The sequence below is a fragment of the uncultured Dokdonia sp. genome (genome assembly GCF_947496725.1).
Taxonomy (GTDB): Bacteria; Bacteroidota; Bacteroidia; order Flavobacteriales; family Flavobacteriaceae; genus Dokdonia.
The window spans coordinates 288,357-519,042 of record NZ_CANMDS010000001.1; the positions used below are offsets into that span (position 1 = coordinate 288,357).

General features: G+C 37.5%; 200 protein-coding genes, 1 tRNA gene, 1 other RNA gene and 1 pseudogene (1 of these 203 running past the window's edge). 85 read left to right on the forward strand and 118 right to left on the reverse strand.

From position 1 onward, the window contains the following. Nucleotides 1–47 precede the first annotated feature (47 nt). A complete protein-coding gene (locus Q0948_RS01295; RefSeq protein ID WP_298348290.1) occupies nucleotides 48–998 on the reverse strand; it encodes a calcium/sodium antiporter in 951 nt (316 codons plus the stop codon). Nucleotides 999–1,213: 215 nt separating this feature from the next. Between Q0948_RS01295 and Q0948_RS01300 the strand changes: the two genes are divergently transcribed. The 5 genes from Q0948_RS01300 (at nucleotide 1,214) to Q0948_RS01320 (ending at nucleotide 8,068) form a co-directional block, all read left to right on the forward strand. Next, nucleotides 1,214–3,424, forward strand: coding sequence for a RelA/SpoT family protein (locus Q0948_RS01300; RefSeq protein ID WP_298348288.1), 2,211 nt, complete (start codon nucleotides 1,214–1,216; stop codon nucleotides 3,422–3,424). 29 nt (nucleotides 3,425–3,453) lie between these two features. Beyond that, nucleotides 3,454–3,909 (forward strand): Fur family transcriptional regulator, encoded by a 456-nt coding sequence (locus Q0948_RS01305; RefSeq protein WP_021778676.1) that lies wholly within the window; start codon nucleotides 3,454–3,456, stop codon nucleotides 3,907–3,909. Between the two features lie 7 nt (nucleotides 3,910–3,916). Next, nucleotides 3,917–5,191 (forward strand): adenylosuccinate synthase, encoded by a 1,275-nt coding sequence (locus Q0948_RS01310; protein WP_298348285.1) that lies wholly within the window; start codon nucleotides 3,917–3,919, stop codon nucleotides 5,189–5,191. Nucleotides 5,192–5,362: 171 nt separating this feature from the next. Beyond that, entirely contained in the window at nucleotides 5,363–7,198 is a 1,836-nt protein-coding gene (locus tag Q0948_RS01315) for an OstA-like protein (RefSeq protein ID WP_298348283.1), read from the forward strand. A gap of 174 nt (nucleotides 7,199–7,372) precedes the next feature. Beyond that, a complete protein-coding gene (locus Q0948_RS01320; protein WP_298348281.1) occupies nucleotides 7,373–8,068 on the forward strand; it encodes a hypothetical protein in 696 nt (231 codons plus the stop codon). A gap of 88 nt (nucleotides 8,069–8,156) precedes the next feature. Here Q0948_RS01320 and Q0948_RS01325 read toward each other — a convergent pair whose 3' ends face one another. Together Q0948_RS01325 and Q0948_RS01330 are read right to left on the reverse strand one after the other, a co-directional pair. After that, nucleotides 8,157–9,116: a lytic transglycosylase domain-containing protein gene (locus Q0948_RS01325; RefSeq protein WP_298348279.1), complete on the reverse strand. Its 960-nt coding sequence runs from the start codon at nucleotides 9,114–9,116 to the stop codon at nucleotides 8,157–8,159. Nucleotides 9,117–9,139: 23 nt separating this feature from the next. Continuing rightward, nucleotides 9,140–9,793 (reverse strand): alpha/beta hydrolase, encoded by a 654-nt coding sequence (locus tag Q0948_RS01330; protein WP_298348277.1) that lies wholly within the window; start codon nucleotides 9,791–9,793, stop codon nucleotides 9,140–9,142. A gap of 200 nt (nucleotides 9,794–9,993) precedes the next feature. Between Q0948_RS01330 and Q0948_RS01335 the strand changes: the two genes are divergently transcribed. Then, entirely contained in the window at nucleotides 9,994–10,293 is a 300-nt protein-coding gene (locus Q0948_RS01335) for an N-acetyltransferase (RefSeq protein ID WP_298348275.1), read from the forward strand. 96 nt (nucleotides 10,294–10,389) lie between these two features. After that, nucleotides 10,390–11,046, forward strand: coding sequence for an esterase (locus Q0948_RS01340; protein ID WP_298348273.1), 657 nt, complete (start codon nucleotides 10,390–10,392; stop codon nucleotides 11,044–11,046). Nucleotides 11,047–11,134: 88 nt separating this feature from the next. On the opposite strand, the gene Q0948_RS01345 is transcribed toward Q0948_RS01340, so the two are convergent. The 4 genes from Q0948_RS01345 to dnaK form a co-directional block, all read right to left on the reverse strand. Continuing rightward, nucleotides 11,135–13,159, reverse strand: coding sequence for an OmpA family protein (locus tag Q0948_RS01345; RefSeq protein ID WP_298348271.1), 2,025 nt, complete (start codon nucleotides 13,157–13,159; stop codon nucleotides 11,135–11,137). Between the two features lies 1 nt (nucleotide 13,160). After that, the gene (locus Q0948_RS01350; protein WP_021778667.1) at nucleotides 13,161–14,081 is read right to left on the reverse strand and encodes a type IX secretion system membrane protein PorP/SprF; all 921 of its coding nucleotides are present in this window, start codon (nucleotides 14,079–14,081) and stop codon (nucleotides 13,161–13,163) included. Nucleotides 14,082–14,096: 15 nt separating this feature from the next. Further along, the gene (locus Q0948_RS01355; protein ID WP_298348268.1) at nucleotides 14,097–17,924 is read right to left on the reverse strand and encodes a gliding motility-associated C-terminal domain-containing protein; all 3,828 of its coding nucleotides are present in this window, start codon (nucleotides 17,922–17,924) and stop codon (nucleotides 14,097–14,099) included. 308 nt (nucleotides 17,925–18,232) lie between these two features. Next, a complete protein-coding gene (gene dnaK, locus Q0948_RS01360) occupies nucleotides 18,233–20,137 on the reverse strand; it encodes a molecular chaperone DnaK (RefSeq protein ID WP_298348266.1) in 1,905 nt (634 codons plus the stop codon). 314 nt (nucleotides 20,138–20,451) lie between these two features. On the opposite strand from dnaK, the gene Q0948_RS01365 reads away from it, so the two are divergent. The 3 genes from Q0948_RS01365 (at nucleotide 20,452) to Q0948_RS01375 (ending at nucleotide 23,778) form a co-directional block, all read left to right on the forward strand. Then, nucleotides 20,452–21,144 (forward strand): TetR family transcriptional regulator C-terminal domain-containing protein, encoded by a 693-nt coding sequence (locus Q0948_RS01365; protein WP_298348264.1) that lies wholly within the window; start codon nucleotides 20,452–20,454, stop codon nucleotides 21,142–21,144. A 66-nt stretch (nucleotides 21,145–21,210) separates the two neighbouring features. Then, complete coding sequence (locus Q0948_RS01370; RefSeq protein WP_298348262.1) at nucleotides 21,211–22,536, forward strand: AarF/UbiB family protein; 1,326 nt, start codon at nucleotides 21,211–21,213, stop codon at nucleotides 22,534–22,536. A gap of 234 nt (nucleotides 22,537–22,770) precedes the next feature. Beyond that, nucleotides 22,771–23,778, forward strand: a complete 1,008-nt coding sequence (locus Q0948_RS01375) for a 3-oxoacyl-ACP synthase III family protein (protein ID WP_298348260.1) — start codon at nucleotides 22,771–22,773, stop codon at nucleotides 23,776–23,778. Between the two features lie 85 nt (nucleotides 23,779–23,863). Here Q0948_RS01375 and Q0948_RS01380 read toward each other — a convergent pair whose 3' ends face one another. The 3 genes from Q0948_RS01380 to Q0948_RS01390 all read right to left on the reverse strand — a co-directional run bounded on the left by Q0948_RS01380 (nucleotide 23,864) and on the right by Q0948_RS01390 (nucleotide 26,095). Then, nucleotides 23,864–24,394, reverse strand: coding sequence for a YfiT family bacillithiol transferase (locus Q0948_RS01380; protein ID WP_035324490.1), 531 nt, complete (start codon nucleotides 24,392–24,394; stop codon nucleotides 23,864–23,866). A gap of 152 nt (nucleotides 24,395–24,546) precedes the next feature. Continuing rightward, the gene (locus Q0948_RS01385; protein WP_021778660.1) at nucleotides 24,547–25,479 is read right to left on the reverse strand and encodes a peptidylprolyl isomerase; all 933 of its coding nucleotides are present in this window, start codon (nucleotides 25,477–25,479) and stop codon (nucleotides 24,547–24,549) included. 124 nt (nucleotides 25,480–25,603) lie between these two features. Beyond that, nucleotides 25,604–26,095 carry a metallophosphoesterase family protein gene (locus tag Q0948_RS01390; RefSeq protein WP_298348251.1) on the reverse strand — a complete coding sequence of 164 codons (492 nt, stop codon included), beginning with the start codon at nucleotides 26,093–26,095 and terminating at the stop codon, nucleotides 25,604–25,606. A 49-nt stretch (nucleotides 26,096–26,144) separates the two neighbouring features. On the opposite strand from Q0948_RS01390, the gene truA reads away from it, so the two are divergent. After that, the gene (gene truA, locus Q0948_RS01395) at nucleotides 26,145–26,915 is read left to right on the forward strand and encodes a tRNA pseudouridine(38-40) synthase TruA (RefSeq protein WP_298348249.1); all 771 of its coding nucleotides are present in this window, start codon (nucleotides 26,145–26,147) and stop codon (nucleotides 26,913–26,915) included. Beyond that, a complete protein-coding gene (locus Q0948_RS01400) occupies nucleotides 26,902–28,668 on the forward strand; it encodes an ABC transporter ATP-binding protein (RefSeq protein WP_298348246.1) in 1,767 nt (588 codons plus the stop codon). Before truA ends, Q0948_RS01400 begins: the two co-directional genes overlap by 14 nt. Nucleotides 28,669–28,704: 36 nt before the next feature. On the opposite strand, the gene Q0948_RS01405 is transcribed toward Q0948_RS01400, so the two are convergent. From Q0948_RS01405 to dapF, 11 genes are all read right to left on the reverse strand, one after another. After that, entirely contained in the window at nucleotides 28,705–29,826 is a 1,122-nt protein-coding gene (locus Q0948_RS01405; protein WP_298348243.1) for an adenylate/guanylate cyclase domain-containing protein, read from the reverse strand. 102 nt (nucleotides 29,827–29,928) lie between these two features. After that, a complete protein-coding gene (locus Q0948_RS01410) occupies nucleotides 29,929–30,984 on the reverse strand; it encodes a DUF3667 domain-containing protein (RefSeq protein WP_298348241.1) in 1,056 nt (351 codons plus the stop codon). A gap of 69 nt (nucleotides 30,985–31,053) precedes the next feature. Next, nucleotides 31,054–32,064 (reverse strand): DUF3667 domain-containing protein, encoded by a 1,011-nt coding sequence (locus tag Q0948_RS01415; RefSeq protein WP_298348239.1) that lies wholly within the window; start codon nucleotides 32,062–32,064, stop codon nucleotides 31,054–31,056. Nucleotides 32,065–32,067: 3 nt separating this feature from the next. Continuing rightward, nucleotides 32,068–32,841 carry a diadenylate cyclase gene (locus tag Q0948_RS01420; protein WP_021778653.1) on the reverse strand — a complete coding sequence of 258 codons (774 nt, stop codon included), beginning with the start codon at nucleotides 32,839–32,841 and terminating at the stop codon, nucleotides 32,068–32,070. A gap of 203 nt (nucleotides 32,842–33,044) precedes the next feature. Continuing rightward, complete coding sequence (locus Q0948_RS01425; protein WP_298348235.1) at nucleotides 33,045–33,599, reverse strand: thioredoxin family protein; 555 nt, start codon at nucleotides 33,597–33,599, stop codon at nucleotides 33,045–33,047. 180 nt (nucleotides 33,600–33,779) lie between these two features. Beyond that, nucleotides 33,780–35,669 (reverse strand): molecular chaperone HtpG, encoded by a 1,890-nt coding sequence (gene htpG, locus Q0948_RS01430; RefSeq protein ID WP_298348233.1) that lies wholly within the window; start codon nucleotides 35,667–35,669, stop codon nucleotides 33,780–33,782. Between the two features lie 84 nt (nucleotides 35,670–35,753). Continuing rightward, nucleotides 35,754–35,885, reverse strand: a complete 132-nt coding sequence (locus Q0948_RS01435) for a hypothetical protein (protein WP_298348231.1) — start codon at nucleotides 35,883–35,885, stop codon at nucleotides 35,754–35,756. A gap of 22 nt (nucleotides 35,886–35,907) precedes the next feature. Beyond that, on the reverse strand, nucleotides 35,908–36,567 hold the full coding sequence (locus Q0948_RS01440; RefSeq protein WP_298348229.1) for a peptidoglycan-binding protein LysM: 660 nt from the start codon (nucleotides 36,565–36,567) through the stop codon (nucleotides 35,908–35,910). A gap of 404 nt (nucleotides 36,568–36,971) precedes the next feature. Next, on the reverse strand, nucleotides 36,972–38,015 hold the full coding sequence (gene mltG / locus Q0948_RS01445; RefSeq protein WP_298348227.1) for an endolytic transglycosylase MltG: 1,044 nt from the start codon (nucleotides 38,013–38,015) through the stop codon (nucleotides 36,972–36,974). Beyond that, on the reverse strand, nucleotides 38,016–38,558 hold the full coding sequence (locus tag Q0948_RS01450) for a GNAT family N-acetyltransferase (RefSeq protein ID WP_298348225.1): 543 nt from the start codon (nucleotides 38,556–38,558) through the stop codon (nucleotides 38,016–38,018). It lies immediately after the preceding gene. After that, complete coding sequence (gene dapF, locus Q0948_RS01455) at nucleotides 38,552–39,331, reverse strand: diaminopimelate epimerase (protein ID WP_298348223.1); 780 nt, start codon at nucleotides 39,329–39,331, stop codon at nucleotides 38,552–38,554. The genes Q0948_RS01450 and dapF overlap by 7 nt, the downstream gene beginning before the upstream one ends. A gap of 129 nt (nucleotides 39,332–39,460) precedes the next feature. Between dapF and Q0948_RS01460 the strand changes: the two genes are divergently transcribed. The 18 genes from Q0948_RS01460 (at nucleotide 39,461) to prfB (ending at nucleotide 57,275) form a co-directional block, all read left to right on the forward strand. Then, nucleotides 39,461–40,867: a trypsin-like peptidase domain-containing protein gene (locus tag Q0948_RS01460; RefSeq protein WP_298348221.1), complete on the forward strand. Its 1,407-nt coding sequence runs from the start codon at nucleotides 39,461–39,463 to the stop codon at nucleotides 40,865–40,867. A 183-nt stretch (nucleotides 40,868–41,050) separates the two neighbouring features. Continuing rightward, nucleotides 41,051–42,493 (forward strand): glyceraldehyde-3-phosphate dehydrogenase, encoded by a 1,443-nt coding sequence (locus tag Q0948_RS01465; RefSeq protein WP_298348219.1) that lies wholly within the window; start codon nucleotides 41,051–41,053, stop codon nucleotides 42,491–42,493. Nucleotides 42,494–42,817: 324 nt separating this feature from the next. Continuing rightward, nucleotides 42,818–43,411, forward strand: a complete 594-nt coding sequence (locus Q0948_RS01470) for a hypothetical protein (RefSeq protein WP_298348217.1) — start codon at nucleotides 42,818–42,820, stop codon at nucleotides 43,409–43,411. A gap of 781 nt (nucleotides 43,412–44,192) precedes the next feature. Further along, the gene (locus Q0948_RS01475) at nucleotides 44,193–44,762 is read left to right on the forward strand and encodes a Crp/Fnr family transcriptional regulator (RefSeq protein ID WP_298348215.1); all 570 of its coding nucleotides are present in this window, start codon (nucleotides 44,193–44,195) and stop codon (nucleotides 44,760–44,762) included. Nucleotides 44,763–44,823: 61 nt separating this feature from the next. Beyond that, nucleotides 44,824–45,837, forward strand: coding sequence for an NAD-dependent epimerase/dehydratase family protein (locus Q0948_RS01480; protein WP_298348213.1), 1,014 nt, complete (start codon nucleotides 44,824–44,826; stop codon nucleotides 45,835–45,837). A gap of 741 nt (nucleotides 45,838–46,578) precedes the next feature. Next, a complete protein-coding gene (locus tag Q0948_RS01485) occupies nucleotides 46,579–46,875 on the forward strand; it encodes a hypothetical protein (protein WP_298348211.1) in 297 nt (98 codons plus the stop codon). Nucleotides 46,876–46,877: 2 nt separating this feature from the next. After that, entirely contained in the window at nucleotides 46,878–47,252 is a 375-nt protein-coding gene (locus tag Q0948_RS01490; RefSeq protein ID WP_298348209.1) for a hypothetical protein, read from the forward strand. Between the two features lie 39 nt (nucleotides 47,253–47,291). Continuing rightward, nucleotides 47,292–48,329, forward strand: coding sequence for a hypothetical protein (locus Q0948_RS01495; protein WP_298348207.1), 1,038 nt, complete (start codon nucleotides 47,292–47,294; stop codon nucleotides 48,327–48,329). 385 nt (nucleotides 48,330–48,714) lie between these two features. Next, a complete protein-coding gene (locus Q0948_RS01500; protein ID WP_298348205.1) occupies nucleotides 48,715–49,419 on the forward strand; it encodes a hypothetical protein in 705 nt (234 codons plus the stop codon). Nucleotides 49,420–49,849: 430 nt separating this feature from the next. Next, nucleotides 49,850–50,548, forward strand: coding sequence for a hypothetical protein (locus Q0948_RS01505; RefSeq protein WP_298348203.1), 699 nt, complete (start codon nucleotides 49,850–49,852; stop codon nucleotides 50,546–50,548). Nucleotides 50,549–50,859: 311 nt separating this feature from the next. Further along, entirely contained in the window at nucleotides 50,860–51,693 is an 834-nt protein-coding gene (locus Q0948_RS01510) for a DUF4238 domain-containing protein (protein ID WP_298348201.1), read from the forward strand. A gap of 75 nt (nucleotides 51,694–51,768) precedes the next feature. Next, the gene (locus tag Q0948_RS01515; RefSeq protein ID WP_298348199.1) at nucleotides 51,769–52,227 is read left to right on the forward strand and encodes a hypothetical protein; all 459 of its coding nucleotides are present in this window, start codon (nucleotides 51,769–51,771) and stop codon (nucleotides 52,225–52,227) included. A gap of 118 nt (nucleotides 52,228–52,345) precedes the next feature. Then, nucleotides 52,346–52,918 (forward strand): hypothetical protein, encoded by a 573-nt coding sequence (locus Q0948_RS01520; protein WP_298348197.1) that lies wholly within the window; start codon nucleotides 52,346–52,348, stop codon nucleotides 52,916–52,918. A gap of 87 nt (nucleotides 52,919–53,005) precedes the next feature. Further along, nucleotides 53,006–54,016 (forward strand): hypothetical protein, encoded by a 1,011-nt coding sequence (locus Q0948_RS01525; RefSeq protein ID WP_298348195.1) that lies wholly within the window; start codon nucleotides 53,006–53,008, stop codon nucleotides 54,014–54,016. A 263-nt stretch (nucleotides 54,017–54,279) separates the two neighbouring features. Further along, complete coding sequence (locus Q0948_RS01530; protein ID WP_298348193.1) at nucleotides 54,280–54,867, forward strand: hypothetical protein; 588 nt, start codon at nucleotides 54,280–54,282, stop codon at nucleotides 54,865–54,867. A 53-nt stretch (nucleotides 54,868–54,920) separates the two neighbouring features. Then, on the forward strand, nucleotides 54,921–55,364 hold the full coding sequence (locus tag Q0948_RS01535; protein ID WP_298348191.1) for a GNAT family N-acetyltransferase: 444 nt from the start codon (nucleotides 54,921–54,923) through the stop codon (nucleotides 55,362–55,364). Nucleotides 55,365–55,398: 34 nt separating this feature from the next. Further along, a complete protein-coding gene (gene trmD / locus Q0948_RS01540) occupies nucleotides 55,399–56,076 on the forward strand; it encodes a tRNA (guanosine(37)-N1)-methyltransferase TrmD (protein WP_021778625.1) in 678 nt (225 codons plus the stop codon). 91 nt (nucleotides 56,077–56,167) lie between these two features. Then, a protein-coding gene (gene prfB, locus Q0948_RS01545) for a peptide chain release factor 2 (protein ID WP_148305630.1) occupies nucleotides 56,168–57,275 on the forward strand; the annotation gives its coding sequence in 2 pieces (ribosomal slippage) (nucleotides 56,168–56,230 and nucleotides 56,232–57,275; 1,107 coding nt in all). 73 nt (nucleotides 57,276–57,348) lie between these two features. Here prfB and Q0948_RS01550 read toward each other — a convergent pair. The 4 genes from Q0948_RS01550 to Q0948_RS01565 all read right to left on the reverse strand — a co-directional run bounded on the left by Q0948_RS01550 (nucleotide 57,349) and on the right by Q0948_RS01565 (nucleotide 60,406). Further along, complete coding sequence (locus tag Q0948_RS01550) at nucleotides 57,349–58,557, reverse strand: MFS transporter (RefSeq protein WP_298348184.1); 1,209 nt, start codon at nucleotides 58,555–58,557, stop codon at nucleotides 57,349–57,351. Between the two features lie 118 nt (nucleotides 58,558–58,675). Next, nucleotides 58,676–59,248 carry a Crp/Fnr family transcriptional regulator gene (locus Q0948_RS01555; RefSeq protein WP_298348182.1) on the reverse strand — a complete coding sequence of 191 codons (573 nt, stop codon included), beginning with the start codon at nucleotides 59,246–59,248 and terminating at the stop codon, nucleotides 58,676–58,678. 61 nt (nucleotides 59,249–59,309) lie between these two features. Next, nucleotides 59,310–59,951: a CPBP family intramembrane glutamic endopeptidase gene (locus tag Q0948_RS01560; protein ID WP_298348180.1), complete on the reverse strand. Its 642-nt coding sequence runs from the start codon at nucleotides 59,949–59,951 to the stop codon at nucleotides 59,310–59,312. Then, the gene (locus Q0948_RS01565) at nucleotides 59,948–60,406 is read right to left on the reverse strand and encodes an Lrp/AsnC family transcriptional regulator (protein ID WP_035325086.1); all 459 of its coding nucleotides are present in this window, start codon (nucleotides 60,404–60,406) and stop codon (nucleotides 59,948–59,950) included. The genes Q0948_RS01560 and Q0948_RS01565 overlap by 4 nt, the downstream gene beginning before the upstream one ends. A 191-nt stretch (nucleotides 60,407–60,597) precedes the next feature. Here Q0948_RS01565 and Q0948_RS01570 point away from each other — a divergent pair, with 191 nt between their 5' ends. The 11 genes from Q0948_RS01570 (at nucleotide 60,598) to ribB (ending at nucleotide 72,335) form a co-directional block, all read left to right on the forward strand. Then, on the forward strand, nucleotides 60,598–61,812 hold the full coding sequence (locus Q0948_RS01570; RefSeq protein WP_298348177.1) for an aminotransferase class I/II-fold pyridoxal phosphate-dependent enzyme: 1,215 nt from the start codon (nucleotides 60,598–60,600) through the stop codon (nucleotides 61,810–61,812). Nucleotides 61,813–62,051: 239 nt separating this feature from the next. After that, the gene (locus tag Q0948_RS01575; RefSeq protein WP_298348175.1) at nucleotides 62,052–63,515 is read left to right on the forward strand and encodes a Na+/H+ antiporter NhaC family protein; all 1,464 of its coding nucleotides are present in this window, start codon (nucleotides 62,052–62,054) and stop codon (nucleotides 63,513–63,515) included. Between the two features lie 175 nt (nucleotides 63,516–63,690). Next, on the forward strand, nucleotides 63,691–64,335 hold the full coding sequence (locus tag Q0948_RS01580; protein WP_021778618.1) for a peroxiredoxin: 645 nt from the start codon (nucleotides 63,691–63,693) through the stop codon (nucleotides 64,333–64,335). 13 nt (nucleotides 64,336–64,348) lie between these two features. Continuing rightward, nucleotides 64,349–64,663 (forward strand): thioredoxin family protein, encoded by a 315-nt coding sequence (locus tag Q0948_RS01585; protein WP_298348172.1) that lies wholly within the window; start codon nucleotides 64,349–64,351, stop codon nucleotides 64,661–64,663. Next, the gene (locus tag Q0948_RS01590; protein WP_021778616.1) at nucleotides 64,644–64,901 is read left to right on the forward strand and encodes a hypothetical protein; all 258 of its coding nucleotides are present in this window, start codon (nucleotides 64,644–64,646) and stop codon (nucleotides 64,899–64,901) included. The genes Q0948_RS01585 and Q0948_RS01590 overlap by 20 nt, the downstream gene beginning before the upstream one ends. 164 nt (nucleotides 64,902–65,065) lie before the next feature. After that, entirely contained in the window at nucleotides 65,066–65,566 is a 501-nt protein-coding gene (tpx, locus tag Q0948_RS01595) for a thiol peroxidase (protein ID WP_035328708.1), read from the forward strand. Between the two features lie 106 nt (nucleotides 65,567–65,672). Then, nucleotides 65,673–66,035 (forward strand): diacylglycerol kinase family protein, encoded by a 363-nt coding sequence (locus Q0948_RS01600; RefSeq protein WP_298348164.1) that lies wholly within the window; start codon nucleotides 65,673–65,675, stop codon nucleotides 66,033–66,035. Between the two features lie 175 nt (nucleotides 66,036–66,210). Then, a complete protein-coding gene (locus Q0948_RS01605) occupies nucleotides 66,211–68,676 on the forward strand; it encodes a DNA translocase FtsK (RefSeq protein ID WP_298348162.1) in 2,466 nt (821 codons plus the stop codon). A 6-nt stretch (nucleotides 68,677–68,682) separates the two neighbouring features. Beyond that, complete coding sequence (locus Q0948_RS01610; protein ID WP_084811635.1) at nucleotides 68,683–69,402, forward strand: outer membrane lipoprotein carrier protein LolA; 720 nt, start codon at nucleotides 68,683–68,685, stop codon at nucleotides 69,400–69,402. Between the two features lie 63 nt (nucleotides 69,403–69,465). Further along, nucleotides 69,466–71,124, forward strand: coding sequence for an LptF/LptG family permease (locus tag Q0948_RS01615; protein WP_298348158.1), 1,659 nt, complete (start codon nucleotides 69,466–69,468; stop codon nucleotides 71,122–71,124). A gap of 74 nt (nucleotides 71,125–71,198) precedes the next feature. Next, nucleotides 71,199–72,335 (forward strand): 3,4-dihydroxy-2-butanone-4-phosphate synthase, encoded by a 1,137-nt coding sequence (gene ribB / locus Q0948_RS01620; protein ID WP_298348156.1) that lies wholly within the window; start codon nucleotides 71,199–71,201, stop codon nucleotides 72,333–72,335. 167 nt (nucleotides 72,336–72,502) lie between these two features. Here ribB and ffs read toward each other — a convergent pair. Further along, an RNA gene (gene ffs / locus Q0948_RS01625) (signal recognition particle sRNA small type) lies at nucleotides 72,503–72,601 on the reverse strand. Between the two features lie 84 nt (nucleotides 72,602–72,685). On the opposite strand from ffs, the gene Q0948_RS01630 reads away from it, so the two are divergent. From Q0948_RS01630 to Q0948_RS01640, 3 genes are all read left to right on the forward strand, one after another. After that, a complete protein-coding gene (locus tag Q0948_RS01630; RefSeq protein WP_298348154.1) occupies nucleotides 72,686–73,747 on the forward strand; it encodes a glutaminyl-peptide cyclotransferase in 1,062 nt (353 codons plus the stop codon). A gap of 91 nt (nucleotides 73,748–73,838) precedes the next feature. After that, nucleotides 73,839–74,582 (forward strand): carboxypeptidase-like regulatory domain-containing protein, encoded by a 744-nt coding sequence (locus tag Q0948_RS01635; protein ID WP_298348152.1) that lies wholly within the window; start codon nucleotides 73,839–73,841, stop codon nucleotides 74,580–74,582. Nucleotides 74,583–74,624: 42 nt separating this feature from the next. Further along, nucleotides 74,625–76,178, forward strand: coding sequence for a hypothetical protein (locus Q0948_RS01640; protein ID WP_298348150.1), 1,554 nt, complete (start codon nucleotides 74,625–74,627; stop codon nucleotides 76,176–76,178). Between the two features lies 1 nt (nucleotide 76,179). On the opposite strand, the gene Q0948_RS01645 is transcribed toward Q0948_RS01640, so the two are convergent. The 3 genes from Q0948_RS01645 to smpB all read right to left on the reverse strand — a co-directional run bounded on the left by Q0948_RS01645 (nucleotide 76,180) and on the right by smpB (nucleotide 79,960). After that, complete coding sequence (locus Q0948_RS01645) at nucleotides 76,180–78,657, reverse strand: DUF5686 and carboxypeptidase regulatory-like domain-containing protein (protein ID WP_298348148.1); 2,478 nt, start codon at nucleotides 78,655–78,657, stop codon at nucleotides 76,180–76,182. A gap of 27 nt (nucleotides 78,658–78,684) precedes the next feature. Further along, complete coding sequence (locus tag Q0948_RS01650) at nucleotides 78,685–79,419, reverse strand: hypothetical protein (RefSeq protein ID WP_298348146.1); 735 nt, start codon at nucleotides 79,417–79,419, stop codon at nucleotides 78,685–78,687. A gap of 79 nt (nucleotides 79,420–79,498) precedes the next feature. After that, nucleotides 79,499–79,960: an SsrA-binding protein SmpB gene (smpB, locus tag Q0948_RS01655; RefSeq protein ID WP_021778605.1), complete on the reverse strand. Its 462-nt coding sequence runs from the start codon at nucleotides 79,958–79,960 to the stop codon at nucleotides 79,499–79,501. 173 nt (nucleotides 79,961–80,133) lie between these two features. Here smpB and Q0948_RS01660 point away from each other — a divergent pair, with 173 nt between their 5' ends. Next, nucleotides 80,134–80,883 carry a DUF6503 family protein gene (locus Q0948_RS01660; protein WP_298348143.1) on the forward strand — a complete coding sequence of 250 codons (750 nt, stop codon included), beginning with the start codon at nucleotides 80,134–80,136 and terminating at the stop codon, nucleotides 80,881–80,883. On the opposite strand, the gene Q0948_RS01665 is transcribed toward Q0948_RS01660, so the two are convergent. From Q0948_RS01665 to Q0948_RS01695, 7 genes are all read right to left on the reverse strand, one after another. Then, nucleotides 80,880–81,413, reverse strand: coding sequence for a histidine phosphatase family protein (locus tag Q0948_RS01665; protein WP_298348141.1), 534 nt, complete (start codon nucleotides 81,411–81,413; stop codon nucleotides 80,880–80,882). The genes Q0948_RS01660 and Q0948_RS01665 overlap by 4 nt on opposite strands. 248 nt (nucleotides 81,414–81,661) lie before the next feature. Then, on the reverse strand, nucleotides 81,662–81,793 hold the full coding sequence (locus tag Q0948_RS01670; RefSeq protein WP_257724723.1) for a hypothetical protein: 132 nt from the start codon (nucleotides 81,791–81,793) through the stop codon (nucleotides 81,662–81,664). 58 nt (nucleotides 81,794–81,851) lie between these two features. Further along, complete coding sequence (locus Q0948_RS01675; RefSeq protein ID WP_298348794.1) at nucleotides 81,852–83,918, reverse strand: DUF349 domain-containing protein; 2,067 nt, start codon at nucleotides 83,916–83,918, stop codon at nucleotides 81,852–81,854. A 76-nt stretch (nucleotides 83,919–83,994) separates the two neighbouring features. Then, a complete protein-coding gene (locus Q0948_RS01680) occupies nucleotides 83,995–84,783 on the reverse strand; it encodes a shikimate dehydrogenase (RefSeq protein WP_298348136.1) in 789 nt (262 codons plus the stop codon). Further along, nucleotides 84,755–85,777: a DUF368 domain-containing protein gene (locus tag Q0948_RS01685; RefSeq protein ID WP_298348134.1), complete on the reverse strand. Its 1,023-nt coding sequence runs from the start codon at nucleotides 85,775–85,777 to the stop codon at nucleotides 84,755–84,757. Before Q0948_RS01685 ends, Q0948_RS01680 begins: the two co-directional genes overlap by 29 nt. Next, nucleotides 85,767–86,741 (reverse strand): DUF368 domain-containing protein, encoded by a 975-nt coding sequence (locus Q0948_RS01690; RefSeq protein WP_298348132.1) that lies wholly within the window; start codon nucleotides 86,739–86,741, stop codon nucleotides 85,767–85,769. The genes Q0948_RS01685 and Q0948_RS01690 overlap by 11 nt, the downstream gene beginning before the upstream one ends. Nucleotides 86,742–86,818: 77 nt before the next feature. After that, complete coding sequence (locus Q0948_RS01695; RefSeq protein WP_298348130.1) at nucleotides 86,819–88,207, reverse strand: tetratricopeptide repeat protein; 1,389 nt, start codon at nucleotides 88,205–88,207, stop codon at nucleotides 86,819–86,821. A gap of 229 nt (nucleotides 88,208–88,436) precedes the next feature. Here Q0948_RS01695 and Q0948_RS01700 point away from each other — a divergent pair, with 229 nt between their 5' ends. Beyond that, nucleotides 88,437–88,913, forward strand: coding sequence for a hypothetical protein (locus tag Q0948_RS01700; RefSeq protein ID WP_298348128.1), 477 nt, complete (start codon nucleotides 88,437–88,439; stop codon nucleotides 88,911–88,913). Here the strand turns inward: Q0948_RS01700 and Q0948_RS01705 are convergent. Further along, nucleotides 88,900–90,270 carry a hypothetical protein gene (locus tag Q0948_RS01705; protein ID WP_298348126.1) on the reverse strand — a complete coding sequence of 457 codons (1,371 nt, stop codon included), beginning with the start codon at nucleotides 90,268–90,270 and terminating at the stop codon, nucleotides 88,900–88,902. The two genes, Q0948_RS01700 and Q0948_RS01705, sit on opposite strands and share 14 nt — an antisense overlap. Nucleotides 90,271–90,399: 129 nt before the next feature. Here Q0948_RS01705 and Q0948_RS01710 point away from each other — a divergent pair, with 129 nt between their 5' ends. Together Q0948_RS01710 and Q0948_RS01715 are read left to right on the forward strand one after the other, a co-directional pair. After that, nucleotides 90,400–92,937, forward strand: coding sequence for a M14 family zinc carboxypeptidase (locus tag Q0948_RS01710; protein ID WP_298348123.1), 2,538 nt, complete (start codon nucleotides 90,400–90,402; stop codon nucleotides 92,935–92,937). Nucleotides 92,938–92,939: 2 nt separating this feature from the next. Next, nucleotides 92,940–94,508 carry an amidohydrolase family protein gene (locus Q0948_RS01715; protein WP_298348121.1) on the forward strand — a complete coding sequence of 523 codons (1,569 nt, stop codon included), beginning with the start codon at nucleotides 92,940–92,942 and terminating at the stop codon, nucleotides 94,506–94,508. 346 nt (nucleotides 94,509–94,854) lie between these two features. On the opposite strand, the gene ettA is transcribed toward Q0948_RS01715, so the two are convergent. Beyond that, a complete protein-coding gene (gene ettA, locus Q0948_RS01720) occupies nucleotides 94,855–96,546 on the reverse strand; it encodes an energy-dependent translational throttle protein EttA (protein ID WP_298348119.1) in 1,692 nt (563 codons plus the stop codon). Between the two features lie 98 nt (nucleotides 96,547–96,644). Then, complete coding sequence (gene pabB, locus Q0948_RS01725) at nucleotides 96,645–97,943, reverse strand: aminodeoxychorismate synthase component I (RefSeq protein WP_298348117.1); 1,299 nt, start codon at nucleotides 97,941–97,943, stop codon at nucleotides 96,645–96,647. A 128-nt stretch (nucleotides 97,944–98,071) separates the two neighbouring features. Here pabB and Q0948_RS01730 point away from each other — a divergent pair, with 128 nt between their 5' ends. Continuing rightward, nucleotides 98,072–99,682 (forward strand): class I SAM-dependent methyltransferase, encoded by a 1,611-nt coding sequence (locus Q0948_RS01730; RefSeq protein ID WP_298348115.1) that lies wholly within the window; start codon nucleotides 98,072–98,074, stop codon nucleotides 99,680–99,682. A 20-nt stretch (nucleotides 99,683–99,702) separates the two neighbouring features. Continuing rightward, a complete protein-coding gene (locus Q0948_RS01735; protein ID WP_021778590.1) occupies nucleotides 99,703–99,924 on the forward strand; it encodes a VF530 family DNA-binding protein in 222 nt (73 codons plus the stop codon). A gap of 60 nt (nucleotides 99,925–99,984) precedes the next feature. On the opposite strand, the gene Q0948_RS01740 is transcribed toward Q0948_RS01735, so the two are convergent. The 5 genes from Q0948_RS01740 to ruvX form a co-directional block, all read right to left on the reverse strand. Continuing rightward, on the reverse strand, nucleotides 99,985–101,436 hold the full coding sequence (locus tag Q0948_RS01740; RefSeq protein WP_298348112.1) for a carboxypeptidase-like regulatory domain-containing protein: 1,452 nt from the start codon (nucleotides 101,434–101,436) through the stop codon (nucleotides 99,985–99,987). Nucleotides 101,437–101,568: 132 nt separating this feature from the next. Further along, on the reverse strand, nucleotides 101,569–102,345 hold the full coding sequence (mazG, locus tag Q0948_RS01745) for a nucleoside triphosphate pyrophosphohydrolase (protein ID WP_021778588.1): 777 nt from the start codon (nucleotides 102,343–102,345) through the stop codon (nucleotides 101,569–101,571). Between the two features lie 131 nt (nucleotides 102,346–102,476). Then, complete coding sequence (locus Q0948_RS01750) at nucleotides 102,477–102,890, reverse strand: DUF5606 domain-containing protein (RefSeq protein WP_021778587.1); 414 nt, start codon at nucleotides 102,888–102,890, stop codon at nucleotides 102,477–102,479. Between the two features lie 73 nt (nucleotides 102,891–102,963). Beyond that, nucleotides 102,964–103,554, reverse strand: a complete 591-nt coding sequence (def, locus tag Q0948_RS01755; protein WP_021778586.1) for a peptide deformylase — start codon at nucleotides 103,552–103,554, stop codon at nucleotides 102,964–102,966. Between the two features lie 2 nt (nucleotides 103,555–103,556). Continuing rightward, nucleotides 103,557–103,967 (reverse strand): Holliday junction resolvase RuvX, encoded by a 411-nt coding sequence (gene ruvX, locus Q0948_RS01760; protein WP_298348105.1) that lies wholly within the window; start codon nucleotides 103,965–103,967, stop codon nucleotides 103,557–103,559. 266 nt (nucleotides 103,968–104,233) lie between these two features. On the opposite strand from ruvX, the gene Q0948_RS01765 reads away from it, so the two are divergent. The 4 genes from Q0948_RS01765 to Q0948_RS01780 are packed head-to-tail and all read left to right on the forward strand — an operon-like array spanning nucleotide 104,234 to nucleotide 108,623. Then, the gene (locus Q0948_RS01765; RefSeq protein ID WP_035325115.1) at nucleotides 104,234–105,049 is read left to right on the forward strand and encodes a 2,3,4,5-tetrahydropyridine-2,6-dicarboxylate N-succinyltransferase; all 816 of its coding nucleotides are present in this window, start codon (nucleotides 104,234–104,236) and stop codon (nucleotides 105,047–105,049) included. Between the two features lie 8 nt (nucleotides 105,050–105,057). Next, nucleotides 105,058–106,902, forward strand: a complete 1,845-nt coding sequence (locus Q0948_RS01770) for a glycosyltransferase (RefSeq protein WP_298348101.1) — start codon at nucleotides 105,058–105,060, stop codon at nucleotides 106,900–106,902. Further along, nucleotides 106,902–107,582 carry a phosphocholine cytidylyltransferase family protein gene (locus tag Q0948_RS01775; RefSeq protein WP_298348099.1) on the forward strand — a complete coding sequence of 227 codons (681 nt, stop codon included), beginning with the start codon at nucleotides 106,902–106,904 and terminating at the stop codon, nucleotides 107,580–107,582. Before Q0948_RS01770 ends, Q0948_RS01775 begins: the two co-directional genes overlap by 1 nt. Next, the gene (locus Q0948_RS01780) at nucleotides 107,583–108,623 is read left to right on the forward strand and encodes a CDP-glycerol glycerophosphotransferase family protein (protein WP_298348097.1); all 1,041 of its coding nucleotides are present in this window, start codon (nucleotides 107,583–107,585) and stop codon (nucleotides 108,621–108,623) included. Nucleotides 108,624–108,713: 90 nt separating this feature from the next. Here the strand turns inward: Q0948_RS01780 and Q0948_RS01785 are convergent, their stop codons facing one another. Next, nucleotides 108,714–109,238, reverse strand: a complete 525-nt coding sequence (locus Q0948_RS01785; RefSeq protein WP_298348095.1) for an outer membrane beta-barrel protein — start codon at nucleotides 109,236–109,238, stop codon at nucleotides 108,714–108,716. Nucleotides 109,239–109,408: 170 nt separating this feature from the next. Continuing rightward, nucleotides 109,409–111,241 (reverse strand): 30S ribosomal protein S1, encoded by a 1,833-nt coding sequence (gene rpsA / locus Q0948_RS01790; protein ID WP_298348093.1) that lies wholly within the window; start codon nucleotides 111,239–111,241, stop codon nucleotides 109,409–109,411. A gap of 370 nt (nucleotides 111,242–111,611) precedes the next feature. Here rpsA and Q0948_RS01795 point away from each other — a divergent pair, with 370 nt between their 5' ends. The 10 genes from Q0948_RS01795 to Q0948_RS01840 all read left to right on the forward strand — a co-directional run bounded on the left by Q0948_RS01795 (nucleotide 111,612) and on the right by Q0948_RS01840 (nucleotide 120,131). Next, complete coding sequence (locus Q0948_RS01795; RefSeq protein ID WP_298348091.1) at nucleotides 111,612–112,556, forward strand: T9SS type A sorting domain-containing protein; 945 nt, start codon at nucleotides 111,612–111,614, stop codon at nucleotides 112,554–112,556. 189 nt (nucleotides 112,557–112,745) lie between these two features. Next, entirely contained in the window at nucleotides 112,746–113,114 is a 369-nt protein-coding gene (locus tag Q0948_RS01800) for a hypothetical protein (protein WP_298348089.1), read from the forward strand. 65 nt (nucleotides 113,115–113,179) lie between these two features. After that, nucleotides 113,180–113,740 (forward strand): hypothetical protein, encoded by a 561-nt coding sequence (locus Q0948_RS01805; RefSeq protein WP_298348087.1) that lies wholly within the window; start codon nucleotides 113,180–113,182, stop codon nucleotides 113,738–113,740. Between the two features lie 310 nt (nucleotides 113,741–114,050). Next, entirely contained in the window at nucleotides 114,051–114,614 is a 564-nt protein-coding gene (locus Q0948_RS01810; protein WP_298348084.1) for a TetR/AcrR family transcriptional regulator, read from the forward strand. Nucleotides 114,615–114,676: 62 nt separating this feature from the next. Continuing rightward, nucleotides 114,677–115,423 carry an SDR family oxidoreductase gene (locus Q0948_RS01815; RefSeq protein ID WP_298348082.1) on the forward strand — a complete coding sequence of 249 codons (747 nt, stop codon included), beginning with the start codon at nucleotides 114,677–114,679 and terminating at the stop codon, nucleotides 115,421–115,423. A gap of 383 nt (nucleotides 115,424–115,806) precedes the next feature. Then, nucleotides 115,807–117,096, forward strand: coding sequence for a kelch repeat-containing protein (locus tag Q0948_RS01820; RefSeq protein ID WP_298348080.1), 1,290 nt, complete (start codon nucleotides 115,807–115,809; stop codon nucleotides 117,094–117,096). 25 nt (nucleotides 117,097–117,121) lie between these two features. After that, nucleotides 117,122–117,622 carry a hypothetical protein gene (locus tag Q0948_RS01825; protein WP_298348078.1) on the forward strand — a complete coding sequence of 167 codons (501 nt, stop codon included), beginning with the start codon at nucleotides 117,122–117,124 and terminating at the stop codon, nucleotides 117,620–117,622. A 126-nt stretch (nucleotides 117,623–117,748) separates the two neighbouring features. Then, nucleotides 117,749–118,834 carry a polysaccharide lyase family 7 protein gene (locus tag Q0948_RS01830; protein WP_298491216.1) on the forward strand — a complete coding sequence of 362 codons (1,086 nt, stop codon included), beginning with the start codon at nucleotides 117,749–117,751 and terminating at the stop codon, nucleotides 118,832–118,834. 143 nt (nucleotides 118,835–118,977) lie between these two features. Beyond that, a complete protein-coding gene (locus tag Q0948_RS01835) occupies nucleotides 118,978–119,259 on the forward strand; it encodes a 4a-hydroxytetrahydrobiopterin dehydratase (RefSeq protein WP_021778576.1) in 282 nt (93 codons plus the stop codon). A gap of 146 nt (nucleotides 119,260–119,405) precedes the next feature. Beyond that, entirely contained in the window at nucleotides 119,406–120,131 is a 726-nt protein-coding gene (locus Q0948_RS01840) for a YebC/PmpR family DNA-binding transcriptional regulator (protein ID WP_298348072.1), read from the forward strand. A gap of 100 nt (nucleotides 120,132–120,231) precedes the next feature. Here the strand turns inward: Q0948_RS01840 and Q0948_RS01845 are convergent, their stop codons facing one another. After that, nucleotides 120,232–121,278: a hypothetical protein gene (locus Q0948_RS01845; protein ID WP_298348070.1), complete on the reverse strand. Its 1,047-nt coding sequence runs from the start codon at nucleotides 121,276–121,278 to the stop codon at nucleotides 120,232–120,234. Nucleotides 121,279–121,737: 459 nt separating this feature from the next. Here Q0948_RS01845 and Q0948_RS01850 point away from each other — a divergent pair, with 459 nt between their 5' ends. Continuing rightward, nucleotides 121,738–122,037 carry a hypothetical protein gene (locus Q0948_RS01850; RefSeq protein WP_298348068.1) on the forward strand — a complete coding sequence of 100 codons (300 nt, stop codon included), beginning with the start codon at nucleotides 121,738–121,740 and terminating at the stop codon, nucleotides 122,035–122,037. A 40-nt stretch (nucleotides 122,038–122,077) separates the two neighbouring features. Here the strand turns inward: Q0948_RS01850 and Q0948_RS01855 are convergent, their stop codons facing one another. The 4 genes from Q0948_RS01855 to lon all read right to left on the reverse strand — a co-directional run bounded on the left by Q0948_RS01855 (nucleotide 122,078) and on the right by lon (nucleotide 127,084). Further along, nucleotides 122,078–122,476, reverse strand: coding sequence for a DUF4345 domain-containing protein (locus tag Q0948_RS01855; RefSeq protein ID WP_298348066.1), 399 nt, complete (start codon nucleotides 122,474–122,476; stop codon nucleotides 122,078–122,080). Beyond that, entirely contained in the window at nucleotides 122,476–123,168 is a 693-nt protein-coding gene (gene cmk, locus Q0948_RS01860) for a (d)CMP kinase (protein WP_021778571.1), read from the reverse strand. The genes Q0948_RS01855 and cmk overlap by 1 nt, the downstream gene beginning before the upstream one ends. Nucleotides 123,169–123,410: 242 nt before the next feature. Then, nucleotides 123,411–124,430: a type IX secretion system protein PorQ gene (gene porQ, locus Q0948_RS01865; protein ID WP_021778570.1), complete on the reverse strand. Its 1,020-nt coding sequence runs from the start codon at nucleotides 124,428–124,430 to the stop codon at nucleotides 123,411–123,413. A 203-nt stretch (nucleotides 124,431–124,633) separates the two neighbouring features. Continuing rightward, nucleotides 124,634–127,084, reverse strand: a complete 2,451-nt coding sequence (gene lon / locus Q0948_RS01870; protein ID WP_298348063.1) for an endopeptidase La — start codon at nucleotides 127,082–127,084, stop codon at nucleotides 124,634–124,636. Between the two features lie 344 nt (nucleotides 127,085–127,428). Between lon and Q0948_RS01875 the strand changes: the two genes are divergently transcribed. Genes Q0948_RS01875 through Q0948_RS01890 form a run of 4 tightly spaced genes read left to right on the forward strand, consistent with a single transcriptional unit; the run spans nucleotide 127,429 to nucleotide 130,402 of the window. After that, nucleotides 127,429–128,007, forward strand: coding sequence for an RNA polymerase sigma factor (locus Q0948_RS01875; RefSeq protein WP_298348061.1), 579 nt, complete (start codon nucleotides 127,429–127,431; stop codon nucleotides 128,005–128,007). After that, a complete protein-coding gene (locus tag Q0948_RS01880; protein ID WP_298348059.1) occupies nucleotides 127,976–128,536 on the forward strand; it encodes a hypothetical protein in 561 nt (186 codons plus the stop codon). The genes Q0948_RS01875 and Q0948_RS01880 overlap by 32 nt, the downstream gene beginning before the upstream one ends. 24 nt (nucleotides 128,537–128,560) lie before the next feature. After that, on the forward strand, nucleotides 128,561–129,649 hold the full coding sequence (locus Q0948_RS01885; RefSeq protein WP_298348056.1) for a hypothetical protein: 1,089 nt from the start codon (nucleotides 128,561–128,563) through the stop codon (nucleotides 129,647–129,649). A 27-nt stretch (nucleotides 129,650–129,676) separates the two neighbouring features. Next, complete coding sequence (locus Q0948_RS01890; protein WP_298348054.1) at nucleotides 129,677–130,402, forward strand: head GIN domain-containing protein; 726 nt, start codon at nucleotides 129,677–129,679, stop codon at nucleotides 130,400–130,402. 60 nt (nucleotides 130,403–130,462) lie between these two features. Here Q0948_RS01890 and Q0948_RS01895 read toward each other — a convergent pair whose 3' ends face one another. From Q0948_RS01895 to Q0948_RS01935, 9 genes are all read right to left on the reverse strand, one after another. Beyond that, nucleotides 130,463–131,302 (reverse strand): DUF2807 domain-containing protein, encoded by an 840-nt coding sequence (locus tag Q0948_RS01895; protein ID WP_298348052.1) that lies wholly within the window; start codon nucleotides 131,300–131,302, stop codon nucleotides 130,463–130,465. Between the two features lie 97 nt (nucleotides 131,303–131,399). Continuing rightward, nucleotides 131,400–132,458 (reverse strand): hypothetical protein, encoded by a 1,059-nt coding sequence (locus tag Q0948_RS01900; protein WP_298348050.1) that lies wholly within the window; start codon nucleotides 132,456–132,458, stop codon nucleotides 131,400–131,402. Between the two features lie 66 nt (nucleotides 132,459–132,524). After that, on the reverse strand, nucleotides 132,525–132,959 hold the full coding sequence (gene mscL, locus Q0948_RS01905; protein WP_298348048.1) for a large-conductance mechanosensitive channel protein MscL: 435 nt from the start codon (nucleotides 132,957–132,959) through the stop codon (nucleotides 132,525–132,527). 114 nt (nucleotides 132,960–133,073) lie between these two features. Then, entirely contained in the window at nucleotides 133,074–134,381 is a 1,308-nt protein-coding gene (locus Q0948_RS01910) for an MFS transporter (RefSeq protein ID WP_298348046.1), read from the reverse strand. A gap of 63 nt (nucleotides 134,382–134,444) precedes the next feature. Further along, nucleotides 134,445–135,266: a M48 family metallopeptidase gene (locus tag Q0948_RS01915; RefSeq protein ID WP_298348044.1), complete on the reverse strand. Its 822-nt coding sequence runs from the start codon at nucleotides 135,264–135,266 to the stop codon at nucleotides 134,445–134,447. Between the two features lie 40 nt (nucleotides 135,267–135,306). Further along, the gene (locus Q0948_RS01920; protein ID WP_298348042.1) at nucleotides 135,307–137,709 is read right to left on the reverse strand and encodes a glycoside hydrolase family 31 protein; all 2,403 of its coding nucleotides are present in this window, start codon (nucleotides 137,707–137,709) and stop codon (nucleotides 135,307–135,309) included. A 170-nt stretch (nucleotides 137,710–137,879) separates the two neighbouring features. Then, entirely contained in the window at nucleotides 137,880–139,796 is a 1,917-nt protein-coding gene (gene glgB / locus Q0948_RS01925) for a 1,4-alpha-glucan branching protein GlgB (RefSeq protein WP_298348040.1), read from the reverse strand. Continuing rightward, the gene (locus Q0948_RS01930; RefSeq protein ID WP_021778557.1) at nucleotides 139,796–141,064 is read right to left on the reverse strand and encodes a glucose-1-phosphate adenylyltransferase; all 1,269 of its coding nucleotides are present in this window, start codon (nucleotides 141,062–141,064) and stop codon (nucleotides 139,796–139,798) included. Before Q0948_RS01930 ends, glgB begins: the two co-directional genes overlap by 1 nt. A 64-nt stretch (nucleotides 141,065–141,128) precedes the next feature. Further along, nucleotides 141,129–142,574: a glycogen synthase gene (locus Q0948_RS01935; RefSeq protein WP_298348037.1), complete on the reverse strand. Its 1,446-nt coding sequence runs from the start codon at nucleotides 142,572–142,574 to the stop codon at nucleotides 141,129–141,131. 216 nt (nucleotides 142,575–142,790) lie between these two features. On the opposite strand from Q0948_RS01935, the gene msrB (Q0948_RS01940) reads away from it, so the two are divergent. The 3 genes from msrB (Q0948_RS01940) to lpdA all read left to right on the forward strand — a co-directional run bounded on the left by msrB (Q0948_RS01940) (nucleotide 142,791) and on the right by lpdA (nucleotide 145,168). Beyond that, nucleotides 142,791–143,270 carry a peptide-methionine (R)-S-oxide reductase MsrB gene (msrB, locus tag Q0948_RS01940; RefSeq protein WP_298348035.1) on the forward strand — a complete coding sequence of 160 codons (480 nt, stop codon included), beginning with the start codon at nucleotides 142,791–142,793 and terminating at the stop codon, nucleotides 143,268–143,270. A 5-nt stretch (nucleotides 143,271–143,275) separates the two neighbouring features. Next, nucleotides 143,276–143,665, forward strand: coding sequence for a peptide-methionine (R)-S-oxide reductase MsrB (gene msrB, locus Q0948_RS01945; protein ID WP_298348033.1), 390 nt, complete (start codon nucleotides 143,276–143,278; stop codon nucleotides 143,663–143,665). Between the two features lie 126 nt (nucleotides 143,666–143,791). After that, the gene (lpdA, locus tag Q0948_RS01950; RefSeq protein WP_298348031.1) at nucleotides 143,792–145,168 is read left to right on the forward strand and encodes a dihydrolipoyl dehydrogenase; all 1,377 of its coding nucleotides are present in this window, start codon (nucleotides 143,792–143,794) and stop codon (nucleotides 145,166–145,168) included. Nucleotides 145,169–145,239: 71 nt separating this feature from the next. On the opposite strand, the gene aroQ is transcribed toward lpdA, so the two are convergent. Then, the gene (aroQ, locus tag Q0948_RS01955) at nucleotides 145,240–145,662 is read right to left on the reverse strand and encodes a type II 3-dehydroquinate dehydratase (RefSeq protein WP_298348029.1); all 423 of its coding nucleotides are present in this window, start codon (nucleotides 145,660–145,662) and stop codon (nucleotides 145,240–145,242) included. A 93-nt stretch (nucleotides 145,663–145,755) separates the two neighbouring features. Here aroQ and xerD point away from each other — a divergent pair, with 93 nt between their 5' ends. Then, nucleotides 145,756–146,658, forward strand: a complete 903-nt coding sequence (xerD, locus tag Q0948_RS01960; protein WP_298348027.1) for a site-specific tyrosine recombinase XerD — start codon at nucleotides 145,756–145,758, stop codon at nucleotides 146,656–146,658. Nucleotides 146,659–146,723: 65 nt separating this feature from the next. On the opposite strand, the gene Q0948_RS01965 is transcribed toward xerD, so the two are convergent. The 6 genes from Q0948_RS01965 to Q0948_RS01990 form a co-directional block, all read right to left on the reverse strand. Further along, nucleotides 146,724–148,037, reverse strand: coding sequence for a M24 family metallopeptidase (locus Q0948_RS01965; RefSeq protein ID WP_298348025.1), 1,314 nt, complete (start codon nucleotides 148,035–148,037; stop codon nucleotides 146,724–146,726). A 93-nt stretch (nucleotides 148,038–148,130) separates the two neighbouring features. Next, entirely contained in the window at nucleotides 148,131–148,622 is a 492-nt protein-coding gene (locus Q0948_RS01970; protein ID WP_298348023.1) for a hypothetical protein, read from the reverse strand. 72 nt (nucleotides 148,623–148,694) lie between these two features. Next, on the reverse strand, nucleotides 148,695–149,408 hold the full coding sequence (locus Q0948_RS01975) for a hypothetical protein (RefSeq protein WP_298348021.1): 714 nt from the start codon (nucleotides 149,406–149,408) through the stop codon (nucleotides 148,695–148,697). Nucleotides 149,409–149,543: 135 nt separating this feature from the next. Further along, the gene (locus tag Q0948_RS01980) at nucleotides 149,544–150,644 is read right to left on the reverse strand and encodes an AMP-binding protein (protein ID WP_298348019.1); all 1,101 of its coding nucleotides are present in this window, start codon (nucleotides 150,642–150,644) and stop codon (nucleotides 149,544–149,546) included. A gap of 57 nt (nucleotides 150,645–150,701) precedes the next feature. Further along, nucleotides 150,702–151,616: a CPBP family intramembrane glutamic endopeptidase gene (locus Q0948_RS01985; protein WP_298348017.1), complete on the reverse strand. Its 915-nt coding sequence runs from the start codon at nucleotides 151,614–151,616 to the stop codon at nucleotides 150,702–150,704. Nucleotides 151,617–151,619: 3 nt separating this feature from the next. After that, nucleotides 151,620–152,654 carry an o-succinylbenzoate synthase gene (locus Q0948_RS01990; RefSeq protein ID WP_298348016.1) on the reverse strand — a complete coding sequence of 345 codons (1,035 nt, stop codon included), beginning with the start codon at nucleotides 152,652–152,654 and terminating at the stop codon, nucleotides 151,620–151,622. 283 nt (nucleotides 152,655–152,937) lie between these two features. On the opposite strand from Q0948_RS01990, the gene Q0948_RS01995 reads away from it, so the two are divergent. Further along, a complete protein-coding gene (locus Q0948_RS01995) occupies nucleotides 152,938–153,498 on the forward strand; it encodes a YqgE/AlgH family protein (RefSeq protein ID WP_298348015.1) in 561 nt (186 codons plus the stop codon). Here the strand turns inward: Q0948_RS01995 and Q0948_RS02000 are convergent. Together Q0948_RS02000 and Q0948_RS02005 are read right to left on the reverse strand one after the other, a co-directional pair. Then, nucleotides 153,495–154,340 carry an aminotransferase class IV gene (locus Q0948_RS02000; protein ID WP_298348014.1) on the reverse strand — a complete coding sequence of 282 codons (846 nt, stop codon included), beginning with the start codon at nucleotides 154,338–154,340 and terminating at the stop codon, nucleotides 153,495–153,497. The genes Q0948_RS01995 and Q0948_RS02000 overlap by 4 nt on opposite strands. 50 nt (nucleotides 154,341–154,390) lie before the next feature. Continuing rightward, entirely contained in the window at nucleotides 154,391–154,777 is a 387-nt protein-coding gene (locus Q0948_RS02005) for an START-like domain-containing protein (protein WP_298348012.1), read from the reverse strand. A 197-nt stretch (nucleotides 154,778–154,974) separates the two neighbouring features. Here Q0948_RS02005 and Q0948_RS02010 point away from each other — a divergent pair. Next, nucleotides 154,975–155,048: transfer RNA gene (locus Q0948_RS02010), tRNA-Met, on the forward strand. A gap of 687 nt (nucleotides 155,049–155,735) precedes the next feature. On the opposite strand, the gene Q0948_RS02015 is transcribed toward Q0948_RS02010, so the two are convergent. The 12 genes from Q0948_RS02015 to Q0948_RS02070 form a co-directional block, all read right to left on the reverse strand. Further along, nucleotides 155,736–156,362, reverse strand: a complete 627-nt coding sequence (locus Q0948_RS02015) for a Pycsar system effector family protein (protein ID WP_298348010.1) — start codon at nucleotides 156,360–156,362, stop codon at nucleotides 155,736–155,738. A gap of 139 nt (nucleotides 156,363–156,501) precedes the next feature. After that, nucleotides 156,502–157,782, reverse strand: a complete 1,281-nt coding sequence (locus tag Q0948_RS02020) for a sodium:proton antiporter (protein ID WP_298348008.1) — start codon at nucleotides 157,780–157,782, stop codon at nucleotides 156,502–156,504. Beyond that, nucleotides 157,767–158,405, reverse strand: coding sequence for an ion channel (locus Q0948_RS02025; RefSeq protein WP_298491211.1), 639 nt, complete (start codon nucleotides 158,403–158,405; stop codon nucleotides 157,767–157,769). Before Q0948_RS02025 ends, Q0948_RS02020 begins: the two co-directional genes overlap by 16 nt. Nucleotides 158,406–158,572: 167 nt before the next feature. Next, entirely contained in the window at nucleotides 158,573–160,522 is a 1,950-nt protein-coding gene (locus Q0948_RS02030) for a thiamine pyrophosphate-binding protein (RefSeq protein WP_298348006.1), read from the reverse strand. 11 nt (nucleotides 160,523–160,533) lie between these two features. Then, nucleotides 160,534–160,905 carry a hypothetical protein gene (locus tag Q0948_RS02035; RefSeq protein ID WP_298348004.1) on the reverse strand — a complete coding sequence of 124 codons (372 nt, stop codon included), beginning with the start codon at nucleotides 160,903–160,905 and terminating at the stop codon, nucleotides 160,534–160,536. 59 nt (nucleotides 160,906–160,964) lie between these two features. Next, nucleotides 160,965–161,717, reverse strand: a complete 753-nt coding sequence (locus Q0948_RS02040; RefSeq protein WP_298348002.1) for a hypothetical protein — start codon at nucleotides 161,715–161,717, stop codon at nucleotides 160,965–160,967. Between the two features lie 11 nt (nucleotides 161,718–161,728). Next, the gene (locus Q0948_RS02045; protein ID WP_035335774.1) at nucleotides 161,729–163,336 is read right to left on the reverse strand and encodes a glutamate synthase-related protein; all 1,608 of its coding nucleotides are present in this window, start codon (nucleotides 163,334–163,336) and stop codon (nucleotides 161,729–161,731) included. 27 nt (nucleotides 163,337–163,363) lie between these two features. Further along, a complete protein-coding gene (locus tag Q0948_RS02050) occupies nucleotides 163,364–166,882 on the reverse strand; it encodes a metallophosphatase (protein WP_298347997.1) in 3,519 nt (1,172 codons plus the stop codon). A 381-nt stretch (nucleotides 166,883–167,263) separates the two neighbouring features. Further along, nucleotides 167,264–167,533 carry a hypothetical protein gene (locus Q0948_RS02055; protein ID WP_298347995.1) on the reverse strand — a complete coding sequence of 90 codons (270 nt, stop codon included), beginning with the start codon at nucleotides 167,531–167,533 and terminating at the stop codon, nucleotides 167,264–167,266. A gap of 255 nt (nucleotides 167,534–167,788) precedes the next feature. After that, a complete protein-coding gene (locus Q0948_RS02060; RefSeq protein ID WP_298347993.1) occupies nucleotides 167,789–169,441 on the reverse strand; it encodes a CRTAC1 family protein in 1,653 nt (550 codons plus the stop codon). Next, nucleotides 169,434–170,099 (reverse strand): DUF6796 family protein, encoded by a 666-nt coding sequence (locus tag Q0948_RS02065; RefSeq protein ID WP_298347991.1) that lies wholly within the window; start codon nucleotides 170,097–170,099, stop codon nucleotides 169,434–169,436. Before Q0948_RS02065 ends, Q0948_RS02060 begins: the two co-directional genes overlap by 8 nt. A 254-nt stretch (nucleotides 170,100–170,353) precedes the next feature. Next, nucleotides 170,354–170,944 carry a Crp/Fnr family transcriptional regulator gene (locus Q0948_RS02070; protein WP_298347989.1) on the reverse strand — a complete coding sequence of 197 codons (591 nt, stop codon included), beginning with the start codon at nucleotides 170,942–170,944 and terminating at the stop codon, nucleotides 170,354–170,356. Nucleotides 170,945–171,289: 345 nt separating this feature from the next. Here Q0948_RS02070 and hemN point away from each other — a divergent pair, with 345 nt between their 5' ends. Next, nucleotides 171,290–172,651, forward strand: coding sequence for an oxygen-independent coproporphyrinogen III oxidase (gene hemN / locus Q0948_RS02075; protein ID WP_298347987.1), 1,362 nt, complete (start codon nucleotides 171,290–171,292; stop codon nucleotides 172,649–172,651). Between the two features lie 190 nt (nucleotides 172,652–172,841). Here hemN and Q0948_RS02080 read toward each other — a convergent pair whose 3' ends face one another. From Q0948_RS02080 to Q0948_RS02175, 20 genes are all read right to left on the reverse strand, one after another. Continuing rightward, nucleotides 172,842–173,003 carry a hypothetical protein gene (locus Q0948_RS02080; protein ID WP_298347984.1) on the reverse strand — a complete coding sequence of 54 codons (162 nt, stop codon included), beginning with the start codon at nucleotides 173,001–173,003 and terminating at the stop codon, nucleotides 172,842–172,844. A gap of 49 nt (nucleotides 173,004–173,052) precedes the next feature. After that, nucleotides 173,053–173,760 carry a sulfite exporter TauE/SafE family protein gene (locus Q0948_RS02085; RefSeq protein WP_298347982.1) on the reverse strand — a complete coding sequence of 236 codons (708 nt, stop codon included), beginning with the start codon at nucleotides 173,758–173,760 and terminating at the stop codon, nucleotides 173,053–173,055. Then, nucleotides 173,761–174,207 carry a FixH family protein gene (locus Q0948_RS02090; protein ID WP_298347980.1) on the reverse strand — a complete coding sequence of 149 codons (447 nt, stop codon included), beginning with the start codon at nucleotides 174,205–174,207 and terminating at the stop codon, nucleotides 173,761–173,763. A gap of 35 nt (nucleotides 174,208–174,242) precedes the next feature. Then, a complete protein-coding gene (gene ccoG, locus Q0948_RS02095; protein WP_298347978.1) occupies nucleotides 174,243–175,664 on the reverse strand; it encodes a cytochrome c oxidase accessory protein CcoG in 1,422 nt (473 codons plus the stop codon). Between the two features lie 28 nt (nucleotides 175,665–175,692). Next, nucleotides 175,693–176,649, reverse strand: a complete 957-nt coding sequence (locus Q0948_RS02100; RefSeq protein ID WP_298347976.1) for a cbb3-type cytochrome c oxidase N-terminal domain-containing protein — start codon at nucleotides 176,647–176,649, stop codon at nucleotides 175,693–175,695. Nucleotides 176,650–176,653: 4 nt separating this feature from the next. After that, nucleotides 176,654–176,842, reverse strand: coding sequence for a cbb3-type cytochrome c oxidase subunit 3 (locus tag Q0948_RS02105; RefSeq protein ID WP_021778534.1), 189 nt, complete (start codon nucleotides 176,840–176,842; stop codon nucleotides 176,654–176,656). Between the two features lie 3 nt (nucleotides 176,843–176,845). After that, on the reverse strand, nucleotides 176,846–179,050 hold the full coding sequence (ccoN, locus tag Q0948_RS02110; RefSeq protein ID WP_021778533.1) for a cytochrome-c oxidase, cbb3-type subunit I: 2,205 nt from the start codon (nucleotides 179,048–179,050) through the stop codon (nucleotides 176,846–176,848). Nucleotides 179,051–179,062: 12 nt separating this feature from the next. Further along, nucleotides 179,063–179,269, reverse strand: a complete 207-nt coding sequence (ccoS, locus tag Q0948_RS02115; protein ID WP_021778532.1) for a cbb3-type cytochrome oxidase assembly protein CcoS — start codon at nucleotides 179,267–179,269, stop codon at nucleotides 179,063–179,065. Between the two features lie 126 nt (nucleotides 179,270–179,395). Beyond that, nucleotides 179,396–179,773, reverse strand: a complete 378-nt coding sequence (locus tag Q0948_RS02120) for a hypothetical protein (protein ID WP_298347970.1) — start codon at nucleotides 179,771–179,773, stop codon at nucleotides 179,396–179,398. Beyond that, nucleotides 179,770–182,214 (reverse strand): heavy metal translocating P-type ATPase metal-binding domain-containing protein, encoded by a 2,445-nt coding sequence (locus Q0948_RS02125; RefSeq protein ID WP_298347968.1) that lies wholly within the window; start codon nucleotides 182,212–182,214, stop codon nucleotides 179,770–179,772. The genes Q0948_RS02120 and Q0948_RS02125 overlap by 4 nt, the downstream gene beginning before the upstream one ends. A gap of 145 nt (nucleotides 182,215–182,359) precedes the next feature. Further along, nucleotides 182,360–183,007 (reverse strand): hypothetical protein, encoded by a 648-nt coding sequence (locus tag Q0948_RS02130; RefSeq protein WP_298347967.1) that lies wholly within the window; start codon nucleotides 183,005–183,007, stop codon nucleotides 182,360–182,362. A gap of 142 nt (nucleotides 183,008–183,149) precedes the next feature. Then, on the reverse strand, nucleotides 183,150–183,566 hold the full coding sequence (locus tag Q0948_RS02135) for a hypothetical protein (protein ID WP_298347966.1): 417 nt from the start codon (nucleotides 183,564–183,566) through the stop codon (nucleotides 183,150–183,152). 145 nt (nucleotides 183,567–183,711) lie between these two features. After that, the gene (locus Q0948_RS02140) at nucleotides 183,712–184,563 is read right to left on the reverse strand and encodes a universal stress protein (RefSeq protein ID WP_298347965.1); all 852 of its coding nucleotides are present in this window, start codon (nucleotides 184,561–184,563) and stop codon (nucleotides 183,712–183,714) included. A gap of 63 nt (nucleotides 184,564–184,626) precedes the next feature. Next, entirely contained in the window at nucleotides 184,627–185,475 is an 849-nt protein-coding gene (locus Q0948_RS02145) for a universal stress protein (protein WP_298347964.1), read from the reverse strand. A 59-nt stretch (nucleotides 185,476–185,534) separates the two neighbouring features. After that, nucleotides 185,535–186,380, reverse strand: a complete 846-nt coding sequence (locus Q0948_RS02150; protein ID WP_298347963.1) for a universal stress protein — start codon at nucleotides 186,378–186,380, stop codon at nucleotides 185,535–185,537. Between the two features lie 5 nt (nucleotides 186,381–186,385). Continuing rightward, entirely contained in the window at nucleotides 186,386–187,234 is an 849-nt protein-coding gene (locus tag Q0948_RS02155) for a universal stress protein (protein WP_298347962.1), read from the reverse strand. Between the two features lie 6 nt (nucleotides 187,235–187,240). After that, entirely contained in the window at nucleotides 187,241–188,086 is an 846-nt protein-coding gene (locus tag Q0948_RS02160; RefSeq protein WP_298347961.1) for a universal stress protein, read from the reverse strand. A gap of 74 nt (nucleotides 188,087–188,160) precedes the next feature. Then, a complete protein-coding gene (locus Q0948_RS02165; RefSeq protein WP_298347960.1) occupies nucleotides 188,161–188,970 on the reverse strand; it encodes a universal stress protein in 810 nt (269 codons plus the stop codon). A 73-nt stretch (nucleotides 188,971–189,043) separates the two neighbouring features. Continuing rightward, on the reverse strand, nucleotides 189,044–190,090 hold the full coding sequence (locus Q0948_RS02170) for a response regulator (RefSeq protein ID WP_298347959.1): 1,047 nt from the start codon (nucleotides 190,088–190,090) through the stop codon (nucleotides 189,044–189,046). Nucleotides 190,091–190,094: 4 nt separating this feature from the next. Next, nucleotides 190,095–191,324, reverse strand: a complete 1,230-nt coding sequence (locus tag Q0948_RS02175; protein ID WP_298347958.1) for a PAS domain-containing sensor histidine kinase — start codon at nucleotides 191,322–191,324, stop codon at nucleotides 190,095–190,097. A 131-nt stretch (nucleotides 191,325–191,455) separates the two neighbouring features. Between Q0948_RS02175 and Q0948_RS02180 the strand changes: the two genes are divergently transcribed. After that, nucleotides 191,456–191,866 carry a hypothetical protein gene (locus tag Q0948_RS02180; protein ID WP_298347957.1) on the forward strand — a complete coding sequence of 137 codons (411 nt, stop codon included), beginning with the start codon at nucleotides 191,456–191,458 and terminating at the stop codon, nucleotides 191,864–191,866. Between the two features lie 86 nt (nucleotides 191,867–191,952). Beyond that, the gene (locus Q0948_RS02185) at nucleotides 191,953–192,408 is read left to right on the forward strand and encodes a DinB family protein (RefSeq protein WP_298347956.1); all 456 of its coding nucleotides are present in this window, start codon (nucleotides 191,953–191,955) and stop codon (nucleotides 192,406–192,408) included. Nucleotides 192,409–192,564: 156 nt separating this feature from the next. Here the strand turns inward: Q0948_RS02185 and Q0948_RS02190 are convergent, their stop codons facing one another. The 3 genes from Q0948_RS02190 to Q0948_RS02200 form a co-directional block, all read right to left on the reverse strand. Next, nucleotides 192,565–193,401, reverse strand: a complete 837-nt coding sequence (locus Q0948_RS02190; protein ID WP_298347955.1) for a universal stress protein — start codon at nucleotides 193,399–193,401, stop codon at nucleotides 192,565–192,567. Then, nucleotides 193,401–193,712 carry a ribosome-associated translation inhibitor RaiA gene (gene raiA, locus Q0948_RS02195; RefSeq protein WP_298347954.1) on the reverse strand — a complete coding sequence of 104 codons (312 nt, stop codon included), beginning with the start codon at nucleotides 193,710–193,712 and terminating at the stop codon, nucleotides 193,401–193,403. The genes Q0948_RS02190 and raiA overlap by 1 nt, the downstream gene beginning before the upstream one ends. Nucleotides 193,713–193,784: 72 nt before the next feature. After that, nucleotides 193,785–194,381, reverse strand: coding sequence for an outer membrane beta-barrel protein (locus Q0948_RS02200; RefSeq protein WP_298347953.1), 597 nt, complete (start codon nucleotides 194,379–194,381; stop codon nucleotides 193,785–193,787). Between the two features lie 119 nt (nucleotides 194,382–194,500). Here Q0948_RS02200 and Q0948_RS02205 point away from each other — a divergent pair, with 119 nt between their 5' ends. Next, complete coding sequence (locus Q0948_RS02205) at nucleotides 194,501–195,259, forward strand: patatin-like phospholipase family protein (RefSeq protein ID WP_298347952.1); 759 nt, start codon at nucleotides 194,501–194,503, stop codon at nucleotides 195,257–195,259. Between the two features lie 66 nt (nucleotides 195,260–195,325). Here Q0948_RS02205 and Q0948_RS02210 read toward each other — a convergent pair whose 3' ends face one another. Beyond that, nucleotides 195,326–196,174: a universal stress protein gene (locus Q0948_RS02210; protein ID WP_298347951.1), complete on the reverse strand. Its 849-nt coding sequence runs from the start codon at nucleotides 196,172–196,174 to the stop codon at nucleotides 195,326–195,328. A 175-nt stretch (nucleotides 196,175–196,349) separates the two neighbouring features. Further along, entirely contained in the window at nucleotides 196,350–197,741 is a 1,392-nt protein-coding gene (locus Q0948_RS02215) for a vanadium-dependent haloperoxidase (RefSeq protein ID WP_298347950.1), read from the reverse strand. Between the two features lie 401 nt (nucleotides 197,742–198,142). Here Q0948_RS02215 and Q0948_RS02220 point away from each other — a divergent pair, with 401 nt between their 5' ends. From Q0948_RS02220 to Q0948_RS02235, 4 genes are all read left to right on the forward strand, one after another. Further along, nucleotides 198,143–204,196, forward strand: coding sequence for a M14 family zinc carboxypeptidase (locus tag Q0948_RS02220; protein WP_298347949.1), 6,054 nt, complete (start codon nucleotides 198,143–198,145; stop codon nucleotides 204,194–204,196). A gap of 24 nt (nucleotides 204,197–204,220) precedes the next feature. Continuing rightward, nucleotides 204,221–204,415: a hypothetical protein gene (locus Q0948_RS02225; protein ID WP_298347948.1), complete on the forward strand. Its 195-nt coding sequence runs from the start codon at nucleotides 204,221–204,223 to the stop codon at nucleotides 204,413–204,415. A 325-nt stretch (nucleotides 204,416–204,740) separates the two neighbouring features. After that, complete coding sequence (locus Q0948_RS02230; protein WP_298347947.1) at nucleotides 204,741–211,202, forward strand: choice-of-anchor D domain-containing protein; 6,462 nt, start codon at nucleotides 204,741–204,743, stop codon at nucleotides 211,200–211,202. Nucleotides 211,203–211,416: 214 nt separating this feature from the next. Continuing rightward, complete coding sequence (locus Q0948_RS02235) at nucleotides 211,417–212,838, forward strand: glycosyltransferase (protein WP_298491201.1); 1,422 nt, start codon at nucleotides 211,417–211,419, stop codon at nucleotides 212,836–212,838. Nucleotides 212,839–212,925: 87 nt separating this feature from the next. Here Q0948_RS02235 and ilvA read toward each other — a convergent pair whose 3' ends face one another. The 5 genes from ilvA to ilvD form a co-directional block, all read right to left on the reverse strand. Beyond that, nucleotides 212,926–214,191: a threonine ammonia-lyase IlvA gene (gene ilvA / locus Q0948_RS02240; RefSeq protein WP_298347945.1), complete on the reverse strand. Its 1,266-nt coding sequence runs from the start codon at nucleotides 214,189–214,191 to the stop codon at nucleotides 212,926–212,928. Nucleotides 214,192–214,220: 29 nt separating this feature from the next. Next, a complete protein-coding gene (gene ilvC / locus Q0948_RS02245) occupies nucleotides 214,221–215,717 on the reverse strand; it encodes a ketol-acid reductoisomerase (RefSeq protein ID WP_298347944.1) in 1,497 nt (498 codons plus the stop codon). A 91-nt stretch (nucleotides 215,718–215,808) separates the two neighbouring features. Next, complete coding sequence (gene ilvN, locus Q0948_RS02250) at nucleotides 215,809–216,369, reverse strand: acetolactate synthase small subunit (RefSeq protein WP_035325165.1); 561 nt, start codon at nucleotides 216,367–216,369, stop codon at nucleotides 215,809–215,811. 46 nt (nucleotides 216,370–216,415) lie between these two features. Beyond that, entirely contained in the window at nucleotides 216,416–218,140 is a 1,725-nt protein-coding gene (ilvB, locus tag Q0948_RS02255; RefSeq protein ID WP_298347943.1) for a biosynthetic-type acetolactate synthase large subunit, read from the reverse strand. Between the two features lie 73 nt (nucleotides 218,141–218,213). After that, a complete protein-coding gene (gene ilvD, locus Q0948_RS02260) occupies nucleotides 218,214–219,893 on the reverse strand; it encodes a dihydroxy-acid dehydratase (RefSeq protein ID WP_298347942.1) in 1,680 nt (559 codons plus the stop codon). Between the two features lie 338 nt (nucleotides 219,894–220,231). Here ilvD and Q0948_RS02265 point away from each other — a divergent pair, with 338 nt between their 5' ends. Continuing rightward, nucleotides 220,232–221,605 (forward strand): aldehyde dehydrogenase, encoded by a 1,374-nt coding sequence (locus tag Q0948_RS02265; protein WP_298347941.1) that lies wholly within the window; start codon nucleotides 220,232–220,234, stop codon nucleotides 221,603–221,605. 158 nt (nucleotides 221,606–221,763) lie between these two features. Beyond that, entirely contained in the window at nucleotides 221,764–222,018 is a 255-nt protein-coding gene (locus tag Q0948_RS02270) for a hypothetical protein (protein WP_298347940.1), read from the forward strand. Here the strand turns inward: Q0948_RS02270 and Q0948_RS02275 are convergent. The 7 genes and pseudogenes from Q0948_RS02275 to Q0948_RS02305 form a co-directional block, all read right to left on the reverse strand. Next, the gene (locus Q0948_RS02275) at nucleotides 222,001–222,858 is read right to left on the reverse strand and encodes a biotin-dependent carboxyltransferase family protein (RefSeq protein ID WP_298347939.1); all 858 of its coding nucleotides are present in this window, start codon (nucleotides 222,856–222,858) and stop codon (nucleotides 222,001–222,003) included. The two genes, Q0948_RS02270 and Q0948_RS02275, sit on opposite strands and share 18 nt — an antisense overlap. Next, the gene (gene pxpB / locus Q0948_RS02280; RefSeq protein WP_298347938.1) at nucleotides 222,851–223,540 is read right to left on the reverse strand and encodes a 5-oxoprolinase subunit PxpB; all 690 of its coding nucleotides are present in this window, start codon (nucleotides 223,538–223,540) and stop codon (nucleotides 222,851–222,853) included. Before pxpB ends, Q0948_RS02275 begins: the two co-directional genes overlap by 8 nt. Next, nucleotides 223,540–224,271: a 5-oxoprolinase subunit PxpA gene (gene pxpA, locus Q0948_RS02285; protein WP_298347937.1), complete on the reverse strand. Its 732-nt coding sequence runs from the start codon at nucleotides 224,269–224,271 to the stop codon at nucleotides 223,540–223,542. Before pxpA ends, pxpB begins: the two co-directional genes overlap by 1 nt. Beyond that, nucleotides 224,268–225,494, reverse strand: coding sequence for an Nramp family divalent metal transporter (locus Q0948_RS02290; RefSeq protein ID WP_298347936.1), 1,227 nt, complete (start codon nucleotides 225,492–225,494; stop codon nucleotides 224,268–224,270). The genes pxpA and Q0948_RS02290 overlap by 4 nt, the downstream gene beginning before the upstream one ends. Before the next feature lie 48 nt (nucleotides 225,495–225,542). Beyond that, a complete protein-coding gene (locus tag Q0948_RS02295) occupies nucleotides 225,543–227,078 on the reverse strand; it encodes a PAS domain-containing sensor histidine kinase (protein ID WP_298347935.1) in 1,536 nt (511 codons plus the stop codon). A 148-nt stretch (nucleotides 227,079–227,226) separates the two neighbouring features. Beyond that, nucleotides 227,227–227,928: pseudogene (locus Q0948_RS02300) on the reverse strand (ATP-binding protein); the annotation flags it as partial. 116 nt (nucleotides 227,929–228,044) lie between these two features. Beyond that, nucleotides 228,045–230,686, reverse strand: the 3' portion of a protein-coding gene (locus tag Q0948_RS02305) for a DEAD/DEAH box helicase family protein (protein WP_298347934.1). The gene runs 391 nt beyond the window's last position; only the last 2,642 of its 3,033 coding nucleotides appear in the window; the start codon falls outside the window, past its right edge; its stop codon occupies nucleotides 228,045–228,047.

Below are 230,686 nucleotides of genomic sequence, written 5' to 3' on the forward strand. Positions count from 1 at the left end.
AATAATTGAGAAGACTAGATATTTATTTTATAAACGAAGTCAAGAAATTAAGCCGAAAATGCAAGCGCAATAAATAAGATATAGGCACCTACAAGAAATAAGCCCTTAAAACGACCTATCTGCAATGTTTTTGGTATAAATGCTAGTGGTAAGAGTACAATAGCAAAGCCTAGCATCCAGTAAATATTAGTCCCTAAAATAGCATCATCTACAACGTTTATATCCTTTATAAGCGATGTAAAGCCTAGCACAGAGGCAATATTAAAAATATTAGAACCTATAAGATTACCTAGTGAGATCGCTTTTTCCTTTTTGAGCGCAGCGATGACAGAAGCCGCAAGTTCTGGCACACTCGTACCTATGGCAATTACTGTAACAGAGATTGCATACTCACTTATACCTACTGCTGTAGCAAGATCTTTTGCTCCAGAGACTAGCCATTCTGACCCAAAATATAGCGCAAGTGCACCTATAAATAACCATATAAATATTTTAAAATAAGAGGCTTGTCCTAGCCCCTCATCTACACCATCTGCATCTTCTTCTTCTCTACTTTTACGAGCGCGACGTATCAAGAAAAACAAGTACACACCCAGCGCCGCAAGTAGACCACCACCCTCTACTGCTGTAAGCTTACCATCGTTAGAAAGTAAGAAGTAAAGTGCAAGTGAGAATAGTACCATCACCGGCCAGTTAAATCTGTAAAAGTCTCGGTCTATGGCCAGGGCAGATATTACTGCCGTTATACCTAACACAAGCCCTATGTTTGCAATATTAGACCCTATTACATTACCAAGTGCAATGTCTGAGCTCCCATCTAGCGCTGCCTGCACGCTTACCAGTAGTTCTGGAGCAGAGGTTGCAAAAGATACAACTGTAAGTCCTATCACCATTTTAGACAGGTTGAGTTTAAAAGATAACCCCACAGATGCTCGTACCAAAAACTCCCCTCCTACTACTAACAGTACTAATCCAACTAGGATAAAAAATATGCTCATATAATGTTTTTTATTACGGCGAAGATAATAATTATACTCGCTCAGTATGCTGTCATTTATAAGTAGGTGATGTGGTATTATTGTTACGCTTTCGCGAAAGCGTAAAAAAGAAACTTTAATAGAATTCTCTATTTATAGACATTTTCTAAAACAGCTTAAGATGTCTTAAAAATATGTTGTTCATAAAGTAGAATTTGGTACATTTAATATATCATATGGAGTTAACCGCAGAATTTATAGAAGCAGAAAATAAAGAGCTGACAAGACAGTACAAAAAGCTCTTGCGCATAAGTTATCAAACCTTGACCGATGAGGACAAGAAGATGATAAGAAAAGCGTTTGAGGTTGCGGTAGATGCGCATAAATCGCAACGTCGCAAGTCTGGGGAGGCTTACATCTTCCACCCTCTTGCTGTGGCTCAAATAGTTGCAAGTGAGATAGGACTTGATGCTACCTCTATAGCGAGTGCATTACTACACGATGTGGTAGAAGACACAGAGTATACCCTTGCAGATCTTGAACAAATGTTTGGCGAGACGGTTGCCCGTATAGTAGATGGACTTACAAAAATATCAAGTCTAAAAAAGGACAGAGACGTATCGCTGCAAGCAGAAAACTTTAGAAAAATGCTCCTCACTATTAATGATGACCCACGTGTGATCATCATTAAGATAGCAGATAGATTGCACAATATGCAAACTATGGATGCTATGCGTGCAGATAAGCAGTCTAAAATTGCCAGCGAGACACTCTACATCTACGCTCCACTTGCTCACAGAATGGGCTTGTACAACATTAAGACTGAACTAGAAGATCTTAGCCTTAAATATACAGAGCCAGATGTATATAAAGATATCTCTAGTAAGATTACAGAGAGTAAAGCCCAGCAAGATCAATATATAAAGGACTTTAAGAAGGTAATAGAAGACTCACTAGATGAAGAAGGACTTACTTATGAGATAAAAGGTAGACCAAAATCTATATACAGCATACGACGCAAAATTCTTGCTCAGGGTGTCACCTTTGACGAGGTGTATGACAAGTTTGCCATACGTATCATCTATAAAAGTGATAAGGCAAATGAAAAATTCCTCGCCTGGAAAATTTATTCTATCGTAACAGATCACTTTAGACCTAACCCTACGAGACTACGCGACTGGATTTCTTCACCAAAATCTACGGGATATGAGGCCTTACACATTACTGTAATGGGGCTTAAAGGCAGATGGGTTGAAGTACAGATACGCTCTGACCGTATGAATGAAATTGCCGAAAAAGGATATGCGGCTCACTATAAATACAAGGAAGGTAAAGAAGGAGAATCTAGCCTTGATGAGTGGATAAACAGACTACAAGAAGCACTAGAAAATCCAGACCAGAATGCGGTAGACTTTGTAGAAAACTTTAAACTCAACTTATATAATAAAGAGATATTTGTCTTTACACCTCAGGGAGAGCTTAAATCGCTACCTAAGGGTGCAACACCGCTTGATTTTGCATTTAGCGTGCATACGGAGGTTGGTTTGCATACGCGTGGCTCTAGAGTAAATGGTAAACTTGTACCTCTTAGCCACACGCTCAAAAGTGGTGATCAAGTTGAGATTATCACCTCTGAGTCTGCACACCCTACAAATAACTGGTTAGACTATGCGACTACAGCACGTGCAAGAGCCAAAATAAAATCTTCACTCAAAGACGAGAAAAAAGAACTAGCAGATGATGGTAAGGCAATACTCGCCAGAAAACTGAAATCGCAGAAAATACCGCTTAATGAAAAAACGATAAACGAGCTTGTATCTTATTTTAAACTCAACACAAGCTTAGACCTCTTTTACCGTGTGGGTAATGGAACGATTGATAATAAAATGATAAAGGAATTTGCCGCACAACGCAGCAATGCCTTAATGAGTTTTATTAAAAGTAAGATTAGAAAACCTAACAGTCCGCCAGATATACATAAGGACGAGATTACAAATAATTTTGACTCCCTTGTTTTTGGTCCTGAAGATCAAAAGCTAGATTACACCTTTGCAAAATGTTGTAGCCCTATACCGGGTGATGCTGTTTTTGGGTTTACAACCATAAAAGACGGTATAAAAGTTCACAAAAATAATTGCCCTAATGCCATTGCTATGCGTAGCAACTACGCCTACAGAATTATTAAAGCAAAGTGGGTAGATTCCTCAGACACAGGATATCAAACAGACATTAAACTTACAGGAATTGATAACTTAGGTCTTGTAAACACGGTAACAGCAGAGATATCAAACCATCTTAATGTAGATATAAAAGGACTGAGTTTTACCACTCAAGGAGGGATTTTTAAAGGCAACATAACCGTTGTGGTAAGAAACAATGCATTGTTGAAAACCTTAATAGAAAATCTCAAAAAAATAGATGGTATCGACCAAGTGACTCGAGTTTAAATCCGTAAATTCGTCCTTTATTATAAACGATGCCACTAAAAGCTACTATCAATAAGGATCAAGACGTTGTAAAAGGCGTTTTTACAGCCTATCTAGAAGAAAAAGGCCACCGCAAGACGCCAGAGCGCTTTGCTATACTACACGAAATATACAGCAATGAAGAGCACTTTGATATAGAAGCGCTTTACATTAGTATGAAAAATAAGAACTATCGTGTAAGCCGTGCAACACTATACAACACAATAGAACTTTTATTAGAATGTGGACTCGTGCGTAAGCACCAGTTTGGTAACAACCAAGCGCAGTATGAGAAATCATATTTTGACAAGCAGCACGATCACGTAATTCTTACAGATACTGGAGAGGTTATAGAATTTTGTGACCCCCGCATACAGTCTATAAAAAAAACCATAGAAGAGGTTTTTGATATTACTATAGACAAGCACTCCCTATACTTTTACGGAAAGAAAAACACGACTAACTAATATAACAATGGCAGTAGATTTACTACTAGGCCTCCAATGGGGCGACGAAGGAAAAGGAAAAATTGTAGATGTCCTTACAAAAGACTACGATATCATTGCACGTTTTCAAGGAGGACCTAACGCTGGTCACACACTTGAGTTTGATGGTATAAAACACGTACTACATACGATTCCTTCTGGAATTTTTCACGACAATGCTATGAATGTCATAGGTAATGGTGTGGTGATAGATCCAGTGATTTTTAAGAAAGAGCTACAAAACTTAGACAAGTTTGAAGGTCTTGACTATAAAGCAAAAATGGTAATCTCGCGTAAAGCTCACCTTATACTTCCTACCCACCGCTTACTTGATGCTGCCTCTGAAGCTTCAAAAGGAAAAGCAAAAATAGGATCTACTCTTAAAGGAATAGGACCTACTTATATGGATAAAACAGGTCGTAACGGTATACGTGTAGGTGATCTAGAGCTTGCAGACTGGAAAGATCGTTATGCAACTCTTAGAGATAAGCATATCTCTATGATAGACTTTTATGATGCAAAAATTGAGTACGACCTAGAAGAACTAGAATCAGAATTTTTTGCAGCAATAAAGACGCTTAAGACCTTACAATTTATAGACTCAGAAGAGTACCTATACCAAGCTCAAAAAGGCGGTAAATCTATACTTGCAGAGGGAGCACAAGGATCACTTCTAGATATTGATTTTGGCACGTATCCTTTTGTAACTTCTTCAAACACGACTGCGGCTGGTGCTTGTACTGGTCTTGGAGTTCCTCCTAATCAAATAGGTGAAGTATTTGGGATATTTAAAGCATACACAACACGTGTAGGCTCTGGACCATTTCCTACAGAACTTTTTGATGAGGATGGTGAGACTATGGGACGTGTAGGTAACGAGTTTGGAGCAACTACGGGTAGAGCGCGTCGTTGTGGATGGCTCGATCTAGTAGCACTCAAGTATGCTGTGCGCGTTAATGGTGTAACACAACTTATGATGATGAAGGGTGATGTACTTTCTGGTTTTAAAACCTTAAAAGTATGTACGGCTTATAAATATAAAGGAGAGACTATTGAGCACCTTCCATATAACATAGAGCCAGAAAACGTAGAAGTTGTATATAAAGATATGCCAGGATGGTCTGAAGACCTTACAGGTATGACTAAGGCAGAGCAACTACCTAAAGAGCTTAACGACTACATAGACTATCTAGAAAAAGAGCTAGAGACTCCTATCAAGATAGTATCTGTAGGTCCAGATAGAACACAAACTATCCTTAGATAGTAAGTATCTACAATACGTAAAGAGCCTTCAGACACAAGTCTGAAGGCTCTTTTTATATATAGACACATCGCTACATACGCTTTGGCATATAGCAACGTTTTAGTGTTTACAAACTATATTTTGATAATGCGCTAACGGTTAAGGCTAGCAATTTGATTATTTTTGAAATTAATGAACTACAAGTACTACATCTTACTAGCTGGGATTATATTTTTTTCCGCTTTCGCGAAAGCGCAAGAACAACCCTCAAAGCTCATCTATATAGAATCTCCCATAGAGCGTATAAATGAAGAGGAGTTTCCTGGAGCAATCCTTTTACAGAAAAACAATAACGAGCAAGTTTACATAGAGCACGAAGGTGCAGAGATGTGGTGTGATCTTGCCTTTTTTTACAAAGAAGAAAACTTTGTAAAAGCTTACCGAAATGTAAGACTCAAACAAGGCGACTCTGTCTCTATGCGTAGTAAATACATCGAGTATAATGGTAAAACAAAGTTTGCCTATGCCGCTGGTGACGTATTTCTAAAAAAGGATACGACCACCGTCACTACAGATACAATGTATTTTAACCGTACCACACAGCAGGCTTATTACAGAACTGGTGGTGTTGTAACCTCTCCTAATAGTAAGATTACAAGCCGTGTGGGGCGTTATTATATAGAGCAAGATAAAATCTCATTTATAAGTGATGTGGTGGTAAAAAACCCTGAGTACACTATAAACAGTGAGCAATTAGATTTTTATAGTGTGCCAGAACACGCTTATCTATACGGCCCAACAACGATTACAAGTAAGACTTCTAAGGTGTATTGTGAACGTGGGTTTTATGATACCGCAAATGATTATGGCTATTTTGTAAAAAATTCTCGTATAGATTATGATAACAGGCAAGTGTATGGGGATAGTCTTTATTTTGATAGAAATCGCAATTTTGCAAGCGCTACTAATAATATAAAAGTACTTGACACCCTTAATAGAAGTCTAGTAAAAGGGCATTATGCAGAGGTTTATAGAGCAAAAGACTCCGTACTTATAACGCAAAGAGCCGTTGCTATTACTGTAGAAGATAATGACTCTGTATATGTACACGGAGATAAATTAATGCTAACTGGTAAGCCAGAGAATCGTATAATGCGTGCTTATAAAAACGTAAAGCTCTACAAGAGTAATATGAGTGGTAAGAGTGACTCACTACACAGTAACCAGCGCACAGGTCTTACACAGATGATATACAAGCCCATTTTATGGAGTGAAGAAAGCCAGATCACGGGTGATAGCATACACCTCATAAGCAATACAGAGACAGAAAAAATAGATTCGCTCAAAGTTTTTAATAATGCTTTTATCGCTCAAAAGGATACCATCTCTGGGTTTAACCAGATTAAGGGTCAAAAGCTGTATGGTTTTTTTGATGATAATAATGCGCTTAAGCAAGTAAACATTATAAACAATGCCGAGACCATAATGTATATGCGAGAAGATAATGGAGATCTCACCGGCATAGATAGGGGCAAATCTGCAAGAATAGAGATTACATTTTTTGAGAACACTATAGATGAGATTAATAAAATAAAGAGCCCTGGAGGTAATATTTTTCCTGAGTCTCAATTTCTAGAGGAGCCACAAACCTTTGAAGGGTTTAACTGGCGTGGTGATGAGCGACTACTAAGCAAAGAAGATATTTTTAAAGGTGAGGCACCTTTTACACTTACAAAAATACAGGGAATACCTCTTCCAGAAATAGATGAAGGTTTCTTCAGCACACCAGATGATGGTGAGAAACCTCCACTTTCAGAAAACTCAGATATAAGTGAGGGCACGTTACAAAATAGAGAAGAAAATAAACCACAATACGGTACTGAATCTTCTGATGATGAAAGCACAAAACAAAGAGAGTCATTAATTGAACGTAATGAAAAAGCCGCTCAACAGAGAGCTACTGCACCTACATCAATCCCCACTAAACCAAAAGTAATCCCAGTTATTAAAAAAAGTGGAAATAACTAAGGATACTTATAAATATCATATTCTTAATAAAAATAGATTTTACAAGATATTTGTTATAAATAAGGGTGATAAAATGCCTAAAACGAGCATTTTGACCTAATTTTCAAGTGCTTGGACGAAAAAATTTCTTTTTTAGATCTTACTCGCATACCTTGTTAGTATAAAGGTATGATTATGGGAAGATTATTACTTACACTCCTTCTTACTGCACACATTACACTATCGGCTCAAAACTCTCAACTGTTTTTTTCTGATGTGCTAGACACGCACCTACCTGCCTATCTTTTACAAGCTGAAGACGCTATTAGAAATTTAGAACAAGATAAAGTCAAAGTACTTTTTGATAATCTTGTCGAAGATAAAATCACAGGGTCTCTAATGGACAATTTTACGGTGACTAAACTTTCTAAAAAAGCGGTAGCACTTAATGAGTATACAAAACCAGTAATGCTACTCACCTACTCTAGCTGGCGTATAAATTGTAAAGGAGAACAAGCGGCTCTTAATGAACTAGCAGCCCAGTATGGAGATGACGTATCTATTATATTACTGCACTGGGGAAACAATAAGGAAGTAAAAAAACTAGCAAAAGGATATCATCGTAATATTGATGTGCTTTACGTAGATGACTCAGATAACAAGTACACACAGATTATTAAAAATCTTAAGCACTCCTTAGGTCTACCTCTTGCTTATACCATAACATCAGACAAGACAATTATTAATATAAAAAGAAGACTCTCAAATAAAATGGCAAAAGATGAAAAAGATGCCGCCCTTGAGAATTATGATCTTTATAAAAATTTACTCACAGAGCTTCTTTTTAAACAAGAAACATTGAGCGAGGCCCCCATCGTGATAAACAAATAATACCTTCATTATATCTTGAATAATAGAAAAAGCCTGACAGTAATACTTCTGTCAGGCTTTTCATTTACAACGATGTGTTGTTACATTATTATCTTCCTAAAGAGTATGCTCCTTGTTTAGGTATCTCTATATAATATTTCTTTCTTGAGCTGTTATTGAGCTTAGGCTCTCTCAACCAAGGGTTATGTATTTTTAAAATCTTATAATTAATCCCAAAACGCTCAGCAAATTTTACAAAATCTGTAACTGCTGTATCAACTTCTACCTTGTATGTAGGTACAGCGGTATACAAGTCTTCTGTTCTATAATTAAATCCATACTTTTTTGGGTTATTAAGAATCTCTTTAAGCGCGATAATTCTAAAGACATATCTCCCAGTCTCTTCACCTAGAAGTAGGTCATAATAATCATTTACATTTTGCTCTTCAAAGCGACGTGAGACACCATAGTTACCTGCATTATATGCAGCAGCAGCAGCCGTCCAGTTTCCAAAACGTTCTTTAGATTTCTTTAAGTACTGGCAAGCAGCCCTTGTAGACTTCTCTATGTGGTAACGCTCATCTACATTGCTGTTTACTTCTAGACCGTACTCTTTACCCGTTTCTTTCATAATTTGCCAGAAACCTGTGGCTCTTGCAGGTGATACCGCCTGTGTAAGACCACTCTCAATAACGGCAAGGTATTTAAGATCATCTGGCACGCCCTCTTCTGCAAGTATGGGCTCTATGATGGGAAAGTATTTATGCGCTCTTTTAAAAAGTAATAACGCATTAGACTGCCAGTAGGTATTTACCAGAAGTTCGCGATCCATACGTTCCTTAATATCTGGATTTTGTACAGGCACTTCCTCTCCAGCAAAGTTGAGTCCATCTGGCATAGGGATGGCATATACATTATAGTCATTTATAAGCTTTTCGGTTTGTACTTTTTCATCTTGCACGGGTACTTGTTCTTCCTCTTGCTCTTGTGGAGCCTTTGCAGAGTTTATAACAAGACCGGCAACTGCGACTATCGCCACACCTGCAAAAATTTTCTTCATCATTATCATAGTCTTTTCAATTTTAAATCAATTTACTCATTTCCAATGAGTTTTGGCAAATGTTCATTAAACCATTTTGCTCGAGTTATCACCATTATATGTGTTCCATCTTGAACCTCTATACAGTTTTTTATATACTTGACTGGAAACACCTTATCTGCCGTACCGTGTATATGTATCGCATTTTCTGTAGGGGTTTCTTGATCCCAGCACACCATTTCTTTTACCGCCCACTTCATATATCTTCTATCATTCATAGATAGATATTTCTGGTACAAATCTACGCGGTTTTTTATGGTTTCTCCAAAGGCATATTTTGCAAGTTTATCAACATCTTCTATAAGACTGGCTGGAAGTGCTTTGTAGAGTTTTAGCTTTCGCGAAAGCTTCATTCTCCTGGGTAATTCATACTTACTTTTTACAGTGCTTACTAGTATGAGCTTGCGTACCTTGATATGCTTTGCCATCTCTTGTACGAGCACACCACCAAAGCTCACACCTAGCAACACAATATCATCGTGCTTTATAAACTGTGTCATACGTAGGGCATACTGTGACAGTGACTCGCCAGGTTCTGGCAGCTGCCACTCTAGTAAGTGCGTAGTGTAAGAAGCACTCGGTAAGCTTATGTTTTCAAATATAGAAGGATTTGCAGCCATACCAGGCATCAAATACACGTGTATCATCTTACTTAGGAATAAGGGTTTAACATAGAAGCTGTGGCCTATTTCGGGAATTTTTTGTAAATTTGCAACACTTTCTTATTAAGAAATTCATATGTTTTAAAAATATTCTCAAATACTAGCGTTTACAGCGCATAAAACTAAAGAGTGATTTCTTATTACGTGTTAATTATATTACAAATACTAAATATTTTTCAAAATTTATGGAGGCTACAACAGCAATTGAATTGACAGACAATGAGTTTCTAAGACAATTCGAAACTACCTTTGACGGAAAGCTTGCAAAAATGGAATATTCCTTACAAGAACGTAAGATCTTCCTCACTAAAATATTTATGCCAGAAGGCACAGAAGACCATATGAACGAGTTTATAGTTGCCGTTTTTAAGGAAGTAGCAGATAGAGAGATTAACCTCGTCCCTACAAGCCCAGAAATTGCAAAATTTATGCGCTCTAACCGCCGTAAGTACAAAAAGCTACTACCAGTAGGTATTAACATATAAATTGCTCTCAAAGCAATCTAAAACCACTCTATCGAGTGGTTTTTTTTATGTCTTATTACTAACAAGATTCTACAAGCTTTTCTACTTTTATCACCTATGGAAGAAAATAGTATAACCTACACGCATACTAATACGTATACCACACTTAATGATGTAACCTCACAGACTAAAAATGTATGGGTAGCACTACACGGTATGGGGTATTTATCAAAATATTTTATCAAGTACTTTAAGGCTCTAGATACTACCGAAAATTATATCATAGCACCACAGGCGCCTAGTAAGTACTATCAAGATAAACGTTTTAAATACATAGGTGCAAGCTGGCTCACTAGAGAAAATATAGAAACCGAGAAAGAAAATCTCTTTGCCTATCTAGATGCAATGTGGAGCAAAGAACTTGAGAAAATAGGAAATCAAGAAGTACGCTTTATCTTTATGGGTTACTCGCAAGGAGTCTCTATACTCACCCGCTGGATGGCACACAGAGCGCTATCTTGTGATTATCTACTGCTACACTCTGGTGCGATACCTCAAGAACTCGAAGCAACAGACTTTAATTATTTACCACAAAGCACTACAGTTACTTATCTCTATGGAGATGAGGATGAGTACATCACAGAAGCCCGTAAGACAGAGCAACAGCTCAAAGGTTCGGCGTTGTTTGGAGAAAGGTTAAATGTGCAGGTGTTTAAAGGAAAGCACGAGGTGCACGTTCCGTTTATAAATGAGATAAGTACTCAACTTATGTAAGTACTGGTTATGAGTACGCTTTCGCGAAAGCGTAAACCCAAAAAAAAAGCAACATAGACTGTTGCTTTTTTTATGAATGATTATATCTCTAGTAACCTGTTATCTCAAACTCACTACGCCTGTTGAGCTGGTGTTCCTCTTCTGTACATCGTCCAGCTGGACAATATACTACTGGCTGGCTGTTACCATAACCTTGATACTGTATGCGAGTAGGGTCTATTCCTTTTTCTACAAGATAATCAAAGGTAGCTTTTGCTCTGTTTTGTGATAACGGAACATTATATGCCTCTGGCCCACGACTATCTGTATGAGATTGTATTTTCATTTTGATACGTTTATACTTTATAAGCTTTGCAGCAAGCTCATCGAGTACAACTTGAGAATCTTCTCTTATACTGTATAAATCAAAATCAAAGTAAATAGGAGCTACATCTATAAATAGCTTACCTTCTTTTTCTACCACTTGTGGCGACTGTGTGTCTGTGAGTAACTCAAAGCGACTAGGGTCCTTATCTTTAAGATCTTTTGCAAGATTCTTTTGTTTCATCATCGTGAGTTCGGACTCGGTAAATATGCGATTTACTTTAATCACATAAGGAGCTTCTTGCACGCCTCTTATCTGGAAGTCTAAGCTACCTTGCTCGTGGTTATCTCCAGAACCTATAAATGTATAATCATCTACAGTAAGTGGCACGGTAAAAGTGTCCGTAGCGGCTTGTGTCTTGCTGTAAATTTCTTTTCCTTGATATCCTATAATCTTTATAGTTGCATCACTTATTAACTCATTTGTCACAGCATCTCTTATTTCAAATCGTGAGTTAAACTTTCTAGTAATAAGCTCACCTGTCTGGACAAAACTATAAATATCATCATCTTTTCCACTTCTGCTTGTTGCAAAAAGACCTTCGTTTTGAGAGTAGTATGTGAGACTAAAGTCATCATAAGACGAGTTTACAGGTGCACCTAGATTAATAGGTTCTGTAAACCCTTTTACGGTAAGTGGGGCTACAAAGATGTCTAATAATCCTAGTCCTAATCTTCCGTCTGTAGCAAAGTATAAGTCCCCACTGTCTGACACATAAGGAAATTGCTCTCTGTGAACTGTATTTATAGTAGGTCCTAAATTTACGGGTGTACCATAAGAGCCATCAAGGTGTACCGTGACATAATAAATATCATAACCACCTAGACCGCCATCCATATCTGAAGCAAAGTAAAGACGCTTACCATCTTTAGAAAGTGTAGGGTGCATATATGAAAATTCCTCCTTTACAAAAGGTAATCGCTCTGCCTCTCTCCAAACCTCATCTATGCGCACACTTTTATATAAGTGAACACGGTTAGTCCCTTCTTCATCAAAAATTCTTTTTGAATCACTTTTTTCATAAGCGCTACGTGAGATGTACATCTCATCACCTGCAGCGTTAAAGCTTATGTTACCATCGTGCAATGAAGAATTTACACCTTGACCCAAACGAACGGCTTCACCAGCTAGTTCATTTTTATCATTAACTCGTACTCCATAAATATCGAGAAATGGTCTTTGCGTAGACTTAAAACGTTTTGCAAATAAAGTTCTAAAAACCTCATCATTGAGACGGTCTGAGGTAAAGAATACACTATCACCTACACGTACAGGTCCAAAATCATCTGCCTCTGAGCTTATGTTACTCTTTGTAGCATCAAATTTAGGATTACTGCTAGATAAGGCTTTGACTGTTTCTAGCGCTTTAGTTTTATCAAAATCTTCTCCTTTGTTTTTATAATAAGCTTCAAGATAGTTTAATGCCTCTGCGCCCTCACCGGTGACCGTTAGTGCGTGGTACATTTTAAAATTAAATTCATTATCAAACGCTCTATCTTGATCATTAAAACGCTCATTTACAAGTTGATTAAGATATAAGGCTGCACTTTTATAATCTTGACCTAAGTAGTATGCATCTATTACTTTACTTAAGTTTTCTTTAGAGTTATTATCCTTAAGTGCTTGCTCATAATAATGTGCAGCACCTATATAATCTCCTCTCTTAAAGAACCGATCTCCTTTTTTAGATTGTGCAATGACTGTTGTACTCAGGCACAGTATTGCTAGTAGTAGGTATATATTTTTCATCTTAATAAAATCTAGGTGAGATGTATCTTTTCTGTAAGCCTAATATGTCAAAAGTGTATAACAATACAATCTCGTGACTCCCATTATTAAAGCTGTTAAGATCACTTACATTAAAATCGTAGCTATAACCTAATTTGAGACTGTTTGTGATATTAAAGCCGGCAAGAGCTGCGATAGCATCTTGATGTCTATATGAGACACCTAGCTCAAATTTATCATCATAAAGTGCGTTTACAGAGAGGTCAAAAGTAAGTGGTGCACCACTCACCCACTTTGCTACACCAGAAGGCTTGATCTTGAGCATATCTGTCACCTCATAAACATATCCAGCCATTAAGTAAGCAGTAGGATCCTTTTTATAAAGTACAGAGCTTCCTCCATCTTCAAATCTATTTTCTATTTTATAAGGAATCACACTAGGAGAACTTAAGCCTACGTAATAATTTTCTTTAAAGAGAAATACCCCAGCACCTACATTAAGAGATGTTGTCTGGCCATTTTGAAAGGCTTGGTCACTTGTAATATTTTGCCCCGTAAAATCAAGACTCTGGTTATCTACCCCTAGTTTTAACCCAAATGATAGATTAGTACTTTCTGCTACATTAATTCTGTAAGCAAAGTTTACATTAAAATTATTTGTAGTAAGTACATCTCCTATCTGGTCATTTACATAATTAACACCTATCTCTACTCGCTCGTTGAGTGGGATGTTTGCAAAAACGTTTGCTGTGGTAGGAGCTCCTTCAAGACCTACCCATTGCGATCTGTATAGACTCCCTATGCGTATGAGTCCTGGCTCATTAATCATATATGCAGGGTTTACCACACCCTGATTGTACATATACTGCGTGTACTGTGGTTCTTGTTGTGCGAGCGTAGATAAACTACAAAATGCCGCTAGTATGAATAATCTAAATTTCATAATATGCTTTTTATTTTATCTACTTAAGTAAAAGTTACCGTCTATAGGTTCTGTCTCCGAGTCGTTTGGATAAAGGATATAGAAATACACACCCGTAGGTAATTGATCTCCTAGTCCTGAGCCCGTGTTTGCACTTCCGTCAAAGGCTGGAGTATTTTTATTTCCTCTATACACGATCGTTCCGTATCTATTAAAGATTTGAATATCAAAATTTGGATATAAATCTGGGTACGTTCCTAAGTCTAGAAAATCGTTTTGACCATCACCATTGTCAGACACCCCGTCAGATATCTCTTGTTGGCAGCTACCATCTGTAAGTGGTAAGATATCGGCTAGGTATGAAACTCTTTCAGACTCACAACCATTTTCATCTATGGCAGCCACATAATACGTGACATTATTTTCTAGCAATGTGGATAATGGTAAGGGGGAGCCCGCTTCCGCGAAAGCGTACCAATTATAAACTGCCGCTCCAGTAACTAAAATATCTCCCAAAGTCTGATCATCATTAATACAAAACGTCTCTGGATTTGCTACCGAAGGTGTATCTATCGCAGTTATAGTAAAATTGATAGTCGCATCATCATCACCACAGTTGTCATTTTCTACGAGGTACATATATGAGAATGTCCCAGGTTCAAAATCACCTATAGACAGTAATCCATCCTCTATAGTAAGCGATGTATCTAGATTAATAAACTGTCCCGTTACATCTGCCCCATCGCTCAAAAAGTCAAAAAGCGAGAGTATATAATCACCAGGACAAATAAAGGTGTCTAGATCTTCTCCTGCATTTGCGATTCCGTTTACAGTGACATTTACCCAAGCAAAGGCCTCTGGACACACATCTGTAGCAGCAATGGTATAAATATAATCTCCATCTAGAGCGGTCATAGGGTCTATTATCGCTTCGCTTGAAGAAGAAACATAACCACCAGGACCTGTCCAAGTTCCTGTTGTATCTGGAGTACCAGACAGTGATAAAAATAAATCAAGTGGCGCATCATCTTGACACAGTACAATACTTGAGGTAATACCCGGATCTTCTTGCTCAAAGACTGTAAAGTCTAGTGTAGCTTGGGCATCACAACCATTTTCTGTAGTGGTCGCATATATAAAACTAAAATCCTGCTCACCATCTATCTCCGGAAAGAAAAAGAAGTTATCTACCACTTCACCTGTTACCGCATCTGTAAACTCACCTAGAGGTCCAGAATAAATAACCTCAACACCGTTTGTTTCTAACAATGAGATAAGACTCACAAATCCAGCCTCGTCACAAATAGTAACACCAGCAGTATCTTCTCCAGGATAATTATTTTCAAAAAATGAAACTGTAACTGTTGCACTTAATGCTTCGCAAACACCGTTTGCTGGTGCCGTATATATATAGTTACCTTCGGCATTTATTGTAGGGTCAAAAATTGCTTCATTATCTGTAGTTATATATCCATCAGGACCTGTCCAAGTTCCCGTTGTAGCAGGAGTACCTTCTAAAAAGTCAAATAAGTTTACAACATCATCTACAGCACAGGTCTCATAAATTGCGTCTACACCTGCACTTACACTTTCAAATATGGTAAACTCTAGTGTCGCACTATCTATACAACCGTCATCTGAAGTTGTCGTATAAGTAAAATTAAAGGTCGCTTGCCCATCTATCTCTGCATATAAAAATGGATTTGCAACTTCCTCGCCACTTACCGTATCTGTCCACACTCCTTGTGTTCCTTCATAAATAGTATCTGTATCATTTGTATCTAATAAATTGATAAGATCAATAGGAGACTCTGCATCTACATCACATATCTCTACGCCTGCGGTATCTTCTCCTGCATACAGAAACTCAAGTAGCGTTATACTTAATGTTGCCATATCTTCATCACAACTTTCATTGCTAGGCACGGTGTATACATAATCTCCTGCGGCATTAGTCGCTGGATCATAATTTGCTACATTATCTGTAGTAGTGTATCCATCTGGACCCGTCCAAGTACCATTAGTATCTGGACTTCCTTCTAGTAGCGTAAAAAGATCTACCTCTTCACTGTTTCCGCAAATGTCTACCAGAGTATCATCTCCGGCTTCATATTGCTCATAAATAGTAAAGCTCAATGTAGCACTATCTGTACAGTCACTAGCGCTAGTTGTTGTGTTGTATACAAAATCAAAGGTTTGTGAACCTCCAGTAATTTCTGGAATGACAAAGTTATTATCTACCACAGTAGATGTTGCTGTGTCTGTCCATACACCATCTGGCCCTACATATACTGTTTGTACACCATCTGTCTCTAGTAAATCTGTAAGTGTAAGTGTTTCTTCATTCTCACAAAATTCAAGATCTGCAGTATCTTCTCCTGCATAGTTTGGGTTTGTAATGATTAGGGTAATTTGAGTAGTTTGAGTATCACAGGGATGATCCTCATTAATTTCTGAAGAACACCCGTAAGGTATTTCAAAAATTTGTTCTTCTATTGCCTCTGCATTATACTCCTCATCTACAGTAAACTCAAAAACATATGTTCCAGCAGCTGTGAGAGGATCGAGGTTTGATAAATCTATAGTACCTTGACTTGTATACTCTGGATCTTCTGTCGTTGTAGCGATATCACCTGTGTTAGAAACTAATCCTAAATCTGAAGGTCCAGAAACCAATGTCCAGTTAGTGTAATCATTATTAGGATAATCATACAGCACTCCATTTTCTGTAGTAAATTCTACATAATCATATAGATTTAAACTTCCCAGCGTTTCATCTGTAGTACAAAATGTTGCTTCATTTTCATTTTGACTAAAAGGTCTTACCGATTCATAAAATGTAAAACCTATGGTACTTGTCGCATCATTACAAACGGTAGACCTACTTTCTACAAAATATTGGTACTCGTAAGTTCGTGATCCAAACCTGGGGTTACTCATTACTAGATCTGCATAAACTTGAGCAAGATTAATTACAGAATCTGCTGGACCCGTGATTTGACCAGTAGGATCTGTCGCATCTAGCCATATTCCTTCTATATTTTCGTTTACTAAAAACTCATCTTCTAATAAATCAATATCTCCATCATAATTACCAGCTATAAGTTCTGTATCACAGATATTAAATTGATTTGCAAATCCAGCAAAAGGTTCTCTTACCACAGATACTGTGACGGTTGTAGACTGCTCTGCATCACAAGGTGTTATACCTGGCACTGTATAAACTAGCTCAAATGTCTCTTCATCTACAAGCGGCGGACCCTCTTGATATGGAATATTTACATTAAGAAAACGATTACCAGATATAGATGCAAAATTAGGGCTCGACCCAGTATATGTCCAGACGCCATTACTATGCGGACTAGGATTAGAAAGCATAGTTTGAAACAAGTCAATCTCTGTAAACTGCATACACTCTGCTGGTGGTGCAGGCTGGCATACCTGTAGATTTATTGCCCCATCCATCGTGTTTGCAACAGTACCAGAATAAGGACCTAGTACTATATTAAATAAGTATTGCACATCTTCTGGACAGCCAGATGTACCGCTCAAAAATTCAAATTGATAGTCTGTATCTAGTTCTGAAGAGTTATCAAGATCCCATAAATAGAGATCACCAGTAACCACATCAAGTGCAAAATTAAAGTTTGGGTCAAACCACATACCATCTGCAGCAGTAATCGTTGTACCACTCAGCGCAGAGAACTCGTCATATAGATTTATGATTCCATCTGGAGTACCGTTGTTATCACCGTCTACAACAGTCATATCACAGACAGTAAAAGTCTCTGTGTCACCACATTGTGCAAATGTTGTTGTAGCTACGGTTACAAAAAAGATAAGAAACAGGTATAATTTCCCCATAATTAGACTGGTTTAGTGTCGCAAATATAGGTGAGACCTCTATAAAAAACTCGTTATAGTGCTTATTTGTATAGTTGTACTACATAATTGTATGATTAATACTACAAAAAAGCTATGCGTTATCTTCTATAAATTAGATTTTGTAGTGATGCGTTTAATACCGCTTTCGCGAAAGCGCAAAAAAAAATCCCCTTAACTTTACGTTAAAGGGATTTTCATATATATAGTGTCTCAGTAAATTATTGATTTTTATTAAGCAAATATTTCACTTCTTCAAAAATCTATACTTCGACTACGCTTAGTAAATATTACTTAACTTCTTCGAAGTCTACGTCTTCTACATCACTAGCAGTATCTCCGCCAGCATCTGGTCCAGCTTGTGCATCTGGTCCTGGTTGCCCAGCAGCATCTGCTTGTGCTTTGTACATCTCTTCAGATGCAACTTTCCAAGCTTCGTTGATTTTATCTAGTGCTGGAGTAATCGCGTCTACAGACTTAGTCTCGTAAGCTGCTTTAAGCTCTGCAAGTGCATCTTCGATAGGCTTCTTCTTATCGTCAGATAATTTATCACCAAACTCAGTAAGTTGTTTTTCCGTTTGGAAAATCATACCATCTGCCTCGTTTATTTTATCTGCAGTTTCTTTTGCTTTTTTATCAGACTCTGCATTTGCTTCTGCCTCTGCTTTCATCTTTGCAATTTCTTCTTCAGATAGTCCAGAAGATGCCTCGATACGAATATCTTGAGATTTTCCAGTTGCTTTATCTACTGCACTTACTTTGATGATACCATTTGCATCAATATCAAAAGCTACCTCAATTTGTGGTACACCTCTTTGTGCTGGTGGGATATCAGTTAACTGGAAACGACCTATCGTTTTGTTATCTGCCGCCATAGGGCGCTCACCTTGTAGTACGTGTATATCTACACTAGGCTGATTATCTGCCGCTGTAGAGAATACTTGTGACTTCTTAGTAGGTATTGTAGTGTTTGCTTCTATAAGTTTTGTAAATACATTACCCATAGTCTCAATACCTAATGAAAGTGGTGTTACGTCTAGTAGTAATACATCTTTTACATCTCCAGTAAGTACTCCTCCTTGTATTGCTGCTCCTACGGCAACAACCTCATCTGGGTTTACTCCTTTTGACGGTGCTTTACCAAAGAACTTCTCTACCGCTGCCTGTACTGCAGGGATACGAGTAGATCCTCCTACAAGAATAATCTCATCGATATCTCCTGTACTTAATCCAGCAGATTTAAGTGCTGTCTGGCAAGGCTCTATTGTTCTTTTTACTAGGTCGTCTATTAACGCTTCAAATTTTGCACGGCTCAATGTACGTACTAAGTGCTTAGGCCCAGAAGCCGTTGCAGTTACATAAGGAAGGTTAATTTCTGTCTGTGTAGAAGAAGAAAGCTCAATCTTAGCCTTTTCTGCAGCTTCTTTAAGACGTTGTAAAGCCATTGGGTCTTTACGTAGGTCCATATCCTCATCTGCAATAAACTCTTCTGCTAGCCAGTTTATGATTTTTTGATCTACGTCATCACCACCTAAGTGTGTATCACCATCTGTAGATAATACTTCAAAAACGCCATCTCCTAGTTCTAATATAGATACATCGTGTGTTCCTCCTCCAAAGTCAAAAACAACGATTTTTTGATCTGTATCTTTTTTATCAAGACCATAAGCAAGTGCTGCTGCTGTAGGCTCATTTATGATACGCTCTACTTTAAGACCTGCAATCTCTCCAGCTTCTTTTGTAGCCTGACGTTGAGAATCGTTAAAGTATGCTGGAACTGTAATTACAGCTCTTGTTACATCTTGTCCTAAGTAATCTTCTGCCGTTTTCTTCATTTTTTGAAGCGTCATTGCAGATAATTCTTGAGGTGTATATAAACGGCCATCTATGTCTACACGTGGTGTATCATTGTCACCTTTTACTACTTTATATGCTGCACGCTCTGCCTCTTTGCTAGATTCAGAAAACTTGTTACCCATAAAACGCTTTACAGAAGCGATAGTCTTTGTAGGGTTTGTTACAGCTTGTCTTTTTGCAGGGTCTCCTACTTTAATCTCACCACCTTCTACAAAGGCAATGACAGATGGAGTAGTTCTCTTACCTTCTGCATTAGGGATTACCGTAGGCTCGTTACCTTCCATTACAGCAACGCACGAGTTGGTAGTACCCAAGTCAATTCCTATTATTTTACTCATTATATATGTATTTAAGTGTTATTTAATTTTTTCAACACTCACAAATAGACAAGGAGTATGCCATCGGTCAAAGTATGACAAGGTGTCATTATTAAATAATAAAGGTTTTAATTACGCTTTCGCGAAAGCGTAAAACCACATAGCACCACTCACTACTCTAATCAACCAACTATTAACCATCGCAAAGCAAACATCTTACAAGCAACTACAAAAAGGGATTTCATATAATTTGAAATAATTTTAACGTAACTTTTGTTTAATAGTATTGTTGCAAGGTTAAACATAATGTATCTTTACATCAAACAACGAATATTATGGCAACTGTAAAGAAAACGACTAAAAAGACTACTGCCAAGAAGAAGACAGTAAATGCACAAGTGCTCATTACAGCATATATGGAGTATGTGCTAGAGCACGGAGAAGAACCAAAAACGATTTACAAGTTCTGTAAAGAGCACAATATAGAAGAAGCAGAGTTTTATAAATTCTTTGGCTCTTTTCAAAATCTTAAAGCAGGTATATGGAATGCTTTCCACACAAATACCGTAGGTGTGCTTCACAAAAACAGTGATTTTGAATTGTACACCAATAAAGATAAAATGCTCTCATACTTTTTTACAATGTTTGAGATGCTTACTGCAAACAGAAGTTACGTGCTTGTAGCACTAGACCAGCATAAAAATATGCTCAAAAATATGAGCCAGCTCAAGGAGTTGAGAGGTCACCTTACCTCTTTTGCAGCAGACCTTATAGAGGCTGGTAATGATGAGAAGAATTATAAGATTACAAAAAATCCTGTACGCCTTTTTAAAGAAGGAGCTTGGGTACAGTTTTTATTCTTACTTAAATACTGGATGGAAGATAACTCTCCTGCCTTCGAAAAAACAGATGTGGCTATTGAAAAGTCTGTAAATGCAATTTTTGACATTTTTGAAACCACACCGCTAGAAAGCATTATAGACTTTGGAAAATTTTTATTCAAAGAAAATTTTACAATGGCAAAGTAGTACTATAAGTACGCACGAGGTTTTACCTCAACTCAATAAAATAACAGCCCCTATGGGCATCATTATATGAAAACAATAGACCACATACCTACTAATAAACTCCAGAGAGCCTCAAAGCTTGTAAAGACTGGCGTAAAGGTGGGTGCAAACTATGCAAAATATTACGGTAAGAAGGTCGTTAATCCATCGCTCACAAAAGAGCAACTTAATGAAGATAATGCTGAAGATATTTATGATGGCTTAAAAAGTCTAAAAGGTAGCGCACTCAAGGTGGCGCAAATGCTTAGTATGGAGAAAAACATTATGCCTAAGGCATATGTAGAAAAGTTTTCTCTATCACAGTTTAGCGTTCCTCCCCTATCTCCACCCTTAGTGCGTAAAACCTTTAAAAAATATCTGGGTAAATACCCAGAAGATCTCTATGATACGTTTGCGGCTCAGAGTGTTAACGCGGCCAGTATAGGTCAAGTGCACCAAGCGACATTAAATGGGAAAAAACTTGCTGTGAAAATCCAATATCCAGGAGTCGCAGACAGTATCAGTAGTGATCTTGCCCTTGTAAAACCTATTGCAAAGAAGATGTTTAATCTTCAAGGCGAGGGTAAAGAAAAATTTTTTAAAGAGGTAGAAGATAAACTGCTTGAAGAGACAGATTACAATCTAGAGCTAGCACAAAGTATCGCAATGACAGAAGACTGTGCTACCATACCTAATCTTGTATTCCCAACTTACTATCCAGACCTATCTAGTGAGCGCATACTTACTATGGACTGGATGGATGGGGAACACTTAAGTGAGTTTGTAGCACATAATACAGATCAAGAAGCGGCAAATAAGCTGGGACAAGCACTATGGGATTTTTATATGTACCAGATGCATATTTTAAAGCGCATACACGCAGACCCTCACCCTGGTAACTTTATGGTAGATAAAGACCATAATCTTATTGCCATAGACTTTGGTTGCATCAAGCACGTACCGCAAGATTTTTACATACCTTACTTTGACCTTGCAGAACCGTCAAATATAAATGACCCTAATATTTTTAAGCAAAAATTATATGAGCTAGAAATATTACGAGATGATGATGATGCAGAGACAGTAAAGTTCTTCTCGGCACTATTTCACGAGATGCTCAGCCTCTTCACACAGCCTATGCATCAAGAAGAATTTGATTTTAGAGACAGTACGTTTTTTGATCAAATTGCCGTGCTAAGCGAGAAGTATAGTAAGGATACAGAAATACGTAAGATGAATGGTAACAGAGGTAGTAAACACTTCTTATATATAAACAGAACATTTTTTGGACTTTATAACTTGATGCACGATCTCAAAGCACAAATAAAGGTCAATAATTTTAAGAACTATGTACCCACAGACTCTGTGGCATAAAGGTTAATAATTGTGTTACTTTTTGTGACATGTTATTGGTTAGGTTGTTTTTTGAAAAGAGCGCTTTTAGTCGGGCGCTCTTTTTGTGTTTATAAGTCATTCATACTATGCGTGCATACTAAAATTATTATAGACACTTTATCTAGCCCTTAAGATAAAGTATATTTACACGCTGGGAGTTTTTACGCTTTCGCGAAAGCGTAATTACCCTCAAACAATTTTCAAACACAGCTTATGTATAATTCCAAAATTACCGGACTAGGTAAATACGTCCCAGAAAATGTGGTGACAAATGATGATCTATCAAAACTGATGGATACTAATGATGAGTGGATACAAGAACGCACCGGAATAAAAGAGCGTAGACATATCAAAAAAGGAGATGGTAACTCTACCGCAAAGATGGGTGTAAAAGCTGCAACCATTGCTATAGAGCGTGCTGGACTTACTAATAAGGATATAGATATGATAGTCTTTGCGACACTCAGCCCAGACTATTACTTCCCTGGCTGTGGTGTGCAAGTACAGCACTTAATGGGTATGGAAACCGTCCCTGCGCTAGATGTAAGAAACCAGTGTTCTGGATTTATCTACGCACTTGCAACGGCAGACCAGTTTATAAAATCTGGTATGTATAAAAATGTACTGGTAATAGGATCTGAAAATCATAGTGGAGGTCTAGATTTTACCACTAGAGGACGTAGTGTGTCTGTAATATTTGGTGATGGTGCAGGTGCTGCAGTACTTTCTAGAGAAGAAGATACGACTAAAGGTGTATTATCATCTCACCTACACAGTGAGGGAGAGCACGCACTAGAGCTATCTCTTAAAGGACCAAGCACAGAGCAATGGGTACCAGAACTTATAGAGACTAACCCGCAAGAAGATATCCCTTACTACCCATATATGAATGGGCAGTTTGTATTTAAAAATGCCGTGGTACGCTTTTCTGAGGTGATTATGGAAGGTTTACAGAAAAACAAACTTGATGTAACAGATATCGATATGCTTATACCGCATCAAGCTAACTTACGTATCTCGCAGTTTGTGCAGAAAAAGTTTAAGCTTAGTGATGATAAGGTGTATAATAACATCCAGAAGTACGGAAACACAACGGCTGCTTCTATCCCTATCGCCCTAACAGAAGCTTGGGAGAATGGAAAGATAAAAGAAGGAGATACTGTAGTGCTAGCTGCCTTTGGTAGTGGGTTTACTTGGGCCAGCTCTATTATAAAGTGGTAGTATAACCTCGTATTGAGATTTTAATAAAAAAAGTCCGCAGTAGTATCATACTACTGCGGACTTTCTTTTTGTGCTAGGTCTATAATTATTTCCAGCCTTTCTCTTTCACTAGGTTTGCAATGTGCATATAGTGATGCATACTGTGCCAGGCATATTGCCCTACATTTTGTTTCAAGTTATAGGTTTTATCACCTGCAGGGTGAATAAATGTTTTAGACAGTTGCTCATCTGTGAGCGTTCTTAATAATCGTACAAGTTTATAATGTACCACCTCAAGGTGACGTAGTGACCACTCTACTGGCATACCTTCTAGATCTGGGAGTGCCGTCCACGCATTTTCATCGTAGGGTTTTATAACTGGGTTTTCTTCTGTGAGTGCCCATTTAAAACGCGTATAGCTGTTGTGATGACTATCTGCTAGATGATGTACTACTTGTCTCACGTTCCATCCTTCTGGTCTGTAAGGCGTGTTTAACTGCTCATCACTCATCTCGCTTGTCATATCTCGTAACTGAGCTGGCATTACTTCTAGAATGTTAATCCACTCTGTAAGCTTCTCGTTTGAGATATCTGTGGGCATCGAATATTTTCCTATTGGGTATCTTAACTTTTCCATAGTCTCAAAAATAGAAAAGTCTCTGCGCCTTTACACATAATTGTTATCACACCTTATTAACAACCACGAGACTATGTGCTTACAGAACCTATTAAAAACAAAAAAAGGTCTGGCATAACACCAGACCCTTTAAAACTATATAATTGTACTCCTTACTTTACAGCAACAAGCTCTACATCAAATACGAGTGTAGCGTTAGGTGGTATTACACCACCAGCTCCTGCACTACCGTAAGCAAGATCTGAAGGGATTACTAAACGTGCTTTATCTCCTACATTTAATAAAGCGATACCTTCATCCCATCCTGGGATTACTTGACCTACTCCTAGTTGAAAATCTATAGGTTGGTTTCTTTTAAAAGAACTATCAAAAACAGTTCCGTCAGGAAGTGCTCCTTTATAGTGTACAGAAACTGTTTTACCTTTTTCTGCTTTTACACCATCTCCTTTTTGAATAATTTGGTAGCGTAGTCCGCTATCAGTAGTATCAAATCCTGTTGCTAGTGCTTCTATCTCTGCTGCTTGTGCTGCTCTCTCTTCTTCTATACGCTTAGCTCTAGATCCTTCGAAGGTTCTAAATGCTTCTACCGCGTTCCAAGCCTCTGCCTCTGCTCCTACACGTATGATTTCGATTTTTTCCATCTCATCACCTTGTGCTACGCTATTTACTACGTCTTGCCCTTCTACTACGTTTCCAAAAACAGTGTGCTTACCGTCTAACCAGTCTGTAGGGATGTGTGTTATAAAGAACTGAGTTCCATTTGTTCCTGGTCCAGCATTTGCCATAGATAATTTACCTGGAGCATCGTGCTTAAGATCTGGATGAATCTCATCGTCAAATTTGTATCCTCCATCACCAGTTCCAGTTCCCAGTGGGCAACCTCCTTGGATCATAAAATCAGGAATGACACGGTGAAATTTTAATCCGTCATAGTAAGGTGTTCCTTGAGGTTTTTGAGAGTTCTCTAGGTTTCCTTCTGCTAGGGCAACAAAGTTTCCTACTGTTCCAGGAGTTTTCTCGTGCTCAAGCTTAAGTGTTATTTCGCCCTTTGGCGTATGAATTTTTGCGTAAATACCGTCTTGCATTATCCTTGTTTTTAATGAGGTGCAAAGATACTATTTACCTTTGGGAAGGCAAATGAGCAGGTTTAAAAATATACTAAGTTTAATATAATCTTAGCACTTACCTTAAAGACTGGTACTCTTATAATTACCTAGCAACCTCTATTACTTCAAGATTCTCGATGCGACCCTCGTGTATGGTAAACCTGAGCATTGTGCGCACTTTATGAAAACCGTGCTTCCCTATTGCACCCGGATTCATATGTAATAGTCCCAGTTTTTTATCTGGCATCACCTTTAAGATATGACTATGCCCGCATATAAACAGTTTAGGCGGTCGTGCATAAATTTCTTCTCTTATAGCAGGCGAGTATCTTCCAGGGTAGCCTCCTATATGAGTAATTAATACTTCTACGCCTTCACATATAAAACGATTGTTAAGCGGGAATTCTTGTCGTGCTTCTGTGGTATCTATATTACCATAAACGGCTCGTAGCGGCTTTAATTTTTTAAGCGTGTCTGTTACTTTTAGATCACCTATGTCACCTGCGTGCCAGACCTCATCTGCCCATTTTACGTGGCCTAGAATGTGGTCATCTATATAACTATGTGTATCGCTAAGGAGGAGGATTTTTTTCATTTGAGTGCGCTTTCGCGAAAGCGTATATTTGCTACAAAAATACAACACGGTGCGCTATTTTATTGAGCTTTCTTATTTTGGAAAAGACTACCACGGCTGGCAGCGGCAACCTAATGCTGTTACCGTGCAAGAAACCATAGAAAAAGCACTGAGTACCATCTTAAGAAAACCTGTACTCATAATGGGTGCAGGACGTACAGATGCCGGGGTGCACGCTACACAGATGTATGCCCACTTTGACTGGGATGATGATTTAAGTCTTGATAATAAATTAAAAAATCTTACCTATAAACTCAATAGGTTTTTGCCTCCAGACATTGCCATAGATCGCATTTTTAATGTGAGTGATGAGGCTCATACACGTTTTGACGCGACATCGAGATCTTATCTATATCGCATTGCAAAACGTAAAAATCCTTTTAGTACAGAGCAAGCACACGCTATAGTATATGATATAGATCTAAGCCTTATGAATGAAGCAGCGGCAGCGTTACTAGATTATTCAGATTTTGAATGTTTTTCTAAATCAAAGACAGAGGTCAACACGTATCTTTGTGATATTACTAGAGCGCAGTGGCTAGAAACCGAAGATGAGTACCACTTCCATATTACGGCAAATCGATTTTTGCGCAATATGGTACGTGCCATTGTAGGCACATTACTAGAGATAGGGCAAGGCAAAAAACCTGTCTCGTGGATACACGAAGTAGTAAAAGGAAAGAGTAGATCACAAGCAGGGTCTTCTGTACCGGGACACGGCTTATATTTAACAGAGATTATATATCCAGAAACAATTTATATAAACAATGGGAGAGACTAAAGGAAAAGCTTTTGACACACAGTTGTTCAAACGACTACTTGCCTTTACGAAACCTTATCGTAGCAGGCTTTACATAGCCGCAGCGGGAGCGATTATCTTATCTGTTTGTGCAGCGCTACGCCCTTATTTTTTAAAGAACGCCATAGATCTAGGGATCTCACAACGCTCTGCCACAGACTTATTTTTTTACTTACGCCTTATGGCGGTTGTACTGGTAGGTGAGGTCGTTTTCCAGCTTATGTTTATCTACTTCTCAAACTGGATAGGCCAGCAGGTTATAAAAGATATACGTGTTAAACTCTTTGACCATATGCTTGGGTTCAAAATGCAATATTTTGACAAGTCTGCAGTGGGTCGTCTAGTGACTAGAGCTGTAGGTGATATAGAGACAATCTCTAGCATATTCTCTCAAGGGCTGTTTATGATTATTGCAGACCTACTTAAAATGAGTGTCGTTTTAGGTTTTATGTTTTATGAGAGCTGGAGACTCACACTTATTGTACTTGCTGTATTCCCGATTATATTATACGCTACCCGAGTTTTTCAGCGAGCGATGAAGCTTGCCTTTGAAGAAGTGCGCACACAGGTTTCTAACCTCAACACCTTTGTACAAGAGCGTGTGACAGGTATGAAAATTGTACAAATTTTTAATAGAGAAGCCATAGAGCATAAAAAATTTAATGCTATAAATAACAAGCACAGAGATGCCTGGAATAAGACTGTGTGGTATAACTCTATTTTCTTCCCTATTGCAGAGATTTGTACAGCGGTGACTATAGGTCTTATTGTGTGGTATGGCGGTCTTAAAGCAGCACAAAGCGACATTGTAACGATAGGTTTAATTACTGCCTTTATAAGTTACATACAGATGCTTTTTACACCACTACGCCAGATAGCAGATAAGTTCAACACCTTACAAATGGGTATGGTGGCCGCAAATAGAGTATTTACCATACTAGATACAGAGTCTTCTATTACAAATACAGGTACTCTAGAATTAAACGATGTAAAAGGTGTTATAGATTTTAAGGATGTACACTTCTCGTATGTACCCGGTGAAGAAGTACTTAAAGGAATATCGCTAGAAGCTGCTGCTGGAGAAACCATTGCTATTGTGGGCTCTACTGGTGCAGGTAAATCTACCATTATCAATCTACTAAGTAGATTTTATGAGATAGATAGGGGGCAGATATTACTAGACGGCACAGATATAAAAGACATAAAGCTTACAGATTTACGTAAGGAAATTGCTGTGGTATTGCAAGATGTATTCTTATTTGCAGATACTATACTCAATAACATCACGCTACAAGACCCATCTATCACAGAAGAGGAGGTTATAGAAAGTGCTAAGGCTATAGGCGTACATAAATTTATATCTAGCCTACCAGATGGATACCACTATAACGTAAAGGAGCGTGGCTCTATGCTCTCTAGCGGCCAGCGACAGCTTATTGCTTTCTTAAGAGCTTATGTAAGTAATCCTTCTATACTTGTGCTAGATGAGGCTACCTCATCTGTAGATTCACATAGTGAGCAGCTTATACAGAAAGCTATTAAGAAAATAACAAAAGGACGTACCTCTATCGTTATTGCACACCGCCTAGCAACCATCAAAAAGGCTGACCAAATTATCGTGATGGAGAAAGGAAAAATCATCGAGCAAGGCACACATAAAGAGCTACTTAAAAAAGAAAATGGTCATTACCGTAATCTTTACGAAGTACAGTTTATGCAGGCTGAGGCAAGTTAAACCGTCCTGAATAATGTTATTGTGAAGGGTAACATATTACTTTGCAGATACATCCCTGTCAAATGTCACAAGCGACACTTGCTCAGACTTACCTTTGAGAAGTTCATCTCCTACTTTTACCACTCTTGTGTTTCTAGGTAGTTTTTTAAGCAAATCTGCAAAGGCTTTAGACGCTAGCACATCTACACCTTTATCATTACACATTCCTTGTATACGCGCCGTTGTATTGAGTACGTCTCCAGAAAATGCAATGTCACGTTTTATTTTACCCAGCTCACCTACCATTACTTGACCATAGTGAAAACCTACCTTAAAATCTGGTAAGGCATTATAACGTTTATAATAGCGCACAGATTTTTTATAGATAATATTTTTCATACGGTAATAGCAACGTAGCGCATTTGCGTTTTTAACACCGTTTTTCATCTTCCAGGTGATAACTACCTCATCACCCACATACTGATACACTTCTCCCTTAGTTTGCATTATAGCAGGAGCGATATCATTAAAAAAATCTTTAAGAAAGTTAAAATACTCTTGCTCGCCTAGCTTTTCTGCAATGCGTGTTGCATCTCTTATATCTGCAAACATAAAGATGCGGGTTTCATTTTTTGGCAAGAAGTAACGCCCCATCAAGTAGTCTGGAAAAACGCCCGGCCCATACTTATCATTTATCATTAAAATTATGAGTGTGAGCAGTACGATAAACAACCATATTACAAAGTTCTTTATAAATATGTGCTCTGTATAAAACTGTAATACCCTATCTAAAAGCTCTTGACTACCTATGGCTAGACCTAGCGAGTCACTATAAAAATAATAAGCCCCTATGGTACCCACTACCATAGCAATCACAACATAGAGAAGGGTTATAAAAATAAGCGCCTTCCAGAAGGCATACTTACGTAGCCAGAGCTCCATTATATTTACCGTAAAAATACCGCCAAAAAGCCCAGCAACGATAGACACAAGTAAGTTAGCCTTAAACGACACCTCCATATCAAAATTAGACGTAAGCGCATTTGCAGAAACTAGTGTTGCATAATCATACAAGAAAATAATATTTGATATGAGCGTCCACGCAAGCAAGATCCACAGTGCTCTACGCACATAAAATATGATCTCATTTCTGGTCAACTCATTTCTAAAAATCTTCATACTATAATATCTGGTATCAATATAGGTATACTCCTATCAGAAAGATGTACTTATTAAGAGAGATTTATGAGGTTTTAATAACGCTTTCGCGAAAGCGTACTCCTACTGCGGTCTATTTTTAATCATATCTGGAGTAATCTCTAGTATATCTTCAAGTCGCTTTACACTGTCTTGCTTTATGGAGTCTTTGATTTTCTTTTCCCTAGCAATTTCCTCTCCTTTCTTCTTACCTTGCTCAAAGGACTCTCGCATAATTTTTACAAATGACGATTCATTTTCTGCCGGTTTTCCATCATTTTTGAGAAGATTAAAAATAAGCACCCCACAGAAAATTCCACCTACCACTGCGGTGATTGCGGTTAATACTACTCCAAACAATGCCGTTTTAAGTATAATCCCAGCAGCATCTAATTTAAAGAGTCTTTTAAGTACATAACCTATGTAAAGAACAGCAAGTGGCATCCCAGCAAAACCTATAATTTGAAAAGCAGTCTCACTCCACATAAAACATATGTATAATACTGAGGTTATCATAGCTGTATGTGAGTAGGCATATAAATAGATGACCAGATGCTCAACAAAATTATACTTCTTATAGTTCCAGAAAACAATTCTTGAGATAACTGCAAGTAGTGGTATTGCAGCAAAATAAAACATAGACTGATAGTCTGTAGCTAGCTCTATCCACTCCTCTGCCCAGCCCTCTGCAAATTTCTTTTGCATTGCGAGTTGTTCTGGGTCTGAAACAAACATTGTAGACGCATCTGCCTGCATACCCGTAAAAACATCTGCAAAATAGTTTTTAAGTAAAAAACTGTAAACTCCTGCAATGGTAAGTGCAATAGCAAAGTAACTGAATGCGGGTAAGTACTTCTTACGCATTCCATTCATATAACCTCCTATAACCTCATCTGGGCGTGTAAACATCGCTACAAATGTTCTAAGAAAGGAGTTTTCCAGATTTAAAAAGCGATCTACAAAATCTTCTATTAGATTACGCCAGGTGAGTCTATTATAAATACGCTTTCCACCGCAGTGCGAGCAAAAACGCTGGTCTAGGGCTATATACTCTGCACAGTTTATGCAGGTATCCTCTACTTTTAAAAGATTGTTTTGCTTCTTTAAAGCTTTTTTTTCTGCCCTGGAGAGTTTACTCATTTGATTGATTGATTGATTGATTGATTGATTTAGAATCACAATAATACTAAAATTACAAGTATGTTAAAGTCACTCTATACTATCTTGAGTTTTCTGTACTGGTATTGGCAAAGATTGTGGGGTAAGAGATTTAAGCCTTAGGCTATCTTGCTTTATGCTATCTCTCTTTGCTCTTCTTGCATCGTGAGATTTCTTTACAGATTCTATAAGCGGGTCAAAAGAACCTGCTGTATACATTGCTGTACCTATAATGGCACTTAACAAAATGCTGAAAGGAACTATAATTAACAGAAAAAAACCTGTTTTAAGAACCAGACTTTTGACACTTAAATTAAACACGCGATACAAGACATATGCCGTGTAAAAAAACGGTAATGTAGATACAAACAGGCTTACTATAATTTGCCCAGCAGCAGACCAGCCCGCAAGTATAAAAAGTACATTAGTTATAATTTGAGTTTGTGAGTATGCATAGAGATATATCACAATGTGCTCTATAAAATTTACCTCCTTATAATTCCAGAAAACAATTTTTGAAATCACTGCAAAAAATGGAATGTATAGAAAGCTTATAAAGGAGTTATAATCAAATATAAAATTTACAAGCTCCATCACACCATCACCACCATTAGATTGTGCACCGGCTTCTAGACCTGTAAAGAATCCATTAAACAGTCCATTTTCTGTATCTAAAAACCAATTTCTAAATAAGAAAATGTAAATACTCCCTATAGTAAGTGCCACTGCAAAGTAGCTAAAGGCAGACATATAGCGCTTTCGCAATCCACCTATATAACCATTTATGACATCTTCTGGCTTTGTAAAAAGGGCAATAAACGTTTTGAGAAAGACATTTTCTATATTGAGAAAACGCTCTGTAAAATCCTCTAGTAAATTGCGGGTATTAAGCCTGTTGTGCATACGCTTTGCGCCACAATGAGAACAAAAGCGCTGGTCTAAGTCTAATGGAGTACCACAGTTTTTACAACTCTCTGAGATTACAAGTAGCTCTCGCTTTTGCTTCTTAGGCGTTTTTGCTTTTGCCTTTTTAGGGAGCTTTTTAGACTTTTTATCTGCCATTGTTTACGTAAGTTCTGTCTCTAGTAGTATGCGTAAATCGTCTATCGTTTTATAGAGTACAAACTCTCCGTCCTTTATATAGCTTATTGCACCAGACTCCTCACTCACTACCAGTGCGAGCGCATCTGTCTTTTCTGTAATACCTACGGCAGCTCTGTGTCTAAGTCCAAAACGTAGTGGGATGTCACGCTCTTGTGTTACGGGTAATATGACTCTTGTAGCTGTAATTTTATTTTCTTCTATAATCATCGCCCCGTCGTGTAGGGTTGAGTTTTTATAAAAAACACTTTCTATAATAGGTCTGTTTACTTCTATCTCCATCCTGTCTCCCGTATCTTTTACAAACTCGAGACTGGTATCTCTTCTTATGATAATAAGTGCTCCCGTTTTTGAAGCAGCCATATTCTCGCAAGCAGTGAGAACTGCATTAAGATCTAAAGCCAGCGTACCTTCCTTTTTAGAAAAATTAAAGTTTTTAAAGAGTCCTCCCTTAGTGAGGTTTGTACTACCTATGAGGAGTAAAAATTTACGTATCTCCTGCTGGAAAACGACTATAAGTGCAAACATCCCCACACCTATAAACTGCCCCAATATGGTACTAAGCATCTCCATCTTAAGCAAGACGGTGAGTTGCCAGATCAAGTAGATGACTACGATACCTATAAAAATGTTTATCGCAACCGTACCTTTTACCAGTCTATAGAGGTAAAACATTAAGATGGCTACGAGTAAAATATCGATGCCGTCTAGGATGCGTAAATTTTCTAAGATTTCCAAAAATGTGAGATTTACGTAAAAATAGCAGAAATAGCCTAAGCACAAAATACTAAGCCATAAAAAGCGAGGATAATAATTACTCAATTATATGACATCAAGTTTAATAGTGTGACTACACTTACGTTTTCAATCTGAACAATCACTGCAATTAATAGTGGTTTTGAGTGCGCTTTCGCGAAAGCGTACCTAGTAACTCTCCTCTACTATTTCCACTTGATGTTGCACCCCATACTTGGTTTTTGCAGGGTTGCTTGTGGCTTGCTGTTAAAGATATTATCTAGTGCTTCTCTCAGGTCTCTACCGTTTACCGGGATTCCATTACCTGGCCTACTGTTATCTAGCTGCCCTCTATACACAAGACAATCATCTGGTCCAAAAACAAAGAAATCTGGTGTGCAGGCAGCATCATAGTTTTTTGCCACCTCTTGTGTCTCATCAAGTAGATACGGAAATGTAAAGCTGTTTTTACGAGCATTTGCCCACATCATCTCTGGGCCGTCTTGCGGGTATGCTACTATGTCATTACTACTTATCGCCACAAAGCCAAAACCGAGCACACGATAATCGTTTGCGATGCGCACAATCTCATCTACCACGTGTACTACAAAGGGGCAATGATTACATATAAACATCACCACTGTGCCGCGCTCACCCTTAATATCGTGATAACTGCAAAGCTGGTTTGTAACCGTATCAAGCAGTTGAAACTCTGGAGCCTTTGTACCTACCGGTAACATGTTAGATGGAGTAAGTGACATATAATTTCTTTTGTAATCTTAATAATTAACACCCGCACTATGTAGGTGTTCTCATACTGTATGATAAGACGCAACAATATGCTAGACGTTACGTATAATCATAGCTAAAATAAAAAAACCACCTTTTTCGAAAATGAAAAAGGTGGTTTACATTAATGTGTTGTGCTAGGCACTCTCACATTATTTAATCATCTCATAAGAGCGTTTTATAAAGCTAGTAAGCTCTTCACCCTTAAGTAGATTTTGAGATAGTTTTGCTAGGTCAAAAGACTGCGTGATCAAACGTTTTTTAGTCTCGTCTGTATCTGCATTGAGTATTTCTGTCACCAGCTCGTGGTTACCATTTACTACTAGGTTGTACATCTCTGGCATATTACCAAACATATTCATACCTCCGCCACCACCGGCTTGTTGCATCTCCTTCATACGGCGCATAAACTCTGGCTGTGTGATGATAAATGGTGCAGCATTACTATCCATTGCTTCTACTTGTACCGTATAAGACGTGTTTGCAATAGCATCTGTAATAGCTGTTTTTACAGTCTCCTTCTCAACGTCAGAGAGTTTTGAGATTTGCTCTTCGTCCTTTTTGATAAGGTTATCTATATGATCACCATCTACACGTACAAAAGTTACGTTTTCTTTACTAGTCTCTAGCTTCTGGATTAAGTGAGATACAATAGGAGAATCTAGTAATAATACTTCATATCCTTTGTCTTTTGCGCTCTGTATGTATGAGTGCTGTGCATCTGTATCACTTGCATAAAGTACAACTGTCTTCCCGTCTTTATCTACTTGGTTTTCTTTGATTTTTGCTTCAAGCTCTTCCCAAGTAAAGAATGTATTATCTACTGTAGGATATAGTGCAAACTTATCTGCCTTTTCAAAGAACTTATCTTCAGATAACATACCGTACTCTATAACGAGTTTGATGTCATTCCATTTCTTTTCAAAATCTTCTCTGTCGTTATTAAAGAGTGACTTAAGCTTATCTGCAACCTTACGAGATATGTAACCAGATATTTTCTTTACTGCTCCATCTGCCTGTAAATAACTACGAGATACGTTAAGTGGGATGTCTGGAGAGTCTATCACTCCTCGTAGCATCGTTAAGAATTCTGGTACGATACCCTCTACGTTATCTGTAACAAAAACTTGGTTTTGATATAACTGTATGCGATCCTTTTGCATATTCATATCCTGCCCTAGTTTTGGGAAGTATAAGATACCTGTAAGGTTAAAAGGATAATCTACATTAAGGTGTATATTAAATAACGGCTCGTCAAAGTTTGCTGGATACAGTTCCTGGTAGAAGTTTTTATAATCTTCTTCTTCAAGATCTGCTGGTTGCTTTGTCCAGGCTGGGTTAGGGTTGTTTATAATATTATCAACCTCTTGTGTAGGAGCTGGATCTTCTTCCTTTGCATCTTCTGGCTTAGGAAGCGTCTCTGTCTTCATACCAAACTTAATAGGCACTGGCATAAACTTGTTGTACTTAGAAAGCAGTCCCGCGATGCGTCCTTCTTCAAGAAACTCTGTACTATCTTCTGCGATGTGTAAGATAATCTCTGTACCGCGCTCTGTCTTATCTGCCGCTTCTAGAGTAAAGTTAGGACTACCATCACACGTCCAGTGTGCTGCTGGCTCATCTTTATGTGACTTTGTAATAATCTCTACCTTCTCTGCCACCATAAATGCCGAGTAAAAACCAAGACCAAAGTGCCCTATGATTCCTGTATCCTTAGCACCATCTTCATACTTGTTTAAAAACTCCTCTGCTCCAGAAAATGCAAGTTGGTTAATATACTTCTCAACCTCTTCTTGCGTCATACCAAGACCTTGATCTATAATATGAAGCTTCTTCCCTTCCTTGTCTATTTTTACTTCTATCTGAGGATTTCCATACTCAGCACTAGACTCACCTATAGAGGTAAGGTGTTTTAACTTAAGGGTTGCGTCTGTTGCGTTTGAGATAAGCTCACGTAAGAAAATCTCGTGATCACTATATAAGAACTTCTTAATAAGCGGAAAGATATTCTCTACCGATACATTAATTTTTCCTGTTGACATTGTATATATGTTTTAAAGTGTAAAATTTGAGTCTTGCTTAAAGCGAAAAAAGTACCACAATGCGATATGTGACAAACTGACATTTTACGACAGTACATTATAGAGATCACTGTCTAGTAGCAATGTCTTTACGAAGTAATGATGAGGTGGGTTATTACGCTTTCGCGAAAGCGTAATAAAAAGAAACCCCAGCATCATAATGATACTGGGGTTCATATATAAGAGTATGTTTATGCTATTATAAACTAGCAGATAAGTTTTGTAATGAAGGCTTTTTAATCGCTTCTATATTTGACACATCATAGCCAGAAAAACGCTTCATATAGCTACGTATACTTGTACCAAAGGCATCTTGAAAACCAGTAGCTCCACCAGAGCGTAAAAACTTCTTTACACTACCAGGCCCAGCAAGGTGTGCTGCAGCGAGTATACCAGACTCGGTAACGCGCACGCCAGAAATCCAGCGACCTTCATATCGTTTTATATCACGACGTAAGACCCATTTATTACGAGAGGCATTAAGCAAAAAGGCTTGTTCTTGCAGTACAGGATTCTCTAAAAACTCAGAGCCATCTTGAATACCTAAAAGATCTAATGTAGATGCACCAAACTGGTACTTACCTAGATATCCAAATCTGTTTATAGTAAGATAATCACCGCGAGATTCTTTAAAAGCAAGTGCTTCTTTAAAACCGGTATAATTTTTACCAGTAAGCGGTGTAGGGTTAAATACAAAAGGGGTTTGAACCGTCTCCTCCGGAAGAGGAACACTAAAGTCCATAGCTATACCATCTGTGGTATAGTGAGAAAAATCATATGTTTTTTCTGATTTGTTTGACACTATCAGAATACCTAACATAAGAGGCAATACAGTAACTTTTATCAAGTTCCTAACCATATAAATACATTTCGACAACCAAGAAATTACTATTTAAATTTCTCTTAGGGTGCTGTCTGTTTCGGCGCGCAAAAATACAACCTTTAAAGATTACCAGAAAAACTTATTTTAATTTTTTGGCAAAACTTTATGAATCGCTGATTTTATGACACTTACACTCACAAAATAAGTTTAACTATAACGTTTTAGCATATTTTAATGCAATTTAATACAAGTATAAAATTACTTAAAACGTCAATTGTCACATACTACAACGCAAAAATAATTCAGAAAATACAACCAACTATAAGGTATAACACCATTTTAACATACGGGCATCTACCTGTTTTTACACCTCTCTGAGTTCGGGTATAAAAAAACCCAAACACTAGGTTTGGGTTTATATAATTTTATGAGATGCTATCTTAACGATGGATCTTCTTGCTGTTTATCCACCTTCTATATGCGGCACTATTTGCATTGTGTTGCGATAGTGTCTTTGCAAACTTGTGATAGCCAAAATTTTCTACATCTGCCACAAAGTAGTAGTAGTTATGCTTCTCTGGATTAAGAACCGCCTGTATTGCTGTTACGTCTGGCATAAATATAGGCCCTGGTGGTATCCCTCTATTTCTATACGTATTATAAGGAGAGTCTGTCTCTAGATCTTTATATAGCACGCGCTTTATCACCATATCCCAGTCATTTTTAGTGCGCTTTACGGCATATATAACGGTAGGGTCTGCGTCTAGTTTTATTCCTTTTTTAAGTCTATTAAGGTATACGCCTGCTACTCGTGGTCGCTCATCTGTCTTTGCGGTTTCCTTCTGTACGATAGATGCAAGTGAGTACACCTCTGCCGGTGTGAGATTTAATTTTTCGGCTTTTGCGAGTCTGGTTTTATTCCAGAATTTTTTGTGCTCACTAAGCATTCTCGCTCTAAAATCTTCGGCGCTAGTGTTCCAGAAAAATTCATAACTGTTAGGAATATACATAGTAAGTGCCGTGTCCTTATTAAAATCGTGCTCACGTAAAAAGTTTACATCTAGCATTGCACTAATAAGTGAGGTACTGTCTGCCTCTATCTGTGTAGCGATACGGCCGGCCATATCCTCTAGGCGCTCTTGGTTATTAAAAGCCACCTTTACAGGCGCATTTTTAACACGAATGGTATTAATAATATCATTATTACTCATACCCTTCTTAATGATATAGTGACCCGGTTTTACGTTAGACACATATCCCTTTTTCTGAGCGACAGATGCAAATGCATCGACATCTTTAAGTAATGGCGTAAGCTCTGCCGTTACATCATTAAAATCTGCTCCCGTAGGGATGTATAAATGAGCGCGCTCATTATTAAACGCTGTGTTATCAGAAAAAATAGCGTCGTAAACCGTGTATGCAAAAATACCGCCTACTACTACGCCCACTATCCCGATGATTAAAAGTATTCTCTTGATGTACATTTATAATATGTGTTGATATAATAATTCGTTTGTAAATGATTCTTCACCTGTGGTTAGGTCACGCCTGCGTCTCCATTCTTTTTTTATGCCCACAAGCTCAAACCCTGCTTTTTCAAAAAGTGCTATGCTTGCTTTATTCTCATCTCCTATGTTTGCATATAACTGGTGCATATGGAGATGTGTCTTTGCATACTTTTTAAGTAAGGCTATCGCCTCACTGGCATATCCCTTGCGCTTTTCTGTTTCTGTTGCAATCACAACGCCGACTCCCGCGCGTAAATTATGAGGGTCAAAGTCAAAGAGGTCTATAAGACCCAAAAAAGCTCCAGACGTTACATCACAAATAGCAAGACGCAACTGTCGCATCTCAAAAATATCTTTGTGCGCATTTGCCAGGTATTCCTTAAGTACAAACTTTGAGTAGGGCGCTAGCGTCTCCCCTACAAACCAGAGTGCCTCATTATTTTCTATCTCATAAAGCGCCTCTAGATCTTCTAGCTCTAGGGCTCGTAAAGCTGTACGTGTACCTCGTAGTGTTAACATTGCCACTCCCCTTTAAATACAAAGGTCGCAGGACCTATAAGATATACATTTGTATAGCCCGTAGCTGTTTTTGTAAAAGACACCGCTAGTTTACCACCCTCTACATCCAGCTGTATATTATTTTTTGAAGTCACACCATTATTATGTGCCGCAATCGCCACAGCGGTAACTCCCGTACCACAACTCAAGGTCTCATCTTCTACCCCACGCTCATAAGTGCGCACGGCAAAGTGACCATCTTCTAGCTCTTGCACAAAGTTTATATTACTTCCAGCCTCCCCATAAAGCGCTCCATAACGTATGGCTGCACCTTCTTCTTTTACCGCAACGGTTTTTACGTCACTCACCATTTTAATGTGATGTGGCGACCCGGTATCTAGAAAGCTATATTCTGGTGTTGTTTTAATTTCTGCAACATCTTGCATTTTAAGATGTACAATTCCATCTTTTACGGTGGCCTCGTGCATCCCATCTACCGCTTCAAAGGTAGCGTGGGTATCTATGAGTGATAATGCTTTCGCGAAAGCGACCAAACATCGCCCACCATTACCGCACATACTACTCTCATTACCATCTGCATTATAATACACCATTCTAAAATCTGCCGAAGGGTGACTTTCTAGCAGCATTAAACCATCTGCCCCTATGCCAAATTTACGGTCACAGAGTTGTGCAACAAGTTTGGTATCATCTTTGGGAAATATATCTAGACGGTTATCTATGATTACAAAATCATTACCGGTGCCTTGATATTTTGAAAAAGAAATTGTCATTTATGCTCAATATAAGCGACAAAAGTAGCAAATATCAAACTCCTTTTTGATGTTAAATGCCAGTTAAATAGAAACCGACAGAATACTAAATTTTTAATTTTAACGATTATTGATAAAATGCTAAGGACTATGAAAAAAATCGGAGGAACATTCTTAATCGCCTTACTAGCCGGCGCAATAACGCTAGGATCTTATAAATTACTTATAGAAGAGCCTACACAAGTAGCCTCAACCCCAGTACAGACCCAAACCACACCTGCCTATACCCCTGTAAATTATGAAGCACTTGCGGCAGCTGCCAGCGGTGTAGATTTTACAGAAGCGGCAGAGCGCACGGTAAATGGTGTGGTGCACGTAAAAAATGTACAAGTGTACAAGCAGCCGCGTAATATGATGGAATATTTACGTGGTGGAGGACAAACTAATAAAGGCATTGTAGGTGCCGGTAGTGGTGTGATTATCTCTGGAGATGGATACATTATAACAAATAACCACGTGATAGATGGCGCCTCTGAGGTAGAGGTCACGCTTAATAATAACAAAACCTTTATGGCAGAAGTGATAGGCAAAGATGCAAAGGCAGATATTGCCATCCTTAAAATAGATGCTGGTGAGGAGTTGCCTTATATCCCCTTTGGCGATAGTGATGCTACAAAGGTGGGAGAATGGGTACTTGCCGTAGGTAACCCTTTTAACCTTACCTCTACCGTTACCGCAGGTATAGTCTCTGCAAAGGCAAGAGATATAGATGAGCGTGATGCAAACTTCCAGTCTTTTATACAGACAGATGCGGCTATTAACCCTGGTAACAGTGGTGGAGCACTTGTAAATATTTTTGGTGAGCTGGTAGGGATTAACACGGCCATTACCTCACAAACGGGATCTTATGTAGGGTATGCCTTTGCCGTACCGTCTAACAATGCGCGTAAGATTATGGAAGACATTATGCAATATGGCTCTGTACAAAAAGGCATACTAGGTGTTACTGGAGGCACACTTAATGCTGCCATTGCAAAAGATCAAGACCTTAACACTACAGAAGGCTTTTATGTAGCCAGTGTAGAGTATGAGAGTGGTGCAGAGCAAGCAGGTATCACCACTGGTGATATTATCAAAAAACTTGATAATGTAAACGTGACCAAGTATTCTGACCTCTCTGGATACATTAATACCAAACGACCTAATGATATTATACAAGTAGAGATCTTACGAGATGATGAACTTATGACCTTACCCGTAAAACTAGTAAAGTCTGTCACTTTTGACATAGAGCGACTAGGGATACAGGTTAAAAATGCCTCCCCAAAAGACCTTGACAAGTACAAAGCCAAAAATGGTGTTGTGATAAGCGATAAGTTAGGGGAGTCTATGAAAAATTATGATATTGTAGGTCTTGTTATATCTGAAATAGATGATGTTATGGTAAACTCTATAGATGATGTAAAAGAAATATTTAAAAATAAAAGTGCAAACGAGCCTGTGAGTATTGTCTTTAATGACAGAAAAGGAGAGCGCAACCGCTTTATTTTTGACTAAGTCACAAGTGTTTTAAAACTTATAACCCTTTCAGTTTCTGGAGGGGTTATTTTTTTGTGGGAGAAATTCATTTACGAAAACGTTTGAGTAACAGACAGAAATGGCTACTTTTGCACAAAATTTGAAAAATTACGCTTTCGCGAAAGCGTACAAAAAAAACAATGTAACGTTTAGTATCTTACTATGAGTCAATCAGAAACATACGAAAAAGAACTTTCCTTTCAAGCAGACCGCCGAAGAGCCACTGTAGAATTTATTAAAATAGCTAGCGACCTATGGTATGACAATGCTATAGAGCTTGTTTTATTTAGAAACCAAGTGATGGATCGCAACGTGAGTCAGATTTTAGACCTTCACGAGTATGCAGGAGCCTTTGTAGGAAAGCCTATCTCTATATTTGATAGTGTAGAGATCGCGCAGGCTATAAAGCAACTAAACTTGCCACCATCTAAGCTAGATATAGGTAAGCTTACGTATGAGTACCACCTAGAAGAAAATGAAAACGCAACGAGCTTTATAGCACAACGCCTTAAACCTGCACAGCAGGCAGCGCCTATTGAGCCTAAGGATGTGGTGCTTTACGGTTTTGGCCGTATAGGGCGTCTTGTAGCGAGAGAGCTTATGACACGCACGGGTAAAGGTAGCCAGTTACGCCTAAGAGCTGTGGTTACAAGAGGTAAGATAGATGCTGGTATACTTGAGAAAAGAGCGGGTCTTCTTAAAAGTGACTCTGTACACGGTGACTTTACAGGTACCGTCTCTGTAGATGTAGAAAATCAAGCCCTCATTATAAACGGTACTACAGTAAATATTATAAGTGCAAATGCACCAGAAGATATAGACTATACAGCTTATGGTATAAAAGATGCCCTTGTGATAGACAACACGGGTGCCTTTAGAGATAAAGAACAACTAAGCAGGCACCTAGTAAGTAAGGGTGTGGCAAAGGTATTACTTACCGCTCCTGGTAAAGGAATCCCTAACATTGTGCACGGTGTAAACCACCAAGAGCACAACCCAGATGAGGTACAAATCTTTAGTGCAGCATCTTGTACTACAAATGCAATTACACCTATTCTTAAAGCCATAGATGACACCCTAGGTGTACAAACAGGTCACCTAGAGACCATACACGCATATACAAACGACCAGAATCTGGTAGATAATATGCACAGTAAGTACCGCCGTGGTAGAGCCGCTGCTCTTAATATGGTGATTACAGAAACTGGGGCTGGTGCGGCAGTGAGTAAGGCGTTACCACATTTTGAAGGAAAGCTTACCTCAAACGCGATACGTGTACCCGTGCCTAACGGATCTCTAGCAATACTTAACCTTGAGCTTACAAAAGAGACAAGCATAGAAGGGATAAACACACTTCTTAAAAAGTATGCACTAGAGGGTGAGCTTGTAGAGCAAATTAAGTACTCTATAGATAATGAGCTTGTGTCTAGCGACATTATAGGCTCATCTGCTCCTAGTATATATGACAGTAATGCCACTATCGTACGTAAGGATGGTAAAAATGTACTTCTTTACATCTGGTATGATAACGAGTATGGATACAGCCACCAGGTGATACGCCTTGCAAAATACATTTCTAAAGTACGTAGGTTTACGTATTACTAGAATGAGACGTTCTTCCATTAAGTATGTGATTGTAACATACTTTTTAAGTAAAGCCATCTTTATAAGATGGCTTTACTGTTTTTAAGAAGTGAGATATATGTTTAAGTAGGTTGTGTAGCTAGTTTGTTTTTTTTTTGCGCTTTCACGAAAAAGGAACAACGCACACAACTAGCTAATAAAGCCTTATCTAACTTTAAAAATACCTGTATATTTAGACAATCAATTAAAAAACAGGCAAACCAGCAAAGCTTGTACTGAGCTCGTCAAAGTATGCCGCACTCGCTTTATGTAGTGGACTGTTGTCAGTATTATAAGAAAAATATTATGAATAGAGTTTCAAAAATTGCCAGTGAGTTAAACGTATGCGTTGAGAAAGTGATTTCTGAACTCATTAAGGAGTTTGGAAAAAAATATCAAAACAATACAAAATTATTAAATGACGAGATTGATTTCTTATTCAAAATATTTAAGAAACACTTTGATAATAAGAAACGTGCCAATGAAATTAGATCAAATCGTCTTTGCAATGTTGACCGCTCCTTCCAATTTTCTGAAAAGGAAGTATCTATTTACACCAATGAGTTTAAAAAACATTCTAAATTACTAATTGATATAAAACTCTTAGAAAGTAAAGCTGACAGATTTGAGAACTTAGAAAGTTCCGAAATTGGAGCAATCCTGCAAATTAAATTTGAAGGATTAGAAAATATTCAGAATGAAATTAAATTACAACGTTTTAAAAAAACAAACATTCTGCCAAACACAGGTAAGGAGAAATACAAAAAGCCAAATCCAATAAGAAAATCTGGAGTTACCATAATATCGAAAAACCATTTATCTGTACCAGATGATAATCCTTGGAGTGGAGTTTTAGGCAGCGACGAAGAAGAGCACACTGCATATTGGAACACTCACTAAACGAATTATACTAATGGCAACAACGTTTAAAAATGATATGGTAATTAATGCTTAACCCAATGAAAAAGGCACTTTTGCAAGGTCGCCAAATTGTTAAATTTGGTATGTATTTAATCGAATGGTTAGCGTGCAAATCTACCCTACTAAACATACACAAACACGTTGGCGGCTGATTGCTCAAGGGCTCGCAGTTCACGATAAAATAAGCCACACAAAAGGCAGTTGCATACTTGGTTATTACCGCAATCGTATGGCTACGCTTCAAAATCGGTTTAAGAGCGATTGTAAGAGCTATAATCAAGGATCTGGCACAAGATGGGTCATAGAGCAAATCTGCTAGGATTTTAAAGCTCCCACCCTACTCAATCAGCCGCCACTTTGTGCCTTCCTCTCGGTCGTTCCTTCCTCGTCGGAGACAGGACTCAAAAATGCCTAGGACATACATCTTAAGTATAGAAAGCTCACACGTAGTTGCAAGTGTGCATTCCTCTCGGTCGTTCCTCTCTCGTCGGATGCAAGAACTATTACATAACGCGAATTTATGCCTTATTATAAATCTCATCCAGCATCATTCTCTCAGTCGCTAACTCCTTCGTCGATGATGAGAGAGGCAGGTTTGAAAGCTCTATGCGCGGCGTACAAATCCAAAATTCATTGTATATTTAGTCCAAACAAATCAAGACCACAAAGTAAAGCAAACTAGCAAATCTTGTACTGAGCTTGTCGAAGTATGCCGCACTCGCTTTATGTAGTGGCCTGTTATATACCATTACAAAACAAAATGGAAAATCTAATTAATTACATACAATCCAGAGTTCCTTTAACTCAAAATTATATTGATTTAATCAAAAAGTACTTTGTTTCTGAAGAAGTACCAGCTCAAACTAATTTTTTAAAAGCAGGAAAAGTTGAGCGATATATTTATTTTTTAGATACTGGAATTGTAAAAGGATATCAAAATGTTGACGGGAAGATTATCGTACAACATCTTGTAGCAGAACAAGATTTCTTCACATCTTTAGATAGTTTTATGACAGAAACACCGTCATTAGATTATTACGAAACTGTAACAGAGTCAAGAGTTTTAAAAATATCGAAACCTGATTTTGACATTTTACAAAAGGAAACAGAATTTTGGACAATATTTGTCAAAGAAGTAACCAATGAACATTTAAGTTGCAAACTAGAGCGTGTTAAAGATTTTCAAATTTTAACAGCAAAAGAACGTTATCTAAAATTTGTAAATCAGTATCCAAAATTAGCTTTGAATGTATCTATTGACAATATAGCTTCTTTCTTAGGAATGGAACCTCAATCTTTAAGTCGGATTAGAAAACAAATCGCTTTCTAACAAATGTTATTTCTAACCTCTTAAAAGGTATCGAAATTTGCTCAAACAAAATTTAATAATTATGAGCAAAGAAATTTCATTAGTAACAGGAGGAAATGGACATTTAGGAAATAATCTAATTAGACTTTTACTTTCCAATAACCAAAAAGTAAGAACAACAGTAAGGAACATTCATAAGACTGAACCTTTTAAAGGGTTAGACTGTGAAGTTGTTCAAGCTGATATTACCGACAGAGAATCTCTTAAAAAGGCATTTCAAGGAGTCACAAATTTATATGCAGTAGCTGCTAATTTTAGTATGTGGGCTAAAAATCCTAAAACTGAAATTTATGATAATAATATGCAAGGAACACAAAATGTGTTTGACATTGCTAAAGAATGTGGCATCAAAAATATCGTTTATGTAAGTTCAGTAGCTAGTTTGGATTTTACTAAATTACCAGCAAATGTGGACAATGGATATAACAAAGACAGACGAAACTGGTATTACAATTCTAAAAATGATTCAGATAAACTAGCATTAGAATTGGGTAAAAAATACGGTATTAGAACTGTTCTTGTTTTACCTTCTGCTATGATTGGGGATAAAGCTTATAAATTAAGTTATTCTAACAACCTTGTATTACAAGTTTTAAATGGAGAAATACCTGTAGACACCAATGTAACTTTAAATTGGGTAGATGTAAAAGATGTAGCTTCTGGTCTATATAATGCTATGCAAAAAGGTAGAAATGGAGAACGTTATGTTTTATCAAACGAACAACACACTACGTTACAAGAAACAGTAAAAATAGCATCCGAATTATATCCTGAACTAAAATTAAAAATGCCTAAAAAAGTACCAAAATGTTTGTTGTACTCTGTTGCTGGTTTAATGGAATTTAGCAGTAAAATTACAGGTAAAGAACCTTTATTACAAAGACATTACTTGGATATGTTTTATGGTTTAAAGCAAGATTATGATATTAGTAAATCAAAAAAAGAATTAGACTTTAATCCTAAACCTTCAAAAAAAGCTTTGGAAGATGCTTTGAAATATTTGAAAACCGATTGGAAAAAAGAAAACGGTATATAACAAGGTATAAAAAACATAGGGCTTTTGGGCTTAATCCAAAGGTCTGTGTTTATTTGCAAAGTCACCAAACCAAAACGTATTGTTTATCACCTGCCCTACGTTTCTTATACTGAACGTGGCGGCTGATTGCCCAAGGGCTCGCAGTTCACGATAAAATAAGCTACACAAAAGACAGTTGCATTCTTGGTGATTACCGCAATCGTATGGCTACGCTTCAAAATCGGTTTAAGAGCGATTGTAAGAGCGATTGTAAGAGCTATAATCAAGGATTTGGTACAGATAGATCTTAGAGCAAATCTGCTAGGATTTTAAAGCTCCCACCCTACTCAATCAGCCGCCACCTTGTGCCTTCCTCTCGGTCGTTCCTTCCTCGTCGGAGGCAGGACTCAAAAATGCCTAGGGCATACATCTTAATTATAGAAAGCTCAAACGTAGTTGCAAGTGTGCATTCCTCTCGCTCGTCCCTCTCTCGTCGGATGCAAGAACTATTACATAACGCGAATTTATGCCTTATTATAAATCTCATCCAGCATCATTCTCTCAGTCGCTAACTCCTTCGTCGATGATGAGAGAGGCAGGTTTGAAAGCTCTGTGCGCGGCGTGCAAATCCAAAATTCATTGTATATTTAGTCCAAACAAATCAAGACCACAAAGTAAAGCAAACCAGCAAAATGCCGCACTCGCTTTATGTAGTGGCCTGTTGCCCACAATTAAAGACAAGCATTTCGCTGAATAGAAAAATTGAGAGAATTACCAAAAGATATTATTGATGAAATGAAAATCCGATTTGGCTCGGACTATTACTCTGCGGAAAAAATTCTGAATGAATATTTGAATAAAAATGAATATTTAGATTCTGACCGAATTATTAGATGTGTGCTTTTTTTGACTACAAACGGAATTGAAAATTTTGAAAAAAACCTGACTTTAGCAAAAACTGACCCAAGAGATGCAATGCTTTGGGCTGAATACGAAAACGAAAAACAACCGAAAAGAGTTCGTGATTTCAATAGAACCTTTACAGAAAACGGAATTTAAAAATGAAGAATAAACTAAAAATAGTTTCTTTAATCTCATATTCTCTAATAATTCTTATGGGAGAAATGATTGGAATACCATTTTTAATGTGGCTCATATTTACAAGCTTTGATTTTGGAAATATTGAGCAATTTTTTGCGATTATTGGATTAACTGGAATAATCTTGAGTTTTACAAAATATTGGAGATTGAGAATAGTTAAAATTTTGAGTTTCATTTTATTGATTTCACCATTAATAAAACGAATGAGAGAAATTCCAATTGAAAAATTTAATTATTTAGCTTTTCAAGTTCCTCTAGTGATTTTTGTAATTACATATTTGATTTTAATAATAAAACGGAATAAAATAACTGTGGGCAACAAAGAACTGAGTTAAAAGCTCAAAAAAAATAATTGAATTTTAATATATCTCCATATGGACATTAGAAACATCGATATTAAGAATCAAGTTATACCCTTCTTAATTCCTCTTGCTCTTTTAAGCCTGTTGATTTTTATTTCAAAATCAAATCAGTTTACAGCAAACCCTAGTTTAATTTCTGTGTGGATAACTATAGACTTAATTCTAACCGTTCCATTAATTTATTTTCTTTTAATTCGAAAAAATGCAGTTCCAAAGAACACAGTTGTTATAGCTTTACTTATTGGTCTATTTATCTGTTACAAAATAATACCCGCAGAAAATCAGACCGTATTGCCAGTATTAGGAACCTGGTTGTTGCCTATTTTAGAAATTGGAATTCTCGTATATATCTTAGTAAACCTTCGAAAGGCACGACTGAACTATAGACAAAATAGAGATAACCATATAGATTTTTATACGACTGTAAAAACAATTTCTCAAGATCTTCTCCCTAAGTTTATGGCTAGAATAATTGCTACAGAAATTACAGTAGTGTACTATGCAATTATAAATTGGAAACGCCGCCCACTTAAAAATGGAGAATTTTCAATTCATAAAAAAAGCGCATCTATTTCAATATTACTGGGCATTATGCTCATCATAGGCGTAGAGGCTACAGTCTTTCATTATATTTTAGAACAAGAGGGCAATCCAAAAGCTTGGTTGATTACCTTTTTAAGCATCTATACATTACTACAAATTCTAGGTTTGCTAAAATCTATTATTAAAAGACCAATCTCTTTTGAAGAAGATATCCTTCGTTTAAGATATGGGATAATGAAAGAAACTTCTATTGAGTTAAACAACATTAAAAGTATTGTACTTTCTTCTAAAAATATGCAACAAAAAACAAGTAGGCTCTCCATTTTTGGTAGATATGAGACTCATAATGTAATCTTAACTCTCAAGAACACTGAAACGCTCTATAGCCTATATGGCATTAAAAATAATTATACAACAATCTCATTTTATGTAGACGAACCACAAAAATTTTTCAATAAGACGTGTGAATCTATTGAGAAATCTCAATTGAAGTCTTCTATTAACTAATGTGATTTTTGTTCTGAGTCTCAAGATTGTTTGCCTAGACGGACATAAATACTAAAGAAAAACGGTCTTACGTTTGTGTATTATTTCTAATAATAACTAAAGCTAAACGCAGTGAGGCCTTTAAGGCAAAACCGAAAGGTCTGAGTTTATTAATGAAGTTGCTATATCTTATAAATGTAGCTTCGTGCGTAGACGGAAACAAAAAGTTTGCTTGTCACCGCACTAATCATAGCCGAGACCGGTACCTTTCTCTCGGTCATTCCTCTCTCGTCTGAGGCAAGAACTATTACATAACGCTTCCCGAAGTACATCGGGATTTGAAAGCTCTATGCGCGGCGACAGATTCACAAATAAGTGTATATTTAAATAATCAATTAAAAAACAAATGACAGACAACAACTTAAGTAAAAAGGTTAATTTTCTAATTTTCTATTCAATAATCAGTACAACATTCTTTTTATTATTTATAGTGTATTTAAATATTCAAAAAAATAAAAATCTTGATGAGTTAACAGTTAAACGTATAAACTTAGTGGATGAATCTGGAACGAATTTAAGAATGGTCATCAGCAATGAAGTTCGACAACACCCAGGAATCATTAATGGAGAAAAACTCAAACCACGAGAAAGGCCGTCAGGAATGATTTTTTTTAATTCTGCTGGAGATGAATGCGGAGGATTGATATATGACGGAAATAAAAATGACGCTGGGATGGTTTTATCAGTAGACAAATTTCGTGATGACCAAATTATGCAACTTCAGTATATGGAAAATACAAAAAACAATGCTAGAAAATATGGATTGCAATTATGGGATTACCCTAAAGAAAACACCAACCAAGAACGAAACAAAAGGTTTGAAAAATTAGATTCAATTAACGATAAACTTTTAAATAAAAATGAATATCAAAAAATGAAACTGGACAGCTTACTAATGGAAGACAGACTATTTATAGGAAAAAATTTCAACAAAGATGTTGGACTATTCATTAATGATAAAACAGGAAATCCAAGAATCAAAATATACATTGATAATAATGATACGCCTAAAATTGAACTTTTAGATATAAATGGAAAAACGATAAAATAACATCACCTAACAAGGCATATAATTAATGCCCTCCGGGACACTAATCATATACCAAAACGTGGTGGCTAATTACCAAAAGCCTCGCAGACCACGATAAAATAAGCTACACAAAAGACAGTTGCATACTTGGTAATTACCGCAATCATATGGCTACGCTTCAAAATAGGTTTAAGAGCGATTGTAAGGGCTATAATCAAGGTTCTTTACCCCTATTTTAATCTATAATTTTCATCGTGGCGTCTTCCTGATTTTACGCTTTCGCGAAAGCGTAATTATTACATAATTATTTTTTTGAATTATGCTCAAAGCATATCTCAAATTCATAAATAAGTGTATATTTAGGCCGTCAATTAAAAAAATCAATCAATGCAGGCTATCGATTTCTAAGACGTATAATCGTCACTAGATATCCTGTTACAATCAATCAAGAATGAAAAAATTCCAACTATTTCTAGTATCAATTTTATGTAGTCTTTTTTTAAACTGTAGCACAGATGATACTGACTCTACCGAAAACCAAATGGTAGATAGCTCAGAGTATCTTTACTTTGTTTCGGGAAAAATTAATGGAGAAAGCTTTGTGTACGGTCTTCGTAATGACGCTACTTCACTAGACTATCAGATCATATCAAGAATTCCGCTAGAGGGTGCTGTTTGCGCTACCAGTCAAGATCAAGGGCTAGATTATAAAGTAACATACGGTTCTTCTATTTATCCCAATTTTGATAATGAAGATTCTCAACCAAGTCTCGGGTTTAACTTTGTAAGATTTTACAGATGCTCTAGTGAAGAGTCCTCTTCACAAGCTTTTAATAGTCTCTTTCCAACTGGCAATTATGAATATGCACTAGACGATAATTCTTCTGGGACAATGGGACAGATAGGTATAGACTACTCACCTATTGCTAGTGATGTTAGTACCTACTATGAATCATATGGAGCAAATGATGCGTCTAATTCATTTACCATTACTAGCACAGCAAGTAATAATGACTCCCTCCTTGGAACCCTAGTTAATGTAAGGCAGATTATAGAAGGAACCTTTACAGTAAGACTATACAACGTAAATGATGCTTCAGATTTTGTAGACATTACAGATGGACAATTTAAAATTACAGTGTCTAAGTAACCTCTTATCTTCATCACCTTCTAAACTTAGAGAGTGATTTATATAACAACCTTATATAAGGATGACTGCTCCTTATTTAAGCAGCATACTACATTTCTCTCTAGATAAGTAATAGATAAAACGGCGACTTACATAGTACGTTCGGTTAGTTGTTTTATTACGCTTTCGCGAAAGCGTCAACTTTCTCAAATACTCGTATATTTAGAAAATCAATTAAAAAACAATCAACAGAGCCTCTCCATCAATCCCGATAGCTATCGGGAGCCGTACTTGCTTTATGTAGTGGTCTGTTGTAGAATATTTAAAGCCGAATGAATAATCACGTCAAAAATCAACATTACGTTCCGCAATTCTTGTTAAGAAATTTTTCGAGTAGTGGACAGAAATTTATTTGGGCTTTTGACAAGAACGAAAAATATAACGTTCGGAATCAAATAAAGGAGCGCGCAATAAAAAAAGTAGCAAGTGAAGAATATTTCTATGACCAATTCAAAAATAGTAGAGTTGGAAGTTATGAATATGCGCTACAAAACGCTGAAGACATCTCTGCCCCCATTATTAAAGAAATAATAAAAAATCGGAGTATCGAAGATCTTACGGAAGATCAAAGAAGAACTTTGTCTTTTTTCATTACACTTCAAAATTTAAGAACAAAAGGGCACTTATTTCAAACTGAAATATTAATGGACAATATGTCTGTACAATTGAAAGATAAGGCCAATATAAGTATTCCAAAAATTGACCATAAAAAAATTTGGTTTTCAATGTTGGAGCAATCAACTAACTTCTATGAAGTTCTAATGAATAAAGTATGGATGTTAAGCGAGAGCGACGACGAATTTATAATTTCAGATAATCCAGTTACTTTACAAAATACTACTGATAGAAGTAAAATTAGAGGAACCTTGGGGCTTGATAGCTACGGAATTGAGATTTATTTACCAATTTCACCATCATTGACAATAAATTTATTCTGTGAAAAGTTCCTTTCTCAAAATGGGTATCAGAAAAATACTATGCCTAATTTAAAATGTAAACCAGAAAATATTGAAAACTTGAATTGGCTCCAAATTGCTTATTCTGAAAGATTTATCTTTTCACATAAAAATGATTTTGGACTTGTAAAAAGAATTTTAAATAAATAAACACAAGCACTCCATTAATCCCGATAGCTATCGGAAGCCGCACTCGCTTTATGTAGTGGCCAGTAACAAGTAATTATGAAAAAATACATCTGTATATTAATGGCAGTTATCGTCTGGAGTTGTTCATCTTCAAAGGATGTGATTATAGAACCAAAGTATTCTGATTTTAAAATAGTAAATACACCAGTAGTAGTTGAAAACGATACAATTTATGTAAACGAACTTCGATTTTACGAAATGGAATCAGCTACAGATGCAAAGAAACTAATGCGTCAGAATTATGGTAAATGGAGCGAAAAGTTAAGTGGATTACATCACCAAATTATTAAAAGAATTGTTTGGCAGGATGTAAAGCTCATAGACGGAAATGACAAAACCTTCACTGTGGTAACTGACGGAACTGAATCGATGTATGATTATTTTACTTGCCTAATCGTTTTTGACTCTGAAAAGAAGGATTGCTTTAAAGATGGACACCCTTATAAAGAGGAATTAATTAATTTATTTACCGACAAAATGGATAAAATTAAATAGGCCCTCTTTGTGTCAATAATTTAGAAGAATCAATTAAAAATCAAAACCAATAATCCCGATAGCTATCGGGAGCCGCACTCGCTTTATGTAGTGGCCTGTTGTAAAAGATTTAAAAAAAATGAAACGATTACTATATTTAATATTACTAATTGTAATTTCCTGCTCGAGCACATCTCAATTGCCAAGACCTGAAATACAATCCGAAATTCCAGCCTCCATATTGAATTCAAATGGAATTGCCGCCATTAATCCAAATTATAAAAACTCATATTTTAGACTCCTACCTTACTTGTTTTTTAATGAAAGTAGCACTTTTAATGAAATTCAAGGTGATTTTTATAATGTAAAATTCAATGCCAATTCTAACTTAAATATAATGCCGGGGTTTAGGAGTGAATATGGAAATTACCAAAATTCTTTAATAGTTCTAATCGCAATGAGTGAGACATCAACCTTACCAATAAAAGATATACCCATTTCTGTTGAATCAAGTAAAAATGGAGCTTTTAAACAGGGGAAATTGATTGGAAATAATCAAATTAATAAATCACAGCAGCGAGTTTTATTTGTAAAAAAGCTGGAATTAGAAAATCGATTTGATGTTTTAAATAAAATTAATGATGACGTAATAACTGTTAAGATTGGAGAACAGGTTTATACATTCTTAAACCCTGAAATTAAACTGGATTAAAACGTTTTAGAACAAAACCACAAAGTAAAACATACCAGCGAAATGCCGCACTCGCTTTGTGTTAAGGGCTGTTAGACAACATTAAAAATGAACATTCGAAATCTATTTATAATATTTTTATTTTTATCAATTGTCAGCTGTATTTCAGGCAATCAGAATAGAGAAACTGATATTGAAAGATTAAAACTAAACGGACAAGTAAAATCTTACTTAAAAACGATTCATAGAAGTTCGAACGCATTGAAAGACACAATCGAAACCACACTCAAAGAACAGCACAGAGAACTTACTTTATTTGACAAAAACGGTAATATCATAGAAGAAATAAGTTTCAAGAAAGATGGTGAACGATATAAAAAGTGGATTTCAGTTTATAATAGCGAAGGAGATGAAATTGAAAAAGTCGAAATTAAATATCCTAATGATACTCTTAAACGCTGGTTAAATAAATATGATAATTCTGGAAACAAAATAGAATCATTAATTTATGATAGTAATGATTCAATTTTAAGACATACCAAATCATCCTACAATGACTTTAATAAAGAAACTGAATCGACAATTCTTAAGAGTAAAAAAGCAAAAAATCAATTAGTAAAAGTTGGTTATGAATATGACAAAGATGGTAATAGGCTAAAAACAACAAGACATTATGCTGACAATTCAAAAACTGAATGGTTTACTAAATATGATTCGTTTGGAAATGAAACTGAATGGAGAGTTTACGACCGAAAAGGAAATATGGAAAGAATAGATTCTACAAACTATATTTATTTCGATAACGGTAAGGTTAAGGAAGAAAAAATGTTTTCTTCGAATGATATTCCAGGTGTTTTTGGTATTTCAAAATACAATAAAAATGAAGATGAAATTGAATACATTGAATTTTTAAATGATTCCATTACTTCTAGAGAAATATACATTTACGACAATAATAGTAGTCAGATAACAAAATATTATGACTCGAATGGCGAGCTTGAATCGACCATAAAATTGACTTCTGAATTTGATGAAAATAGAAATCTTATCAAAAAATCGAAATTCAAGAATGGTACGTTAAGAACGATTAAAGAATATAAAATTGAATACTATAAATAACGTTGCCTAACTAAGAACTGAGTTAAAAACAAATCCATTACCGCAAAGCTCAATCAGTTTTTAAATTAAACTTTATCTAGAATTCCACAATCATTATTCACTCATACCCTCTACTATTTCCCTCCTACTCCATAAAAAGAAGCAACATCTTGAGATATAATTTTATTTAAAAAGTCCAAAAGATGTATTTTCACGTACTTTTGTAAACTGCGATGGGGTACATCGTCGTTTTTATATAAAATATCATTTAATTTTTCAGATTTATGAACGCTATTACAAAGGCTTTTGCTTTTATATTCCTCCTTTCTTTTACCGCTGTACAAGCACAAGATGCCTCAAAGAGCATTGATGATCAATTTACAGAGGTTATAGATGGTTCAAACAATTACCAGAAGTTTAAGGTGATTGAAAAAGTAAAAATGACCCGCCTACAGCAAAACACAAAAAAACGCATAGACGGCCTACAGGCAGAGATAGAAAATCTTAAGTCAGAAATGGCACAGCAGCAAGCGGCTGCAGCACAGGTAAGCACAGACCTTGCTCAAACACAGGCTACACTAGAAACAACAGAAGGTGAGAAAGACTCAATGAACTTTTTTGGCGCTCAAATGAGTAAAGGCAACTACAACACGATGGTATGGAGTATTGCTGGAGTATTATTGCTTGCGTTGTTATTTTTTATATTCAAATTTAGAAGTAGTAACGTACTTACTAAAACGGCACAGCACAAACTAGATGAGACAGAGGCAGAGTTTGAAGATTACCGCCGTAAAGCCTTAGAGAAAGAGCAAAAACTAGGTCGTCAGCTACAAGATGAGCGCAACAGAGCGCTTAAATCTTCAAAAGGGTAAGCACTCGTTTTATTAATACTATAAAATCTGTACTTTAGGGTATAGATTTTTTTATGCATATACGCCAGGCTACACTTACAGATCTTGAGTTTATTATCCCGCTCTTTGATGGGTATAGACAGTTTTATAAACAACCGTCAGATATAGAGGGGGCTCGCTCCTTCCTTAAAGAACGGTTTACACATAATGAGAGTACCATTTACATCGCTCATACTGAAAGTAATACGCAGGAGGTAGTAGGTTTCACGCAAGTGTACCCCCTATTTTCTTCGGTAAGTATGGAGCGTATGTTATTGCTCAATGATTTATATATTCATCCAGACCATAGAGGAAAAGGTATAGGTACCTTGCTTATAAATCGTGTTAAAGAGTTATGTACAGCCAAAGGGCAAAAAGGCATTGCATTACAAACGGGTACTACAAACCCAGCACAAAAACTTTATGAGCGTCTAGGCTTTACAAAAGACCCCGATTTACATTACTTTTGGGCTCGCTAGCGCAAGACCTGCCTCGCATTACAATTGTATACTTATGAGAATAGATATTATTACCGTCGTACCAGAGTTATTAAAGAGTCCTTTTGAGGCCTCTATAATGCAACGCTCTATTGCAAAAGGTCTGGTAGAAGTACAGTTTCACAATTTGCGAGACTATACAGATACTAAGTATAAGCAGGTAGATGACTACCAGTTTGGCGGAGGTGCAGGTATGGTAATGCAAATTGAGCCTATAGATAAATGTATCTCTAAGCTCAAATCTGAGCGTGATTATGACGAGGTTATCTATATGACTCCAGATGGTGAGACGCTAGACCAAGGGATGGCAAACACGCTATCGCTCAAAGGCAACATTATCATACTATGTGGACACTACAAAGGTGTAGACCAGCGTGTGAGAGATCATTTTATTACTAAGGAAATCTCTATAGGAGACTACGTACTAAGCGGTGGCGAGCTAGGCGCTCTGATACTTTGCGATGCGGTGATACGTTTAATTCCTGGGGTGCTAGGTAATGAGACTTCGGCGCTTACAGATAGTTTTCAAGATGGATTACTCGCTCCACCTATTTACACACGCCCAGCAGATTATAAAGGCTGGAAAGTTCCTGAGATTCTCACCAGTGGCAATACTCCTAAGGTAGAAGAGTGGCGAGAAGAACAAGCATATATAAGAACAAAAGAAAGAAGACCAGACTTACTAGAGGAGTAATGAGTACGCTTTCGCGAAAGCGTAACAACCCACATTCTCAACACCTAGAAGTTTATAGCATTTTAAATTACATACCCAGCAAGGGAAGCATATGATTACAACAGACCACATAAAATCACTCCAAGAGCGCGTAGACGGCTTAAGGAGATATCTTTGACGTAGATCGCAAACGTATCGAGATACAAAACGAAGAAGAAAAAACCTTTGACCCAAATTTCTGGAACGACCCAAAAGAGGCTGAGGCCTTTATGAAAACCTTACGTTCTAAAAAGAAATGGGTGACAGATTATGAGGAGGCTCAAACCTTTGTAGAAGACCTAGAGGTGCTCTATGAATTTGCAAAAGAAGGCGAAGCTCCAGAAGAAAATGTACAAGCACGCTATGAGAAAGCGGCTAGTTTTATAGAAGATATCGAGTTTAGAAATATGCTCTCAGAAGAGGGTGATGAGCTAAGCTGTGTCTTACAGATTACCGCCGGAGCTGGTGGTACAGAGAGTTGCGACTGGGCATCTATGCTTATGCGTATGTACTTAATGTATGCAGAAAAACAAGGCTGGAAGGTAAAAGAGCTTAACTTTCAAGAAGGTGATGTAGCGGGTATAAAAACGGTATCGCTAGAGATAGAAGGTGAGTTTGCCTTTGGCTGGCTTAAAGGTGAAAACGGTGTACACAGACTGGTGCGCATCTCCCCTTTTGACAGTAATGCGAAGCGTCATACCTCATTTGCCTCGGTATATGTGTATCCACTTGTAGATGACAGTATTGAGATAGAACTCAATCCAGCAGACTATGATATTGTGACGGCGAGATCTTCTGGTGCTGGAGGGCAAAATGTAAACAAGGTGGAGACTAAGGTCCAACTTACCCACCACCCTACAGGTATACAAATCTCTTGTTCTGACTCGAGATCACAACACGATAACCGAGCAAAAGCGTTACAGATGCTCCGTTCTCAATTATACGAGCTAGAACTACGTAAGCAAATGGAAGCCCGTAACGCGATAGAAGCAGATAAGAAGGCTATTGAGTGGGGATCACAAATACGCAATTACGTATTACATCCTTACAAACTTGTAAAAGACGTACGCACCGCTGTAGAGACGGGTAACACAGATGCTGTACTGGATGGTAATATAGACCTCTTCTTAAAAGGATACCTAATGATGATGGGGCAAGAAGAAGCGAGTGATGAGCTCTAAAGAATATGAAGTATATTTAAAAAAAGCCAATCTCACGATTGGCTTTTTTTTCTAATATATAGACTTATGATTTCTATATTTTTTCTTTTCTAAACAAAGCTAAGGTTAATAAGAACCCTACAATTACAAGCATACCTCCTACCCAAGGCGTCGCGGCAACCCCTAGGTCAGATTCCACTACCATTCCGCCTACATAAGCGCCTATGGCAATACCAACGTTAAAAGCTGCGATATTTAATGCTGAGGCTACATCTTCGGTTCCTGGCAAGTATTTTTCGGCCATTTTTACCACATATAATTGCAATGCAGGTACGTTTGAAAAAGCAAGTATTCCCATAAAAAATAAGGTTACTATGGCAAAAGTCTGACTTGAAGCCGTGAAGTACAATACAAACAACACAATGGCTTGTAATGCAAACATCACCAATAATGCTTTGCCTGGTTTATTGTTTGAAACTTTACCGCCTACAATGTTTCCTATAGCTATTGCAACCCCATAGATTAAAAGAAATATACTAGTCATATCTGAAGAGAAGCCGGTCACTTTTTCTAACAATGGTGTTAAGTAAGTAAATGTGACAAACGTACCTCCATAACCAAATGCAGTAATGGCAAGCACCAATAAAATAGACGGATTTTTAATCACTTTTAATTGGTCTACAAGTCTTAATGGAGCCGATTGTTTGATGTTTTTAGGAACCAAAACTAAACTTGCTATTGCTCCTATTAATCCTAATAGTGCAACACCAATAAATGTTGCTCTCCATCCAAAATTCTGACCGATGTAAGTACCCAAAGGCACACCAGTTACAATAGCTACAGTAAGACCAGCAAACATTATAGAAATGGCAGTTGCTCTTTTATCTTTTGGAACTAAACTAGCGGCAATGGTAGACCCAATTGAAAAGAATACACCGTGTGCAAAACCTGTCACGACTCTTGATAAGAGTAACAATTCAAAACTAGGTGAAATTGCTGCTAAACCATTACCAATGATGAAAAGCAACATAATTCCCATCAATAATTGTTTCCTTGGAATTTTACCAGTTAAAGCAGTTAATATGGGTGCACCAATGGCTACACCAATAGCATAAAGGCTTACTAATAATCCTGCTGATGTTAATGATGTACCTAGGTCGTTTGCAACTGTAGACAACAGACCTACAATTACAAATTCTGTTGTACCTATCGCAAAGGCACTTATGGTCAATGCCCATAGAGCAGCTGGTAGACTCTTCTTTTTAGTCACCGTTGTATGTTTATCTATCGTTGTTGTTTTCATAATAATTTGTTTTTAATTGTTGGATACAAAATTCTATGAAAACAAAGGGGTGTGCGAGGACATACCTCACAGTTTTAATGTGAGGTAGATCAATATAAAAATGTGATTTAGATCACTTTTAGCTATTAAAACGACTTAAAGTCTCTCTGGAAACGCCTAAATAGGAAGCTATTAATTTTTTAGGCACGCGCTGTATTAAAGCAGGTAGTTTAGTAACTAGGTATTGATACCTATCTTCTGCAGTCATTGTAAGTAATGACAATACTCTTTTTTGCAGGTTAATATAACCGTGATTTGATTTAACTCTAAAGAAATTGGCAACAGCTGGCACTGCAAGACAAATCTTCTCCCTATCTTCTAATGACAAGTAGAAAAATTCAGAATCTTCTAGACAATCTACAAATATAGTTCCTGGTTCTTGATGCTGAAAAGCACAGTGATCACTCACCCAGTATTTCTCCATTGCAAACTGGAGAATGTGCTCTTTACCTTTATCATCTATGTGATAGGCTTTCACAAGGCCATTAATAATCCAGTATTCAAAATTGACAGCCTGCCCTGCTTGAATTAAAAATTGATGCTTTTTTAATGTTTTAAAATGAAAGTGTGGCTCAATAAAATCCCATTCTTCATCTGTCAACGAGTATAACTCTTCAAAATGTTGTCTTAGTGAATGAAACTTGTTTTCCATAGTTCAAAATTACACTATTTACTAGAACCTTGATTAAAGATAAATACTCATTTGCCATAGATTAACACGCCTCCATCCCTGGGAAGGCAAGCATCTGCCCCATCCCTACTGTAAATAACCAGTTACCATATAAAGCGTGCTCTATAGATACCAGTGTGGTAGATCTTGTTTTCTTAAAGGTATAAGCAAATAATAATCCGCCTATAAAGGTGAGTACAATGACTAAGGTGTTGCGTAAAAATAAGTGCGCCATTGCAAATACAATCGCATTTACCACCATAAGCAATCGCTTGTCTTTAAAGAAACCATCATAACGGTTAAAGAAAAAAGTTCTGTAAATCACCTCTTGCGGCCATACAGATAAGAAGGTGTACACTAGCAATATCATCACCCATAATTTTGGGTTGCTCTGTGGTACACAAAACAAGCTAGAAGGCTGTAATATATACACGTAAATGGTAGTAACAATAGCTATAACAACAAGCTTCACAGCTGTCTCCTTAAAAAAAGACGGCCAGTTTATTGACCGCTCAACCTTAAACTTTACTGCCTTACTTCTATAAAGCATCACCAGTAAATATGTAAAACCTATTAAAACCGAAGCTCCTTTAATCTTAAAGTCATAGGGTAATAATAGACTTAATGGTAGTATTATGAATAATATAAAAAACTCTGTGAGTACATAATACTTGCCATTCATCATACCGTGATTGTTGTAGTGTTTTTTACCTCGCTTATAGTAAACGAGCTCTGTGTACTCCCTATATACTTAAGCGTAGTAAGCTTGGTTACCATAAAATTACGAAAATGCTCCATATCTCTTACCAGCACTTTGAGTAAATAATCATAGTCACCACTTACGTGAAAACACTCTAGCACCTCATCTAGCGCAGTCACCTCTTTTTCAAAGGAGTCTATTGCATTTTGAGCGTGCTTCTCTAGCTTTACGTGGCAAAACACCTGAAAACCTAGCCCTACAATATCCTTATTAAGAAGTGTGATATACTGTGCGATCACTCCTGAGCGCTCCATCTTTTTTACACGCTCATAAATAGCAGTTACAGAAAGGTTAAGCTTTGCAGAAAGCTCTTTGTTTGTGATTTTGGCGTCCTGTTGTAGGTATCCTAAAATTTTTTTGTCTAGTTCGTCAAGTTTCATCATAGAAAAATTATCAGTATTTGGGGTAAACTTATGCTTTCGCGAAAGCGAAATTCTAATTATTTACAATAATACAGTTTAATTATCTATATATCTAACTCACTATTGATTAAATATCTACATATACATACATTTACGTTATAAATAACAAGTATTTACATAAACTAATCTATTCAAACACTTAGCGCCTTATGAAATTTAAACCCGCAAACGAGATCCAAGATTTACAGTATTTTGGAGAATTTGGAGGAGTAAATCCTTCTATTTCAGATAGCTCAACCTACACTTTTTTATCGGCAAAAACAATGTTTGACACCTTTGAAGGTAATGCAGATGGTTGTTATTTATACTCAAGACACAGCACACCGTCTAATCTTTATCTAGGTGCAGCCCTTGCCGCAATGGAAGGAACAGAAACGGCAAACGTTGCTGCCAGTGGGATGGGTGCTATCACTCCTACCCTATTACAACTGTGCCAGGCTGGTGATCACGTAGTGTCAAGCCGTACCATTTATGGAGGGACATATGCCTTCTTAAAAAACTTTGCTCCTAGACTAAGCATCACGACGAGCTTTGTAGACATTACAAATCTGGAAGCAGTAGAAGCCGCTATTACAAAAGACACGAAGGTGCTCTACTGTGAGTCTGTGAGCAACCCACTACTTGAGATTGCAGATATTGAAGGGCTCTCTGCCATTGCAAAAAGACATCACCTTAAACTACTGGTAGATAATACATTCTCACCGCTCTCTATATCTCCTGTAAACCACGGTGCAGATGTGGTGATACACAGTCTTACTAAGTTTATAAACGGATCTTCAGACACGGTAGGTGGCGTGGTGTGCGGTACACAAGAGTTTATAGATGAGTTACGTAATGTAAATGATGGAGCAAGTATGCTACTAGGCCCTACTATGGATAGTCTGAGAGCAGCCTCTGTACTCAAGAACTTGCGCACCCTGCATATACGTATGATGCAACATAGTCACAATGCTATGTATCTCGCAGAGCGTTTTGAAAACCTAGGACTAAGAACGGTATACCCTGGACTCCCTTCTCACCCTAGTCACGAGGTTTTTAATAGACATATGAATGATAAGTACGGCTACGGCGGTATGCTTACAGTAGATGTAGGATCACTAGATAAGGCAAATGCACTTATGGAGTTAATGCAAGAAAAGAACCTAGGTTACCTAGCGGTGAGTTTAGGATTTTACAAAACCCTCTTTAGCGCCCCAGGAACTTCGACTTCATCAGAGATTCCAGAAGATGAGCAAGCAGCGATGGGACTTACAGATGGTCTTATACGCTTCTCAATAGGCCTTGATGCAGATATAGAACGTACTTATGAAATGATGAAATCTTGTATGGAAGAGATAGGTGTTTTGGTCCCAAAGATGGCATAACACATTATCTTTAATAAAATCTTTGCGAGCTTATAGTAACCTACTGTAAGCTCGCATTGTTTTTTTATAACATAAGAAGTATTGCCCTATACAGTCTAACTAACTATAACAAAGAGTGATAGATTCTCACCTCTTTTAATCTAAGAGATGAGCGTGTAATGAGAGCTATGAGCTATTTGCTCTCACACCTTGCAAAATACAGGCTATTATTGTAACATTACCTATACAAAACACACACAATGAATAACAATCTAGAAGAGCAAAAAAACCATCATATTGTAGATAATCGTGAACTAAATTTGTGGGAGGCTCTTATCCCAGTTGTTATTCTAATGGGGCTTCTAGCGTATAACATTTTTCTTAAAGATGGCGAGTGGCTTGGTGAGTATTCTAATCAATACATCCTTCTTATGGGAGGAGCTGCAGCCGCAGTAGTAGGCTTTCTTAATAAATCTACACTAGGCACAATGCTCGCCGAAGTTTGGGAAAACCTAAAAAGTGTTTTTGTACCTATTGTCATATTATTTCTAGTAGGAGCTCTTGCCGGCAGCTGGCTTGTGAGTGGTATTATTCCAGCAATGGTATATTACGGTCTCCAGGTGTTAAACCCTACTATCTTTTTACCAGCCTCAGTCATTATTGCTGCCATTATCTCCATTGCAACAGGAAGCTCTTGGACCACCTCTGCCACTGTAGGTATTGCGCTTATAGGTATAGGTCAAGCGCTGGGTATAGATGCAGGTATGATAGCGGGAGCTGTGATTTCTGGTGCATACTTTGGTGATAAAATGTCACCACTAAGTGACACGACTAACCTCGCTCCAGCAATGGCAGGTACAGATCTCTTTACGCATATAAAATATATGACCATTACCACAGTACCTACTATAGTAATCACGCTACTCGTATTTATTATCATAAGCCTTAATATAGACACCACAGGTACGGCAGATGTCACAGAGTTACTAGGTGTAATAGATGACACCTTTAATATTACTCCTATGCTTTTTATCGTTCCAGGTGTGGTAATTGCATTAATCGTTACAAAGACAAAACCACTCATTGCCCTAGGAATAGGTGTCGTGCTTGCAGCAGTGTTTGCATATATCTTTCAACCAGAAATACTAGAGGGATTATCTTCATCAAAAATAAATGCCATAGCCACAGCTATCTGGACAGATACTGCTATAGAAACACCTAATGCTACACTTAACGAACTCTTTAGCGCGGGAGGTATACTTGGTATGCTATGGACGATATTACTTATATGTTGTGCGATGGTTTTTGGAGGAATTATGGATGGTATAGGTGCCTTGTCTAGAATTACAAAAGCCCTGCTAAGCGTTGCAGACACGGTTTTTGGTCTTTTTGCAAGTACAGTAATCTCTTGTCTGGGTCTCAATGCTATTGCTTCAGATCAATATCTTGCGCTTGTCATCCCTGGCAAAATGTTTAAGAAAGCCTACGAAGACAAAGGACTTGCTCCAGAAAACTTATCTCGTACGCTAGAAGATTCTGGTACGGTAACCTCTGTTCTTATCCCTTGGAACACTTGTGGAGCGTACCAAAGTAGTGTCCTTAATGTAGGCGTAGCAGAGTACTTTGTTTTTGCCATCTTTAACTGGCTCTCGCCATTTATGACACTCATTTTTGCAGGATTTAATATTAAGATCAGACAAATTAAGGATGCAAGAAAAGCATAAGGAGGATTTTTTTACGCTTTCGCGAAAGCGTAACCTACACATTTACAACACCTAACAAGGTTACATAAAGAATACTAATACTACTATCAGATTATTGGATTTTACAGGCTTTTATTAAGCTTGATTTGGGGGTACTTTTGCACTTTCAAATTACGAACATAAAAACCTTAGAATAATGACACTAGTTGGAAAAAAATTCCCAAACCTTGCTGTAGATGCAATGGATGAAATGGGAGATACTTTTAAGATCAACATCTTAGAAAAAGCAAAAGAAGAAGGAAAGAAAATCATTCTTTTCTGGTACCCAAAAGATTTTACATTTGTTTGTCCTACAGAGCTTCACGCTTTTGAAGCAGCAAAGCAAGCATTTGCAGACCGTAATACAATCGTAATAGGTGCTTCTTGTGATACTCCAGAAGTACACTTTGCGTGGTTAAACACTGCAAAAGATAACGGAGGTATAGAAGGTGTAACATACCCTATACTTGCAGACTCTAACCGTAACCTTGCAAACCAGTTAGGTATTCTTGACGTGACTAACGAGCGTTTTGATGAAGAGACTGGAACTGTACTTGTAGATGGTGACAATGTAACTTACAGAGCGACTTACCTTATTGATGAAGAGGGTACTGTTTTTCACGAAGGTGTAAACCATATGCCACTGGGTCGTAACGTATCTGAGTTTTTAAGACTTGTAGATGCATACACGCACGTACAAGAAAAAGGTGAAGTTTGTCCTGCAAACTGGGAAGATGGTAAAGAAGCGATGAACGCAAACCGTGATGGTGTAGCTAGCTACCTTGCTGCTCATGCAAACTAAAAAAACAGAAGCTATGATTCAAGAATTAGATCAAGATAATCTTAACCAGATTGTTGCCGAAAATGAGACCGTTGTCGTACAATACAGTGCTACCTGGTGTGGTAACTGTCGTATTATGAAGCCTAAGTTCAAGAAACTAGCTTCAGAAAACAAAAACGTAAAGTTTGTTATTGTAGATGCCGAGAAGAATCCTGAGTCACGTAAAATGGCTACAGTAGATAACCTTCCTACATTTGCAACGTTTACAAAGGGATCATTTACTAATCAAGTACAGACTAATAAATTTGATGTACTTAAAGACCTTGTAAATGAAGTTACCAGTAATTAAGCACCTCGTAGGTTTTATAGAAGAAAACGATCAAGATTTTCTTATTGAAACAGTAGAGACACTTGAGCACCTTACAGAGGTTCCTTCTCTTAAAGATGAAGAGCTAGACGTTATAGGTGAACTTATCTCAAATATGTATGGAGCGCTAGAAGTGCATAAAGATATGCGTAGCGGTACCGCAAAAAAAGAGGCTCTTAACGGCTTTATGAAACGTGTAATGGGGTCTATAGATAACTAAGATCTCTTACTCACACAACCTTATTAGAAGTACAACCGCCACTGGCAGTTGTACTTTTTTTTATTCTCAATGTTAGTATACCAGAGCAACTTGATAAACAATTGTTAAGCGAGTGGTAAATGGTAGTTTTTGTTTTACTTTTACGAGACAACAAAAAAAATAAAATGGCAACAATAACACTAGGCGGCAACGCAACACAAACCGTAGGCGAACTTCCAAAAGTAGGAACAGCAGCTCCAGATTTTACGTTATCAAAAAACGATCTTTCTCCAGCAAGCTTATCAGACTATAAAGGAAAGCGTGTGGTACTTAACATCTTTCCATCTGTAGACACAGGTGTATGTGCACAATCTGTACGTACGTTTAATGAAAAAGTTTCTAGCGCAGAAAATACGGAGGTACTTTGTATCTCTCGTGACTTACCATTTGCTCAAGCACGTTTTTGTGCAGCAGAGGGGCTAGATAATGTACACACCTTATCTGATTTTAAAACAGGAAAGTTTGGTGAAGACTATGGAGTTACTATCGCAGATGGTGGTTTTGACGGCTTACACTCAAGAGCCGTAGTAGTTCTTAATGAAGAAGGGCAAGTAGTTTACACAGAGCAAGTACCAGAAGTAGGTCAAGAGCCTAACTATGAAGGTGCAATGAACGCTCTTAAATAATATAGAATATACATGAACCTGCCTGAGCTTGTACAACTACGTATAATCTGGCAGGTTTATTTATGTACTATTGCAACCACTTCACACCATAAAAAACCAAACACACGTGCCTATAAAATTTATAACAGGAAGACTCAAAGGGATGAAATACTCGCTACAAGGCGGTATACAACTCATACGCTCTGAGGCAAGCATACAGGTACAATTTGGTGTGGCTATACTTATTACTATTGCTGGTTTTTATTACAACATAAGCCGTACAGAGTGGATTGCTCAAACCCTATGCATAGGCTTGGTTATGACTGCAGAAGGACTTAATACCGCGATAGAAGGTATTGCAGATTTTATACACCCAGATTTTCACGAAAAAATAGGTCGCATTAAAGATATTGCTGCGGGTGCCGTGGGTATTGCAGCACTTATTTCCGTTATTATCGCAGGTATTATCTACATCCCAAGAATTTTTTAAGAAATACACAATCTTTCTTACCCTAAAGCCGCTTTTAAATAGCAGCCTCTCAAGAGGATATTACCCTAAAAATATACTTATACAGAAACGTTAAACAAGGGCGCATAAACCCATAAAAATTCCGTTTCAATATTGTATTTTTATATCCACTCAAAAAACAACCTCGAGCGCTTCTATGGCAAAAAAGAAAACCACGGCAAAAAAAACCAAACCTAAAACCCCTAGAAAACCTATTTCCTTTAAACTGTCGCGCCAGCAACAGATTATACTGGGGAGTTTTCTATTCTTTTTAGGCCTTGCCCTACTCTTTTCTTTTATCTCGTATCTCTTTACGTGGAAAGCAGACCAGAGCCTACTACAAACAGGTACTAGAGAAGATAATGCGTCTAACTGGCTCTCCCTAGTAGGAGCTCGCATAAGTCACTTCTTTGTTTACAAAGGTTTTGGGATCCCTGCACTCACCATCGCTATACTTACTGCCTTAACTGGTGTCTATTACTTTTTTGATTATGCAAAAGCTGCACTTAAGAAATTTTGGTTTTGGGGTATCCTTTTAATGTTATGGCTTGCTGTTTTTCTAGGCTTCTTTAGTAACAGTAATGACATACTGGGTGGTACAGTAGGTTATGAAATAAACGATTTTTTACAAGACTACCTAGGGCTTACAGGCGCCATTATCGTGATGACTTTCCTCGCGATTATTTACCTCGTGCTACGTTTACGACTTACACCAGAGCGTGTGAGCACCTATTTTAAAGAAAAGAAAAATGCCCTTGCAGGCGAGTTTGCTTCAGATGCGACTCCAGAGCCTGTTATTGTAGATAACTCATCTACTTATGAGGCACAAGAAATACTTAAGGGAAGTAACACTGGTGGAGATGAGACCGCTTTCGCGAAAGCGGAAACAGAAACACCTCCTACAACCACCTCTACATTCGAACAAAATGTACAAAACTTGCAACCTACACTTACTAAAAAGACACCTGAGGTAGAGAGCAGCTTTGAAGTAACCCAAGCTCCAGAAGAGGAAGAAGTTATCCCTACCCCAGAAACTGTAGTCGAGGTAGAGGTCGAAAAACCAGTCGAAGAAGAAGAACTTACAGATAACCTGAGCTCAAAACTGGTAGAAGATTTTGGTGAATTTGACCCTACGCTAGAGTTGGCAAAATTTAAATTCCCACCTATAGACTTATTAAAAGACTACACAAACGGACAGGGAATTACCATTAATCAAGAAGAACTTGAAGAGAATAAAAACCGTATTGTAGAGACGCTCAACAACTACAAAATAGGAATCTCAAACATAAAAGCAACCGTAGGTCCTACCGTAACTCTATACGAGATTGTACCAGAAGCGGGTGTACGTATTTCAAAAATTAAGAATCTAGAAGATGATATTGCCCTATCACTAAGTGCACTTGGTATACGTATCATTGCTCCTATCCCTGGTCGCGGTACGATAGGTATTGAGGTTCCTAATAAGAATCCTCGTATTGTAAGTATGCGCTCTGCGGTGGCTAGTAAGAAGTTTCAAGAAGCAGAGATGGAGTTACCACTTACACTAGGTAAAACCATCTCAAACGAGACTTTTGTGGTAGATCTTGCAAAGATGCCTCACCTACTTATGGCAGGTGCTACGGGACAAGGTAAGTCTGTAGGGCTTAATGCCATCCTTACCTCATTGCTATACAAAAAACACCCTGCAGAGGTAAAGTTTGTACTGGTAGACCCAAAAAAGGTGGAGCTTACTTTATTTAATAAAATAGAACGCCACTATCTCGCAAAACTTCCAGATACAGAAGAGGCCATTATCACAGATAACTCAAAGGTGATTAACACGCTCAACTCTATGTGTATAGAGATGGATGCCAGATATGACCTTCTTAAAAATGCAATGTGCCGTAATATTAAGGAGTACAATGCAAAGTTTAAAGCAAGAAAGCTCAATCCAGAAAACGGCCACAAGTTCTTACCATACATTGTACTGGTAGTAGACGAGTTTGCAGATTTAATTATGACTTCTGGTAAGGAGGTAGAGACTCCTATTGCCCGTCTTGCGCAGCTTGCTCGTGCCATTGGTATACACCTTATAATCGCAACACAACGTCCTTCTGTAAATGTAATTACAGGTATTATTAAGGCAAACTTCCCAGCGCGTATCGCCTTTAGAGTAACTTCAAAAATTGATAGTCGCACCATACTTGACACCTCTGGAGCAGACCAGCTTATAGGTCGTGGGGATATGTTATACACTCAGGGTAATGATGTTGTGCGTATACAATGTGCCTTTGTAGACACTCCAGAAGTAGAGCGCATTGTAGAGTATATAGGTAATCAAAAAGCATATCCAGATGCTCACTTACTGCCAGAGTATGTAGGTGAAGAGAGTGGCACAAGTCTTGATATAGATGCATCGGATAGAGATGCACTTTTTCGTGATGCTGCCGAAGTTTTGGTAATAGCTCAACAAGGTAGTGCCTCACTATTGCAACGTAAACTTAAATTAGGATATAATCGAGCAGGTAGAATCATAGATCAACTAGAAGCTGCAGGTGTGGTAGGACCTTTTGAAGGTAGTAAGGCACGACAGGTTCTGGTTCCAGATATGATGGCTCTCGATCAACTCCTTAACAATGAATAAACCAAGATGAAGAAGAGATTAATTTTTTGGCTGGCACCTATACTTTTTAAGAAGGTCTTAGTTCCAGTCGCAGTAAAAGGGTACAGAAAATTTGCAAAGCGTGCAATGCCAGTGGTATTGTTGTTATTTATGACCGCTTTCGCGAAAGCGCAATCTGTACAAACACTCCTTAAAGAAGTAGACACTAAAGTTAAGAGCTACGATAATATAGCAATAGACTTTAAATATGCCCTTAGCAATGAAGCCGAAGGTGTAAATCAAGAGACTAAAGGTAACGTAGTAATGGCAGGTGATAATTATAAGTTATCACTTATGGGTACGACACAATTATTTGACGGGACAAACGTCTACACGATTGTACCAGAAGATGAAGAGGTAACCATAAGCGCGATGAGTGATCAAGATGAAAATGCGATCACACCGTCTAAAATGCTTTCTTTCTTTAATGAAGGATACACGCAAAAGATGGACATCAAGCAAAAAGTAAATGGTAGAGAGATACAATTTGTAAAACTCACACCTATGGATTCTAATAGTGATGTGAAGTATACTTTGCTAGGTGTAGATGCTCAGACTAAGCATATACACAAACTTATTATTACCCAAAACAATGGTACTAAAGTGACAATAACGGTAAACTCTTTTAAGACTAACCAGCCACTTGCAAAGAATACCTTTACTTTTGACAAGGGTAAATACACAGACTATTATATCAATAAATTATAACAGTAGATACTAGAGCTAAGGGCGCAGACTTCTTATTTTTGTCTGCGCCCTTATCATTTATAAATGAAAATACTTGACCGCTATATCTTCTTTACGTTTGTAAAAACGTTTCTGAGCATCTTTACTATATTGATGTTCATTTTTGTTTTACAGAGTGTATGGTTATATATACAAGAACTAGCAGGTAGAGATCTGGACTTTGATGTGATATTAAAGTTTTTACTCTTTGCAATGCCTAGCCTTGTAACGCTTGTACTACCACTATCTGTGCTACTTACGAGTATAATGACCTTTGGGAATTTTGCTGAGAACTATGAGTTTGCAGCAATGAAGTCTACTGGGATCTCACTACAGCGGGCTATGAAGAGTGTGATTTTCTTCATTATATTTTTAGGTATTGCATCCTTCTTATTTGCAAACTATGTGATTCCTGCATCTCAATATGAGTTTAGAAACCTACGTAATAATATAGGTAAGATGAAACCTGCTATGCTCATACGTAGTGGGCAGTTTAATGAAGTAGGTGACGACTTTAATATGCGTGTTGCAGAGAAGTATGGTGATAGAGATCAATATCTCAGAGATGTTGTTATACATCAAAAGGAAAAAGGACGCCTAGGTAATTATACGGTTATCGTTGCAAAAGAAGGAGAGCTTATAAGTTCTATAGACTCCCCTACCCTCTCACTACAACTCAAGGAAGGTAACTACTACACAGAAGTACAGAAGAAGAAGACTAAAGAAAAACTTAAAGAGCCTTTTGCAAAGAGTTATTTTGAGACCTACACGCTCAACATAGACCTAAGCGCGCTAGACAGTGAAGATCTAGATGCCAGAGATATAGACAACACTTACCAGATGATGGATATTGTACTGCTAGATTCTAGTATTACAGCATTATCTAAAAGATTTGTAGAAGACAGAGCAAAATTTACAGACAAGTATGTGAGTCGTGTAAAACCACCTACTGTAGACACGCTTTATCAAAGTAACGTCGAGCAACAAAGTGCTGGGATTAAAGAAGTCATATTAGACAACTACGAGATTAAAGACCGCGTGCGTATCTTAGAAATTGCAAAGTCTAATATAAGTAACACTATTGCAGATATAGAGAACAGAAAAAAGATTCTCAAAATAGATGTAAAGAGATTAAGCAAATTTGAAATCTCACTACACGAGAAATATGTACTAGGCTTTAGCTGTATTCTTCTCTTTTTTGTGGGAGCTCCACTAGGCGCTATTATACGTAAAGGTGGACTTGGCTTGCCTATTGTAATAGGTGTGGTGCTCTTTCTTACCTTTCACTTCATAGGTATTTTTGCAAAAAATAGTGCAGAAGACAACTCAATTAGTCCGTTTATAGCGAGCTGGTTAAGTACATTTATTTTGTTCCCGCTTGGGGTGTATCTCACCTATCGTGCAACGACAGACCAAGGCATCTTTGATGTAGACATTATGCCTAAGTTTATTAAAAAACTATTTGCAAGACCTAAAAAGAAAGCTATCAATATTGACGCGCTAGACTTAAGCTACTCAATAAGTGATGAAGAAGAAAAAATGTTAGACAGCCTTTCTTCAAACCAGCTCAAGGACATTGTAAAAAACTATAAAGAATCTGGACACTCTACAGATGTACGCAAGGCTGCTATCTCAAGACTAGGCAAGCTAGGTATTACCTTAGATAATTTAAAAACCCAAGGGTATTTTACAGATAATCTATAGGGCTATCTGAGCTAAATGAATATCCATTATATACACACGTTCTTGTATCTTTGTGCAAAACGTTACTCATACAAATGACAGCACCCAAAACGATACAACTACACACTATAGAAGAAGCCATAGAAGATATTAAAAATGGCAAAGTAATCATAGTAGTAGATGATGAAGACCGAGAAAATGAAGGAGACTTTGTAGCGGCAGCAGAGACAGTAACACCAGAGATGATTAACTTTATGGCTACCCACGGGCGTGGTCTTATCTGTGCTCCTATTACTGAGGATCGTTGTGAAGAGTTGCAACTCAATATGATGGTAACGAGCAACACAGACCCTATGGAGACGGCCTTTACCATCTCTGTAGATTTAAAAGGTCAAGGGGTAACCACCGGTATATCTGCCTCAGATAGGGCAAAAACCGTACAAGCACTTATAGATCCGCACACTAAACCTTATGATTTAAGTAGACCAGGACACATTTTTCCGCTTAAGGCAAAGGAAGGTGGTGTACTGCGTCGCACAGGTCACACAGAAGCCGCAATAGATTTTGCTAGACTTGCTGGTTTTAAACCTGCAGGAGCCATTGTAGAGATAATGAATGAAGATGGTACAATGGCACGACTCCCACAACTTATGGAGGTGGCAGAAAAGTTTGACCTCAAAATTGTTTCTATAGAAGATCTAGTGGCCTACCGTATGAACCACGATAGCCTCATAGACAAGAAAGAAGACTTTGAGATAAAAACTCGTTTTGGAGATTTTAGACTTCGCGCTTATGAGCAAACCACAAATGACACTGTACACATTGCACTTACTAAAGGTGGATGGGAAGATGATGAGCCAGTACTAGTGCGTGTAAACTCTACTCAAATTAACAACGACCTTCTAGGCACGCTTACCAATAATCCAGACGCCAAACTAGACGATATGTTTAAAGCCGTAAATGAGGCTGGCAAAGGAGCTATAGTTTTTATAAATCAAGAAAATGCATCGGCAAATTTATTGGGACGATTAAGTGAGCTCAAAAACATTCAAAAAGATGGAGTAATGAAAGCTCCTAATATTGTTATGGACTCAAAAGACTTTGGCATAGGTGCACAGATCTTACACGATCTACGCATTTCTAAAGTAAAACTTATGACTAACAGCGAGGGGCTTAAACGTATCGGTATCGTAGGCTACGGTCTTGAGATTGTAGAACGCGTAGGGTACTAAGACCTATTTATCATATACTTAAAAAGCCATCTCAATAAAGAGATGGCTTTTTTTATGGGTTTTAATTACGCTTTCGCGAAAGCGTAAAAAAGAAAATCTCAAACATCATTACTGGTGTTTGAGATTGTTATATATCATTGTCAAATTACTTGACTTGTGCGCACAAAAAAAGGCAAGCTACCTACATCACACCGCTACGACCATCTACCCTTGCTGCGTTCCCACCCTGGGGGATTCGACAGGAGCTGGTTGTGTAGGACTTGCCGCTGCAAAGATATAGCTTCTTTGAGAAGTCACAAGGTTTTTTAGCCCGATTTTTTGTTTTAAATTGCTATAAAATTCAACAAAAAATGACAGCAAAAGCTAAGCACCTCATTCTATTCATATTACCGCTACTTTTAATCGCTTGTAGCGACACTGGTTCTCTAGATGGAAACTATACTATTACTACAGATGCACAAAAAAATGCTATCAAAAATGGTGGAGAAATAACCATCTCGCTTAAAGCGAAAAAAAATATCGCCTTTGACTCTGTTTCTTACTCCTTTGACGGCAAGCGCATAGGTTCAAGTAACGGTCTGGAGGGTGTCACTACTACCCTATCTTCTCAAAAACTGGGACAACGCGAGTTGAGCGCTACTATTTATGCCGGAGGAGAGAGTACGACCACCACACAAAAACTAAACATTTTACATACAAAAGCGCCAAAAGTATATGGCTATAAAATCATAAACAGATACCCACACCAGACAGATGCCTATACACAAGGACTAGAATTTGTAGGTGATACACTGTATGAGAGTAATGGTAGTTATGGCGAGTCTAACCTGAGAAAAGTAGATTACAAAACCGGAAAAGTACTTAAGGAAGAAAAACTAGACAAGGCATACTTTGCCGAAGGGATGACCATTATAGGTGATAATATATACCAGCTTACCTGGAAGGGTAATACTGGCTTTATTTACAACCGTAATACATTTGAGACTACCGGAACTTTTACCTACAATAAAAGTAGAGAAGGCTGGGGGCTTGCAAATGACGGTAAAGTAATTTACAAGTCTGACGGAACTAGTAAAATCTGGACCTTAGACCCTTCTAATCTATCTGAACAATCGTATATAGAGCCTACACATAATAATGGTGTAATGTCTGCACTTAACGAATTAGAATGGGTAAACGGTAAAATATATGCAAATACTTATCAAAAGGAATCTATTGCAATAGTAGATCCTACAACAGGAGCGCTAGAAGGTCTTGTAGATTTACGTACCCTCAAAAAAGAAGTGCAAAAACTTACAGATCCAGCAAATGAGGTACTTAATGGTATTGCCTATAAAGCAAACGAGGGGCGCCTTTTTGTAACCGGTAAACACTGGAACACACTTTTTGAAATAGAGATTGTAGAAAAATAGGTCGTTAACTCACCACAACAGCCCGTTTACTCATTTACGATACTGGCAAGGTGCTTGATTAACTAGATTTACATCAGTTAATCAAGACATTATGAAAAAGCCTATCGCCATCACCATCCCAAAACCTTGTCACGAAGACTGGGCAAAAATGACACCTGTACAGCAAGGTAAACACTGCGCTGTATGCAGTAAAGAGGTTGTAGACTTTACAGCCTTTACTAAGGATGCCCTGTATAAACGCGTCACTAAAGGCGATCATCTTTGTGGTCGTTTTAGAAAAGACCAGCTCGATACGCCTATCTATGCAACGCGTGATAAAGGCAGGAGCTTTGCTCAAGCAGCAGCGGCACTACTTGTCCCTATGGCAATGCTTTCGGTTGCAGAGGCATCTGGACAGACTACATCTGAGACTATAATTATGGGTGATATTGCACCGGTAGAACTTCCTGTAAAAAAATATGATAGTTTGGGTATAGGTACACTTTCGCGAAAGCAAAATACACCGCAGAAACTTATTACAATCACTGGTACTGTAACCGACTATAATGGCCCTCTTGCCGGTGTAACCATAAGCGTAGAAGGGACCTCTAGAAATTACAAAACAGACCTAAATGGCAACTATAGTTTAAATGTGTTTTCTGGGGAGATAATTACTTATAGCTATCTAGGTTTTCAAAATCGAGAAATAAAAGTAGGTTCACAACTGGAGATTAATGTAAACTTTCAAAAAGAAGAGCGTAGCCTCCCTCAAATTATTATGGGCAGAGTAAGTACTAAAAGCCACAAACAGCTAGAAAAAGAACTACGCCAAAAGAAAAAAAACAAGAAGCAATAACACCGCTCTTAAAAAGTTATATTTGTTACAAACTATAACTTAATGCGCAGTCTCTACTTTCTTATTGCGCTTGCCGGTATTATTACGGTAAGCTCTTGCCGCAATGATTTTGAAACCACTCCTAGTACAGGTAATCTAGAATTCTCAAGAGATACCATTTTTCTTGATACGGTGTTTACAAACATAGGCTCTAGCACGTATAACCTTAAAGTGTATAATCGCAGTGATGAGGCAATCTCTATACCATCTGTACGACTAGGCCGTGGTCAAGACTCAGACTATAGACTTAATGTAGATGGTGTAGCTGGTAAAGAATTTGAAGAGGTAGAAATTCTCGCAAACGACAGTATTTTTGTTTTTGTAGAAACCACCCTAGATATCAATGAAGTAGGCAATGCCTCTGAAGAGTTTTTATATACAGACGCTATAGAATTTAATAGCGTGGGTACATCACAAAATGTAGAACTCGTAACGCTTGTAAAAGATGCCATTTTTCTATTTCCGGAGCGTGACGGTGCTACAGGTATGGTAGAAACACTTACTGTAAATAATGTAGAAACTACACTTGAAGGACGTTACCTTATGGATGACGAACTTACTTTTACAAATGATAAACCTTACGTAATATACGGTTATATGGCTGTAGGTGATCCAGACGGTTCAACAGCAAAAACCTTAACTATAGAAGCTGGAGCCAGAGTGCATTTTCACGCAGACAGTGGTTTACTCATAGCAGATAATGCAACACTAGATATAAATGGTGCACTAAGCGCAGATCCCATAGCTCTAGAGAATGAAGTGATTTTTGAAAGTGATAGACTAGAACCGGCATTTTCTAACGTGCCTGGTCAGTGGGGAACTATATTACTTACAGATGGTAGTGTAAATAACACAATTAACTATGCAACCATAAAAAATGCCACTGTAGGAATACTTAATGAGGCGAGCCCTAACGCCGCTTCACCTAGCCTCACTCTTACTAACTCTCAGATTTATAACGCCTCTGCTGTAGGCTTACTTAATAGATTTACCTCTGTTGAGGCTTCAAATACGGTAATTAACAACTGCGGGCAGTTCTCTATGCTGGTACAACTAGGCGGTATTTATAATTTTACACACTGTACCTTTACAAACTACTGGACGCAAAGCTTTAGAGATACGCCTGCTGTATTTTTAGACAACACCTTACAAACGCAAGAAACCTTACTTGTAGGAGACCTTGCTCAAGCTAATTTTACTAATTGTATAGTGTACGGTAATCAAGGGGAAGAAATAGGCTTTAACCAAGATAACGACGCTACTTTTAATTTTAAATTTACAACCTCACAAATACGATTTGATGATGTTTTTGGTGATTTTATAGGGGAGCCACTTTATGATTTTACAAATGTAAATTTATATCAAGATATCATACGTGGTGAAGAACCAGACTTTTTACTCCCTACAGAAAATATGTTACAAGTAGGTGAAAATACTGCTGGTAACGGTTTTGGTTTACAGAGCGCTGCAAATGCAGTTCCTACAGATATTATTGGGACTAACAGAATACTGGCTCCAGATATAGGCGCCTATGAGAGCATCCTTTTTCCAGAATAAATTATAGACTCAAACCTATAAGAAAAGCACCCTTATTTCCTCCTAGTGCACCTTGACCATAAACGTAGTCTACACGCAGTAATCTAAACTTACCCCAGCCTACATTGCTTAAACCTACATTAAACTCACGATACAGTCTTTGGTCTTGAGTACTTAAAAGATGTGCGCCGGCTACAAGGTTAAAATTGAGTTTATTAATACCTGGTATTTTACCTAGAATCCAACCTTTAAAATTATGCTCTGCGTGTGCCTCAAAGTAACCGGTATTTGTACTGCGCTCATAATAAGGCAAGACATTAAACCTATTTATAGCACCAGGCTCAAAGAGCACTGTCTCATTACCATTAAAATGCTGCCTATCTACAAAACTTATCTCTTCTCCAGTGCCCAAAAATGTCCCTGCACGCAGATCATATGATAACCTACCTTTATTACCCACATTAAACTCTTGCTGAGCAACAATGCGTAATTGATCAAAATTATAATCAGAAATCGAGGCTCCAAAGCCTTTCTCATATACTAGCGTTATAGCTGGATATCTTTCAGACTGTACATTAAACTTTCCGCTAGGGTAACTATAATATTTTTGCCCAAAGTTTATCGTTGCACTTGTAAAAAACTTCCCTATGCGATGTGTTGTGATTGCAGCACTCCCGTTACTTGATGGAGCTAGAGGATTATTGCTGGTAAACTCGCGATCATCACTAGGAAAAAATGTTTGATCTGTCGTATTAAAAACGGGGTTACGTTTCTCATAAGCTAGAATTGCATTTACTCGTAAACCATTAACGAGCTCTTGCCCGTAGCCTATTTGTGCAAATTCTTTTTCGTAATACTTAGCAAAATTTTTCTCTCTAAGGAGTGAGTATGCAGTATTAAATATAGGGCGTATAGGTTCGGCATTATTGAACTGTTGTAGATCTACACCTCCTGTAAGGCTCACCACTGCCCTATTTGTTCTATTAAAACGCCTTGTAACTCCTAAGTTATAACGCAGTTGGTCTTCAGAAAAGCCGTAGTTCGCTTTCGCGAAAGCGTAAAAAGTCTTTGTATAATCATCATCACTCCAGTTTGAATAACTGGCTTGCAGGCTACCATTCCAGCCCTGTACGGTATTGTACTGAATGGCCTGTAAAGGTGAAGAAACTCCCACTCTCCATCTATTATATGTGTCTGTATAATCATACCCGAAAATAGGTGAGGTTATCTTAAAACGGTTACCACGTGCATCTATACTATCTAGGTACTTCTTTGATTTTCTAATGACCTGTATGCTATCCTTTTTTACATAATCTTCTTGCTCTAACAGTGTGAGTGGTACTGGGCGTCTTTGATCCCAGAAGGTACTGTCTTTTTTGTTTGCATTTTGAGAAAAAGACAAGATCTCTGCCGAAAAAGAGCCTTTGCCAAATGCGGGATTGAAATTATAATCTGAGTAACCAGCTGTAAATCTCCCGTCACCTTTAAGCCCTAAAAATCCAAAACTAAAATCTATGACCTGAGATATTTTTACCCACTGCTTAAGCTCGTCCTCATATTTAAAATTCTGTTTAAAATTAAGAGATTCTATAAAAGGCACTTGTATAGCGGCACCATCTGTATGTAAATCTACACCGTACAATTGCCAGCTATCTTCTACTATATAAATTGTGCCTGTAAATACACGGTCATTAACACGTCTAGGTGTTACAGTTACCTTATTTATGAGTTGGTTGTTTTCATAAAAGGTACCTTCTAAGGTGTATTTGTAATAAGCAAACGCATTTGAAGCGATGGGTGATACGATTTGAGCATTGAGATTTAATGTATTTTCATAAAAAGAAAAATTTGCATCACTAGCGGTATTAAAGCTAAAACCGTTATCATCACCACTTACCTTACTTGCCACAATAACCTCACTAAAGTTATCTGGACGCTGGTATTTTATATCTGATATAGTCTCACTAAGATAGATAATACCGGTACGTGTGGAGTCTAGACCACCGCCCAGATCACCTACTTCTTGCCCTAGTATTTTATCTGGAGCGTCTTGTACTTGCCATAGCCCACGAGAGTAAAACTTTGCAGTATACTCTCCTATGACATCAAGATTCTTCTTTCGGTTTGCTATGGTTGCACGTATTATTCTATCGGCAGGGTTGACACCTGCTTCAACTATAACTTCATCTAGAGAGGTTGTTGCCTCTGTCATTACAATGTCTAAGACTACTTGTGGCGACCCTATCTCTACCGTACGTGTGATGGTCTCAAAACCTAAAAATTGAAAAACCACGATCATCTCCTTACCTTGATCTTCTCTCTCTAGAAGGAGCTCGTAAGCCCCATCACCATTTGTAGTAGTTCCTCTATTTGAGTTTTCTATGTATACGTTTACAAATGGGAGTTGCTCTCCATTTTGGCTTGTCACAACACCTGTAATTTGTGCTGTGAGGGTTGATGAAAACAGTGTCAGGAAAATGATAAAGTAATGTGTGCGCATATGTTGATTTTTGATTTGATGAAATGTTTATTCTTTTACGAGCCTAAGATACTGCTCACAGAGCCAAAGCTGTACCTGCAACTCATTTTCTTGATGAGCTTTACTTTGAAACTCTGGTAGATCTACCAGGTAATTTATAAACTGTTTAAGCTCATCTTCTGTAAGCTCAAAACGTTCTCTCAAAAACCGTGCATATTTTTCCATCATAAGGTCATATGCTGCTATTTCTTTATCTATAGCCACATATTTTTTGAGTCGTTTGGTACGACCGCTTATGGCATTTATAATAGGATCTAGCTGGAGACTACCCCCTAGAAGACCTAGTAGATGAACTGGTTTAAAATCACCAGCAGTTTGTAGCCTGCGCTCATTTGTTGTGGGGATGGGGCGCTCTCCTTGTATAATCCCCACGCTTTGAACGGTGATTTTATCACTACTCGTTAAAACTACTTCATCAAGGGTGTTCTCTTTTTCTTTGAGTATTATACTTAAAAATGGATGTGATGCCAGCTCTTCAAAGATTACAACATATTGATCTCTGGCACTTAAGTGAGTAACAAGTAAAACGTCACCTTTATTTACAGCCATCACAAAACGACCATCACTATCTGTAGTAATACTTTGTTGCGAGTTAAGATTATTTACGTGTGCGCCTTCTAGTTTAAAGTCGCCTATTTTAACCTCTCCTTGGGTAGATAGTGGGAACTGGGCAAGGCATACCTGAGCACAGCATAAAAAGAGAACAAAAAGCCTAATGACCATAAGAATATTTCTAACTCAAAAAAAGCTAGAAATTTATAAAGAGCTGCCCAACAAATTGTTAAACTCTTAACCGCGGTCGTTAATTATTAAAAGCCTTTTTAATTCTATCAAGATTTTTCTTGTTGTCACGATCTTTAATGGTCTCGCGCTTGTCGTACGTTTTCTTACCCTTAGCTAGTGCAATCTCGAGTTTTGCAAAACCCTTCTCATTTGTAAAAAGTCTTAAGGGTACAATAGTAAGACCAGATTTATTAACCTCACGCTCCCATTTTTTGAGTTCGCGCTTGTTAAGAAGTAACTTGCGCTCACTCTTAGGGTTATGATTAAAGTAAGTAGCGTGTGAGTACTCTTGTACGGTCATATTAATTACAAACATCTCCCCTTGATCATTAAACTCACAAAAACTTTCGGCTATGGAGGCTTTACCCTCTCTTATAGCCTTAATCTCTGTACCAGCAAGTACAATACCTGCAACGAGCCTATCAAGTATCTCGTATTCAAAACGAGCTTTTCTGTTCTTTATGTTTACCGTATTTGACATTCTTACAAAGATACAATGTTACACGATTAATACTCATTTACGCTCTTAAAAAATACTAATGCACAACCCGTCTTGAGCACTTTTAAAATTATGGATTGTATTTTTGCATCCCTTTCATATAAATGTAAGCACATCTATTATTCCTCGACTATATCCTCCATATAACTAGCACTATGCACAGATTATTTTATATCGCTTTTTTATTACTACTTGCTACAAGTTGTACAACGCCAGCGCCTACTGCACAAGAGATTGTAGATAAGGCAATCGCCGCGTCTGGTGGCGAGGTAATTGCAAACTCTAGCATACATTTTAAATTTAGAAAGTATTACTATAGAGCTACTAGAAAAGACGGATTGAGAACATTAGAACGTTGCACAGACGCTGCTTGTCAAGTACAACAGGATGTTATAAAAAATAATGGAGAGTTTGTACGCTTTCGCGAAAGCGCTCCTACAACCCTTCCAGATAGTATGAAAAATCGCTATGCAAATAGTGTAAATTCTGTACACTACTTTTCTGTATTACCTTATGGCCTTAATGACCCAGCGGTGCGTAAATCACTTGTAGATGAAAGCGTTGTAAAAGGAGAGCCTTACTACCGTCTTAGAGTTACCTTTGCCCAAGAAGGTGGTGGTGAAGATTTTCAAGATGAGTATATGTACTGGATACACAAAAACCGCTACACGGTAGACTATCTTGCATATAATTACCAAACATCAGAAGGTGGGACACGTTTTAGAGAGGCTTACAATGAGCGCATTATAAACGGCATACGCTTTGTAGATTATCGCAATTACAAGCCAGAAGAGCAGTATCCACCATTGCAAACACTAGATGCACTTTATGAAAACAATAATCTTGATTTACTTAGCATTATTGAACTAGAGGATGTGGAGGTATCTAGTTGTCCCGCTTGCTAGTCTATAACTAGCGCTTCTTTTTTCTTAACCAGGTCTTTACCTTCTCCCCCAAGCTGCACGTGGTAGAGATGAAAATACTCAGACTCGTCTATTTCTTTAAACGCGTCTGGCTCACCGTATACAGCATTTGCAAAGTTTGGTGTTGTATTACTGTGGCCTACTACCACAACATTAAGTCCCGTCGTCGCAAGTTTAAAAGCTTCGTCGTTTAAAGCTCTGGGATCATATTTTTTTATAGCTAGGCTATTTGCCTTTGCCGTAGGCTCTGCCGTGCGCATAGTGCGTAAATAGTCTGTAGAGTAAACAGCGTCTATATCCTTATCTGTAAAAAAATCTTTCCAACGCTCTGCTCGCGCCTCTCCTTCTGGAGTGAGATCTGGATTACTATTAGACGGATCACTTAGCACTTTTTCGGCGTGACGAATGAAGTAATAATTAGTCACCTGCTCGGTAGTAGCTTTGTTTTTCTTCTGTCCATCACAGCTTACAGAGACGGTAATTAATACGAGTAATACTAAGAGTTTGCGCATCTTTAAAATAATTTTATACTCAAATATACATTTTTGTAAGGTCTTCTCTTTCTTAGCGACTTATATTTTGTCTTTCGCCCTTATATGCGTGACAGATAAAAAAATCTGCTATGAAAGAGCAAAATCCGTTTCTTATTAAGAAACGGATTTTGTGTTTTATTATACTAAGGAGTATTACGCTTTCGCGAAAGCGTAAAAAAAAACACAGCTTGATGAAGGCTGTGTTTTTTTAGTTTGTCTGATTTGCTCTACATTGAGAAATACTGTACCAGTGTGTAGGCAGAGATGAAAAATGTTGAGAGGATTACATATACCCCCAAAATGGTGTTTCTTCCCTGTCTAGGATCTCGTGCTGTTGTTGTTTTTGCTTGCGTTCTCATAATATCTGTTTTTATTGATTGATACTATAAAGACGAGGCACGAGAGTAATTGTTACAATTATGCTTCAGAATTTTCTTCAGAAATCTCATTTTGAGCATTTTCTGCGGCTTCTCGAGCAGCAGCAGCCTCCTCTTCGGCTTTTTGATTTTGAGCTACTAAGGTTTTTATCTTACGCAGTTTTGAAGTCCATACATTAAGATCTTCTTTATGACGTGCGATGTTTTTATGCACCTCTACCACCATAGGGTTATCATCTGCCACGTGCTGGAAGAAACCTAGATTGTTCTCTAGCTGGTTAATCTCTGCTTTAGTCTCATCTATTTTCTTTCTAATAAAGAAACGTTCCTTTTCTATAGCGCGGTCATCTGCCCCGCCTGCCATAATTTGCACACGGTTTTCATACTTGATGAGCTCTGCTTCTTTCTTATCTATATCAAGTTGTTTAAAGAGACCGTCTAGTACTTTATTAAAGTCTTGATCTATATTCTTTTTTGAGTAAGGAACACGACCTATACCCTTCCACTGGTCTATAAATTCTTTAATAGTCGCAAGATCTGCAGTACGCTCGCCTGTCATCTTTGTTTCCTTAACGGTATTCATTAAGGCTTGTTTTTTATCAAGATTTTCTTGCTCGCCAGCGCTTGCTTGCTTTTTAGAATCTTTAAGGCGGTCAAAAAAGTGATTACAAGCATCTTTAAATTGCTTCCATACCTTGTCACTATCTTTACGTGGTACGTGACCTATTTTCTTCCAGTCTGCCTGTATGCGCTTCATCACATCTAGCGTTCCTTTTATGTCATCGCTATCTTTGTGGTCTTCGGCTATTTGTACAAGCTCTTGCTTCTTTGTAAGGTTATCGTACTGTTCTTTCTTTTGAGATTTATAGAAGCCGTTCTTTTTTTGATTAAATAGCTTTGTTGCTTCTTTAAAAGCTGCCCACGTGTCTTCATTATTTTCTTTTGGGACTTTACCAGCCTTAAAGAATTCCTCACGCAGTGCTTCTACTTTTTTAATCTTTTCTTGTACGCTCTTATGAGACTTTATATCATCTTGTGCTACTTCTTTTATTTGAGCAATGATGTTATTTTTAATCTCAAGATTTTTAACCCATACAAGCTCTATCTCTTTTTGCTTCTCATCACGAGCATCGTGTATCTTCTTTGTAGCAGCACTAAATTTATCCCAGATTGCGTCACTATGTTCACGCGCTACAGGACCTATTTCCTCTTTCCACATACGGTGTAAGAGTTGTAGTTCTTTAAAAGCCTTATTGATATTAGGCTCTGCTCCTAGCTCTTCTGCTCTCTCTATGAGCAGTAGCTTTTTATCCAGATTTTCTTTAAAGTGTCTATCTCTAAAGTCACGGTTAAGGTGCAAGAGTTCATAAAACGCATCTACATTAAAGTAGTAATCGTTCCAAACAAGGTTGTAGCGATCACGAGGTATATTACCTGCATTATTCCAGCGTTCTTGAATGTCTTTAAATTTATTGAAAGTAGTATTTACACTCTCAGCACCACCTAGCTCTTTACTTAAAGCCTTCACCTCATCTATAAGCGATTGACGTTCTGCGAGGTTTGCATTTTGATCCTTACGCTTGCGTTCATAAAACTCTTGGCGCTTGTTTCTATACTCATAATACACCTCGTTATATGCCTTTTTAAGTGGCGAGAAGTATCTAAAATCTATAATGTTACCGCCTTCCTCTAGAAAAGCAGCCTTAGCCTCTTCTTGCTCTTTATCAAACTGAGCATTTATAACCGTACTTATCTCCTCTACGTGCTCCTTTATAGCAGTTACTTTCTCATTTTTAATAAGTGATTGTAACTCCTCTATAAGCTCTTCTTTTGTAAGAGTAGTATAGTCTTTTTTAGGTATTTCTTTTACCACTGGTGCAGCCGGTGCTACTTCTGTAGTTTCTGGTGTTGCAGCAGCTTGATCTGGAGAAGCAACTTCTTCTGCATCAATCTCAGATGCCACCTCAGCATCATCTGGAAGTTGTGTTGCATTTGCCTCTGCAGCCAGTGCTTCTATTTCTTCATTCATAGTGCGATCTGTTGCTGGCGCCGTTTCTTCTAGATGTTCTTCTACTTTTGGGTCTTGAGGTTTCTTCTCTTCAGACATATCTTTCAATGTTAGGGTTCTATTTTATAAGAAGTAAATATACTATTTAGTGCGCACATAGGGCAATAATCTAGTGCTAGCTATTCCAGATGCTCCAAGAGGCCTCTGCTTGTAATTCTAGCATTCTAAATCCGTTTATAATTTGAGCACCTTGTTGCAATGCTTTAGTTAGAAAAGTAGACTGCTCAGGATTATAAATAAGATCAAAAGCTATATGAGAATCGCCTATATATTGATACGGTATCGCTGGCGCCATCTCAACCTCTGGAAAAGTTCCTACGGGTGTTGTATTTACTATAAAAGTGTGATCTTTTATGATTTGCTCATTGAGATCTTCATATTGTAATGAGGTGTTAGAACGCTTTCGCGAAACAAAGGTGCACTCAACCCCTAGCTGTTGCATTGCATAATGCACGGCTTTTGACGCCCCTCCAGTACCTAAAATCAAACATTTATAAGAAGATGAAGAAAGAACTGTCTCATCAAAATCACAAAAATGACTCTCACCAAAACGCTCTAGTAATGAATCTCTAAAACCTATATAATCTGTATTATAACCCGTAAGTGCGCCATCATCTTCCGTCTTAACGGTATTTACAGCACCTATAGCGGCTGCGTGTGCGTCAAGTCTATCTAAAAAAGGAATAATATCTTGTTTATAAGGTATAGTGACATTATACCCTACGGCAGATTTTGCTAGGAGTACCTCTTGCATAGCAGCAGCATCTGGCACATCAAAATTTATATATTGTGCCTTTACATCTTGCTTATCAAACTTCTCTTTAAAATATCCTCTTGAGAAGGAGTAGCCTATATCTTTTCCAAAAAGGCCATACTTAACTAGTACGTCTTGTTCTCTCTCCATATTTACCTAGTGCAACGACCATAAAAATACCTGCAAGTATAAAAAATATGGCGAGCACATTTTCAATATTTAACGCTGTAGGCAAGTAACGGTCGTAATTATCTAATATTGGTGTTCCGTTTATATCTAGTGCAATTTCTCCTGCAATGTCGCGTTCAAAAACTTCTGTTTTCCAGGGCCAAACTACGCCCAGCGAACCTATAATAAAACCTAGTATTGCAGCATTAGTCTCCCATTTAAACTTTTTAAACAAATAACTTAAAAAATGAGAAATAGTAACAAGGCCAGTAAGTGATCCCAAAGAAAAAACGATCAAAACAGTAAGTAATCGCATATGTACTGGGTCATCTATAAAAGAAAAGTCTCCAGAAAATGTTTTTGTTATTGTTACAAATAATGCATTTACAGAATCCACAAGTAGTAGCACATAATTACCTAGTAAGATAAGTATAAAAGAACCTGAGAGACCTGGTAATGTCATCCCAGAAACACCTATAATACCACAAATAAAGACAAAGAGAAGATTATCATTTTCTTGTGCGGGCTCCATAAGACTTATAGCTACACCAAAAATAACCCCTGAAATAAGCATTACGATATTGCGATTAGTCCACTCTTCAAAATCTTTACCTATATAGTATATAGAACCTATTATCATACCAAAGAAAGCACTCCACACTAACAAGGGGTAATTTCTTATAGCTAGATCTAGTAATAATGAAACACTAAAATAACTTATGAGCATTCCTAAAATAAGGAGTCCTAAAAATCGTCCATTTATGTATTGCCAGAAACTACGAAAACGCCCTCCAAAAAGTAGCCGTAAGGCTTTGCCATTTACCTTTTGAAGCGAGTATATAAACTCTTCATAAAACCCAGCTACATAGGCTACAACTCCTCCAGACACTCCCGGAACTTTATTTGCAGCACCCATTGCTAGGCCTTTAAGTACGAGCCAGAGCTTATCAGAAAGCGATCTAGTCTCAGTCTGCATATACCTTCTTTTTACCTGCAGCTCTTTCTAATAATAAGATTAATGCAAATCCTACAACGGCAAATATTACGGCATATAGTACCTGTGGATCTCCGTCAAAGGTTGATGGGAGTATACTCTTTGCCTCTACCGCAACCTCATCACCGTGCCTATCTATACGTGTAGATAAGACTTTTTTCCAAGGCCATATTTTGTTAAGTGATCCTACCATAAAACCGGTAAGTACAGCTAGGGTTATTTCTTTTTTATGCTCAAACATCCACTTAAGGATTTTTGAAAAGAGTTTAAGTCCCACAACACACCCTAAAGCAAAGAGTATGATTTTCCAGATAGCACTTCTAAGGAGTGACCAGTCTCGAGTAAGCAATGCGTCTTGAGCATCTGTAATTGTGCCTAGCACCATCCCATAAGAACCCAGTAGCACAAGTATAAAAGAACCAGAAACTCCAGGTAAAATCATTGCGATAATAGCAATACAACCAGAGACAAAATAAAACCACCACGCGTTAGGCGCTTCTGTAGGTACGGCTATTGTGATAAAATATGCAACTGCAACACCTAGAATTAATGCTATGATTGTGATTGCATTCCATTTTGAAATTTGTTTTCCTATATAAACAATACTTGCAAGTACAAGACCAAAGAAAAAAGACCATAAAAGAATAGGATATACATCAAGCAGATATTTTATAACTCGAGCAAGTGAGAGTATACTTATGGCTACTCCTAAAAATAAACTTCCTAAAAATTTAAGATTGTATTGCGCTATTGCAGCTTTTACTCCTTCCTTTTTCCAGACTTTAAAAATTCCAAAGTCTAGTTTATCTATTGTTTCTATAAGTTCTTGATAGATACCAGATATAAATGCAATGGTACCTCCAGATACACCGGGAACCACATCTGCTGCTCCCATTGCCATTCCTTTTAAGATAACAAATACGTAAGCGAGTGAAGTTTTTGGCATAGGATTATTTTAAAGTCTTAGCTAAAATACTAGCTTTCACTTTACATACCTATTTTTAAACAAAATTTTAGAATTTGCTAGTTTGAGTGTTTCTCAATTAACTCACGCACTTCCTTCTTTGCCGCCACGTAAGGAAAAAGTTCATCTATAATTATAGAAAATTCGGCATCTAATTTTAGACCATTTTTTAAAAAGTAGCGCCCTTGTATGTCACTCCCTTGCGCATAGTTAAGACCTGCCAGTCTAAAAGCTACCTCTGCATTTTCTGGATAAAATTCTATAGCCTGCGTTAGATTTATAACCGCTGCATTATGCTCACCTAGTTGTAAAAGTATATCTGCTCTGTTTAACCAAGTTTCAAGTTCATAATTACCCAGTTCTAATGTACGGCGATACCCTTCTTCTGCCTCTTCATAAAACTTAAGCCTGTGATTAATTTTTGCATAACGTTTCCAGTAAAGTACGTTATCGCTATCTATATTAATCGCTTTGTTTATATAATATAATGCCTTTTGAAAGTTGAGACGTTTTTTATAAAAATCTGTAATGGCAATCCACCCATTATCTAGTAAAGGATCTTCGTGCACACAGCGCTCAAAATGCTTTATAGCAAGTTCATCACTTCCTAACTTATCATAGCATTTACCCATACGCAGTAAAGCAAAAGATGTAGGATCTTCTAACTCAAGTGTAATCTGGTAATTTTCTAAAGCCTCATTATAACGACCTAATTTTTCTAGCACTTTACCTTTCTCAAGGTAAGCTCCTACAAAACGGTCATCACTTATAATGGCAAAATCATAGGCTGAGAGTGCTTTTTCATACTCCTTAAGTCCAAAATATTGTTTCCCCACTTGATGCCAAGCTACTTCACAATAAGGATTATTGTTTAAAAACATATTGAGGTAATCTATAGCTTCTGTGTGCTGCTCTAAAAAATCAAAACAATAAATTACATTATAAAGCGCACTATAATCTTGCTCGTCTACCTCTAGGCACTTCATAAAACTAAGCTTAGCATTTTGGAAATCTTCTATAAAAAGATATTCCATCCCTATGAGATTATAAACATCTGCAGGATCGTTAGTAAGATCTATAGCTTGCTCTAGTAAGTAAATAGCCTTTTTGTGATCATCCTGCTTGCTATAAATATTTGCCTTCTGGATAAAAACTTCTTCATTATGTGGTTCTAGTTCGTGTAGCTCTGTAAGAATTTGTTCGGCTTTTTCAAATTTGTTTTCAAAGATGAAAAGCTCTGCTTTAAAAAGTCTAAGGTTTGATGATGTGGGATGCTGCTCTAGACCTAGCTTTACAGCTTTTCGCGCAAGCGCAATTTTACCACTCTCGATATAGTAATTTGCAATATTTTCAAACTCTTCTGCGTCAAAAAAAAGAACATCATTAGTCTTTAACATAGACTCAAAACGAGTGAGCGATACACTATTTCCTTCTTGGCTAAAATCCATAGGCGACATTTTAAAATTACTCTTAATATAAATGTAGTAATACTTAAGAGTGATGTTGAGATTATACAACATAGTTGTCAACATAGTAATGAACAGCCAATAATCGCGCCAAACTGAACTTATGTCACATCTCTACTTAAAGTGCTGATAATAAAATCATATCATCTTAAAATTCTAGATTTTTGTAACTTTTACTCATTAAGAATGTCTTATTGACACAATAACCCTTATGAGCAACATACTATATAAAGAGACACAATATTTCCGTACACTTATTCTTATACTTTTACTGGTAGTCGTTATTCTGGCAGCTACAAATGTATATTTGAGTAATGCAGAGACTGCCGCTAGTCCCGCTATTTATATAACGACTACTTTGCTTTTTACAGGGATTATTGTCCTTTTTTACAAGCTAGATATTATCATTACAAAAGATGAAGCTATATTAAGTTTTGGGATAGGTCTTGTTAAGAGAAAAATAGCTACTAACCGTCTAGACCTTGCAAGTACAAAAATCTTAAAGACAACATTGCTCTGGGGAATAGGCTATAGATTTACTCCACACGGCACGCTTTTTAACACACGGCTAGGTAAAGCCATTCACATTAAAACAAAGAATAAAAACTCAGAGTTCTTTGTGGTGACAGATAATATGGACGCTATAAAAACTGCTGTAAAAAAAGCTCAAAGCATTAGTAATACTTAGACTTACCTAGGTAATCTTTTATAATTTCATTCCACTCAGGGCCTATACGTAAAGCGGTTGTATAAGGGATGGCATATAGATTATCATAATCTGTATATCCAGATTTTAATAATTCTTCTAGATAAAAAAGAGAAGCATTAATATCTCCCTCGCGAGCACTAAGTCCTATAACTTGTATAAAAGCATCCTGGTTAGAAGGGCTTACAAGTGTGCGTAAGATATTTACAAAAAGTAATTTTTCTGGCGTGCTATTTTGTGCCTTTACAATCTCATATTGCTGCTCTACACTGTTTTGTACAAATCCTTTAAGACGTATAGCCGCCTTACGCTCTTGTTTACTACTTGCAGTACTATCTATTTTTACATCTAGCTCATCCATCTGGTAACTCCACCAGCCTAGGTTATCAAAAAATGCCTTTTGCGTGTCTTCTGCTAGGTAATACTTAAAATCTTCTGCTAGTAGACCTTCACCATACGCAATTACAGTACTCCTATCACGCTTAGCGCGTAAGGCTTTATTAAAACGTATCTCCTTTGCGAGTTCTTTCTGGCTGTCTATATCAAGTATTTTCTTATACTTAGTTTTAAGCGCTGTCACAAAGTTATATGCATAAACGTGCTTTTGCTTTTTGTACAATAAATCTGCAAAGGCCATATCTGTATCATAAAATTGCTGCACGCGCTCTTTTTCTACATCCTCATCTATTAAAATATCTGTAAGCGCTGTCGCTAGGTAACCAGATTCTGGCAGATCACCTCCATCATACACGTGGTAACCCTTTATAAATTTATCTAAGCTATATCCTGTACCATAAGCACGTAGTTTATAGAACTGCTTACCCTCATCTGGTGAGAGTATAGACACCTTAAGTTTTGGGTTTTTACTAAGAAGCTTCTTGTCTAAAAATGCATCTCCCACCGCAATAAGACCATAAGTACTATTAGACAACTGCGCGCTGGTACTCGTTACTAAACTTGCATCGCCAAAACCCGCAAGAATGATCTTGTCACGATCTATAGCATACTGATCATAAGAGCGGTTTATCAACTCCGCCATCTGTTTTAGTGCCGGCTTTATCGTGCTATCTAGCTCATAATTTGCTCCTATAACAATACTACTCGTGAGCGCAGCACCTATAGAAAACTGTTGTGTAATGAGATCTCCCCTTCCTTTCTCATCAAAAACAAACACTACAGGATATTTGCTCTGTGCATCATAATCTCTAGGTAGATATATCGCATATGTTTTATCAGAAGTAGGGTCTTGCTTAACCTTGGGGTACACCATACCAGGCGTAATGGCAGATTGCCCAAAAGTGATAGATGTAATAAGGAGTAAAAAATAAAATTTGCGCATACAGTATAATAATGAATATTGCAGGTATCAAAAACCGTGCACAAAATAAAGGTAGCACATTCTAAACGTACTTTTATAAAGATGTTGCAATAATTATTTCCGTATTTTTAGAAGTACAAATCAATCCAAATGAAACACAAGATTCTATTACTGACTGTGGTTTTTTACGCTTTCGCGAAAGCGTTATCACCACAACTACACGCACAAGATTATTTTACAGGCAAGTATGCTCCTTTTGACTCCGCCATCCCGTCACCTGCAGAGTTTCTGGGGTACGATATAGGCGAGCAACATACCCGTCACGACCAGATTGTAGCTTACTTGCAAGAACTAGCAGAGGTATCAAACCAGGCTACTATAGCACAGTACGGCAAGTCACACGAAAGCCGAAAGCTGGTTATGCTCACCATATCTACTGCAGAAAATCTCGCAAACTTGACGGCCATTAAAAAACAGCATCTCGCCTTTGTAGACACAAAGCAAAATGTGACTAATTATAATGAAGTACCCGTTTTTATACAACTAGGATATAATGTGCACGGTAATGAACCATCAAGTTCTGAGGCGGCATTGCTTACCGCATACACACTAGTAGCATCAAAGCATCCAGATATTATAAACTACCGTAAAAACAGTGTTATCTTTTTAGACCCTACCATAAACCCAGATGGTCGCGATCGCCACACACAGTGGGCAAATAGTTATAAAGGCTCACCACTTGTATCTGATAATATAGACGCAGAGCATACAGAAATGTGGCCACGCGGAAGGACAAATCACTACTGGTTTGACCTCAACAGAGACTGGTTACTCGCTATTAACCCAGAGAGCCGTGGCAAACTAGACTGGTATCACGACTGGTACCCTAATGTAGTTACAGATTTTCACGAGATGGGTACAAACAGCACACACTTCTTTGAGCCTATGTTACCTATAGGAAGTAAAGACCCTATTATGCCTAAGGAAAATTATGAGGAGCTCAATAACCTTTTTGCGCCATACTTCTCTAGTGCGCTAGATGAGATAGGGAGTTTTTATTTTACAAAAGAAGCCTTTGACGGCACCTACCCAGGCTACGGATCTTCATATCCAGATTTACAAGGAGCTCTCGCCTTACTTTTTGAGCAAGCAAGTAGCCGTGGTCATTTACAAGACACAGATTTTGGTACCATTAGTTTTCCATTTACAATAAGAAACCAGTTTACATCTGGAATGGCTACCGTAAAGGCCGCTGTAGAGAACAAAGCTAGACTACGCGAGTATCAACAAGAGTTCTTTAAAAGCGCCTTTAAGAAAGGAAAAACAGATCAAGCAGCCGCATACGAGTTTGGTGATCCTTATGATGCAAATAGAACAAAGGCTTTTATAGACAAACTCTTAAAGCACCGTATTAAACTATATGATAAAGGTGATGGTCGTTATGTAGTGCCTACTAACCAAGCTCAAAAAAGAATGGTTCAATCATTTTTTGAAACTTATAGCACCTACCGTGATAGTGTTTACTATGATGCCAGTGCGTGGTCTGTAGGTAACTTTTACAATATGCGTTATAAAGGTTTGAACAGCACCCCGAGTTTAGGAAAAGAGATCACCACAACAGATAATTTAGTACGCGTAACGCCACTTACAAAAACAAGCTATGCATACCTTGTAGATTATGATGATTATAATACACCAGCACTACTTAACTACCTACAAAAAGAAGGACTCGTGCTTGCCACCGCTTTTAAACCGTTTACAGTAAATACTACAAGTGGTATAAGGGATTTTAATTATGGTACACTTATGCTACCAGTAAGTCGTCAAGATGAGACCGAAGATGAAGTATATGACATACTAGCAGCTGCACAGCAGAAATATCAAGTCCCTATTTATGCGGCAAATACTGGCTTTAGCATAAAAGGAATTGATTTAGGAAGTCGCAACTTTCAAAAAATAGACGCTCCTAAAGCACTTATGGTTATAGGTAACGGTACTAGCTCTTATGAAGCTGGAGAGGTATGGCACTTGCTTGACACACGTGTGCATATGCCTATCACAAAAGTGATGATGAGCAACTTTAACCGTGTAGATTTAAGTAAGTTCAACACGCTAGTGATGGTATCTGGTAACTACAACGCCATATCAGATAGACAGCAAAAAAACTTGAAAGCTTGGATTGCTCAAGGCAATACTCTTATTACTTCTGGAACTGCGAGTAGCTGGGCTATAAAATCAAAAATTGCTACGGGCAAACTCACAAAAGATAAGAAAGAAGACTCCACAAAGACCGAAGAGCGCAAACCTTATGTAAACAAAGGTCCTAACCGTGGTAAGGAGCGTCTAGGCGGAGCTATTTTTGAGGTAGATCTAGACTTAACACACCCACTCGCTTTTGGCTACAGATATAACACACTACCTGTTTATAAGAACAATAACGTATGGTTACAACCTTCAAAAAGTGAGTATAACACCGTTGCACAATACACAGACACACCGCATATAGACGGATTTATATCTGATAAAAACTTAAATGACTATATGAAAAAGAGTGCCTCACTTATCGTTTCTCCGCAAGGTAGAGGTCGTGTGGTCCTTTTTGCAGATAATCCTAACTTTAGAGGAAGCTGGTACGGTACCAATAAACTCTTTCTTAACGCAATCTTCTTCGGGAGTTTAATAAACTAGTTATGTATAAATCAATTATCACATTTATATGCGGAGTATTGTTTTTTTCCGCTTTCGCGAAAGCGCAATCACCCCTACAAGAAGGTCCTTTTAATCAGCTCATCATACGTGGCGTAACGCTCATAAATGGTAATGGAGCACCACCGATAAGTCCTGTAGATATCGTAGTAGAAGGAAATAAAATCACCGAAATTAAAGTAGTAGGATATCCAGGTGTAGCGATTAACGAAGCAAAACGCCCAAAACTACGTGCAGGCGGAAAAGAGCTAGATGCAAATGGAATGTACCTTTTACCAGGGTTTGTAGATTGTCACGTGCACATAGGTGGAGAAGCTCAAGGAGCAGATCCAGATTATGTTTTTAAACTATGGATGGCGCACGGCGTTACGACCGTACGTGAGGTTTCTGGTAGGAGTCGTGACTTTACATTAGACCTCAAGAAAAAATCTGCAAGCAATAGCATCATCGCACCACGTATTATCTCGCATACAGGCTTTGGCCAAGGTAGTAAAGAGACTATAACTACTGCACAACAAGCAAGAGCTTGGGTCCAAAATAATAGCAAAAATGATTCAGACGGGATTAAGTTTTTTGGCGCTCCACCAGAGGTTATGCAAGCAGCTCTTGAAGAAAACAAGAAACTGGGACTTACCTCATCTATGCACCACGCTCAAATGAGCGTCGCACGCTGGAATGTACTTAACAGTGCCCGTGCTGGACTTACCTCTATGGAGCACTGGTATGGATTACCAGAAGCACTGTTTGAAAACACGACGGTACAAAACTATCCGCTTGACTATAATTATAATAATGAGCAACACCGTTTTGGCGAAGCAGGACGCCTATGGGCGCAAGCGGCTAAACCAGGGTCTGAAAAATGGAATGCAGTTATGGAGGAGCTTATCGCTCTAGATTTCACACTAGATCCTACCTTTAATATTTATGAAGCCAGTCGTGACTTAATGAGAGCAAGAAGAGCCGAGTGGCACGAAGACTACACCCTTCCTTCCTTATGGAGATTTTACCAACCTAGTAAAATATCACACGGTAGCTACTGGCACTTCTGGGGCACAGAAGAAGAAGTACACTGGAAAAACAACTACCGTATGTGGATGGCTTTTGTAAATGAATATAAAAACAGAGGTGGTCGTGTAACTGTAGGTACAGATTCTGGCTTTATTTTTCAGTTATATGGATTTGCATACCCTAGAGAGTTAGAATTACTTAGGGAAGCAGGTTTTCACCCTCTGGAAGTGATAAGAGCGGCAACCCTCAATGGGGCAGAATTGCTTAATATGGACGACCAAGTAGGCTCTGTAGAAGTAAATAAACTTGCAGACTTTGTCATTGTAGAAGAAAACCCATTGCAAAATCTCAAAGTACTTTATGGAACAGGCGCTATAAAACTAACAGATGATAATGAAGTGGTGCGTGTAGGTGGAGTTAAGTACACTATAAAAGACGGGATAATCTATGATGCAAAAGAACTTTTGAGAGATGTAAAAAGCCAAGTAGATAAGGCAAAAAAGGAAGAAAACTTCACGTTAAAACAACCGGGAGTTAATGATTAAATAATATATTTTATGATTTCACATCAGATAAACTGCATAATTTTATCGCTGTAACGGAAATACTCGTAAAATGTAGTGTTCAAAAATTTTTAAATTACTTAGACGCAACCTTTTACATATTTTAGTATCTATAAAGTGAAACCATAAAACTATCAAGATGATACGCATTGAATTTAATAACAAACTGATCCTAATTAATAAGTCTATACTTATTGTATCTGTGATTATACTTGCCTTATGTGCAATGTTATTTGTTTTTATGTAGCTATTATATCTACAATAACTTTTATATATAAAAACGCCCCATACAGTTATGTATGGGGCGTTTCTCATTGTATGTAATTACTTACCTTACTAACTTCTTGTATTTAATACGCTTAGGCATTAAATCACCACCTAATCGCTTTTTCTTATTTGCCTCATATTCTGAGAAACTACCCTCAAAGAAATACACTTGACTATCTCCCTCAAAAGCAAGAATGTGAGTACATATACGATCTAAGAACCAGCGGTCGTGACTAATTACTACCGCACAGCCTGCAAAGTTCTCTAGTCCTTCTTCTAGCGCTCTTAGTGTGTTTACATCAAGGTCGTTTGTAGGCTCATCCAGTAATAGTACGTTTCCTTCCTCTCTTAAAGTCATCGCAAGGTGTAAACGGTTGCGCTCACCACCAGATAGTGTTGCAACTTTCTTATTTTGCTCACTACCTGAGAAGTTAAATCTACTTAGGTATGCCCTAGAGTTTACTTCCTTACCGCCCATCATTACAAGCTCTTGCTCGTCTGAGAAGTTTTGCCAGATAGTTTTCTCTGGGTCTATATTGCTGTGACTCTGGTCTACATATGCGATTTGAGCAGTCTCTCCTACGTTAAAGGTTCCTTTATCTGGAGCCTCCTCACCCATAATCATTTTAAAGATAGTAGTCTTACCAGCTCCGTTAGGACCTATAATACCTACGATACCAGCCTGCGGCAAGTTAAAATTGAGGTCTTCATACAGTAACTTATCGCCAAAGGCTTTACTCACTCCAGATGCCTCAATAACATTAGTACCAAGACGTGGCCCATTAGGGATATAGATCTCAAGCTTCTCATCTACTTGCTTTTGATCTTGACTCATCATCTTGTCATAGTTCTGTAAACGTGCTTTTTGTTTAGTCTGGCGCCCTTTTGCTCCTTGACGTACCCACTCTAGCTCTCGCTCTAACGTTTTTTGTCTTTTTGAAGCGGTCTTACTCTCTTGCGCCATACGCTTAGACTTCTGGTCTAGCCAAGAAGAGTAGTTTCCTTTCCAAGGGATTCCCTCTCCTCTATCCAGCTCTAATATCCATCCCGCTACGTTATCAAGGAAGTAACGGTCGTGAGTTACAGCTATTACCGTTCCTTTATATTGTGCAAGGTGGTGCTCTAACCAGTGTACAGACTCTGCGTCAAGGTGGTTAGTAGGCTCATCTAGTAATAACACATCTGGCTCTTGTAATAATAATCTACATAAAGCTACACGACGCTTTTCTCCTCCAGAGAGTACACATACTTTTTGATCTGCCGGTGGGGTGCGTAGTGCATCCATCGCGATCTCTAGTTTTGTATCTAGCTCCCAGGCACCGCGAGCATCTATCTCATCTTGTAAAACTGCCTGGCGTGCCATAAGCTTATCCATCTTATCTGCATCTGAGTATACCTCTTCTAGACCAAATGAATCATTGATTTTATTGTACTCATCAAGAATAGCAACCGTTTCGGCAGCTCCTTCTTTTACAATCTCAAGAACCGTTTTTTCTGGATCTAGCTTAGGCTCTTGCTCAAGATACCCTACAGAAAACTCTTTATCTGAAGTTACATCTCCCTGAAAGTTTGTATCTAATCCTGCGATGATTTTCATCAACGTAGATTTACCAGAACCGTTAAGACCTAAGATCCCTATTTTTGCTCCATAAAAGAAGCTTAGGTATATCTTTTTAAGTACAGGTGTCTGTGCTCCAGGAAACGTCTTTGAAACGCCCTGCATTGAAAAAATGATCTTTTTATCGTCGCTCATAATTTGGCTTTTGGCTCTAAGCTGTATGCTTTAAGCTAGTTGGTTTATTGTTAGTACGCTTTCGCGAAAGCGGAAGGCAAAAATACAAAATATCGCTACTATTCTCCCTCTAAAACGGCACGCATCGCCTTAGCCTTGAGTAAGCACTCTTCATACTCACTATCTGGTTCAGAACCAGCAGTGATGGCTCCGCCTACTGAGTATGAGATGTATTGTTTCTCTGCATTGTAGAGTATACTGCGTATGACTACATTAAAATCAAAATCGCCTGCCGGGGTAAAATAGCCCACTGAGCCGCTGTATAAACCCCGCTTTGACTCTTCTAATGACTCTATGATTTGCATTGCTCGCAATTTTGGCGCACCGGTCATACTTCCCATTGGGAAGGTGCTACGTATTACATCTACCGGTGAGATACCTAAGCCTAGTTGTGAGGTAACGGTTGATATCATTTGGTGAACTTGCTTAAAGGGATACACCTCGCATAACTCCTCTACTACAACAGATCCTCTGCGGGCTGTGCGAGACAAGTCGTTGCGTACGAGATCTACAATCATTATGTTTTCTGAGCGCTCTTTTGGGTTTTGTTGTAACGCTTTCGCGAAAGCGTAATCCTCCTCCTCATTATCACTACGTCTAGCCGTTCCCTTTATGGGCTGGGTAACAATCTTCTCTCCTATTTTTTTAATATACCGCTCTGGCGTTGCCGAAAGTAAATACTGATCTTCCATCCTTAAGTAGGTGGCAAACGGTGGGGTACTTATTGCATTGAGTCGCTCATATGTTTCTAGCGGATCGATGGCGCCTGTTGCATAAAACTCTTGACACATATTTGCCTCATAAATATCACCTCTGTGTATGTGGGCAAGCATCTCACGTACCTTTTCTTTATAAGCTTCTTTGTGAATCTTGAGTTTAATAGATAATGGGTCTGCAGGGATATATGGTTGATAGTTTACACCATTTATTATCTCCTTATAATCCTCTTCTATCTCATCATCTACCATACCTAGGTAGTGCATCTCGAGGGTGTCACCTTTGAGTAAAAAAACCTTTTTGGGCTGAAAGAAATATAAGTCTGCAAAGTCGAGACTGTCATCATTTTTTGATGTAAGTCGCTCAGTATCATTCTTAAGATCATAACTGAGGTATCCAAAAATCCAATCTTTTGTTGTACTTTGATACTCCTCCAGTTGATCAAAAGCTCCTTGATAGTCAGTCTTTAGACTTGTAAAAGCATCTACTGCTAGTATGGCCTCGTACTCAGGATAATTTTGTCGCTCGTAACTGTTACTATCAAGCCACACAATGTCTTCATACTGCTGTGCCCAAGAAAGTAGTTGTTTCTTAAAGGCATTAAGGTCTGTTATAGTTATGGTTTTAGTAGTACGATTCACAACGGTAAAAATACACAAGAATGAGACGGATATAAATTGATGTTAAAAACATTTTTATTTGAAAAAAAGTTATTAACCTAGTGGTCTGGTAGACTAATAAATATTTAAACACATAACACACTGATACTATGGTATCCAAAGCATTACAAGCCACCTATAGAGAGCGACTTTTTAGACACTTAGACGGTATCGTTACCGCCCCATCTGCGTTTTCGCTTCACAAAAAGGGCGTGACCACATATATATTAGACAAAAAAGAGGTCACAATTGGTGATTTGTCATCAACCTTTGATGCAAATGAGGGATACCTCAACGTGGCATTGCGACTACTAGCCTCACAAGGATGGCTCGTGCAGCACATAAATAACAGCACAAATACGGTTACTTATAGTATAAATGAGCATACAGCAACAGCTTTTGCACTATTCCCGCTTTATGAAGAGGTAACAGCACTACAAAAGCTTTCTGAAAATTACCATTTTAGAAAATTTGAGGTAGCTCCTTTTAAAATGTTACAAGATATTTTTTCAAAATACCGCGATCATTATGGTATCACACTATCACAAAATCCAGCAGAGAGAACAATACAAGAGCAAGTACTTGCTCATATAGAAGGAAGTATACTAGGTCCTACTCTTGTACACCTGTCTATGAATGGGGCTTTTCATAAATACTTTATGCAGGCAAGCTTTAGGCCAGAAGAGTTTCACGCAGATGGAGAGAACTTTAAAAAACTATTAGACATACTCACTTATTTTGAACTGTTTACTCGCAAAGAACACACGTATCAATTTACAGACAAAGGACTGTTCTTTGCAAAGAGAGCCAGCGCATACGGCGTGACTGTTTCTTACATACCTACCTTGCGTAAGCTTGACGATCTGCTTTTTGGTAATGCGCTAGCGGCAAAATCACAAGGTGACGGTAGCCAAGAAGGACACGTAGACAGAGCTATGAATGTATGGGGAAGCGGTGGTGCGCACGCTACCTACTTTAAAGTGGTAGATACTATTATACTTGATATTTTTAATAAACCTCTAGACGAGCAACCTAAAGGGATATTAGATATGGGCTGCGGTAACGGTGCTTTTTTAATACACCTTTACAATCTTATTGAGCGTCACACACTACGTGGCAAGCATCTAGATGAACACCCACTTATACTAGTAGGAGCAGATTATAACCAGACAGCAATAGATATTACTAAGCAAAATCTGATCCAAGCCGAAATATGGGCAAAAGTGATGTGGGGAGATATAGGTGACCCAGACAGACTTGCTGCCGACTTACAGGAGGAGTATGACATCACGCTAGGAGATCTTCTTAATGTGCGTTCTTTCTTAGATCATAATCGTGTATGGAAAGCCCCAGCGCAGTCTACAAAGAGTCCAAGCACATCTACTGGAGCCTTTGCATATGAGGGCGCTCGCATTTCAAATAACGATGCTGAAGCCTCGCTTGCAGAACATTTTGGAAAATGGTCTCCATATACTGGAAAACACGGTTTATTACTCATAGAGTTACATAGTGTACCTCCAGCAATCGCGGCAGATTATATAGGAAAAACAGCCGTAACCGCCTATGATGCTACGCACGGCTACTCAGATCAATTTATAGTAGAAGTACCTGTTTTCCATAAAGTGCTAGATAGTATAGGTATGAAGAGAGATGAAAAACTAAGTAAAAAATTTCCAAATAATGATGCTGCAACGGTAACCGTAAATCTTTTTAGACACTAGATTGAGTTATCTTTGCTATTATGGAAGAGAAGCAGCAACAACCTAATAACCCGTTACACGGGGTAAAACTTGTAGACATCTTAGAGTTTCTGGTAACTAACTATGGCTGGAAAGAAATGAGTCTACAGGTAGATATAAATTGTTTCAAAAAAGATCCTTCTATAAAATCTAGTCTCAAATTTTTGAGACGTACTCCCTGGGCTAGAGAAAAAGTAGAGCAATTATACCTGCAATCTATATAAAAAAAACGCGTTATCAATAACTGAATAACGCGTTTACAAACAAACTAAAAAACAGTTCTTCTATAAGGCGCTCTCTACACCTGCGTACTTCTCAATAAGACGTACTATGAGGTCATTAAGCTTTTCTACTTTTACATCTTCTGTAGTAGGTTCCATATGGTCATTACCTATACCGCTATCATCTGTAAGGAAAACATAAGTTCCATTTGTAGCAACACTAAATGATCGCATCAAGAATTCTACTTCTTTATTTGCTCCACTAGCAACGACAGGTATTATTTTTATGCCCATCTCTTGCGCTTTTTTAATCTGTGATTTTATGAGCTCCACATTTTGCTCCGTGTAGTGTGGAGGTGCGTCTAGCATCAAGAATAGTAGCTTTGCCTTTGCATCCACATTCCAAGATTGAGAAAGGGATACTTTTAAAGCTTCCTCTACTGCCTCTTCATAATCTCCACCCCCATTTGCATCTTGCTGTGATAAAAAATCTTTTACCTCATTTACATTTTCTTTAAAATCTATCGATCTAGTCACATAGCTATCACCGTGATCTCTATACACTGTGAGCGCTACTCGTTTTTGTGCGATTTGTGCATCTATTCTATTCATAATATTTTTAAGCTCAGATTTGAGATAAGCAATCTCATCACCCATAGAGCCTGTAGCATCTACAGCAAATAGAACGTCTACTGTATTAGTCGCAGCAACACTTGACGCTATGGTAATCTCTACCGCCTGTTGCCCACCGCTTATAGATTTTCCCACAACAGTACCCTCACTATACACCTGTAATAAGAAGCGATCACTCAGATTGTGTGTTCCTTTATAAAGTACTAGTGATCCATTAACATCTGTACGACCTTTCATAAGCTGCTTTTTATTTTTATAGAGAGCAACCATTGTATTTGCTACCGGAGTGTGATCTTTATTCTTGAGGGAAATGTCTATTTTATTTTTATGGATAAATCCCCAGCGGCCGGCAACTTTTTGTGCTTCCCCACTTGAGAAAATCTCATAATACTCAGACCACTTTTCTAAGTCATTAATCTCACCTGCCGTAAGCTGTCCATAAGCAGGATCATTATATCTAGAAGGATGACTAGAACCTTCTGTCACTGCAACGCCAGAAACTTTACCTCTTATAACGATACTAGCATCTGAGGTGGCATACCCTACAGCACGTTTCTCTCTCTTTACTCCAGAAGCTGTTACAATTACTTCTTCTAGCTCAGGACTGCCTAGCATCGCGACATTAATTACGGCAGTATCTCCTACAATGATTTCTTGAGTATCAAAACCTACAAATGAAAATACGAGCGTATCCAGCTTTGCCGCTCTGATCTCATAATTACCATCAAAATCTGAGACTGATTTACGATCCTTCCCCTTTACTAAGATATTTGCACCCGGAAGTGGGTTACCCTCTGCAGTGATTGTTCCTGTGATGTTTACTTCTTGAGCATAAGAAACAAGACTAAGAAATATTAAGATAGATGTGATGATAGCTCTCATAATGTTTGGTTTTTAAGTATGAGGTAAAACTACCTTAGCTATACTCTAAACTAAACCTACAATGAGTGAACACATCTTTTGAGCTAGGCAAGTGCCCTAACGCTCATCATAATCATCAAGATTATATCGCCTTTACAATTGCTTTGCCTCTTCCCAGAAGATATCCATCTCTTTAAGCGTCATATCTGAAAGGTCTTTATTAAGCTCTTTGGCCTTACCTTCTAGGTACTGAAAGCGTTTTATAAACTTCTTATTAGTGCGCTCAAGAGCGCTTTCTGGGTCTACTTTTAAGAAACGAGCATAGTTAATCATAGAGAACAGCACATCACCAAATTCGGCTTCTATCTTCTCTTGATTATTTTCGTTTACTTCGTGTTGTAGTTCTTCTAGCTCTTCTTGTACTTTTTCAAAAACCTGCTGTGGCTCTTCCCAGTCAAAACCTACACCCGCTACTTTATCTTGTATGCGGCTTGCTTTTACAAGTGCCGGTAGGCTTCTAGGCACACCTTCTAGCACAGATTTTTTACCTTCTTTGAGTTTGAGTTTCTCCCAGTTAGTAGCTACTTCATCGGCATTTGCTACATCTACATCACCATATATATGTGGGTGACGAGAGATAAGCTTTTCTGAGATACTGTTTGCCACATCTGCTATATCAAAGTCTTGGGTCTCGCTTCCTATTTTTGCATAAAAGACAATGTGTAATAAAAGGTCTCCCAGTTCCTTTTTTACTTCTTCTAGGTCATTATCTAGTATGGCATCGCCTAGCTCATAAGTCTCCTCTATGGTGAGATGGCGCAGGCTCTCCATCGTTTGTTTTTTATCCCAAGGACATCCTACTCTAAGCTCATCCATAATGGTGAGTAATCTATCTATGGCTTTGAGCTGTGCTTCTCTTGAGTACTTCATAATGGTTCTTTTTATAGTAGATATAATGAGGGTTTATGTTACGCTTTCGCGAAAGCGTACTAAAGTTTAAAACTAAAAAAGCCTTCACATATAGATTGTAAAGGCTGTTTAATATTATAAAAAGTTATGCACTATTCTTCTTCGTCTGAAGCTACTGGAGCTTCAAAGTTGAGCATCTCCTTTTGTTGTAAAATGTTGTACCACTGCACTACCTTCTTTATATCGCTAGCATACACGCGGTCTTCATCATAATCTGGTACTACGTTAAAGAAAAACTCTTCGAGCTCATCTTTTGACACCTTATGGTGTATGGTAGGACCACCGTTTTCTTTTTCCTTTATAGCTTGAAAAACCTCTCTTAACGGCTTTTCTGCACTTAGTGTATAGATGGCTATCTCAGACAGAACACTCACATTGTGACGAATCCCTACGGTAATTCTCTTACCATCCACGAGTGACTCTGCTACAAAACCACTACGTGTTTGTTGCTTTAACTCATATATACCAGGCTTTCCTGCGATTGCGATTACTTTATCTAAACTCATATATTATTTTATTGGGTGGCAAAGATGCACTTTGCACCACATATTTACAAATTAGTTTTTTGGGTTTAACGTTTTAGCGTTTTTTTGACGCCGCCGGAAAACGCATACGGTAGTCTGCACTGCACTTTCCTTTTGAGATATTTGCTAGCTTTCCTTTTATTAAACGTTTTTTAAGACTCGATAGTTTATCTGTAAAAAGTATACCATCTATGTGATCATACTCGTGCTGTATCACACGTGCTATAAGGCCCTCATAAGTTTCTGTATGCTCCTTAAAGTTTTCGTCTTGATACTTGATGGTTACCGTAGGTTTTCTAAAAACATCTTCGTTTATACCAGGTATACTCAAACATCCTTCAGAAAAAGCCCACTCCTCTCCTTCTTCTTCTAGAATCTCTGCATTTATGAAGGTTTTCTTAAAGCTAGATAGTTGCTTTTGCTCCTCTGGTGTAAAGCTCTCATCATCTGCAAATGGTGTTGTATCTACAAGAAAGATGCGTATAGGTAATCCCACTTGTGGTGCTGCAAGGCCTACGCCGTGCGCTCCATACATTGTCTCATACATATTCTCAAGGAGCTCACTCAGGTTAGGGTACTCTGGAGTAATATCTTTTGCTTTTTTCTTAAGCACGGGACTCCCGTATGCTACTATAGGTAATATCATATCTATTTATTATACAGGTAATCCTGCAGTATAATGGTTGCACTTATTTGATCTACAAGTGCTTTATTTTGTCTCTTCTTTTTACCGATACCGCTATCTATCATTGTCTGGAAAGCCATCTTTGAGGTAAAACGTTCATCTTGCCTAATGATTTTGAGCTCGGGATGTTTTTTTTCTACGCTTTCGCGAAAGCGTACTATATGCTCCTCAACATCACTCGCCTCATTATTCATACGTTTAGGCTCTCCTATGACCATTTCCTCTACTTTTTCTTCGGCTAGGTAGGTGGCTAAAAATTTAAAAATATCTTTAGTCGGTACCGTGGTTAAGCCAGAAGCAATAAGTTGCAACTCATCTGTCACCGCGACTCCCGTGCGCTTTGTTCCATAATCTATTGCAATGATGCGTGCCATCTGTAAAATTTGGTGCAAAAATAAGTAAAAACAAGCAAGAATATAAGCGATATGCACACCGATACATAAACCCACACCCATAAGCAACAGTCTATTACTCACTATAGGCTTTGCTTATTGTAACATATATAACAAAAAAGCACTTCCTTGTGCAGCTTTTACAACAAAGAGTACCTTTATAAACTCAATTGATACTTTATCTTTGGCCCAAAGATTATAGCACCGTGAGCCACTATACTCACTTATAAAACTTAAAAGAATATACAATGACACAACTTCAGAATATTATTGAAGAAGCGTGGGACGACCGTACGCACCTTACTAACCCAGTAACTATAAACGCCATACGTGAGGTGGTAGATATGCTAGACCGTGGCACCCTGCGTGTTGCAGAGCCTACAGAAAATGGATGGCAAGTAAACGAGTGGGTAAAGAAAGCTGTAGTACTTTATTTCCCTATCCAAAAAATGGAAACTCTTGAAGCTGGTATATTTGAATATCACGACAAAATTCCTCTTAAGAGAGATTACGAAAACCGTGGTATACGTGTAGTACCTAACGCTGTCGCAAGACACGGAGCATACATATCAAAAGGAGTTATCCTTATGCCTAGCTATGTAAATATAGGTGCCTATGTAGACGAGGGTACAATGGTAGACACCTGGGCAACCGTAGGTAGCTGTGCTCAAATAGGTAAAAATGTACACCTTAGTGGTGGTGTAGGTATAGGTGGTGTACTTGAGCCGTTACAAGCCTCTCCCGTAATTATAGAAGATGGTGCTTTTATAGGATCTAGATGTATCGTAGTAGAAGGTGTACACGTAGAGAAAGAAGCCGTACTAGGCGCAAACGTAGTACTTACTATGAGTACAAAAATTATAGACGTTACAGGTGACGAGCCAGTAGAGATGAAAGGCCGCGTGCCAGCTCGCTCAGTTGTGATACCAGGAAGTTATACAAAAAAGTTTGCCGCTGGAGAGTACCAAGTACCTTGTGCACTTATTATAGGTAAACGTAAAGAAAGTACAAATAAGAAAACATCTCTTAATGACGCACTAAGAGAATATGATGTAGCCGTATAGACGATCTATTGAAAAAAGTTCTCATCATACAACAGAAAATGATAGGCGATGTCTTGACATCGTCTATCTTATGTGAAGCGATAAAATTACGCTTTCGCGAAAGCGAAATACACTACCTTATAAACGCTCACACTACACCCGTACTTGAGAATAATCCTTTTATAGACAAGCTCATTATCTATACACCAGAGATAGAAAAGAGTGCAAAGGCAAAATCACAATTTAAAAAACAGCTCAAGGCAGAAGCCTATGACACCGTTATAGATGTGTACTCTAAAATAGGTAGCGCATTTTTAACTAAAGCTACTGGAGCAAAAAACAGCGTGGGTTATCATAAATGGTACACCCACCTTTTTTATACAGATACCCTACGTCGCCGAAAGAAGTCTTATACCCTAGCTGGTCTCGCCATAGAGAATAGAATGCTCTTACTAGAGCAACTTACAGGTAAACAATTTGATGCTATTGCACCAAAAATTTACCTCACTGAAAAGGAAAAGACAAACGCAAAACATATCATAGAATCTTGCGGTATTGACCTTTCAAAAAAGTTGTACCAGATAAGTGCGCTAGGCAGCGGAGCTAAAAAAACGTACCCACTACCCTATCTAGCAACCTTACTAGATTATATTGTAGAAAGCACAGATGCACAACTCATCTTTAATTACATACCCTCCCAGGCAGATTTAATAACTACCTTATACAATCACTGTGCAGTAAAGACCAGAGCTCATATATTTTTAGACTGTTATGGTAAAAGCCTTAGAGAGTTTATAGCTATCACAAGTCACTGTGATGCTATTATAGGTAACGAGGGCGGAGCTATAAATATGGCAAAGGCTATAGATATCCCTACGTTTGCCATCTTTTGCCCGTGGATTAATAAAGAAGAATGGAGTGTGTATGACGATCATAAAAGACACGTCTCTGTACATCTATATGACTACATAGATTATAATCCCAAATTTAATAAACGTGAGCGAGCACCTCAAAAGGTATCTGCAAACTACCAGCAGTTTAAACCAGATCTCATTGTACCAAAACTCAGTGCCTTTTTAAAAGAAAGCGCAGTGGTTAATGATGGTAGTGTAAAGATGTCTGCCACGATTATCACCTATAATGAAGAACGTAATATTGCAAGGTGTATAGAGTCACTACTACCCGTGGTAGACGAAGTTGTGATAGTAGATTCATACAGTACAGATAAGACGCAATATATCTGTGAGCAATATCCTGTGCGATTTATACAGCATACATTTGAGGGACACATACAGCAAAAAAACGTAGCCCTTGACCTTGCTAGCCATAACCATATTGTATCTCTAGATGCAGATGAGGCTTTGAGCAAAGAATTACAAACTGCTATACAGCGTGTTAAAAGAGATTTTAATAAGAGTAGCTACATCGTAAAACGATACAACAACTACTGCGGCCAGTGGATTAACCATACAGACTGGAGTCGTGATAAAAAATTACGTGTTTTTGACAAAACAAAGGCTCGGTGGGGCGGTGTAAATCCGCACGATAAAGTACATACGAGTGATGGGGCTACAGTAGACTCTTTAAAGGGAGAGATACTGCACTGGGTACACGCAACTCACGAGGAGCATAGACAAAAGACAGAAAAATTCTCCACCATCGCTTCAAAAGAGTACTACAAAAGAGGGCGTAAAGCGAGTATACTTGACCTCATTATAAAACCTTCGTGGATTTTTATAAGATCATACATTATAAGGATGGGATTCTTAGATGGGCGTAATGGTTTTATTCTTTGTACATTTAGTGCGAAGACAACCTACTTAAAGTACTGCAAGCTACGCAGGCTTAGATTACAAAAGAAAACACCCAACTAGTGAAAACAATCATTCTCGCAGCTGGCATAGGCTCACGCCTAGGCAATCCCTACCCTAAAGCACTTACCCCTCTCAAGAATGGAAAAAGCATTATGGAAATGATGATAGAAAGCTTATCATCTTATTTTTCTATAAATGACTTATTAACCGTAGTAGGCTTTAAGAAGAATAGTATTATGGAACGTTTTCCAGACATTACGTATATCTACAATCCATATTTTGACACGACAAATACCTCTAAGAGTCTTTTATGCGCGCTTAAAAAATGTCGTGATGAATCTGTATTGTGGTTAAATGGAGATGTGGTTTTTGACCCATTACTACTTAACGAGCTTGTACCACATATAGAAAAAGATCAAAGTTTTGTAGCGGTAAACACCTGCTCTGTAGCAGATGAGGAGGTAAAGTATACTCTTGAAAATGGGTATATACAAAATCTCTCAAAAGAAGTAATAAATGGACTGGGAGAAGCTGTAGGTATAAATTACATCTCTGCAAAAGATGTTCCTCTCTTTATAAAAGAACTAGAAGCCTGTGATGCACAAGACTATTTTGAAAAAGGACTAGAGGTTATGATTGCCAAGCATCAAACTAAAATACAGGCGGTAGACATATCAAAATTCAACTGTATGGAGGTAGATTTTAAAGAAGATCTAGAACACGTAAATAGTTTTTTATAAATGAAAGTTATTCTCTTCTGTCAAAACGCATATGCCTTTGGGATTATGCAAACCATAAGAGAAGAACTTGCTCAAAATGGAGACCAAGTACTATGGTTCATAATGCCCAAACTCCTTGATGTATTTCCTTTTCATAATGATGCTGTAACTACGAGCATAAAAGAATTAGTAGCCTTTAACAGTGACGCTATAATTTGTCCTGGTAATGAAGTACCTTATTACTTGCGTGGCCTTAAGGTGCAAATCTTTCACGGACTTGCAGGAGAAAAAAAAGGGCACTTTAGAATACGTGATTACTTTGATCTTTACCTTACCCAAGGCCCCTATTTTACAGAAGGTTTTAATAAGCTTAAGAAAAAGCACAACAATATATCTGTTATAGAAACTGGCTGGCCCAAGTTAGATAGCTATCAGAAAATCAAAGATGATACTTCTGCATACAAACTAGAAATACTGGATCGCCACAATGATAGTAACATCATTCTCTACGCACCTACATTTTCTCCATCACTCACCTCTGCCCACGTTTTAAAGAAAGAAATTGAGACGCTCGCATCGCATAGGGAATATGTGATACATATTAAATTTCACGATTTAATGCATCCTGAGCTTATTTCTTACTACAAAAATCTAGCTGCTCGTTATGATACTATTTATTTTATAGAAGAAAAGGATATCGTAAAACAACTTGTCCTAGCAGACCTTTTAATAAGTGATACCTCATCTGTGATATATGAATTCTTACTTTTAGACAAACCCGTTATAACGCTCAACAATATTTCGGATGCTATACGGTGGGAAAATATCAGAAATCCAAAAGATTTAATTCCTAGCATATTGAAAATACACACTCAAGATAATTATGCATCAGAGCGGGCCAGTATTATAGCTCAATATCATCCTTACACAGATGGAAAATCATCAGCAAGAGTAGTAGCTGCAATTAAGGAGTATATCTCTCAGCACGGTGTGCCAGAAAAACGTAAAATTTCTTGGCTACGAAGACGTAAGATCAATAAGCTGTTTGATAGAAAGTCTTAGTACGCTTTCGCGAAAGCGTACTCTAAACCATAAATAAGAAAAGCACCAATGTGGTGCTTTTCTTATTTATGAGAATAAAGTTTTAAAAATCTAGAATTTAAAACCAAAGCCTAAATTAAAGATACTATTTCTACTTTTTACATCAGCATCACCAGTATAATAATTATTTAGTTGGTATACGGTTCTAAAGTTTCCATAAAAATTATCTGTAAACTCATAACCAAGACCCGCTCCAAACCCTACATTAAATTTTGTAAAATCGTCAGAGATCTCCTCAAGAGTATAGGTAATTTGAGGTCCTCCATTTACATAAAACTTATCTGCAGCATAATACTTTAAGAAAAGTGGCACCTGTAAAAACTTAAGATCTGTGCCTCCTTCAAACACCATAGTAAAAAGAAGTTCTGGTGCAACATATAACTGGTTGCCTATTTGAACGTCTGTAGTAAATCCCACGTGAAATCCACTTGCAGAACCTGTGAACTCTTGACCATCAGTAGTAACTTTAGATCCTATTAATGTGTAACCAGCTTTTGCTCCGAAAACAGCCTCTTGCGCCATTACAGCCGTCATTGATACTACAGCTATTACAGCTGTTAAAATAATTTTTTTCATAATAAATGATTGTTAATTGATTGATTAAAACCCAAGCCAAATATGAATGGGCGAGCGAATATAAATAATCACTTTGTAAGAAAAAAGATAAATTTATACTCTTTGAAAAGGCATAAAAAAACCTCTCAATTACTTGAGAGGTTTTCTGTATTAAAAATGTGTGGTTGAGATTACTCTCCTCCTTCCATTTTCTTTTTAAGAGCTGCAAGAGCATCGTTTGCATCACCTAGTGTAGGCTTAGACTCATCTGCTTGAGCTTTAGCTTTCTTAGCTGCTTGTTTAACGATTTTTGCTTCTTCTTCTTTATGGATTACCATATGTGAAGCTACTACACGCTTGAAGTCTTTGTTGAATTCTATAATCTGGAATTCAGCCTCTTCTCCTTTTCCTAGTTTTGTCCCGTCTTCTTTTTCAAGGTGACGTGTAGGAACAAATGCAGTGATATCTTCATTAAAGTCTATTGTAGCACCCTTGTCTACTATCTCTGTGATAGCCGCTTTGTGTGTTGTACCTACTTTAAACTCATCTTCATACTTATCCCAAGGGTTTGCCTCGATCTGTTTGTGTCCTAGTGAAAGTTTGCGTCCATCTACGTCAAGTTCAAGAACAACTACTTCTAGCTTATCTCCTACCTCACAGAATTCTGATGGGTGCTTCACTTTCTTAGTCCAAGAAAGGTCTGAGATGTAAATTAATCCATCAATTCCTTCTTCTAGTTCTAAGAACACTCCAAAGTTTGTAAAGTTACGTACGATACCCTCGTGACGTGACCCTACTGGATACTTAGAAGTAATATCTGTCCAAGGATCTTGCGTAAGTTGCTTGATACCTAGGCTCATCTTACGATCTTCACGATCTAGTGTAAGAATTTGTGCATCTACTACGTCTCCTACTTTTACAAAGTCTTGAGCGCTACGTAAGTGTGTAGACCAAGACATTTCAGATACGTGTATAAGACCTTCTACTCCTTCTTCTACTTCGATAAATGCACCGTAATCTGCGATTACAACTACCTTACCTTTTACGTTATCTCCTACTTTAAGCTCGTCTCCTAAAGCTTCCCAAGGATGCTTAGAAAGTTGCTTAAGACCTAACTGGATACGTGTTTTATCCTCATCAAAGTCAAGGATTACTACGTTCAGTTTCTGATCAAGCTCAACGATTTCATTCGGGTGGTTGATACGTGACCAAGAAAGGTCTGTAATGTGTACCAGTCCATCAACACCTCCAAGATCAACAAATACACCGTAAGAAGTAATGTTTTTAACAACACCTTCAAGTACTTGTCCTTTCTCAAGCTGCCCGATGATCTCCTTCTTCTGCTCTTCGATATCTGCTTCGATAAGCGCTTTGTGAGATACTACAACGTTTTTAAACTCGTGGTTGATTTTTACAACCTTGAATTCCATAGTTTTATTTACATACTGATCGTAATCACGTATAGGCTTCACATCAATCTGTGATCCTGGTAAGAATGCTTCGATACCGAAAACATCTACGATCATACCTCCTTTAGTACGTGCTTTTACAAATCCGTTTACGATAGTTCCCTCATCGTGTGCAGCGTTAACGCGATCCCAAGCCTTGATAACACGTGCCTTACGGTGTGATAATATCAATTGCCCAGTTGCATCTTCACGTACATCGATAAGTACTTCTACTTTGTCACCTACTTTAAGGTCTGGATTGTAACGGAACTCGTTAAGAGAGATTACACCTTCAGACTTTGCGTTAATGTCGATAATTGCATCACGATCAGTAATAGTAATTACTGTTCCTTCTACTACGTCGTCATCAAGAGTGTCTACAAAGTTGCTTGCTACAAGTGCTTCAAACTCTTCAAGCTGCTTGTCATCTACTGTATCGATTCCTTCTTCGTACTTCTCCCAGTTAAAATCTTTAAGAAATTGCTCTGGGTTTTCTTGAGCTGGAGATAGCTCAACTTTTGGTGCTGCTACTGCAGCTTCTTCCTGAACTTCAGGATTTTTTGTTTCTTCAGCCATTTGTGCTAAAATTACATCTCACTTAAAACTAGCGCTTTAAAGCGGGATGGGTTTTGTATTTTACGTTTCTCCGAAAGCTAGATAAACCAAGAAACCGTAAAAGGGTTTGTTTTGTTTTTTATAAATCCTCTGTGACAGCTTTCTACCGGTGGTCAAAAAGGTGCGCAAAAATACATCCTTTTTATTGATTTACAAAGGGGTTATGTCATTATTTCTTCACTCTAATTTTTTAGAATAATAATGCAACCACACTATTATTTAAATAACTAAATGTAGAGTCTTATTACCCTATATGCGTTTGCTAAATGTTATGAAATTATAAATAAAAATTTTTTACCTTTCAAAATTCATTTTAATCAAAAATCATATTATGAAAAAAATTACATTTTTAGCAATTTGCCTCTTTAGCGTATCAACTTACGCACAAAATGATGAGACAGCTTACTCTATGAATTCTACAACATCACAAACTAATAATACTCCTACAGAGGCGATAATAACCAGGTCTAGCTCTAACAGCCAAGTGGTTGTAGATACATATACTTCTCTTACAGACTTTAACACAGGAATCGCAGACTGCGATGACAGCACCATTACTTCTGAAGTTTTTACAGGAGGACCAGCAGCTATTACTGTTTGTGGCCCTTCCATTAGTGATGCGGGGGATAGTTGCTTTCCTGCTGCAGAAATTGAGGCTGGTTTTACTACAACCTCTTCAGAACTTTCAAACCAAGCAAGTGTGGTGAACATACCTGCCGGATCTTTGGCAAATAATAGCTCTCTTATAGGAGCTACAACTTTTGCAGAGTTTACAATTATAAATTTCGACACGCCTATATATGCTGCAGCATTTGATATTTATAACAACCTCGATGCGACCACAAATGTTAGAATATATGGTACTGGAGGAAACCTTATTGAAGATTTTGCGGTAAACACACCTATAGATGTTGAGACCTTCTTTGGGTTTTATACAGATGAAGAAGTTCTTAGTATAGAAATAGAAGGTGCGGCAGAAAGTGGTGAACTTTTTGGTGATTTTCTTTTCGGAGCAGAATGTAGTAACCTTAGTATAGAAGGACAAACACTTGTAAATGCATCTGCTTTTCCAAACCCTACAAAGGGCACAATAACTCTAACTACTCACTCATCTGTTCAAATTAATAGTATTTCTATACTAGATATAACAGGTAAAGAAGTTATGAAACAATTAAACACCAATAGTGTAAACCTAGGCAACCTTGCAAATGGCTTATACTTAATAACAGCAAAAACTACTGCTGGAATTTTTACCCAAAAAGTAGTAAAGCAATAACCTTCTTTATACACAATTAGACTTAAAGGCTTCTCAAATTTTGAGAAGCCTTTATAATATATTTTGTAGTGGTATAAACTATAGAATTGCTTAAAGCAAGCAGATTGCTAGTAATGTTATTTTTTATGCTTTCGCGAAAGCGTAAAACTTATACAAACACCTGTATCTTTAAACACTTAATCAAGCCAAATGAAAGGTATCTTCCTTACTGTATTTATCCTCTTTTGTGGGGCAAGCCTACATTCTCAAAATTATGACTTCCCTCCTAATGCACAACCTGGTAAATGCTATGAGCGCTGCTTTGAGTATGACAAAAAATTTACTTGGAAAGAAATAAGCTGTGACACCCTTGCATTGCGAGCCGAAAAGAGTAAGACAAAAGAAGACATTATAAAAGCTCGTCAAGCCAAAATAAAATTAACGAAATACCAAGAGAAACTTAAAGACTTAGGATATAAAGTACAGATCACGGGTAAACTCAATAATCAAACAATTAAGGCTCACCATAAATATCTCAAAAGACAAAAAAAGAAAAAGAGAAAAAAGCGACGTCTATAAAGCCTGGGGAACTTTATAGTATCAACAAATTAATTATAATTGCATCATCAATCAAATCAATACAAATGAAATATTATTTAAGCATACTTCTTACAATTACCATCACACTTGCATCTTGCAGCAGTGATGACGATGCTAACTCAAGCATACTTTCTGAACTTACAGACCTAGAGGGCACACCTGGCTCAACCTATGATGAGAGTCTAGCCCAGTGGACTTCCTTAAAAAATGAAAATGGAAGATCCTACATTTACCAAACAGAGGTTACATCTTGGACGGGTTATGGAGCTATAACCGAAATTAAAGTAATAAACAACAATGTTGTTTCTAGAGCATATCAATCTTATATAATGGATGGAGGAACGGGAGAAATAACATTTACAGAATCATATACAGAAAATGAAGCGACACTAGGCTCTCATCAAGAAGGAGCCGGTCCAGTAACCATAGATGATCTTTATAACTCCTGCGTGAGTGAATATCTTACGGTTGATGAGGAGAACAACACCATCTATTTCAACACCGAAACAAATGGATTACTGACTCTTTGCGGCTTTGTACCAGACTTTTGTGCAGACGATTGTTTTACAGGTGTATCTATAACGGCTTTTAACTGGATTGATTAATTCTTACAAAACATAAGCTATAAAGCCTATCTCATACCCTTATGACCCCTATTATTAATGTTATATGTGAGTGGATTGGTTTAAAATTTAAAATAGTGGGATAGCTATCTGACTACCTAACAAAATTATAGCATTCTTAAAAGTTAGGTATAATTGTATTACTATTTAACGCACACCAACTTTGAGAGGCCTATCATCGTAAGTAACAAACCGGCTATGTTGATTTTTTTTTACGCTTTCGCGAAAGCGCAACTCAAAACAAAAATAGACAGACCTGTCTGTATTAAATATTTTACTCTATATTTGCCGTATGAAACACGCCGAAGTGAAAAGTAGAATTATAGAAACCGCCTCAAACTTATTTTATAAGAACGGTTATAATACTACGGGTATCAATCAGATTATTGCTGAAGCTGGTATTGCAAAGGCGACCCTCTATAATCATTTTAAATCTAAGGAGGAAATTTGTCTAGCATATCTCAAACACAAAAACATAAGCTTTCTTAAAGATTTTGAAGCATTTACCACTTCAAAAACAAAGGGAAAAGAACAACTCCTCGCTATTTTTGACTTCTTAACGTTATTCTATAAACAGAAGGATTTTAATGGATGCTGGTGTATAAAAACAGTAGCAGAAATACCAAAAGACAATAAGCTCATAAGAGATGAAATCCAATTACAGAAAAACACCTTCATTGATCTTATCACAAAACTAGTAGCGACCAACTTAGACGAAAAAGATGAGGAACAAACAGCCTCTCTTGCTAGACAAATCTATTTACTTTATGAAAGCGCTGTAGGAGAAAGTCACCTGCACCAACAAGACTGGCCTATCTTAGAGTCAAAAAATATTTGTGAAAGACTGATCGCTTAAAAAAATTTGAACACTTAAAGACAGACTTGTCTGTCTATTATAAATAATTAAATAATTGAACTATGAAAGAATTTAAAAACAAAGTAGCCTTAGTAATAGGTGGAACAAGCGGTATCGGTAATGCGACTACAAACACTTTACTAGAAGGCGGTGCAACGGTACACGTGGTAGGTAGAAACACAGATAAAATAAGTGATGCTCCTAACCTAATTAAGCACACCGTAAATATCTCAAACACGCAAGAGGTAGATGGTTTAGTTGCTAAAATCAGCGAGCTAGAAAACTTAGATTATCTTGTAAATGCTTCAGGAATCTTTGGCCCTAAGCCATTTTTAGATCACACAATGGAAGATTATAACTCTTACCAAGATCTTAATAGAGGTTTCTTTTTTATCACGCAGAGTGCTGCAAAGAAAATGAAAGCTACTCAAGGTGGTTCTATAGTAAATGTAGGATCTATGTGGGCTAAGCAAGCAGTAAAGGCAACTCCATCTTCTGCATATTCTATGCAAAAAGCAGGATTACATTCGCTCACGCAACACCTAGCAATGGAACTTGCAGATGATAACATACGTGTAAATGCAGTATCGCCTGCGCTTGTAAACACTCCGGTTTATAATAATGTTTTTGGCGGTGAAGAAGAAGCTCAAAAAGCGCTCGTAGGTTTTAACGCTTTTCACCCAATAGGCCGTTTTGGTGAGGCTCAAGACATTGCAAATAGTATTACATTCTTACTCTCTGACAAAGCTGGTTGGGTAACAGGTGCAATATGGGATACAGATGGCGGTGTAATGGCTGGAAGAAATTAAAAAAGTATACATATTAACACAAAGCCATAGACCGCAATACAGCAGCTATGGCTTTTTTGATTATAAGTACTATCTGTTTTTAAATGAATATTTCCTGTTTCCTACCTCTTTGGGTAAATCCGCAGTGAGATTGTAGAAAGCGTTTGTAGTTTCGTCTTGAGAAGCTATGACACTACAATAGACATAATGACAACTGTGTGGTTTTACGCTTTCGCGAAAGCATATTTATTTTAAAGGAAATTACTGTTGTGCGAATATTCTTTAATTATTTATATACTTGCATCTCAATAAATTTTAGCAAATCTTAGAACACAGAACTGAGAAATCAAATTTTTGAAGGCAGAAAAACATTCCTCACGTTTCAATCAATCAAAAACAAAAAAATGAAATCAAACACAATCTCATCCCTCAAATTCTTATTAACTTTTGGACTAGCTATCGTTTTATATTCTTGTGAAACAGATAGTAGCGATGACTCTACACCCATAGAAGAAAATAATGCTCCTAATGAATTTGCATTAGTTACTATTGCAAATAACAGTGTTGATGTTCAAACTTTACCTTCATTCTCTTGGGAAACTGCAATAGATACCGATGGTGATATGGTCACATATGATTTACTACTTGACACAAACCCAAATCCAAATAGTATAATTGCCGCTAGTTTAACTAGCACAAGCTATGCACTTGCAAATGAGCTTGAACTTGACACAACTTATTATTGGAAAGTTATCGCTACCGATAGTGATGGTAACTCAACAACATCTACCGTTTTTCAATTTGATACAAGAGGTATAGAGTTACTCACCGCAAATTTTTTAATGGACGGCCCTTTTCCTGTTAGAAGTAATCATACTACGGTTACATTTAATAATAGGATTTGGATCATAGGCGGTTCTATTTCAAATAATGTTTGGTCAAGTGCAGATGGGGTAATCTGGGAGGTAGAGACAGAAAATGCAGATTTTTCGCCAAGAGAGCTCCATACCTCGGTTGTTTTTGATAACAAAATATGGGTAATAGGGGGAATTGGTTTTCAAAATTCTGGAGCTATAGGTGCTCTCAATGATGTTTGGTCTAGTTCTGATGGAATAAATTGGACGTTAGAAAATGACAATGCAAATTTTCCTCCTAGGTTTTTACATTCTTCTGTAGTGTTTGATAATAAAATTTGGGTGATTAATGGTTTAGATTCATCTACTTACAATGATGTGTGGAGCAGCTCTGACGGAGTAACTTGGACTTTAATCAATGACAACCCTCCACTAGCTTCGAGCATCGTAAATGAAAGTCTTGTTTTTGATAATAAGATGTGGGTACTAGGAGGTAATACTGATAATGGAGTGACTAATAATGTTTATTCAAGTTCTGATGGAGTAGACTGGCAACTTGTAACAGAAAACCCTGGTTTTTCTTCTAGAAACATTAGTGCTAGCGCCGTACTAGACAACAAAATGTGGATTTTTGGTGGAGAAACATCTAGTGGCTTAACAAATGATATTTGGTACACCTCAGACGGTATATCTTGGTTTGAGGCTACCTCTGGCCCGGTTAATTACACAACTAGATTTGGTCATACAACAAGTGTACTAAATAACAAATTTTATATAATAGCAGGTTATAATACAGAAGGGTCAAACCTCAACGATGTCTGGGTGTCTGAGATTCAATAAGAAGTAATTTATTTACACTCCCCTTATGAAACAAAAAATAACCACACTATTACTTATTTTATTTTTTTGCGTATCGCTTAATGTCTTTGCACAAGAAAATTTTGAGGAAACAACACTAGTTAAGAATATCTTTTCTGCGCTGCAAAATCAAGATAGCAAACTAGTTATGCAAAGCCTTCCTACAAAAGAGGACATCTTATATATCATACCAATGGTTAAAGCGGGAAGGCCTAATGAGAGAGTTCCAGAGGTAGATAATATTCTAACCAATTTTAAGACGGAAGCTTCCAAAGACTTTAATGAAATCTTACGTAAGGGCACTTCTTTTGGAGTGGAGTGGGAAAATATTACATTACAAAATGTACGTTATGAGCCTCACAACGACGAAAAGATAGCTGTTAAAAAAGGTCATATCATCTTGATATGTGACAGTAATGACATTACTTTTGAAATCATATTAAGACAGTCTATAAAAATTAAAGACAAATGGACGTTAATGGATAGAATGCGCTTTAGGTTGTTGTAATTTTTGAAAACGTTGTCTAGTTGTTATAATTTATAAGGTTATTCTTTTAAAATAATACGTTTAGATACATCTTACTTTTTTAGGTATCTTGAGTGTATCTAAAAATCTGCGACAATGTTTAAAAAAATGATTACTAAGACCATACCTCTAGGTGTGGTTACATCTCTACTCCTATTAAGTGGCTGTAATAACGCCTCTTCACCTCCAGCTAATGACCTTGATTCAATTAAAGAGACAACAACACCCTATGCTGGTGAGGTAATACCATTTTTTGATAATTGGAAACTCATTCTAGGTGATGGTTCTAATGTAGGCGATGCCAGTAAATATGAAAACAAAGACTTCTTTTATACAGCGAGTGACAGTACAGGAGACTGGGTAGTTTTTAAAACACCTAATGCAGGAGATACTCACGGCACATCAAATAACACAAGAACAGAACTAGCACAAACCAAAAAATGGAGGGCTATGACAAAGGCTTCTCTTGAAGCCACGGTTAAAGTTATGAATGTCTCTCGTACAGGTGATGAACGTGTTGCCGCATCGCACGCCGTTGTTATAGGTCAAATACACAGTGCAGATGCTTTTGAAAATGAACCGCTTAAAATTTTTTACAAAAAATTTCCAGGTCATACTAAGGGATCTGTTTTCTGGCATTATGAAATTAACACCGCTGGTAATAGCAATGCAAAGAGATGGGATTATAGTACAGCCGTTTGGGGAAATGATTTTAGTGCGGTAGGGCCTACAGAAAACACTATTCCAGATGAGCCAAAGAATGGTATTATGTATGGCGAAGCATTTACATATAAAATAGAAATTCAAAATGGCATAATGAATCTCACTTTTACTAGTGATGGACACGAGACAAAGACATTTACTAAAAATCTGATTACATCTGATTATACAACAATGGCAGATGTTCCTGATCAAACAAAGAAATTATTTTTCCCTATAGGTCAAGACGGCCTAGAAAGAGCAAATGCTTATGCAGAAGAAGGGTTGTTTTTTAAACTAGGGTCTTATAACCAGACTAATGGAAAATCTCCCGAGGTAAATAGAAACTGGTGTTCTGGGGCAGAAACACACGATGGGGATTTACAAAAACAATATGCAGATGGTAATTATGCAGAAGTCTGGTTTAAAGATGCCTCTATATTTGTGAGTAAAGAAGCCTACTCAAATGAAGACTACTTTCTAAAAAATGACTGATTGAAAATAGGTTTATGTATTGATATACGCGTGAGATAAGCTCTAGAAAAGAATAATTAATCATTAACAAATTTTTAATCGTAATAGCATTTTCGCGAAAGCGTAATTGAGTATCTTTAATACAAAACGGTAAAACTTATATTATGAAACTTACAGACGATCAGATTAAAAATAGATTAGAAGATTTTCCAGATTGGGAGTTTGATGATAATGCAATACATACTACGATAGAGTTTGAAAACTTTAGAGAAGTATTTGCCACAATGACGCGTATCGCTTTTGAGTGTGAAAAAATGGACCACCACCCTACCTGGACTAATACGTATAATGAACTAGAAATCTCACTCAATACACACGATGCAAATGGTGTGACAGAAAAAGATTTTGATCTTGCAGCGGCAATAGACGATATTTTGGGCGCTTAAGGAACTATAAATTTTAAAGAAATCAAGCGATTTCATATTTTTACAGCGATCTGTGCAAAAGTGCAGATCGTTTTTTTAGTTTATACAATTACATTTAACAAGAGATATCTGCCTTTGCAGGTATAATCACTATATCCTTATTATTTATGGGAAGAGCATTTGAGTTTAGAAAAGCACGTAAAATGAAGCGCTGGAGCGCAATGTCTAAAGCCTTTACACGTATAGGTAAAGATATCGTAATGGCGGTAAAAGAAGGAGGACCAGATCCAGACTCAAACTCAAGATTACGTGCCGTAATACAAAATGCTAAGGCAGTAAATATGCCTAAGGATAATGTAGAGCGAGCAATAAAGCGTGCCTCAGATAAGAGTCAAGGTGATTATAAAGAGGTAATTTTTGAAGGCTATGCACAGCACGGTATTGCAATACTTGTTGAAACCGCTACAGATAATAACACCCGTACGGTAGCAAATGTGCGTGCAGCGTTTAATAAATGTGATGGTAACCTAGGTACTTCTGGATCTGTTGTATTTATGTTTGATCACACGTGTACCTTTAGAGTAAATGCAGAGGGACAAGATGTAGATGAGATAGAGCTTGAGTTTATAGACTTTGGCGCCGAGGAGGTTTTTCAAGATGAAGATGGTATACACATATATGCTCCTTTTGAGAGTTTTGGAGCAATACAGAGTGCTCTAGAAGAAAGAGGTATGGAAATACTAGAGTCTGGTTTTGACCGTATACCACAAGTGACTAAAACGCTTACACCAGAGCAAGAGGCAGATGTAAACAAGCTTATAGATAAGCTAGATGAAGATGATGATGTACAGAACGTTTTCTCAACAATGCAAGCAAACGAGGTAGAAGAATAAATCTACCAGATAATATAAAGTAAAAGGCGCGCTAGATATCTAACGCGCCTTTTTTATTTCACTCCATAATGGCACAATAAAATAATTATTGGGTAAGTGATTACTCGTTTAGGTATAATGAAGAAGCTCCTTCTAGTTCATTATTTACAGATGGAGTAAGGTTACCTCCCGCTTGTGCGTTTGAGAAGGCAAGAATTCTTCCGCCACCGTTTGCACGCTCTGCAATAAATACTACGTTAGATTCTGCATCATACTCGGCTGCAACTGGGTTTCCTAAAAATGTTGCGTCACCCGCTACACGTACTTGGTTACCTACTACTGCAAGTGTCTCACCGTTTGCTACACCAGCAAATTTTGAAGCATAGTCAGATATGATATGAAAAGCACCATCTACATCATCTGTTGCGCTACCTACATCTGTAAGGATAAGGGTACCACCATCTACAGCAAGACCGTGAGTTCTTACAATACCTTCAATAGTAATTGTTTTTGTAGCCTCTACTGTAGCATCTGTTGTGTTTGAATCTGCAAAGTTTTCGAAGATTGCTACATCAGACGTTTTGTCTACAACTGCGATAAGAGTATCTCCATCAAACTCGATTCCCCATACAGCAAAGTTTACTGTCACTGTATTTCTTAATGTGATAGATCCATCATCTCCTCTTGTGTAGATAAATAAACGTCCATCATCTGTACTATCATCACCATCTACATCTGCATTATCTGCCACAACATAAATATTATCATTTACAGCAAGATCACGAGGACTTGATAAAGAAGCAGTACTACTTACAGAAGCATTAAGAGCGATACCAGCCACATTAAGTGAAAGGTCTCCAAAAGTCTGTATCTGTGACTCAGAGCGTGATATCTGTATCACCTCATCATCACTACTATCATAATAGATACCCTCTGTATCTGTAGCTGCTGTTCCAAAAGTAGATGCCGTTACACTTGCTATATCTTCTACATCATATACTGTTATGTCACCACTTGTATTACTTGTTGCAAACAGTGAGTTATCTAATTCTAGGTTTGCAGATCCATCATCATCTGTTGTTGTTGATAATCCGTTATCATCAGTTTCACAGGCTATAAATCCTGCAGATGCGATAAGTAGTATTCCTAATTTGCTAGTTAATTTCATAAATAAAAGGTTTAATTGTTTTTAATTTCTAGCATAGTTACGCAGTGATTTGAGGTTTGGTTTTGGCAACATTACACTATTAACATTCTTTAACTTTTTAAGAAATAGAAGCCACTTTTTTTACGATAATTTAACTGAAAACTGCTCTTACGCCTTAACGATAATTTTGTGATTATTTTTTGCGCTACGAGTCTTTAGGGTAGTTTATATAAGTACGCTTTCGCGAAAGCGATAAAAATCCTCATCATTACCAATAGTAAGAAACCCAATATTTACAGAGCTTAACAGCTACTCGTAGAAAAATCACAACTTAAACCCACTTTTTTTATGCGTTTTTGTAACCTTCTCTATATTAACAACGTATAAGGTGCAGGGTAAAATCCTAGGTTGGGAAATCTGAACAATAGTGGTCGCACACGCGGCTTTTTGAATTAACAAACACTTTTAATTTACACTATTATGAAAACACTTTTTATTGCCCTATTTACACTAGCTACTATAGCTTACAACACAACTTCTGAAACAGTGACCGCAACCTTTACCGGTTATAGTGATGAGACGTATTATTTTACAGATAGCGACGACCTAACTTATGCCTTTGAGGCAATAAGTGCTACAGCTGCTCAAGAATTTGACCTTACTCAAGACACTTACAAAGGACAGCAGTTTAAAATTACATTTACAACTTCAACAGAGCTTAATGAAGATGATGAGGAGTATGATATGCTCTCTATCACTGCTCTAGAACTCGTGAAGTAAAAAGAAAATTATAAAGGCTATTAATAAAAAAACCTACGATCTAGATCGTAGGTTTTTTTTGTGTATAATAATTGAGATTCCACAAACCCCATACGGTGAGTATGGCTTCTCCTATCATACCTAATCCATATTGTGGAGACCAGCCGTCTAGCAAAGTGCTTATAAGCCTGCCTGCAGTAAGACCTCCCATAAATAATACATTAAATAAAGTAGCGCGCTCCCAGTGCATAGGCTTTACAACACCATAAAGCCAGTAAACTCCTAACGCAAGGTATACACCCATTATGGCTCTAAAAATATTTTTAAGCTCAAGATCTTGAACCTTAAATCCAAAAATATCAAACAGAATAACACTGGGGTTTGCTCCATAAACAAATGCCATCACGATAACTATGCTCGCAGAGAGTATAAGGTGGGCTTGTTTAGGAAGTTTTGACATTATATACGTTGTGCAATGCGATCTTTCGCGAGTTGTAAAATGGTATGAAACTGGTCTTCTATATTAGTTTCTGTATTATCAATCTCAATAGCATCTGCTGCTTTTACTAGTGGAGAGTCTTCTCTAGTGGTATCTATGTGATCACGCTCTACTACGTTAGATAGCACGGCATCATAGTTTACATCATCACCGCGCTCTACAAGCTCATTGTAACGCCTTTTTGCACGCTCTTCTGCACTGGCTGTCATAAATATCTTAAGCTCTGCCGTAGGAAATACTACAGTACCTATATCACGACCGTCCATCACAATACCTTTTTCTTCACCCATACGTTGCTGCTGCTCTACAAGCTTTGCTCGCACTTCTGATACAGTGGCTATAGGACTTACAAAAGAGGATACCTCTAATGTTCTAATATATTGCTCTACATTTTCTCCATTAAGACAGACTTCTGCCTTTCCAGAAGTGGTGTCTCTGGTAAATGAAATATTAATGTCTGATAATTTATTGATAAGTGATTCTTTATCAAAAAAACCATCAGATATAAGACCTTTACGCATTGCATAAAGCGTTACTGCACGATACATCGCGCCGGTGTCTACATATATGTATTCTAGCCAGTCTGCTAGTTGTTTTGCTACGGTACTTTTTCCGGTTGAGGAATATCCGTCTATGGCGATGGTTATTTTCACGTATGGTGTATTTTGAGCAAAAATAGGGATTATGATTATGAGATGTAAGGAACTCTAAAAGTACTTTTAAAAGGTATATAGACACGCACAACATTGCAATTGCAAACACGCACTATCTCAAGTCTCTAGCCCCGATTGTAATGAAAATCCCGCAACAAGCGTGAGCGCCGTGAGGAATTGTAATGTAAAGCGGGTTACGCCCGTGAAGATTCAAAAATAAGTGTGTGCTCCCACAAAGAGAATTACTGCAAATCTATACCTATGCCAAAAAAGCTACTAGCGGCAGCACTATTGTAACGTGCGTAGGCATAGTTAAATCGCATCTTATTAATCTTAATACCAAAACCGGCGCTTATCCCTGCAAAGCTGCGCTGGTTTATAATACGCAACTCCTCACTACGTCTAAAGTTATAACCTAATCGCAAGTTAAACCCTCCTCGTGGAAAGAGTTCTACACCCACAATGGCGTGGCGTATAACGTTATCTAGAATACCTATTTTCTCAGCAGTGGTGTTTCCGTCTAGATCTGTGGTGCCGCGGGCTTCATTCTCAAAAGCGATGTTCCAGAGTTGTAAGTTTTCAAGGGTAAGGTGCCAGCGTATGGGTACATTAGGCACTATCTGGGAGATACCAGCATCTATCTCTAGTGGCAACTTCTCTATGGTGTCTACATAGGGTGTAAACTGCGTGCCTATATTGCGCACTACTACGGCCGCGTTAAGATCCCAGTCTTCATAATTATAAGTTAGACCCAGGTCTATCGCTCCGCCGGCAGAGGTATACTCGGCCAGTGTGGAGGTGATGAGTTTTACATTTGCTCCTACATAAAAGTCTGTGTAAGGAATATTAGTCGCATAGCCCAGCGAGAGCGCTGCCTCACTACCGCCGAATTCTCCTGTTGCATTTCCGTTTTCGTCTCGCCCGTCAAAGCTCCCGTAATTTACATACGTTATACCGGCGTGAAGTACTTGTGTGCGTCTGTCCCATAAATAGGCATATGAGGCGGTACCATAATTTATATCTGCAAGGTAGTTTACATAGTTTACAGAGAGCTGGTTATCCATTCTGTAATTAATATTTGCAGGGTTGTAAAGGGCAGAGTCTGGATCATAATCATAGTTTGTGATTATTTTTCCGCCCAGGGCTGCTTGCCTAGGTGATGACATTAAATTGAGAAACTGGTATGTTGCTCTCCCTCCTAACTGCCCGTAAGCAGATACTGCGGTTAGAAATAAGAGTATGTAACAAACTTTTCTCATCATACAAGGTGGCAACACAATGGTAAACGATTGCAATGATAGTATATTTTGATAGGGATGGGAAATAATTATGAAGTTCTCTAATCAATAATAGATTTAAGAATTCTTACAACCATATATAAACACAAAAAAGGAACCTTATTACGGGTTCCTTTTTATGGTATTTGTACGCTTTCGCGAAAGCGGTCATATTTATAGTCTCAAGTTTATAACTTCTTTGCGTTTTTAACCTTTTGCTTAGTAAGAGCAAGTTCTAATACCTCACTCATATCTTTTACATAGTGGAAGGTAAGACCTTTTAAGTAATCTGGCTTTATCTCTTCTATGTCGCGACGGTTTTGCTCACAAAGTAAAATCTCTTTAATTTTTGCACGCTTTGCAGCAAGAATCTTTTCTTTGATTCCTCCTACTGGTAATACTTTACCACGCAGGGTTATCTCACCCGTCATTGCGATGCTCTTCTTGACTTTGCGCTGTGTAAATAAAGATACTAGAGAGGTAAGCATTGTGATACCTGCACTAGGACCATCCTTAGGAGTCGCTCCTTCTGGCACGTGAATGTGTACGTTATAGCTGTCAAATATTTTTGAATCTAGACCAAGAAGCTCTGCATTTGCTTTTATATACTCCATTGCAATGGTAGCACTCTCCTTCATCACCTTACCAAGGTTACCTGTGATAGATAGTGTTCCTTTTCCTTTTGATAAGGCAGACTCTATAAATAAAATATCACCACCTACACGTGTCCAAGCAAGACCTGTTACTACTCCAGCAACATCATTGTTTTCATACTTGTCACGCTCCATTCTAGGAGATCCTAAAACTTCTATAATGTCTTCATTAGAAATTTTTACGTTATACTCCTCCTCCATTGCAAGATTTTTGGCACCGTAGCGCACCATCTTTGCAACTTGCTTCTCAAGACCACGTACTCCAGACTCACGAGTGTAGCCTTCAACAATTTTTTCTAGTTGTGGCTTTGCAATCTTAAGCTGCTCTGGTGTCATACCGTGCTCCTTAAGTTGCTTAGGTAATAAGTGTCTCTTTGCAATCTCTGTCTTTTCTTCTATAGTATAACCCGTTACATTTATAATCTCCATACGATCGCGTAATGCTGGCTGTATGGTATTAAGGCTATTTGAAGTTGCGATAAACATTACCTTAGAAAGGTCAAACCCCATCTCAAGGAAGTTATCGTGAAACTCACTATTTTGCTCTGGGTCAAGTACCTCTAGTAATGCAGAAGATGGATCTCCCTGACTCCCCATACTTAACTTATCTATCTCATCTAGTACAAAGACTGGGTTACTTGTACCCGCCTTACGAAGGCTCTGTATGATACGACCCGGCATTGCTCCTATATATGTTTTTCTGTGACCACGTATCTCAGACTCGTCACGCATACCACCTAGACTCATACGTATGTACTCTCGACCAAGTGCCTCTGCAACAGATTTACCTAGTGAAGTTTTACCCACACCTGGAGGTCCGTAAAGACAGAGTATAGGTGACTTCATATCGTTACGTAATTTTAATACCGCTAGGTATTCTATAATACGACGCTTTACATCATCAAGACCATAGTGATCACGGTCTAAGATTTTCATAGCACGTTTTAAATCAAATTTATCTTCACTAAACTCGTTCCAAGGAAGGTCTAAAAAGAGGTCAAGATAGTTGCGCTGTATGCTATACTCCGCTACCTGAGGATTCATACGTTGCATTTTAGAAAGCTCTTTCTTAAAATGCTTTTCTACTTTTTCTCCCCATTTTTTTGTCTTTGCACGCTCGCGCATCTCTTCAAGATCATCTTCAGAGGTAGATCCTCCTAGTTCTTCTTGAATGGTCTTCATTTGCTGGTGCAAGAAGTACTCGCGCTGCTGCTGGCTCATATCATTTTGAACCTTGTTTTGGATATCATTTTTTAGCTCCAGCTTCTGGCGCTCCATATCCATAAACTTAAGCGTCTCGATAGCGCGCTTATGTAAATCGTTTATGTGAAGTAATTCCTGCTTCTCAGCCACGGTGAGATTCATATTAGAACTCACAAAGTTTATTAAGAAAGAATCGCTCTGTATATTTTTTATTGCAAAAGATGCCTCAGATGGGATATTTGGCGAGTCTTGAATAATTTTAAGAGCAAGATCTTTTATAGAGTCTATCGCAGCCTTAAATTCTTGACTTCCTTTATCTGGACGTGTTTCTGGAAATTCTTTTATCGTGGCTCTTAAGTAAGGTTCGGTTTGAGTCACTTCATTAATCTCAAAGCGTTTTTTACCTTGTATGATTACGGTTACATTACCGTCAGGCATTTTAAGAACACGCAGTATACGTGCTACCACGCCTACTTTATTTATATCATCTGCCGTAGGGTTTTCTACAGACTCATCTTTTTGAGCCACTACTCCTACTACCTTTCCTCCTTTATTTGCCTCGTCTATAAGTTTTATAGAAGTATCTCTTCCTGCCGAAATAGGAATCACAACTCCAGGAAAAAGTACCGTGTTACGTAAAGGTAATATCGCTAGACTTTCTGGGAGCTCTTCATTATTAATCGCCTCCTCATCTTCTGGGGTCATTAACGGGATAAGCTCTGCATCTCCATCTATCTCTTGCAGTGACAATCTGTCTAATGTTGTAAATTTTGGTTTTGCCATATAATATATGTGCCACAATGTCGGGTATTGCTACGCTCATTATGACTATCTAAGTATTATTATTCTATTTAAAAACGGCGAGTGACCCTGTAATGTATGGTATATAGTCACTCACGATTACTTTAAGTCAATTCTTATGCCAAGTGAAGTACGCTTTCGCGAAAATGTAAACCACAACCCTTATCTTTCCTTATAGTTATAGTAAAACCTTTGGCCACAAGAACCATCTTTAGGGAGACTAGCACGCTAGTTGTCAAAAGGAGAATCAAAAAAATAAAATAAATTTTTCACGAAAGTGTAACAACTTAAAAATTACCACATCTTTACTATAGAATTAACCAAAAGTGAATTTTACCAACCATCAAATAACAGATCTATTATCACTATGCCAGCAAGGTGAGCAGGGTGCACAAATGGAAGTTTACAATCGCTACTACAAGGCGATGTATAACACCTCATTGCGCATTGTAAAACACGAAGCAGAAGCAGAAGATATTATGCAAGAGTCCTTCTTAAGTGCTTTTACAAAACTAGACAGCTATAAGGGTGAGGCATCTTTTGGGAGTTGGTTAAAACGTATCGTTGTAAATAATAGCCTCAATGCTTACAATAAAAGTAAGCGACTAGATGAAACCTCTATAGATAACCATCTATATAAAATAGAAGACGATGCGGCCGGTGTAGCAGAGATGGATCTCTCTAGTGTACGTGCTCAAGAAGTAGTAAACGCAATGAGTGAACTAAAAGACAACTACAGACAGTCACTGTCATTACATCTTATAGAGGGTTATGACTATGAAGAAATGAGTGAAATAATGAATGTAAGCTATGCAAACTGCAGAACGATGGTGTCAAGAGCAAAAGACAGCTTACGAAGAATTTTAAATAAAAATGAAAAAGGAACCTATAGATCAAGTATTTAAGCGCCTAGAAGGCAAGCTAGATACAGCTGCACCTAGTGCAGATCACAAAGCAAACTTTCTTGCAAAGTTACAGGCGCAGGCTGCTCCCGTAACCATAGAGAAAGAAACTAAAGTCATAAAGTGGATGCGTCCTCTTTTTATAGCAGCGAGTATGCTCTTGCTTGCCGGAGTCATCTTTACTCAGTTCAATACAAGCTCGAGTGATAAGGAACTTGCAGATGTCTCTCCAGAAATGCAGGAAACTCAAGACTTCTTTACAAAGACTATAGAACGAGAGCTTTTTGACATTAAAGAAAAGATGACTCCAGAAAATCAAGCTATGGTAGAAGATGCCATAGTCCAGCTGGAGGTGCTAGAGCAGCAATATGATAAACTTAAAATTGACCTTTCTGAGAGTGGTGAAGATAAGCGTGTGATCTACGCTATGATAGACAACTTCCAGAACCGCATTGACCTCCTACAAAATGTAGTAGAACAAATGAATGCCATCACAGAACTAAAGCAAATTGAAAAAGCAGTAACACTATAGTTACTTAAATAATATACTATTACTATGAAAACAAAAATAACTCACCTCCTACTCTTTGTACTCGCTATGCCTTTTATGGTAATGGCAAGTGACAACTACCCTAAAGGGAAGTATACAAAAGAGAAAAGAATCAAAAAAGAATATAACGTAAATGCAGATGCAAAACTGGTTATAGATAACTCCTACGGTAATGTAAATATGGTAAGCTGGAATGAAAACCGCATTGTTATAGAAGTGCTAGTAAAAACTAATGGAAATGATGAAGAGCGCGTGCAAGAAAAGCTAGATGAAATAGATGTACGTTTTGAAGGCTCTCCATCTTATGTAAGTGCTAAAACTAATTTTGAGAGAAGTAGCAGCCGCTCGTGGTGGAATAGCTGGAAAAACAGCAATGTAAATATGGAAATTAACTACACCATAAAGCTCCCAGCTACAAATATGATAGACATAAACAATGACTACGGAGGAGTAAATCTTGATCGCTTAGAAGGTAATGCAAAGATTAATTGCGACTATGGTAAAATCACTATAGGAGAACTACTTGCAGAGGATAACTATCTCAACTTTGACTACACAAAAAACAGCATTATAGGTTATATGAAAAGTGGTCGTATTAATGCAGACTACTCAAGTTTTATGCTTGAGCGCGGCGGTGATATAGAACTCAACGCAGATTATAGCAAATCTGAATTTGGAAAAATTGAAAATCTGAACTATAACTGTGATTATGGATCTGTAAAAACAACAGAAAGTAATGACGTAATAGGTCGCGGTGATTACATCTCTGCAAAAATAGGGGTTGTACACGGTGATTTAAATATCAACGCAGATTATGGGAGTATACGTGTAGAAGAACTTGCTGGAGATGCTGGAGACGTCGTGATACAGAGCGATTATACAGGCATAAAAGTGGGATACAGTCCTGCTTATGATTTTACCTTTAATATAAAACTTGAGTATGCAGGCTTAAGCGGTAAAGATGAGCTTACTTTTAATGTAGAGCGTGTAGAATCTTCAGACAAATATTACGAAGGGTACAAAGGGTCATCTTCTACTAACAACAACATAAACATCAACTCAGAGTATGGGGGTGTTACATTATTTAAAAACTAAATTCAATCATCAACTAAACAATCTATTATGAAAAAATTAATCACACTCAGCTTAGTCCTTTTTGCAAGTACTCAAATACACGCACAATGGTGGGGAAAAAGCGTAAAAGGTAATGGCGAACTGGAAACTATAACTCGTAACGTAGGTGACTATGATGAGATAAGCGTTGCTGGCTTTTTTGACGTGACACTCGTTGCCGGTAATGAAGGAGAACTTACTATTGAAGGAGAGAGTAACCTCCTTGAATATATTGAGACAGAAGTAGATGGTGACAGACTTACTATCAAGGTGAAAAATAAGCAAAACCTAAAAACGAGCTGGGGAAAAGATATTAAAATACGAGTACCTTTTAGAGATTTAAACCAAGTATCATTATCAGGATCTGGCGAGATTATGAGTACAGATGTTATAAAGGCAAATAACTTTAGAGTTTCTGTATCTGGATCTGGTGATATAAATCTTGTAGTAGAAGCTAGCAGCACAGAGAGTCGTGTTACTGGATCTGGTGATTTGGTATTACGAGGTAGCACAAGAGATCACGAGACAAGTGTAACGGGATCTGGAGATCTTGAAGCAGGACGCTTTAAAGCAGATAATGTAGATGCAAAGGTTACAGGGTCTGGAGATATAAGAGTGAGCTGTGATAAAAGCATACGCGCTCGAGTAACAGGATCTGGAGATATAGAATATGTAGGTAACCCTACTAAGCAAGACACAAAGGTTTCTGGATCTGGAGATATCTCTAGAGGATAAAACTATTTTGTCCCAAATACAATAAAAGCCCTCTTGCGAGGGCTTTTTTACTTATACATATTATAGTTCTTTCTTGAGTAGTCTCGCGGTACCAGAAAATCGTTCTACTATAATTTTTGGCTCGCCATACAGTTGCACCATACTCTTATCTGAAAGGTCAAGTGTTACCTTCTCATCTACACTTAGCGTCACGCTACCGCTTTCTCTTCCTACTATCTGCACTATGTCTGCATCAAAGGAGAGTCCTTTACATTGAGCGGTTTCATTTACTGTAAAAGTAGCTTCACTAGCATTCCCTGTAAACGCTATGTCAGATCTTCCTGAAGCAATTATTGAGAGTTTTACGGTGTTTATATCCGCTTTCGCGAAAGCGTTATCACTTAAATTCACACGTATATCGTCTCCAGTGTAATCTATCTCAAACTTTGAGTTGCCGTTTGCCATAATATCTGCCTCTCTCGTTTTGAGCTCTCCGTTGAAACGACTTCCATCTAGAAAACTACCCGTAAACATATCTCCCTCTATGGCTGTAGATACAAAGGCACTACTTTTTGAATCTAAACTTACAGCGCTCAGTGCTGTATATCGCACAGTAATGTTAAGTCTTTTTGCACTACGTATATCCTTGCGGGTTGAGACCACTAGTAAACTATCTTTAATGTCAAAATCTATAAGTTCAACTAGGTTATCATCCATCTCTAGGTCATAACCAGTTTGAGAATCTGCCATAAGTGTCACCTCTAGACCATCTGTCACCTTGATTGCGGTAAAGCCATCTAGTCTCTCAGAAACATCTATGACATTACGACTACCTTTTACTCGCTCGCGTTGTGCAGCGACACTTGTAGTTACAACCAGAAGTATTGCAACCACAAAACTCTTTATATATCTATTCTTCATAAAATTAAAAGTACAATAAATGAGCCATCCTTAATAACCGTACATAAAAAAAGCATCTGGTTACAGATGCTCTTTAAAAATATGTCGTTTATGGATACTAATAGGCAATATTAATCACTCCATCTACCGTAAGTACTTCTTCGTTATCTGGGTTTGTAAATGCTCCAGAAAAGGTTCCTACGATTGTAGTACCATCGTTTGCCGTAATTGTATTAATAAAAGGTGATGTCCCTCCAGGTGCTGCAGTAAGTACTACACCATCTATGGTAATAAGTGTGTTTTGCATCACATTATCTCCAGTTTGTTGTAATACAATATCAAAAGTGAAGGTGTCGCCAGTATCTGTATCTGTTGCTACAACGCTTAAAAGAGAACCATCTATAGTTACTACTGAATTATCAAAGTTTGTAAACGTTCCTCCTATAGTTCCATACACCGGTCCATCATCTTCTGGTGGGTTACAATCTCCTAGCTCTTGAACAATTGCATCTAGACTTCCGTCTGGATCTCCACAAGCTGTAATCTGTTCCTGCAGTGCAAATGAGTAATCTGCACAGGCAGCCGTATAAGCATCACTATCTTGAGGATCTACTGCGTTAAATATTTCTTGAGCTTCTGCTGTTGCAATTTCGGCAGCGGCACAATCTCCACCACAGTTTAGACTATCTATAGTTGCCTGTAAACTACCACTTGGATCTCCACACGCTTCTATTTGTGCACTTAATGCGGCACTATATGCGAGACATAATTGCTCTTCATTTTCTTCGGTAGCATTGTTAAGTGCCTCCAGCGCTGCCTCTGTAGCTAGCTCTGCTTGTAAGCACGGGTCTGGTGTTGTACAGTCGCCTAGCGTAGTAAGTATGGATTGTAGCTCTCCAGAACTATCACCGCATAGTTCTATAGTTGCCTCAAGTGCAAGTGCATATGTTGTACAGGCCTGTGTGTAATTTGATTCAGAAGAGGCTGCAAATGCCGCTTGTGCAGTTTGCAATACATCAAATGCTATTTGACACGTATCACTATCTGGATCTGTCTCTCCAGGCTCAGAACCATCTCCGGTTACAGAAAACTCGCCCTCTAGTTGTTCATCATCACAAGAGATTACTGTGACTGAGGCTAGCATTATAAATAAGAATAGGTAGTGTAGTTTTTTCATCGATGTAGGATTTTGTAAACCTTAAACGCAAACATAATCATTTTATTGGACTGTTATACGGGCATTTTATGACTCCTTATGTGATCTAAGAATCTTGTTTTGCTCTTGCATTAAGTGCTCAATATTTGCCAAGAGTTCAATGTTTTTTGGTGTTTTTTCTTCAGTATTTTTTGGGTCTTCAGATTTGTCTTTAAATCTGTTAATCCCTTTTATGACTATAAATATAGTCAAAGCTATGATAACAAAGTCTATCCCCACCTCTATGAGCTCCCCGTAGCCTATTGCAACTACATCTGCCTCATTTTCGGCATCTCGTAAAATATACCTGCGCTCACGTAGGTTTATGCCATCTGTAAGTAAAGAAAGTGGTGGCATTACCACCTTTTTTACTATAGTATTTACCACATTATTAAAAGCAGTACCTATGATGATACCCACTGCCATATCAACCATATTACCTTTTACGGCAAAATCTTTAAATTCTTGTATAAAACTCTTCATAGTATATAAATGTTAGAAAAACGCTTCAAGCAATTCTAGGCTGTTTAATAAACGGATTAATTGCTTGCAAAGAGTGTTTTGTTATAGGCTTTCGCGAAAGCGGAAACCATTTGCCTATTTATTTTCTTTTGGAACTCTGTACAGAAGCACTACTCCCACTGCAAAAAACAGTATAAGAAATACGATAGAGTAACGCATACTGCCGGTAATCTCTTCTATGAAACCATATAAGAACATCCCGATGATGATCCCTATTTTTTCGGCAACGTCATAAAAGCTAAAGTATGATGTTGTGTCTTCTGTCTCTGGTAAAAACTTTGCATACGTAGACCTTGAGAGCGATTGTATACCACCCATTACTAAACCTACAAAACCCGCAGTAATGTAAAACTGGAAGGGCGTATACACAAAGTAGGCCCAGGCACAAATTACAATCCATATAACATTAATAATGACCAGTGCTTTTATGTTACCCACGCGTGATGAAAGTTTTGACGTAAGTATAGCACCCAGCACTGCTACAAGTTGTATTAAAAGTATACTCCCAATTAATCCAAACTGACGCTCGCTATCACTACCCCACTCTAGTTCTTGCTCTCCAAAATATGCTGCAGCAAGCATCACTGTCTGTACCGCCATACTGTATACAAAGAAGGCAATAAGATATTTTTTAAGACGCAGCTGGTCTTGCATAGAAGACCAAATGACTCTTAGCTCCTTAAAGCCATTAAAGAACACATCTTTGGTAAGCTTTCCTTGCGCTTGATTCCCCTGAGGTAAGTAAGCGTAGGTATACTGGCTAAAACCTATCCACCAGACACCAGTAAGCACAAAAGACAGTCGCGTAGGAAAACCTTCATCTTCAAAACCGAAAAGCTCAAATCCCAAAATTAAAAATAAACACCACCCGAGTAATATAACACTCCCTATGTAGCCTAGGGAATACCCTTTTGCACTTATCTTATCGTGTTGTTCTGGATATGCTATATCTGGCAAGTATGAATTATAAAAAACGAGACTCCCCCAGAAACCTATAAGCCCTAGTGCATATAAAGTAAGGCTCAGGTATATATGCTCAAGGCTAAACCAGTACAAACCTATTGTAGAGAAAGCTCCTAGATAGCAGAAGAGTTTTAAAAAGAACTTTTTGTTACCCAGATAATCTGCCACACCAGAGAGTATGGGAGATATGATAGCCACGACTAAAAAAGCAATAGCAGTGGTGTAAAATATAAGCGGACTACGACGTAGCATCATCCCAAAAACCTCAATCTCTTCTATACCTGCTCCTCTAAACAGAGCACCATAAAACAAAGGGAATATAGCAGATGCGATGACAAGACTGTATGTAGAGTTTGCCCAGTCATAAAACGCCCAAGCATTTAATAACTTCTTATCACCTTTTTTGAGTTGTTCTTTCATAGCACTAAAATAAAAAAGCTGTGCGAGTGCACAGCTTTTTAAACTATATATTATTGTAAATTCTTATTTGAAACTTGTCACGCCAAACTTTGCTGCCTCTGCTCTTGCCATAGGGGCTTTTGCAGTGAGGTTTGCAATACGCGAGTCTGATGATGGGTGCGTACTTAATATTTGTGGTGGTGCTTGACCTCCACTAGCAGCTTTCATACGTTTCCATAACTCTGCAGCTTCATCTGGGTTGTAACCTGCTATAGCAGCGATTACAATACCTATCTCGTCTGCCTGTGTCTCGTGACTACGTGAGAAAGGAAGCATACCCCCTACTTGTGAACCTACACCGTAAAGTTGCATAATTTGCTGTTGTTTACTTTGATCTTGTCCACTTACTGCTACTGCAGTGGCTACAGCACCATATTGCTGTAACTGCGCTGCACTCATACGTTGTGCACCGTGATCTGCAAGTGCGTGAGCAAGCTCGTGTCCCATAACCATTGCAAGACCTGTCTCAGACTGTGTGATAGGTAATATACCTGTATACACTACAATTTTTCCACCTGGCATACACCACGCATTTACAGCTTCGTCTCTTACTAGGTTATATTCCCAGCGATAATCTTGTAAATAACCTGGCTCTCCTAGAGCTGTAAGGTAACGCTCTGCAGCTACAGCAATTTTCTCACCTACACTCTTTACCATATTTGCATCTGCCGTACCGGTGATGACATTATTTTCTGAAAGAAAGGCATCATATTGTTGAAAAGCCATCGGAAATAGCTGATCGTTACTTACGAAGTTAAGTGTCTTTTTCCCTGTAAAAGGGCTCGTCTTACAAGCGCATACTAATAGTACGGTCATTATAAGAACAAATGTATTTTTAAGTTTCATTGTACTAGGGTTTGATATTCTTTATAAAAATACACAAATGTTAAATACCGCTTAGATGAAGCTCTGTAAAATCTTTCTTAATGATTAAAGCACAAGCTTTCGGGTCAAACTGCACATCTTCCATAGAAATTACTTCATTATCTAACTCTATAGTCGTAATTTCAAAAGGTAGACCTATTAAATGTATTCTAAAAGTGTCATAAGTAGTGATAAAGTCACCACGCTTATGCTGCTGTATAATCCAGTCTTTTTCTCTACCTACCATTTTAAAAGTGCGGTAACTGTAACGATCCTTTTTATAATCGTATCCATCTTGAGCATCTTCATATAATTTTGAAGCATTTTTACCAAGACCATAATATACCTCAAGTTCTACTTGCTCTATCTCAAGCTCACCTACATATTGCTGTATAGGGTACTTAGGTAAGATAGTTCCTTCTTTTACAAACATTGGGATTTCATCTATATCTGCATCTACCCATTGCTCCTTACCTCCTTTTACAGGGGTTTTTGTCCAGTAATTATACCATTCTCCTCTAGGTACGTACATACGTCTACCCTTTGCATTAGGTTCTAAAATAGGACACACCAGTATGTGGTGTCCAAAGATAAACTCATCTGTACGATAATGCGTTTGTGCATCTTCTTGATCAAAATATACAAGAGGCTTTAGTAAAGGGGTTCCCTTCTTTATATACTCATAAAACATTGTATATAAATATGGGAGTAACCTATATCGTAAGCTTATAAACTTACGTGCAATGTCTGTCACACCCTCATCAAAAGTCCACGGCTCTTGATCACCGTGATGACCAGAAGAGTGTGTTCTACAAAATGGATGAAAAACACCTAGCTGTATCCATCTTGCATATAGCTCACCTGTAGGTTGCTCTGCAAAGCCTCCTATATCTGTTCCGGTAAAGCTCATACCAGAGATACACATACGCTGTACCTGTATATTTGCTACCCATAGGTGCTCCCAGCTTGCGATATTATCTCCCGTCCAGCTACTTGTATAGCGCTGTGCGCCAGAGTATGCAGATCGTGTGATTACAAATGGTCTCTTAGGGTAAGCAAATTTCTTAACACCTTCATAAGTGGCTCTCGCCATCTGTGTACCATAAATGTTATGTGCTTTATTATGACTACAAGGATGCCCGTCATAGTTATGTCTCACATCTGCTGGAAAAGTTTTTCCTGGAACCTCCATCACTGCAGGCTCGTTCATATCATTCCAAACACCTTTTACACCTACTTCTTGTATGAGTTCTTTAAATAATCCAGCCCACCAGTCACGTACTTCAGGGTTTGTATAATCTGGGAAGTTACATTCACCTGGCCATACCTTACCTTTCATATAAGGACCATCTGCACGTTTACAGAAATAATCATTTTCTATCCCTTCTTGATACACCCAGTAATCTTTATCTATCTTAATACCTGGGTCTATAATAACAACTGTTTTAAAGCCGTCATCTGCAAGCTCCTTTACCATACGCTTTGGATCTGGGAAGTAGTCTTTGTTCCAAGTAAAACATCTCCACCCGTCCATATAATCGATATCTAGGTAAATACCGTCACAAGGTATTTTAAGTTCTCTAAACTTATTTGCCACCTCCTTTACATTACTTTCTGGAAAATAACTCCACTTACACTGGTGATAACCTAGTGCCCATAATGGTGGTAGCTCTGGCACTCCTGTTAGGTTAGTATAACTACCTACTACATCTGCCATTTCTGGACCATAAATAAAGTAGTAATTCATCTCACCACCTTGTGCCCAGAAACTTGTTACACCCATACGCTCTTGACAGAAGTCAAAAAATGTTTTAAATGTATTATCAAAAAATATCCCGTAAGCTCTCTTTTGAGTAAGACCTATATAGAAAGGAACAGACTTGTAAATAGGATCTTGATCTTTTGCAAATGCATACTGATCTGTCGCCCAGTTATGTACTCTCTTTCCTCTTAGGTTTGAGTGCATAGGTTTATCACCTAGTCCATAGTAGGACTCTGCGTGTTGTGCCTTTTTACTCATTTTTACAATATTCCCTCCGTATTCAAAGCTCTCCTCAAAGTGGAAACCTAACTCATCTTCATTAATAAGATTGCCATCAGTGTCAAAAATGGAAGTTTGTAAACTATTTTTTTCTATACGGATTTTGAGCTTTGCGGTATGCACAAAATAATAGGTATCATCTTCCTTAAGTTCAAGGTGATTGTACCCTCGTATACCATCCTCATCTATCGCATAAGAGAAGTCTGGCTCAAAAACACCGCCTGTTCCAAAGCGAAATCTAATCACACTGTCACGCAATACCGTGAGCTGGAGAATCACCTCATTTTGAGTTGTAAAATATAATATATCTGCGTCCTTCTTAAAATCAACGACTTTATTTGGAAACTGGTTGCCTTTTTGCTGCAACTCTGTATTTGTAATCATATTTCTAAAATTTGGAAATATCAAAATAAGGCTAACTCTTTGAGTTACCTCGTTAATAATTAAATACTTATTAACTCTAACGTTTTCGTACTATAATAAGCGACGTTGATTTACGCTTTCGCGAAAATTCTATCCCATTCAATCTCTTTTAAACTTATTATTATGGCTTATTAATCTACCTTTAATTCAAAAATCACTCCCGATAAGGGCGGTACTGTAATAGATGTACTATGTGTTTTTCCGTTCCAGCCTTCGTTTATAACAGTTAGGTCTATATTTTTATAAGCCCCTGTACCCGAAAACTCTAACGCGTCGCTATTGAAAATTTCGCGAAAGCGTCCAAAAAATGGTACCCCAATGCGGTAATCTTCTCTCGGTACTGGTGTCATATTAAACACGCACACAATCACCGTTTTGGGGTCATTACCCTTACGTATGTAACTCAATACGGCATTCTTACTATCATCGTGAGCAATCCACTCAAAACCTGCGGGATCAAACTGCTTTTCATACAGTGTAGGTGTACTTGTATACAACCCATTTATAGCTGCAAAGGCTTTTTGCATATTGCTGTGTATCTCATAATCTAGCACGTACCAGTCTAGCTGATCTTGAAAATTCCACTCTGTACCTTGTCCAAACTCGCTACCCATAAAGAGTAACTTTGCTCCGGGATGGGTATACATATATGTGTAGAGTAATCTAAGATTTGCAAAGCGCTGCCACTCATCACCAGGCATACGTCCTAATATAGAACCCTTACCGTATACTACCTCATCGTGTGATAATGGTAGCATAAAGTTTTCTGTAAAACCATAGGTCATTGAGAAAGAAATCTCATTGTGATGATGATTTCTGTAAATAGCATCTCTCTTAAAGTAGTTAAGTGTATCGTGCATCCACCCCATCATCCACTTCATACCAAAGCCTAAGCCTCCAGAAAATACAGGCTTGCTCACCATAGGAAAACTAGTAGACTCCTCTGCTATAATCTGAATATCTGGAAAAGCACCGTAGAGCGCCTCGTTGAGTTCTTTTAGCAAAGAGATGACGGCTAGGTTTTCTCTACCTCCCTGATCATTAGGTTCCCACTCTCCATCTTCTCTACTATAATCTAGATATAGCATAGATGCCACTGCATCTACCCTGAGCCCATCTACGTGGTATTGCTCTAGCCAGAACATTGCGTTACTTATGAGAAAACTACGTACCTCGTTGCGTTCATAATTAAAGATGAGTGATTTCCAGTCTTGATGATATCCTTTCTTTCTATCTGGATGCTCGTAACAGGCTGTCCCGTCAAAGTTACCCAGCCCGTGCGGATCTTCTGGAAAATGTGATGGCACCCAGTCTAAAATTACACCTATATCATTTGCGTGCAAGGCATCAATAAGTGTCATTAATTCTTCTGGATATCCAAATCTTGAGGTAGGTGCAAAATATCCAGTTACTTGATATCCCCAGCTAGGGTCATATGGATACTCCATAATAGGCATAAACTCTACGTGTGTAAAATTTAACTTTTTTACATAGTCTACAAGTGTTGTTGCTAGCTCTGAGTAACTCAGGCTACGATTACCCTCTTCTTGCTTGCGACGCCAGGAGCCCAGGTGTAGCTCATAAACGGAAATAGGCGCATCTAGGCCGTTGTGTTTATGGCGCTTGTCCATCCACTTTTTATCCTTCCAGTTGTGGTTTGTTTTATAAACTACAGATGCTGTTTGTGGAGGATGCTCTGCTCTACGTGCATAAGGGTCTGCCTTTTCTGTTACAACGCCGTTGTGCGTAGCGTGAATTTTATATTTGTATAACTCTCCGTGGCCGATATCTGGTATAAAGCCTTCCCAAATACCACTACTATCCCAGCGCACGTTAAGCTTATGCTCTCCATCTTGCCAGTGATTAAAATTTCCTACTACAGATACTTGTTGAGCACTAGGTGCCCATACTGCAAAGTAGGTTCCTTTTACACCGGCTTTCTCGCAAATATGACTCCCTAGTTTTTCATATAGTTTGTAATGCTTACCAGATTTGAATAGATCAACATCAAAATCTGTAAGTAAGCTATGTGATAGTACGTTGCTCATTAAATAATAGTTCCAGAAGGTATGGTAGCTCCGTTTCTAATCACAACAATACCGTCACGCACCACGTAAGTATCTGTCTCTATATCCTTGAGGTGCTTGCCACCAGTGATGCGCACATCGTCACCTATTTTTGCATTTTTATCTACAATACAATTTGTAAGAAAGCAGCGATCACCTATCCCTACGTGAGGTACTCCCTTTGCTCTGGCTTGGTTTATTTCTTCTAGGTCTAAAAATCTATTACTTCCCATCACATAGCAACTCTCTAAAACAGTGCCTTTTCCTATACGTGATCGTATACCTATAATTGAGTTCTCAATACGGCTGCCGTGCACGATACTCCCTTCTGCCACGATAGATTTTTCAAGTGTGGTTCCAGAGATTTTTGTGGGAGGTAATACACGAGGTCGTGTAAGGATGTTTTGCCCTTTGTTAAATAAATTAAACTTTGGCAAATCTGATGTGAGATCAATGTTTGCTTCAAAAAATGAATCTATATTTCCTATATCTGTCCAGTATCCCTCATAGGCATAACTTAACACCTTATGATTCTCTATAGACTGAGGAATGATTTCTTTACCAAAATCATTTGTATCTGTTCCCTCTAGCAACTCGATAAGTAAATCTTTATTAAAGATATAAATACCCATAGAGGCTAGGTAGTGTTTACCCTGTGCTGCCATAGCATCTGAGACAGGTGACTCCCAGTCTGGAAGTAGATCTGCAGATGGTTTTTCTATAAAGGATGCTATGGTATTGTCTTCGGCAGTTTTAAGAATCCCAAAAGAAGTAGCATCTTTTGCATTAACAGGTAGTGATGCGATACTAATCTTTGCATCTGCTTCTATATGCGCCTCAAGCATAGCATTAAAATCCATCTGGTACAGCTGGTCACCAGAGAGTATCATTATATACTCAGACTCGTACCCTTTAAAATGGTGTAGACTCTGCCTTACTGCATCTGCAGTACCTTGAAACCAACCTTTATTATGTGGTGTTTGTTCTGCTGCAAGTATATCTACAAAGGCCTCAGAAAAGTAAGAAAACTGATAGGTATGTTTGATATGCTTGTTAAGCGATGCAGAGTTAAACTGCGTGAGCACAAACATTCTCTTTATATTAGAATTTATACAGTTTGAGATAGGGATATCTACAAGACGATATTTACCAGCAATAGGAACAGCTGGCTTTGATCGCTCTGCCGTGAGAGGATATAACCTTGTACCTTGACCGCCTCCTAATATGATTGCTACTACTTTTTTATTCATTTTCTACTGTTTTTTGAGGTTGGATTATAGACTATTACTTGATGACCTTATGAAGAGGCCTTTTTTATTTCTTTTTGGCATTAGTACTTGTTGTTACTACCGCCTTTGGTTTTAACTCATCATAGAGATTTACATAAGTCCCAGCAGCATTTTCCCAGCTATGATCTATCTCCATCATTTGCTTTTGGTTTGCCTTAAACTGTTTCTCACTTTTATAAAAAACCTCTGCTCTACCTATGCTGTAAACTACATCAAAAACAGATGTCTGGTCGTGACAGATACCGTGACCTCCATCACCTATATCTACCACCGTATCTTTAAGTCCTCCAGTACGTCTTACTATAGGCAAACAGCCATAACGCAAGCTATAGAGCTGGTTGAGGCCACAAGGCTCTACCCTACTAGGCATTAAAAGAAAATCTGCTCCGGCATAAACCTGATGGGACATACGCTCCTCATACCCTATGTATGCGTTAAATCTGCCTTTATGCGTATGCTGTAACTGCTCTAGCTGTCCCTCTACCTCTGGCGCCCCACTTCCCAGTAATATGATGTTTATATCATACTCTTTAAGCGCTTGGTTAATAATTTCTGGCAGCAGGTCTGCTCCCTTTTCCCATACAAGCCTACCTATAAAACCAAAAAGCGGTTTTGAGGCATCAAGTCCAAACTCTTTGCACAGGGCCTCTTTATTTGCCTTTCTGCCGGCAGCTCTTGTACGTATGGTATAGTTTTTAACTAAATATTCGTCTGTTTTTGGATCCCAAGTTTCGGCATCTATGCCATTGAGGATACCTACGCATTTTTGTGACTCGCTTCTTAGTAAACCTTCCAGCCCATTTGCCTGCTCCTTTAATTCTTCCATATATGATGGAGACACCGTGTTTACTCTCCAAGCGCATTTTATCGCAGCGGCCAGAGGATTAATCTGCCCATACCAGTCTAGGAGCCCATACCTGCTTTCGCGAAAGCGTGGTAACATCGCTACACCACTTTTATCAAAATTACCTTGATACTGGGCATTGTGTATGGAAAGCACTGTAGGGACAGACATTAACTTGTCAAACTCTGGGCAATACTGCATCATAAACGGTATAAAACCTGTGTGATGATCGTGGCAGTGTACCACTTCTGGTAAGTTCTCAAAGGTGAGTATCCATTGCAAAGCCACACGCTGAAAGGCAATAAAACGCAGCGCATCATCTGGATGACCATACACCCCAGCCCTATCTGTAAGACCTTGCACACGTACCACAAATAGCGGGAAGCCCAACTCATTATCTACATCTATAACCTCTGCAAAGTACGTTGTACCATCTACTACAAGTTGATGTGTAAAAACCACCCTACCGGTAGCGCGCTCCACCCACTTTGTTTTATAATAAGGCATAATGACGGCCGCCTTGTGGCCTATACGGTTTTGATATTTGGGAAGTGCTCCCACAACATCTGCAAGACCTCCTACTTTTGCAACAGGATAACACTCGGCGCTTACGTGAAGTATTTTCATAGATAGTTGATAATAGTCTTGTTAAATTTAACGTAAGTATTTAATCTACAGGCATCCTTTGCAATAAAATATGGTTAAAAAAGCTAATCTTTTGCTATTTCTACGCTTTCGCGAAAGCGCACACCCCCACAGCCCGTTCTCATACCGTAATTTTTAGAGTATCTTAACGACTCACTCCTTACGATTACAGTAACTTTACATTAAAAAGAACATACGATGAAAAAGATATTTATTTTAATGGCATTTGCAGCACTATTTACCAGCTGTAAAGGATCTGCCCAAGAGGCCAAAAAAGAAACTTTTGAGGTAACTAAAACAGACGCCGAATGGAAAGCGCAACTTACACAAGAACAATATTATGTACTACGCCAGGCGGGTACAGAACGTCCAGGCTCTAGCCCACTTAACTATATAAAGGAGGCAGGTACCTTTCACTGTGCTGCGTGTGATACACCACTTTTTAAAACAGCACATAAATTTGACAGTGGTACAGGCTGGCCTAGTTTTGATAGAGGTATAGAAGGTAACATAGCTTACAGTACAGACCGCAATCTGGGTTATACCAGAACAGAAGAGCATTGTGCAACTTGTGGAGGTCACTTAGGTCACGTTTTTAATGATGGACCAAAAGCAACTACCGGAAAAAGACATTGTATAAATGGAGATGCACTTGTATTTGTACCTTCATCAAAATAAAAAATATGGCATACCCTATACAAAAAACAGAAGCCGAGTGGCTTGAAGAATTAGGCCCAGAACGCTACCGCATTTTACGTGAGAAAGGCACAGAGCGAGCTTTTACAGGTACTTATAATTTACATAATGAAGAAGGTGCATATCACTGTGGTGCTTGCGACCAGAAGTTATTTGAAAGTGCAAGTAAATTTGACAGTGGTTGTGGGTGGCCTAGCTTTGATGAATCTATACCTGGTACGGTAGAGTATGTACGTGATACCACACACGGTATGATACGTACAGAGATTTTATGTTCAAACTGTGGCTCACACCTAGGTCACGTTTTTGACGATGGACCTACAGCAAGCGGGCAGCGCTATTGTGTAAACTCATTGAGCATAGATTTTGAAAAATAGCACTCTAAGTAAATGAACTTAAATTAATAAAAAACCGAAGGTAAAAGCTTCGGTTTTTGTGTTTTATATATGACGGGATAATCCGTATTTTTGATCTCCAATAATTAGACTTAAAAAATTCTAGATATGAGCAAATATGATGTAATCGTTTTAGGAAGTGGTCCAGGCGGATATGTAACAGCAATACGTGCAAGCCAGTTAGGCTTAAAAACAGCGGTTGTTGAAAAAGAAAGCCTAGGAGGCGTTTGTTTGAACTGGGGATGTATCCCTACAAAAGCACTTCTTAAAAGTGCTCAGGTTTTTGAATACCTAAATCACGCAGAAGATTATGGTCTTAAAGCAACAGGTGTAGATAAAGACTTTACAGCAGTTGTAAAACGTAGTCGTGGTGTTGCAGAAGGAATGAGCAAAGGTGTTCAGTTCTTAATGAAGAAAAATAAAATAGACGTCATCAATGGTTTTGGAAAAATAAAGCCAGGTAAAAAGATAGATGTAGACGGTAAAGAATATAGCGCAGACCATATTATCATCGCAACGGGAGCTCGCTCACGTGAGTTACCTAACCTTAAACAAGATGGTGAGACGGTAATAGGATACCGCGAGGCAATGACACTTAAGGAGCAACCTAAATCTATGATTGTTGTAGGTTCTGGAGCAATAGGTGTTGAGTTTGCAAGCTTTTATAACTCAATGGGTACAGAGGTTACAATTGTAGAGTATATGCCTCACGTTGTACCAGTAGAGGATGAGGATGTGTCAAAACAATTTGAACGCTCTCTCAAAAAAGCGGGTGTAAAAGTAATGACAGGGTCATCTGTAGAGAAGGTAGAAAAAACTAAATCTGGAGTAAAAGCAACTGTAAAGACTAAAAAAGGAGAAGAGACACTAGAGGCAGATATCGTTCTTAGTGCTGTAGGTATTAAAACTAATATCGAGAATATAGGACTAGAAGATGTAGGCATCGTTACAGATAAAGATAAGATCATTGTAAACGACTGGTACCAGACTAATATGCCAGGTTACTACGCAATAGGTGATGTAACTCCTGGACCTGCACTCGCACACGTTGCCTCTGCAGAAGGGATTACTTGTGTTGAAAAAATCGCAGGTATGCACGCCGAAAAAATAGACTACTCAAACATCCCAGGATGTACTTATGCATCACCAGAGATTGCATCTGTAGGAATGACAGAAAAGCAAGCAAAAGAAGCTGGTTACGAACTTAAAGTGGGTAAATTCCCATTCTCTGCTTCTGGTAAAGCAAGTGCTTCTGGCGCAAAAGATGGGTTTGTAAAAGTAATCTTTGACGCAAAGTATGGAGAGTGGCTAGGATGCCATATGATAGGAGCTGGTGTAACAGATATGATTGCAGAGGCTGTACTAGGTCGTAAACTAGAAACTACAGGTCACGAAGTACTTAAAACCATTCACCCACACCCTACTATGAGTGAGGCCGTGATGGAAGCCGTGGCAGATGCTTATGATGAAGTAATTCACCTATAAGCCACTTATATTTTAACAACAAAAAAAGCCTCGCATTGCGAGGCTTTTTTTATGTTATACTAACTGGATTGTTATTGCTCCATTAAGAAATTCTCTATTGCAAGATTGTAGCTTTTAAGCCCAAAACCTACAATGATACCCTTTGCATACTTAGATAAGTATGAGTGATGTCTAAACTCCTCTCTCGCAAAAGTATTTGAGATATGCACCTCTATCACCGGTATAGAGATAGACGCCACAGCATCTCCTAGGCCCACAGAAGTATGTGTATAAGCCGCGCCATTAAGCACTACCCCATCAAAGCTTTCATTTGCCTCGTGCAATTTTGAGATAAGCTCACCCTCTATATTACTTTGATAATAACTAAGCTCAGTATCCTTATACTTAAACTGTAATTGCGTAAAATAATCTTCAAAAGTTTCAGAACCGTAAATTTCTGGTTCGCGCTTCCCTAGCATATTAAGATTAGGGCCGTTTATTATAAGAATTTTCATAAAATATGATTGTGATATACGCTTTCGCGAAAGCATAAAAATACAGAATTTAGAAATTACAATTTGTGTAACAATAGTTGTATTTTCACTTGCGTGAAATGGGAGACCGCAATAACTAATTATAAGAATTATCTACGCATAGAGCGTGGCCTGTCTGACAATACTATAGACAATTATGCCCGTGATCTAAAAAAGCTCACGCGCTACCTTGAGCAACTAGAAAACTCCATAAACCCGTTGCAAATTACTCGCGAAGACCTTCAAGAGTTTATTTATACTATCGCAAAAGAAGTACAAGCAAGATCACAAGCACGTGTTATCTCTGGTCTTAAAGGTTTTTTTAATTATCTAGTTTTTGAAGATTATCGCACAGATAACCCTATAGATCTTATAGAATCGCCAAAAATAGGTCGCAAGCTACCAGACACCTTATCTGAAGAAGAAATAGATGCTCTTATAGATGCCATAGACCTAGGTAAACCTCAAGGAGAACGCAATAGAGCAATGCTAGAGACGCTCTATTCTTGCGGGCTACGTGTGACAGAGCTTATCTCTCTTAAACTTTCTGATCTATACTTTGAAGAAGGTTTTATAAACGTTGTAGGTAAAGGAGATAAGCAACGTTTTGTCCCCATAAGCGAGCATACCCAGAAGTATATTAATATCTATCGTAATGAATTGCGCAATCACATAGATGTAAAACCAGAGCACGTAGATATTTTATTTTTAAATAGACGTGGGAGACAGCTCACCAGGGCAATGATTTTTACCATTATAAAAGATCTTGCGGTCAAGGCGGGTATAAAGAAAAATATAAGTCCGCATACGTTTAGACACAGCTTTGCTACGCACTTGTTACAGAATGGCGCCGACTTGAGAAGCATACAGCAAATGCTAGGTCACGAGAGTATCACCACCACAGAAATCTATATGCACGTAGACCGTAATGACCTCGCCCGTGAGATGGCAAAATTTCACCCACGTGGTAAAGAATAGCTAGAATTAGCAGTTATATTATATGAATGAGGTTTTATTACGCTTTCGCGAAAGCGCACTTACAACTAGTCTACAAGCATAAGTTCTTCTTGTCGTCCAGACACGTATCTAAAACCGTCTTCGCCCCAAAACCCCGCTTCTTCTAGCATAATACGTATGTCTTTATTCCACTCTGGTATTTTTACCGTCGTATTAAGCTCTATGGCGTAGCCCGTATTTTCATAAAGCGGATAATCACCCGTACCTGGCACACCTCCTTGAGAATCCCACATACCTATAGTAGGGCCCGCAGCGTGACCATACATCCCCAGCGGATGCGTATAAATAGATGGTCTCAAGCCTGCTTCTTTACCTTCTTTAAGTGCTTCGAGTAAAATCTCGTTACCAGATCTACCCGTCTCAAAATTTGAGGTAAGTATGTCTTGTATCTTATTACCGTCTTTAAAAGCTTTTATTAAGAAGTCTGGCGCTTTTGTCTCACCGTCTTTTGGCACATAAGCGTGCTGCTGGCAGTCTGTATTAAGACGTAAGTAAGTGATCCCAAAATCACAGTGTATTAAATCTCCCTTTTGTATAATCTTACCCTCTGGCCTGTTTGAGAAAGAAACGATGTGACTCTCTAGCTTCTCTTCTGAGCGCTGTATATCTACCGTAGGGTGAAACCAGGTCTCAAGTCCCATATCTGTTACGCGCTGTCTTAAATACCACACCACATCATCTGTACTAGTTACGCCTGGCGTTATAACCTTTGCGCTAAAGGCATCTTTAATAATATCGTGGGTGATATCTACTAGCTGCTCAAAGTAGCCTACCTCTAAAGCAGTACGAGTTTCTAACCAGCCTACGGCAAGCTGCTCTGCAGAGACTACTTTTGCTTGTTGTGCAGCAGTTAGTCTACTTATGAAAGCATCATAATCTGTTTTTACAACACCATCTGCAAGTCCATAATTATCTGAGTAGTTAAGACCTATTTTAGAAGGGTTACGTTTTTCTATAATCTCTAGTAGTCGCTGCCACTGGTCTGGTTGCTTTTCTTTATCCCAAGCAGAGATAATATTTTTACCCACATTATAACGAGCTACTGCTAGTTTTTCTATCGTGTTTGCTTCTTTATCTCTGTAAAAAACTAAGATTGTTCTCCTACGGGCGTTGAGCCAAGTAGATGGTAACATTGTTTTAAGTACTGGATCTTCATTATACTCCCTAGAGATAACCACCCACATATCTATATCTGCACGATCCATAAGCTTAGGGAGTAAGTTATTAAACCTATCTGCCAGCACCTCATCTATTACAGTTGCTCTATCTCTTTCTGATAAAACCTGACTGGTGCTAATGGTTGTTATAAATAAAAGCGCGAGTACTATTAATCTTCTCATAAGGTGATCTGTTTTATGGACTTAAATGTACTAAAAACAAAAAGGAGCATTTTAAAAAAAATGCTCCTTTTTATAAACTTAGATTAATAAATACTATTTACCATCGTCATCTTTATTCTTTTTACGCTTTTTCTTTTTGCGCTTCTCTTGTCTTTTCTCTTTATCGTATTTCTTTTTTTCTTTACCAAACTCCTCTTCGGTAAGGATTTTTTCTACTTGCTCTTCTGTAAATACTTCTTTTAAAGAGTTTTCAAATTTTTTGCGTTCTGCATTAATAAGCTCTCTTTTTGCATCAAATTTGAGATTCTCATCATACCCTATATTTACAGTAGCTGTATAATAATCTTTGAGGTAACTTTTAAGTACTTCTTTTGTAAAGACATCTATATCTAGTATTTCTTGATACATATCTGCACGTTCTATACTAAGTAAATTTACGTCTGGTTTTTCTGGTTCTCCAGCGTCTTGCTGTCTTGCAGGTGGTGAGTATCCACGTTGTCCTCTCTGTATGCTCCCGAGGTTTTGCGCGTATATGGTAGACGAGCCAGCGATTAAAAAGATAAGTGCGAATAAACGAAAATTCATTGTTCTATATTTTTTGCAAATATGCATATTTATTTTTTCTTTTCTCTTTTCAATAATGATGCCTAACTATTTCTAATTCTTAATTACATCTAAAATTTCTGGTAAAATAGTAAGTGCCGTGAGTGCAATAGCACCCCCTAGATTTTTGTGCTCTGCTGCTTTTGCTTGCTTGCGTTGTGCTCTTTGTGCTTGTCTCTCTTCTTTTGGGGTTGTTGGAGCTTTGGCTACCTCAACTTCTTGTGCTACAAGATTTGTCTCACTTACTTTTTTATAAACGCTAGTAACAGACTTTGCTTGTGCTGGCTCTTGATGTACGCCACTACCACGTATCATTATCACGTTACTCACTACATCTTCATCATAATTTGCTTCTGTAAGATCATATGCCAGAGCTATACCATCTGCCTTACTAACCTCTTTAAATGAGCCAGAAAACAGCTTCTCTACTCCTTCCTCTATCACTTTGCCTACACTTACCTCTGTAAACGGTAACACAACTGCACTTACAGATCCGTAAGTTCCTATAGCAATTTTATCTTCTGGCTCAAGTCTCTTTGTGAGTAATTTTACACCTTGCTCAATATAAAATTTGTGATCTTGATGTATACCTGCACTGCCTGTCTCTACAAGTATATAAAGCTGAACCGGATCATCTGCCGGATAATTATCTGCCGCATAGGTGATTAATTGTTCGGCTTTGAGTACAGTTGTTTGGGTTTGATCTTGAGTCTGCGCAGTCATTTGCATCATTACAAAAAGGACTACTGCCTGTGCTAGATATTTCATACTTGCTTGGTTTTAAATTCAGTATAAACTTATCTCAAATGTGATTTACACCCTATTAGTAATGAGTAAACGAGCCTTGGTGTTGAGTAAAGTGGTATGAATGTGATTACGCTTTCGCGAAAGCGTACTAAAAACCTATATCGTATCCAGATACTTTGTTAAGGTCTGACCTCGCTGAATTTTACCCGTATTAGTACGTTGAAATTGAGGAGTATAAATAATTTTTCGAGGAAACTCATAGGGCTTAAACACCTTCATGTCTTCCTCATTTATATCAAGTTCATAAGGTTGCTCTTGCTCTACAAAAAGAACTAGCTGTTCTCCCAGGCGATCATCTGGCATACCAGTGATGAAGTATGGCACATCAATAAAGCTTGCAAGTTTTGCCTCTATCTGTTCTGGATGTAGCTTCACCCCGCCACTATTTATAACATTATCTATACGACCTAGCCAAATAAATTTTTTATAGGTAACAATCCTTATAATATCGTTAGTAACTACAGGGTCTGTACTTACATAAGGTGCTTTTATAACTAAACAACTGCGCTCATCTGCCTCAATGGTTACTTTATCTAACACTTTAAAGGGTATAAGGCTGTCTTTATTCTTTTTTGAATTAACACGTCTAGCGGCTATATGAGTTACGGTCTCTGTCATACCATAAGTCTCATAGATCTTAGTAGCAAGCCCCTGTACTCTCTGTTTTAATGCGGGAGAGATAGCTCCACCTCCTACAATAAGTTTTGAAAGCAAATGCAGCCTAGATAAAGAGTTATCTAGTTGAAAAGGTGTCATTGCACAAAAATCATATCTCCTATATATATTATCTAATGGGTTTGATTTAGGCTGTGCCATATCAATACGCCAGCCTAAAACCATTGCTCTCACAAGCATCATTTTACCAGCTATGTAGTGAGCAGGTAGACATAGTAGCGCGGTGGTCTTTTCATACACATCAAAGTGCTTTGCCGTAGCTTTTGCACTATTTATCATATGAGACTTTGCTATTTTAATAGGCTTAGGATCTCCAGTAGATCCAGAAGTTTGTACCGTTACATACTTCTTCTTGTCTAGCCATTCTAGTAAAAACTCACCTACAGACTCCTCATAAGGTTCTCCTTCTTTTATAAAACCATAGGCCTGGGCTTTAAGCGTAGCCTTAGTATGAGAAGATCCGTTAAGTTTAAACTTAGGGTGCAAAAATTTATGTCTATCTGTTGCATATAACATATGCATTAAAAATAAGTCTTACTTGTAAAATATAAGTTAGTAAGATGTAAACCTTATATTAAATTATGAAATAGTAGTGGCTGGTGGATGCACTGCACCTGTTAATTTTTCTTTCCAGTTAGACCATTTGTATTTTTTTGCTAAAATGAGTAGAAATATAGGGTAGACTATAAGTACCGGTAATACGAGCTCGATACCCGTATCTGCCTGCCCTACAGATTTAAAAATAGCATCTGTTTGTAACGCTGAGTACTCATAGGTGAGTAGTGTTGCTGCTAGTAAATTATTACCAAAATGAAAACCTAGAGCTAGCTCCATACCATCATCCATAAGTGTCATTATACCTAATAGTAAGCCTGTACCTATATAAAACACCATAGTGATAGGTCCTAACTCTGCCACTTCTGGATTTGCCCAGTGAAATACCCCAAAAAGTACTGATGTTAGTATGAGCGGGAACCACCTATTGCGCACCATCACCCCTACTTGTTGCATCACATACCCTCTAAAAAGGTACTCTTCTAAACCTATTTGAAATGGAAAGAATACCAAACCTATGAGAACTAGCACTAAGAATTTTGAACTATCAAACTGCAACACATAATCTTCTGGTGTCATATAATAGACTATTGCAAAACTTGCCACTGTATAAATAAACACCATCATAAAACTAAAGAAGATACGACTCCAGTCTACTTTCTTTCTTGCTGTTGTTAAGCTCAATATACTGCGTTTATGTAGTGCCCACACTAGTAAAAACAGCACTGCCAGAATGGGGATAAATACGGCAAGGTTAAATGCGAGCAATAAGTTTTTTGACTTAAACAGTCGCATCATATCATCCATCGCAGCTTGTGGATCTACATCTACAAAAAGGAAAAACAACAGGTTTGCGATAAAAATACCCATTGTAAGTATGGAGGTTATGACAAATTTCCAAGTTTCGTTTTCTCCCTTATAGGCTTGTTCTATAAACATAAATTATATTTTAAAATCCCAAGATAGCTCAGGGTTCATTTTTAAGGTTCCGTTTGTTACTTCTAGTGGCGAAGATATATTATTTGTAAATAGGCTGCCTGTACCTAGACCTTGAGGTCCTTTTGCACCAATTTTATAGGTCCATTGTGCGATGGCATTAAGCCCTATATTACTCTCAAGAGCAGAGGTTATCCACCAGCCTATGTTGCGCTTTTTTGCCTCTTCTATCCACTCCTCACTTCCTTTAAAACCTCCTACAAAGCTAGGTTTTAAAATTATATATTGTGGTTTAATACTGTCTAGTACCATACGCTTATCTTCCAGGTTTGTTACACCTATTAACTCTTCATCTAGCGCGATAGGTACTGGAGTACTCGCACAGAGTGCAGCCATATCATCCCACTGCTTTGTAGCGATAGGTTGCTCAATAGAGTGTATATCAAGAGCTGCAAGTTCTTTTAATACGCTTTGAACCGTTTCCTTTGTAAAACCTCCATTTGCATCTACACGCAATGTGAGTTTACTAGCGTCGTGATCTTTACGTATAGAAGATAATATGGCAAGCTCTTCTTTAAAGTCTATGGCCCCTATTTTCATTTTAATGCAATTAAAGCCTTGCATTAATTTTTCTGAGACTTGCTCACGCATAAAGGACTCGTCTCCCATCCATACCAATCCATTAATGGAAATTGCATCTTTGCCTGTTCTAAATTCAGAAGAATATATATGATAAGGGTCTTTTGCTTTAAGTGACATAAATGCCATTTCTATACCAGCTTGTATACTGGGAAAATCTCTTAGTGCTTCCCATAATTTATCTGGACCTTGTGAGATGTGATCACACGTCCATTTAAGCATAGACTCATACTCTGGAACGTCGTCGTAACTTAATCCTCTTAAAATACCACACTCACCTATCCCGTAAGAAGCGCCGTCCTTTATAATAATATACCAAGTCTCTTTTGTGCGTAATACACCTCTAGAGGTGCCACTAGGTCTTTTAAACTCTAGAATATGTTTTTTATAGCTTGCCGTCAATCTCTCAATTTTTTCTAGTAAAAATAGCTATTGTGTATGACTCTTGCGACTATAAGCAATCTTTAGCACTGTGTATATCTCGGTTATCTTCGTTTTTGACATCAATATACTGTGTATGCATAATTAAAAATACGGCCTATAATTCACTATATCTAAACAAATAAACCGCAAAATCCTAACAATCAGTATTTTATACCAATATTTTTTATAACTTTTTTTTAATACCTAAATATTTGTCAAACTAAGAAAAATAGGTAGCTTTATTAGACCAAAGGCGATAAATATGACTAAACTACCGACCAAAGGACAATTATTAGTTGCCGAGCCATCCGTATTAGGCGATGTTTCTTTCACGAGATCTGTAATCCTACTAGCAGATCATAATGAAGAGGGATCTGTAGGTTTTATACTTAACAAACCACTCGAAGTCACACTAGCAGATCTTATAGAGGGACTAGAAGATTGTGAGATGCCTATTTATAATGGAGGACCTGTAGAGCAAGAAAATTTGTACTTTATACATACCGCACCAGAACTTATAGAAGGAAGCCAAGAAATCTCTTCTGGTATTTACTGGGGAGGAGACTTTCAACGAGCTATAGATTTAATTCTGGCCAAAAAAATAAGCTGTGAAAATATAAAGTTCTTTTTAGGCTACAGCGGCTGGGGAAGCAAGCAGCTAGACCAAGAAATAGACGAGCATACTTGGGTAATCACAAAAAATAATTTTCGCAAAGAACTCCTTAAAAGTAATCACGTTGCACTATGGAGTGATAAAATAAGGGAGTTAGGCGGCTCTTATGCCATATGGTCTAATGCTCCGGCAAATCCTCAATACAACTAGCCCAGGCGAGCCTTTACATTAAGCTTTTTGAGCAATGCAGTTGCTGTGTCTGATGTGTACTGCTTTTTGCGATACTTTGTAATAGGCTGTATTCCCTTAATCGTATTTGTTATAAAGAGCTCATCTGCCTTTTGCAGTTCAAAAGGAGAGATAGACGCTTCTTCTAGCGTATACTCATCCATAAGCTCAATAATACCCATTAACTGTTTTCTCACAATACCACGTAAACACCCATCTGTAAGTGGAGGTGTCTTTATAGTAGTTCCTTTTACAAGAAAGAGATTACCCTGTAAGGCTTCGGCAATATTTTTATCACTATTTACCAGCAGGCAGTTATCATAACCGTTTTCTTGCGCATAAATACTACCCGTCACGTGCACGATTTTATTAGTGGTTTTAAGTGTAGAGATAAGATCTGCGTTTATATAGTGATCTTTATAAAGCTCTACTTCATAAGGTGCATCATTGAGTAGGTAAAATGGTTCTGAGTGCGCTTTCGCGAAAGCGTAAAACCCCACACCTCTCTCTTCTGGGAGATAAGTGCCGCCTCCAGATCTATAGACTGTAATGCGCACACGTGCCGTCTCATTGATTAATCCGGCGGCGTCTATGGTGCTTTTGAGCTGTTCCTCTAGATACTCTGGTGTAAACTCCATAGGGATATCCATACGCAAGATGCGCATCGAGGCCATAAGCCTAAAATAATGATCTTCCCAAAAGAGAAGTTTACCATTTACTGCTTTTATAGTTTCAAAGAGTCCATCACCATAAAGAAAACCTCTATTAAAAGGGTCTAGACTAGTTTGTGCTGCTGCCGATATTGTTCCGTTGTGATTAATCATAAAAAAACCGCCTATTGTAAGGCGGTGCAAAGATATTAATTAGGCGCTAGTTAAACTGAGCCTATTACTTGTTTCAGTTCTGAAATTTGATTTTCCCAAAACATTTTACCTTCATCTATTTCATCTTCTTCTGCATAGTCTGTAATCATAAGAGATACATCTTTTGTAATCTCGTCTACTTGTATGCGCAACTGGAAGAAATACTCCTCTCCCTCGTCATCTAGCCACTGAAATTTTATGTAATCTCCGTTACGTTTACCTAAGAGTTTTGCTTTTTCTTCACTTCCGTCCCAAATAAAGGTATAAAATTCTCCTCTTGAATTTACATTGTCTGCAAACCACTCACTCATTCCAGAAGGGGTTGCCATATATTGATATAGTAAAGATGGAGAGGCTCTTACAACAAACTCAATCTCGTATTTTTTTTTCTCGCTCATAAAAACTTGTAATTGTATCGACAATATATTGATATTAATTTCGACAACAAAGCAATTAAATTGATTTTATTTGAGAAAGAGGTTTGCACTACCGCTATTATATTTTATATTTGCACCCGCTTAGACAAATGCTTTTATAGTTTATTCTCTTAAAAGTGATTTTTACTTAACCCGTAAATCTATGCTCTAAGTAAGATGGCGAGGTAGCTCAGTTGGTTAGAGCGTCGGATTCATAACCCGGAGGTCGGGGGATCGTGCCCCCCTCTCGCTACTTAAATATGAAGGCTTCACAATTATGTGAAGCCTTTTTTTTGAGATAAAATGAAATTTAAATTTACTTAGTCCTTATTACCTAAAGCTCTACACTTTATATAAATTATGTTAAGGTCTATTGTATTTACTCATTCTCTATTTTCAATTTTGTAATCATTACCAAATTCCTGTCTAACAAAATTAAATGGAAATCAATAGCTGCTCTCCCAGAACTTATATAATCCATACACGATAACCACATAGTTAACAATAACAAGGCTTATATTGTAGCAATAACATTTACATTTAAACAGTTATTTGATATTGAAAATCCTTAGAAAGTATTTTTTACGTATTAAGCATCGTAAATCGTACAGGTCAAAATATCTAGATGATCTCTCTTCTGATCTAATCACGCAGATAGTTAAGTTCAAAACTAGGTTGTTAAAAAACCTAACTAAGGTTGGCTTTTTGCTTTTCATAATTTCGTAACATTCTATCTATTCCGCTTTCGCGAAAACTTACTTCTGTACATTAAAACCTATCAAGAAATACCAAATATAGTTATGTTAAATTCTGACGATACAAATTGTAAACAATACACGTCTAACCATTGCTATTATCAGATGATTAGTAAGTAAAAATAAGCGCTTTTTTCAATCAAACTGATTGACCATACCATTAGTAATTTTAAGGTTTATTCAGTCTATACAAAACCTCCAAACAAGGCGTGACAGCCTATAAATGCGACTACAGATAAAATAATACCTAGTAAAAAAATGTTAAATGACTTACGAAGTAGTTTAAACTTTCTATCCATAGTCTTACCAAGATGAAAAGTATCTTTGGCAATGGTTTTATATAACTCATCGCCCTCATTCATTAACGTAGTAATCTTTTCAACATATTCATTTTCTTCCATATTGTTAAAATTACCATAAAACATTAAATTTTTGGCTTCACTTTCTCCGTGGACGAGCTCAGGGCGTGTGGCAAAAATTGCGTAGGCAATTGAAGCTAGATTAGTTATTAAAATCATCACTACAGGATAAATAAGATGAGGGTCTGTACCTAATTGACTCATTACTGTACCCAAGACTAGGGAAAGAATTAGAGCGTTGATAGAAATCAAAATATTTGATTTTGTATCTATCATTGTATTCAATGTGTATTGATTTTTAGACAGCAGTCTAAACAGTGTTTCAACACCACGTTCAGACCGTGGTTCTAGCTTTGCGAGTTTCTTTTTCAACTGCTTTAAGGCTTCCTTATCTATGTTAAGCTCTGCCATCAAGTATTTATCTTCTTCTTTTTTCTCTTTTTTATCGCTCATAATTACCTTTAAAAAAATTACTCATCTCCTTAGATGAACCCTTATTACTAATCAAAAACACCTGCGACTCTTTTTATTGCGCTCATTTGGTGTCAAATATAACAATGACTCTGAATATGAAAACTAAGAGTTTATATCGTTAGTCATTTTTATATATCACCTTTGCAAAAACACCTATTGAAAGTCCTTGTACAATTATAGAAAACAAAACCACTATATATGTAATATGCAGTATCAAGTCTTTTGATAATTCATCACCCAAACTAAGTGCTAGAGCTATAGATATACCACCTCTCAATCCACCCCAAGTCAGAATTGCAATAGTTTTGATAGGCTTTTTCTCATAATGTTTAAGTAATGAGTACGGTAAAAACACAGAGCAAAATCGTGCAAAAAGAACAATTAAAATAGCCATTACTCCTAATAAAAAGTAATTACTATTAAATTCTAATAAGTGAATAGCAAGCCCCATAAGGACAAATAAAATACCATTAAAAACCTCGTCTAATATTTCCCAAAAAGAGTTGATTGCTTTCTGTATTGGATTTTTATCTTCATTTATATGTATTCTATTCCCTATCAATAATCCTGCTACTACCATAGCTAATGGCGCAGAGACATTTAATAAAAAAGCACCAGATGTTCCTCCCATTACTACAGCTAGAGTTATTATTACGGCAAGTTGTGGGTTTTCTTTTAATGAGTTGATACACTTCAAACCTAGAAATCCAATAAGAAGTCCGTAAAGAATGCCTCCTACAGCTTCTTCTAGAAATAAGAGCCCAATCTCTGCACCAATCTGGGCAGCGCTATGATGCTCTGTTGCTGTAGCAATCAATAATATTCCAGAAAAAACAACAACGCCTATCCCATCGTTAAATAAAGATTCGCCTTCTATTTTTATACCTAAAGACTCTGCAATATTTGCCTTTTTGAGAATCGCCATTACAGCAATAGGATCAGTAGGTGATATCAACGCTCCAAATAAAAGTGCGTGTAAAAAGGGTAGCTCTACATCAATTAATTGCGCACCAAAAAAGACAAGGCCTCCTACTAAGAAAGTGGATATGAGGACACCTAAGGTGGCAAATAATAAAATTGATTTCCTCTGTTCTTTAAGTGCTGCAAGATTAACATGTAATGCTCCTGCAAATAATAAAAAACTTAAAATCCCGTCGAGTAGAAGCGTTTTAAAATCTGCCTTAACGATAATATCACAAAAGAATTTGTAAAATTCTGGGAATATAGTTTCACTTAATGTTAATGGAATAATTAGAAACAAGCTTAAAATCATCAACCCAATCGTTGTTGGTAATTTTAACCACTTGTAATTTATGTAACTAAAAAGAGCCGCAATTGTAAATACAATACTAAAAGATTCGAACATATTACTTTGATTTTGTATTAATATATTTCCCAACAAATACCCCAATCACAATAGCCAAGTAAAATTGGCCTATTATATTCATCACTAAATGTTATAGATTGCGCAGGAGCAGTAAGAGGTGTGATATCACCATATCCAACAGTAGTGATACTTATAAAACTAAAATAGTAAAAGCTATAACCCGAGTAACCATCAATTAATCTAAATGAACTATTGTTTAAAAAATTAATAGATTCAAATAGCACTCCTCCTAATATTCCTAGATAAAGAAACCCTAGTAAGGGCCCTAGTATAAACTGTAAGTTTATCTCTTTTATAAGTAATAATTGTCTTACTAAGATGATGCAAAAACATACAAACAATAAAAAGGACGATACTAATCTATAAATTAATATAACAACTGAACTGTCATTAGACAGCTCTAACCATATAGCGAGCAATGTAAAAAAGCCAATGATATAGGTGATAGATTTGGCGAGCTTGTTAGTTGCCAGCAAGGAGCTCCCTATGATTAATAAGGTATAATTTATGACAGTAACATAAGCCGGACTTATACCTGAAATAAGAATATGAAAAGGTGTCAAAAGAAAGTTGAACACGCTTAAAATAGCAATTAGGTATTTATAATTTGCTATTATAGAATTAAGCCTACTCATTTTTTTTAATATTTATACATTAACTATCCTCCTAGCAATCAACCTCTACATACATCACTTTGATATAATTGCAAAACTGCTATTACCTCTGAGAGATTTTTTCGTCTGTCAGAGGTACTAGTTCCTTAACTATACCAACTACTTATTTGCGTAACTCTATTTAGTAATTAAATTAAATTTACGTCTGTAACTACTTCTAACAAGGCTGGGCCATTATGTTCATTAAGCTTTTTCATAGCTGGTAATAAATCCTCGAGTTTCTCAACGCGAATACCGAGAGCACCACAGTTTTGAGCATACTTTGCAAAGCTAGGATTTGTTAATGAGGTTTGCCATACATCAACCTCTGCTGCACGTTGCTCCTTTGATATTTTACCTAGCTCAGAGTTATTGAGTACTATATGTTTAATATTCATATTATACTTTACTAAAGTATTTATTTCGGCTAGGTATTGACCTAAACCAGCATCACCAGACACAGACCATATAGGTCTCTTATCACCTTCTGCTGCCCAGGCACCCATTGCCGCCGGTAAAGCAAAGCCTATAGAACCTAGATATCCAGACATCAATATAGACTGGTTTGTAGGCTCAAAATATCTACCAAATGAATACGTATTATTACCTACATCTACAGCTATCACTGCATTTTCTGGTGTAACTTTATTCATTGCATCAAAAACAGAAATAGAGCTAAGCCCATCACCACAATCTTTAAGGCGGCTTTCTTTTTCTTCACGCCATAGTCTCCAGCGTTCCTCTATTTCTCCACGTTGATCTACCGCCACAGTCATTTTATTAGTTTGAGCCTCAATAATTTTCATTGTTTCTGAAATTTCTCCCCATAAGGCAACATCTACTTTATGATGTTTACTAAGCGCCATAGGGTCATAATCAACTTGAATTATTGGCTTCTTTGGAGTGATACCTGTATGATTAGAAAATGAAGCTCCTAGTACAAATAACAAGTCACTTTCATTCATAAACCACGATGCTATAGGAGTACCACTTCTGCCTAAAACTCCACAACCTAAGGGATGCTTATCTGCTATTAATCCTTTTGCTTTAAAAGTGGTGATGATTGGACAATTTAAAGCTTTCGCGAAAGCGGTAATAGCCTCCATCTCAAAACGTGCACCGTGCCCAACAATAATTACAGGTCTTTCTGCTTTCTTAAGAAGCTCTACTGCCTTATCAACCATCTCTTTTGGAGGGCTTATATTAAAAGGAGTAATTCTATCTTCTGGAGTTTGTGCCTTTGCATTTTCTGGCTTCTCTGTAAATGCTACCTCATCTGGAAAGGTTAAATGCACTACATTTTTCTTTACAAGCGCCGTCTTTAATGCAAGTGACATTAACTCACTATGATTAGAATTTAAATGCACTGCGTGATTAAATTGAGTCACACTTTCAAAAGCTTTTACAAGATCTACTTCTTGAAAAGCACCAGTCCCAACTACCTGAGTATTAATTTGCCCTGAAAGCGCTAGCAATGGAGCTCTATCAACTTTTGCGTCCCACATTCCTGTATACATATTTGTAGCACCTGGACCAGCGATGCCAAAACAGGCTGCAGGTTTTCCTGTTAATTTTGCATAACCAGAGGCAGCAAATGCAGCAGCACCCTCGTGTCTAATACCAAAAAACTGTAGTTTCCCCTTTTTCTCCTGCCTTCTCATAGCATCTGCAACCGCAAGATTACTATGTCCTACCATTCCAAAAACAGTATCAACACCCCAGTTTACCATAGTCTCAATCATCACATCAGATATAGTTTCTCTATGCGTTTCCTCTTCTGGGATTGCAACATAAATAGCCTCACCCTCTTCTTTCACTTCAAAATTCTTGATCCCGTCATCAAAGCCTCCAGGTGAGTTTCCCGTACACGGGTCATAATCCCAACCGTGCCAAGGACAGCGTAACATTCCATTTTCTATAGAACCTTCTCCAAGAGGTCCACCTTGATGTGGACATTTGTTATCTAATGCTGAAAATTTTCCTTTGTAATGCGTTAAACAGATACCTTGATGACCAGCAGTTACAGTCTGGACTCGTCCCTCAGGGAGCATTTTTCTATTGTCTAATACCTTGTACCACTTTTTACCCTTTGAGTCCATAACTTGTGTATTTAATTCAACTTATTTTTAAATTGTTGTTGGCGTATTTTTACTGCTCTATAGGAATAAGTTATTAAAGACAGAATCCCTATTAATGCTAAAACAATAGCAAGAACACTAGTATATAATGAAGTTTTTTCTAAATCAAATAGCCCATTTATCACACTTGAGATCAATAGAAACCCTACTGCTGTATAAAGAAAAACCATAGCTGTATTTAACAATTTTAACTGCACAAGCTTTTTTGTAATCATCTTCTTTTGCTTGGACTGCTCAATCATTTGGTTAATCTCATTACTCAAAGCTACCATTAAGGTAGATGTAGAAAGAATAAGTAATCCCAAACCTGGAACTATCGTTATAGGTAGGTACCAATTTTCCATAGAGTTAAATAACGTTTGGATTACTTAAATATACAAAGCGTTGTAGACGGCCATACATTTTATACGGCTTGTAATTTACTAATCACTTCTTTAAAAAACTTTACACCATCTGCCTCCACAATTCCCCTAGCATCGAGTATGGCTCCTTTAAAACCGTTAGATTTCCAATCACCTATGGTTAATGATTCTAATCCAGATGGATCTATAGCTTGACCTCCTTTGTAACCTGTGATGTATAAATAGTGATTTTCGCAAAGGCTATCTGGAATAGCTAGTCCTAAGCCCACTGTTATATGTGAATCTGGAATTAGGCTATAAATGCCAGTGTCAAAATGGTGTGGCCAGATTCTTATAGATGTATTAAGATTATAGTGAATATCTATTCTTTCTAGAATAAATTGAGCTAGAATACGTAGATGCATCATCTCACTCAAATCCTCAACATCAGACAACTTAAAAGTAAAATCATCATCAATAGAGTAAGGCAATTCATAATGGAATTTATACGAATATTCTTTGTTGATAAATTCACGAGAGTTACTAGAAATCCATTCTACAAGTCCTTTATGAGTAGCTCCATCTAAGTCTATTACTTTTGAAACTGCATCAGATCTCCATTCTAAACTAAAGTTTTTATAATTCAAAATGAGCTTATCACTAGCATCAGACAGCGAGTGCGTCTCAAGGATAGCTTCCTCTGGGTTAAATCCTAGGTTTGTATGACTATCGTCTTCTTTTTTAGGCAAAAAACTTATTCCTGCTGCGGCTAGATATTGAGAAGCGATGTGTAATTGTTTTTCTATAGTGTCCATAATGTATCTTATTAAATTCCAGCATAATTAATTCCAGTCAAGAAATGTATATCTCTATCATATGTAGAAAGGTCATCTTGATTAAACTTTTCAATATTGTCATACCCACAAGCTCTCGCTACGACCTTAATTAAATTGTTTGTAGCTTCAAAGTAGTTCTGTAACTGCTTTGCCGATGAGTCAATAATTAAACGACTACGCAAAGATTCCTTTTGTGTAGCGATCCCTACTGGACAATTATTGCTTCCGCAGGCACGCATTCCTAAACACCCAATAGCTTGTAATGCAGAGTTTGAAACTGCTATTGCATCTGCTCCTAGCATTAATGCTTTGGCAAAATCTTCTGCTACGCGTAAACCCCCTGTAATTATAAGGGTTACATCTTTTGCTCCTACTTTATCTAGATAAGTACGTGCTCTAGCAAGTGCTGGTATGGTAGGGACATTAATATGATCTCTTAATACTTTAGGTGCAGAGCCTGTACCTCCTCCTCTACCGTCTAGAATGATATAGTCTACCCCTACATCTAGAGCAAACTGGATATCCTTTTCTATATGACTAGCTGCAATTTTAAATCCTATAGGGATACCTCCTGTGCGTTCTCTTACCGCTTTCGCGAAAGCTTTAAAATCTTCAACACCGTGAAAATCTGGAAATGTCGCTGGTGATATTGCTGTCTCTCCTTCTTTTAACCCTCTCACCTCAGCAATTTCTTTACTTACTTTGCTACCTGGCAGGTGTCCTCCCGTACCAGTTTTGGCACCTTGCCCAGCTTTAAAGTGAAAAGCTTGAACGTTATCTAGTTTATCCCAAGAGAATCCAAATTTCGCGGAAGCGAGCTCATAAAAATATTTTGAATTATTAGCTTGCTCTTCTGGCAACATCCCTCCTTCTCCAGAACAAATACCTGTTCCTGCTAGTTGAGCACCTTTAGATAAAGCTACTTTTGCTTCACGAGATAGTGCACCAAAGCTCATATCACTTACAAATAATGGTATATCAAGGATTAACGGCTTCTTTGCCTTTGCTCCTATAACGACTTTAGTAGCAACCGCATCTTCATCTAATAAGGGTCTTGAGGCTAGTTGCGCAGGTAAAAACTGAATATGATCCCATTTAGGAAGTGTGTTTCTATCTACACCCATCGATGCAGAAAACCCGTGATGACCTACATTCTTTAGTCCATTTTTTGCAAGTTCTTTTATATAACCCGTATAAGGTTCTGTGTCTTCTGGATGGGTATCTGCATAGGCTCCTAGATATTCATCTCTATTAAAAGGTTGTGGATTCTTTTTGAGATATGCATCTATCTCAAAAGCATCTACCAGGAGCTTCCCATCTTCTATTTTAGTAGAAAATTTATGTAGCACCTCACTATTATTATATTCTGAAACACCCGAGTCTACGCGATAATCCCATCCGTGAACTCCACAAATTAAATTATCGCCATCTACGTGACCGTCAGACATTAAAGCTCCTCTATGATGACACCTTCCGTACAGAACAGAAATTTCTTCATCAAACTTCACAATCACTAAATCTAATCCATTAACGAGTGCGTGCTCTGGTTCTTTATTCTTTAAGCTATCTACTTGAATTATTGCTACAGGTTGTTTCATATTTGATATAATTTTTGAAGTTTAATATTAAAAGACAAAGCCTAAGGAAAACACAATCCTTCCACCATCTGTACTTGAGTAATACCCTAGATTAGTAGTAAATGTTTCTAAGCCACTTACCCAAAAGGAGCCACCAACGCTATTATGCCATTTATCTGAATTATCGTTTTCTACCCATACTCTCCCGTAGTCAAAACCTCCAGTTACACCATACTTAAGTGGTATAAAACTGGTTTTAAATTTACCTAACAGCAATCTCAAGTCTGTATTTTGATATACTGAGTACTTACCAATAAAACGTTCTTTTCTAAACCCTCGCAGACTGTGATTACCGCCTAAAGAAGCCCCGTGGTAAAACTCAAAATTATCACCAAGAATAGCTTCTCCACCTATCTTTGTTGCTAGTACAAGACTGGCACTTTTGTTTAATCTATGGTCTATTGCTATGTGAGGACGTACATATCCAAAATTATTGTCGATGTCTTCTCCATCAATATTAGCTTTATAACCTGCCGTGATACTCGCATCTAATCCTAATGTAGGGTAAGCGATATCATCCTTGTTTTTAAAACTGTAATTAACTTCTGCACCTGCATAGGTTTGTTTTTCAAAAACTGAAGCCGTCGCAGGTAGAAAGTTTATGAATCTATCTTCTACATTTTCTACTTCAAAAGATTCTATTAAAGGTTTGAAGTAAAACGAACCTCCATCTCTACCATTCCAAATCAAGGAAATAGCTACATTCCATTCTTTTATACTTACCCTATTAAAATCAATCTCCACTTCATCTTTATCATAAAGCGTTTCATTCCCAAAACCAAAAAAGTTTTGTGCAAAATTTGGACTCGTATATTTCCCCTCTACTCCAAAATTCCAGTTATGAAATATATTTGCAAACTCTCCTTTATAAGAAACATCATAACCGGAATTACCAGTATAATATGAAGCACTCACCGAATGCTTTGTAGTAAATGGATTGCGCTGAATCCCATATGTTGTAAAATTATTTACAAAACCTATACGTAATCCATCGTCAGGGTTTGCGCCTATGATGGGCAAAAATTGATTAATACTATATTTACGTTTTTTATAATCGTAGTTATTTATCTCATAATCATCTACTAGCCATTTTTTTGACTTGTTATTAACGATGGTATTATTCTTCCCTTTATAATCATAGAGTTTCACTTTTTTTGTATTCTCAAAATTATAAATGTCATTTTTCTTTCCTCCTAAAACCTTTATAGTGATGTGATTGTTTCCTTCTCCTGTTACGTTGAAGGTATCATTACCATCTAAACCATAAATCCAAATTTCTTTAGTTTCATCTTTATTAAATATTCTTTCAAAGATTTCTAGGTCTTTTCTTTGAGCGGTAATTTTAGTTTGCCCGTTTGGAAGCCTTGTGATATCAAAGACATCATCTTTCTGTGTTCCAGTAATAACTTCGTGTTTGTTTACATAATCATAGTATCTGCGAGCGATATCTATAATATTACCTCTTCTTCCTCTAAGACTTTTCTTAATTTCTTCAATTGTTTGACCTTCAACTTCTGCTGGTAGATTTTGGAATGCATTTTCTATTACCTCATCTGTTAATCCAGTTTGTAAGGTTATTGCTTCTCTTTCCCAATCTTCCCAATTAGATTGATTAATAAAAGTCATATCTAATGGGTATGGCTCAAAACTAAACCACTTAGGGCTTGGTAATTCCTCATCAAACGACTGCATCATACGTAAGCTCGGAACTGCACAACGCAAAAATCCCAATATACTTCCATCAAAAACTGAAAACGCTTGGTCTCTGTCTCTTGGAATAGGTTTACATATTTCCGAACCGTCTTCATTTTCAAAAAGTGCCCAACGCCATTGATCTTCGTGCCTGTCCCAGTCGCCTATGAGCATATCAAAAAGCCTTGCTCTAATGTATGATGGTTCATCTACTATAGACTTTCCCGTTTTATTTATTTCTAAGAGTACGTCGCTTGTGCTTAAAATATCTTTTGGCTTTCCAAAACTTTCTAAGTCTTTATGTCCAGATTCTACGCGTTCTTCAATAAGATACAATTCATCACCATACTCGTCATTAAACTCACCGAGACCTTTTTGTTTAGGGATGTAGTACAGCTCTGGATTTGTATGAAATATATCAACTGCATCTGCCAGTGTTCCTATTGTGGTAGGTGTATAAGGATGGGCTGTTGTATAAAAGTCTAATAAGAAATTATCTGCAAAACTTCCTTCTAGTTCTTCTTCAACATACTTATCTTGAAATGCTGTGGACTGTAGAAATTTAATCGCACTTTTTCTTAGTGCTCTCATTACATATTCTCTACCATCTTTAGTTTCTAATCGTAAAGATTTCGATTGGTGTCCACCACCTCGTCTTGTAGGTGTAAGCCCTCCTTTTAAGGTATCTACAAAAGCTACTTTAGCATTTACTGATTTACTATAGTATTCTCTATAATGGTCTCCCCAAAGCCCTTTATATACTTTGCTTTTCTCCGTCTCATCTACAGAGTAAACAGAAGAACTAAATGTTGAACCAAAGCTACTTTTATCTTTAAAGTTGTTAAATAATTCTTCTTGAACTGGCACAATAACTTCGGCTGTATAAGGTGATGCCGTGCCTTGAAATGTAACACTTATTCTACCTCCTTTAAAAAAATCAATTCGTGCATAACCATTTTCGCTTGAAGCGAAATCTTTACTACTTTTTACAGAAGCATTTCTCGTTTGACCTGCAGCTCCACTTATTATTTGAGGAACTCCATATTTATTAATGTATTGTAAATTTTTATCGTGTCCAGAAACAAAGAAAATATCCTTTGTCTGCCTTGCAAGAGTGACTAGACGATTCCTAAATTTTCTGTTTTGCTTGTTTTGAAAATCGTGTAGAGAAGTTCCACCTGTTCTAGCTATTAATCCTTCATTAGTATTTGAAAAAACAGGATGATGCATTGCTACCATTATTATTTTTCCTTGCGACTTTTTAAGCATACTCTCAAAAGCTAGAAAAAACTCTGTCCTGTTTTTAATATCACAATCTTCGTTTAGATAGATATGCTCATTCCAATCTTCTAGATACCATTGAGAATCAACTGTAATTAAAACGACATCATCTGTGATATCCGTTTTTTTTATAGGACAACCCTCATCTGGGTAGAATTTTGCTTTACTCTTTTTTTGAATAAATTTTTCTATATCTCTTACATCTCTATGACCGTCAACAACCCATTCGTGGTGTCCTGGTGTAAAAACCACTTTGCCATTAAATGATTTTAAGATATCTAATTGGGATATTATTTTAGTTTTTGCCTCCCTAGAATAACCATCTTTAGAAACAGCATTACCAAGTATGAGTAATTTTGAATCTTTTAATGTTTTAGCTTCCTCATTAATTTGAGATAAGACATTATTGTTATCTGCAGTTCCAGTATTTGCAGTAACAAAAACTGAAGTTTCTAATTGTTGTGCAGTTGCAAAAAAACTAAATAATAGTAGCCCGCATAAAACACTAATTCTGGTTGGATTAGAAGTTTTCATATTATTTGTTGTTGATGGGTTTTAGATAATAAATTTTCAAAATAGTTAAACTACTGAAAAGTAATAGAGAGTAATAACACATTGGCGTGCTTGAAGCTGTTTTAGGGCATTGTGCAGTTCCTGCAAATTGCATCATAGAAGCCACTAAAGCTATAGTACCTGCCAATACTGTAAATAGAAAGTACACGACATTCCATTTTTTTATGAGATGCGCTATGAGTGGAAGAATAAAACAGATTAGGATAACCAAACACATTGGTATGTACATTATTTTGGGACACCCAACGCCAGTTTTAAATTCTTCAATTACGAGACCTCCAGCTCCATTAATTCCTATTATTAGAATTACCAAAATGAGATAATATGTGAACTGTTTAGCCATTACTTTTTATACACCACCTTACAAGTAGGACACTCAGGTCCCTTTACAGTGCTCTTAAGTTTTATCCCATTCATTTGTGTTACTATAAAATCTTGTACAAATGCATAATTTGCACTATGATTGTTAACACTTATTTGAGTGTCCTTATACTTTTCTCTTATAAGATTATCATATTCCTGGTCTCCCCAACAGTTAGGACAATAGTCACTAGATAATTCCGAAATTTCTTTCTCATTTCTATTACCGAATAGTTCTTTTATAAATTTCATTTTTGAGCTATTTTATTCCTAATTTGTGATAATCTTTTCTAGACAGCCTTATTTCTGCTGGGTTCTAAACTATAATAAGGCAAAATAATTAACCTATCGTATCATATAAATATTATAGAAATTTACTATCAGTAAGTTATGAGGCAATTTAGTGCCTTATATTAATTTGGGAAAGCTTTAGTTTTTCAATAGTTACTCTAGGCGACACGTTGTAGTAGTTTTATATAACTTCTTCACGAAGTATGATTTAAAAACTCATATATTTTCTTCAGGTTTTCCTATAGTTGCATTCTGTTTTTCAACTTCAGCTTTCAAATCAATAATTCTATTAATTTCTGGATTATCAACCGTAATTTCTTTATCGTTTGCTAACCAAACTTTAATATTGAAAACAGTAGACTCTTTGCCTAATCCAAATTGAATCAGTGATGTTTGATCACTAGCTAAACCTTCACCAGTTACTAGCCATTCGGTTAGTGTTCTTGTAGGTGTAGTTACTGTTACTTTTGCCCCTTGTACATTAACCGATTCTCCTAAATCTACTTGTAGATAGTTGTTAGTTCCGCCTTTATTAATATATGCTAACGAAGGTGTATCAATATTTACCCAAATCATATCCAAATATCCGTCTTGATTAAAATCGCTTACTAACGAAGTAATGGCAAAATAAGGATTGACAACACCGCTTTTCTCTTCGGTTGGTGCAAACGTTCCATCTTCTTTTTGGATTAATAATCTACTAGGTAATCTAAAGAGTTTATTAGGTGCTAAATCCACATAATTTTCGGCAACCATTAAATCTTGTAAACCATCGTTATTCATATCGCCAAAGGTGCAACCCCAAGAAAATTCGTAATCTGCTATTTTAGTTTCTTCAGCTGTATCTGTAAATTTAAAGTTACCATCATTTTTAAAGAGAATCCATTTCTCATTAAATAAGGATGCATCTTTTATATCTCCTTTTGCTAATGCTCTAGGCAAAGTACTTCCTGTATTAGAAAACATAAAATCTACCAAACCATCATTATTATAATCACCAACTGCTAAGCCCATTGGATAGGCGAATTTTTTGGTTAATGGGTTAGGTTTCATTGTATAGGTAAGATCTCCATTATTTTTATAGGTTCTGGCTTCACCTGTATCGTGTACAACCACTAAATCTAACCAAGAATCATTATCTATATCTATTAATACGCCTTGAAATGTATTATGGATATAATCTAAACCTGCCTGTTTTGTAATGCTTATGTAATTTTCGTTGCCTGTATTTAAAAGTAACTCACTTGTAGAACCATAGGTGTAATCTTCAAAAATGGTTTGTCCTTCCATTAACTCCTTTTTAAGGTAGGTTGCCATAAAAATATCTAAATCACCATCTTTATCTATATCGCCAACAGTTAATCCTGCAGGAGTAGATTTTTCGTTTATTGGTGTGTCAATTTTTTTAGCTGTGAATTTTCCATCGGTATTATAATAAATGGTTAATCCATCTTCTCTACCTAGAATAATATCTGTAAATCCGTTATTGTCAAAATCTGCAGAGACAACACCAACTGTAGTGGTTGTTTTTCCCTTCTTAGGCAAATTCACCTCTCCTGATATATTGACAAACTCGTTATTTCTATAGGCAAAAATGGCATCTTCTTGATTCATTCCGCCACCAAAAAATACTTCATCAATATTATCGTTATCGATATCTATTAAAGCTGACGGTGCAATAGGCAACGATTTATCACCATTATATTGATGCTTGAAATCGAGTGCTACTTCCTCAAATAAAGGAATTTTACTCTCATCTATTGTGATGTCATATTTATCTGAAACTGAATCTCTCCAGAAAAAACCAAGAACTAGTAAGATTAATAAAAGGATGAGTATTCCAACGAATTTTAGAATTTTTTTAAGCATTTTGATGGTTTTTAGTGTATCTGTTTAGTTGATATAAGGATAATCCAAAGAGGATAAAATGTGTTACATTCATCAATATTGGTAACATATGCTTACCGATAGACGGAACTAATTTCCCCAAAACGACTAACAAAATAAGTATAACAATTGGGTTGAAAATGGCCATCCATTTTTTATAAAATGTACCACCTTTTAAAATGGCGATTGCAAAAACTACAGAAAGTGAAGCTATAACTATACGTAAAGCTTTAACTAAAACTTCCATATGGTCTGTATAATGCACTAATAGATTTTGGTAGGTTGATGCATCTATAGTATCCTTTAAATGTACAATATTGCCTATAGAAGCTCGTGAGCCAATCCAAATCCCACCTACTGCAAATGCTATAAAACCTATTGCTAAAACAATTCTAGCTAAAGTTTCACTTCCAGATTTTAGCATTCTATAAATATGTATGTAGCCAGCGAAATAAAAAGGTAAACCAATAATGGCTAAAAAATGACCTATGGTAAGGTTTTCTAATGGTACAAATTTGAAAAATTCATAATCATTAGAATGTTCTAAAATTGAGGATGAATAGTGTAGTAAATATTCGCCTAGTCCTACTATAATAGAAGCTATTAGACCTAAGTAGCCTAAAATATTGGTTATTTTCATTATGTTGATAGTTGGTTAGTTTTAACTTTGTCGATATATGTTAAAACTCCTTTCAAAATAAAATAAAGAACTACTTCATAGGCATTTCAATTAGTGTCTAACCCAGCCTTTCATAAAAAAATTGGTGAGATAGTTTTAATGTAGTATAACCCCTATCTTATATCCATTACTATAACTTTCTATTGGTCCCATTATATAGATGATTTAAATTTTTGTAATTAACCACCCAATACAAAAAATATTAGTTATTACTCCTATTTATTTTTTGAAATAAACTCAACATTATAGTCTATTACTCCTTCTTTACGCATATTGCTCATAACATTACTGACCGTTTGTCTGGATGTATTAGTAAGGTTTGCGATATCTTTATGAGAAAGTAGATTCTTTGCTATTATTTTCCCTGTTTTATCATCCTCCCCAAAATCCTCCAGATAATCTGAAACAAATTCTTTAATCCTCGTAGCACTATCTTTAAATAACAAATCGTTCAATCTTCTCTCTAGCTTTTGAATACGTAATCCGTAAACTTTTAATAATCCATTTTTAAGTGATTTATGTTTTTCAATTAGAGATTCCATTTGTTTAGACTCAATGTAACAAATCACACAATTTTCTAAGGCATAAGCAACCTCCTCTGCAGCAGCCTCTTCATCATAAAGCGCAAGTTCTCCAAAAACATTACCGCGTTTGACAATATATTTTACAGTACCACTATTACTGTCAACAATTTTGACACTACCTCTTTTTAAGAAAAATACACTGTCTTTATATTCATCTTTAAGTTCTATACGCTTGCCTTTCTCTATATTATCCATTTCAAGAATTTCACAGATTTTCATCATATTGAGAATTCCGAGTTTTTTAAAAAGGTTGAAACCTTCTAAGAACCAATATTTTGTAATTACTTTCAATTAATATCTATATGTTAATTTGTAATAAAGTAAAGCTAATCAAATAAACATTGTGCTAATATTTTATTTTCTTCATAGTTACTCTAGGCGACACTCAATTTTAGTAAAATTAGTTGATTGATAGAAATAACAAATTAATTAGACTTTAAACAGGCCCACTTTTTTCTAAGTAATTTCTTCTTCTTTTTGTCTAAAGCCATTTACTATTTTCTCCATATGACAATTGTCATAAACTAGATCTTGCTCACATATTATTTTTGAAAAAAAATATTTTTTATGTGCACACTTATATCAAAATACAACGTTGCTGGACCCAGATATACGAGTTACCCTACGGTTCCTTACTGGGATAAAGAGCTATTTACCCTTAAAGGATGGAAAGAAACCTTAGTAAAAAGTTTTAATGAAAGTAACACTACAGAAGGTATAAGTCTTTATATACATTTACCCTATTGCGAGAGTATGTGCACCTTTTGTGGCTGTAATAAACGTATTACAAAAAATCACAGTGTGGAGATTCCTTACATACAATCTGTACTCAAAGAGCTCACACTTTATGTAAAGCTTTTAGGTAGCACTCCCCTAGTTAAGCAATTACATCTAGGTGGTGGTACTCCTACTTTTTTCTCTCCAGAGCACTTAGATAGACTACTAGATGGAGTCTTTAGCCTCACCAACAAAGCAACAGAGTTTGAGCTAAGTTTTGAAGGACATCCTAACAATACCACAAAAAAACATCTTAAAACATTACATAAACAAGGCTTTACCAGAGTTTGCTACGGTGTACAAGATTATAATGAAACTGTTCAAAAAGCTATAAACAGAGTACAGCCATATCACAATGTAAAAACGGCAACCACAACCGCAAGAGAAGTAGGATACAGCTCTGTAGGTCACGATATTATTTATGGTCTACCTTTCCAAACGCAAGATGATGTGATAAGTACAATCTTAAAAACCATAAATTTACGACCAGACCGCATCGCTTTTTATAGCTATGCCCACGTACCGTGGATGAAGGGGAACGGCCAGCGTGGCTTTTCTGATCAAGATTTACCCTCTGCAGAGCAAAAGAGAATGCAATATGAGATAGGTAAAAAAATGCTAGTCGAGGCAGGTTATGTAGAGATAGGTATGGATCATTTTGCGCTAGTAAATGACAGCCTTCACACCTCACAACAAGCAGGAAAAATACATCGCAATTTTATGGGGTATACCTCTAGTAAGACACAAGTAATGATAGGTCTAGGTGTATCTGCTATAAGCGATAGCTGGTACAGCTTTGCTCAAAATGTAAAAAACATTGAGGAGTACCAGCAGCTAGTAGAAGACGGTATTCTCCCTATCTTTAGAGGGCATTTACTTACAGATGAAGACCTTATTATAAGACAGCATATTCTTAACTTAATGTGTGAGTTTAAAACCTCGTGGGCAGATCAAAAACTACACTTCCCAGAAATACCTGATGTACTTATAAAACTTAAGGAGTTAGAAAATGATGGTTTAGTAGTAATAGATGCAACTGGTATCGAAATTACAGAAAAAGGAAGACCTTTTGTGCGTAATATTTGCCTACCATTTGACCTACGCCTACAGCGCAAAAAGCCAGAGACACAATTATTCTCTATGACTGTATAATCTAAAAGTCATAATAATAAAAAAAGGAGGAATCACCTATTAAGATGATTCCTCCTTTTTTGTTTTTTTAAATAACGCTTTCGCGAAAGCGGTCTAAACCTAAGCCCCTCTTTGCACTTTAATAAACATTAAAGCAATGCGTATATCTATCACTTTATAGACTACTCGGGTACATAAAGCGCTCAATATACTAGCCATTATTTGTATCATCTTCTTCTTGGTTTGTAGCAGATTTACCGTTGCGAGACATACTATATACGATAAGTACCATCGCAATACACACCACGGCAAAAACGCCTATTAACATTGCTCCCATTCCCCAGTCTACGAGTAGTAATAATGAATTTTTCATAAGTTTAAAGTTTAGAGGTTGTAAAAAAATCTATGTTTAGTAATATCTCTTAGTGACACGCGTGCTGCGCGGCTATTTTTTCTATACGCACATTTTCTGAGGGAGATATATAAGGAATCCCTAAGCCCATACCACGCAGTATAAACAGCACTCCTATTATAACTACAAATACAGGAATCGCTTTTACTATGCGCTGTTTAATCGTTCCTTTTAAAAAGTTACCTAAGTAAATAGCCGTTGTCATAAGTGGTATGGTCCCTAGTCCAAAAATGGCCATATAAAGACCACCCTGTAAAGCATCTCCAGAAGCCAGCGCTCCAAAAACTGCCATATACACAAGTCCGCAAGGCAACAACCCATTAAGATACCCGATGGTAAAAAACGTTGCTGGATCTTTCTTTTTAAGCGCAGCTCCCATATTACTTTTTACTTTTCCCACTATTTTATATATGGGTTTTGAGATGCTATATTTACTTAAAAATCGTGAAGGAATAAGTATTACAGCGATCATTAAAACACCTATAGCAATAGACAAATTTTGCTGAAAACCAAAGAGATTAAGACTCTTCCCCACTACCCCAAAAATGAGACCTATCACGCTGTAGGTAAGAATTCTTCCTGCGTGATAGCTTGATAATTGAAAAAAGCGCTTTACGGGGTTTTTACGATCTACAGGTAACATAAACGCAATAGGCCCACACATCCCTACACAGTGAAAACTCCCTAATAAACCGAATATGAGTGCAGACCAAAGCATTTAATAACTTATTGATTTTTTATACATATAATCTTGATCACCATCACTCCAGGTGATTGTGATATTCCATCTTCCAGCAATGAGTTTATGATCTGGTATAAGCTGTTTACCATCTGTGATAGCAAGCGGTATTTCAAAATCTAACAGCTCATTAGACGGTCTATATAAGGAGACAGTACCCTTTATAGAACTAGCATCTATAGATGCTGGAAATGTAAGTAACCACCCCTCTGGAGTAAGTATTCCATTAATTTTACCTTCAAGAAGATTTGCATTAGTTTCGGCATCTATTTCGGTTTGATACTTCATTTCTTTTGCATAATACTCTTCGGTTACCAGATCGTGACTATACTTCTTATCTGTGCTCATTGTGATGACCATATACAGTATGAAAGCCATAAATGAGATCATTCCCACTACAATACCTTTTCCCCAGTTCCACTTCATAATTGTTCTTTTTTTGCTTTCGCGAAAGCGTTATACTATCTATATGTTCTTGGTCCTAAAAATGAGGTAACCGTTGTCTCTATTAGCTCATCACCGCTATACACCTCAACCTCTAGTTGTTCTTTATCACTCTTAATAGCGCTTGCATTTATCTCAATAAACAGTGTGCCTTCTGCAAGACCTTGACCGCTTATATCAAAAAAATTGCCTGAGACAACCTCTATAGTCCCTTTATGAGAAGCAAGTTTAAAGTGTACATCATTTATATCTTCTATGGTTTTATTAACTAGTTTAAAGGTGTACACATTGCTTATCATATTATCTGCCTTGTGCTCATAAAGTTGGCCTGGTAATCTTAAGATACGTGCCTCTACATCGTTACGTAAAAAGAGCATCCCTATAAGTACCGCTATGAGAATACCTAGTACAGCTGTATAGCCCTTGAGTCTAGGTGTAAATTTGAACTTTTCTTTTTTCTCAATATTATCTTCACTTGCATAGCGTATAAGCCCTGTGGGAAGATTTACAGCCTCCATCATATGGTCACAGGCGTCTATACAAGCAGTACAGTTTACACACTCTAGCTGGGTGCCATTACGTATATCTATACCTGTAGGACATACGTGCACACAGGCAAAACAGTCTATACAATCACCTTTACCTGTAGTGGCGCGTTCTTCATTTTTTTTAAATTTTGCGCGACCTTCTTCCTTTTCTCCTCGTTTGTGATCATAAGCCACTACAATAGATTTATTATCTAGCAGCACACCTTGTAGACGACCATAAGGACAAGCGATAATGCATACTTGCTCTCTAAACCACGCAAATATGAAATAGAATACACCTGTAAAAATAAGTAATGATACTAGTGTGCTTATGTGCTTAGACGGTCCATCTGTGATATATCTTATAAGCTGGTCACTGCCTATGAGATAGGCAAGAAACACATTTGCTATAAGAAAAGAGATGATAAAAAATATAGACCACTTAAGGGCTCTTTTTTTTATTTTCTCCTTTGTCCACGGCATTTTTTTAAGTCGTATTTGTTTCCCTCTATCACCATCTATCCAGTACTCAATACGACGAAAAACCATTTCCATAAATATGGTCTGTGGGCATACCCAGCCACAAAATAATCTACCAAAGGCAACGGTAAACAAAATCACAAAAACCACCCCAATAATCATCATTATTACAAACAGGTGAAAATCTTGTGGCCAAAATGGGTAGCCAAAAATATTAAAGCGACGCTCTAATACGTTAAACATCAAAAACTGGTTACCACCTATTTTAATAAAAGGCGCACTAAATAAAAATAAGAGCAATACATAGCTTACATACTTGCGGTACTCGTACCACTTACCGTCTGGCTTTTTAGGAAAAACCCAAGCACGTTTACCCTCCTCATTAAGAGTGCCTATAGTGTCTCTAAAGTTATCTTGTCCTTGCTCTGCCATACTGAGTATTATAAGGTGCTTTTTTTTACTAATTACTTGCTGCTACGGTAATCTCTTCTACCACTAGAGAGTCTACTTCTTTTACAGGTACAGTTACAGGTGCTGCGTCTGGGTCTATCCAGATCTCACCTTCTGCTTGCTTAGGCTCTGCCGGAGTAGTACCCTGTAATGAGAGTACAAAGCTGGCTACTTGAGCCATTTCTGCAGGTTTAAGTTCAGATTTCCAAGAGATCATACCCTTACCATCACGACCACCTTCTGAAATGGTTTTAAATACATTTTTTATACCTCCACCTAGAATCCAGTGTTGATCTGTAAGGTTAGGACCTATACCTCCTCCACCATCTGCTTTATGACAGGCAATACAGTTATTTGTGAAAATGGCTTTACCAGCATTGATATCACTAGCATCTGTAAGTAGTGTTACTGTATTAATATCTACAAGATCCTTAGCTGTTTTTTTCCATTCTTCTATTTCTGCTTTTGCCTCTGCAACCGCAACCTGATATTCTTCTTCTTGGTCATAGTCGTTAAACACTTCAAATCGTACTAGGTATATTACCGCAAAGACAATCGTTGCATAAAACATATATACCCACCAAGGCGGTAAATTATTATCAAGCTCCTTGATCCCATCATAATTATGGTCAAGTATGATCTCGTGCTCCTCCTCTACTGCTTTACTTCCTAGAGAGGCTTTATACTTCTCCTTAAACCACTTAAACTGGTTTTCTTTTGCGAGAGCTGCCTCTTTATCATATACTTTTTGTGCGTCTGGCTTGAGGCTTTTATATAGAATACTTCTTAGGGCTTCTATGCTTATCTCACCAGCGGTATAAAAAAGAATGATTACTCCCAGTACTGCCCAGATCCAAGGTTCTTGTAAAAAAATAGATATCTCTCCAGTAGACCCTGCAATATCTATGATAAAATAACCCAGTATCGAGAAGCCTAAGATTCTTAAAAATGATGCTACTGTTCTCATAGATTTAATTATTTGAATTAAGTGTATTGTCGTTAAGTGGTATGTTGCTCACCTCTGCTATGTGGCTCTTCTTTGCTGTAAACACCCACCAGAAAAGGGCTGCAAAGAAGACAAAGAATATAAGTAGTGAGATGATAGGGTATATTTCAACCCCATCAATATTTTCTAGATTTCCTTTTACAAATTTTAACATCGCTTAGTCGTTTATGATGGTTGTTGTACCGTCTGTGTTTTTAACTTTTATATCTGTTCCTAATCGTTGTATGTAAGCTATAAGAGCTACCACTTCACGATTGCGCATCTCTATAAAATCTAGCCCATTCTCTTCGGCATATTTTTTATCTGCTTCATAGGTATTTGCAAAGTCTGGATCTGCATAAAGATTTTTCTCTATTTGCGTTCCTTGTGCCGTCATAAGCTCTTGAGCATTATCTATCTCCTCTTGAGTATAGGGTACACCTAGCGTGACCATTGCTTCCATTTTCTTTTCTGTAAGGTCTTTATCTAACTCATTTTTGATAAGCCATTTATAAGATGGCATTATTGAACCTGACGATGTACTCTGCGGATCGTAAAAGTGGTTTAAGTGCCAGTTGTCACTATACTTACCCCCTACACGCATAAGGTCTGGTCCCGTACGTTTACTTCCCCATAAAAATGGATGATCATACACATACTCTCCTGCCTTTGAGTACTCACCATAACGCTCTACCTCACTTCTAAAAGGTCGTATCATTTGTGAGTGACACGATACACAGCTCTCTCGTATATAAATATCTCTACCCTCGAGTTCTAGTGGTGTGTATGGTTTTACACTTGAGATTACAGGTACATAATCATCTACCATAAGTGATGGTATAATTTGTACCATACCACCTATAAGGATGGCAATAGTTGCAAAAATGGTAAGCTTTACCGGGCGTCTTTCTAACCAAGTGTGGTATCCCTCTTTTGAGGTACGTTTTCTAGTTACTTTTTGAAGTGGCGCAGCCTCTGCGAGCTCATCTGTTACTTCATTACCCGAGCGTGCTGTCATTATTAAGTTATACACTCCTATAAGCGCTCCTACTATAAACATACTTCCTCCTATAGCACGCATCCAGTACATCGGGATGATCTCACTCACTGTCTCAAGAAAGTTACCGTAAGTAAGTGTACCATCTGGATTAAATTGTTTCCACATAGATGCTTGTACAAAACCAGCAACATACATAGGTAAAGCATAAAGTATAATACCTAATGTACCTACCCAGAAGTGTACGTTTGCAAGCTTAGTAGACCACAGTGTAGTTTTAAATAACCTAGGCACCATCCAGTATACCATACCAAATGTTAAGAAACCATTCCAAGCAAGTGCTCCTACGTGTACGTGTGCAATAACCCAGTCACTAAAGTGAGCGATGGCATTTACATTTTTAAGCGATAACATAGGCCCCTCAAAGGTTGCCATACCGTAGCCTGTAATTGCCACTACCATAAATTTAAGAACAGGATCCGTACGTACTTTATCCCAAGCCCCTCTTAGTGTGAGTAGTCCATTAATCATACCTCCCCAAGATGGAGCAATAAGCATAATAGAGAAGGCTACTCCTAAGTTTTGTGCCCAGTCTGGTAGTGCAGAGTATAACAGGTGGTGTGGCCCTGCCCAGATGTAAATAAAAATAAGAGACCAGAAGTGTACAATAGATAATCTGTATGAGTATACCGGTCTATTTGCCGCCTTAGGCACAAAGTAGTACATAAGACCTAAAAATGGTGTTGTTAAAAAGAAAGCCACCGCATTGTGACCATACCACCACTGTACTAGTGCATCTTGCACCCCAGCATACATAGAGTAACTCTTAAGCGCGCTTACTGGCAGCTCCATACTGTTTACAATATGTAATACCGCTACAGTTACAAATGTTCCTAAATAAAACCAGATTGCCACATAAAGGTGTCGCTGTCTTCTTTTAAGAATAGTACCTATTAAGTTTGCCCCAAAAGCAACCCAAATTAATGCGATAGCAATGTCAAAAGGCCACTCTAGCTCTGCATACTCCTTTGAGGTAGTAAAACCTAAAGGCAGCGTGATTGCAGCACCTACAATGATAGCCTGCCATCCCCAGAAGTTAAGATTACTAAGCCAGTCTTTCCACATACGAGCTTTGAGAAGTCGTTGTGTAGAGTAATAAACACCAGCAAAAATAGCGTTACCTACAAAGGCAAAAATCACAGCATTAGTATGCAGCGGACGCAAACGACCAAAACTTAACCAAGAGATGCCGTCTGTAAGGTTAGGAAAAAGAAACATAAAAGCTAGAAGAAGCCCCACACTCATCCCTATAATGCCCCAAAACATCGTCGCGATTATAAACTTACGTACGATTTTATTATCGTAATAGAATTTTTGTATTTCCATAAAAAAAATGGGTTACTGTTTTAAATTGGTTGAATTTGCTTGATCTTTATTATCACTCTCAGAAGCCTTAGTTGTAATTACCTCATCTTCAAAAAGCATACGCACAGATGGCGTATAAGTGTCGTCATATTGCCCTTTTTTTACAGACAGTATAAAAGCTGCAAAAAAGATGAGTGCGACAACCACACTTATTGCAAGAAGCATATAAATAATACTCATACCTGATAGGATTATGGTGTAAAACTACGTGTGAACTTCAAGGTGAAATATGACAAATGTCAGTTACTGTTAAATAGTTTTAAATGCGCTTTCGCGAAAGCGTAAAACAACTCATATACACACCTTTTACACGATCACTTTTTGAAGTCTTTTTGATACTTTCTGTAGCGATGAAAGCAGCACTCCAGCCCCTTGTACAGCACAAGGACAACTCATCATAAACTGATGCTCAAATCTTGTAATGGCTTGCAATGTGGTTTTAAATTCTTGTAAAATGGCACCGTGAGCCTCTAGATAAAAAGCTTGATCTCTAGATGGTAATTGCTCTACTACTGAGAGTTGATTTTGCACAGCGCTTAACCAGCTATCAAAACCCTCTTGTAGCTCATTGTGGTGCACAGATTTGTAAAACATAGTTATAAGCTGTCTCTCTGTATACACAGGTAATACTGCTATATTATGAGACGGACCTACTGCCGAAGGGATGTGTAAATGTGTAATCATATTGTTTTAAGTTTTTTACCTAAAATTGAGGTGGATATCGTCGTAAATACAACGATACTTATAGAACTAAGCGGCATTAATATAGCTGCCACCACTGGTGCTAGATTACCTGTCACAGCAAAACCTAGACCTATGAGGTTATAAAATATTGAGAAAATAAAGGCATATTTAATGACCTCTACTCCCTTACGTGATAAGCTCATAAAAGTGGGTATATCTTTAAATCTTTGTGCGTCTAGTATACCATCACAAGCAGGAGAAAAGACATTTACATTTTCTGATATAGAAATACCTACATCACTTTGTGCTAGAGCTCCTGCGTCATTAAGACCGTCTCCTATCATCAATACTTTGCGATTACTATCTTGAAGGGACTTTATGAATTGTAACTTATCTTCTGGCTTTTGATTAAATAGTAACGTAGCATCTTGTGGCAATAATTCTGCAAGATGCTCACGCTCTCCATCATTATCACCAGAGAGAATAATAACCTTAGCTTTTTTACCTATTTGATCAAAAACGGTTTGTACACCAGACCTGTAGTCATTATAAAATAAATAACACCCCTTATACATACTGTCTGTACTTATATGAACCGCAGTACGGGTATGTGGTTGTGCAGTTTTATGAGCCGCATTATCACTTACAAAACCGTAAGACCCTATCTTAATCTGGTGGTTGTTTATTGTCCCTGTGATACCCTGGCCTACATCTTCTGTATATTCATCCAGCGTTTGGATATTGTGGGTATTTAATAGTTCATATAGCGATCTACTTAAAGGGTGGTTTGAAGCTCTAAGTGTGCTGGTGAGAAGTGATTTTTCTTGCGTACTAAGTGCAATACCTTCATAGGTTATTGTGTTCTTTACACTTGTTGTGAGCGTACCTGTTTTATCAAAAACAACGGTGTCTATGTGTGACATACGCTCTATGACTGAGCTATCTTTCATATATAGCTTATGACGCCCAAAAATGCGCAGTAAATTACCTAGTGTAAAGGGTGCAGCAAGAGCTATCGCACAAGGACAGGCAACAATGAGCACTGCTGTAAACACATTAAGCGCTGTACTTATATCTATAAAAACCCAAACTAAGGTTGCAATAACAGCAATAGCAAGCAGTGATATGGTGAACCTCCTGCTTATACGGTCTGTTAGATTTTCAAACGGACTTTGATTTTTTGAACTAAAGATTTCATTAGACCATAACTGAGTAAGATAGCTCTGCTCTACAGGCTTGAGCACCTCAACCTCGATAGGACCTGCTTGCTGTCTCCCTCCAGCAAAAAGTTGATCACCAGATTGCTTTGTAACTGGAGCTGCTTCACCCGTCACAAAACTATAGTCTATAAGAGCATTTCCTTTAATAAGGATAGCATCTACTGGTAAAAGCTCTCCATTTCTTATAAGTATGCGATCCTTAGTCTTGAGCTCATAGACTTGTGCTTGCTCTTCTATAACCTTAGACTGGTCTTGCTCGTTACGATCGTGAGTAACTGAATTTTCGGTTTTATTTTGAACTTGTTTTATAAGTCTAGTAACAGCAATAGGAAAGTAAGATTTATAATCTCTCTCAAATGATAGAAAGGCATACGTTTTCTGCTGGAAAAATCTCCCTAATAATAAAAAGAAGACCAGCCCCGCCATACTGTCAAAAAAGCCAGTACCCCAGTCCATCATAATCTCAACACTTGACCTTACAAATAGTACCGTAATACCTATGGCTATAGGTACATCTATATTTAAAACTTTAGATCGTAATCCTTTATATGCAGATATAAAATAATCACGACCAGAATAAAAAACTACCGGCAGAGCAAAGAGGAACATCAACCATCTAAAAACGTACTTAAACTTATCTAACCAGAATTCACCTACCTCAAAATACTCTGGAAAGGATAAGAACATAATATTACCAAAGGCAAAGCCAGCAACACCAAGTTTATAGATAAGGCTTCTATCTACCGTTGTCTTCTTCTCTGTTGCGTCCTCTAGCGAGATATATGGCTCATACCCTATTCTTGATAAAAGTATGGCCAGATCTTTAAGTGTAATCTCTGATGAGTTATATGTAATACGAACGGTCTTTTCTGGAAAATTTACTTGTGCCGTCTTTACTGCCGCATTAAGTTTATTGAGATTCTCAAGAACCCATATGCAAGAACTGCAGTGTATAGAAGGTATTAATAAAGAGACAACCTGAGTATCTTGCTCATCAAACTCTATGAGCTTTGTTACTATATCCTTATTTTCTAAAAAGTCAAACTTTGCTTCTTGATCTAATGGAGATATACCTGGAGCACGCTCAATATCATAATAGTAGGTAAGGTCATTATCATTTAAGATATCAAAGACAGTCTTACAGCCGTGACAGCAAAAAGATTTTTCTTGATGTATGATTTCTGTCTCACAAACATCACCACAATGATAACAACTTGACATATATACTATTAATTTATACAGGCTTTACAGCCATTATACTTATAGCAAATGTGTGATTATGTAAGTGCTTTTACTATGACATATATCAGCTTTATGATAATAGTTGCTAGGGATTACGCTTTCGCGAAAGCGTTCTAAAAAATATTTACTGCTCCATAGACACAAGTACATCTTGCTCCTCAAGAACCCACACCAGAAGGTTTATGTAGTCCTTTATAGCCTTGCGATCACTATCTGGTTCTGTCACATCTATAGAGCCCTTCCAGATAATCTCTCTATCCTTTGTGGGGCAAATACAATAGAGTGCGCTCTCTGCGTGATAGACGGTAAACTTCTCTACTCTCTCGTCTTCTACATAGATGTTTTGACTTGTGTAGTAATCGTCTTCAAAACCGTTGAATCTTTTATCCCAGTTACGATAGGATTGCACGAGTGTCACCTTATCTTCGGCACCTAGCACTTTTGACACCAGTATGGCATCATAGCCCTCTGTGAGCATCTCTCTTTCTAGGTTATCGAGCTCCTCTTCTGTTCTAGGTCTTGAGGTAAACTCTGAGTTAAAAAATGCTGTACTATTATAGGCGTTTACTCCTTTTTCTTGCAGCTTGTCAACAAGCTTTTTTTCAAAGAGCTCTCTATTTTTGACATCGCTAGTCATAGCTAGTACGAGCACTTTTTGAGCTTCAAAAGTCTCTATATCTGGGTTTTTCCAGTTTTCTATAAGTTCTGAGCTATTGCAACTCCCAAGTAGTAATGTTGTTGCTAGTATGCATAAAGTGTAGAAGTATTTCATTGCTTACATATTAGGTTATTTAATAAAAAAAACAACTCCCATTACCCTCTCTAATGGGAGTTGTGTAAGACATTACATAAAGAATTAGTAATGCCAGTAAGTGCTTAATGAGTCCAACTGTATAAACTCACTAAGACTTACATTACTTATTATCTTGACATTTATTGCTTTTCAAAATAGTGCCGCAATAGTTAAAAATCTCAGTTTTAACTTCATTATAAGTATCTATAAAATCGCGATAGTCTTCTTTTATAGATAGATGTTTTGTCTCAAAAAACACATCACAAGAAACGGTATCACATTCTAACATTCCGCTTAGTTCTGCATCGTGCTTTGTAAGTGATTGCACGAGTGTATCAAGTCTATTTTTAATTTTTCTTATATGAGTTTTAAAGTGCTCTAACTTTTCAAATAAGTTAGGTGTACGAGGCTCAAAAATGTATGAATTAGTTAAGTTTTCTATAAAGGTTATCTCGTGAGTGATAAGAGAAATATTAGATTTCCAAACCTTTACATCATTGTGATAAAGATCTATTGAGAGTGGCAATGAAGTTTCCATAAAACTGATTTTTAATTAATTACACTATAAATGTAAGACCAGATATAATGGTAGACTATGACAATTATCAGTCCTATATATTTTTAAAACATCAAAAAATAGGGTGCGTGTATTACGCTTTCGCGAAAGCGTAGTTAAAAACTACCTATACCTGTATATCGTGCATAACCAGCAGTGGCACCCTAGTAAACATACCGAGCTCTTTTACTAGAGGCGTGGTAAAGACACTGCCAAAGAATGCGTGCTTCCTATTTATGATAGCAAGCATATCACTATCGTGACTCTTTGTAAAATCACGCACACCAGCAGTAACGTCTGTGCCGTGTACGTGATGAAAACTATAGGTAGCCCCTTCAAGACACTCTTCTAGTAGTGTTTTACTTTTTTCTTGTTTTTCTGTTAAAACCTCTGTTGTATTTACGTGTATGACAGAGATGGTTGCATCGTGCAATCTAGCAATCTCTACGAGGTGCGTAAGTTCTCTTCTTTTGTAATATGTTTTATAACTGGTAGGCATTACGATTTCTTTTACATAAGCCACTCTCGCATCTAGCGGGACTCCCATTACTGGGCAAGCTCTTAGTTTTTCCATCGCCATTATGGTATTACTGCCAAATAATGATCCGCGGGAGTTTGAAGCGCCTTTTGTACCCATTACCACAAGTTCTATATCACGCTGCTCAATAAAATTTTTCATAGCAGTAAGTGGGTCATTAAGCTCTGCTATAAACTCATATGTATGTTTATGGTTAGTCTCCCTAAAGTCTAGCATATCCATAATTTTTGCGAGTCCATTTACGGCTTGATCTTTTGCACTCTCATAAGATGGAGATCCTGGCTCTGGCACCATTAAGTCTCCTATACTGTAAGGTTTTGCATCATATGCATTAAGTACATAAAACACACACTCTACGTGCTCAAAAAGATCTGAAGCATAGGTAAGTGCATTCCAAGCATTTTTTGAAAAATCTGTTGGAATAAGTATTTTCTTTTTCATCACAATAGTTTTTAATTATACAATAAATCTAGCTTAACAAAACTGGAATAACTATGATAAAGACTAGTAGCTTTCAGGTAATACAAGGAGTGGTATATGGGTATGAAAGCAGCTTGTTTCTACAAATGATTTTTTAAAAATCTTTTTGAGGAACCCACTTTTATGGAACATTAAAACTAGTAAATCAATTTTATGCTCTGAGACAAAGATTGTAACGGCAGTCTCCATACCAGTCTCACTAGATAACCAGTGTGTATTATACTCTACATCTGCCAGTTTATCTTTAAGTTTTCTGTAATTATTCTCTACCGTGTTACCTGGACTTATTTGATTATAAATGTGCGTGATATGTAGTTTTGCCTTATGAGCTCGCATTACCTCTTTTACAATTTCTAGAGGATATTGTGCATAGTCTATCTTAAGATCTGTGGCATAAGCAATATTTGAAGGCAAGCCTTGTTGAGCGCCTGCGGGCACTAAAAACAATGGAATAGGTTTTACATTATTAATGAGCTTTACAGCTTGCGTGCCCACAAAAACTTCTTTTAATCCAGAAGCTCCTTTTGTACCCATCGCTACAAAATCAATATTTCTATCTGCTATTATACGATTTACCATTTTATGTAATGGCTGGGCGCTTGTAACAATAGCTACATCGATGTTTAATGACTCACTATCCTCTTCTATCTTCTTTTTTACGGCAGATAATTTTTGCAGGGCATTGCGTTCTAAATCTTCATAGAGCTTTTCATTACGGCCTATATCAACCCGACTTGTAGATGAAGAAAATTGGTCTTCAAAAGTGTGTATTAAAGTAATCTCGCACTTCTCATTAGGATATAATCGAGTTGCATAGTATAGTGCATTATACGCATTATCTGAAAAGTCTGTGGGTACTAGTATATGTGCCATCCTTTTTTGTTTTATGAGTTAAAACTACGTGCATATATCTACCCATTCTATGACATTAGTCAGCTATGAGCAGGAAGCACTAAAAAAGGTAGAGAGGTATGAAAGGACATTTTTTTAATAACAGGCTCTCTCATTACCTCTTCAAAAAATGATTTTGGGTATTCTATCATTACAAGTAAGTCTATTTCCAATTCTTCATCAAAAATATGAATGCAGTTTTCGAGCGTTGAAAACTTTGGAATTACGTGAAAACGATATTTCATTTCCTGTAATAAGGACTCAAGATCTTGTATATGTTCTTTCTGCTTTTGATTAAGATTATGTTCTTCATAAACCTCAACCATTCTTATAGTAGCCTGCCATAATCGAGTGAGTAATAATAAAGGCTCAAACTCTTCTTTGTGATACGGTTTTTCAAAATCTGTCGCAAAGCCTATACTTTTAGGAATGACAAATGTTGCCTTCTCTGGCACAATAAGCAATGGTATGTTATGGCGATGACTTATCACACTGTGAGTTATTGTCCCTATAAATATCTCCTTAAGCCCTGTTGCGCCTTTACTGCCCATAACGATGTAATCATTTTTTTGATCACTCATACTCTTAATTGCATCATTGAGATGACCACCATATGCCACTACCTCATAGCTGTGATGTGCTATTTCATTTTTAATTAATATCTCTTCTTTAAGCGACTCAAGCTCATCTATAGCTTTTACTTTAAGACTATGATATAAAGATGCTAGCCTTACAGGGGTCTGGTGTCCTAATATTTGTAGCGCAGTAGGTTCATAAGCGTGCAATAATGTAAAAGTTACGGGCTCTTCTTGAAAAAGCATATGTGCATAGGTCAATGCATTGAGACTATTTACACTAAAATCTGTAGGAATTAAAACTCGTATCATAACTGTTATTTCTGAGGTGGAAGTATCATAAATGGTGTTGTAGTATGGTGCACAATCTTACTTACTAAAGGAGTAAATAATAAGTTTTCAAAAAAGTTATATTTGTTATGTACCAGCGCTAGTAAATCTACTTTATGCCTAGATTGAAAATCATCTATAGCCTCCAGCACATCCATACCATTTGCCATCTCATTGATATGAGCATCTCTTTCAAAATAGGTATCTAACGCCGTTTTATTACTTAATTGTTCAGTATCTAACTCAACTCCATAATATGCATTAAGAAATATTAAACGAGATATATGTGTACGACAGATTTCTTCTAGTAATTTGAGACCTGGTTGTGTAACTCCAGACCTGTAATCTGTAGCAAAGAGTATGTCTTTAAGTTGGGTATAGTTATACCCCGAAGGCACACCTATAACGGGTACAGTAGCACTTTTTATAACCTGCATAGTTTGTGAGCCTATAAATACTTCTTTAAGACCAGAAGCGCCTTTTGTACCCATAATTATACAGTCAATATGATGACTCTCTACCAGATGTGCTATTTCTTGACTGAGGATATTATAACTAGAGATAGCCTCAAAAGTGTGCAATTTATTAGGATATGCATCTGTTACTTTTTCTATAATCTGAGTTAGATTACTCTCAGAGCTATTTTTATACATCTCACCTATATCTACATTAAGTGATGACTGGTGCTCATAAATTGTAGTGGTATATAAAGCTACAGGTGTATATGTGTTAAGCACATAAAATGTACACTCTTCATTAATAAATAATTGAACCGCATACGTTATTGCTTCATATGACGTGTCAGAAAAGTCGGTAGGTAGTAAGATATGTTTCATAACGTTTTATCTAGGTAAATTTTGTAAAATAAGGAAGGGTATTTTGGTATTAAGCCCCACTGTATCTATAGCAGATGTATGAAGTAAGGTTTCCATATACGTATGCTTTGAGTTTACCATAACCAGTAGGTTTACACCTTGGTCTTTAATGTATTCGTTTATAATAGAAGCTACATTGCCCTCGTCTTTTCTAGTGTAGTTTATTACGCTTTCGCGAAAGCGGTATTCCCACAACGTTTTTACATCTTCTTGTCGTAAGGAGAGTCTATCATAGTTTGAAATATAAAGTAAATCTACCGTTGACCTGAAACTACGTGCTAGGCAACTCACAAGTTTGAGCTCTCTATTTTTATAAGGAATCATAAGTGCCGAAGGGAATAATATACGATCTGGTCTCTGGTGCTTATAATCAAGTGGAATTCCTAAAACCGGACACTTTACATATCGTATTACTTGTAATGTATTACTGCCGTAGGTGATGTTTCTGTCTGCAGTTTTACCCTGTGTACCCATAACAACGAGGTCTGCATTTTCTTTATTAACCAGTATATTAACCTCATCTAGCAGCGTCCCAAAAAGTGCGAGAGTCTCAAAGGTGTGCTTTGGGTTTGGAGATACTTGGCGTGCATTTTCAACGGTAGTGCTCAGTTTTACCTCGCTTTCTTTGCGTTTAATCTCTTTATACTCATCAAGTATGTCTCGAGAGATTACCTCTTTATTTTCATACACCTCATCTGCATACGTATGTAATAAAACAAACTTGCTCCTCTCATACTTAAAGTATTCCATCGCACAGGTAAGTGCATTAAAAGCATTTTCTGAAAAATCTGTTGGTACTATAATTACTCGCATAACGTATCCTTTTTTGATACTCAAATCTATGCGCTTTACTAGCCTTAAACTATGATTTATGTCACCTCACAGATCTATTCGTGTACGATGAGAAAGGGAATATTTTTATGATAGTCCTTTTCTGTTTGTAGTGAGGGAGAGAAAAGTATATTTTCTGATAGGTTTATATTTTTTGCAAATAATATTACCATATCTACCTGCTGTACATCTATAAAAAACTGTAATGCCTCATCCATAGTTTTTTGAATCACAAAGTGAAAACTATGCTGTATGCTATCTAGTGCTCCTTTAAGTATAGACTTATTAGCCTGTTGTGCCGTTGTAAGGGCATTTCCTTTTTTTGATAATTGAAGTACATTGAGGTGAGCTCTGGTGCGATTTACAAACTCTGTTATACGATTTGTAGCCTCTGTACGGTGCTTAAAATTATAGTCTGTGAGTAAGACAACTTGCTGGGGAGTTATACAGTTAAAGTCTCTAGGCACGATAAGTACCGGACATTTTACTCTCGCTATAATGTGGCGCACGTGACTATCACTCAACTCCTCACAAAATATATTAGGATACCTTGTGCTCATTACAATAAGATCTATTTGATTTTCTGACACGGCAGATCGTACACCAGCTATAAACTCACCTTCCCATTTGAGAGGTAACATTGTTTGACCACTAGCTATTTTTTTTTCTAACTTTTTTACCCAAGATGAAAGTCTTACTAATGGTGTTTGAGTAATCACATCACCATCATCTGTACAATGATCGTGCTCTTCAGAAAAAAACAAATAAAAATGTACTCCCGCATTTTTATATAGATTGAGCGCGCACAGGGCAGCTTGCCAAGATTGCTCAGAAAAATCAACAGGAATAAGAATATGCTTCATCATAAATACATTGAGTGGGACAAATGTATTTTATGAAAAGTGGTTAAAGAATGATAAAAATCAGTTTTAGAATAAATTACTCTACACTCTGTAAGCCATCTACATCAAGTAGCCTGATATTACGCCCCTCTATGGCTATGAGTCCGTCTTTTTTAAATCCAGACAGCGTTCTTATTAAACTCTCTGTAGCAATACCTGCAACACTTGCGAGATCATTTCTCGCTATTTTTATCCCTTCTTGTGGCGTTTTATTAAGAATTTCTGCGAACTGTAAAATAGTTTGAGCCGTTTTTTTGCGCACAGAGCTATATGCCATTTGTAAAAGCTGGTCTTTAATATCTGCAAGATTATCTGTGAGGAGCTCCATAAGCTCTAATGAGACATTTTTACTTTTTTCTAGAATGGCTTTGAGCTCTTTTTTACTCACTCCTACTACTGTCACTTCCTCCATTGCTGTGGCAGACTCTTGATATGCAAGGTTATCTAAAAATGAAGTAAAGCCTAAAAAATCATCTGCCTTAAAGAGAGCCGTAATAAGTTCTTTACCACTCTCATCCATTTTATGGGTCTTTACTATGCCCTTGAGTATGAGGTATACCATATTAGAATGTCCCCCTTCTTTATAGATTTCTTCACCCTTCTTAAATGTAAACTCCTCACCCTCATCATCAAAAAAATTCTTGAGCTCATTAAGACTTCTCAGTGACTCATCATTTGCAGTTTGAGATTGCTCCTTAGTTTTTGCATTAAGTATAGTAGCTTTTGCTATACGGCTCTCTATAGCGCTTATTAATTCTTCCTCCTCAAAAGGTTTGGTGAGATAATCATCTGCACCCATATCCATTCCTTTTCTTATTTCCTTGTGCTCAGTTTTGGCAGAGAGAAATATGAATGGAATGTGGCTTGTAGTAGTATCACTAGAGAGTGCCTCTAACACGCCATAACCATCTACCTCTGGCATCATAATATCACAGACAATCACATCTGGTGGTGATGACTTTGCATACTCAATACCCACACGGCCATTGGGCGCAGCTGTTACATCATAATTTGATAACTCAAGCAGCTCTGCTGTGTTTTCGCGTAAAGCGGCATCATCTTCTATAATAAGTACTCTTTTCATAAAATCAGTTTTGAGTGGTAGGTATCATAATGGTAAAGGTAGAACCTTGATTTAAAATACTTTTAAAGGTAAGGCTACCTCCCAGGTTTTCTATATGGCTTTTTACAATATTAAGCCCTATACCTGTACCCGCATTAAGTAATGCATTTTCTGCTCTAAAATAACGGTTGAATATAAACTTTTGTTCGTGCTCTGGTATTCCTATTCCTTGATCTCTTATAGTTATAAAAAGTTGCTTTTCGTCCTGTTGTATATCTATATAGACGTTTGTGTTTTCTCCAGAATATTTTACAGCATTATGGACCAGATTTGTAAGAGCAAGTTCTAGTATTTTTTCATCAAACTCAATCACAATATCATCTGCCTCTTTTGGGTAATGTATTTGCTGTCCATCTTTAAGGTGCATATTTGCATCATAAATCACCTCGCTTAGCACTTTACTTAAGTAAACTTCTGTAAACTTATAGTTAGTTTTACCAGTATCTAATCGCTCTACAGATAAGAAATCATCAATTATAGTATTAAGATATTTAACCTTACTCTTTATAATATTGAGATGTTTTTCTCTCTTGTCTTGCTGGTCTTCTCTTGTATATTTTCCAGCTAGTGTGGCAGAGGTAAGTATACCGCTTATAGGGGTTTTGAACTCGTGAGACACTAGCGATAAAAACTTAGTCTTAAGCTCATTAAGCTCTTTCTCTTTTTGAAGTGCTTCTTTTGCATTATTCTCTGCTTCTACTCGCAGTTGCACCTCATCTTTAAGCTTATTTACCGCTTCTCTAAGAGATTCTGTTCTTGCAGAAATTTTTTCTTCTAGGGTGCTATTAAGGTTTAAGATTTGCGCCTCTTGTGATTTACGTACTGTAATATCTGTAACCAGAGCCATCACATATTGCTTATCGTGTAGTACAAATGGATTGAGTCCAGCCTCTACAGGGATTTGTGATCCATCTTTACGCAAGCCGTATAAGTCTCTCCCAGTACCCATCTCGCGCTTGTCACTATGGTCCATAAATTTTTTAAAATGACCACCGTGAGAACCGTGATAACGCATAGGTATAAGAGTCTCAAGCTTGCTACCTTCTAGCTCATTTGACTCATACCCAAAAATAGTTCTAGCAGACTCATTTGTAGCGACTATAATCTGGGAAGAATCTACAACCACAATTCCCTCTGAAGCACCTTCAAATAGAATAAAAAATGCCTCTTCTATACTCTCTTCTAAAAATTTCATAAACTAAAAATACAACTATTACAGCAATCACCTATTCCCTATTTAAATACTTCATAAAAGTCTTTGTAAATGACATATATCATAGTTAAAAATTAATGTCAAAAGTATTTTTAACATTTAAAACTAACACTATGGAAATTACTAATAATAAAGATGTTACTTTCTATCATAACCTAGGCAAACTTTTTTATGCCATCGCTGCAGCAGATAAGGTTGTACGAGATGAAGAGTTTTCTAGGTTGCAATATTGCGTTTTAAATTACTGGTTAGAAATAGATGATTTACAAGATGCTTTTGGGGCAGATGCGGCATATCTCATCGAGATTGTATTTGAAGGAGTCGAAGCTTTTAATGAAGACCCTCAAAAAATGTTCAGTGACTTTCTAGATTATAAAAATGAGCATCCTCATTTTTTTACCATTGAGATTAAAAATATCATTTTACAAACAGCTTGGACCATAGGGCGTGCATTTTCTGGTCTAAATAAATCAGAACTCATAATGCTAGGTAAGTTAGAACTAGTTCTTAGTGAGGCTGCTTGAAGTTAAATAGATTTTTTTTCTAATTCTTACCAAATGAGTTTACACGCTTTCGCGAAAGCGTTATCAAAATAAAAATAAATCTTGCTATGGATACAAAAACACAACTCCTATATGAGTTATGGCTGGAAGCTCGCTCGAGACTTGAAGAAAAAATAAATTATATAACCCCAGAAGATCTTACAAAGACCTTAGCTCCCTCAAAAAATTCTATTGGTTTTTTATTGCGCCATATAGCAGAGGTAGAACTGCTGTTTGCAAAAAACGTTTTTGGTGCAAGTAGCATAAAAATTATTGCAAAAACAGTTATTGCAAAACGTGACACAGGTGAGTGGACAAACCTTGAAAGTATCACAAATTTACTAGCACAAGCAAGGTATGATCTTGGTGCTATTATAGAATCTCAAACCGAAGAAGACTGGGAGGCAGAGATTGAAACTACTGAGTTTGGTATCAAAACAAAGGCAGAAGCACTGGGTCGCATTGTATCTCATACGGCTTATCACGCCGGGCAAATAGGTATCATTAAGAAATATGGAATCTAATTACACAAAGAATTAATTACAATTAGAAACCTTAAGACACTTTTACTTAAATGGTCAATATAGCTCCCTATTGAGCATAGAGCTATTAATTATATCAAAATCTAAAAAGGCTCTCGATTGAGAGCCTTCCTTTTTGTTTGAATAGATAATTTACAATTACATTTTAAACGTAAACACTGGCATTTTAGAGTGATTAACTAACGCCTCTGCAACGCTACCTCTAAAAAAGTGCGACAAGCCCTTACGACCGTGGGTAGGCATTGCAAGTGCATCTGCATTAACCTTTTGAGCATATTCATAAAGCCCACTCTCAATAGTATAACCATTAATAATAACAAGGTCTTCTTGATGTAACGGTTTACCGAACTCTGCTAGACGCATAAAAGATGTCATATCTTCTTCTATCTCTTTAGAGCTTCTAAAACGATCTGCAGGTAGATTTACATATACCAGGTGTACCCTTGCTCCTAGCTTTTCAAATAATGGGATAGCTTCTCTATATGCTGTCACATTTTCTGTTTTAAAATCGCAAGCAAACACTATATTTTGTGGTATGTACTCCCCTGCTCTATCTTTTATTACCAGCACAGGTATTTCTGAGCTTCTTACTACTTTTTCTGTGTTTGATCCTACAAACTCTTCTCGCAATCCCTTTGCTCCGTGTGAACCCATAATGATGAGATCTATCTCCTGCTCTTTTGCAAGTTTATTTACTTCTTCAAAAATCTTATAATTTTGAACAACCTCTGTGACCTTTACCCCCTCCATATAAGGTTTATCAAGAAAGGTTTGAAACTGCTTTTCGGCTAGTTTCATATGGTACACTCCTTGAGCAATATTATCACCTTCACTGTGAGTGAGTACCGCATCAGATAGGCCCATCATATGAAGAACTAAAATCTCTGCATTGTACGCTTTCGCGAAAGCGGAAGCCGTCTCAAGTGCATTTTCTGACTGTGTTGAAAAATCAACGGGAACTAAAATCTTTTTCATTATGAGCTTATTTTTTGGTTAGTAAATTGTGCTTTGCGTTTTTTGAGCTGCACATCCAGATCTGAAATGGTTTCCTTTACAGCCATCTCAAAATTTTTCTCTTGTGATTGAGCAAATATGGTTGGGCCAGGTAGACTAAGCTCTATCTCACAGATAGCGTTATGGTGTGTTTGCCCAGTTTCTTTTTTGATAAAAACATTTGCCTTTATGAGCCAGTCATACCTCTTAAAAAGTTTGACTAGTTTATCTTCTATATATGTCGTGAGTGCTTCACTGCTATCTATCTTAACATATGCTATCTGTACATCCATATTTACTTATTTTTAAAAGATTATGAGTTAAAAGTACGGCTCATTTATAAGGTATAATATGATATATATCAGCTACAATGATCTTCTTATAGCTACTGTAATGGCGATTGTATTAAACGATAATAAGTCATTTCCAGAGGTAACATCTATGCGGTGAGAAGAACTACTGTATCTTAACTCTGGTAGTATGGACCAATGCCCCAGACTCTTTATACTCATACCTAAACCTACTTGCGTACCTATGGCATTTTTTGACTCGAAATTTGCAGTTTCAATAACGCTACTAGAAGCAACATTTGAGTAGGTTAATCCTGTCCTTACATAAAACAAATGCTTCTGCTTCTCTATAATTTTAAAATTGAAAAGTGCACCTAAGACAACCCCCTTTTGAGTATATTCTATATCTTCTTCATTGCGAGACTCATCGGTATCAAAACGATTCCATAATACACCTGCATATACATCTGTACGATTACTTACATTATAGACACCAGCGAGTTCTATACCATTACCTATACGTAAGTTTTGATCTAGTACTGTGCGTGTAGGAAAATGAAGTGTAGGACGTAACTCTACATTATATTGTTGCCCATAGGTTTTTAATACAGTAAGACTACACAGTATCAAAAAACCAATTTTTATAACGAGACGATGGCGTGATATTTTCATACTCAAATCTATATGGTGTCGCTTAATAAGCAAATGATATTTATCATAATCAAGATCCCTCCACTGGCCTTATAATTTTAACCATAATCTACTATCTTGCATACTCAATCCCATATGTTATGAAAATAGGACTTGCACTATCTGGAGGCGGTATAAAAGGAGTTGCTCACGTAGGATTACTCAAGGCTCTAGATGAATATAACATCAAACCTTCTTATGTTACGGGCACAAGTGCTGGCGCCATTGTAGGCGGACTTTATGCTGCAGGTTATGACTGGGAGACAATTTTAAACTTTTTTAGAAACACATCTATTTTTAAACTAAGTAGATATGCTCGCAGTAAACCCGGAATACTAGATTCCTTAAAATTTGCAAATGATCTAGCTGCATTTTTTCCAGATGATCGTTTTGAGGCTTTAAAGCTCCCATTATCCATAACAGCAACCACCGTTGTGAGTGGTGAGCAACATATTTTTAATAGTGGTAGCCTCATTAAACCTATTATTGCATCGGCATCTTTTCCTGGAGTGTTTACTCCTATAGATATAGATGGGACTCTATACTTTGACGGCGGGGTGATAGATGATTTTCCCGTGGAGCCTTTAATAAATAATTGCAACCGTATTATAGGTAGTTATGTAAACCCTCTCAGTGCTATAAATATCACTTCCTTAAAACATTCTTACCAAGTTCTTAATAGAGCTTATGAGATTAATTTACACCATCGTATTAAGAATAAATTTACTATGTGTGATATCCTTGTTTGCCCAGATGAGCTCTCTAAGTTTGGCACTTTTAGTATGCGCAATGTTGAGCGTATTTTTCAAATAGGTTATGAGTCTGCTTGCAAGGAGCTTGAGAAGCATTACAAATTATAATAAGACCACTCTTAAGGGCTTAATGGTTGTTATTACGCTTTCGCGAAAGCATAATTTATCCATCTACTACTTCTCACAGTCTCGTAAAATAAACACTGGTAAACTAGAGGAATTTACAATGTCACTTAAGTGCGAGTTTGAAAAAACACGTTCTAAAAAGGTTTGCTTTTTTACAGAAATCACTTGCATCTGCACGTCATTTTTTTCTACAAATTCATCAATCTCATTTATAGGTTGCTCTGTCGAGAGTATGTGATAATCTAGCGGTACGCGAGGATATAAACTCTTTATTTCCTCCTCTTCTGCATCACACTCTATGGGGTGCATCTCTAAAGCAAAGGTTAATCTAAGCACGCTTACCTTAGGTTTATACTTTAGTATAAGCTCATCAAATAGATCCTTACCACAAGTGTCAAAAGAGTCATCATAGTCTAGGAGGTATTGAACTCGCTTAGGTACTTCATAAGTATAATGTTCTGGCACGACAAGCACAGAGCAGTCTGATGTATGTATCACACGTAAGGTGTGTGAGCTAAAAATTGCTTCCATAACGCCCGTATTACCATCTGTACCACATACCACGACATCTATCTTATAATTTAGCACGGCTTGAGAAATAGCATCTGTAAAGATGTCATAATCTACGTGACTCTTAAAGGTGTACGTCCCGTTGCTATAAATACTAGTGTATTTTATTATGAGCGATGCTAGGTCACTGCGATTATCTTCTAGTAAGGCATTATCTACACTACTTTTTGAGCTGGCAACCATAAGGTCATCCATAGTAAAGTCCCAAGCTTTCTGAATACTTAATAAATGAAAGGTGCACTCTTGACCTTTAAAATACTTAAAGGCATATTGATGTGCATTTTCAGACTTGGCTGTAAAATCTGTAAGGAGGAGGATATTTTTCATAGCACCTATTTTAGTTACCTAAAACTAATAGGTTTTATTTGCTATAACTATGACATATGTCAGCCTTTGTGAGCTATGTAATTTTATCTCAACTTTTTTTGACAAGAAACTTTTGAGCTAAGTTTGCTTTCGCGAAAGCGTACTCAGACATCTTTTTATAACAACAGCTATACAACTAGTTAGTCAAGTCATATGCATTTATCGCATCTGAAATTTCATACCCTAGTCGTAGTCCCTCTGTACAATCCATCTCAATATGCACACCTAGCGGAATTCTAGAATATCCATTTTCTTGTGCCATATCTGTAAAGGATGTAAACTCTCTAGGTGCTCCTCTAAAGGCTGTTCTTCCCTCGTGGGTTCTATCTGTAAAATTAATATTGTTCCCAAACGCATCAATAAATACACCCGCTGCCGCCGAAGCAAAAGCAGAGTGCCCCGATGGATACCCAGGAAATGACGGATTAGGCCAGTTTATAAATCTATAAAGGTTAGTTTCATAAGAGGGATCTATATGTTCTTGTATATAGACACTAGGTCGCATAACCATATACTCATACTTATCTGCCCAAGTAGATACTGCAGCATCATTAAGTGAGAATCCTAATTTGAGTAATAATACGAGAGACGCCGTGGGACTTGTATCATACTGCCCTATGATTTGGTTTGCAATAGAGACTTGATGACCTGGAGGGCTGGTCATAAGTCCCTCTACATCATCAGACCAAAACTCTGCAATCCAGAGGTTCTCATTATTCTCTTCTCTAGCTGCATTATTAGTAGTGTATACTTCCATCATTTGAGTATAAAAATCGCTCCCTACTTCTGTACTATATGCTATAGGTGGTGCAACGGTAGTAGTCTCTTCTGGAGAAATTATAAAAGTTCTTGCTTGCTCCCAGTATGGAAACCAAGCTCTCTCCTCATCTGCACTATAGGTCCAGTAGCCTTCTCCTACTGGAGGCTCATAACTAAATGGCTGCGGGTCTGTTATTTGAGCTTCGGCAGCTGCATCTGTCTCGCTATATGCAATAACTTGTTGCGCCACATAGGCTCCCCAGCTTTTTGAATTTGCAATGGTCTCTGCATTAAGACCTTCTCCTAGCTGTGCTTCTTGGGCATCCCTATATTGAGTAATTTTAACATCATAATCTGCTTGTACATTATACATAAAATGGTCAAAAACGAGACCGTAACACGTATTGAGTGCAAGATTGAGAGATATATTACTAGCTCTTTCTGAGTTGTTTATAGTGAGACCACTTAGGTTATCTGCATTTGACATATAACCCTCCATACTAAAGACTGCCGTCTCATACCCTGCAAGATGTATATATGCGAGTGCTCTTGAGGTGGCTGTAGGTCGCATACCGTACGCATACTGATCTATCTCTAGCCAAAGGTTAGTCCAATCTGAAACAAGCTGTGTAGTAGGATTACTTACTGTAATTTGATTGAAAATAATGTCTGAAGGTTCTAGTACCTCTGGCAATATTACCTCCTCATCAGAACAAGATTGTAACGCTAATAAAATAACTACCACAGCACTAAAAATTCTAAGTTTCATTCCCTCTATTTATTACTCTATTAGCTCTATTTTAATTCTAAAAAGTTGAATTATACCTAGAATTCAACTTAAAATACGGGTAAATATAGACTTAAATCTATTTTTATTTAAAAATCAGAGAGACATTTTGTTTTATAAAAAAACATTTAACACTCTATGAGAACCACCCTAAACAAACCACTCTATACCAAACAGTTAGAACCTAATTAACTTTAAAATTAAGAAGTGTCCAGAAGGAAAAAAAACAATCCGTTTTATCGATGAAATACACTAAAGCATCTGTGAAATACACAATTTTAACATTTATATTAAGGGTGCATTAAGATATTTGTCTAGTTTTACGCGTCTAAAATCCCCAAGATTTTAAACAACCCAAATTAAAAACTAAACCTACTTAAATTATGAAACAAACCTACCTCAAGGTTTTAACCCTTTTTTCTTTACTCATAATTACAACTACTTACAGTAAAGCCCAAGAAGTTCATTCACCTACTGAATCTCACAATCATAGTGCTCTTGAGCATAATGGTAAGCGTATTAAAATTATAAACCCCTCTCATACGCAATTACAAAATATAGCAACCACCGGTATTGATTTAAAATGTGGTGCAAGCTTTATAGGTACAGATCTTTTTTTAGAACTTTCTGATACTGAGGTTGCCGAAATTGAAAGCCAAGGCGTTCCATTTACTACGATCATAGAAGATACAAGAGCCTACTATCAAGAACTTAATGATGTAGATCTTCCTAAGGCTATGCAGGAGCTTGAACTTTTAAAAGTCCAAGGTGCCTCTGGAGATGTATCCCGTTCTGTAAGCACGGTAGAAACTTCTATCTCAAATATTATACAATACGAAGGAGAATCTGAAGTAAACTGGCAAACGCCCCAAAATTTTGAGTTAGGCTCTATGAATGGATGTCTTACTTATACTGAGATGCTTGCCGAACTTGATAGAATGAGACAACTATACCCACACCTCATATCGGTACGTAAAGATGCTTCACTTGCCGAAGATGGCTCAGGAACACCTATAAAAACTCACGGTAACCAGTTTACTAATGGTGGGCAATACGATACTTGGGAACCCCAAACTATTTACTACGTACGTATTTCTGACAATCCTAATACTGACGAACCTAATGAGCCAGAATCTTTTTATAGTGGTATGACTCACTCTCGTGAGGTAAGCAGTATGATGAATATCATATACTATATGTGGTATGTACTAGAAAACTATGAGTCTGATGCAGATATTAAAAACCTCGTAGATAATCACGAGATGTATTTTGTACCAGTAGCAAATCCTGATGGTCTCTTATGGAATGAGCAAACTAACCCTAATGGTGGTGGTCTACAACGTAAGAATCTCAACCCTTCTGCAAATACAGGTAATAACTCTTCAAGAGGTGTAGACCTTAATAGAAACTATGAATACTTCTGGGGGTCAAATACTACTTATACTGGTAATGGTGCGGGTTCTAGTGGCACGCCTTCTTCAAATGTATACCGAGGAACAACGCCTTTTTCTGAACCAGAAACTCAAATAGTTAGAGCCTTTACAGCAAATCACGAGACCAAGACAGCATTAAACCATCACGCGACCTCAAACCTATTACCACACGCTTACAATGCATACCCAGGGTCTCCATCTTCTGGGCGTGAAGACGATTATGTAAAATTTTGCCACGACCTAACACACTTTAATAGGTACATATATGGTGAAGCACCAAATATTCTTACAGTTGCAAATGGAGATATGAGCGACTGGATGCTGGGTGGAGCACCAGACCCACTTAACAGTAACTCTGTAGGATCTGGTAAGGGCATACTAGCACTAGCTCCAGAAAACGGTGATCCTACTGGTGCCGAGGCAGATTCACAATATGGAACAGGCTTCTGGCCATTACCTTCACAAATTGTGTCTATTGCAGCTAGAGCAACACGTATGAACTTAGTAAATGCTTTATATGCAGGTAAACTAGCTCAACTACACGATGAAACGCCTTCTAATATTACAAGCACTACGGGAGACCTCAAATTTGGAATCGAGTATTTAGGAATGACAGCCAGCCCTGTAACCTTAACAGTTACACCAGTATCAAGTAATATTACTTCAATAGGCACAGTACCTACTCTAAACATCAATAAACAAGAACAATCTGATGTTACCGTGACTTACACTTTAGACAATAGTATAGCAAGTGGAGACACCATTGAGTATGAGGTTACTTTGAGTAATGATACTCATATCATTTATCAAGCAACTATTCAAAAAACATATCAAACCACAACTCTCTTTGCAGAAGATTTAAATCCGACAAGCTTAAATAACTGGACAAGCTCTGGAACAACAGGAGAGTGGGTAACTACATCTACAAGTGGTTTTGAAAACTCAAGGGGAATAACCTTTGATGCGACGCCTCCTTATGCAAATAATAAGAATGTAAATCTAGCTCTTAATCAAAGTTTCGATATATCAGACCTTTCTAAAACTACTCTTATTCAGTTTTTTGCTAAATGGGATTTAGAGCGTAGTTTTGACTACGTACAATTGCAAGGTCGAGATGGTAATACAGGGCAATGGATGGCTCTAAGCGGCAAGTACACAAAACCAGGAACCACTCTTGGTTCAAATAGGTATAGTCCTGCAAGCGGCTCTGGAGGAACTACAAAATCAACTGCAGATAGAGAAAACCAACCAGGATTAGAACCTGTTTTTGAAGGATTTAAAGGTGAAAAGTGGGTTCTTGAAGAAATTGAAATAAGCCCAGCTGCAAATACATTTTTATCTGGAGCTCAAGATTTACAACTACGTTTTGTGTTTGATAGTGACTCTTCAAACAATGATGATGGTTATACAACATCATTTGCTGGATTTTCTTTTGATGAATTTAAAATACTTAGTATAGATAATGATAGATCTTGTGTTGCAGGTACCTCACCCGTTAATCACGAAGATTTTGAAGTAGGTCTAGGTGCGTGGACTCAAAACGTAGGAGATGACGGTGACCTTTCAAGAGGTTCTGGAAACACCCCTGATAATAATACAGGACCATCTATTGCCTCACAAGGCACTTACTATTACTTTGTTGAGGCTACTGATAATACGATAGGTGTAGGAGCTAATGCAGAGGTGATTATAACAAGCCCTTGTATAGACTGGAATGGCGGCCTTACTGGTACATTTGATTTTGACTATCATATGAGAGGTTCAAATACAGGATCTCTTATTGTCGAAGCAAAACCGAGTACTAGTAATAACTGGACAACTGTGTTCTCAAGAAATGGTGCACAAAGTGCAAATGGTACAGATTGGAAAAACGGTTCTGTTAACCTTAATGCATACACAAACCAAGTATTTCAATTAAGATTTAGAATCATAACTGGAAATGGTGCCCTTAGTGATATTGCTATAGATAATTTGAGAATTGACCCTAATGACACAACTAGCCCTACTGCTGTATGCCAAGATGTTACTATCGGTTTAGGGTATGATGGAATAGCTGTACTTCAAGCAAATCAAATTGAGAATGGTTCTACAGATAATATTGGAATTGAGACCTATGCCTTAGATATTGACACTTTTGATTGTTCAAATATTGGTACTAACACAGTCACACTTACGGTTACTGATTTTAAGGGAAATACAGATACTTGTACAGCTACAGTAACAGTTGTTAATGATGAGGCTCCTATAGATATAATCGCAAGTAATATTTTTGAAACTACAGCTACAATAAGCTGGTTTCAGGCAGAAAGTGGTTCATATAGAGTACGCTTTCGCGAAAGCGGAACAACTACCTGGACAGCAAGTAATGTCACAACAAACTCTATAGACCTAACAGGTTTAACCGGTGTCACTACCTACGATGTGCAAGTAAGAACAAACTGTTCGGGTGGAAATTCTCCGTACAGTGATATAGTAAACTTTACTACAAGCTCTATATGTCCCGGAACGGAAGTTACACCTACAGAGGCTACACCGTATACCGAAAGTTTTGAAACAGGATTTGGAGACTGGACACAAATAAATGAAAGTAACGCTGCCATAGATATAGACTGGACGCGCATATCTGGACTTACCCCATCAAATACTGGAGGAAACCCTGCAGATACTACAGGACCGGATCAAGCATCTGATGGTAGTGTATATATCTACACAGAAGCATCTGGTGGTGATAATAACAAGACCGCAACATTAGAGTCTCCTTGTATAAACTTGCTTACTCCAGCGAGTGCGACTTTAACATTTGATTATCACAGATTTGGTGCAGAAATAGGAAATTTACATATAGATATAAGTGAAGATGGCGGAGCAACTTGGACTAGAGAGTTATCCAGAACAGGAGCTCAAGAACAAACTGCAAATGCAGATCCGTTTACTACCGTAGATGTGAACCTAGACACTTACGTAGGAGGTATTATTAAAGTGCGTATCATAGGAGAAACAGGAGACTCATTTGCTAGTGATATTGCGATAGATAATGTTATAATTAGTGTGAGTAATGATTTTATTTATGACGCAGGTACTTGGTCTCCTTTTGACCCAAGTGGCTTATCAAGTATAGATCATAATATTCAAGTCTTATCTGGAACCACATCCTTAACGGCAAATACTTTTATAAATAACGTAACTATAAGTCCAGGGGCAACACTTGATCTAGGTACTACTACTCTATCTACAACTGGTAATATTATAAATACCGGTACGCTTACAGCTAGTGATGCAACTGTAGAACTAAATGGTACAGGCCCTCAAAGTATTTTTGGTAATGAGTTTGAACTAGGTTCACTTACCTTAAATAATCCAGCAGGCGCTATACTATCTGCACCATTAAAACTTACAACACTACTAACACTTACAAATGGTCAACTTAACACAAGTAACCTACTTACTCTAGGCAGTGATGTTAATGGCACGGCTATGGTAGATGTTATTACTGGAGGAAGCATTGTAGGTAACGTTACAACAGAACGTTATATACCAGCAAGAAGAGCCTTTAGATTACTATCAAGTTCTGTTACTTCTACAACAAGTATTAATACAAACTGGCAAGAAGGTGGTAACAACACAGGTATTACCTACCCAGCAGATAATGTAAATCTTAATCCAGGTTATGGTACGCATATAACAGGTTCTACCACTGGAGAAAATGGTTTTGACGCTACAGGTTCTGGTAATCCTTCACTCTTTGCTCTTAATAATGGAGCACAAGCTTGGGAAGCGATTTCAAATACAGATGCGACAACACTTACAGCAGGAACTCCATTACGACTTATGGTACGAGGTGACAGAAGCATAGACCTTACGACTAACGCAGCAACACCTTCTAACACGACACTTAGAAGTACTGGAACGCTGGCAACGGCGACTATACAAACTACTGGAGCAGAGCTAAACCATAATGCAGGTGCTTTTAACTTTATTGGTAATCCGTATCAGGCATCTGTAAACGTAAACGATGTACTTGCTGGATCTAATAACATAAAAGCAAGTGAAGTATGGGTATGGGACGCCACACTTGGTGCAAGAGGACAATATGTAACCGTATTACTAGATGGAACTGGCTCTAGCAATGGTGCTACTTCAAAAAGCTACCATTACATACAACCAGGACAGTCATTCTTTACAGCTACTGAAAATACTGTAGGTGATAACTCTACCTCTGTTGTGTTTAACGAGACAGATAAGGCTGTTGGTAACGATGTAGCTGTTTTTAACAATAACGCAACCACATTTGCTAGCTCGTCACAACTTATCGCAAAACTTTATAGAACTGACAGGTACGGTACAGATGCAGGTTTACAAGATAACTTTGTAATTCTTTATGATAACAATTTTAGTAATGAATTAACTAGTGAAGATGTATCAAAGTTTTATAACATCGACGAAAATATGGGAATCTTAAAAGAAGGTACCCTACTTAGTGTAGATAAACTGGCTATGCCTACAGAAAATGATGAAGTACAACTTTATAATGCCTTGTACAGAGTATCTAATTATACATTAGATATTACGGCAAGTGGTTTTAATGAAGTTACACCTTATCTAGAGGACACCTACACAGGAGAGCTTACAATGCTAGAGAATGGTCTTAACACGATAACTTTTTCTGTAGACCAAACTATAGATGCAAGTATAGAAGCTACTCGATTTAAAATTGTTTATCAAGCTCAAGCTTTATCTACAGAAGGTAATGATACCATAGATTTTGCAATGTACCCTAACCCAGTAACAGATGGAATATTATCTCTTACAGCTACAAAACTTGCAGGATTAACTGTAGATGTTACCATTACAAATCTCTTAGGTCAGCAAGTTATTGCACAACCCCTATTATTTGACGGAGCGACAGCTACCATCACAAATTTACATAACCTAAAAGCAGGTGTTTATATCCTAAACATTACAAGTCAAGATGTAGCAATATCGCACAGAATTGTAATTCAATAAAAACACCAACTTAAATTTATAAAAATGAAAAATTCAATATTCAAAAAATATATATTAAGTACTTTATTTGTAGTTTTTATATCAACAAGTGCTTCCTCGCAAATAACATTTGCAAATGATGTAAATGATCAAGCACCTGTTGCACCTATAGATGGTTTTGTAACCGTAGGTATTGTAGCTGGAGCATTCCTAGGCTTACGGAAAAGGTTTAAAGATTAATGTTATTTATCATTAGAAAAAGGGGAGGTTATCTTAGGGTAACTTCTCCTTTTTTTTTGCGCTTTCGCGAAAGCGTAAACACTCTAATTGTAAAATTTAACTGGAATATATATGTATTTCGTCGATGGTAAAATGCACCTTATCTGAAATAAACAAGTAAAAATTAAGTGTGATTTCTTTAAAAACATCGATGAAATACATAAATCACAGTTGAATTACGCTATTTTAACACTTTTTAACGCTTTACACCGTAAAATTTAGTAATTTAGCAATCCCAACTATTTTTAAAGATCCTAAGGTCCCTTTAAAAGACAATATTTACATTATGAAAAAAACTACTCTAAGCCAAGCAATTGGCTTAATGTCCCTCATTCTTTTCATTACCACATTTGCGCACACGAGTAGTGCCCAAACCGTACTCTTCGATGCAGATTTTAATGATACTGTAGGAGATAATGCTTGGACTAATAGTGCTGGAAATACTAATGGATCATTTTTAATTCAAACTGGACCCGGCTATGTTATTAACACACCACACAATAACTATAATAATAACACACGTATTGGTATAGAGAGCCCATCCATAGACTTCTCTGGTTATAATAACCTTACTTTTGATATAGAGCGATATATAAATACAGAAGCTGGTTGGGATGGTGCTCAAATACAATACAGCATAGGCGGAAGCGCTTGGACTGTTCTTGGCTCTGCGGCAACAGGATATTATAATGATACAGATGTAGATGGTATTGCAAATAATGCTGATGGCTGGTCTGGTAATGTAAATGCTTTTACGCCTGCAAATCAATTAAACTTAAGCGCTTTAGACCCTGCTTTTGACGGGGCTACAAACGTGAGATTTAGAATATTCTTTGCCTCAGATGGTGCATTTAATGATGACGGAGTAGCATTTAGAAGTGTAATTGTAAGAGGAACATTAAGTACCCCTCAACCAGAGATAGCCATCTCTGGTCAAGGCATTGTAATACCTGATGGAGATACAACTCCAGCTATTAATGACGATACAGACTACGGGACAATAACTGCAGGAACTACACTTAATCGTACATTTACTATTACTAATTCTGGTACAGCGGTGCTCAACTTGTCTGGCTGGACATTAGGAGGAGCAAACCCAGGTGAATTTAGCATTACCACTCCTCCACCATCGACTATCGCAGCTGGAGCATCTGCAACATTTGTAATCACATATAACCCAACTTTAGGAGGTACACATAATGCCACTTTTACTGTGGCTAATAATGATAGTAATGAAAACCCTTATAGTTTTAGCATAACAGGTGAATCAGAGGGTCCCCAACCGGAAATAGCCATTGATGGTCTAGGAAACCAAGTTACTGATGGAAGCACAACCCCTGCAGTAAGTAATGCAACAGATTTTGGCACAAGCCTTATAGGTAACTCTAAGGTGAGCACATTTAATATAAATAATATAGGCTCTGCAAATCTACTACTTACTGGAGCTTCTCCATATGTTCAGATTACCGGTTCTGGCTACTTCTCATTAACTCAGGTACCTGTTAATAGTATTATACCAGGTGGAGGTTCAACTACTTTTGAAATCACATATACTCCCGCACTACCTGGAGTCCACACAGCAACTGTAAGTATTACAAATAACGATAGTGATGAAAACCCATTTAACTTTACAATTACTGGACAAGGAGTGATTACTACTTCTCCAGAAATCGATATATCTGGAAATGGCGTAACGATAACAGATGGCGATACAACACCATCTACAGCAGATAATACTGACTATGGTAATACTTTTATAGGTTCTTCTACTACAAGAGATTTTTTAATAACAAACTCTGGTACAAGTGACCTTGTTTTAAACGGTACACCCTTAGTTGAAATAACGGGTGCCGGGAGTGGAGATTTTAGTGTATCTGCATTACCTAATAATATTATCCCTGCTGGAGGAACATCTAGTTTTCAAATCACATATTTCCCAGGAGCTGTGGGGTCTGGTAATCCAACGATAACAGTAAGTTCTAATGATGCAAATGAAGGAGTTTATACATTTGAACTTTTAGCCACTTCCTCCATAGATCCAACTCCACAATATACAATATACCACGAGGCCTTTGACAGCACTGACGGAGGATGGACTGTAACAAATCCTGGAGGACAAACGGTATGGACTTATGGAATGAATCCAGATGAACCAGCTAGTGAAGGAAATTTTTGGTACACAGATAATTACAACAACTACGTACCTAATAGTAATACGTATGTTACTAGCCCTATAATAGATTGTTCTGGTTATACTGATCTTAGATTACAGATAGATGTACGATACAATCTAGATAATGATCCTGATGATGCAATGAATATTGAGTACTCACCAGATGGAGGTACTAATTGGGTTATTTTAGGAACTGTAGCCGAACTCGCCGAAAAAAGATGGTATACCGAAACAGATGCAGATGGCTTAGGAAACAATATTGATGGATGGTCTGGAATTAATTATAACGGAAATGACATTAATAAATCAGATTTTAGTAAGTCGTTCATAGAATTACCTGCTACGCTATATGATAATAATCAAGTTCGAGTTCGAGTTCGTTTTGCTTCAGACGGCGATACAACTGTTGACGATGGTGCAAACTTTGACAACATAATAATTTCTGGGAATCCAATGGTTATTCCGCCAAATCCTTCTCTTGGGCCTGGTGATGTAACTGGAAATTTAAAACTGTGGTTAAAATCAGATTATGGAATAGCTGCCACAAGCGGTGCAGCAACCCAGACTTGGAGTGACCAAGCTTCAGATAATGATGCACTCTTAACTCACGAAAATGCCCCTATTTATTACAATACATTTGATGAAAATATTAATCATAATCCGGTAATAAAATTTACCGAAGCCGATAGAACACAACTAAAGGGAAAAGGTGGTCTATATAGTAGAGAGTATTGGGTAGTTATGCAACAAGAAGGAACCATAGACGGTACCACGGCTAGTGCTTATGAAGGAATCATTGGAGGCCGAGCTGGTGATACTCAATTTTCCGAAGATGGTAGTGGTTTTTGGACAGGAAAAATTTCTGTAAGATTTAATGGTAGTGATAATATGTTATCTCATATGGTAGGTACAACGCCTCAAACTGTTAGTGCTACTACTACAGAATCTTATGGAAGAGCATATTCTAGCCCTACAGATTCTTATACTGATGAAGTAATTATTGTAAACATCAAAGCTAATAACCTAGGTAATGTCACTGAAATATATAAGAATGGAATCCAAGTAGATAACGTTACTGCCAGATCATCTAATAGTAATGAAATTTTACCTTATGATGATTTTATTAACTCAACATACTCACTAGGTGTAAGTAGAGCTGGACTTAACAGAACAGATATTTCCACTTGGATGAATGGTAAAATAACAGAAGTTATTAGTTTTTCTTCGCCAAACTCTGATTATGACCAAAAGAGAATACAATCATACCTTGCTCTTAAAAATGGCGTAACCTTACATAGTACAAACAGCACAACTCAAACAAGAGAAGGTGATGAAAACTATGTTGATAGTGATGGTTCTATTATTTGGGATACCGCTATACATACAGGATATACATATGACATAGCTGGTATAGGTAGAGATGACGATGCAACACTTAACCAAAAGCAATCAACGTCAAGTAACCCAGGTGCGATTATTACAATGGGACTTACGGATATTTATGATACAAATTCTGACAATATCGCAAGCAACGCAAATACTGTAGCAGATAAAAACTTCCTTATGTGGGGTAATAATAACGAATCGCTAGCAGCAGCAGCACCTATATCTGTAGATATGAGTAATGGTATTGCTGGTTTATCTACGCTAGTGGATTTTACCGCGATTAGAAGAACTTGGAAGGTAGTCGAGACTGGATCTGTAGGAGATGTTAAGATCTCAATTCCAGAAGTGAGCTTAACTGCTACTATTACTCCGCCTGGTGATTTCTTAATGTTTGTATCTGACACACCTTCATTTAGTCCAACTTCAGAATACAGAATTATGAACGTCGTAGGTGATAATCTTGAGACTACCTATGATTTTGAAGGAACTAAGTACATAACCTTCGGCTATGCTCCAGAATACTACTATGAGCGCTCTATCACCTTTGATGGAGTACAAGATTATATGGACGCAGAAGATGTTGCAGATCTCACAGGACCATTTACTATATCTGCTTGGGTAAAAAGAGGACCCAACTCTGGTAACAGAGAGATTATTTCAAAGCGTAATGTTCCTTTTACAGAAGGCTACTCTTTAAGATTAAACGCGGCTTTTAGACCACGTATACAGTGGAAAGATGCTGGTGGCACAACTCGTGCTCACAATGCTTCTACAACACTACCACTAGATGAATGGCATCACGTTGCTGTAATCTACAATGGTACTAGAGTAACATTTTATATTGATGGAGTTGAAGATACAGGTCGTAATCTACCTGCTCCCGCGGCTTCTAGTCAACACCTGCTTATAGCGGCTACAGACCACGCAAGTCCTTCAAACTTTTTTGATGGAACCATTGATGAAGTACGAATATGGAATGATGACCTTACACAACAGCAATTACAGTTCATTATGAACCAAGAAATTGAAAGGTTTACAGATGCCTCTGTAGTAGGGAAAATTATACCTCAAAATATTTCTAAAAATGAAGTAGCTACTATTCCTTGGAGCAATCTAGAGTTATATCTACCTATGAATAGGTACACGTTTACAAATGTTAAAGATGAGTCTGACAATAACCACGTGGCAGCTATAAAAAATCTAGAAACTGTAGATTTCCAAACAGCTCCTCTACCATATGTTTCTGAAACTAATGGGGACTGGACTAATAGCAACACTTGGGAGAATGGTAGTACACAACAGATACCTGGCGCTGTTTCCATAGTAGATTCTAATGAGACTATAGACTGGAACATTGTTCAAACTTCACATAATGTAACTACTAATGAAAATAACACAGTCTTAGGCCTAGATGTTATAACGAATGAATTAAGTATTGAGAATGATAGTAAAATTGAAGTTTCTCACTATTTAAAATTAGATGGTTTAATGGATTTAGTTGGCGAGTCTCAACTTATCCAAACGGAAAATAGTGATATTGACCTAGCTAGTTCTGGTAGGCTAGAAAAAGATCAACAAGGAACATCAGACACCTACTCGTATAACGTTTGGTCTTCGCCAGTTGGTCTTGTAAATACAAGCACTATAAATCAAGGTCATTCTATTTCTACTATAATGAATGATGGTACAGACCCTAATAGCCCAGCAACGATGACTTTTGGAACTGGATATAACGGAGCACCAACCTCTCCTGTAACAATAAGTGACTTTTGGTTATTTGCATACCGAAACAATCTTGCAAATACCTACAGTGCTTGGGAGCATATAGGTAACGCCGGAAACTTAGTTGCGGGTGATGGATACACGATGAAGGGACCAGGTACTGGAGCAGTACCAGACCCACAGAATTATACATTTATAGGAAAACCTAATAATGGAACAACAGCAGAGCCTATAAACAAAACAATTAATGCAGGTAATCAATATCTTGTTGGTAATCCATTCCCATCTGCTATAGATGCAAATACATTTATAAACGATAATCCACATCTTACTGGAACCTTACTTTTCTGGGAACACTGGGGTGGCGGAAGCCACTACCTGTCAGATTATCAAGCAGGGTATGCTTTATATACCTTAAGCGGTGGTACACCAGCAGTAAGCCATCCAGCTGTGAGTCAAACAGGATCTGGAACTAAAACACCAACTCGTTTTATAGCAGTTGGCCAAGGATTCTTTGTCGAGGCTGTATCAACTGGCACTACTACTTTTAACAACAGACAGAGAGCGTTTGCAAAAGAGAGTACCTCTTCTACATTCTTCTTTAATTCTGATCAAGAAGAAGATACAGATGACAGTAACATTGAAGATGCCGTAGTGCAAGAAGAAGATCTTAGAGAGAAGTTTAGAATAGGGTTTGATTCTCCTAGTCAATTCCATAGACAATTGCTTATGACAATTGACGAGAATACAACTTTTGACTATGACAGAGCTTATGATGGCGTTATCACATCAAATCCTACTGAGGATATGACTTGGATGCTCGAAGATGAAATGGCTATCATACTAGGAGTACCTGCTATAGAAAACGATCGTCAATTTCCGGTAAGAGTTACTCTACCTATAGATGGAGAGATATCAATAGGACTCGATGACTTAGAAAATGTTAATACAGATAATGTATCTGTTTATGTACTTGATGAACTTTTAGGTACTACAACAGATATTACAAATCTTCAAGACAAGTATACCATAACACTCTCCGCAGGTACTTATGAAGATAGATTTTACATCGTTTTCCAAAGAGCAGAAAGTGAAGAACAAGAGGAAGAAGAAACTACAGATGAAGAAGAGCAAGAACAAACTGATGAGGAAACTACAGAAGATGACGAAGTAGCTCAAGATACAGATGTAGAAGAAGAAGTCGTAATAGAAGACACTTTTGAATCTGACTCTATTAGTGTGTATTTTAATATAGATTCACAAGCAATCATAATAGACAAATCGCAAGATTATGAAATAAAATCGCTGCAGTTGTTCAATATTCTAGGGCAACTTATAAAAGATTGGACTCCAGATAATGAAGCTACACATTTAGAACTCCCAGTACTAGACGTTGCTCCAGGGGCATATATTCTTAATATAGAAAAGCCGCAAACTATGGAGACTCAAAAATTAATTATTCACTAGCATTGCTTATATAAGCAAGGTATTATAAAGGCTTCCAGATGGAAGCCTTTATTTTTTTTACGCTTTCTCCCTATTTTAACATCTAGCACTCATAAATCTTAGGGTAAAGTTAATTACAGTATATAGATGTTAAATAACATTCGGTCGGTAGTCCAAAGATTCTTACCTGGCGTAAAACCATTCAAATCATTGTTAAACTTGAATGAATCCAGATATGAATATAACGACCAATCCATCAAGAGAAATCCCCACAACTGCATCTTATAATAAAGAACATAACCCGCAGAGCTCTTTACAAAAAGACTCAAAAAACCCTTGGGGAGTATTTGTACTTCTCGCTACCTTTCTGCTTCTAGCCGTCTCAGCATATATCGCATATATGCTTCGCTATGATTTTTCACAATTAGATTTTGAGCGTAAGAGCTCGATATTTGGTTATGGCTTTATGACCTTTGCTTCTACCCTCCTCGTTTTTAAAAGTAGCTTCTTTATCTATACCCTATATCACTATTTTAAATATAAACCTGTAGCATCAGTAAGTGATCAAGAGTTACCCACTTGTACAGTTATTGTCCCTGCATACAACGAAGGAAAACAAGTATATGCAACCCTCAAAAGTCTTGCAGCTAGTGATTACCCTTTGCACAAACTAGAACTACTGTCTATAGATGATGGTAGTCAAGACGACACTTGGTACTGGATGCAAAAAGCAAAAAAAGAGCTAGGTGATCGAGTTTCCATCTGTAAGCAACCTAAAAATATGGGGAAACGTCACGCCTTATATAGAGGCTTTAATGAAGGAAAAGGTGACATCTTCATCACAGTAGACAGTGACTCTATAGTAGATGCAAATACCTTAAGACTATTAGTAAGTCCCTTTATAGGTAATAAAAAATGTGGAGCTGTAGCAGGAAATATACGCGTGCTCAATAAAGAAAGAGCCCTGTTACCAAAAATGCTAGATGTGAGCTTCACCCTTAGTTTTGAGTTTGTGAGAAGCGCAGAGAGTAACGTAAATGCAGTATTATGTACACCAGGAGCACTGGCAGCATACAGAAGAGATGCAGTATTTGCTTGCCTAGATGAATGGATTGATCAAAAATTTATGGGCAAATCTTCAGATATAGGAGAAGACAGAGCGCTTACTAATATGATCTTAAAACAAGGACTGCACGTGCTTTTCCAAAAAAATGCATATGCTTATACTAACGTCCCAGAAAAGTATAAAGGCCTTTATAAAATGTATATAAGATGGGGGCGTAGCAACGTAAGAGAAAACCTAGCTATGGCAAAGTATGTGTTTACAAACTTTAGAAAAGAGTCTAAAGTAGGCGCAAGACTGTTATTTGTAAATCAGTTTTTAACAATTTTAATGAGTTACCCATTTCTCATATTTATGCTCTTATTTGTAGCAACACATCCCATTTTATTTTTAACATCAACTCTTGTAAGTATTTTAATTGTCACCACTTTTCCGGCTTTATTTTATGCAAGAAAGTACACGCCATCTGAGTCATTTTGGGCATATACTTACAGTCTTGTCTATACCTTTGGTTTATTTTGGATAACTCCATATGCCATTGCCACCGCAGGTAAAAGCGGCTGGTTAACACGTAGTTTACCACAAGCAGCATAAGTAAGATGTATTAATATAAAAGCCCTCATTATTAATAATGAGGGCTTTTTATTTTTATAGATAATTACGCTTTCGCGAAAGCGTAACTCAAACCAATAGTTGAAACAACTCAGGTTTATCATTAAGATATTCACCAAAGAACTTACGCTTATGCATTCTCTCTACTAGAGGTTCCAGATCTTCTGGAGATTTTATCTCAATACCCACAATAGCTGGGCCTTGCTCCCTACTGGTCTTTTTTGAATATTCAAAATAAGTGATATCATCTGTATTACCGAGTACATCTGCCACAAACTCTTTAAGAGCACCCGCTCGCTGCGGGAATTTAATAATAAAGTAATGCTTTAACCCTTGATATAAGAGTGCTCGTTCTTTAATCTCTGGAGTTCTGGTAATGTCATTATTACTACCACTTACTACACAGGCTATATTCTTACCACGTATCTCCTCTTTAAATTGATCTAAAACTGCGAGAGTAAGTGCTCCTGCAGGTTCTACTACAATGGCATCTCTATTGTACAGATCTAGTATAGTCTGGCATATTTTACCCTCTGGCACGCTCACAACTTGATCTACTAGCTGCTGGACGATACTAAAGTTGCGCTCTCCTACTCGTTGTACAGCGGCACCATCTACAAACTTGTCTATCTCTGTTAAGGTGGTATTCTCTTTTTGTAAAAGAGAGTTCATCATCGCAGGCGCTCCTCCAGGCTCTACGCCTATAATTTTTGTTTTGGGAGAAAGATGATGAAACACACTAGATAATCCCGCGATAAGGCCACCGCCACCTACTGGTACAAAAACATAATCCAGAGGCTTTTCTGACTGAGTTACCATCTCAAGCCCTACAGTTGCCTGGCCTTCTATAATTTTTTCATCATCAAAGGGGTGTACAAAGGTTTTGTGTTGCGATATGCAAGCTTCACTTGCTTTTGCATAAGCATCGTCAAAGGTGTCACCGGTGAGTACAACCTCAACCCAAGTGTCACCAAACATTTGTACCTGCTCTACCTTTTGTTTTGGAGTAGTTGCAGGCATATAGATGGCCCCTTTTATATGAAGTTTTGCACAACTAAGAGCTACGCCTTGTGCGTGGTTACCAGCACTTGCACAAACAATACCTGCTTGCTTCTGCTCATCTGTAAGCGTACTTATTTTATTAAACGCGCCGCGTATTTTATAGCTACGTACCTGTTGTAAGTCCTCACGCTTTAAAAACACCTCTGCCTCATACTTTTTTGAGTATGTAAAACTGCGCATAAACGGTGTCTTTGAGACCACTTTGCGCACCCTGTTTGCCGCATCTGTTACAGATTTGAGTGTGGGTATGTATGTTTTGAGCGTTTCTTCCATAAGTATCCACCGCGAGGTGGCAATAAGTACTAGCTTAGAACAGCTTCTTGCTCTTCGGTTTTTACTTTTTTCATAGCAACCATTGCTTTACGTAGGGTTGCTCCTATTTCTTCTACAGGGTGGTTACGTATGGCATCATTTACAGCAATGAGCTCTTGATTATCTACTCCATTATCGTGAGTAAAAGAGATACCTATAATATCTGTATCTACCGTTTTCATAAAGTCTGTAAGGAGTGGTTTACAGGCGTGATCAAAAAGATAACAACCATACTCTGCCGTGTCTGAAATAATACGATTCATCTCAAAAAGCTTCTTTCTTGCAATGGTATTTGCAATAAGTGGTGTCTCGTGTAGTGACTCATAATAAGCACTTTCTTCTATAATACCTGCAGCTGTCATCGTTTCAAACGCTAGCTCTACACCAGCCTTTACCATTGCTACCATAAGCACACCGTGGTCAAAATACTCTTGCTCACTTATCTCTTGTGATGTGATTTCTTGCTTTTCAAAATTGGTCTCTCCAGTGGCAGCTCTCCAGGTGTGAAGATTTTTATCATCTGCAGCCCAGTCTTCCATCATAGTTTTTGAGAAGTGACCAGAGATAATATCATCCATATGCTTCTCAAAAAGCGGTCTCATTATATCCTTAAGCTCTTCTGATAGGTTATATGCTTTAATCTTAGACGGGTTATCGAGACGATCCATCATATTTGTGATACCACCGTGCTTAAGTGCTTCTGTAATAGTCTCCCATCCATACTGTATGAGTTTACCTGCATATGCCGGGTCTATACCCTTCTCTACCATTTTATCAAAACAGAGTATCGATCCCGTTTGTAACACACCACATAAGATGGTTTGCTCGCCCATAAGATCAGACTTTACCTCTGCCACAAAAGAAGATTCTAGTACTCCTGCTCTGTGACCACCTGTAGCCGCTGCATATGCTTTAGCTTGAGCAAGCCCCTTTCCTTCTGGATCATTATCTGGGTGTACTGCGATAAGTGTAGGTACGCCAAAACCTCTTTTATATTCCTCACGTACCTCAGACCCTGGACACTTAGGAGCTACCATAATTACCGTAAGGTCATCACGTACCTGCATCCCTTCTTCTACAATATTAAAACCGTGCGAGTAAGCAAGTGTTGCTCCTTGCTTCATAAGCGGCATAACTGCTTTTACTACGGCTGTATGCTGCTTGTCTGGAGTAAGGTTTAAAACTAGATCTGCCGTAGGGATTAATTCTTCATAAGTTCCTACCGTAAAACCATTTGAAGTGGCATTTTTATAAGACTGGCGCTTTTCTGTAATTGCTCCTTCTCTTAGTGCATAAGAAATATCACAGCCGCTATCTCTCATATTGAGACCTTGGTTAAGTCCTTGTGCACCGCACCCTACAATCACGATTTTCTTATCTGCAATGGCAGCAATACCATCTTCAAACTCACTGGCATCCATAAAGCGGCATTTTCCCAGTTGTGATAATTGATCCCTTAGTGGTAATGTGTTAAAATAATTTTTCATTGTAATTACATTGCGGAGAATTCTTTTTTTGCTTTCGCGAAAGCGGTCTTACCCTCCTAGGTTGTTGGATTAGTTCTTTTATATTAGTTATCTAAGCTTGGGATTTGCCAAAGGCGACCTCATTACTCTCTTCTATACGTTGTAATAATGTAGAAATAGGCATCTCTGTTTTTGTGACTGCTATTCTACCAGAGCGTGTAAATTGCATTATCCCAAAAGGTTTAAGCTCTCTATGTACAAGCTCAATCTCTGAGCGTCTTCCTGCTTTTTCAAGCACAAAGAAGTCCTTATTTACAGTCACGATACGCGCCTGACTTTCTTTTATAATATTTTGAATTTGAGGCTCTTCAAAAAGTAAATTTGACTTGATCTTAAATAGCGCACTCTCTGTAAAGATGGTTTCCTCATCTGTGTGATAAAATGCCTTTATCACCTCAACTTGACGTTCTATCTGGCCTTGTATTTTTGCCATTTGCTCTTCTGTGACATTTACTACGATGATAAATTTAAACACATCATCTATCTCACTTTCTGAGGCAGAAAGGCTTTCTATATTAATCTTACGACGCTGAAATATAGCCGAAATACGGTTTAATAACCCAATATTATTTTCGGTATATATGTTTACGGTAAATGTTTTTACTTCACTCATAGGTAACCTGTTTATGTATACTTTGTACTGCTGTATATACTGGTTATTATTCTAATCTTATATCTGATACAGATGCTCCTGTAGGTATCATAGGGAAAACGTTATCTTCTTTCTCTACCATTACTTCTAAGAAGAAACTGTCCTTTGAGGCAATCATCTTCTCTACAGCTGGCCCTAGTTCTTCTCTAGTACTTACCTTCTGGTTATCTATATCATAAGCTTCTGCTATTTTACAGAAATTAGGATTTTTCATAGTGGTGCTAGCGTATCGCTTATCAAAAAATAGCTGTTGCCACTGGCGCACCATTCCTAAAAATTCGTTGTTAAGCACAACTATCTTAACCGGCACCTCTGCTTGAAAGATGACACCTAGCTCTTGTATAGTCATCTGGTAACCACCGTCACCTATAATGGCCACCACTTCTCGCTCTGGCGCTCCCATTTTTGCCCCTATGGCTGCTGGTAATGCAAATCCCATTGTACCTAGCCCTCCAGAAGTGATATTACTTTTAGACTTTTTAAAGTCTGCATAGCGTATACCTACCATCTGGTGCTGTCCTACGTCTGTTACAATAATAGCTTCACCATTAGTTTGTTTATTGATAAGGTTTACAACCTCACCCATTGTGAGGCCTTCCTTAGTAGGTAAAATGTCATTCTTTATGACCTTCTCATACTCGATAGCATAGAGATCTTTAAATTTTTGGTGCCACGCCTTATGGCTCTTTTGTTCTATATGAGGTAAGATTTTTGCCAGTGTCTCTTTTGAGTTACCTAGTATTGCAATATCTGCCTTTACATTTTTATTTACTTCTGCAGGGTCGATCTCAAAGTGTATGACCTTAGCTTGCTTTGCATAGGTCGCGAGATTACCCGTAACACGGTCATCAAAACGCATCCCAATAGCAATAAGAACATCACAACCATTTGTCAACACATTAGGTGCATAATTACCGTGCATACCTACCATACCTACGTTAAGAGGATGCTCTGTAGGGATTGCAGAGACACCTAAAATGGTCCAAGCAGCTGGTATCCCTGATTTCTCAACAAAGGCTTTAAACTCATTTTCGGCTTCACCTAGTATCACACCTTGCCCCCATACTATCATTGGTTTTTTGGCCTCATTTATAACTTTGGCAGCTTGAGCGATTTCTGTGTCATTTACTGCTGGTGTAGGTGTATAGCTTCGTATGTAGTCACATTTCGCGTAAGCAAAATCAAACTCTGCAAACTGTGCATCTTTTGTAATATCAATAAGTACAGGCCCTGGTCTTCCAGATCTCGCTATATAAAATGCCTTTGCAAGTACCTCTGGTATCTCCTCTACCCTAGTTATTTGATGATTCCACTTTGTGACTGGTGTAGAGATACCTATGATATCTGTCTCTTGAAAAGCATCGCTACCCAATAAGTGAGACCCTACTTGACCTGTGATACAAACCATAGGTGTGCTGTCTATCTGAGCATCTGCAATACCCGTAATTAAGTTAGTCGCTCCAGGACCAGAAGTGGCAATGGCAACTCCTACTTTACCCGTCGCACGGGCAAATCCTTGTGCAGCGTGTGTCGCTCCTTGCTCGTGTCTGGTAAGGACGTGCTTGATTTTATCTTGATGCTTGTGTAGCTCATCATAAAATGGCATTATAGCTCCGCCAGGATACCCATAAATAAGATCTGCTCCCTCTGCTACAAGACAGTGTATCAATGCCTCACTACCGCTCATTGTGGTAGTTGTAGTGTCTGATGTATTTTGTGTCTTCACGTCCATAGGTTGTACGCTTTAAATGTTATTTCTATTCTATCACGCTCGCTAGGCGTCTGTTTATTGTGCTTGTGTTGTGCTAGAACTCGTCTGTCACGCATCCCTCACTCGCAGATGAGACCATACGAGCATATTTATAAAGTGAGCCACGTTTTACTTTAAGCTCTGGAGCTACCCAGTTCTTTTTACGTGCTTCTAGTTCGCTCTCACTTATCTCAACATTAATTGTATTCGTCTCAGCGTTAATCACGATGGTATCTCCATTTTCTATAAGCGCAATACCACCTCCTACTTGTGCTTCTGGCGTGATATGACCTACCACAAAACCGTGTGTCCCTCCAGAAAAACGACCATCTGTAATAAGTGCTACATCTTTACCTAAACCTGCACCCATTATAGCCGCTGTAGGTTTGAGCATTTCTGGCATACCCGGTCCTCCTTGTGGCCCTTCGTAGCGTATAACGACTACATCACCCTTTTTCACCTCTCCAGCACCTATACCCGCGTTTGCAGCATACTCACCGTTATAAACTCTTGCGCTTCCGCAAAAATGTAACCCCTCTTTACCGGTAATTTTTGCCACAGATCCTTCACTTGCAATATTTCCATAAAGAATACGGATGTGTCCCGTCTCTTTAATAGGATTCTCAACCGAATGAATAACATCTTGATGTGCCTGAAGATGGTCTACAACTGCTAGATTCTCTGCAATGGTTTTACCAGTTACAGTCATACAGTCACCGTGCAACATACCCTGCTCTAGCATATACTTTAATACGCCCGGCACTCCTCCTACATTATGTAAATCTTCCATAAGGTATTTTCCTGATGGTTTAAGATCTGCTAGAAAAGGTGTGGTGTCGCTTATTTTTTGGAAATCTTCTAGTGTAAATGAAACTTGTGCAGCCTTTGCTATAGCGAGAAAGTGCAGTACCGCATTAGTAGATCCTCCTAGTACTGTTACAAGTCTCACCGCATTCTCTAGTGACTTGCGAGTAACAATGTCTGAGGGTTTTATGTCTTTTTCTATTAGGTTTCTTAAAGCAGCCCCTACTCTAGCACACTCCGCAGTTTTATTAGGTGACACTGCAGGGTTAGAACTTGTATAAGGCAAGCTCATCCCTAATGCCTCAATCGCGCTTGCCATCGTGTTTGCAGTATACATACCACCACACGCACCAGCACCCGGACAGGCTTTTTTTACCACCGTTTTAAACTCTTGCTCTGTAATACTACCAGCTACTTTTTCTCCCCAAGCTTCAAAAGCAGACACTACATCTAGCTTTTTATCTTCGTGACATCCTGGTGCTATAGTTCCTCCATAGACGAGTATAGATGGTCTATCTAGCCTAAGCTGTGCCATAAGAGCACCCGGCATATTTTTATCACAACCTACCACTGTAACCAGTGCATCATAAGACATAGCTTGTACTACAGTCTCCATTGAGTCTGCAATAATATCTCTACTAGGTAGTGAGTACCGCATACCAGGAGTACCCATTGAGATACCGTCACTTACTCCTATGGTATTATAAATAAGACCTACCAGATCAGAAGTTTGTACTCCCTTTTTAATATCTAGTGCAAGGTTATTTAAGTGCATATTACAAGGATTACCCTCATAACCTGTACTGGCAATACCTACAAGTGGTTTTTTAAAATCTTCATCTGTAAGTCCTATAGCGTGCAACATTGCCTGAGCAGCTGGCTGCGTAGGATCTTGAGTTACCGCTTTACTATATTTATTAAGTTCTTTCAATGGTTTGTGGTTTTGACTGGTTAAAATTATTACTCTCTTGCGGCACCTACAGACTCAGTATAAACTACACCCGACAACCAACGTGCATTTAAAACATCTAAAATACTGTAAATCAGTTTTTTAAATCAATTTAAAATGGAATCCTACCCTAATTCTAGTCTTAGCATTTTTATCATAACACTAATTATCACAGCATAAACTGTGAGATTTTAAATATTTCATAATCTGAGTTATGTGATGTGATCTTATTTATCACGTACCATAAAAATTCCTAAAACTTTGTCAATGAAGAAGAGATGCCGTAAAAACAGCTTATTTTTATAGAAAACACACATATTTTGAAAATTCCATCCATTCTTGAAAATCAGCGTGCCTTTTTTGCGACGGGTCAATCTAAGGATATCGCATATAGGAAAGCTGCCTTAGTACGCTTTCGCGAAAGCATAAAAAATCACGAGCAAGATATCATAGATGCACTGGCAGCCGATTTTAAAAAACCAGCATTTGAAACAGTTGCTACAGAAATAAGTGTTGTCATTAAAGAAATAAATCTCGCCATAAAGGAAATCTGGAAATGGCAGATGCCAAAAAAAGTAAAGGCTTCTTTACTTAATTTTCCCTCTAGTGCCGCCGTACATTATGAGCCCTATGGTACTGCATTAATCATTGCCCCTTGGAACTATCCCTTTCAACTTGCCGTAGGACCTATGATAGGCGCTATTGCTGCAGGAAATACAGTGGTCTTAAAACCTAGCGAACTTACACCTAACACAGCAAATCTCTTAGAAAAAATAATTACCGAAGTGTTTGACCCGGCTTATGTAAACATTGTACAAGGTGATAAAGAGGTAGCCCAAGAACTTCTTAAACAACGCTGGGATTACATATTCTTTACTGGTAGTGTACCCGTAGGAAAAATAATTTACAAAGCAGCCGCAGAACATCTTACACCAGTTACCCTAGAACTAGGTGGTAAAAGTCCTTGTGTGGTAGACGAGACAGCGCGTATACAACAAACAGCAAGACGCATTGTATGGGGTAAATTTGTAAATGCTGGACAAACCTGTATTGCTCCAGATTATATACTGGTGCACTCCTCTGTTAAAGATGCTTTGCTCAAAGCTATAGATATAGAAATTACTAAGGCTTATGGAGCAGATCCAAAGATTTCGAAAGATTTTGCTCGCATAATCAATGATAAAAATTTTGATAGACTCTCTGAGATGCTTGAGAGTGCAACTATTTATAAAGGTGGACAAACAGATAAAAATGACCTATATATTGCTCCTACCGTACTTAATGATGTATCTGTAAAAGATACTGTAATGCAAGATGAAATCTTTGGTCCCATACTGCCAGTGCTTACTTATGATAGAAAGGAAGAAATCTCACTAGTCATCAATGCTATGGAAAAACCACTGAGTGCGTATGTTTTTTCGCGAAAGCGTTCTTTTAAAAATTGGTTCAACACAACTTTTTCTTATGGTGGTGGTGCTATGAACGATACACTTATTCATTTTATAAATGATAAGCTCGCCTTTGGCGGTGTGGGACATTCTGGTATAGGTAGCTATCACGGCGAGAAGAGTTTTTACACTTTTAGTCACGCAAAGTCTGTGGTAAAAAGAGGCACCTGGCTCGATGTACCTGTAAGATATGCTCCTTATAAAGGCAAATTAAGTGTACTCAAAAAATTTATGAAATGGCTATAACACCCTGTTAATCAAATTTTTAAAAAGGGGCATTTACCCCTACATTAAAAACTACACAGCCTTTATCTTTACGTAAGTTTAATTCCCCCCTGTATAAGTAGATTATTATGGGTAGACCATCAAAAACCGAACGTTTAAAGAGTGCACGACCGTTTATTATGCCATCAACATTAACCTTTTGCAAACTAAATTTACAAAAGTTGTATGCACGTAGTAGACGTCTACAACTTACGCACTGGAATGAAGACCAAGATTATGCAGATTATATTAATAATCTATGGCTTACAATGCTTAAACACGATGCACTAAAAGAGGAAGCTATAAAACTAGAAGAGATGCTAGGTACGGGTGATGCAGTACAAATATTAAGTGATATCGTTATGGAACATCGTCAATCAAGTAACGGACAATAAAATACCATCTCCTTGCTGCATTTGCGCAAGGATATTAATACTAGATTGTGCTATCTGAAGGATACGAGGATATCCCCCCGTAGTCTGGCAGTCGCGCATAAGTATAATTATTTTACCTGAAGGTGTAAGCTGCACGGTACCAGGAATAACTGGGCTAGTGGCTATACTTTTAAGTTTATTATCAAATGGCTCTTGGAGCTGTACCGCCATTCTATTCCATAGTTTTGAAATAGTAAAAGGCACTGCCAGAAGTTGTTGTTCACTATGAGTCAGCAACCTATACTCTGGCCCCCTAAAAGCTTGAATAGTGTGAACCCTACCCGCACTCAAGTATGCTGATTTATATTTTATATGAGCCCCTTTACGATCACCGTAGGTAGAAATACCGAGTGATAATGTTGCCCCATTTCTAATTTGATTATCAGGAGTTATAGGTGTATACCAACTCTTACTGTTTAAAACTGTTGCAGTTTCTAGACCACCGCCAAAGGCTATATAACATCTAGTTCCCCGGCTAATTTTTGAGGTGTAGAGAATCTGCGAGGCTTTTGCAAGAGTTGGTACACCTATTTTTACTGGTGTCCCGTCTAGAGTAACATCCATATGTGCTCCTGTTATCACAACATAGGTAGGGTGATTAAATCTAATCTTAGGCCCTACTAGTGTACATTCTAGTATTGCTGCATTAGGGTGATTATTGAGAAGTCTATTTGCTTGAGTATATGCGAGTCTATCCATCGCACCGCTTTCTGGTACACCTATAGCTGCATATCCATAACGACCACCATCTTGCACCGTTGTAAAAAAACCTTTATCTAATATTTGAATACTCTTACTCATCCTTATCACTTAACAAGTTATACGCCTCTAGAGTAATAGAAGTAAATTGGATTTTATCTCCAGCTTTTATAAGCGCAGGTGATGTTTTACTTATATCAAATAGGTGTAGAGGAGTTTTACCTATGACGTGCCAGCCACCTGGGCTTTGTTGTGGGTAAATACCCGTTTGAGTACCCCCTATAGCTACGCTTCCAGATGCTACGTGTTGTGAAGGAGTTTCCTTTCTATTTAAAAACAACCTGCTATTTAAACCTTCTAAATAAGGGAAGCCTGGCAAAAAACCGATAAAATGTACTGGATAGACTGGCGCAGTATGTAGGTTTATAATACTCTTTATATCAAGCCCCACCTTACTAGCATAGTCCTCAAGATCTGGAGCAATTTCTGGATGATAGCAAACTGGAATTTTATGAATTATCTCGTTAGCTTCTATTGATTCTTTAGAGGAGTTAAGAATTTTATGAATGCGAGTCTCAATACCTTCATAATTAAAATGTACTGGATTTATAGACTTTACAAGTATCTCGTTATAGGTGGTCACCACCTCAACGTTAGTGAGCACCTGTAATTGCGCTTTCTTAGCTAGTAGCCATTCTAATAACTCGTGAGACGCTTTACTGTCTACCTGTATGAGTATCGCAAATTCTCCTAGCCGTGTTATAGCATATTGATAGGTATTCATTATATGATTTGTATTCCTTGTTTGGTCAACTCAGTATGTAAATTGCGTACTATTTCCAAAGCATTTTCTGTATCCCCGTGCACACATATCGTGTCTATTTTAAAAGAGAGATTTTTACCATCTCGAGTGGTGAGTATTTCATCCTTGACCATAGACAAGACGTGCGCAAGAACTTGCTTAGTATCGTGCAGTACACTCCCGTACTCGCTGCGTGAGACTAAGCTATAATCTGAATTATATGCTCTATCTGCAAACCCTTCTACAATGGTTTTTAAACGGAGCCTTGCAAGTCTAGCAATAAGAGAACCGTATGGTACGTAAAGTGCAAGGTTTTTATCTATACTGTGCACGGTCTCAATAACTATCATCGCTGTCTCCTCGTCTCTAGCTGCTTTGTTATATAATGCACCGTGAGGCTTAATGTGGTGTAATGGTAAGCCACTTTCTTCGGCGAGGTTTTTAAGTGTTGTTATTTGATTTCTTAAGGACTCTTGGAGTGTTTTTTTAGAAATATCCATAGGTAATCTCCCAAAATTCTCTTTATCAGGATAGCTAGGGTGAGCACCTATTTTTACGTTATACGCTTTCGCGAAAGCGAGAACCTCACGCATCGTTTTTTCATCACCCGCGTGACCACCGCAGGCTATGTTACAAGAACTTATAAGAGGCATTAATAAAGCTTCATTACCAATACCTTCTCCCACATCACTATTAATATCTATGGAAATCATAATACCCCAAAGACTTTAAGAATCGTACGAGCGCCAAGAATAAATACCACACACCAAATTACAATCGAAATGATGTTTTGTACTGTTGTATTGGTATGACTTCCTAATACCGCTCTCTTATTAATTACCCAAATTAAATATCCAGCTATAATAGGTAACAAGACTCCATTTGCCACTTGAGCAAACTGTATAATCTCTACTGGACTATAGCCTACAGAAGAAAACACAATACCTAATATGAGTATGGTTAACCATACTAATCTAAACTTAGTTGCTTTTAAGTTTGATTTCCACCCCAAGCAACCTTGAACTACATATGCGGCTGCCAGTGGTGCTGTTATTGCAGATGTTAGACCAGCAGCTCCTAGCCCTAGACCAATAAAATATCTAGCATAATCTCCAAAAAGTGGCTCTAAACTTCTAGCTAAATCTGCAGCATTTTTTACTTCACCACTTTGTATAGCTGCAGCACAAACTATAATAGCCATACTCACTAAACCTCCTAAAATTACTGCAACAACAGTATCTCTGCGTGCGGCAGGTATATCTTCTTTACCACTCCACTTTTCTGATACTAAAGATGCGTGTAAAAATAAATTATAAGGTACTACAGTGGTACCTATAAGTGCTACAATAGTAAGTAAACTATCATCTGGAAAAGATGGTACAAAACTTCCCTTTATAAGCGCTAGTATATCTGGCTTGGTCATTACAGCTGTGATTAAAAAAGCTAGACTCATAATAATCACAAGCGCTACAAGTATTTTCTCAAGAACCTTATAATTACCTATAAATAAAATAATTGCAGCTAGAGCCCCCAGAGATATGCTCCACGCGTTAAGTGTGAGACCACCTATTTTAAAAAGCCCAGAAAGACCTAGAGCTTCTATACCTAAAACTCCACCACTTAGGTTACCAGCTTCATAAGCAGCATTACCTAATGCTATGGCAGATAACATTAAACCTATTGCAAAGATTCTAAAAAACTTATTTGATATAGTCTCTCGTATAACTCCAGCAAGACCCTTACCAGTTACAAGACCTATACGTGCTGCCATTTCTTGTAGCACAATGGTCGCTATAATAGAGAGCACCATTGCCCATAATAGTGTAAAACCATAAGTGGCACCCGTAATTGTACAAACGGTTACTGTACCAGGGCCTATAAAAGCGGCAGCAACTAAAACTCCCGGCCCAGAGATTGTTCTTTTTTTGTAGTTCATTAAAAGCAGAATATCAAATTAACTAGAATACTGCGTTAAGATAATGAACTATGGTAGTTTATTTTTGAAATGAACACTAAATATCGCCCCTTCATCCTTTTTACTATCTACAGAAATCTGGTCACCCATATCTTCTATTTGATTCTTTGTCATAAAAAGTCCTAAGCCTTGAGCGTCCTCATTGTGATGAAACGTCTTGTACATCCCAAAGAGTTTATCTCCATACTTATCTAGGTCTATACCCACACCATTATCCATAACTGATAATGTCATATCACTAGCCGATGTGATTTCTGCATTTATAAATATTTTAGATAGACGTGTTGAGTCACTATATTTTATGGCATTAGAAATTAAATTAAATAAGATGCTTTCAAGATAGGCGGCATTATAGTTAATCTGTATGTCTTTAGGGATATTGTTAAGAACAATTACATCCTTTTCTTTAATCTGTGTTTCTAAATTACTCAGCGCATTTTCTACATAATCGTGCAAGAAGATAAGTTTTGGTGTTTCTGCAAGATTTTTATTAGAAGTCGCTATTTCATTAAGATTACTAATGGTAGTACTCAATCCAGCCGATACATTATTGAGATAGTTAGACAGCTCATTTTTTTCTTCTTGAGACTCTGCCATATCAATAAGCTGTAAGATATTTTTTAGATTTCCGGCGTGTGTGATAAGATTATGAGAAACTATAAGAGCAAAGTTTTTAAGCCTACTATTATGATTTTCTATAAGTTTATTTTTTTCTAAAATGAGTTGTTCTCGGTTTTTTGACTCTGTGATATCTGTATGAGTACCTATAACTCGTAATGGGTTACCTGCCGCATCCCACTTAACTACCTTACCTCTATCTTGTATCCACTTATAACTACCACTGGCTGTAAAAATTCTATGTTCATTAAAGTAATATGGTATCTCTCCGCTAAAATGATCTTCTATATCCTTAAAGTAATCATCTTTATCATCAGGGTGAACTTGATTAGTCCAAGTATCTTCGTGTGGATCTATATCACCACGTTCCTTCTCTAGTAGACTTAATGACTTATCTGAGTAAAAAACGGTTCCATTCTCAATATCCCAATCCCATAAACCTAAGTCTGACCCTTTAATAGCAAACTCATAACGCTCTTTCATTATAGCATACTCCTCCTCTGTAGCCTTTACATCTGTAATGTCAGAAACGTGACCTATCCAGTTTGTGCTAAACTCAGAAGAGCGCTCAGGTGTTGCAAGTATTTTTATCCAACCACTTCTACCTGACTCTAGTGTATATCTACACTCTAGCTTGAGTGGCGTTAAGTCTTCAAAAGATTTTTTACCCTTTGTGACTAACAGCTTTTGATCTTCTGGATGAATACTCACATAAGCAGATCTGCCATCTTTCAAAAGATCAGAAACGTTTAAGTCATAAAGCTCCATAGCGTTATGACTTACATAAGGAAAATTAAATTCCTTAGTATTATGATTAAATTTTAAATCAAAAAAGAATCCTTCTAGATGATTCAAATATTTTTCTAAACTTTGCTGAGACTTTTGAGGACGCTCATCAAGGTTTTTAGGGTTTACTCTTTGGAACATAGGATTGTGCTTTAGATCAAAGTACAGCTTATACCAACAGGGCATAATCTATATAAGTTGAAAATCATACAAATAGCTTAAAACATCGACAAAAGTACCGATTTTATCGATAAAACGCAATATTTCAACTTTTTATTGTATGTTAAAACTACCCCAACCAGCCATCTCTATCTAAACTTCTATACTGTATTGCTTCAGATATATGTGTGCCAGTTACGACTTTTGAAGCTTCGAGATCTGCAATAGTTCTTGCAACTTTTAAAATACGATCATATGCTCGTGCAGAAAGATTTAATCGTTCCATAGCCATTTTAAGTAAATCTTTAGATGCGTCATCTAGCGCACAATATTTACGTATTTGCTTCACATTCATCTGCGCGTTGTAGTTTGTTTTCTCGCTTTCGCGAAAGCGGTCTACCTGCAACTCTCTCGCAGCTGTCACACGTTTACGTATATCTGCACTAGACTCTGCCTTAGTCTCATCACTCAGTTTTTCAAAAGGAACTGGTGTCACTTCAATATGAATGTCAATACGGTCTAATAATGGTCCAGATATTTTACTCAAATATCGCTGCATCTCTGCAGGGCTACTTGTTACAGGTGCATCTGGATCATTAAAATAACCTCCTGGACTAGGATTCATACTTGCCACAAGCATAAAACTAGATGGATAAGTAACTGTAAATCGTGCTCTAGAAATAGTTACCTCTCGATCTTCTAGCGGTTGTCTCATTACTTCAAGAACAGACCTTTTAAACTCTGGTAATTCATCCAAAAATAAAACACCATTATGAGAAAGCGATATCTCACCAGGCTGTGGGTAAGCCCCACCTCCCACTAACGCAACATCTCTGAAACGGTTATTATGTGTGGGTTTTAAGTGGTTCAAATACAGGTTTTTGTGTTTTCAGTTTTAATTTTTTATGAAAAAACCACCCTTACAGACTGATTTTTATAGTTAAATCACTATTCATTAAACCTTTTGTAGACCTTCTTTATCATATAGTTTCTCACGATAGCTCCGAAGTCCTTATCATCCATCATCTTTGAGAATATATCTTGATTCTGTTCCATACGACCTATCAGCTTATCCATAAAAGCATCCTCAAAACCAAACTTAAAGTTATCAAGCGTATTGCTCTGCGCCTGTTCCATTAACTTGCCATCAGATACTAACTCTTCCTCTATCTGGTCAAAGAATAGTTTATCAGCTTCTGTAAATTCTGTTCCGAATCTCTTGTTGAGTACATTAACAATTTCTGATAGTGCTTCCTTTTCTTCTTTGGTAACACGTATGCCTGATTCTGTTGTTCCATCGAGACCATATTCTCCCTCAGATTCCATTACGATATTTTGTTCTGTAATCTTTTGTAGTCTGTAGTATTCTAGAGAGACTTCATCTCCTAATTGGAATCGGTCAGCTTGATTTTTACGAGGAAGTTTTTTCAGTAAGAAACGTCCATAAGTAAATAGCTTTTCTAAATCAACATCTGAAAATGGCATTATTTGCGAGAGGAAAGAATAACCTCTAGTGAATGATTGCAATGTGTTTTTGAAGTCATCTTGTATTATCGCTTCACCAAATTGAGCTTCTTTACTGCTTTCCTCTGGTAGTTGTTTAAAACGCTCTACGGCAGGGTCAATAAAAGCATTTAGCTTCCCTTGGTCTTTAACGTTTAATTTTCTGGCTGATTTAAAGTAAATATTACAGAAATTATCTACTTCTGTTTGCCATATAACTTGAACTTTTTCAAGTTCACTTTTTAAATCGTACAAGTGATTTGGGTCAGTAGCAGTCTCAACAGTAGTTAATTCATAGTATGGCTTAAATGATTCTAAGATATCCTCAGTGTCATTTGCGAAATCAAGAATAAAAGTGTCATCTTTTCCTGCATTCATTCTATTCAATCGAGATAGTGTCTGTACACATTTTACACCAGACAACTTCTTATCTACGTACATAGTATGAAGTAATGGCTGGTCAAATCCTGTCTGGTACTTGTCTGCAACAAGCAAGAGTTGGTATTCACTAGATGCAAATTTTTTCGGCAGTTCTTTTTCTTTAAATCCATTAAGCTCCACCTCAGTTACGCCTTCTGGGTAAGTGTCATACATTACTTTTCCCGAGAATGCAACTACAGTTTTAATATCATTATATCCTTTTGCTTCAATGTATTTATCAAACTCTTCCTTATACCTCGCAGCGTGCAGTCGTGAGCCTGTTACAAGCATTGCTTTTGCTTTTCCACCAATCTTTTTGGCTACAATCTGTCTGAAATGTTCGATAATAACCTCTGTCTTTTGAGCTAGATTATGTGGATGTAGCGATAAGAAACGACCTATCGCTCTAGAAGCTTGCTTTTTATTGACTTTTGGGTCGTCTTCAATTTCTTTTGAAAGTCTGTAGTACGTTTTATAGGTTGTGTAATTTTTCAGAACATCTAATATGAAGCCTTCTTCAATAGCTTGTTTCATACTGTATAAATGAAATGGTCTTGGCTTGCCGTCGTTGTGAGCTGTTCCGAAAACTTCAACTGTTTTAGCCTTTGGAGTTGCAGTAAAGGCGAAGAAACTTAGGTTCTCTTGTTTACCTCTTGCCTCCATTGACTTTCTAATTTCATCCTCAGCATCTTCATCAAGCCCAGAGTATATGTCTTCTTTTATTGCATCTTCTAAAGATTTAGCAGACAAAACCTCTTTCATTTTCTTGGTTGCTTCTCCTCCTTGTGACGAATGCGCTTCATCAATAACTACTGCATATTTTCTGTTGGGTATTTCTCCTATTTTACTCAGGATAAAAGGAAATTTTTGAAGTGTAGTAATAATGATATTTGAACCTGCGGTTAGTGAGTCTGCGAGTTGCTGAGAATCTTTATCAATCTTCTGAACTACACCTTGTTTGTGTTCAAATTGATAAATTGTATTTTGTAATTGACTATCCAAAACACGTCTATCCGTAATTACAATTACAGAGTCAAAAACTCTCTCGTTTGTTTCATTATGAAGACTTGATAAGCGATAAGAAAGCCACGCAATAGAATTAGATTTACCTGAGCCTGCTGAGTGTTGTACTAAGTAATTTGTTCCTGCTCCTTTTGCTTTAGCGGAAGCGGTCAATTGACGAACCACATCCAGTTGGTGAAATCGAGGGAATATCATTGTCTCCTTTCGCTTACTTACACCGTTAAGTTCATATTCTTCAACTTTCAAGTGAAGGAATTTACCAATGATATCAAGAAAACTGTCCTTAGTCCATACACCAGCTCTTCCATCTGGAAGACTACCCCACAAGTATGAAGTTCTATAACCTTCGTTGTTTAATGGGTTTCCTGCTCCATTCTTATGTCCTAGATTAAATGGCAGATACCTTGTGCTTTTCCCTGATAATCTGGTTGTCATAAAGCACTCATCTGTATCTACGGCAAAATGTACTAATGCTCGTTTCTTGAAAGTAAATATCGGTTCACTAGGTTCACGGTCATAAACGTATTGCTTCTTTGCATTATTTACATTCTGTCCCGAGAATTGATTTTTTAATTCTATAGTAGCAATAGGTAGCCCATTTAGACTTAAAACCATATCAAGTGAATTGTTCCCTTGTCGCTCGT

What these genes read in the sequence shown, in the direction of transcription:
- Q0948_RS01295 (WP_298348290.1), bottom strand. Translation starts at nt 998, where the DNA reads ATGAGCATATTTTTTATCCTAGTTGGATTAGTACTGTTAGTAGTAGGA.
- Q0948_RS01300 (WP_298348288.1), top strand. Translation starts at nt 1,214, where the DNA reads ATGGAGTTAACCGCAGAATTTATAGAAGCAGAAAATAAAGAGCTGACA.
- Q0948_RS01305 (WP_021778676.1), top strand. Translation starts at nt 3,454, where the DNA reads ATGCCACTAAAAGCTACTATCAATAAGGATCAAGACGTTGTAAAAGGC.
- Q0948_RS01310 (WP_298348285.1), top strand. Translation starts at nt 3,917, where the DNA reads ATGGCAGTAGATTTACTACTAGGCCTCCAATGGGGCGACGAAGGAAAA.
- Q0948_RS01315 (WP_298348283.1), top strand. Translation starts at nt 5,363, where the DNA reads ATGAACTACAAGTACTACATCTTACTAGCTGGGATTATATTTTTTTCC.
- Q0948_RS01320 (WP_298348281.1), top strand. Translation starts at nt 7,373, where the DNA reads ATGGGAAGATTATTACTTACACTCCTTCTTACTGCACACATTACACTA.
- Q0948_RS01325 (WP_298348279.1), bottom strand. Translation starts at nt 9,116, where the DNA reads ATGATAATGATGAAGAAAATTTTTGCAGGTGTGGCGATAGTCGCAGTT.
- Q0948_RS01330 (WP_298348277.1), bottom strand. Translation starts at nt 9,793, where the DNA reads ATGATACACGTGTATTTGATGCCTGGTATGGCTGCAAATCCTTCTATA.
- Q0948_RS01335 (WP_298348275.1), top strand. Translation starts at nt 9,994, where the DNA reads ATGGAGGCTACAACAGCAATTGAATTGACAGACAATGAGTTTCTAAGA.
- Q0948_RS01340 (WP_298348273.1), top strand. Translation starts at nt 10,390, where the DNA reads ATGGAAGAAAATAGTATAACCTACACGCATACTAATACGTATACCACA.
- Q0948_RS01345 (WP_298348271.1), bottom strand. Translation starts at nt 13,159, where the DNA reads ATGAAAAATATATACCTACTACTAGCAATACTGTGCCTGAGTACAACA.
- Q0948_RS01350 (WP_021778667.1), bottom strand. Translation starts at nt 14,081, where the DNA reads ATGAAATTTAGATTATTCATACTAGCGGCATTTTGTAGTTTATCTACG.
- Q0948_RS01355 (WP_298348268.1), bottom strand. Translation starts at nt 17,924, where the DNA reads ATGGGGAAATTATACCTGTTTCTTATCTTTTTTGTAACCGTAGCTACA.
- dnaK (WP_298348266.1), bottom strand. Translation starts at nt 20,137, where the DNA reads ATGAGTAAAATAATAGGAATTGACTTGGGTACTACCAACTCGTGCGTT.
- Q0948_RS01365 (WP_298348264.1), top strand. Translation starts at nt 20,452, where the DNA reads ATGGCAACTGTAAAGAAAACGACTAAAAAGACTACTGCCAAGAAGAAG.
- Q0948_RS01370 (WP_298348262.1), top strand. Translation starts at nt 21,211, where the DNA reads ATGAAAACAATAGACCACATACCTACTAATAAACTCCAGAGAGCCTCA.
- Q0948_RS01375 (WP_298348260.1), top strand. Translation starts at nt 22,771, where the DNA reads ATGTATAATTCCAAAATTACCGGACTAGGTAAATACGTCCCAGAAAAT.
- Q0948_RS01380 (WP_035324490.1), bottom strand. Translation starts at nt 24,394, where the DNA reads ATGGAAAAGTTAAGATACCCAATAGGAAAATATTCGATGCCCACAGAT.
- Q0948_RS01385 (WP_021778660.1), bottom strand. Translation starts at nt 25,479, where the DNA reads ATGCAAGACGGTATTTACGCAAAAATTCATACGCCAAAGGGCGAAATA.
- Q0948_RS01390 (WP_298348251.1), bottom strand. Translation starts at nt 26,095, where the DNA reads ATGAAAAAAATCCTCCTCCTTAGCGATACACATAGTTATATAGATGAC.
- Q0948_RS01400 (WP_298348246.1), top strand. Translation starts at nt 26,902, where the DNA reads ATGGGAGAGACTAAAGGAAAAGCTTTTGACACACAGTTGTTCAAACGA.
- Q0948_RS01405 (WP_298348243.1), bottom strand. Translation starts at nt 29,826, where the DNA reads ATGAAGATTTTTAGAAATGAGTTGACCAGAAATGAGATCATATTTTAT.
- Q0948_RS01410 (WP_298348241.1), bottom strand. Translation starts at nt 30,984, where the DNA reads ATGAGTAAACTCTCCAGGGCAGAAAAAAAAGCTTTAAAGAAGCAAAAC.
- Q0948_RS01415 (WP_298348239.1), bottom strand. Translation starts at nt 32,064, where the DNA reads ATGGCAGATAAAAAGTCTAAAAAGCTCCCTAAAAAGGCAAAAGCAAAA.
- Q0948_RS01425 (WP_298348235.1), bottom strand. Translation starts at nt 33,599, where the DNA reads ATGTCACTTACTCCATCTAACATGTTACCGGTAGGTACAAAGGCTCCA.
- htpG (WP_298348233.1), bottom strand. Translation starts at nt 35,669, where the DNA reads ATGTCAACAGGAAAAATTAATGTATCGGTAGAGAATATCTTTCCGCTT.
- Q0948_RS01435 (WP_298348231.1), bottom strand. Translation starts at nt 35,885, where the DNA reads ATGAACCCCAGTATCATTATGATGCTGGGGTTTCTTTTTATTACGCTT.
- Q0948_RS01440 (WP_298348229.1), bottom strand. Translation starts at nt 36,567, where the DNA reads ATGGTTAGGAACTTGATAAAAGTTACTGTATTGCCTCTTATGTTAGGT.
- mltG (WP_298348227.1), bottom strand. Translation starts at nt 38,015, where the DNA reads ATGTACATCAAGAGAATACTTTTAATCATCGGGATAGTGGGCGTAGTA.
- Q0948_RS01450 (WP_298348225.1), bottom strand. Translation starts at nt 38,558, where the DNA reads ATGTTAACACTACGAGGTACACGTACAGCTTTACGAGCCCTAGAGCTA.
- dapF (WP_298348223.1), bottom strand. Translation starts at nt 39,331, where the DNA reads ATGACAATTTCTTTTTCAAAATATCAAGGCACCGGTAATGATTTTGTA.
- Q0948_RS01460 (WP_298348221.1), top strand. Translation starts at nt 39,461, where the DNA reads ATGAAAAAAATCGGAGGAACATTCTTAATCGCCTTACTAGCCGGCGCA.
- Q0948_RS01465 (WP_298348219.1), top strand. Translation starts at nt 41,051, where the DNA reads ATGAGTCAATCAGAAACATACGAAAAAGAACTTTCCTTTCAAGCAGAC.
- Q0948_RS01470 (WP_298348217.1), top strand. Translation starts at nt 42,818, where the DNA reads ATGAATAGAGTTTCAAAAATTGCCAGTGAGTTAAACGTATGCGTTGAG.
- Q0948_RS01475 (WP_298348215.1), top strand. Translation starts at nt 44,193, where the DNA reads ATGGAAAATCTAATTAATTACATACAATCCAGAGTTCCTTTAACTCAA.
- Q0948_RS01480 (WP_298348213.1), top strand. Translation starts at nt 44,824, where the DNA reads ATGAGCAAAGAAATTTCATTAGTAACAGGAGGAAATGGACATTTAGGA.
- Q0948_RS01490 (WP_298348209.1), top strand. Translation starts at nt 46,878, where the DNA reads ATGAAGAATAAACTAAAAATAGTTTCTTTAATCTCATATTCTCTAATA.
- Q0948_RS01495 (WP_298348207.1), top strand. Translation starts at nt 47,292, where the DNA reads ATGGACATTAGAAACATCGATATTAAGAATCAAGTTATACCCTTCTTA.
- Q0948_RS01500 (WP_298348205.1), top strand. Translation starts at nt 48,715, where the DNA reads ATGACAGACAACAACTTAAGTAAAAAGGTTAATTTTCTAATTTTCTAT.
- Q0948_RS01505 (WP_298348203.1), top strand. Translation starts at nt 49,850, where the DNA reads ATGAAAAAATTCCAACTATTTCTAGTATCAATTTTATGTAGTCTTTTT.
- Q0948_RS01510 (WP_298348201.1), top strand. Translation starts at nt 50,860, where the DNA reads ATGAATAATCACGTCAAAAATCAACATTACGTTCCGCAATTCTTGTTA.
- Q0948_RS01515 (WP_298348199.1), top strand. Translation starts at nt 51,769, where the DNA reads ATGAAAAAATACATCTGTATATTAATGGCAGTTATCGTCTGGAGTTGT.
- Q0948_RS01520 (WP_298348197.1), top strand. Translation starts at nt 52,346, where the DNA reads ATGAAACGATTACTATATTTAATATTACTAATTGTAATTTCCTGCTCG.
- Q0948_RS01525 (WP_298348195.1), top strand. Translation starts at nt 53,006, where the DNA reads ATGAACATTCGAAATCTATTTATAATATTTTTATTTTTATCAATTGTC.
- Q0948_RS01530 (WP_298348193.1), top strand. Translation starts at nt 54,280, where the DNA reads ATGAACGCTATTACAAAGGCTTTTGCTTTTATATTCCTCCTTTCTTTT.
- Q0948_RS01535 (WP_298348191.1), top strand. Translation starts at nt 54,921, where the DNA reads ATGCATATACGCCAGGCTACACTTACAGATCTTGAGTTTATTATCCCG.
- trmD (WP_021778625.1), top strand. Translation starts at nt 55,399, where the DNA reads ATGAGAATAGATATTATTACCGTCGTACCAGAGTTATTAAAGAGTCCT.
- Q0948_RS01550 (WP_298348184.1), bottom strand. Translation starts at nt 58,557, where the DNA reads ATGAAAACAACAACGATAGATAAACATACAACGGTGACTAAAAAGAAG.
- Q0948_RS01555 (WP_298348182.1), bottom strand. Translation starts at nt 59,248, where the DNA reads ATGGAAAACAAGTTTCATTCACTAAGACAACATTTTGAAGAGTTATAC.
- Q0948_RS01560 (WP_298348180.1), bottom strand. Translation starts at nt 59,951, where the DNA reads ATGATGAATGGCAAGTATTATGTACTCACAGAGTTTTTTATATTATTC.
- Q0948_RS01565 (WP_035325086.1), bottom strand. Translation starts at nt 60,406, where the DNA reads ATGAAACTTGACGAACTAGACAAAAAAATTTTAGGATACCTACAACAG.
- Q0948_RS01570 (WP_298348177.1), top strand. Translation starts at nt 60,598, where the DNA reads ATGAAATTTAAACCCGCAAACGAGATCCAAGATTTACAGTATTTTGGA.
- Q0948_RS01575 (WP_298348175.1), top strand. Translation starts at nt 62,052, where the DNA reads ATGAATAACAATCTAGAAGAGCAAAAAAACCATCATATTGTAGATAAT.
- Q0948_RS01580 (WP_021778618.1), top strand. Translation starts at nt 63,691, where the DNA reads ATGACACTAGTTGGAAAAAAATTCCCAAACCTTGCTGTAGATGCAATG.
- Q0948_RS01585 (WP_298348172.1), top strand. Translation starts at nt 64,349, where the DNA reads ATGATTCAAGAATTAGATCAAGATAATCTTAACCAGATTGTTGCCGAA.
- Q0948_RS01590 (WP_021778616.1), top strand. Translation starts at nt 64,644, where the DNA reads ATGAAGTTACCAGTAATTAAGCACCTCGTAGGTTTTATAGAAGAAAAC.
- tpx (WP_035328708.1), top strand. Translation starts at nt 65,066, where the DNA reads ATGGCAACAATAACACTAGGCGGCAACGCAACACAAACCGTAGGCGAA.
- Q0948_RS01605 (WP_298348162.1), top strand. Translation starts at nt 66,211, where the DNA reads ATGGCAAAAAAGAAAACCACGGCAAAAAAAACCAAACCTAAAACCCCT.
- Q0948_RS01610 (WP_084811635.1), top strand. Translation starts at nt 68,683, where the DNA reads ATGAAGAAGAGATTAATTTTTTGGCTGGCACCTATACTTTTTAAGAAG.
- Q0948_RS01615 (WP_298348158.1), top strand. Translation starts at nt 69,466, where the DNA reads ATGAAAATACTTGACCGCTATATCTTCTTTACGTTTGTAAAAACGTTT.
- ribB (WP_298348156.1), top strand. Translation starts at nt 71,199, where the DNA reads ATGACAGCACCCAAAACGATACAACTACACACTATAGAAGAAGCCATA.
- Q0948_RS01630 (WP_298348154.1), top strand. Translation starts at nt 72,686, where the DNA reads ATGACAGCAAAAGCTAAGCACCTCATTCTATTCATATTACCGCTACTT.
- Q0948_RS01635 (WP_298348152.1), top strand. Translation starts at nt 73,839, where the DNA reads ATGAAAAAGCCTATCGCCATCACCATCCCAAAACCTTGTCACGAAGAC.
- Q0948_RS01640 (WP_298348150.1), top strand. Translation starts at nt 74,625, where the DNA reads ATGCGCAGTCTCTACTTTCTTATTGCGCTTGCCGGTATTATTACGGTA.
- Q0948_RS01645 (WP_298348148.1), bottom strand. Translation starts at nt 78,657, where the DNA reads ATGCGCACACATTACTTTATCATTTTCCTGACACTGTTTTCATCAACC.
- Q0948_RS01650 (WP_298348146.1), bottom strand. Translation starts at nt 79,419, where the DNA reads ATGGTCATTAGGCTTTTTGTTCTCTTTTTATGCTGTGCTCAGGTATGC.
- smpB (WP_021778605.1), bottom strand. Translation starts at nt 79,960, where the DNA reads ATGTCAAATACGGTAAACATAAAGAACAGAAAAGCTCGTTTTGAATAC.
- Q0948_RS01660 (WP_298348143.1), top strand. Translation starts at nt 80,134, where the DNA reads ATGCACAGATTATTTTATATCGCTTTTTTATTACTACTTGCTACAAGT.
- Q0948_RS01665 (WP_298348141.1), bottom strand. Translation starts at nt 81,413, where the DNA reads ATGCGCAAACTCTTAGTATTACTCGTATTAATTACCGTCTCTGTAAGC.
- Q0948_RS01670 (WP_257724723.1), bottom strand. Translation starts at nt 81,793, where the DNA reads ATGAGAACGCAAGCAAAAACAACAACAGCACGAGATCCTAGACAGGGA.
- Q0948_RS01675 (WP_298348794.1), bottom strand. Translation starts at nt 83,918, where the DNA reads ATGTCTGAAGAGAAGAAACCTCAAGACCCAAAAGTAGAAGAACATCTA.
- Q0948_RS01680 (WP_298348136.1), bottom strand. Translation starts at nt 84,783, where the DNA reads ATGGAGAGAGAACAAGACGTACTAGTTAAGTATGGCCTTTTTGGAAAA.
- Q0948_RS01685 (WP_298348134.1), bottom strand. Translation starts at nt 85,777, where the DNA reads ATGCAGACTGAGACTAGATCGCTTTCTGATAAGCTCTGGCTCGTACTT.
- Q0948_RS01690 (WP_298348132.1), bottom strand. Translation starts at nt 86,741, where the DNA reads ATGCCAAAAACTTCACTCGCTTACGTATTTGTTATCTTAAAAGGAATG.
- Q0948_RS01695 (WP_298348130.1), bottom strand. Translation starts at nt 88,207, where the DNA reads ATGGATTTTAGCCAAGAAGGAAATAGTGTATCGCTCACTCGTTTTGAG.
- Q0948_RS01700 (WP_298348128.1), top strand. Translation starts at nt 88,437, where the DNA reads ATGAGCAACATACTATATAAAGAGACACAATATTTCCGTACACTTATT.
- Q0948_RS01705 (WP_298348126.1), bottom strand. Translation starts at nt 90,270, where the DNA reads ATGCGCAAATTTTATTTTTTACTCCTTATTACATCTATCACTTTTGGG.
- Q0948_RS01710 (WP_298348123.1), top strand. Translation starts at nt 90,400, where the DNA reads ATGAAACACAAGATTCTATTACTGACTGTGGTTTTTTACGCTTTCGCG.
- Q0948_RS01715 (WP_298348121.1), top strand. Translation starts at nt 92,940, where the DNA reads ATGTATAAATCAATTATCACATTTATATGCGGAGTATTGTTTTTTTCC.
- ettA (WP_298348119.1), bottom strand. Translation starts at nt 96,546, where the DNA reads ATGAGCGACGATAAAAAGATCATTTTTTCAATGCAGGGCGTTTCAAAG.
- Q0948_RS01730 (WP_298348115.1), top strand. Translation starts at nt 98,072, where the DNA reads ATGGTATCCAAAGCATTACAAGCCACCTATAGAGAGCGACTTTTTAGA.
- Q0948_RS01735 (WP_021778590.1), top strand. Translation starts at nt 99,703, where the DNA reads ATGGAAGAGAAGCAGCAACAACCTAATAACCCGTTACACGGGGTAAAA.
- Q0948_RS01740 (WP_298348112.1), bottom strand. Translation starts at nt 101,436, where the DNA reads ATGAGAGCTATCATCACATCTATCTTAATATTTCTTAGTCTTGTTTCT.
- mazG (WP_021778588.1), bottom strand. Translation starts at nt 102,345, where the DNA reads ATGAAGTACTCAAGAGAAGCACAGCTCAAAGCCATAGATAGATTACTC.
- Q0948_RS01750 (WP_021778587.1), bottom strand. Translation starts at nt 102,890, where the DNA reads ATGAGTTTAGATAAAGTAATCGCAATCGCAGGAAAGCCTGGTATATAT.
- def (WP_021778586.1), bottom strand. Translation starts at nt 103,554, where the DNA reads ATGATATTACCTATAGTAGCATACGGGAGTCCCGTGCTTAAGAAAAAA.
- ruvX (WP_298348105.1), bottom strand. Translation starts at nt 103,967, where the DNA reads ATGGCACGCATCATTGCAATAGATTATGGAACAAAGCGCACGGGAGTC.
- Q0948_RS01765 (WP_035325115.1), top strand. Translation starts at nt 104,234, where the DNA reads ATGACACAACTTCAGAATATTATTGAAGAAGCGTGGGACGACCGTACG.
- Q0948_RS01780 (WP_298348097.1), top strand. Translation starts at nt 107,583, where the DNA reads ATGAAAGTTATTCTCTTCTGTCAAAACGCATATGCCTTTGGGATTATG.
- Q0948_RS01785 (WP_298348095.1), bottom strand. Translation starts at nt 109,238, where the DNA reads ATGAAAAAAATTATTTTAACAGCTGTAATAGCTGTAGTATCAATGACG.
- rpsA (WP_298348093.1), bottom strand. Translation starts at nt 111,241, where the DNA reads ATGGCTGAAGAAACAAAAAATCCTGAAGTTCAGGAAGAAGCTGCAGTA.
- Q0948_RS01795 (WP_298348091.1), top strand. Translation starts at nt 111,612, where the DNA reads ATGAAAAAAATTACATTTTTAGCAATTTGCCTCTTTAGCGTATCAACT.
- Q0948_RS01800 (WP_298348089.1), top strand. Translation starts at nt 112,746, where the DNA reads ATGAAAGGTATCTTCCTTACTGTATTTATCCTCTTTTGTGGGGCAAGC.
- Q0948_RS01805 (WP_298348087.1), top strand. Translation starts at nt 113,180, where the DNA reads ATGAAATATTATTTAAGCATACTTCTTACAATTACCATCACACTTGCA.
- Q0948_RS01810 (WP_298348084.1), top strand. Translation starts at nt 114,051, where the DNA reads ATGAAACACGCCGAAGTGAAAAGTAGAATTATAGAAACCGCCTCAAAC.
- Q0948_RS01815 (WP_298348082.1), top strand. Translation starts at nt 114,677, where the DNA reads ATGAAAGAATTTAAAAACAAAGTAGCCTTAGTAATAGGTGGAACAAGC.
- Q0948_RS01820 (WP_298348080.1), top strand. Translation starts at nt 115,807, where the DNA reads ATGAAATCAAACACAATCTCATCCCTCAAATTCTTATTAACTTTTGGA.
- Q0948_RS01825 (WP_298348078.1), top strand. Translation starts at nt 117,122, where the DNA reads ATGAAACAAAAAATAACCACACTATTACTTATTTTATTTTTTTGCGTA.
- Q0948_RS01830 (WP_298491216.1), top strand. Translation starts at nt 117,749, where the DNA reads ATGATTACTAAGACCATACCTCTAGGTGTGGTTACATCTCTACTCCTA.
- Q0948_RS01835 (WP_021778576.1), top strand. Translation starts at nt 118,978, where the DNA reads ATGAAACTTACAGACGATCAGATTAAAAATAGATTAGAAGATTTTCCA.
- Q0948_RS01840 (WP_298348072.1), top strand. Translation starts at nt 119,406, where the DNA reads ATGGGAAGAGCATTTGAGTTTAGAAAAGCACGTAAAATGAAGCGCTGG.
- Q0948_RS01845 (WP_298348070.1), bottom strand. Translation starts at nt 121,278, where the DNA reads ATGAAATTAACTAGCAAATTAGGAATACTACTTATCGCATCTGCAGGA.
- Q0948_RS01850 (WP_298348068.1), top strand. Translation starts at nt 121,738, where the DNA reads ATGAAAACACTTTTTATTGCCCTATTTACACTAGCTACTATAGCTTAC.
- Q0948_RS01855 (WP_298348066.1), bottom strand. Translation starts at nt 122,476, where the DNA reads ATGTCAAAACTTCCTAAACAAGCCCACCTTATACTCTCTGCGAGCATA.
- porQ (WP_021778570.1), bottom strand. Translation starts at nt 124,430, where the DNA reads ATGATGAGAAAAGTTTGTTACATACTCTTATTTCTAACCGCAGTATCT.
- lon (WP_298348063.1), bottom strand. Translation starts at nt 127,084, where the DNA reads ATGGCAAAACCAAAATTTACAACATTAGACAGATTGTCACTGCAAGAG.
- Q0948_RS01880 (WP_298348059.1), top strand. Translation starts at nt 127,976, where the DNA reads ATGAAAAAGGAACCTATAGATCAAGTATTTAAGCGCCTAGAAGGCAAG.
- Q0948_RS01885 (WP_298348056.1), top strand. Translation starts at nt 128,561, where the DNA reads ATGAAAACAAAAATAACTCACCTCCTACTCTTTGTACTCGCTATGCCT.
- Q0948_RS01890 (WP_298348054.1), top strand. Translation starts at nt 129,677, where the DNA reads ATGAAAAAATTAATCACACTCAGCTTAGTCCTTTTTGCAAGTACTCAA.
- Q0948_RS01895 (WP_298348052.1), bottom strand. Translation starts at nt 131,302, where the DNA reads ATGAAGAATAGATATATAAAGAGTTTTGTGGTTGCAATACTTCTGGTT.
- Q0948_RS01900 (WP_298348050.1), bottom strand. Translation starts at nt 132,458, where the DNA reads ATGAAAAAACTACACTACCTATTCTTATTTATAATGCTAGCCTCAGTC.
- mscL (WP_298348048.1), bottom strand. Translation starts at nt 132,959, where the DNA reads ATGAAGAGTTTTATACAAGAATTTAAAGATTTTGCCGTAAAAGGTAAT.
- Q0948_RS01910 (WP_298348046.1), bottom strand. Translation starts at nt 134,381, where the DNA reads ATGAAAGAACAACTCAAAAAAGGTGATAAGAAGTTATTAAATGCTTGG.
- Q0948_RS01915 (WP_298348044.1), bottom strand. Translation starts at nt 135,266, where the DNA reads ATGAAACTTAAAAATACATTTGTTCTTATAATGACCGTACTATTAGTA.
- Q0948_RS01920 (WP_298348042.1), bottom strand. Translation starts at nt 137,709, where the DNA reads ATGATTACAAATACAGAGTTGCAGCAAAAAGGCAACCAGTTTCCAAAT.
- glgB (WP_298348040.1), bottom strand. Translation starts at nt 139,796, where the DNA reads ATGAGCAACGTACTATCACATAGCTTACTTACAGATTTTGATGTTGAT.
- Q0948_RS01930 (WP_021778557.1), bottom strand. Translation starts at nt 141,064, where the DNA reads ATGAATAAAAAAGTAGTAGCAATCATATTAGGAGGCGGTCAAGGTACA.
- Q0948_RS01935 (WP_298348037.1), bottom strand. Translation starts at nt 142,574, where the DNA reads ATGAAAATACTTCACGTAAGCGCCGAGTGTTATCCTGTTGCAAAAGTA.
- msrB (WP_298348035.1), top strand. Translation starts at nt 142,791, where the DNA reads ATGAAAAAGATATTTATTTTAATGGCATTTGCAGCACTATTTACCAGC.
- msrB (WP_298348033.1), top strand. Translation starts at nt 143,276, where the DNA reads ATGGCATACCCTATACAAAAAACAGAAGCCGAGTGGCTTGAAGAATTA.
- lpdA (WP_298348031.1), top strand. Translation starts at nt 143,792, where the DNA reads ATGAGCAAATATGATGTAATCGTTTTAGGAAGTGGTCCAGGCGGATAT.
- aroQ (WP_298348029.1), bottom strand. Translation starts at nt 145,662, where the DNA reads ATGAAAATTCTTATAATAAACGGCCCTAATCTTAATATGCTAGGGAAG.
- Q0948_RS01965 (WP_298348025.1), bottom strand. Translation starts at nt 148,037, where the DNA reads ATGAGAAGATTAATAGTACTCGCGCTTTTATTTATAACAACCATTAGC.
- Q0948_RS01970 (WP_298348023.1), bottom strand. Translation starts at nt 148,622, where the DNA reads ATGAATTTTCGTTTATTCGCACTTATCTTTTTAATCGCTGGCTCGTCT.
- Q0948_RS01975 (WP_298348021.1), bottom strand. Translation starts at nt 149,408, where the DNA reads ATGAAATATCTAGCACAGGCAGTAGTCCTTTTTGTAATGATGCAAATG.
- Q0948_RS01980 (WP_298348019.1), bottom strand. Translation starts at nt 150,644, where the DNA reads ATGCATATGTTATATGCAACAGATAGACATAAATTTTTGCACCCTAAG.
- Q0948_RS01985 (WP_298348017.1), bottom strand. Translation starts at nt 151,616, where the DNA reads ATGTTTATAGAACAAGCCTATAAGGGAGAAAACGAAACTTGGAAATTT.
- Q0948_RS01995 (WP_298348015.1), top strand. Translation starts at nt 152,938, where the DNA reads ATGACTAAACTACCGACCAAAGGACAATTATTAGTTGCCGAGCCATCC.
- Q0948_RS02000 (WP_298348014.1), bottom strand. Translation starts at nt 154,340, where the DNA reads ATGATTAATCACAACGGAACAATATCGGCAGCAGCACAAACTAGTCTA.
- Q0948_RS02005 (WP_298348012.1), bottom strand. Translation starts at nt 154,777, where the DNA reads ATGAGCGAGAAAAAAAAATACGAGATTGAGTTTGTTGTAAGAGCCTCT.
- Q0948_RS02015 (WP_298348010.1), bottom strand. Translation starts at nt 156,362, where the DNA reads ATGAGCGATAAAAAAGAGAAAAAAGAAGAAGATAAATACTTGATGGCA.
- Q0948_RS02025 (WP_298491211.1), bottom strand. Translation starts at nt 158,405, where the DNA reads ATGAGTAGGCTTAATTCTATAATAGCAAATTATAAATACCTAATTGCT.
- Q0948_RS02030 (WP_298348006.1), bottom strand. Translation starts at nt 160,522, where the DNA reads ATGGACTCAAAGGGTAAAAAGTGGTACAAGGTATTAGACAATAGAAAA.
- Q0948_RS02035 (WP_298348004.1), bottom strand. Translation starts at nt 160,905, where the DNA reads ATGGAAAATTGGTACCTACCTATAACGATAGTTCCAGGTTTGGGATTA.
- Q0948_RS02040 (WP_298348002.1), bottom strand. Translation starts at nt 161,717, where the DNA reads ATGGACACTATAGAAAAACAATTACACATCGCTTCTCAATATCTAGCC.
- Q0948_RS02045 (WP_035335774.1), bottom strand. Translation starts at nt 163,336, where the DNA reads ATGAAACAACCTGTAGCAATAATTCAAGTAGATAGCTTAAAGAATAAA.
- Q0948_RS02050 (WP_298347997.1), bottom strand. Translation starts at nt 166,882, where the DNA reads ATGAAAACTTCTAATCCAACCAGAATTAGTGTTTTATGCGGGCTACTA.
- Q0948_RS02055 (WP_298347995.1), bottom strand. Translation starts at nt 167,533, where the DNA reads ATGAAATTTATAAAAGAACTATTCGGTAATAGAAATGAGAAAGAAATT.
- Q0948_RS02060 (WP_298347993.1), bottom strand. Translation starts at nt 169,441, where the DNA reads ATGCTTAAAAAAATTCTAAAATTCGTTGGAATACTCATCCTTTTATTA.
- Q0948_RS02065 (WP_298347991.1), bottom strand. Translation starts at nt 170,099, where the DNA reads ATGAAAATAACCAATATTTTAGGCTACTTAGGTCTAATAGCTTCTATT.
- Q0948_RS02070 (WP_298347989.1), bottom strand. Translation starts at nt 170,944, where the DNA reads ATGATGAAAATCTGTGAAATTCTTGAAATGGATAATATAGAGAAAGGC.
- hemN (WP_298347987.1), top strand. Translation starts at nt 171,290, where the DNA reads ATGTGCACACTTATATCAAAATACAACGTTGCTGGACCCAGATATACG.
- Q0948_RS02080 (WP_298347984.1), bottom strand. Translation starts at nt 173,003, where the DNA reads ATGAAAAATTCATTATTACTACTCGTAGACTGGGGAATGGGAGCAATG.
- Q0948_RS02085 (WP_298347982.1), bottom strand. Translation starts at nt 173,760, where the DNA reads ATGCTTTGGTCTGCACTCATATTCGGTTTATTAGGGAGTTTTCACTGT.
- Q0948_RS02090 (WP_298347980.1), bottom strand. Translation starts at nt 174,207, where the DNA reads ATGAAGTGGAACTGGGGAAAAGGTATTGTAGTGGGAATGATCTCATTT.
- ccoG (WP_298347978.1), bottom strand. Translation starts at nt 175,664, where the DNA reads ATGGCAGAGCAAGGACAAGATAACTTTAGAGACACTATAGGCACTCTT.
- Q0948_RS02100 (WP_298347976.1), bottom strand. Translation starts at nt 176,649, where the DNA reads ATGAGAACAGTAGCATCATTTTTAAGAATCTTAGGCTTCTCGATACTG.
- Q0948_RS02105 (WP_021778534.1), bottom strand. Translation starts at nt 176,842, where the DNA reads ATGTTAAAATTTGTAAAAGGAAATCTAGAAAATATTGATGGGGTTGAA.
- ccoN (WP_021778533.1), bottom strand. Translation starts at nt 179,050, where the DNA reads ATGGAAATACAAAAATTCTATTACGATAATAAAATCGTACGTAAGTTT.
- ccoS (WP_021778532.1), bottom strand. Translation starts at nt 179,269, where the DNA reads ATGAGTATTATTTATATGCTTCTTGCAATAAGTGTGGTTGTCGCACTC.
- Q0948_RS02120 (WP_298347970.1), bottom strand. Translation starts at nt 179,773, where the DNA reads ATGATTACACATTTACACATCCCTTCGGCAGTAGGTCCGTCTCATAAT.
- Q0948_RS02125 (WP_298347968.1), bottom strand. Translation starts at nt 182,214, where the DNA reads ATGTCAAGTTGTTATCATTGTGGTGATGTTTGTGAGACAGAAATCATA.
- Q0948_RS02130 (WP_298347967.1), bottom strand. Translation starts at nt 183,007, where the DNA reads ATGAAATACTTCTACACTTTATGCATACTAGCAACAACATTACTACTT.
- Q0948_RS02135 (WP_298347966.1), bottom strand. Translation starts at nt 183,566, where the DNA reads ATGGAAACTTCATTGCCACTCTCAATAGATCTTTATCACAATGATGTA.
- Q0948_RS02140 (WP_298347965.1), bottom strand. Translation starts at nt 184,563, where the DNA reads ATGAAAAAGAAAATACTTATTCCAACAGATTTTTCAAAAAATGCTTGG.
- Q0948_RS02145 (WP_298347964.1), bottom strand. Translation starts at nt 185,475, where the DNA reads ATGGCACATATACTAGTACCCACAGACTTTTCAGATAATGCGTATAAT.
- Q0948_RS02150 (WP_298347963.1), bottom strand. Translation starts at nt 186,380, where the DNA reads ATGATACGAGTTTTAATTCCTACAGATTTTAGTGTAAATAGTCTCAAT.
- Q0948_RS02155 (WP_298347962.1), bottom strand. Translation starts at nt 187,234, where the DNA reads ATGAAACATATCTTACTACCTACCGACTTTTCTGACACGTCATATGAA.
- Q0948_RS02160 (WP_298347961.1), bottom strand. Translation starts at nt 188,086, where the DNA reads ATGCGAGTAATTATAGTACCAACAGATTTTTCAGAAAATGCTTTTAAT.
- Q0948_RS02165 (WP_298347960.1), bottom strand. Translation starts at nt 188,970, where the DNA reads ATGATGAAGCATATTCTTATTCCTGTTGATTTTTCTGAGCAATCTTGG.
- Q0948_RS02170 (WP_298347959.1), bottom strand. Translation starts at nt 190,090, where the DNA reads ATGAAAAGAGTACTTATTATAGAAGATGATGCCGCTTTACGCGAAAAC.
- Q0948_RS02175 (WP_298347958.1), bottom strand. Translation starts at nt 191,324, where the DNA reads ATGAAATTTTTAGAAGAGAGTATAGAAGAGGCATTTTTTATTCTATTT.
- Q0948_RS02180 (WP_298347957.1), top strand. Translation starts at nt 191,456, where the DNA reads ATGGAAATTACTAATAATAAAGATGTTACTTTCTATCATAACCTAGGC.
- Q0948_RS02185 (WP_298347956.1), top strand. Translation starts at nt 191,953, where the DNA reads ATGGATACAAAAACACAACTCCTATATGAGTTATGGCTGGAAGCTCGC.
- Q0948_RS02190 (WP_298347955.1), bottom strand. Translation starts at nt 193,401, where the DNA reads ATGAAAAAGATTTTAGTTCCCGTTGATTTTTCAACACAGTCAGAAAAT.
- raiA (WP_298347954.1), bottom strand. Translation starts at nt 193,712, where the DNA reads ATGGATGTACAGATAGCATATGTTAAGATAGATAGCAGTGAAGCACTC.
- Q0948_RS02200 (WP_298347953.1), bottom strand. Translation starts at nt 194,381, where the DNA reads ATGAAAATATCACGCCATCGTCTCGTTATAAAAATTGGTTTTTTGATA.
- Q0948_RS02205 (WP_298347952.1), top strand. Translation starts at nt 194,501, where the DNA reads ATGAAAATAGGACTTGCACTATCTGGAGGCGGTATAAAAGGAGTTGCT.
- Q0948_RS02210 (WP_298347951.1), bottom strand. Translation starts at nt 196,174, where the DNA reads ATGAAAAATATCCTCCTCCTTACAGATTTTACAGCCAAGTCTGAAAAT.
- Q0948_RS02215 (WP_298347950.1), bottom strand. Translation starts at nt 197,741, where the DNA reads ATGAAACTTAGAATTTTTAGTGCTGTGGTAGTTATTTTATTAGCGTTA.
- Q0948_RS02220 (WP_298347949.1), top strand. Translation starts at nt 198,143, where the DNA reads ATGAAACAAACCTACCTCAAGGTTTTAACCCTTTTTTCTTTACTCATA.
- Q0948_RS02225 (WP_298347948.1), top strand. Translation starts at nt 204,221, where the DNA reads ATGAAAAATTCAATATTCAAAAAATATATATTAAGTACTTTATTTGTA.
- Q0948_RS02230 (WP_298347947.1), top strand. Translation starts at nt 204,741, where the DNA reads ATGAAAAAAACTACTCTAAGCCAAGCAATTGGCTTAATGTCCCTCATT.
- Q0948_RS02235 (WP_298491201.1), top strand. Translation starts at nt 211,417, where the DNA reads ATGAATATAACGACCAATCCATCAAGAGAAATCCCCACAACTGCATCT.
- ilvA (WP_298347945.1), bottom strand. Translation starts at nt 214,191, where the DNA reads ATGGAAGAAACGCTCAAAACATACATACCCACACTCAAATCTGTAACA.
- ilvC (WP_298347944.1), bottom strand. Translation starts at nt 215,717, where the DNA reads ATGAAAAATTATTTTAACACATTACCACTAAGGGATCAATTATCACAA.
- ilvN (WP_035325165.1), bottom strand. Translation starts at nt 216,369, where the DNA reads ATGAGTGAAGTAAAAACATTTACCGTAAACATATATACCGAAAATAAT.
- ilvB (WP_298347943.1), bottom strand. Translation starts at nt 218,140, where the DNA reads ATGGACGTGAAGACACAAAATACATCAGACACTACAACTACCACAATG.
- Q0948_RS02270 (WP_298347940.1), top strand. Translation starts at nt 221,764, where the DNA reads ATGCCATCAACATTAACCTTTTGCAAACTAAATTTACAAAAGTTGTAT.
- Q0948_RS02275 (WP_298347939.1), bottom strand. Translation starts at nt 222,858, where the DNA reads ATGAGTAAGAGTATTCAAATATTAGATAAAGGTTTTTTTACAACGGTG.
- pxpB (WP_298347938.1), bottom strand. Translation starts at nt 223,540, where the DNA reads ATGAATACCTATCAATATGCTATAACACGGCTAGGAGAATTTGCGATA.
- pxpA (WP_298347937.1), bottom strand. Translation starts at nt 224,271, where the DNA reads ATGATTTCCATAGATATTAATAGTGATGTGGGAGAAGGTATTGGTAAT.
- Q0948_RS02290 (WP_298347936.1), bottom strand. Translation starts at nt 225,494, where the DNA reads ATGAACTACAAAAAAAGAACAATCTCTGGGCCGGGAGTTTTAGTTGCT.
- Q0948_RS02295 (WP_298347935.1), bottom strand. Translation starts at nt 227,078, where the DNA reads ATGTTCCAAAGAGTAAACCCTAAAAACCTTGATGAGCGTCCTCAAAAG.